Genomic DNA, 223468 nt, shown 5'->3' with positions numbered 1-223468 from the left:
CTTCGGCGATCTTTTCGAGACTGAAGAAGCTGGTGCCGGTCACGCTTTCCCCTGCGCAAGGAGTTTGGCCGCAAGGCGAGCCGATCAAAGCGCTGACGTAGCAATGCGGGCCTGGCAAGGCAACACTTAAATCCACCCGATGGAAAAATGTAGTTGACGCCAGCCGGCCTGCTGTCGTTCAAAGTATGTAAGCCTGGAGGAGCAATGCCGTGACGCAGACCCGGACCATCATGTGCTTTGGCGATTCCAATACCTATGGCGCCATTCCCACCCTGGCCCGCGTCGGACGGCACCGCTTCACGCCCGACCGCCGCTGGCCGGGCATCATGCGCCGCCAGCTCGGCAACGGATGGGATGTGATCGAAGAAGGGCAGGGCGGGCGCACCACCGTGCACGACGATCCGATCGAAGGTCTCCACAAGAACGGGCTCAAATCGCTCCCGGTGTGCCTGGAAACGCATATGCCGCTCGACCTCGTCATCCTGATGCTCGGCACCAACGATCTCAAGCATAGGTTCTCGGTAACGCCGATTGACGTCGCTGATTCCATTGAGATTTTGGCCAGAATTGTCCTGCGCAGCGAAGCTGGCCCCGCGGGCGTGGCGCCCGCGGTCCTGATTGTTGCGCCGCCGCCGATGCTGGAGGTCGACTGGTTCGGCCAGATGTTCCTGGGCGGCGCCGCAAAGTCGATGCACTTTGCCGGCCTGTTCCGCGATGCCGCCCGGCGCGCCGGCGCCGCCTTCTTCAACGCCGGCGACGTCGTCGAATCGAGCGCGGTAGACGGCATTCACCTCGACAGCGACGCGCATCGCGTGCTCGGCACGGAATTGGCCAAAGCCGTCCAGTCGCTGATCGCCAAGGCGTGATCGAGTGAGCGAGCCACCCGACTATCTCTGATTAATTAATTCCACTGGAAAAACTTTTGACTTGCAAGCGGGAAGGTGGGTATCTGGGGAGACTGGGAAGAGTAGCGACCGCGAGGCTTACGAAGCGCGGCAACAATCAACGACAGGGAGGAAGTAAAATGCGATCTGACAGGAACATGATGCTGGCGACGCTGCTCGGCGTTGCCGCTGTGCTCGCGGGCGGTACCGTCCTGGCAAGCGCGCAGGACGGCCCGGCCGGGCTCACCAAGCCGGCGGTATTTGCGCCGTTCGATCCGAAGGCGCCGGCCTGCAGCCCACCGCCCGGCCTGAACAAGGTGCTGGCCTTCGCGCAGGATAACGAGCGTGAATTCATGCAGGGCGTCGACCGCGGCCTGGCCGCCGCCGCCAAGGATCGCGGGCTGGGATATCGCCGCGCGCTTGCCAACAATGACGCCGCCAAGGGGGTCGAGCAGGTGCAATTGTTTCTCGCCTCCAAGATCGGCGGTCTGGTGGCGGCGCCTGTGGACCCGGCCTCCATGAGCCGCAGCCTGCAGGAGCTTATCTGGTCGGGCGCCTATGTCGGCACCATCGTGCCGCCGCCAGCCACGTCGCTGCTCAATGCGCCGCAATACGAGACCGGCAAGGTGCTGGCCGAAGCGGCCGCAGCCTACATAAAGGACAAGCTCGGCGGCAAGGCCAATGTCGTCATCCTGTCCCATGACAGCATGGAATTCCTGGCGCCGCGCTTTGCCGCCATGCGCGACATCTTCAAGGCCATGCCTGATGTCACCATCGTCGCCGACATCTCACCCAATCCCGTCAACAAGGAAGGCGGCTTTGCCACGATGAGCACCATTCTCCAGGCCCATCCCGACGTCGATGTCGTGCTCGGCGCCGACACGGTCGTGCTCGGCGCGCTGGCTGCCCTGGAAGCGGCGGGCAAGGCGCGGCCGGACCAGTTCCTTGGCGGCATCGACGGCGAACCGGAGGCAGTCGCCGCGATCAAGAAAGGCGGCGGTCCCTACAAGGCAAGCATCAGCCTGGCGTCGCCGGTCTTCGCTTATGCCATGGGCCAGCACGCGGCCGACTGGCTGGAGGGCAAGAGCATCCCGCAGGCGATGGATATCCTGCCCGTGGCGCTGACCAGCGACTACATGGCCCAGTACGAGGCCGATGTCGCCGACCCGGCCGCGGTCTACAAGGACCCGAAGCGCCGCGATATCTATCTCAGGATGTACGGCAACATCTGCTACGATACGCGCGACCAGTATGTGAATTTCCCCTGGTCATCCGAGGCAAAGTAGCGCCTGTTTTTCCCGCGCGATACGGGCGGTTCAGCCTGACCTGAAACCGCCCGCTTCAGTGAGAGGCAAGCATGAGCACAGACAGCCTTCGAACGGGGACGACACCGCTGCAAACGGGCCGGTTTTCATCCTTGCTGCCGGGCGTCAAGGCGCCGGGCGAAGCGTCTGGCCGCATCGGGCTGGCGCTGGTCGCGCTGGGCTTGATCATCGCCTTCTCGCTGTTGAACAAATCGTTCTTCAGCCTCGACAATTTCGTCGTCATCGGCGTCAACTCGACCTCGATCCTGATCGCCGTGCTCGGCACCTCCGCGCTGCTGATCGCCGGCTATGTCGACCTCTCCATCGGCAGCATGGTCGCCTTGATCGGCATCATCACTGCCAAGGTTGCGGTGGCGACGCAGAGCGCGCCGCTGGCAATCTGCGTCGGCCTGGGTCTCGGCCTTTTGCTCGGTCTGCTCAACGGTCTGCTGGTGCGCAGGCTGAGCATCTCGCCGTTGATCGTCACGCTGGCGATGCTGGCGCTCTATGGCGGCCTTGCCTTCGTCGTCTCCAGCACCGCGGTCTATGGTTTTCCCGAGGCTCTGCTCGAATTGGGGCGGGGCAAGATCTTCGGCATCCAGTACACCGTGATCATCGCCGCATCTGTCTTTGTCATCGGAGCCTTTATCTTGACCAGCACGGTCACCGGCTTGAGGCTCTACGCCATAGGCGGCGACCCGCGCGCAGCCGAACTCTGCGGCATTCCGGTGGGGCGCACGGTGGTTGGCCTCTACGCCGCCAATGGCTTGCTGATCGGCCTGGTCTCGGTTCTGATCGCCGGTCGTCTCGGCAGCATCACGCCGACCATCGGCGTTCGCTTCGAGCTCGACGTGCTCACCGCCGCGATCCTTGGCGGCGTCGCTTTTTCCGGCGGCTCCGGCCGGCCGCTCGGCATCGCCATCGGCGTTGCCACCATCGGCATCCTCAATGCAGGACTGATCTTCGTCGGCCTGCAATCATGGTGGCAATCCATTTCGGTGGGAAGCATGCTGTTGCTGGCGTTGGTGGCCGACCAGGCTGCGATCGGTTTTCGCGGCCGGCGCGCTCGGGCCGCCGCGACCAACTTCACGGTGGCGGACAATGGTGCCGTCGCCTCGGCCGGCCCTGCCGTGACGGAGGGCAATGGAGAGGCCCCGCAAGGTCCGGCATTCTCGATTGCCGGCGCCCGCAAATCCTACGGCGCGCTGACGGCATTGGAAGAGGCGAGTTTCACGGTCGGCAAAGGCGAGATCGTCTGTCTGCTCGGCGACAATGGCGCCGGCAAGTCGACGCTGGTGAAGATTATTTCGGGCGCCATCCAGCCCGATGCCGGCGCGATGACCCTCGAGGGCCAGCCGATTTCCTTCAGGAGCCCGCAGGATGCACGCGGCGCCGGCCTGGAGACCGTCTATCAGGATTTGGCGCTCTGCCCGAACCTCAGCGTCGCCCACAATATGATCCTCGGGCGTGAGGAAACGCGGCGTTGGCTCGGTGTCTTCCCGGTTCGCGACGACCGAAAGGCCGCCGAGCAGTGTCGTGCCCGGCTTGCCGCGCTGGGCGTCACGCTTCGCGACGAAAACGTTCTGGTGCGCTCGCTGTCGGGCGGCCAGCGGCAGTCCATCGCCATTGCCCGCGCGCTTGCCGATCACGTCAAGCTGATCTGCCTCGACGAGCCTACCGCCGCGCTCGGCGTCAAGCAGACCGCGCAGGTCGTCAAGCTGATCCGTTCGATCGCCGCCAGCGGCACCGGCGTCATCCTGGTCACGCACGACCTGTCGACGGTCAGGGCGCTGGCCGACAGGATCGTCGTGCTCAGCCTCGGCAGGGTGGCTTACGACGGCTCGGCCAAACAGCTGACCGCCGATCAGCTCTGGGGCCTGATGGCAAGCGGGACGCTGGCGCCCGCCGCTGGGTAGGAATGCCGATCGCAGGATCTAAAGCTCGAGGCAGACCTTGCCGAAATGCCTTTGCGCTTCGTAGTGCCTGAAGGCGGCGGCGATATCCTGCAGTGGAAAGCTGCTGTCGATGACAGGCTTCAGGCGGTTGACCTCTATCGCACGGATCATGTCCTGCTGGTCGGCTTTGCTGCCGATGGAAATTCCGCTGATGCGGATCTGGTTTGAAAACAGCGCCGGGATTGAAACTTCTGCTGCAAAGCCGGTCAGGACGCCGATGAGTGCGATATGCCCGCCTGTCCGGCAGGCCGCTATCGACTGCGCCAGCGTCGCCGGTCCGCCGACCTCGATCACATGATCGACGCCGCGTCCGTCCGTCAGTTCCCTGGCCCTGCCGCCCCACTGCGGCACCGCCTTGTAGTTGATGACGCTGTCGGCCCCGAGTCGTCTGAGCTTCTCCAGCTTCCCTTCATCGGACGAGGTGGCGATGACCCTTGCGCCGGCGGCCTTGGCAAATTGCAGCGCAAACAATGACACGCTGCCGGTGCCAAGGATCAGCACCGTGTCGCCGGGCTTTACCTTGCCGCATGTCACCAGCCCGCGCCAGGCGGTGACGCCCGTGCAGGTCAGCGTTGCCGCCTCGAGATGCGTATAGCCCGCCGGCGCCCTGGTGAATGCGTGCGCCGGCATGCACACATACTCGCTGGCGAAGCCGTCGAAACTGTCTCCGGGAATGTCGCGGCTTGTATCGGATCTCATGTCGCCGGCCAGCCACCAGGGGTAGAAAACACTGACGACGCTGTCGCCCGGCTTGAACGTGTCGACGCCGTCACCGATCGCGATCACCTCGCCGGCGCCATCCGACAGCGGCACGCGGCCTTCGGCGAGCGGCACCTTGCCTTGTACGGCGAAATCGTCGCGCATGTTCAGCGCGCAGGCGCGAATCCTGACCAGCATTTCTCCCGGCCCAGGCCGGGGCTGATCCACCTCGACCAGGTCGAGCTTGTCCAACCCGCCCGGCGCTCTCAGCCTGACCAGCTTCATAGTCTCTCTCCGACGTAAAGAGCGTTAGCATGGCGGCGGCGGTCCAGCCTATCGCCGGACCGGCCGGCCGGAAATCACGCGCAGCCAAGGCGCCAGATGGACGGCGCTCATCAAGAGATACATCAGCGGCATGCCGGTGAGCGGGGAGGCATCGGCCCCCAGGCACGACATGACGCCGTCGCCAGCGTGAATGCAGGTGAGCAGCGCCATCACGGCGAAAACAGGGGCCGCGGCGAGGCATAGCCACTCGGCGGTGCGGAGAGAAACTGCATCGGAGCATTGAGGGACCTCACTGCCGGTGCCTGTGCCGATATCGCTCATGGTCATAATCCCTTGATGATCAATGCCCGGGTTTCCTGTCCCGTGAGGGACAGGAAACCAAGCTGGATGGGCGCCGCTCCAGGTCCTTACTTGCCGTCCTTGTTGCGGAACGCGGCTTCGCCGGCCGCCGACACTTCCTCCCACGTCTTGTCGGGTGCGGCGTCGTAATTGTCGTGCCAGTTCCACCAGCTGTAGAGCTCGGTCTGCGGATAGCCTTCGGGCGAATCCTCCCAGATTTCCTGGCGGCCGAGCGGCGTTGCGTCGAGGTAGCTCCAGACCGTGCCCATCTGCTCGTCGCCGCGGTTGTTGATGAAGTAGGTGCGATAGACTTTCTTGCCGTCCTGGATGAACACGTTGTGGCCGTGCCATTCGTCGACGCCGAAATCCTTGTCGAAACTGTCGGTGATTGTGTACCAGGGCATCTCCCAACCCATCCGCTGCTTCAAGCTGGCAATGTCGGCCTGCGGCGCGCGGGAGGCATAGGCAAGCGTGGTGTTGCGGGCGTTCAGATGGGCGAGATGGCCGACCTGGTCGGCGCCGAGCGAACAGCCGCGGCAGGCATGTTCGGGCCAGCCGTGGACGCCGGGTTCGTAGAAGGCGCGGTAGACGATCAACTGCCGCCGGCCCTCGAACAAATCGAGCAGGCTCGCTTTGCCGTTGGGACCCTCAAACACATAAGCCTTGTCTACTTCCATCCATGGCATGCGCCGGCGCTCGGCCGACAGCGCGTCCCTGGCGCGCATCGTTGCCTTTTCCTTCACCAGCATCTTTTCGCGCTCGGCTTCCCATTCTTGCCTTGAAACGACCGGTGGGGTCTTCATTGCCACGTGCTTGGTCATTGCTTGTTTCCTTTGCCAGTTGTTGAGCCGTTGTGGCTTGTCGTTGCCTGTTGATCGTGAGGCAGGCTAGGGCCGCGAGGCGGCGAGGGCGGAGTTACAAATGTGACGGCATTTGCAGGCGGGCCACCGCAGCAGGGGTGGCGAGGCCGCACGGTGGGCTCGAAGTCCTCGGAAGCAGGCATGGTCGGTTTTTCCTTATTGAGAAGCTTAACACGACTGTCTGAGATGCTCAGGCTAGCGAATGCGAATATTGCCGTCAACGCAGGCCTGGGCGTCTTCAACCAGTCCAGATGGCTAGGTCGCCGTCCGCGGCTTGCTGCTTGGCGGTGGTGACTTAAGTTAGGGCCGATAAGGGGAGCGGTGGGAGTTACAAATGTGACGGGATTTGCATGGACTCGCTGATCACCGCGGCAGGGCTGGCGCTGGCGGCGGGCAATCCGCTGGCGGCACTCGACCGCGTCGCCTTGCGCGAGGATGCCCCGGCGCTGGCGTTGCGCGGCATTGCCATGGCGCAGCTCGGCGATTTCGATCGCGCCAAAGTACTGTTGCGTAGGGCCGGCCGTGCCTTCGGTCCAAAGGAGGCGGTGGCGCGCGCCAGGTGCGTTGTCGCCGAAGCCGAGATCGCACTTGTTTCGCGTGATCTCGGCTGGCCGTCCAAGGCGCTCGACGCGGCGCGGTCGACATTGGAAAAGCATGGCGACCGGCTGAACGCGGCGCATGCCGGGCATCTCAAAGTGCGCCGCCTGCTGCTGATCGGCCGCCTCGACGAGGCTGAAGACGTGCTGGCTGGGCTCGATCCGTCGCCGCTTCCGCCGGCCTCACGCGCCGCGCATGAACTCGCGGTTGCCGGCATCGCCATGCGGCGCCTGAAGACGAAGGCCGCGCGCGCAGCCCTTGAGTGGGCGCGCCATGCCGCCCGCCGGGCCGGCATTCCGGGTCTCATGGCGGAGGTCGACAGCGCCTTCCTGGCGCTGGAGACGCCGGCGGCGCGGCTGATCGCAGGCGGCGAGGAGCATCCGCTGTTGCTCGAAGAGGTCGAGGCGCTGCAGGCGTCGCGCGCGCTGGTCGTCGATACGTTCCGCTATATCGTGCACAAGCAGGAAACAACGATCTCGCTGGCAACGCGGCCGGTGCTGTTTGCGCTGGCGCGCGCGCTTGCCGAAGCCTGGCCGGCGGATGTGCCGAGGGCGACGCTGATTGCCCGCGCCTTTGGCGGCCGGCATGCCGATGAATCGCATCGCGCCAGGCTGCGGGTCGAGATCGGCCGGCTGCGCGCCGAATTGCGGCCGCTGGCGGGCATCGGCGCGACCAGCCAGGGCTTTGCGCTAAAGCCGCGCGAAGCAGGCTCCGTGGCGGTGCTGGCGCGGCCGATCGAGGAGCGGCACGCCGCGGTGCTGGCCTTCCTGGCCGATGGTGAATCCTGGGCCAGCTCGGCGTTGGCGCTGGCGCTGGGCGCCGGACAGCGCAGCGTACAGCGGGCGCTCGAGCAGTTGGCCGAGACCGGCAAAGTGCAGTCCTTCGGCCACGGCCGGGCGCGGCGCTGGATGACGCCCCCGGTCGCTGGTTTCACGACCACCTTGTTACTCCCGTCGCCGCTGCCGAACGGCTAGGAAAGGTGACCATGATCGAGGACCAGGACATGAAACATTCAGCAGCGGAAATCCTGCGCGAATACGGGCCCTTTCCTGATGTCGACACCGTGCACGGCGTGAGCTTCGACGGACAGAATGTCTGGTTTGCGACGGGCGAGCGGCTGACCGCCTTCGATCCGGCAAGCGGCGAGACGCTGCGCTCGATCGATGTCGCGGCACATGCCGGCACCGCCTATGACGGCCGGCATCTGTTCCAGCTCGCCGGGGACCGCATCCAGAAGATCGACCCCGATACCGGCAAGGTGCTCTCCACCATCCCGGCGCCCGGCGGCGGCCGCGATTCCGGCATGACCTGGGCCGAGGGCACGCTCTGGGTGGGGCAGAACCGGGAGCGCAAGATCCACCAGATCGATCCCGAGACCGGGAAAATCCTGCGCACCATCGACTCAAACCGCTTCGTCACCGGAGTCACCTGGGTCGATGGCGAGCTCTGGCACGGCACCTGGGAAGGCGACCAGAGCGATGTCCGGCGCGTCGATCCGCAAACTGGCAAGGTGCTGGAACGGCTCGACATGCCGGCGGGGGCGGGCGTTTCCGGGCTCGAATCCGACGGCGGCGACCGCTTCTTTTGCGGCAGCGGCCCCGGCGGCATGGTGCGATCGGTGCGTCGGCCGAAGTAAGGCCGTCAAGTATTGGGCCGGCAGCGTATTTCCTACGGTCATCCCGCCGAGATCATATCCCGGAGCCGTCGAGCAGCGGGACGTCTTCGCCTTGCCACGGACTTGGCATTGAAGCCCGGCTCAGATTGGCCGTCGGCAGCGGCATCCAGCATTTCAACTCCGGTTCGGGGTATTCGATCACCCGTCCTGGCGACGAATCGGAAGAGCGCCAGCCCTCCGTGCCGAACTGGTCGGCGCGCGACCAGTAAGCGAGGTCGACCTCGGCCGGCCCCTGCTCCGATGGCCTGACCGTGACCAGGATGCGGCTGCCGTCCTTGGGCGCGCTCGCCATGTGCCGCCAGCGATCGGGTTCGTCCATTCTCATGTCCTCCTGCACGTTGCAGGGATAGTCGCCGCGCTCTTGGCAGCGGTCAACCCGAACTTTGCCCAAGCACGAGATCTGTTTAGTACTCCCGCGCCGTCGGCCGAAACTGGATCTGGTTCATGTCGACCTCGTCGGGCTGGCTCACGGCGAACGCCCACATGGCGAAAGAATCCGGGTGCCGGGCCGCAACAGGAAAATCGAAGCCGGCATGTGAACGGGCTCACATGCCGCCACTGCAAGGAACGCTATGGGACGTCCGGCCATGACAGGGGTTTCGGATGACACTTGCTGATCTGTCTTTTTATCTCTTCACTATTTTCAATGGCTTGCGCGTGGTGTCCTACCTGCCGCAGATCGTGCGGGTGGCCCGGGACAGGCACGGGGCGTCGGCGATTTCCTACGCGACCTGGCTGTTGTGGACAGGCGCCAACGCCACGACGGGACTCTACGCCCACATCAATCTGAACGATCCCGCTCTGGCGGCGATCAACTGGCTGAACGCCGTATGCTGCGTGCTGGTCATCGCGCTCACCGCCTACAAGCGCCATCGCGCACGGCTTCCAGTTGAGGAAGCCGCAAGCCGGTCGGAAGCGACCGCTCTGATGGTCGACAATGTCTGCTGAAGATCACCGCGGCAGATTGCGCTTTTCGAGGCCGCTCTCAGACATGCACGGTGCCATGCGAAAGCTCGCCATCGTCGCTTGAGATGAGGAAAGCGGCTGCGAGCAGGCCGACATAGAACAGCCCGACCATGCACGCGACATAGATGCCTGGAACCGGGCCGAGCTGCGCCACGCGCGCGGCGTCGAGAAATGACGCGCCCAAGCCTATCGGCGACCCTTCGCGCTGCAGACTGGGCGTCGTGATCTTCAGCACCCACGCCAGCATCAGGATCGTGTACATGAAAATGTAGTTGCGGCGCAGCCGGCGCACCAACGCCGCGCGTTGCGAGATCAGGAAGCGCGGCGAACGCAGGCCTTCGCCGACGATGGCCAGCCAGTTGGAGGCGTAGTCGGGCTGCGGCGAGAAGATCTGCGCGAAATAATAGCGCTCGAACTGGCGCACCCTGGCCCGGTAGACGTCGAAGAAACGATAGCGCCGCGCCTCGATCCATAGCAGCAGCGTGGTCAGCAGCATGGCAAAGAGCAGCACCCCGTGATGGGCGCTGGGCGTCGAGAGTGAGACTGAGAGCATGGCGGCGACGACAGTAATCGCCCAGTTGCTGGTACGGTCCAGCCGGTCGCGCCAGCCGGCCATGCGGGCGATTTCGGCGCGGTGGAAATGCGACATGGTGGCCACGAATTCCGATGAGGTGAGCTTCAGCGCGAACGCATCAGACGCCCGCGGCGCTGCAGCCGCTTCGTCGGTTTTCACGGTCTTGACCTGGGACATCCCTTGCCATGCGCCTCCCAACGCCATGGCCGGCCGAAACGACGCCGGTCATCCCCATCTGCGCAACGCGCAATCGGTTGAAAATGTTCCGTCGCCGGCCCGGGTCTCGGCGGTTTATCCGCAGTCAGATAGGCCTGTTATGCGATTCAGGTAATGAGTAACCTGCGGCGCGCCAAGGGAGCGTGGCGTGCAACCGATCTCGCCCGCAAACGTTATACCGGGCACGATGAGGGGGTGCATGTCCTTCGTGGTCAACCGGCGCCGGCCGGTCGCGCTTGCCGCGGCAGCTTTCGCATTCATCCCGGCCGCATCGTTGGCAGCCGAAAAGACCGGCATGTCCAGCGAGGGCATTTTCGTTCTCGAAATCCTCCTTCTGCTTCTCGTCGGCCGCGGCATCGGCGAATTGCTGGAGCGTCTCGGCCAGCCGGCGGTGATGGGTCAGCTCATCGGCGGCATCCTGCTCGGGCCATCGCTGCTCGGCTGGCTATTGCCGGAAGCAGAACGCGTGATCTTTTCAGGCGACGCCACCCAAAAGAGCATGATCAGCGCCATCGCCCAGCTCGGCGTGTTGATGCTTCTGTTGCTCACCGGGATGGAGACGGATCTGCGGCTGGTGCGCAGGGTCGGCCGTGCGTGCTTTTCCATCTCCGCCGCGGGCGTCGCCGTGCCTTTCGCGCTCGGCTTCACCGCCGCACAGTTCATGCCGGCCTCGCTGCTGGCCGACGGAACCGAGCGCATTATCGCCGGTCTCTTCCTCGGCACGGCGCTGTCGATCTCCTCGGTCAAGATCGTCGCCATGGTGGTGCGCGAGATGAACTTCATGCGCCGCGATCTCGGTCAGATCATCGTCTCGTCGGCCATCATCGAGGACACGATCGGCTGGGTGATCATCGCCATCACCATCGGCATCGCCACCAAGGGGCGCATCGAGCTCGGCAGCCTTGCCTTCACCATTGTCGGCGTCGCCGCCTTCATGGGGTTTTCCTTCACGATTGGCCGCCGCATCGTCTTCGACGCCATCCGCTGGACCAACGATACGTTCCGCAGCGAATACGCCGTCGTCACCGTCATTCTCGCCATCATGGGCGCAATGGCGCTGATCACCGATCTGATCGGCGTCCACACCGTGCTCGGCGCCTTCGTCGCCGGCATACTGGTTGGGGAATCGCCGATCCTGTCGCGTCATATCGAAGGGCAATTGCGCGGCGTCATCATGGCGCTGTTCATGCCGGTTTTCTTCGGCGTCGCCGGCCTTTCGGCGGATCTCACCGTGCTTGTTGACCACGAGCTTGCGCTACTCACGGCCGCTTTGGTGCTGATCGCCAGCTTCGGCAAATTCGCCGGCGCCTTCATCGGCGCCGAGCTTGCCGGCTTGAGCCGCAAGGAAGGCATCGCCGTCGGTTGCGGCATGAACGCGCGCGGCTCGACCGAAGTCATCGTCGCCTCTATTGGCCTGTCGATCGGCGTTCTGTCGCACAATCTTTTCACCATGATCGTGACCATGGCCGTCATCACCACGCTCGCCATGCCGCCGACCTTGCGTTGGGCACTCGGCCGCTTGCCGATGGGCGAGACCGAGAAGAAGCGTCTGGAGCGCGAGGAGATCGACCAACGCGGCTTCATCGCCAATCTGGAACGACTGCTGGTGGTGACCGATGAGGGCGTTGTCGGCCGCTTTGCTGCTTACCTCGCAGGAGTCGTGGGCGCCGGCAGGCCGACGACGGTGCTGCATGCCCGAGGCGAGGGGGAGGAGGCCGAGCCCGGCACGGATGCGAAGCTCGAGCCGATCGAAAAGGGTGCCGAGGACAGCCGCGAGGCCGCCAGGAGTTCGGACGAGGAGCTGGCCCGCGCGGCGCCTGTCACGCGGCGCCACGAGGCCGAGCTTTCGGCCGAAACGGTTGCCAAGGAGGCGCGCAAAGGCTATGGGCTGCTGCTGATCGGGCTCGGCCGCGCGGTCACGTCGAAAGGTGGGTTTGCCCGCCGCATCAACGAGATCGCCGGCGCCTTCGAGGGCCCGCTATGCCTGGTGCTGAAGGCGACCGGCGCCGGCCGCCAGATGCCAAGGCTAGGACCTGAAGGCGGGAAGATTCTGGTTCCGGTCAACGGCACCGCGATCGCCCGCCGGGGTGCAGAAATGGCGCTGGCGATTGCAGCGGTCACGGGTGCGCGGGTCAAGATACTTTATGTCGCGCGCGTCGGCCGCGACGAACCGCGCGACACTGTCTCGCATCGCCGCAGGGAGGCGGTGCTGAAGGATACCGTCGCACTAGCCGACCGCTATGGCGTCGAGATCGAGACGGCCATCCGCAGCCGGGCCGCCGCCGCCGATGCCATTGCCCGCCAGGCCGGCAGGGGGGCGGCGCTGATCGTCATGGGCGTGGCGCGGCGCCCTGGCGAGGAACTCTTCTTCGGCGAGACGACTACCGGCGTGCTGCAGCGCTGCCAATGCCCGGTGGTGCTGATCTCGGACGCCAGGCTCAGCCGCGACGACGAGGGCAGGGAAGAGCTGCGCTCGGGAACGGGGACAGGGTGATGAGTATTTCCCCTCGAGGGGAAATTTCGCTCATGCCGCCTGCAGCCTCTCTCGGCCGGGCTGCGGCGGGAAGGCGATGGCGATGCCGGCAGCACCGAGGCCGATCAGCGCCGAGCCGATGAACAGCCAGGAATAGCTGGCATAGGCGTCGAAGATCATGCCGCCGGCGAGCGGGCCGAACGACATGCCGAGGCTGGACAACAGGGTCGCGGCGCCAAGCATCGTGCCGATGATGCGTGGCCCGAAATAGTCGCGCGCCAGAACCGCATAGAGCGGCATGACGCCGCCATAGGTGGCGCCGAAGATGATCGCCAGGAGATAGAACTGCTCGAGATTGCCGACGGCGAGATAGGCGGCGATCACCACCGCCTGGATGGCGAGGCCCACGATCAGCACCGGCTTGGCGCCCAACCTGTCGCCGAGCACGCCGTAGAGCACGCGCCCGCCAAGGCCGGCAAGGCCCTCGACGCTGTAGATCGACACGGCTGCCATCGGCGCCACGCCGCACGACATGGCATAGCTCACCATGTGGAAGATCGGCCCCGAATGCGCTGCGCAGCAGGCGAAGAAGGTCATGCCCAGCACCAGGAATTGCGGCGAGCGCAGCGCCTGGCCGACTGACATGCCGGGGGCCGCGGCAGGCGCGGGCGCGCTGCCATCCGCTGCCGCGACCGCCGTCGACGGCTGGCGCACCAGGAAGACGGCCGGCAGCAACAGCACCCAGGCCATGATGCCGATATCGAACATGGCGGTACGCCAGTCGTAGGCGGTGATCAGCCAGCGCGCGAAGGGTGAAATGGTCATCGGCGCCACGCCCATGCCGGCCGAGACCAGCGACACGGCCAGGCTGCGATGGGTCTCGAACCAGGCGGTGGTCAGCGCGATCATCGGCGCGAAGAAGGCGCTGGCCGCCAGCCCGACGATGACGCCATAGCTCAGCTGGAAGACTAGCAGCGATTGGGCTCGGCTCGCCACCACCAGCGACAGGCCGAGCAGCACCGCGCCGGCAAAAACCACCGGGCGGGCGCCGACACGGTCATAGATGGCGCCCCAGGCGAAACCGCCTGCACCCATCACCAAGAAATTCAGCGTCATGGCGCTGGAAATGCCGGTTCGCGACCAGTTGGTGTCGAGCGCCATCGGCTCGAGGAAGATCGCCAGCGAAAACATCGCGCCGAGCGCCACACAGGTCATCAGCGCGCCGCACGCGACGATCACCCAACGGTAGGAATTGTTCATGCTCTTCTCCCGAGATCGGTTTCGATGCGGCGCCACTCGCTCCAGCTCCGTTGCGCCGCTTGCGTCCGAAGGACGTTGGCGGGATTTCGAATCCGACAATCCGGTCGCATTTTTTATCCGGTCTGCGTGGAAGTCCATCCGGATATGACAAAAGCAGGGTGTAAGGCTGCCAAGCGCGCCGACAAGATAGACTGCCGAATTGACGAGCCGCTCCGCGGCACTAGCTTTGTGGTCTCGCGACGGGAGATATCGCTCATGGAACTGCATCGCGGCCGCCTCATCGACCACGTCCAGCTGGTGGTCAGGGACCTCGCGGCGAGCCGGCGCTTCTATGAAGCCGTCTTCAAGATGCTCGGCATTCCGATCGGCGGCGAGGCCGAGGACTATTTCTGGGCCGACGAGCTGTTCATCTCAAGCCTCGACAGCCGGGCGGCGAGGGGACAACTGACCGGGCGCCATCATCTGGCCTTCCAGGCCAGGGATAACGCCATGGTCGATGCCTTCTACAGGGCCGGCCTCGATGCCGGCGGGGCCGACAATGGCGCGCCGGGTGAGCGGCCCTACCACCCCGGCTATTACGCCGCCTTCCTGCTCGACCCCGACGGCAACAACATCGAGGCGGTGTTTCACGGGCCGGCAAAGCGAAGTGCCGCTTCGGTCGAGATCAATTTCTAGCGCAGGTTCACGAGGAGCGGGTTGCGGTGATCCGTCCGGAGTTCTCGTAAAAACAAAGAGTTGAAGCGGTCCACGGATTCAATCGCTGAACTGCTTCACATTGGCGGCGCGTAGCGGTTCACCACCATTCCGCAGGCATAGGCTTTAGAGCCGAGCAGGCGCAATTTCCGGAAGCCGCCACGGTCGAAAATCCGCTCGCCGTCGCCCAGCGCGGCCGGATTGATGAACAGCTGGAACTCATCGACCAGTCCCGCTGCAATCAGCGCCGAGGCAAAGCCGGCGCCGCCGAACACCGCCATGTCGCCTTCACCTTCAGCTTTCAGCGCCTTGACCTCGCGCGGCAGGTCGCCGCTGGCAAGCGTCGTGCGCTCCCACCGCGATGCCGCGAGCTTGTCGCTCAGCACCACCTTGCGCGCCTCGACGATGCGCTGCGCAAAGGCGTAGAAGGGATCGCGCGGATAGTTTTTTGCCGCATTGCCCCAATGGGTTAGATAGCCTTCTTCGGCCATCTTGCGGCTGAGCAGAATGGTGTCGATGCCGGCGAACACCGCGTTGAAATCCTGCTTCAAGTCGTCGTCCCACGGGCAGTTGGCGCCCCATTCCCAGAGCTGCCAGTGCTCATCGCCGGCCGCGCCGACAAAACCGTCGACCGATATCTGTATCTGCAGGATCAGTTTTCTCATCGTCGTTCTCCTGAGCTCTGGTGTCACCAGCGCCAGGTCAGGCGGCGTTGGTTATTGCTTTACTTTCGGAACCATTGACATGAGTGAAAAATGATGTCAATAGTAAAGTGATTTAAAAATGGAAGCATTTAAATGTCGACCAGGGAAAGATCCGGCTGTCCCATCAGCCTATCGCTCGAATTGCTCGGTGACCGCTGGACGCTGCTGATCATCCGCGACATGATTTTCGCCGGAAAAAGGCACTTCCGGGAGTTTCTGCTATCAGGCGAAGGCATCTCGTCGCGCACCCTGGCCGAGCGGCTGCAGACCTTGCAGGATGAGGGCATCGTCACCAGAAGCGACGACCCCACGCACAAGCTCAAGGCGATCTACAAGCTGACGGAGGCGGGCATCGACCTGTTGCCGGTGCTGGCGACGCTCGGCGCCTGGGGCAGCAAATACCGCAACGCCGATGACAAGCTGGCAAGGATCGCCGATGAACTGGCGAGGGGCGGCGAGGCAGCGCTCGAGCAGATAAAGAAGAAGCTGCGCGCCGAGCATGTCGGCTAGGGAGGAACGCCTCCCTTCGCGCTGGTGGCGGGCTAGATCGACACGACGTCGCGCAGCCTCACCCTTCCCATCCCGCAAATCGCTGTGGCCGGAGCCATGTCTGCTTCGGATTGCCATCGCCCGAACCACGGCCTCTTCCAGCCAGCGCGCGGTGGCGGGGGCGGCATGCATGCCGATTGGGCCATGCGCCATGCACGTAGAGCTCTTCGGTCGCGGTGCGGCCGGCGACAGGCAGCCCGTCCGACAGCATGGGGCGATTGCCGGGATAGACATTCGTCACCGGGGGTGAGCCGAGACCGGACAGGATGCGCAGCGTGCGCGCCGCGATGCGAAGGCGTCTCGGCGCTAGCGCGCCGATCCACCTTCTCCAACAAGGGGAGAAGGTGAGGCGCGCCTTGTCCCGCCTGCGCTTCTACGCGTAGCCTAAGGAGCTAGCGGGAGGAGAATCGCTTGGACACCACTGTCGTTATTGTCGGCGCCGGGCCCGCCGGCCTTGCGGTCGGTGCCTGCCTGAAGCGGGCAGGAGTGGATTTCATCCTGCTCGAAAAATCGCAGGAGATCGCGCCCGCCTGGCGGCGGCACTATCGGCGGCTGCATCTGCATACGGTCAAGTCGTTCTCGTCGCTGCCGTTCCTGCCCTTTCCCAAAAACTATCCGCGCTACGTGCCGCGCGAAATGGTGGTCCGCTATCTCGACGACTACGCGGAAAAATTCGATCTGCGCCCGCGCTTCGGTGTGACGGTGAAAGCCATTCGCCTCGGGGACGGCGGTTTTCTGGTCGAGACAGGATCGGACAACCTCAAGGCGCGCCATGTCGTTATCGCCAGCGGTAACAATGCCGAGCCGATCATCCCCCGGCTCCCTGCCATCGAGGCTTTCAAGGGCGAGGTGCTGCACAGCGCCGACTATACGCAAGCGGCGCCTTTTGCCGGCCGCTCGGTGCTGATCGTCGGCATGGGCAACACCGGCGCCGAGATCGCGCTCGACTTGGCGGAAAGTGGCGCGCGTCCGACCATTTCGGTGCGCAAGGGCGTCCACATCGTGCCGCGCCAGCTGTTTGGCGTGCCGATCCAGATGGTCGGCATCGCCAGCCGGCCAATGCCGCAGGCGCTGAACGACTGGATGTTTCCGATCATCCTCGATTTCGCGCTGGGCAAGCTCGAGAAATACGGCATCGTCAGGCCGAAGCAGGGCATCCTGCAACAGATCGACGAAGTCGGCCGCATCCCGGTCATCGACGTCGGCACGGTCGACGCCATCACCAAAGGCGCCATCAAGATCGCGCCCGACATAGCGGGCTTCACCGAGCGCAGCGCTGCGTTCACCGACGGCAGTCAGGAAAATTTCGACGCCGTCATCCTCGCCACCGGCTATCGCCCGGGCTACGAAAAGTTTCTGCCCGTGGAATTGCAGCCGGAGCGCAGTGGCGTCAACGCCCGCGCCTCGCAACTCGGCCTCTACCTCGTCGGCTTCTACAATCCGGTCACCGGTCTGCTCAGGGAAATTGGACGCGAGGCGAAGGCAGTGGCGGCCGACATTGCTCGGCGAGGCTGAAGGGGCGGCGTCGGCCAAGCTGCGGATCTCCCGCCTTGCGGGGAGATCGGCTATCCATCACAGCCGCGCCGCATCGCCCTCATCCAGCAGCCATTGCCGCACGGCTTGCGTCGGTTCTGGGTGCCGTTGCTTGCGCGGCATCACGACATAGAAATCGTGCGTCCCCCGCATCTCCGCGTTGATCGGCTGCACCAGCCGGCCGGCGGCAATGTCGGCGGATACGAGAAACCGGCTGGCCAGCGCGATGCCCTGGCCGGCAATGGCGGCGTCGATCGCGAGGCCTGTCTGGTTGAAGCGCATGCGTTTGGCCTCGGTGGCCATCCTCAGGCCGAGTACTCTCTCCATGAATTCCGGCCACAGATTGTGCGAGTCGTGCAGCAGGACGTGATGCTGGATATCGGCCGCCGCGATCTCGTTCGCGCCGGTCGGCAGCAGGGCAGGGCTGCAGATGGCGATGATCTGCTGTGGAAACAAAAGATCCACCATCAGGCCGGCGCCGGAGGGCAGGCGGCCTTGCCTGACCGCAATGTCGACGCCATCGGCCTGAAAACTCGACAGGCTTTGGCTGGCCAGGATGCGCAAATCGACGAGCGGGTTGTGGGCGACGAACTCCGGCAGTTTGGGGATCAGCCATTTGGTGGCAAAGCTCGGCGTGACGCTGATCGTCAGCCGCGCCGGCTCGGGCCGCAACAGCAGCGTTGCCTTGGAGATCAGCTCGAAGGCGCGGCGAATGTTCGGCGCATAGGCACGTCCCTCATCGGTCAGCGCCAGGCCGCGCGGCAGCCGGTCGAACAGCTTTGCGCCGAGATCCGCCTCCAGCCCGCGTATATGCTGCGCCACCGCCCCTTGCGTCACGTTCAGCTCCTGCGCGGCGATGCGGAAGTTGAGATGACGCGCGGCGGCTTCGAAGGCACGCAGCGCATTCAACGGCGGCAGGCTCAGGAAGGCTTCGGGCATGCAGGAGTTTTTCTACAGCTTGATTTCAGGCTTTCTGGTTCGAACCAGATGGCAAGACCGGCTATATCATCCTTTGAAGTCGCGAGACACACGCCGCAAAACCCCAAGGAGAGAAAAATGAGTGTAGAAAAAGTAGCAGTCGTCGTCGCCGGTGGCAGCGGTATGGGCGCGGCGGCGGCCAAGCGGCTGGCGGCGGACGGGTTCAAGGTCGCGATCCTGTCGTCCTCCGGCAAGGGCGAGGCTCTGGCCAAGGAGCTTGGCGGCCTCGGCGTCACCGGCTCCAACCAGTCGAATGACGATCTGCAGCGGCTCGCGGATCTGACGCTCGAGCGCTTTGGCCGCATCGACGTGCTGGTCAACAGCGGTGGCCACGGGCCACGCGCGCCGATCCTCGAAATCACCGACGAGCAGTGGCACACCGGTCTCGACGTCTATCTGATGAACGTCATCCGGCCGGTGCGCATCGTGGCGCCGCAGATGGTCAAGCAGAGGGCTGGCGCCATCATCAACATCTCGACCGCCTGGGTGGTCGAGCCGAGCCCGATGTTCCCGACATCCGCCGTGTTCCGCGCCGGGCTTGCCGCCTACACCAAGATCTTCGCCAACACCTACGCCGCCGACAATGTGCGCATGAACAATGTGCTGCCCGGCTGGATCGACAGCCTGCCGGCCACCGAGGAGCGCCGCGACAGCGTGCCGATGCAGCGCTACGGCACGTCGGAGGAGATCGCCGCGACCATCGCCTTCCTCGCTTCCGAAGGTGCGGGCTACATCACCGGCCAGAACATCCGCGTCGACGGCGGCATCATCGGCGCGATCTGACCGCGCCGGTCGCCTTGCGTGAGCCGGCGCGTCACTCCTTCACCGCGCCGGTCATCGACGAGACATAGTGCTCGACGAAGAACGAATAGAGCACCACCACCGGCAGCGAGCCGATCAGCGCTCCCGCCATCAGCGCCCCCCATTCGTAGACGTCGGAGCGCACCAACTCGGTCAGCACACCCACCGGCACGGTCTTGTTTTCCGAGGACTGGATGAATGTCAGCGCATAGATGAACTCGTTCCATGACAGGGTGAAGGCGAATATGCCGGCGGAGATCAGGCCCGGCACCGACAGCGGCAGCACGATCTTGGTGAGGATCTGCCACCGGCTCGCTCCGTCTATCAGCGCGCATTCTTCCAGTTCGAACGGGATGGAGCGGAAGTAGCCCATCAACAGCCACGTGCAGAACGGCACCAGGAAGGTCGGATAGGTAAGGATGAGCGCGAAGGGCGTGTCGTAGAGCCCGAGGTTGAACACCATCACCGACAGCGGAATGAACAGGATCGAGGGCGGCACCAGATAGGCGAGGAAGATGCCGAGGCCGACCTGCCGCGCCCCGGAAAAGCGCAACCGCTCGATCGCATAGGCGGCGAACACCGACGCCAGCAGCGACAGGAACGTAGCGGCGGTCGAGATGATGATCGTGTTGAGCAGCCAGCCCGGATAGGAGGTCTCGAACAGGAGATAGCGGATGTGCTCCAATGTCGGATGCACCACCCAGAACGGATTGAACTGCGCATAGTCGGTCATTTCGAGATTGGGTTTAACCGCCGTGATCGTCATCCAGTAAAACGGAAACAAAAGCACGAAGACGAACACCAGCAGCGGCAGATAGACCGTCACCACGCGGCGCGGCAGGCTCTGCAGGTAGCCCATGCCGCCTTCGTTGATATCCCCACGTTTCGCCTTCCTTGTCGCGGCCGTCTTGACCATGTCAGTCTCCGCCGCCTTGTTGCCATTTGCGGCGTTGCAGGCCGAAATAGCTGAACAGGATCGCCGCCAGCAGGAACGGGATCATGGCCACCGCGATGGCCGCGCCCTCGCCAAGCTGGCCGCCGGAAATGCCGCGCTGGAAAGACAATGTCGCCATCAGATGCGTGGCATTCACCGGTCCGCCCCGGGTCAGCACGTAGATCAGCTGGAAATCGGTGAAAGTGAACAGCACCGAGAAGGTCATGGTGATGGCGATGATCGGCGTCAGCAGCGGCAGAGTCACATAACGAAACAACTGCCAGCGACTGGCGCCGTCGAGCGTGGCCGCCTCGTAGAGCGACTGCGGAATGGTCTGCAGGCCGGCGAGCAGCGTGATGGCGACGAAAGGAATGCCGCGCCAGACGTTGGCGGCGATAACCGAAGCGCGCGCATTCTCCGGATCGCCGAGGAAATTGATGCGGTGGTCGATCAGGCCCATTTGCTGCAGCGCCCAGGACAGGATCGAGAACTGCGAATCGTAGATCCACCAGAAGGCGATGGCTGACAGTACGGTGGGCACCACCCACGGCAGCAGGACTATCGCGCGGAAGAACGATTTGAACGGCAGGTTTTCATTGAGGATGAGCGCCAGCCACAGGCCGAGCACGAACTTCAGGATCGAGGCGCTGACCGTGTAGAGCAGCGTGTTGAAGACGGAGAGCCAGAAGACGGTGTCATTCCAAAGGTACTGATAATTCTCGACGCCGATGAAGATGCCGGGGCGGCCGATCCGGGCATCGGTGAAACCGAGCCAGACGCCCAGCCCGAGCGGATAGGTCAGGAAGACCAGCAGCAGCGCCGCCGCCGGCAGCATGAAGCCGAAGCCCAGCGCGTTGCGGCTTTCGGAGATCCGCGAAAGCATCGACGGACGCGGCTGGGCGGCAACGGACGGCACGGCCATGGAGGGCTCCTCATCGGGGAATCAGGTCACGGCGTCAACGGCCGCCATGGGATTGTGCGACGGGCCGGGCAGCGCACTAGACGCTGCTCGGCGGTGCCGTGATCAAACGCGGTAGTAGCGGTTGGCGCGCTTCTCCGCCTCCTCCATCGCCTCCTGCGGCGTCGCCTGGCCGGTCACCGCCTTGGCAAACATGTCGACCAGGACATAGTCGGCCATGGTCGCCGCCGAGGCATAGCCGAGCGGCCCGGCATAGCCGTTGGGGCGCAGCGTCGCCGAGGCCTTGGCATAGGCGGCATTGTTCGGGTCGGCCGTCCACACTGGATTGTTGTCGAAGGCCTTCAGCGTCTGGCAGCAATAGCCCGCCGAGGAGGTGATCCAGTCGGTCATCTGCGGATCCTCGAACATGAACTGCAGATAGGCCTTGGCCGCATTGGGGTAGGGCGTGTAGTTGAAGATGACGGCGGTGGTCACCTGGAACAGTTCGACCGATTTCCCGACGGGACCGATCGGCAGGTTGGTGGTGCGGATGTCCTTGGCGATCTCAGCCAGCTTCGGATCGTTGTCCTTGTTGATCTTGGCCGTATTGTAGGCGGAAATGCCGTTGGCGATGACGCCGAGTTCGCCGGCCAGGAAGGCGCGGTTGTTATTGACGTCGAGCCAGCTTTCGGTCCCGGGAATGAAGGTCTTGTAGAGTTCCTGCGCGTATCCGATCGCCTTTAGCGTCTCGGGGCTGTTGATCGCCACCTTGCCGCTCTCGTCGACCATCTGGCCGCCATGGCTCCACAGCAGCCAGTGCGCGTAATTGTTGCCGTCGCCGACGCCGTGGCCGTGCGTGAAGCCGGCCGGATGTCCCTTCGCCTGCAACGCCTTGCAAAGCTCGAGGAAGCCTGCCGTGTCCTTCGGAAATTCGGAGAAGCCGGCCTCCTTCACCCAGCTTTCGCGATAGACGATGGCATTGCCGATCGTGGCCAGCGGCAGGCCGACGAACTTGCCGTCCCGCGTCGCATATTGCTTTGGTCCGTCGTGCCAGCCGCCATATTTCGAGCCCAGATACTCGCCGAGCTCGGTCACGTCGTGCAGCTTGTCGGGATATTGATGCGGGTCGTCGAACCAGACGAACATGAGGTCCGGGCCGGAACCGACATTGGCCGCGACCGCTGCCTTGGGGCGAATGTCCTCCCAGCTTTCCTTGTCGACACGAACCTCGACACCTGTCGCCTCGGTGAAGCGCTTGGTGTTGGCCAGCCATTGATCCTCATCGCCCTTGACGAAGGGCGACCAGCGCAGCAGCCGCAGCTTTGCGCCTTCCTCGGGCTTGTATTTCAAGCCCTCCTGGGCAAAAGCCGGCGAGCCGACGAACCGGCTTCCCAGAGCTCCCGCCGCGGCACCTGCGGTCGTGCGGATTACATCGCGTCTCGTGAATTTCATGGTCGTCTCCTCCGGTTTATCTTCCTTGCTATGCGGTCCTTACCATCCGTTACGCGTTTCAAATCGTGTTCCGGTCGTGCCGTCAAAGAGATGAATCAGGCCAGGCGCGGCAGAGAGCCGTATGGATTCGCCCGGTGTTAAGGCATGGCGTTCGCGGAAATTGGCGACGATCTCGTCGCCGCCGGCGGTGCGGCCGATGATCTGCACTTCCGACCCGGTCGGCTCGACCACCGCGACGGTGACTGGAATGCCTTGGGCTGACGATAGCCGCAAATGCTCGGGCCGTATTCCCAGCACCACCGGATGACCGTTGCCAACGGCCGGCGCGCCGGCCAGCGGCACGGAAATTCCCCCGGCGCCGCGAAAGGACGGAGACCCGTCGGTGACGATCTCGCCCTTGATCAGGTTCATGGCGGGCGAGCCGATGAAACTGGCGACGAAGAGATTGTTTGGCCTGTCGTAGAGCTCCAGCGGCGGTCCGATCTGTTCGACGATGCCGTCATGCATGACGACGATCTTGTCGGCCATGGTCATGGCCTCGATCTGGTCGTGGGTGACATAGACTGTGGTCGTCTTGAGCCGCTGGTGCAGTTCCTTGATCTCGGCGCGCATCTGCACCCTGAGCTTGGCGTCGAGATTGGAGAGCGGTTCGTCGAACAGGAAAACCTGTGGATCGCGCACGATCGCCCGGCCCATGGCGACGCGCTGGCGCTGGCCGCCGGAAAGCTGGCGCGGATATCGCGTCAGCAATGGCACCAGCCCGAGGATTTCGGCGGCGCGCTGAATGCTGGTAGCGCAATCGGCCTTCGAAACACCTTTGAGCATGAGCGAGAACGCCATGTTCTCGGCGACCGTCATGTGCGGGTAGAGCGCGTAGTTCTGGAACACCATGGCAACGTCGCGCTCTTTCGGCGCAACGTTGTTGACGACCCGATCCCCGATCGCGATCTCGCCCCGAGAAATCTTTTCCAGGCCGGCGATCATCCTGAGAAGGGTCGATTTTCCGCAACCCGACGGGCCGACCAGCGTGACGAATTCGCCGTCGTCGATATCCACACTGACGCCATGCAGGACCTCGACGGTACCGAACGATTTGTAAACATCGCCGATCGCGACAGACGCCATCGATCTCCTCCCGAATGCTTCTTGCGACGCCCCGAAGGAAACCGCTCCTCTCCCGCCTCGCGACCGTCTCCCATTCCCCCAACAGGTCGCGTGACGATCAGACGGTAGCGCTACCAAGCCTGCCTGTAAAGCGGCCATGCGGCCGGTGCTCTTGTCGTTCGGAACACCGGCGCAATGACCGGTTCGCCGGCAAACTACCCCCCATTCACAAAAGCCAGCACCAGCTTCTGCAGGTTTCCGCCGGGGCCGAATTCGACCCGGTCGAAGTCGCGGCTCGCCTGCCGCTGAGCCAGCGAGATCTGGGCGAGTTGCCTCGTCAGCTCGGTTCTGATCTTGCTGCAGGCGGGGTCATCAGTAACGGTCAGGCCGACGCTCACCGCCTCGATCTTGCGCACCATCTCGGCGATGGCTGCGCCATGCACTCTCTCGTGGGCGGCGAGCCCGGCGATGAACACCGTCCAGTTCTTCTGGACGGAAGCCGGCAACGGTTCGGCCGGCTTCGGCAAGGTGTAGGTGATGATCAGTTTCGGGCGCGCCGATTTGAGCACGCAGGCGTCGCCTTGCGGCCTGTAGTCCCTGGTCCAGGTCAGCTTGAAATTGGTGTGCGCAATGACCCGACCCTTGCCGAGCAAGGGGCCGGCTTCGCCGATCGCGGCATAGAGTTCCGGGCCGGTCCGCCCTGCGATGGCGTAGGTCTCGACCTTTTCGACCGGCTTCCAGTCGGCGCGTGCCGGCGACGCCAGCAGGGAGGCCGCGAACAGGAGAAAGAACATGGCTGGTTTCATGGAAACGTCAGAGACACTGGGCTGAGGCAAAGATCAACCCGGCGCAATGCACTCAGGTCCCACGGCAGGCCGCGTCATAGTCGGCCAGCACCTGATCGACAGCTTCGAGAAGGATAGCCTCGGGATTGCCCGCCGGCCCGAGTTCGGCCGGCAGCGCCGGCAGGAATTGCCGCATCAGCGTTTCGGGAATGGCAACGTCGTCCAGCGCCTTGCGCAGGCGCTCGACGGCCGCGACAGCGGTGGGGTTGCTCCAATAATAGCGGATGCGGTCGCTGTAGCTGTAATGCCGCTGCACATAGAGCTCTGCTTCATTGCCATGATAGTGGCTGTGCCAATGGCCGGGGGCTGCCAGCATCGCGCTTTCCATGGTCCGGGCGAGCGACCGGTCGCCATAGTCCCTGGCCATTTCGGAGGCGATCAGGTCGAGCCCGTAAAGCGCCTCGCGCAAGGCGAAGGTCAGGCCGGGGCCGACCTTGAGGATAGGAAAGCCGTTTGCGACCAGCGCGGTCAAAGCCGCACGGGTCTGGTAGTCGGTCGAATGCGCCTCGTAGACGAGCGACGGCTGCTCATCGAGCAAGCCGGTCAGGCCCTTGGATTTTTCGGGCGCGTAGGCGACGACATTCTGGCTGCCGAATTCCACGCCCGGCTGCACCACCACGGCCATGACGCGGCTGAACGCCTCGGTCAGGCCTTCGCGGGCAAAGATCTCCCGGTGAACCTCGATCGTGCGCCGCGCCGCCGCCGCCTCGGTCGGCTTCAACTCGCTGATCGCATGGTCGACGCCGCCGGGGGCGGGAACTTCGGTGCCGATGATGTAGACCGGCAAGGTGCTGCCTGCGGCGTGCGCGCCCGTTTCGGCCGCCTTTGCCAGCCGCGCCGCCCGGGTGGCGATGGTCTCGTCGTCAAGCGCCGCCGGCTCGCCGGCGCAGCCCATCGATGCGTCGAGATGGATCTTGGTGAAGCCGGCCGCGATATAGGCGCCGACCATGGCCTCGGCCTTGTCCATCGCCTGCGCCGCCGGCTCTGCGCGCCACGGGTTCGGTCCCAGATGGTCGCCGCCGAAGATGATGCGCGAGGCTTCCAGCCCCTCGCGGCAGGCAATCTCCAGCACGAAGGCGACGAACAGCGCCGGGGTCATTCCGGTATAGCCGCCGAACTGGTTGACCTGATTGCAGGTTGCCTCAATCAGCAGGTTCTTCTCCCTGTCGGCAACGGCGCGCCTGATCGCCGTCTGGATCACCAGCGGATGCGCGGAGCAGATCGAGGTGATGCCGTAGGGCGAGCCGTTTTTGCGCGCGCTGGCGAGGCCTGCAAGCGGGTTGGCGCTCATGTCCGTCTCGCTGTTCCCTTGATGAATTGGTCAAGCGCATCGAAGCCGGCGGTGCCTTCCATCGGGCCGCGCCGGGTGACGTTGCGGGCGCCGGCGGCATTGGCATAAAGCAGCGCCTTGCCGGGCTCCATCCCCTGGCGCCGGCAGGTCAGGTAAGTGGCGCCGAAACAATCGCCGGCGCCCGTCGGGTCGACTTCCTCGACCTGAAAACCGGCGCAGTCGGTCCTGGCGCCCTCGGCGCCGAACCAGGAAGATCCGTCAGCACCGCGCTTCAGCACGATCTCGCCGACGCCCCTGGCAAACAGCGCCGCCACCGCCTGATGCTCGTCATCGACGCCCGCCGTAGCGAGCAATTCGTCGCCGGACGGCAGCAGCAGGTCGGCGTCGTCGATGAGTGCGGAAAACAGTGCGCCGTCGGAGCCGTCGATCAGCTCCTTGCGCACATTCGGGTCGAATGAGGTCGAGCCGCCGCGGGCACGAACCGCCTGCACTGCGTGGCTGACGATCTCCTTCAGCCCTGCCACCGACAGCGTCGATCCCATGATATGCAGATGGCCGGCCCTGTCCGCCAGCAGGCGCGCAGCAGTGGTCAGGTGGATCTGCCCGGCGGCGGATTCGGCGATGTTGTAGACGAAGTCCCTGATACCATCGGGCCGGTAGCGCACGAAGGCGCATCCCGTTGGGAAGCGGTCGCTGATATCGACGGCTGAGACGTCGACGCCGTCGAGCTCCAGCCTGTCCAGGTTGAGCGTGCCGAAATCGTCGCGGCCGACGCAGCCGATAATGCCGGCGCCGCCCCCCAGCCGCGCAACCTGATCGATGAAGATCGCCGGCGCACCGCTGGGGAATGGCCCGACGAGCGTTTGCGGCTCGAGGAAGCCGAAACCCAGTTCCGTCGCCATGATCTCGACCAGGATTTCGCCGGCGACAATAGTTGGCCCCGCGGCCTCGGCGGCGATTTCGCTGCGGCGCGAAAGGCTCATGCTTGCGATTCCTCCTTGTCACAGACTGATTGCTTGCTCGCGCAGTTGTTCGGCACAAATGTTTATCGGGTAAATCGCACATAGGGCGAAGTCAATAAAACTTTACATGCGTATAGTTTACTTATTCTGCGCGTACACATTGCAGGATTCGGGTGGCTGGGATCGTGGCACCGTGCAAATCAGGCGTCGACCGCAGCGAAAGGACAGCCATGCTCACGCTTCATGATTATTTGCCGTCGCAAAACGGTTGGAAGGCGAGGGTCGTGCTCGGCCTGCTCAACATTCCCTATGAAAGCCGCCTGGTGTCGATTTTCGAGGGCGAGAGCCACACCGACGCTTTCCTGAAGCTCAACCCGGCCGGCGCCGTTCCTGTGCCCGAACTCGAGGATGGCCGTGCAATCGCCGAATCGAATGCGATCCTCATTTATCTTGCCGAAGGCACGCCCTTGCTGCCGGCGGATCGCTATGTCAGCGCGAAAATTATGCAATGGCTGTTCTTCGAACCGTACCATGTCGAGCCGGTCATCGGCTCCCTGCGCTTCTGGACGCTGGCCGGAAGGCTGGAGCGCAACCAGGCGATGCTTCCGGCCAAGCGCGAAGCCGGCGCCCGCACGCTGGCAGCGCTGGAGCGCAGCCTGAACGACACGCCGTTCCTTGTCGGCGACATGCTCACCATCGCCGACATTGCTGTCTATGCCTACGGCCACCGTACCGAAGATTGCGGCTTTGCGCTGGCGGCTTATCCGGCGGTTCGTGCCTGGACGGGCCGGGTACGCGACGCCATCGGTCCCGGCTATCCCGTGCATCTCTACAGCATCGATCGGCATTCGGCTGCTTGAAGGCAAAAGGCGCGTTCACCTTGCTTAGTCGAAAAGAAGACCCAGATTCTGCTTTGTCGGCGGCTTTCGCTCGCAATCCGTTGACTGGATGGCCGGATCCCGGCGTCAACTCGACGACCTGCCGGCACTTAGCATGGAGGTGACCATGACACGCGACGACATCATTTCGGTGTTGGGACCGGTAGACGAGGCGGTCATAGCCGACATCGCGCTGACCGGCGCCACCCTTCAAGAACTGCGCGAGGCGTTCGCCTGGCTCGGTGCCGACGAGGCGCTGGTCAACGAGGGCCGCCCCTTGCCGGGAACGAAGGTGGCGCGGCTGATCGAACTCCTCGATATGCCGGACGACGAGGACGGTCCACAGGCTGTGGCGGCGCAGGGGTTAGGGCAGTAGGGCCCTGACTACCGCGGTTTCCCATTCACTTCATGCTCTCGACAGCAGCCGGCGCATGATCAGCGAGGCGTGGCCGCCAACGCCGTGCGCGGCCGGGCGGTGTTCGACCACCTCGAAACCGTGCTTGCGATAGAAGGCGATCGCCTGGTCGTTGCCCTCGATCACTTCCAGCGCAATGCTGGGGATGCCGGCATGCGCGACAAGCACCGCGTGCAGCAGGTCGGTGGCGAGCCCGCTGCCGAACTCTGACTTGTCGATGTGCAGCCGGCCGAGCAGGACATCGCCACGATCGTCCATCGCCGCCATCGCGTAGCCGGCGATCGAACCGTCCGGCCGTTCGGCCACGAACGACATCTTGTTGTCGTCCAGAAGTTCGGCTGCCAGCCGCTCGGGCGCATGCTTGTCGTCCGAGAGGCGTGCCGTGGTCTCGGGTCCCAGGATCGGCGAATAGGTGCGCCGCCAGGAGTCTCCCAGCAGCCGCGACACCGACGGCACGTCCTTTGCGGTCATGGTTCTGATCTCGGTCATGGCTGTGCCATCATGCCAAGCTCGCGCCGGCAATCAAGCTGCACGACGCGCGATCTGCTTCTTCGTCGTCTTGGTGCGATCTGGGCTGCGCGACGTTTCTGCGAGACGTACATCACCCAATCCTGCCAACACCACCGGAGCATGGTCCTTGAATCTGACGACAAGGTCGAGTTCGCCCCCGAGAGCCTTAACGTAGCCGCGCAAGGTCGACAGAAGAAAATCCGAGCGCTTTTCGAGCTGGGCAACGGAGACCTGTTTCTTGCCCAACTTGCGGCCGACATGCTCCTGTGTAAGTGCCCGAGCCTTGCGAAGCTGCTGAAGGGTTTCAAACTCCTCAAGCAGCTCCCTGGTACGGAGGTCGGACGCCTTGATCAGTTCGGGAGACATCGTTTCGGCAAATACGTCATCGGCGGAAATGGCCATCACTTCTTCTCCTTCTTGTGCCCTTCCTTGGCAGTTTTCTGCCCCTCTTTCACGCGCTTTAAATGGACGTCGAACCTCCTATCGGCGATCTCGATCAGCTTCTTGTAGAAGCGCTTCTCGTTGACGCCCGATTTACCTCCCGCAACAAGGAAAATGGCCTTTCTCTCAGGATCGAACGCGAACGCCACTCTCCACACGCCATCAGCAGCATCGAACCGCATTCCTTCATGTTCGCGTGCCTTGAGTCGTTCAGCGTATCGACCCTCGGCCTGCCATAAGACGGACCCAGTGCTTCAGAACATTTGCCAAAGCACGGATTTCGACCTTTACGTCGTCCTTCAGCTTGGAGAATTCCGTTCTGAAGTCATCATCGAATTCCACAATCCATGTCATTAAAAATAGCTTTCACCTTATATAATGTCAAGTGAATGTCATGGACGACATTATCTCGGTGTGCCGAAATCCTCACCGCCTCACCCGCGACTTCAGCCAACGATCGAAGGCCACGGCCAGGATCAGGATCAGGCCGATGACGATGCTTTGTGTGTAGGAAGAGACATTGTTGAACTGTAGCCCGTTCTGCAGCACGCCGATGAGTGCTGCGCCCACCACCGTGCCGCCGACCGAGCCGATGCCGCCGAATAGCGAGGTGCCGCCGATGACCACGGCCGAAATCACCGTAAGCTCGTAGCCGATGCCGGCCACGGCTTCGGAGGAGTTGAGCCGTGCTGACAAAACGAAGGCGGCCAGCCCGGCGAAGAAGCCGACGATGACATAGACCGAGATCAGAATGCGGTCGACGCGCAGGCCCGAAAGGCGCGCGGCCTCGGCATTGCCGCCGACGGCATAGACGGCGCGGCCATAGCGCGTATAGCGCAGCACGATGTGGCACAGGATGGCCGCCACCGCGAAGATGATCGCCGGCACCGGCACCGGTCCGATGAGCCCGGTGCCGAACCAGCGCATCGAGGCGTCGAAGCCGGAGATCGGTCCGCCATTGGAGATGGTCAGCGTCAGGCCGCGAAACACTGTGAGACCACCCAGCGTGACGACGAAGGGCGGCACTTTCAGCCTGGTGATGGCAAAGCCCTGGACGCCGCCGGCCAGCGCCCCGACGATGACGGCGGCAAGCAAGGCGGCGAACCAGCCATATCCTTGCGTGCCCGTGGTCGACAGCGACAGCGTGTTGGCGGTGCCGCCCTTGGCCACCACCGCCGCCACCATGCCGCAGAAGGCGAGCAGCGAGCCGACCGACAGGTCGATGCCGGCAGTGAGGATGACGAAAGTCATGCCAAGCGCGATCAGCCCGGTGATCGAGATCTGCCTCAAAATGTTGAACAGGTTGATTGGATCGATGAAGCTCGGCTTCAGCACGGTGAAGATGACGATCAACACCGCCAGGAACATCAGCGGCCCAAAACTCATCAGAAGCCGCGCGATGTTGATGCCGCTGCGCTGGGTCTGTTCGGTGGTGCTGGTCATTGCATTGCGTCCTGCTTGCGGTCGAGCGCCATCAGTTCCATCAGTTTTTCCTCGGTCGCTTCGATGCCCGGCATTTCGCCGGTGATACGGCCGCGCCGCATGGTGACGATGCGATCCGACACCGCCAGCACTTCCGGCAGTTCCGACGAGATCATCATGATGGCGATGCCGCGCGCAGCCAACTGGACCAGGATCTGGTGCACTTCGGCCTTGGCGCCGACATCGACGCCGCGCGTCGGCTCGTCGACGATCAGTACTTTCGGGTCGCGCGCCAGCCAGCGGGCCAGGATGACTTTTTGCTGGTTGCCGCCGGACAGGCCCTCGATCGCCTGGTCGGGCGAGGCCATGCGGATCGACAGTGCCTTGCGATAGCCGGCCAGCGCCTCGCGCTCGCGCCGTTCGGCCATGAAGCCGGCCCCATTGCTGTAGCGGCCGAGCGAGGCGATCGAGAAATTGTTGAGAATGCCCAGTGCTGCAAAGATCGCCTGGTGCTTGCGGTCTTCCGGCACCAGCCCGATGCCGAGTTTGATGGCGTCTGCGGGGGAGGCCGGGGCGATCGGCTTACCGTCGAGCGCAATCGTGCCGGCGGCGATGCGGTCGGCGCCGAAAATGGCGCGGGCAAGCTCGGTGCGGCCGGAACCAACGAGGCCGGCAACGCCGAGGATTTCGCCGGCCTTCAGATCGAGGTTGACGCCTTCGAGTACGATGGCATGCGGCGCCAACGGGTCGCGTACCGTCCGCAGCCCGCGCACCGAGAGCCTGACCTCGCCGGCGACATCGCGCTGCGTCGGCCGCGCGTAGAGCTCGGAGGCGGCGCGGCCGACCATCTTCTCGATGATCTTCGGGATCTGGATCGGCTGGCCGTCACGGTCGAGATGACCGGCCAGCCTGCCATCCCGCAGCACGGTCATGCGGTCGCAAATGGCGGACGCTTCCTCCAGCCGGTGGGTGACGAACATGATGGCGACACCGTCCTTGCGCAGCCTGTCCATGATCGACATCAGTTTCTGCACCTCGGTCTCGGTCAGCGCCGAGGTCGGCTCGTCCATGATGATCAGGCGGCTTTCCAGCGACAGAGCGCGGGCGATTTCGACCAGCTGCTGTTCGGCCACCGACAGCGAGGACACCGGCGTCGCCGGATCGATGTCGAGACCGACGCGGGCGATGATCGCGCGCGAGGCGTCCTCCATCCTGCGCCAGCTGACCAGCCCGAGCGGCCCGAGCGGCGCACGGCCGATGAAAATGTTTTCCGCAACCGTCAGCGTCGGGATCAGGCTCAGTTCCTGATAGATGGTGACGATGCCATGCCGCTTCGCATCCTGCGGACTGGACGGCGCGTAGTCGGCGCCGTCGAAGACGATGCGGCCGCTTGACGGCGGCATCACGCCGGACAGGATTTTCAACAGCGTCGACTTGCCGGCGCCGTTCTCGCCGAGCAGGCCAAGGATCTCACTGGGCCGCACCTCGAGCGAAACGTCGATGAGCGCGGTGACGCCGGAAAAATGCTTGGTCACGCCTTCGACGGAAAGGAGCGGGGGCGATGATGCGGTGGGTTCAACGGCGGACAAGCATTGCTCCCGGATTGCGATAGGCAGCGGGACAGCGCCCCCCTCTGTCCTGCCGGACATCTCCCCCACACGGGGGGAGATCAGCAGTTTTGCCGGCAGCACTATTTCTATAACGTTGGCGATTGGCGAAAGCAGACGTGACGGCCAATCTCCCCCCAAGTGGGGGAGATGTCCGGCAGGACAGAGGGGGGCGCGACAGCGCGCGACCTCCACCCGTCATGGGCCCTACTCTCACTTCGTCTCGTTCAACCTCTCCGCCTTGTCGAGATTGTCCTTGCCGATGACGATCGGCGTCAACAGCACCAGCTTCTCCTTCGGCTCGGTCTTGTCCCTGGCGAAGGCGACCGCGATCTGCACCGCCTTGCGCGACTGTTCGCCGGGGAACTGTTCGACAGTGCCGGCGAGCTTGCCGTCGCGCACGGCGACCAGCGCTTCCGGCAGCGCGTCGAAGCCGTAGATCTTGACGTCGGTGAAGTTGCGCGCGGCACAGGCTTCGAGCGCGCCGAGCGCCATGTCGTCATTGGCGCAGATGATGGCGTCCGGCTTGCCGTTGGCGGCAAGCCCGGCCTCGGTCACCGACAGCGCTTCGGCGCGGGCGAAATTAGCGGTCTGCTCGAAGATGATCTGGTACTTGTCCTTGAGCGTATCGAGCACATTGTGGACGCCTTTGTTGCGGTCGATCGCTGGCCCGGCACCCGGCTGGCCCTGCAAATGGAACAGCTTGGCGCCGTTGGGGAACGCCGCCACCATGGCCTGCGCCTCGGCCTCGCCGCCCTTGACATTGTCGGCGCCGACATGGGCCAGAATGCCCTCGACGCCGTCAACGCGGCGGTCGATGGTGACCACGGGAACCCCGGCCTTGACCGCTTCCTCGATCGCCGGCGCCAGCGCGTTGACGTCAAGCGGCGAAATCACGATGGCGTTGACCTTCTGCACAAGTGCGGCCTCGATGTCGGCGGTCTGCTTCGGCGCCGAGTTCTGGCCGTCGCTCTCGGTCAGATTGACGCCTTGCGCCTGCGCCTCCGCCTTGATCTCGTTCAGCATGTGCACAAAGAACGGAAAGCCGAGATTGGGCACCGAGCCCAATATGGTCAGTTTGTCGGCGGCAAAGGCCATGGGCGCGGCCAGCGCCATGGCGCCGGTCGCCACGGTCGACAACAGGAATTCGCGTCTGTTCATCAGATATCCTCCACATGAACGCAGGAGCCCGAAACCGGGAGCGGCTCGGGACGGTCCTTGCGTCAATTCAAAAATGGAGTGTCCTGTGAACGCCCCGAGGGGACGCGAGGCGCTCCAGCCGGTCCGCCGCAACGTTCTCCTCCGCACGGCGCCGACCCGAGGATGCTAGCCAAGGAAAATCGATTACGCAAGGTGAGGCGAGGGGCTGAAACTGCTAATCTCCCCGCTTGTGGGGGAGATGTCCGGCAGGACAGAGGGGGGCGCTGTCCCGCCGACATTGGCCAATTTCACTTACATCTTTGAGCTAACCCCTACGCAGAATACTTGATGCGGGCGATCCTTCGCGCCCCCTCTGCCTTACCAGGCATCTCCCCCACGAGGGGGGAAATTGGCAGCTTAGACGCCTCTACCTGTCGATGGTCGTCATCACCCGCTCATTGTAGCGCGGCCCTGAGACCTTGCCCGGCGCGAGTGCCGCGTCGAGCGCAGCCATCTCGGCGGCTTCGAGCGTGATCGCTGCGGCAGCGACATTTTCCTCCAGATACTTGCGCCGCTTTGTCCCCGGGATCGGCACGATGTCGATGCCGAAGCCGTCGCCCTTGCCGAGCACCCAGGCCAGCGCGATCTGTGCGGGCTTTACCCCTTTGGCCGCAGCCACCTCTTGCACCGCAGCCGCTGCCGCGACATTGGCGTCGTAGTTGGCGCCCTGGTAGCGGGGGTCGCCGCGCCGAAAATCGCCTTCCGGATAATCCTCGGCGCGCTTGACATCGCCGGCGAGGAAACCGCGGCCGAGCGGCGCGAACGGCACCAGGCCGATGCCGAGCTTTTTGAGCAGCGGGATGATTTCCGGCTCCAGATTGCGCTCCCACAGCGAATACTCGCTCTGCAGCGCCGAGACCGGATGCACGGCATGTGCGCGGCCGATGTTGGCCGCACCAGCCTCCGACAGGCCGAAGAAGCGCACCTTGCCCTCGGCGACGAGCCGGCCGATCGTGCCGGCGACGTCTTCCATCGGCACGGCCGGATCGACGCGATGCTGGTAGTAAAGGTCGATATGGTCGGTGCCGAGCCGCTTCAGCGAGCCCTCCAGCGCCTCGCGGATATGGTCGGGCCGGCTGTCACGCTCCGTGCCGACCTGTCTGCCGTTTTCGATGCGGAAGCCGAATTTGGTGGCAAGGGTCACCTCATCGCGCCGGCCCTTCAGCGCCCGCCCGAGCAGCTCTTCATTGGCATAGGCGCCGTAGACTTCCGCCGTGTCGAGGAAGGTACAGCCGAGTTCGATGGCGCGGTGCAGGGTGGCGATCGATTCCGCCTCGTCGGCAGGGCCGTAGGACTGGCTCATGCCCATGCAGCCGAGGCCGATCACCGAGACCTGCAGCCCCTGGCTGCCGAGTTTGCGGGTGCTGAGGGTCATTGCCGTTCTCCTTGGGGCTGAGGAAAACTATAGCGGCCGCTCCTCCAGTTTCCAAGCTGTTCGGCGGAAGAACAGCGCTTCCCTTGACAAAACCCAGCCGCAAGCGCCTTTGCCGGCGGCCATTGGGGAACATGGGATACCAATGAAGAAGATCTACGAGAAGCCGACGCGGAACCGGCGTCAGCAGCTCTCGCGCGTCACCGCGCTCATAATTCCTTCGGACCACTAACCGAATATTGTCGTCGCCATTGCAAAGTCCGCTGCCGAGGCGCAGCGGTTTTTTGCTGCCGTCGGATCGTAGCGCTGCCAGAAGCAGGCGGTCAAAATTGACAGAGCGGCCGATCTCCAGCATCCTTATGCCGCCGCCATGTCTTGCGGTCTTGTGTATGAGTGAGCCATGGCCAGTTCCGTCACCAGCCAGAATTCCAAGCGCGCCGCGGTGCGCAAGGCGCTCGACCGCCACAAGGTCTACGTCACCGCGCAAAGCTTTTCCGGCGGCGTCTACTCGGCCCGCGTGCTGGTCGACGGCGAGGCCTACTGGGTCGACGAGTTCCGGCTGAGCCAGCTCCAGCAAGGGCTGTCCCCGGCCGAGCTAGACCTGACGCCCGCCTCAGACGATTGAGCGTGATCTCCACATTCTTCGCACCGCGCTGGGAAATTTGAAATGTTGGCGGGACAGCACTGTGCAGGAACGCGGCGCAGGGAAGGTTCGTTCGCCGCCGCCGCTCCCGCCTGACCCATGCCAACCCCGCCAACACTCAAGGCCTATCGCGCCAAGCGCGAATTTACGAAGACGCCGGAACCGGCGGGCGGGCTCATTTCAGGCGACGGCAACCGCTTCGTCGTCCACAAGCATCACGCCACCGCCGACCATTACGATTTGCGCCTGCAGGTCGGCGGCGTGCTGAAAAGCTGGGCGGTGCCGCGCGGGCCCTCGCTCAACCCGGCCGACAAGCGGCTCGCAGTTGAGACCGAGGACCATCCGCTCGAATATATCGACTTCGAAGGCGTCATTCCCGAAGGCGAATATGGTGGCGGTCCGATGATCGTCTGGGACACCGGCACCTGGGCGCCGATGGACGATGTCGACAAGAGTCTGCGCACCGGCGCGTTCAAGTTTCGGCTGGCCGGCGACAAGTTGAATGGCGGCTGGATGCTGACCCGTCTGAAGCCCAAGCCCGGCGAAGACAGCGAGAAGAAAAACTGGCTGCTGTTCAAGGAGCGCGATCTCGCCGCCGATACCGGCCTCGACATCCTGGAAGCGCGGCCGGAAAGCGTGAAGTCCGGCAAGCGGATCGAGGAGCTGGTGGCGCCGCCGAAGAAGCCGGCCCGCCTGCCGCCCAAACCCGGCGCGCTGAAACCCGGCGCGCTGCCCGGCGCTGTCAGGGGCGATCCGCCGTCGCGCATCGAGCCGCAGCTCGCCACGCAGGTGCCGAAGCCGCCGGGTGGGCCAGTGGAAGACACAGGTGAACTCTGGTTGCACGAAATAAAATTCGACGGCTACCGCACCATGGCGCATATCGCCGATGGCGAGGTCAGGCTGATCACCCGCGGCGGCATCGACTGGACGAAGCGTTACGGCGACCTGCCGCAGGCATTCGCCCGGCTGCCCCTCAGCAAGGCGATCATCGACGGCGAAATCATGGTACTCGACGAGAAGGGCATCTCGCGTTTCGCGCTGCTGCAGGATGCGCTGTCGGCGGGTGCGGGCAGCAAGCTCCATTTCTATGCCTTCGACCTGCTGCATCTCGACGGCTGGGACCTCCGCAAGGCGCCGCTCGCAAGACGCAAGGCCTTGCTCGCCGAACTGCTAGCCGGGCAGGGCGCCAACTCCGCCATCCAGCTGAGCGACCATGTCGAAGGCGACGGGCAGGGGCTTTACGATCAGGCCTCGATCCTTGGGCTGGAAGGCGTCGTCTCCAAGCGCGCCAACGCCATCTACCAGAGCGGCCGCACCAAGACCTGGACCAAGGTCAAGGCGCTGGAGACCGGCGATTTCATCATCGCCGGCTACACCGTTTCCGGCGCGGCCGAAGGACTGGCGGCACTCGGCATGGCTGAATTCGCGGATGGCGAACTGCACTATCGCGGCAAGGTTGGCACCGGCTTCGATGCCGCTACGGCGGGCGACTTGCTGGCCCGGCTGCAGCCGCTGCGCGACGGCGCGACAGCCCCCGAGGGTGTGCCGCGCGAGATCATGCGCGAGATGAAATGGGTGCGGCCGATGCTGTCGGCCCGCATCCACTACGCCAACCGAACGGCGGACAATTCGCTGCGCCACGGTGTGTTTCGGGGCCTCCGGGATGTCGGCCTGTCGACGCCGGTGTCGCCGAAGCGCAAGCGGCTGATCGCCGAAGCCGATCTCGCCACCATCTGGGTGACCAATCCGGAGCGGCGGCTGTTCGGCAAGACCGGGCCGACCAAACTCGACATCGCCGTCTATTACGCGCTGGTCGGCGATTTCATGCTGCCGCACATTATGGGCCGCCCGGTGTCGCTGGTGCGCTGCCCGACGGGCCTGCCGAAGGACTGTTTCTTCCAGCGCCACGCCTTCACCGGCATGCCGCCGTCGGTGGTCACTTTTGACGCCACCAACTCCGAAGGTGAAACCAAATCCTATCTGTCGGTCGAGGGAGCAAAAGGCTATCTGGCGCTGGCGCAGTTCGGCGTCGTCGAGTTCCACACCTGGGGCACGCATCGCTTGAGCCTCGACAAGCCCGACCAGATCGTTTTCGATCTCGATCCGGGTGAGGGCATCGCCTGGCGCGAGGTGGTCGAGGCCGCCGTCCACATCAAGGGCGAATTGGAACGGCTCGGCCTGGTGCCGTTCGCCAAGACATCCGGCGGCAGCGGCATCCACATAACCGTGCCGGTGACGCAAAAGCAGAACTGGAAGAAGCTGCACCAGGCGACCAGCGCCATCTCCACGCACCTAGCGGCCACCGCGCCCGACACTTTCACCACCACAATGGGCAAGGAAAACCGCAGGCGCCGCATCTTCATCGACTATCACCGCAACGCGCGCGGCCACACCTCCGCGGCGCCTTATTCGCTGCGCGCCCGCACCAACCTGCCGGCGTCGACGCCGGTGAGCTGGAGCGACCTTGAGACGATCGATGCGCCGCAGGATCTGAACTATTCCTCGCTGCCGGGGTTGTTGGCGACCTCGGGCGACCCCTGGGCGGACATGGAGGATTTCGCGAGGGATTTGCCGGCCTTCAAATAAGGTTTTTCTCCCCATTTCATGGGGGCGAGGAACCCAAGTCCATCGACGCTTCGGACAATTTGAATTATTCTCGGCCTTGGACCTTAAGGGCGACTGGAAGATTTCGCTAGGGATTTGCCTGTATCGTGCCCGGTCGGTGTAGGATTTCCGCAGCACCATTCGTCCTTTGGACGAAGCGCTGCAGTAAGCATGATCCCGAAAAGTGGCAACCGGTTGTCGGTAAGATCATGCTCAGTCTGAAATGTCAGTGCGTGGCCGCGTAGGAGAGTATCATGGCGCCCAGGGCAAGTTGGAAAGGTTACCTCAAGCTCAGCCTCGTCAGCTGTCCGGTCCGGCTCTATCCGGCAACGACGACCAGCGAGCGCATATCGTTCAACCAATTGCACAAGAAGACCCACAACCGCATCAACATGAAGCCGGTCGACCCTGAACTCGGCCTCGTCGAGCGCGCGGACCTGGTCAAGGGTTACGAATACGAGGACAAGCAGTACATCATCATCGATGAGGCCGACCTCGAAGCAGTGCGCATCGAATCCAATCACACGATGAACATCGAGGCCTTCGTCGACGAAGACGAGGTCGACGTCATTTATCAGGATGCGCCGTACTACATGGCGCCGGATGGCGCCATGGCGGAGGAAACCTTCGCCGTGCTGCGCGAGGCAATGCGCAAATCCGGCAAGCTGGCCATTGCCCGCCTTGTCCTGTCCAGCCGCGAGCGCGTGGTGACGATCGGCGCGCGCGAGAACGGCATGTTCGTCTGCACCTTGAGGAACCCGAACGAAGTGCGCGGCACGGCTGAATATTTCGGCAACATCCCGGCTGGCAAGCCGGATCCCGAAATGCTGCAATTGGCCGAAGCGCTGATCAAGCAGAAGGAAACCACCTTCGATCCGAAGAATTATGAGGACCGCTACGAGATCGCGCTGATGACGATGATCCGCGAGAAACTGAAGGGCCATAAGCCGATCATTGCGGCGGCGCCCGAGCGTGGCAATGTCATCAACCTCATGGACGCGTTGAAGGCGAGCCTGTCGCAATCAGCCAAGCCGCCGGCCAAGTCGAAGAGCAAGGCCGACGACGCTGAAAAACCTGCCGCCAAGGGTAAGGCGGGTGCGGCCAAGGAAAACCCGTTGAAGGCCAATCTGCTCAAGGCCGTCGGCAAGAGCAAGGGGTGACGGCGCCGACCGGTATAATCCCGGGCGCCGTCTTCGGCGCCATCGGCGCGCTGGCGGCATTTCCGCTGCGGCTCGCGGCCCGTGAGGTGGAGCGTCAGCACGGCCAGTTGCGGCGCGGCGTCACCAGGCGCACCAGCCATGTTGTGTTCGGCCGAACGCTGATCGCCAAGGCCGGCACGGCGAAGGGCGGCGATGCCGAGATCGAGCGCCGGGTTGCAGCCGAGGGCTCCGCTGGCCGAACACTCGTTAGCGAAAATGGCTTCCTGCGCCTGCTTGGTCTGATGAAGGCGCCGGAGGCGTCTTCGCTGTCCAGGCAGTCTCTCGTCGACCAGTCCAGACTGTCCGGTGCCGACCTCGACCTGCTCAGCCTGTTCGACGCCTTCGAGCACGATTGTGAACCCTACTCGTTCCGCGATCTGATCCTTGCCCGCAAATATGCCGGGCTGGTCGCCGGCGGTGCATCCTGGGGCGCGATCGCGCGCTCCGTGCATCGCTCCGGTCCGGTCGCTTCGCTCACCGCCAAATCGCTCAATGTCGGCTCGCAGCATGGCCGGCCCGATCAGATCTATCTCGAGGATGGCCAGAGCGAACTCGACGGCCAGCTGCTGTTCGATCTCGGCAGCGCAAGCGCAGCCGGCGACGACACGCTGGAAGAATTGTTCGCCGAGGCTGAAAGCGCGGAAGAGGAGGGCCGGCACGACGATGCCGCGGCGCTCTACCAACGCTGCCTCAGCATCGATCCGAGCGACGCCATCGCGGCGTTCAACCGCGCCAATTGCTTGCGTGGCGCCGGTCGCGTGGCCGACGCGGCGCATGACTATGCAAGAGCGATCAAGCTCGATCCGGCGTTCGTCGAGGCCTGGTTCAACCTCGCCGGGCTGATGAGCGACGAAGGCAAGATCGCCTCGGCGCGCCGGCATCTGCAAAAAGCGATCACGCTCGACAGGACTTATGCCGATCCAGTGTTCAACCTCGCCCGACTGGAATTCGACGCCGGCAATCTGGCTGAAGCCCGCCGCCACTGGGTGCGCTATCTCGAACTCGACGCGGATAGCGAATGGGCCCGCATGGCGCAAAAGGGGATACAGTTCGTCGATTTGCAATTGGCACGGACGGCGGGGTAGGGCGCAATGGCAGCGCTTGAGCGCCCCCCTCTGGCCTGCCGGCCATCTCCCCCTCAAGGGGGGAGATTGGATGTCGCCATCGCTTTCGCCAATCACTATCGTCGCGAGGTCCGTGAGGCGCTGAAACTGCCAATCTCCCCCCTTGAGGGGGAGATGTCCGGCAGGACAGAGGGGGGCGCGAAGGAACTCGGCCTTTACTGGCAGCGCACCCCATGACCGCCTTCCTCTTCGACGGTAACGAAACCGCCGCGGCCACCATCTTGCTAGCCCACGGCGCCGGCGCGTCGATGGATTCGCCTTCGATGACCGCCACCGCCAAGGCGCTGGCCACCGCCGGCTTCCAGGTCGCGCGCTTCGAATTTCACTATATGGCGGCCCGCCGCTATGGCCAGCGCAAGCCGCCACCGCGCGCCGAAACGGTCAACCCGGAATACATCAAGGCCATCGCCGATCTGAGGGCGAGGGGCGTCGCTGGTCCGCTCATCATCGGCGGCAAGTCGATGGGCGGGCGCGTCGCCTCGATGGTCGCCGACGAGATGTTCGCCAAGGGCGAGATTTCGGGCCTCGTCTGCCTCGGTTATCCCTTTCATCCGCCGGCCAAGCCCGAGCAACTCAGGACAAAACATCTCGCCGACCTCAAGACGCCGACGCTGATCTTCCAGGGCACCCGCGACGAGTTCGGCACGAAAGAAGAGGTCGCGACCTACGGCCTTTCCAAAGCCATCGAGGTGATCTGGCTGGAGGATGGCGACCACGACCTGAAGCCGCGCAAGAGCGTGTCGGGGTTTTCGACCGCCGATCATCTGAAGACGCTGGCCGGGACGGTGAAGGCGTGGACAGGGCGGATCGTTTCCTGATCGCCAAATGAAAATCGCCACCTTCAATATCAACAACGTCAACAGCCGGCTGCAAAACCTGCTGGCGTGGCTGGCGGCAGCCAAGCCCGATGTCGTCTGCCTGCAGGAGCTGAAGGCGCGCGACCTGCAGTTTCCGCGCACGGCACTGGCCGACGCCGGCTATGGCGCGGTGTGGAAGGGCGAGCCGACCTGGAACGGCGTTGCCATACTGGCGCGCGGGTCCGAGCCGGTGCTGACCCGTGACGAACTGCCCGGCGATACCGCCGACAAGCAGAGCCGCTACATCGAGGCGGCGGTGTCGGGCGTCGTCATCGCCTGTCTCTACGCGCCCAACGGTAACCCGCAGCCGGGGCCGAAATTCCAGTACAAGCTGGCCTGGCATGAAAGGCTGGAGGCGCATGCCGCAGAACTCTTCGACACCGGCCTGCCGGTGGCGCTGGTCGGCGACTACAACATCGTGCCCGAGCCGCGCGACATCTACGCCACCCGCTCCTATGACGACAACGCGCTGGTGCAGCCGGAAAGCCGGGCGTCGTTCCAGCGTCTGCTCGAGCAGGGCTGGACCGATGCGCTCCGCAAGAAGCATCCGAAGGAAACGCTCTACACGTTCTGGGATTATCGCCGCGACCGCTGGCCGCGCGATGCCGGGCTGCGGCTCGACCACATCTTGCTGTCGAAGAAACTGGCGCGCCGCCTCACCGCTGCCGGCATCGACCGCGATGTCAGAGGTGAGGACGGCGCCAGCGACCACGCGCCGGTATGGGTCGAATTGAAGTGAATTTGGCTGCGTGATCGCGCCCACTTTCGTGGGCGCAGTTTTGCGCTATTTGTTTCGCTGCGGCGGCCGCATGATGAGCAAGGTGCGGCACCCGGAGGGGGAGTCCGATGGACAGGTTGGCCGAAAGGCTGTTTGCGCTTCCGCTGCTGGCGGCCGCTTTGGCTTGTCTGGTGCGGGCGTATCTGCTGCTCGGCGACAGAGATTTCAGCTGGAGCGGGATCGACCACATGCTGCACGGCCCAGCCACGCTGCGACCGGTGGTGTTCCTGACCGTCGGCGGGCTTTGCCTGCTTGGCGCCCTGTTGTTCTGGGCCGGACTGCTGCCGGGTCGGCGAAGCCAGCCTGCTGGAACGCCGCTTTTTGGCCGCGACGCCGAGATGGAATCCAAGGGTCGCCCAGGCTGGCGGCGCGCCTTCCTCATGTTGCCGGTGCTCGCCGTGTTGGCGCTGCTGGCCGACCACTTCCCTTGGGCGCGTGACGCCGGCCCGGGCGCTGAGGTCGTCGCCCCGAGGGAGCCCAAAGCCGAGCCGAAGGGCCAGGATATCGCCGGCGTCCCACCGGACCTGGCGACGCCGGCGGTTCCACCGAGTTCGCCGCCGCTCGCCACGCCTCCCGAGCCAACCCCGCCTGAGCAGGCTGCCAAACCGCCGGAACCGGCGCAGCCTACGCCTCCGGCTGCTCCCCCTCGGCCGCCACAAGTCGCAGTCGCTCCGGCGACACCGCCACCGGAGACTGCTCCACCGCCGGCTCCGGCGACACCGCCACCGCAAACCGTCGCGCCGTTGCCGCCGCCTCCGCCGGCGCTGCCGACCGAGCCCGACGGCCATCGCGACGCCGTCGTCTGGCTCGCCGTCTCGGCCGATGGCCGCGACATCATGAGCGCCAGCACCGACCATATGATCAAGCTCTGGGACATCGCCGGCAAGCGGCTGATCCGCAACCTTGGTGAACACAAGGACATGGCGCGCACGGCGCTGTTCATGCCCGACGGCGCAACCGCGCTGACCGCCGGCGACGATGGCGAGATCGTGCTGCGAAAGCTTGCCGACGGCGCGGTGCTGCATGTCTTCTCGTCGGGCGCGAATGGCGGCGTGCGTAAGCTGGCGATCAGCCCGGACGGCAAGCGCGCCGTCAGTGGCCACGACACCGGCAACGTCATCGTCTGGGATCTCGTCAACAAATCGGTGCTGCATGTGATGACCGGACATGACTGGCCGATCAGCACGGTCGCAATCTCGCCCGACGGCACGCGCGCGCTCAGCGGCTCCATCGACGGCACGCTTAAATTCTGGGACGTCGAAAGCGGCAAGCAATTGCGAAGCTGGCACGGCCACGAGCAGGGCACTTACGGCGCTGTCTTCACCGCCGACGGCCATCATGTCGTCACCGGCAGCGGCGACTACACGATCAAGCTCTGGGACCTCGACACGTTTAGGGAATTGCGCCGCTTCGAGGGTCACGAAGGCACCGTCTATACGCTGGCGCTGTCGGCCGACGGCAAGCGCTTGGCCTCCGGCTCGCTCGACGGCACGGCGCGGCTGTGGGATGTCGGCACCGGCGGCCAGGCCGCCATGTTCGACAGCCGCACCGGCCCGATCTACGCCGTTGCCTTCGCCACCGACGGCACGCTGCTCACCGGCGGCGACGATCGCACCATCAGGGATTGGCCGGCGGCTGGCGGCGATGGCGAAATCCTGTTCGCCGGCGCACCGCAGTAGCGACATCAAATGCTTTGGATATTCCAGAACAGCCTGGCTTGCGCTATGGATTACTGGTGGCTGCAAATGGATTGGGGACGGTGAGCAACAACGACTGGGCGCCCAAAGTGGATACACCTGTCTACAGCCCGCCCACGTCGCGTCGCCGAGGGGTCCTTACCGTCGTTCTGGTGTTGCTGGCGGCTTTTGTGCTGCTCGGGCCTGGCCGAAATTACTATGTGCAGTGGTCAGCCATTAAGAAGATTCAAGCGGCTGTCCTGGCAAAGGATTATCGCGAGCAATTCCATCAGATCTCCGTGCTGGCCGACATGGGAAATGCTGACGCACAGTACAATCTGGGATTAATGTACTGGCGTGGCCAGGGTATTGCCCAAAATGACAGGCAGGCGACCTACTGGTGGGGCAAAGCAGCCGAGCAAGGAAATGCAGATGCGGCATCCTTGCTCGCCCAGGCCTATTCCCATGGCCGAGGTGTCGAAAGAAACGACCAACTGGCGTTAAAATTTGCCACACAGTCGGCCGACAAGAGCAACGCGAATGGTTACTATGCCATCGGCACCCTGTACGCGCAGGGCCAAGGTGTTCCGCAAAGCTATGAGCAAGCTCTCTCCTGGTGGCGCAAGGCAGCCGATGGCGGCAGTACCGAAGCTGCCTACTGCATCGGTCGGTCCTATTATCTCGGTGAAGGCGTTGAGAAGGACGATCAGCTCGCCGTGACGTGGGTGCGAAAGGCGGTCGACAAGGGTGAGCCGAATGCCCAGTCTCTGTTGGGCACGCTGTATTCGCTTGGCCACGGCGTCGGTCAGGATGACCGCCTGGCCTTCGAATGGTGGATGAAGGCCGCGGTCGCCGGTGTGCCGGAAGCGCAATACTCCTTAGCAAACGCGTATGAATTGGGAAAAGGCATCGGCAAGGACGACGCCCAGTCGTTCGCCTGGTTGGTCAAGGCGGCGGAACAGGACAATGTCCGGGCGCAGTCTGCGCTGGCCTATGCCTATGCTACGGGCAAGGGCACTGCCAAAAGTGATGCCGAAGCATCATTCTGGTGGCTGAAGGCGGCGAGCCGGGGAGACGCTTATGCGCAGGCGAACCTCGGCCTGGCATATTGGACGGGCGCCGGACTGACTCAGAGCGACGCTGATGCCGTTTCGTGGTGGCTCAAGGCCGCAAAGCAGGGGGACGTTTCGTCTGAACTGTACCTGGCTGTTGCCTATGCCCGCGGCAGAGGGATAGCCAAGGATGAAAAATCCGCCGAATTCTGGTTGCTGGAGGCAGCCAAGGCGGGAAATGTCGAAGCAGAACTCAACCTTGGCAAGCTTTATTACACCGGGATCGGCGGCAAGCCGAACTATCCGGAATCTGCCAAGTGGTTTTCCACATCGGCAAGCCACGGAAATGCGGAGGCCAGGACCTTCCTCGAAATGATGAAGGAAAAAGGCCAGTTCGACAGCAAGACGCTGTGAGCTCAGGGTCAGGCAACGCCGATGACGTCGGTGAGGTCGTGTCATATAATGGACATCGGCAGCGGATACCAAAACTGTCTTTCATCAGTCAATTTCGGAGGCCACTTATGCCTGCCGGCCATCTCCCCACTTGGGGGAGATCAGCAGCGTCGCCGTCACGCCTTTCGTTTGCGGCGTGACACTCGCATCGCACGATGCGAAGACTCATTTGCCGCTGCATCTCGAGAATCCCATGCCCAACCTCCAGCTCGTCGAAGCCACGATCGCCGACCTGCGCCGGGCGCTGGAGGCCGGCACCGTCACCAGCGTCGAGCTGGTGGGCGCTTATCTCAGGCGCATCGCGCATTACGACCGCCATGGCATCGCGCTCAATGCCGTGCCGGTGCTTAACCCGGCAATGTTCGAGGAGGCGGCGGCGTCCGACCTGCGGCGGCGCAATGGTGCCACCCTCGGGCCGCTCGACGGCATCCCCTACACCGCCAAGGACAGCTATAAGGTGAAGGGCCTGACGGTGGCCGCCGGCTCGCCCGCCTTCGAGCATCTCGTCGCCAACGAGGACGCTTTCACCATTGCCAGGCTGAGGGCCGGTGGTGCTGTGCTGATCGGGCTGACCAACATGCCGCCTATGGCCAATGGCGGCATGCAGCGTGGCGTCTATGGCCGCGCCGAGAGCCCCTACAATGCCGACTATTTGACCGCCGCCTTCGCTTCCGGCTCGTCCAACGGTTCCGGCACCGCGACCGCTGCGAGCTTTGCCGCTTTCGGGCTGGGCGAGGAGACATGGTCTTCCGGCCGCGCGCCGGCGTCCAACAATGCACTTGTCGCCTACACGCCGTCGCGCGGCGTCATTTCGGTCAGGGGCAACTGGCCGCTGGTGCCGACCATGGATGTGGTGGTGCCGCACACGCGCGGCATCGCCGACATGCTGGAACTGCTCGACGTGATCGTCGCCGACGATACCGAGACGCGCGGCGATTTCTGGCGCGCGCAGCCCTGGGTCTCGATCGCGAAAAGCGCTGCTCTCGGGCCGCCAAGCTACACTACACTCGCCTTGGAGGGCTCGTTGAAAGGCAAACGCCTCGGCGTGCCGAAAATGTATATCGGCCGCGACGGCGGCGCGCCCAAACCCATCGAGACCCGCGCCCCGGTGCTCGACCTCTGGCGGCAGGCGGCGCGTGACCTGGAAAAGCTCGGCGCGGAGGTGGTCGAGGTCGATTTCCCCGTCGTCTCGAACTATGAGCGCGACCGTCCGGGCACAAAAACCATGGTCGAACGCGGGCTGGTGCCGGAAGCCTTTGCAGAGCGCGAAATCTGGGATCTCTGCATCTGGGGCTGGGACGATTTCCTGCGCGCAAATGCCGATCCGGTGGTCCCCGACCTGGCTGCGGTCGACGGCCCAAAGATTTTCCCGCAGCCGCCGGGCGCGCTGCCGGACCGCTATGGCGATGACGGTTTCGATCTGGCGGACTATGTCACACGCGCCAAACAGGGCGTGACGCCATTGCTGGATATTCCAATGCTGGCGGAAGGTCTGAAGGGATTGGAGGCGACGCGGCGCATCGACTTCGAGGACTGGCTGGACGCGAACCGGCTCGACGCCGTCGTGCTGCCGGCGGTCGCCGATGTCGGCCCGGCCGATGCCGACGTCAACGAGACCTCTGCAGCAATCGCCTGGCGCAACGGCACCTGGGTTGCCAACGGCAATCTGGTGTGGCGTCATCTCGGCATTCCGACCGTCACCGTGCCTATGGGAACGATGGCCGATATCGGCATGCCGGTCGGGCTGACCTTTGCGGGCAAGGCCTATGATGATGCGGAGTTGCTGCGGCTCGCCGGCGATTACGAGCGCGCCACCCAACGCCGCACCAGCCCGCCGCGCACGCCGGAATTGCCGGACGATGTGTTTGCGGGGCGGCCTGGTGGATTGCGGGCCAGCGATGCGCCGGCGCCGAGGCTTACGCTTGTTGCCGAGACGACGCGGCGAGGAGACCAGGCCGAGATCGCCGTGACGGTTGAACTCGATGCGGAGACCGCTGGCGTCAAGGTTCACGTCAATGGCGAACCGGTCGCTCTGCGGCGCAGCGGCACAAGCTTTCACGGTCGCATCCTGGTGCCCGCCGGCGAGCACGAAAGAATGCACAGTGTGTGGCGAGGCGCTTACGGCTCGATCGTTACGGCCGTCATACGGCTGGAGGATGGACGCACGGCTGGTGCTTACGTGGTCGCGGGTGGAATCGGGTGAGGTACATGTAATCTCCCCAAGGGGGAGATCAGCAGCTTCGCCGTCTTGACCCTCCCATCGCCCGCGTTATCTTCTCGCCATGCCAAACCTCGCTCCCCTCATCGTCATCGATCTCCAGACCAACATGTTCGACGGGCGCGTCGAGCCGCCGATCCATGATGCGCCGGGCATAGCCGAGCGTACCCGCTCATTGATCGACTGGGCACGGCGCAGCGGGCGAAAAATCGCGTTCGTGCGGCATGACGGGCCGGCCGGCGATCCGCTGGCGCCGGGCGAGCCGGGTTGGCCAGTGTGGCCGGAACTCGGCCAGGCCAAGCATGAGCCGACCTTTTCCAAGACCGTCCGCAACGCCTTCTCGAATGCCGAGCTTGGCGCCTGGGTGGCCGGGCAGGGGGCCGGCGAAGTCGTGCTTGCCGGAGCGCAAACCGATTTCTGCATCGCCGGCACCGTTGAGGGCGCCCTGGCCGAAGGCTTCGGCGTCACTGTCGTTTCCGATGCGCACTCGACGCTGGACACTGAAGGCGAAACCGCGACCGAGATCATCGCCCGGTACAATGCGGACTTCACCGATGCCGGCGTCACGCTGGTGACGACGAAGGCGCTGACCGGCGACTGAAGCGCCGGCGCTTCGAAGACTGGGAGACTGCCGTGCCAACCCTGAAATTGCCGGCCGAAGGCGGGTGCCGCTGCGGACGTGTGCGGCTCAAGATTTCCGCAAAACCGCTCTTGACCATGGCTTGCCATTGCATCGGCTGCCAGCGCATGTCGGCCAGCGCCTATTCGCTGAGCGCCGCCATCCCCTCCGACGGCTTCGAAATCATGCAAGGCGAGCCGGTGATCGGCGGGCTGCACGGCGCCTCGCGTCATTACTTCTGCCCACATTGCATGAGCTGGATGTTCACGCGCCCCGAAGGGCTCGATTGGTTCGTCAATCTGCGTCCGACCATGCTCGACGAGCCCGGCTGGTTCACGCCGTTCATCGAGACATGGACCAGCGAGAAACTGCCCTGGGTGACGACGCCTGCGGTGCACAGTTACGAGGCGCTGCCGGCCTTTGAGGAATATGAGGGGCTGGTGGCGGAGTTCGGTGAAACCGCGAATCTCCCCCCTTGAGGGGGAGATGGCCGGCAGGCCAGAGGGGGTCGGTGCGACTGGGCTCGACGTCCTTGCTGCAGATGGAAGGTTGGCGCTTCACGCACGGCGACCCCCTCTGTCGCCTTCGGCGACATCTCCCCCTCGAGGGGGGAGATAAGCCCAGCTAAAAATTTCATCGAATCGATTGCGCAAACGTTTCGATCGCCCTAAGCTCCCTGGAAATCCGCCATCAGAGCGGACGGGAAACGCAGAAGGGAGGAGCGCTTGCAGGCGCTGATATGTCTTGCCGACAATGGCTGAAGTGGCGCGGCGCGCCGGCGTGTCGGTGTCGACCGTCTCGCATGTCGTCAACAACACGCGCTTCGTTTCGCTGGAAAAGGCGAGGCTGATCAACGACGCCATTGCCGCCATGGGCTACCAGCCCAACGAGCTGGCGCGCTCGCTGAAGGCCTCGACCACCAACAGCGTCGGCCTGGCGATCTCGGCGATCTCCAACCCTTATTTCACCGACATCATCTGCGCGGTCGAGGCCGAATGCGCACGGCTTGGGCTGATGGTGTTTCTGTCGGATACCCAGGAGGATCCCGACCGCGAACTGCAGGTGGTGCGCGCTTTCCATCAGCGCCGCGTCGACGGCGTCATCCTGGCCCCGTCGGGCTCGCCGCAGCGCGCCATCGATTACCTCGCCGACAAGAAGATGCCATGCGTTCTGATCGACCGTTTCGCCGACCAGCGCTTCGATCAGATCGGCGTCGAGAACGAAACGTCAATGCGCGCGCTGATCGACCATGTCGCCTCCTTCGGCCACAAGCGCATCGGCTATATCGCCGGACAGCCGGGCCTGACGACGACGCGCGAGCGCATCGAGGCGTTCCAGGCTTCGCTCGCCGCCAATGGACTTGAAAGCGTGCCGCGCTATCTCTCGGCCGAGAATGTCGACACGGCGGCGGCGACCGCATCCACCCACGCCATCCTGTCGCTGCCGTCGCCACCAACCGCATTGGTCACCGGCAACAACATGACGACGATCGGAGCCGTCCGCGCCATCCGCGAAAAAGGCCTCAGCATTCCGGGCGATCTGTCGCTGGCCGGCTTCGACGATTTCGAATGGGCCGATTGTTTCGAGCCGCGGCTGACGCTGGTGGCGCAACCCTGCACCGAGATCGGCAGGCAGGCGGCGGCGCTACTCAGCGCCCGTATCGCGGCGACCGGTTCAGAGCCACGTTCGGTGCGGCTGCAGGCGACGCTGCGGGCGCGCGCCTCCTGCGGGAGGCCGAACCACACGAGGCTAACATGACCGCGCCGCTGCTGGTAATGACCGGCGCCGTCAAACGCTTCGGCGGCGTGCAGGCGCTGCGCGGCGTCGACTTCGACCTGAAGGCCGGCGAGATCCATGCGCTGCTCGGCGAGAACGGCGCCGGCAAGTCGACGCTGATGAACCTTTTGTCGGGCGTCTACACGCCGGACGAAGGCACGATCGAGATCGACGGCAAACCCGTGCGCTTCAACAACCCGCGCGAGGCGCAAGCGGCAGGCATCGCCACCATCTTCCAGGAGCTCGACCTGGTGCCGTCGCTGGATGTCGCGGCCAATCTTTTCCTCGGCCGCGAACTGATGCGTCCGGGCGGCTTCCTCGACGTGCCGGCAATGCGCCGCGAGGCCAAGAAGCGGCTGGAGGCGATCGAGATCGCCATCGATCCGGCTGCCATGGTCGCCGATCTGTCGATCGGCCAGCGCCAGGTGGTGGCGATCGTCAAGGCGCTGTCTTACGCCTCGCGCGTGCTGATCATGGACGAGCCGACGGCCGCACTTACCGTCGGCGAAGTCGAGCGGCTGTTCGACATCATGCGCAAGCTCGCCGCCACCGGCGTCGGCATCGTCTATATCTCGCATCGGCTGGAGGAAGTGCCAGGGATTGCCGACCGGGTGACGGTGATGCGCGACGGCCGTGTTGCCGGCATCACCGAGCCGCACGCGCCGCAGGCGGAGCTGGTGCGGCTGCTGGTCGGGCGTCCGCTCGACGAGCTCTATCCCCAACGCGCCAAAGCGGCGGGCAAGCCGCTGCTCAGCCTGAGGAACGCCAGCTTCAAACTCGCCCGCGACAGCGCCGGCTGGCAGGCGCCGCAAGGCGTTTCGCTCGATGTCCATGAAGGCGAGATCGTCGGCCTGGCCGGCATTATGGGGGCCGGGCGCACCGAACTCTTGTCCGCGCTCTACGGCACCGGCCTGTCCGGCCGCTGGGAGGGCGAGGTCGCCATATCGGGCAAGCCGGTGAAACTGGATTCGATCAGTGCTGCCCGCCACGCCGGCATCGCCTTCGTCACCGACGATCGCCGGGGCTCGGGCCTGATGCTGCGCATGGCGGTCGGCCTCAATCTGGTGATGTCGGTCATATCCAGAATCTCGCCGAACTGGCTGGTCTCGCCGCGCCGCCAGGCCGAGGCGGTGAAGGAATCCTTCGGTCAGTTCGACATCCGGCCGAAGAACCCTGATATCGCCGTCGGCGCACTGTCCGGCGGCAACCAGCAGAAGGTGGTGCTGGCAAAAGAAATCCTCGGCAACCCCAGGCTGCTTCTGCTCGACGAGCCGACGCGCGGCGTCGATGTCGGCGCCAAGGGCGAGATCTACCAGCGGCTCAGGGCACTCGCGGCGCAAGGGCTGGGCATTCTGGTGGCGTCCAGCGAGATGCCGGAGCTGATCGGTCTGTGCGACCGCATCGTGGTGCTGCGCCAGGGGCGCAATGTGGCGGAATTCTTGGGCGGCGTCGACGAGCACACGGTGCTGGCCGCGGCTAACGGCAGGGAGGCCTGATGTCTCAGGACAACAATCCAGCGGCAGCGAGCCCGGTGATGGCGGCGCCTCAAAAACATCGCGACCCGCTGGCGCTCATCGTGCGCTTCCAGAGCCTTATCGGCCTGGTGCTGGTGGCGATCGGCGGCATCATCTTCTCGCCGCACCGCCATGGCGAAATCCTGTTCCTCAACCCCGACAACATCGCCAACATCGTGCGCGCCGTGTCGGAGACCGGCATCATCGCCATCGGCATGACCTTCGTCATCATCACCGCCGGCATCGACCTGTCGGTCGGCGCGGTGCTTGGCCTGTCCAGCGTCGTCACCGCATCGATGATGATCTCCGGCGGCTTCGGCCTGATCCCCACCATCCTCGCCGTGCTCGCTTTGGGCATCGTCTTCGGCGCCATCCAGGGTACCATCTCCACCCGTTTCAGGCTGGAACCGTTCATCGTCACGCTGGCCGGCCTGCAGGCCGCGCGCGGCTTGGCGCTGGTCGTCTCCGGCAACCAGTACATCAACATTTCCTACGGCGAAGGGCCGGGCCTGGCGCCGCCGGTGTTCGCCGTGCTGGGCGAGCGGCTGTTCAACAACACCGTGCCGGTGGCGACGCTTGTGTTCGTCGTCTTTGCCGCGATCGCCACCATCGTGCTCAACACCACGCGCTTTGGCCGCTATGTCTTTGCCGTCGGCGGCAATGAGCGCGCCGCGCGCATATCCGGCGTGCCGGTGGCGATGGTAAAAATCTCGGTCTACGCCATCACCGGCTTTGCCGCTGCCCTTGCCGGCATCGTCCATGCCGGCCAGTTCAATTTCGGCAGCGCCAATGACGGCATGGGCTATGAGCTGACGGCCATCGCCGCCGTGGTCATCGGCGGCACCAGCCTGTTCGGCGGCGCCGGCTCGATGGTCGGCACCGTCGCCGGCACCATCATGCTGGGCGCGCTCGCCAACATCCTGCAGCTCAACAACATCACGCCCGCCATGCAGCTGCTCGCGACCGCCGCGATCATCGTCCTGGCGGCAGTGCTTCAATCCCTCGTTCGCCGCCGCGAGGGGTTGGGTCGTTAGTGCATGTCGCGCAAAAGTGACATCGGTTTTGCGATGACGACATGCACAAACAAACAAGGAGGAGACGGCAACACGTGAACGTCAAACCAAGGTCTGGCCCCCCGGCCAGACGAGGAGGAGAGTGAGTTATGAAAACGACACTAAGAGGATCGACCCTCAAGGCCGTGCTGCTGGCCGGCGCTGGCCTGTGCATTGCAGACTCCGCTTACGCCGCCGAGCCGCTGGTGAAAGCCTGCGCCAAGGACGGCCAGTTCGTCATCGGCTTTTCGCAGGCCAACAATGCCGAGCCCTACCGCCAGCACGTCAATGACGAGCTGGAGGCGGCCGCCAAGGAAGTGCCTGGTTTCACGCTGCAGATCGCCGACGGCGCCGGCAACGTCAACACGCAGACCTCGCAGGTCGACAATTTCATCACCCAGAAGGTCGACATCCTCCTGATCTCGCCCTTCGAGGCCGCACCGCTGACGCCGGCGGTGAAGCGCGCCATGGATGCCGGCATCCCGGTCATCGAGCTTGACCGCAAGACGGTCGGCGACCCCGGCAAGGACTACACCGCCTTCATCGGCGGCGACAATTTCAAGATCGCCGAGGAAGCCGGCAAATACACCGCCAAGACGCTGCTGCCCGATGGCGGCGAGGCGGCGGTGCTGCAAGGCCTGCCGAGCTCGACGCCGGCCGTCGAGCGCCTCAACGGCTTCAAGGAAGGCGTGAAGGGCAACCCGAAGGTCCAGATCGTCGCCGAGCAGGCCGCCGACTGGGTGCCGGACAAAGCGCAGGTCGCCTTCGCCGCCATGCTGCAGGCGCACCCCGACATCAAGGTGCTCTACGCCTCCAACGACATGATGGCCGCCGGCGCGCTGCTCGCCGCCAAGGGCGCGGGCAAGGACGTCAAGATCATCGGCACCGATGGCCTGCCGGGCCCGGCAGGCGGCATTGAGGCCGTCGCCAAGGGCGACTGGGTCGCAACCTTCACCTACCCAACGGGCGCCAAGGAAGCGATCGAAATGTCGAAAAAGATCCTGCTCGATTGCGCCACCGAGGTGGACAAGACGGTGACGGTGGAAACCACCGCGATCACGGCCGAGAATGCCAAGCAGCTGATGGGGAAGTGAGGGGCGGGCAGAGCGCGTCTATTGAGGTGATGCGCAAGGCCCCGAGGGGCCTTGTTGCATTGCGGCAACGTATGGGAACGGCCGCTTCGCGCCTCATCTCGGTCATCGAAGTCATCCCGGCCGCCCGCCAAAAGCGGTCACAGTTGGTGTCAACGCCATGGGGAGTTTGCGCCGTGAGCATTTCTCTCCATAATGATCCCAGCATCGGCTTTTTCCTGCCCTCCCTACTGATCAAGTGTTTTGTGAACAGCATCGCACTTTGCTAATATTGCCGTCACTGTGCTCGGCGAGGAAATCCCAGCATGTCGGAGAAGAGTCCGGTCGCGTTGCCGGCGGCGTCGGTGGCAACAGGTTTTCTGGGCGGCAACGGTAACAATGCGTCGGAAGCCCGGCATGAGCGCCGGATCCTGACCGCGCTCTGCTACGACCTGGTCGGATCGACTGACCTTCTTGGCATCCTGGACATTGAAGAGTTCGAGGAACTGATATCAGCCTTCCAGTGGGCGGCGAGACAGGCGGTCGCGTCGTGCTCGGGTGCCGTAGAGGTCGAGGTCGGCGATGGCGGCGTTGCTTTGTTTCCTGCCGAAATAGACGCCAAGGATGCGGCATCGCTGGCGATCCGGGCCGGGCTCGAAATCATCGACGCCTGCAGGCGCGTCGGTTCGAACCAAGGCCGCGCCGATTTGCATGTCCGGGTCGGAATCGCGACATCGATGACCCTGATCCAGAAGGGTGACGCCGAGACGGGTCGTGACAATGTCACCGGCCCTGCCTTCGCGATGGCCACGCGGCTCCAGGCCATCGCGCAGCCGGATACGGTGTTAGTCTCGGAGGCGACACGCAACCTGGCGCGACGGTCGCATGTGTTCAGCTTTAGGGGCAGCCATGCGATCAAGGGTTTTGCCGAGCCGGAGCTGGTCTGGCGCGCGCTGAGTCACAAGCGCGAGGTCGACCGCTTCTTCGCCTTCGGGCGGCTGAGCAGTCCGCTCGTCGATCGCGAGGCCGAACTTGCCACGATCGCCGAAGCATGGGACAGCGCCGTTGCAGGAAACGGCGGCGTGGTGGTGATCGAGGGCGAGGCCGGGATCGGCAAGTCGCGCATTCTTCACGAAGTGCGCCGGCGCACGCGTCACCAGCGCGCGAAACTGCTGCTCTTCCAGTGCACGCCCGGCGGCTTGCGCTCGGCGCTGCATCCGCTGCTACAGAACGTACGCGGCGATTTCGCCGGCAACGAAGGACAGCTGAGCGCTGCCGCTGTGGCAGAAGTATTCCGCGATCATGACGTCCGCGATCCTGAAATCATAGACGTCTTCTCGTTCCTGCTCGGCGCTGCGGGAGCCGATCCGATGCTTAAGGAAATCGACGCCGAGGCGATGCGCGCGAAAGCCAATTGGGCGGTTCGCCACTCGCTCGAAGCCCTGTGCGCCAGCGGACCGATCGTCCTGGTGGTCGAGGACATCCATTGGATCGACCTGACGTCTAGACAATTGTTGGCTGAGCTTGCACAGTCGGCCCGTCACTTCCGGGCGCTTGTCATCGTGACCACGCGCCCTGAATCCGGGAGCTGGCTGGCAGCATCGAATCCAAGGCATATCTCGCTAAAGCCGCTCAACCGCGAGCAAACGCGGCTGGCGATCGCGGCCATGTGGCCGCAAGGCAAGCCTTCAACTTCCCCGGAATTGCTCGACGTGGTGGAACGCGTGACCGGAGGCGTCCCGCTGTTCATCGAAGAAATCTGCCAGTGGATGGCCGAGAACGCGGCCTCGGCAACGGATCGGCTGGCGCAGACCGCGACGCGTAGTCATGCCTCGGTGTTTGAAAGCGTGATCGAGGCCAGGCTCGAAACGCTGGGGCCGGCACGCGAAGTCGCGCGCGCCGCGGCCGTCGCGGGCAATCGTTTCAATCAGGAATTGTTGCGCGCGTTGTTGCCGGAGCTCGACGACGAAATCATCGCAAACGCGCTGGATTCACTGAGCGAGGCCGGGTTCCTGATCCGCGTGCGGCCTTTTGGCGTTCCGGTCTATGGCGTGCGCCATGCGCTTATCCAGGAGACGATCTACAACGCAACGCTGCGCAAGAAACGGCAGGCCTTGCATCGCCACCTGTTTGCCGCGGTGAGCCGCAACCGAAACCTGGCCGGGTGGCTGAGCACCGCCGAGGTCGCCGAGCACGCCGAGCGCGCAGGCCTTATGGAGGACGCGATCGCTCAGTTCGTGATCGCAGGCACGGAAAGCTCGTCGCGCTCGGCAATGGCGGAAGCGAGGCAGATACTCGAGCATGCATTGGCGCTCTGCGAGCACGTTGCGGCAGCCGACACGCGAGACGCGCTGCGGCTATCGGCCATGATCGTGCTCGGTCCCATCCTGACCGCTGTCGAAGGTCCGAACTCGGGGCCCGCCCGCAAATTGTACGAGGACGGCGTGGTGATAGCCCGGCGGCGGCCGATGGCCGAGCGGGCCAAGTGGTTCCCGATCTACTGGGGCTGGTGGTTCACGGATACCGTCATGGACGGCGAGCGCGCGGAAGTGGTGCTCAGCGATCTCAGGGATGTCGAGGATGCCGAAGTGCAACTCCAGGCCAGGCATTGCGTGTGGGCAATCGACTTCAATCTTGGCCGCCACGACCGCTGCATCGCGGCAGTCGACGCAGGACTTTCGCTCTATGAGCACGGCCAGGGCAAAGCCAATGCTGCGTTGTTCGGCGGGCATGACGCGAGGGTCTGCGGGCTCGCCCACCGCGCCTTGTCGCTTTGGTTTGTCGGAAAGCCGGCAAGCGCGATCCATTCGATGTCGGAAGCTAGGAGCTGGGCGCAGCAAACCGGACATGCCGGCAGCATCGCACATGCCTATCTCAACGAGGCGATGCTGCATTGCTATCGCCGAGATTTTTCGAGGTTACGAAGCGTGATAGCGGATCTGCGCCACTTGACGGAGCGCCATTATATGCCCGCTCTCGCCGCCGCAGCGCAAATCTTCGAAGGCTGGTGCGACGGCAACGCCGGCCAGGTCGAGAGCGGCAGGGAGAAAATGCGGCAAGGCCTTGGCCTCCATGGCGAGTTCCAGACGCCTGAGGACGAACCGGTCTATTGCGGCATGCTGGCAGAGCTTTTGACACGAACTGCCGAGGTCGATGAGGCGCTCGCGTTGCTGGGCTCGGCTGTGGCGCAGGCCGAGGCCGGCGGCAGCCGCTTCTGGCTGGCAGAGCTCTACAGGCGAAGGGCGGAGCTACTTCTTCTCCAGGGCGATGCGGAGGCGGACGTAATCGCTGCCCTCGAAAAGAGCATCGCCATAGCCGCGGAGCAAAGTGCCGTGCCTTTCCTCGTCAGTACATACGAGACCCTTCAATCATCAGGCCTGTCGCCTGAACTGTCGTCGCGCTATCGCGATCGGGTCGAACGTGCGAAATCCGCTCTCGAGCCGGGCGCCGCGCTGATCGTCAATCCCGAATCGGCCGTTCGGCACTAGCGGGCCCTGCAAGAGCATCCGCGATGCTGGAGCGATATCAACGCCTTGGTCCGCCGCCCGACGAGGCGCTGGCGAGGCTGATGAAGATGCGCGAAGGCCTGGGCATCACGCGGATCGCCGACATCACCGGGCTCGACCAGCTTGGTATCCCGGTCGTGCAGGTGACAAGACCTTTCTCGCTCTCCAACGCGGTCGCGCAAGGCAAGGGCGCCACCCTGGTGCAAGCCGGGATATCGGCCATGCTGGAATCGGCCGAGAGCTTCTTTGCAGAGCAGGTGGCGAATTTCGAACCAGTCGTCGGCTGCGCCGATCAATTGGGCATCCCGCCAGATCGTTTCGAAAGGTATCTCCAAGGGGGCACCGCGCCGGGATGGCGCGGCAGGGAGACCGCGTGGGTAGCCGCAGACAATCTTCTTACCGGCAGCCGCGACCTGGTCCCGTTCGAGCTCGTGCACACCGCCTATGTGTTGCCGTCGCTGCCCCATGACGGCATTTTCGCGGCATCGACGAGCGGTTTGGCAGCAGGCTTCGCGGAGCCGGATGCCATCGTTCATGGCATGCTTGAATGCATCGAACGCGACGCGATCGCCACGGCATACCGGACCCACGGGTTTTTCCACCGTCAACGCATCGATCCCGAGACGATCGATGATCCGTCGCTCCGCGATCTCCTGGAAACTTTGGCGGCCAAGAACGTGCTGGTTGGCCTTTGGCAAGCTTTGTCGCCGTTGGGCATACCGGTGGTGTGGTGCCATCTGCTGGAAGACGAACCGACAGAAACGGTCCTTTTGGATCATCCGGCTGATGGCTCGGCTGCCGGTTTCAGTCCCGCCGGCGCGGCGGTGCACGCCATCTACGAAGCGGCCCAGGCCCGTCTGGCGGCGATCTCCGGCGCGCGCGATGACCTGACGCGCGCGTCCTATCCGAAATACCCCGATCGGCAGGTGATTGCAGCGCATCGCCGGCTCCTCCGCGACGGCCCGCGCAGCGTGGATTTCGGCGCGTTCGCCGAGCAGAAGTTCAACACGGCGTCGGACGGGCTGTCGGTCCTCTTGGCAATTCTCGAAGAGAGAGGGTTCGATGCGGTTCACCTAATCCGGGTGGGAACGAAACCGTTCGACGCCCTGTCGGTTGTCAGGATTGTCATCCCTGCCTTGCAGCCGCTCTTGCAGGGGTAGGGATTATGCGCCCGAAACTCGTCTTCACTGGCCCTACCGTGTCCCATTCCGACGCGTTGAAGGTCGTCGATGCGGTATGCCTTCCCCCGGCCGTGCAAGGCTCGATCGTTTCGGCCGTGCAGCATTTCGACCCGAGTGCGATCCTTCTCATAGATGGCGGTTTTCAGACCGAGCCGGCGGTTCGGCACAAGGAAATCCTGTGGGCCCTCAGCCGCGGCATTCATGTCGTCGGCGCGGCCAGCATGGGTGCCCTTCGAGCAGCCGAGCTGTTCCCCCATATGCAAGGCGTCGGGCTTATCTACCGATGGTATCGCCGCTGCGCCTTTGCACCCGACGACGCAGTAGCGGTATTGCATGGACCGGCCGAGGTGAATTTCGCTCAATTGACGCATGCGCTGATTGACCTGCGCCGGACCCTTCGTGCTGCTTGCCGGCGCGGCGTGATTTCACCCGAACAGCAGGCGAGGCTCGAGGGTGCGGCACAGGCCGTCAATTTTCGCGATCGCACCCTGGCACGGATGGTCCGGGATGCGCACGACGGCAAGGACGACGTCGAGAACTTGTGCAGGGAGCTCGGCGCCGCTTTCGTCCAGCAAAAAAAGCAAGATGCCCTGCGGGCACTCGAACTTTTGCGAGAGCAAGCATTTGAAAAAGCATACCCCGTGCCGGAATTACAGCTAACCACGGCCTTCTCCAAGGATATGGATGATGCGGGGCTGGCGCTATAGGCCCTGACCTCTTGGCGGCCGACGATTTACGTAACGTAAGCACCGTGATAGCGTGGCATCGTCAGAGGGGGCCAAGCAATTGGACGCGGTCGATCGTGCCGTTGCGCAAGGTGTGCTGGGTACGCGGTTCCTGGTCTACCCGCAGGTCCCTCACCTTTCGGGTTACGGAACACCCGAAACAGTATGGATTTCTACTCCACCCGATCTGATCCGCTCCGGCCCGGAAGATCACCGCATCTACGTTCGCGATCCGCTCCTCGACAAGGAGCCTTATGACTACCCTTATCTGCCACCGTTTGTCGGCGAAACCTTTCCACCTGCACAGGCTGGCTTTGACGGCCATTTCGATCAGCTTTCCTTGACCTCGCGGCAGTTCCTTTCTGCGCACGCTTTCGCCTCGGTCAGCCGCGTGCTGGACATCTGGGAAAGCTACCTCGGCAAACCGATTGTCTGGTATTTCGCCGAGACGTTCGAGCGGCTCGAAATCATCCCCTTCGTCGACTGGGAGAATGCGCAATCGGGCTATGGCTATCTGGAACTCGGCCGAGAGCGCGGCATCGACGGAGGCAACTATCCCTATGCGCTCAACTTCGATGTGATCGCACATGAGGTCGGCCACGCAATCTTGTTTTCGCTGTTCGGGACACCAACTGGCGGCCTGACTCAAGGCGATTTCGGACCGTTCCACGAAGCCAGCTCGGATCTGGTCTCGCTCTTGTCCTTCCTGAATTTCGACAGCGGCATGGACCGGCTGCTGCGGCACTGCAATGGCAACCTGCTTGTTCTCAATGAGTTGAACCGGATTGCCGAGCTGACTGGCGATCGGCAGATCCGCCTCGCCAGCAACGCACGCCGCATGTCGGAGGTGACGGCGGAAATCCATGACAGGTCACGGCCATTCACGGGGGCTGTGTTCGACACGATCGTCCACGTCTACCACGCGGCACTGGTGCACGAGGGGTTGGCCGACGAGCGGCTGCTGGGGATCGATATTAAGGATGTCGACCAATCCGACATGCAGCGCATTTCGGATTTCACGTCCCGCGCCTTCCGCGCTCGGCCCTTCATGTTCAAGAGCATGCTGATCAGAGCAAGGGACGAGGTGGCTCTCGCACTTGCTCAGGCATGGCCACGCCTCGATGCGGACGACCTGTCGTTCGAAAAGGCCGCGGCGTTGGTGGTGGACTCCAGCGATCGCGTCGCGCCGATGCTCGCGGAAAAATTCGATGAGAACTTCAGCTGGCGGGAGATCTTGTGAACTGAAGGATGCAGCAAAAAGGAGCGAGGAAAATGAGCGACGACTATCACCGACCGACACTAACCTTTCCGTCAGGCGCTTACAACGCAACACAGGTTAGGCTCTATGGCTTGGGGGCGGAAATTGGACTCAGCGTGCCCGGTGCGCCAGCACCCTTTGGTGACACCGGCATGTATGTCGAAACCGCGCCTGGGGAACCTATCACCGACGAGCAACATGTCAACGCACTTGAAGTATTGAAGAAGTATGACAGCAACAAAGGCCGCCAAGATATAATAAATGGAAATATCCCATTTCCAAAAATACCAATCAGAGTCTCCTACCATTTCAAGATCGACCTGAAGAATTTTGGCGCTGCGGTCCTTTCAACGGTAGGCAGTACCTTCATGCTCGGATCATCTCCAGAACAGAAAACATCGTGCGGGATAATTGTCGGTTATGCCTATGAGGGACATACCTACGATTTGCCAAAGCCCAAGATAATGATCATCCCGGCGTTTCCGGAACCCAAGATTCCGGCGGACGATTCGGAATTTGACGCCAAGGAACCTGAAGGCTACGCGGTTTGGCTCGTCGATAAGCTCAACGAATGCGTGGAGTTGGAGATGAACCAGGGCTTTGTCGAACAGATCGTCCTCGAGGCGAACCTTCCAGGCAAGCGTTCACCGACGATGTACGCATCCAAGATGACGATGGGACACCGTGGCGGAAAGCTGAGCGACTAGTCTCTCATGTTCCCTGTCAAGGTTGAAGGCAAGAAGGCTCGCCTGCTTGGCAGGTTTGCCATGCAGTCGGATCGGCTGAAGCTGCACAGGGCTGGGGGGTGGAGCTCAGAGACGACGGTTGATCAGACTCTCATTCCGCGGGTTGGGTACGGCCTTCCGTGTCTTGGTCTCGGGGCTGTCCTCGGTCTAGAGGGCGGGCGTGGGGCGCATCGGCTCGGCGACATAACTGGCGACGGGAGTTCCGCACGATGGCCATGTTGTGCGCCCTGGTTGTCACCGCCGGCCGAGATCCATTGAATCCTGTCGACACGAACGCGAAAGGCTTCATCACATCGATATCCGAGAGGCCCTCGGCATCCTCGCCGTGTCCGGCAAACGGGATTTAGCTGTCGCGCCAGTCAACGAGTGTGTCCGCTTTCCGAATGCTACCACCCGAAACCGGACAGGCAGGAAGCGGCCCAAATGCGACATTCAATTTTCGTCGTGCCCCTGCCAGGGATTTGGCGTGCCCCAGCCGCTTACGTTGCGTCTAGTCCCGCCATGTAAGCCTTCGCGCCACGAGGGACCGCACGCCACTGACGGACAACTATGATGTGGACCACCAGTTTGGCGCACCCAATCGGCCACGCCAGCCCGCAGCCTCATTCACGGCGTGGTCGTGAACCCGCACTGCTTCTGTTCCATCTCGATCTGCTTGGTGATGCGGATGGCGTTCTGGGCGTAGGCTTCCGTCACGGTGCCGCTGTTGACGGTCTTGTCCTTCAGCGGGCTGACGGCCGCGCAGAGGTGGAAGACATGCTCGGTGTCGGACTTCGCGGCGCCGTTTTCCGGCGCGATCCAGTAGACGATATCCTGGCCATTGGGGTGTGCCGCGTCCTTCGTCGCCGCGGCCACCGTGGTGGAGTCGGTGGCGATCGCCTGCGCCTGGGCGGCGACCTCGGGCGAACAGGCCGTGGTCGGCTGCCCCGCCTTGATCTGTTCCGCGCAGGTGTTCATGTCCTGCGTGTACTGCTCGACCGATGGCGGCTGGTAGCTGACCCCGATCAGCGTCGCCAGCACGGCCAGCACGGCGCCGATGCCGCCGGCCACCTTCTTGCTCTTCGGGTCCATGTTCTTGTCGTTGAGAATCAAGAGAACCAGCGGCAGGAAGGCAATCAGGGTGATGATCGCGCCGAGCTGGTTCTGGACAAAGAACCGGAACGTGTCGGATTCGCGGGCCGGGTCCTTCCTGTTGGCCGCCTTCCAGAGCAGGCTTCCAACGATGGCGAAAATCGCGATCCCGACCAGGATGCCGATCAGCAGCGGCAGGTTGCCCTGGTCGAACTTGTGCTTGTAGAGCAGTACGATCCCGGCGATCTCGCCGCCAATGGCGATGACCCACGACACCACGGCGAACAGGCGCAGCCGCGTGGCCCCGGACTTCTGGCCCTGCGTTGCCTGCCAGTCCTTGGTAACGTCTACGGTCGGCTTGTTGTCGGTCATGACCAGATCCCCCGGTATCGACACTTTGCGGGGCGTCAAAGGCGCCCGGCGCAGCGTCATTGATCGAACGTCGCCTGCCTCGGCGCGAAAGCGCCACGGCAGACCCCATCCTTATTGCGCATGATGGGATTCGTCCATAGCCGAGGCGGGCGGACGCCGGAGGGCAGGGCAATCGCATAAGGCGGCGCATCCTACGCGATTGCCCGGGAAGAGGGAGTCACCCCTTGAGCCGCTCCAGCGCAGCCACGATCAGATCGCAAAACTTCGCATGGTCGAGCTTCACCGCCACGCTGTGACGGAAGTCGGTCTGCTCGCTCGCCGTGCCGCCGAAATGGTGCATGCCGCCCCATTTTCTCGAAATTGCAGATGCCCTTGGTCCAGCGTCCCGCAAGCTCGACGCGGATGTCGGCCCTTTGGACGCGGGCATCTGGCGCGGCCTCCTTAGCGACTCTCCCGTTCCCTGAATTGATTTGTATACAAATGTTTCTGGGCGACATCGGTTTGTGAAGCGCTTCACCGTTGTCGCGCAATCGATCGGTTACAGAGGCCGTGCAAGAGCGGGCCTAAGGCAGCGCTCTGCTGCTGCATGGAGGTAACCGATGTTTGAAAGTCTCAGCAGAATTCGTGCTGCCCTGGCGCGCGCCAGCAAGCACAGGAAGACCGTGCGCGCACTGAACGCGCTGCCGACGGAGATCCAGAAGGACATTGGCTGGACGGAGTCGAGGTCGATCGATGAGATAAGGCTGCCGTTCTAGCGCCGCATCCAGCGACGCTAATATAGCGCTCGCCATCGATTGTTCGGAAGCGTACAGTATAGCATCGTCGGCCACATCAATGGGCGCTGACGCTTGGGAGCGACCATCGCACTCCTGCCCCGAGAGGAGGCATTGGAGCCATGGCGGAGCAACCGAGACAGTCCGGTCTGAGCGCCGAGACGCTCGCGGCCTTGGCGCGGGAAACCGGGGCCTCCGAGCAGCAGATACAAGAGATCGCATCGCTGATCGGCAACGATCGCTCGTCCATCGTGCGCGAAGCGCGCATGGTTGCGGCTGACCGCCCGAAGCGCTGATCCAGGAAAAAGCTGCTGGATTGATCCATGGGGCGTCGCCCCTGATTTGTCGGTTTTGTACGAAGTACAATGGCTGAATCCGAGTCAGCTATCGTCCAATGACCGTTTGCATTTGGGCAGGGCGCCGACGGCTGGGAGATGACATGTGCTCTTGCCCTTGACGGGAGAGAGCGATGGACCAGTCGGTCAGCAAGGAGAAAAGCGGCCTCTTGCGCCGCATGAACCCGGCCGACTTCGCACTGCTTGCGCCGCATTTGCACCATCGTGTGCTCGATCTCAAAGCCCCGCTCGAAATGGCGGGCGAGCCGGTCGCCTCGGTCTGCTTCCTGGAAAGCGGCCTGGCCTCGGTGGTGGCGAGGAACCGGCCGGGGCTCGACACCGAGGTCGGCATCATCGGCCACGAAGGCATGTCGGGCTCCGCTTTGGTGATGGGGGCCGACTGGGCGCCCCATGATTGCTACATGCAGATGCCGGGCGAGGCGGTGTGCATCGATTCCGAGCCGTTCAAGGCAGCGCTGCAGAAAAGCCCGACGCTTCGCGCCTTCCTGCTCCGCTATGCCCATTATCTGCACGGCCAGACCAAATCCACGGCGCTGAGCAATGCCCGCGCCAAACTCGAGGATCGGCTGGCCCGATGGCTCCTGATGTGTGACGACAGGGTGGTCGGCCACCAGATCCAGATCACGCATGAGTTCCTGTCCGTCATGCTCGGCGTCAGGCGTCCGGGCGTCACCATCGGCCTGCAGATCCTGGAAGGGCGCGGCCTGATCCGGTCGAGGCGCGGCGAGATCGTCATCCGCGACCGGGATGGCCTGATCGCCGTCGCCGACGGCTTCTACGGCCAGGCCGAGGCCGAATACGAACGCCTGCTGGGCTGAGCCTGGCACGGGCTGGAAATGGCCGACGCGAATGCCGGTGAAAGCATGTTGCCAGAGCCGCGCCGGCCATTTGCGGCCATCTGGGGAGAGGCCGCCCGGCAAATCTAGCATCGACGCAAAAGCGGGCAACGAACCGCAATCGCTTGGTAAAAACCGTACAATCGAATTGTGTTGAACCTTGGTTCGGCAAGAGTATGAATCCGCTGTCGTGACCATGTATATGGGGCGCTGGCGCCTGAGGCTTCGACAGGCTCGCCCGCCCGATGTGAACGGGGAAAACCGAAATGGCAGAACTGCTTTTCGATGTATCCGCCTTCGATTGCGCCATCCTGCGCGCCGCCTTCATCAAATCGGTGATGGAAGACAATGTCCCGGAAAAGCGGTGGCGCGCGCTCGCCGCTTCCCTGGTCCGCGACCTGACCGACCACGAAGACGTCGAGCCGGATCTCCTCGGCTGGATCACGCGCAAGTAGCGGTACCCTGACGGTCCGGCGGCTACCCCAGCCACCACCACAGCGCCGCGATCACCGCAAGCACCGCCACCACCGACAGCCCCAGCATGATGTAGCTGCCCTTGATGATGTCGCGGATGATCTTCTTCACGCTTTCGCGGTCGTTGAGGTTAGGGAAGGGCTCGTTGGGCAGCGCCACGCCGAGGAAGCCGCAGAGCGGCGCCCAGCCATCGCTGACTTTGAACACCAGAAGCTTCTCCGGCGGCACGGCCGCTATCACCTCCTCGGTATAGGCGTTGTAGCGCGCCACCGCCTTGGCGCGGTCGTCCATCACGCCGGCAAGCGTGCGGCCCCAGATCAGTCTGTGCGACATGTCGCCGAATTTGCGGCCGAACGGCGTCAGCCATTCCAGCACCTTGAACTGCCACAATGTCTCGGTGAAGTGGATTGTGTCGATGGTGCTGTCGTACCAGGCCTCGGCGCCGCGCGGATGCAGGGTGAGCAGCACCTTGGCGTCGGGATAGGCGGCCATCAATTCGCGCCACACGCAGCATCCCGGATTGTCGACCGTCGCCTTGTAATTGGCAAAGACTCTGGTCCAGTCGTGCTGGCTGCCGGGCGGGCTGTTGGCCACCTTGCGCCAGAAGTCGAGATGGCCCTTGTTGGCCTTGTTGAGGATGACTTCCTGCATGTGATAGCTGGGAAGGCCCAGCCTGTTCAGCGCGGCAAAGGTCGACCATGTGCCGGTGCGGCCGAATCCGGCCCCGATGAGCTCAAGCGTCATTTTAACCCCCCTTGTTGAGACCGCTTTTCTTTTATGCCGGTCCGCTCGGAATGAGGTTGCATCCGCGCCCCTCGGCGCGCAACAATTTTCCCTGTCCAGGGCAGAAATGTGTTTGCTTTTTCGTCTGGGCCACGCGGAATGAGGGTCTGGCTATTCCCGCGGGTGGGGGAGCCTGATAATAGGTCAGCCAGATTGACCTAAATTCGCATGGCCGGGACGGTCATGCTGGACCAGATGCCGTATCCCGGGAGGTTGGCTCGTGAGTTTGATGGACCTGTTGGCGTCGCGCGCCTCGCGCATGAAGGCGTCGGAAATCCGCGAGCTGCTCAAACTGCTCGACCAGCCCGACATCATCTCCTTTGCCGGCGGCATCCCCGATCCGGCTTTGTTTCCGGCGCAGGCGATCGCCGATGCTTACGCCTCGGTGCTGGGCGGCGCGGAGGCGAGCGCAGCACTTCAGTATCAGGTCTCCGAAGGCTATCTGCCGCTCAGAAAATGGCTGGCCGGCCAGATGGGCAAGCTTGGCATCGCCTGCGACGAGCACAACATCTTCATCACCTCCGGCTCGCAGCAGGCGCTGGATTATCTGGGCAAGCTGTTCCTGTCGCCCGGCGACACAGCGCTCGTGACGTGGCCGACCTATCTCGGCGCGCTCCAGGCCTTCAACGCCTATGAGCCGCGCTACGACCGCCTGACGCCGGATGGCGGCAACATGACGCCGGCCGCCTACCAGGCGGCGGCTGCTGCCCCCTCTACTTTTGCAAAAGAGGGCGGCAAGGTGAAATTCGCCTATCTGGTGCCCGATTTCGCCAACCCGACCGGCGAGACGCTGAACCGCCAGCAGCGCGAGGCGGTGCTCGACCTCGCCGGCGAGCTCGACATTGCCGTCATCGAGGACGCCGCCTATCGCGCGCTGCGCTATGACGGCGAGGGCCAGCCGCCGATCCTGGCGCTCGACTGCGAACGCTCCGGCGGCATCGAAAACGCCCGCACGCTCTATTGCGGCTCGTTCTCGAAGATCCTGTCGCCGGGCATGCGCGTCGGCTGGGTCTGCGCGCCGCGCCGCGTCGTCGAGCGGCTGGTGCTGATGAAGCAGGCGTCGGACCTGCACAGCCCGTCGATCAACCAGCTGGTCATGCACCGCGTCTCCGAGGCCGTGTATGACGGCCAGGTGGAAAAGCTGATCGGCGCCTACCGCCAGCGCCGCGACGGCTTGCTTGCAGCACTCGAAGCGGAAATGCCGGATGGCGTCAGCTGGAGCCGGCCGGAAGGCGGCATGTTCGTTTGGCTGACGCTGCCCGAAGGTGCGGACGCCACGGCACTGCTCGCCCGCTCGGTCAAGGAAGCCCGCGTGGCCTTCGTGCCGGGCAACGCATTCTACGCCGACGGTTCGGGACGCAACACGATGCGGATGAGCTTTACGCTCGCAGATGAACGCGCCGTGGGTGAAGGCGTGCCGAGGCTGGCGAAATTGATGAAGGGCTAGGCGCCCTACCTCCCCCTTGTGGGGAGGTCGACCGAAGGTCGGGTGGGGGTGCTTGGCGCCGACCCCCACCCCGATCCGCTTTGCGGATCGACCCTCCCCACAAGGGGGAGGGTAAAAAAGTCACTCCGCCACAACCAATTTATCCTGCGTCTTCGTCTCGAAATCGCTGGCGTCGTGGCGCTCGTGCAGTTGCATGGCGGGGTCGCCGAAGGCGCGGTTGACCATGCGGCCGCGTTGCACGGTCGGGCGGGCGTCGATCGCCTTGGCCCAGCGTTGTACGTGCTCGTAGTCCTGCACCGACAGGAACTCGGCGGAATCATTGTACATGCGGCCGAGCGCCAGGCCGCCATACCAGGGCCATACCGCCATGTCGGCGATCGAATAGAAGGCGCCGCCGAGATATTCGGTCTCTGCCAGCCGCCGGTCGAGCACGTCGAGCTGGCGCTTGGTCTCCATGGCGAAGCGGTCGATGGCGTATTCGAACTTTTCCGGCGCATAGGCGTAGAAATGGCCGAAGCCGCCGCCGAGATAGGGCGCCGAACCCATCTGCCAGAACAGCCACGACAAGGTTTCCGCGCGCGCCGGCTGTTCGGTCGGCAGGAACTCGCCGAACTTTTCCGCGAGATAAAGCAGGATCGAACCGGACTCGAAGACGCGGACAGGCGTCTTGCCGCTGCGGTCGAGCAGCGCCGGGATCTTGGAGTTGGGGTTGACCTCGACAAACCCCGAGCCGAACTGGTCGCCATCGTTGATGCGGATCAGCCAGGCGTCGTATTCGGCGCCCTTGTGGCCGAGCGCCAGAAGCTCCTCCAGCATGACAGTCACTTTGACCCCATTCGGCGTCGCCAGCGAATAGAGCTGCAGCGGATGCTTGCCGACCGGCAGCACCTTGTCATGCGTCGGACCGGCAATAGGCCGGTTGATGCTGGCGAACGTGCCGCCATTGGCTTTCTTCCAGCTCCAGACTTTCGGCGGGGTGTATTCGGTCATGCGGGAAATTCCTTGGGTTTGGCGGGGCGAAAACGACGGCGCGAGACTGATGGCGGAAAAGTCGGCGGAACGTAGATACTGGAACACATAGGTGCAATTCAGAAAGGTTCAACTTGTGTTGAACTATTATCGATGTCAGCGCCGCCCCTCATGGCCCTGCCGGGCACTTCTCCCCGTATAGTGACGGGGAGAAGGACGCTGTCGCCTACTGATTTCGCCAATTGCCAGCGTTGCCAAGAGCGCCGATGTTGCGGCCATGTCGCTTCTCCCGTCACTATACAGGGAGAAGGTGCCGGCAGGCGGATGAGGGGCAGCGCCAGCCTCTGAAATGATTGCCTTGTTGCCTAAGCCCTTGCGCCCTGTGCAGCGCGGCATACCTATAGAGGATACTGCCCACGCATATCTGCCAGGATGACCGCATGCCGATCGATCCCGTTTCCCCGCTCTTGCGCTCCGTCGTTGGCGTGCGCGCCATGGTTCCCGACGATGCCTTCACGGCCAATGCCCTGGGCACGCGCCGGGAAGGCAGCGGCGTCGTCATCCGCGGCGACGGGCTGGTGCTCACCATCGGCTATCTCATCACCGAGGCCGAGGAGGTCTGGCTGACCGACCAGGACGGCCGCGTCGTGCCGGCGCATGCGCTGGCCTATGACCAGGAGACAGGCTTCGGCCTAGTGCAGGCGCTGGCGCCGCTCGGCCTGCCGGCGGTGGCGCTGGGTGACGCCTCGAAGGCGAAGATCGGCGACCCCGTGGTGTTTGCCGACGGCACCGGCCGCTCGGTCAAGGCACACATCGTCACCAAGCAGGAATTCGCCGGCTATTGGGAATATCTGCTCGACGAGGCGATCTTCATTGCCCCGGCGCATCCGTCCTGGGGCGGCGCGGCGCTCATCGGCCAGGATGGCAGCCTGCTCGGCATCGGTTCGCTGCTTTTGCAGATGAGCCGCAACGGCGAGGTCGCCGACATCAACATGGTCGTGCCGATCAACCTTCTGACCCCGATCCTCGACGATCTCCTGACGCGCGGCCAGGTGGCGAAGCCGCCGCGCCCATGGCTCGGCGCCTTCTCGGCCGAGTCGAACGGTGCGGTCGTGGTGATGAGCGTCGCCGAAGGCGGCCCCGCCGCCAAGGCCGGCCTGCGCCAGGGCGACATCATCTCCGACGTGCGCGATGGCGAGGTCGACGGTCTCGCCGATTTCTACCGCAAGCTATGGCAGAATCCGGCGGGTTCGGAGATTCCTCTCAGGGTCGTGCGTGACGGTCGTGAGACTTGGCTGCGAGTGAAATCCGCCGACCGAAACAGCTTTTTGAAGAAACCGCATCTGCAGTGAAGCCAATCTCCCCCCAAGTGGGGGAGATGCCCGGCAGGGCAGAGGGGGGCGCGAAGGATCGCGACCTCTCAATCTATATTTTCTGACAAGAATCGCGGGATAAACGTGGCTGACACTGGCCGGTGCGTTGGCGGGACAGCGGCCCCCCTGCCGGCCATCTCCCCCACGAGGGGGGAGATTGGCTGCCCCCTCAATCCCCGCATACCCTAAAAGGCGTCCCCGTGTCCCACTCCGCGAAGGGCACGACCTGGCCTTCGACAGACACGATACTGTTCACCTTGCTGTCATCATCCTGCGTCTGCATACTTTTGCCCTTGCCGGTCAGCACGTCGTAGTCGCAGCTGCTGTAGACGACAACGGACTGGTATTTGTAATGGTCATAGGCAACGCCGGCGACGACGAAGGCCTCGTTGCGCCAGGCGATGGTCAGCGTCATGTCGGTCCGCTCGCCGGGGCCGATCAGCCCCGGCAGATAGATCTTGATCGAGCCGTTGGGCAGCAAGGTCAACTCCGGTTCGATGCCGGAGCCCTCATAATGCGGCTGGTCGTAGTCGTTCCATTCGCCGTAGACCTGCTCATGCACGACGCCGGCGGGTTTCAGAAAATTGTACTTTTTGTCCCTCAGGAAGAAATGCATGTCCATGGTATCGTCTTCGGGCTCGGTCTCGACGATCATCGCCAGATCGGCGGCGCCGTCCCCATTGAAGTCGCCGGTCAGCGCGGTGATGATCTTCTGGGTTTCGATGGGTTCGGCGAGCGCCGAGGCCGGCAGCAGAAGGATGAGGCCGAGTAACATCGATCGCATGGCATTTTCCCCCGAATTGCAGTCTGCCTTGCCCGGCTCGACCAGCCGGGAAACTGCCATGAGCGCCGGCTTGGGCGCAAGCCGGCTCGCAATAGGCTAGGGGGTATCGACGCCGCTGACGGAAACTGGCATCGACAGCCGATACAGCCGGCCCGGCAACAACGAGGTGATGATGGCGCCGTTCAAGGTCGATCCCGACAAGGTTCATGAATTCCCCGATCCCGACAGTTTTTACGCCTGGCTGCGCGAAAATCATGCCGGCGAGAGCGAGGTCTGGATCAAGGTCCACAAGGTCGGCTCGGGCCTCGCCTCGATCACGCCGAAGCAGGCCATCGACGTGGCGCTGTGCTTCGGCTGGATCGACGCCATACGCAAGCCGCTCGACGACAAGAGCTTTCTGCAGCGCTACACGCCGCGCGGCAAGAAGAGCATCTGGAGCAAGATCAACATCGACAATGTCGCCCGCCTGGTCGAGGAGGGCCGCATGACCGAACACGGGCTGAAACAGGTCGAGGCGGCCAAGGCCGACGGCCGCTGGGACCGCGCCTATGCCTCAGGCAAGGACATGAAGATCCCTGACGATCTGCAGGCCGCCATCGACGCCGAGCCGAAGGCGAAGGAGATGCTGGCAAAGCTTTCCGCCCAGAACCGGTTCGCGCTGGCGTTTCGAACGCACAACATGAAGACGGAGGCGGGGCGCAGGAAGAAGATCGAGGCTTTTGTCGAGATGCTGAAGCGCGGCGAGCCGATCTATCCGCAGAAGCGGTGAGGCGACGGCAAGCGGCTGCCATGGCGCGCGCAGCTAAAAACCCGCGTGTGAGGTTCTGGCCTCCCTTTCTCGGACATAACCTATTGTTTTTACGGTATTTTCCACTCGGCGTGTGGGTGATAGATGCGATAGTGGAAAAAACATAGCAACTTATTGTTAATTAAGAGTTTTCCACTATGTTAACTTGATCCTGGCTTAAGAGTGGAAAACGATGCTGAGAGAGTTGACCGGCGAGCAGCGGCGCCAACTCATAGATACGCAACAGGTCTACGAGGCCTGGCAGCGTGCTGATGACCAGCGCCAAAGGCGCTTTGCAGGCAGCATGCGCTGGGTTGAGCGCAGCGGTGCTGAATACCTGCTGCGGAAGGTCCGGCAGGTCGAGAATTCACTCGGGCCGAAAAGCAGCCAGACGGAGAAGGCGTTCGCTGCGTTTTCCGAGGGCAGGGTGCAGAACAAGGATCTGCTGGCAGGTCTGGCCGATCGCCTGAACGGCCTGGCGAAAGTCAATGTGGCAATGGGGTTGGGCAGGGTACCGGCCATCGCCGCACGGATATTGCGGCGGTGCGCCGAAACAGACCCGCTGGGCAAGCAGTTGCTGGTCGTCGGCACGAATGCGCTGTTCGCTTACGAGGCTCTGGCGGGCGTCCAGATCACCAGCGGTCCCACGGCAACCGGCGACATCGACCTGCTCTTCGATTCCCGACGCCGCATCAGCTTCGTGACCGGCGAGAGGGTAAGCCAGTCCGGCCTGATAGGCGTGTTGCGTAAAGTGGACAGGTCCTTCAAGCCGCTCCAGCCCCGGGCCTTCAGGGCAGCGAACCGTGATGGCTATCTGGTCGACCTGATCCGTCCGCGGGCAAGACATGTCCTCAAGGACAACGCCACTACCTCGATTACACAGCTTGCCGACGACCTCGACAGCGCACCCATGGAGGGGCTGCAATGGCTCATCAACGCCCCGAAGGTGGAGGCTGTGGCGATCGATGAGCGTGGCTATCCCGTAAGCATACCGACGGTCGACCCTCGAATGTTCGCTCTGCACAAGGCTTGGCTGGCCACGCGGCCTGATCGGTCTGCGGTCAAGGCAATGAGAGATCGTGAACAGGCGGAAGCGGCTGCACGCATTGCCACGGGCTATCTTGCGCTTCCGCTGGACAGCGAGCATCTCAAAGGGCTTCCGGGGGCACTGCTGGACGCTGCGGCCGCAACGCTCTCTCTGCCTGGCCCGAGCGGCTTTTCCGAAGACTCTCCAATTGAGCCCGACTGGTAGCGGCCGCGCTAGCACGCCATGCTACGAAAATAGCATTCTCGCCTCGCGAAATGTGATGCTACGGTTCCCGGCGCACCCAGGGCGGAGGGGTTGCCAAGAGGAGAAGTGGCGGGCGCTGGCCCGGATTTCAGCGAGAACCGGACGGAGTTGTTGAACCATTGCAAGGCCGCCGCGTTTTCCAGCGTCGGCCACAAGGGAGGAACCACCTGTGAAAGCATCCTATCTCGTCTCAGCCGTGCTGCTTGCGGCGACTGCGATGCCGGCGGCGGCCGGCGAAATTTCCGACGGCAAGGTCAAGATCGGCATCCTCAACGACCAGTCGGGCGTCTATGCCGATTTCGGCGGCAAATGGTCGGTCGAGGCCGCCAAGATGGCGGTCGAGGATTTTGGCGGCAAGGTGCAGGGCGCGCCGATCGAGATCGTCAACGCCGATCACCAGAACAAGCCCGACATTGCCTCCAACATTGCGCGCCAGTGGTACGACACCGAACAGGTCGACGCGATCATGGAACTGACGACATCCTCGGTGGCGCTCGCCGTCCAGGGGTTGTCCAAGGAAAAGAAGAAGATCGACATCGTTACCGGAGCGGCATCGGCCGACCTGACCGGCAAGCAATGCTCGCCCTATGGTTTCCACTGGGCTTACGATACCCACTCGCAGGCGGTCGGCACCGGCGGCGCGCTTGTGCAGCAGGGCGGCGACAGCTGGTATTTCATCACCGTCGACTATGCCTTCGGCTATTCGCTGAAGGAGCAGACCTCAAAGGTTGTTGAGGCAAGCGGCGGCAAAGTGCTGGGCGAGGTGCGTTACCCCTTGGGATCGACGGATTATTCCTCCTTCCTGCTGCAGGCGCAGTCCTCCGGCGCCAAGGTTATCGGCCTTGCCAATGCCGGCCTCGACACCTCCAATACCATCAAGCAGGCGGCCGAGTTCGGCATCGTCGCCGGCGGCCAGCGGCTGGCAGCACTTCTGTTCACGCTTGCCGAGGTGCACGGCCTCGGCCTGCAGGCGGCGCAGGGCGTGGTGCTCACCGAAGGGTTTTACTGGGACCGCGACGACAAGAGCCGCGACTTCGCCGGGCGCTTCTTCAAGCGCACCAACCGCATGCCCAACATGATCCAGGCCGGCACCTATTCGGCGGTGCTGCAATATCTCAAGGCCATCGACAAGGCCGGCACCGACGAAACCGAGGCGGTCGCCAAGCAACTCCATGAAATGCCCGTCGACGACATCATCAACGCCAACGGCAAGGTACAGGCCGACGGCTCGATGGTGCACGACATGTATCTCTATCAGGTCAAGAAGCCCGAGGAGTCGAAGAAGGACTGGGACTACTACACCTACCTTGCGACCATTCCGGGCGACAAGGCCTTCATCAAGGCCGAAGACAGCGGCTGCCCGCTCGTCACCAAGTGACGCTGGCGCAAGCCGTAGCCGTCCAGCCGGACGGTGCCGAAATCAAGCCGCGGGTGGTGCTCTCCGCCCGCGGCCTGCGGCGCGACTTTGCCGGTTTCATCGCCGTCAACAATGTCGACCTCGACGTCCATCACGGCCAGATCCATGCGCTGATCGGGCCGAACGGCGCCGGCAAGACGACGATCTTCAACCTCTTGACCAAGTTCCTGCAGCCGAGCAGCGGCAGGATCGAACTGTTGGGCAACGACATCACCCGCACCGCGCCGGCCAGGGTGGCGCGCATGGGTCTCGTCCGCTCGTTCCAGATATCGGCGATCTTTCCGCATCTGAGCGTGCTCGACAATGTCCGCGTCGCCTTGCAGCGGCCGAGCGGGCTCGGCTTCCAGTTCTGGCGCTCGCTGGCCGCGCTTGACCAACTGACGCCACGGGCGCGCGAACTGCTTGCCGTCGTCGGTCTCGACGATGTCGCGCATCGTCCGGCCGGCGATCTCTCCTATGGCCGAAAGCGCGTGCTCGAGATCGCCACCACGCTGGCGCTCGACCCGAAAGTGCTGCTGCTCGACGAGCCGATGGCCGGCATGGGGCACGAGGATGTCGGCGTCATTTCCGGCATCATCCGCTCGCTGGCAACGGACCGCGCCGTGCTGATGGTCGAGCACAATCTCACCGTCGTCGCCGACCTTTGCGACTGGATCACCGTCATGCAGCGCGGCCAGGTGCTCGCCGCCGGCGACTACGCAACGGTGAGCAACGATGAGCGCGTCAGGGTCGCCTACATGGGGACCGAGCAGGGGGACCGAGCATGAGTGAGCCGCTGCTTGCCGTGCGCGATCTCCATGCCTGGTATGGCGAGGGCCATGCGCTGCATGGCGTCAACCTCGACGTTTTTCGCGGTGAGACCGTGACGCTGCTCGGCCGCAACGGTGTCGGCAAGACCACAACGCTGCGCGCCATCATGGGGCTGGTCCGCAAGCGCAGCGGCAGCGTCGCCTTCGACGGCAGCGACCTGATGCGCCTGCCGCTGCATCGTGTTGCCCATCGCGGCATCGGCTTCGTGCCGGAGGAACGCGGCATCTTCGCCACGCTCACCGTCGACGAAAACCTGATCCTGCCGCCGGTGGTGGCCAAGGGCGGCATGAGCGTCGAGGAAATCTTCGATCTCTTTCCCAACCTCAAGGAGCGCCGCAACAGCCCCGGCACCAAACTCTCCGGCGGCGAACAGCAGATGCTGGCCATCGCCCGCATCCTGCGGACGGGCGTGCAGATGCTGCTGCTCGACGAGCCGACCGAGGGCCTGGCGCCGGTCATCGTCCAGCGCATCGGCGAACTGCTGGCGACCTTGAAAAAGCGCGGCATGACCATCCTGCTCGTCGAGCAGAATTTCCGCTTCGCTGCCCGCATCGCCGACCGCTTCTACCTGATGGAGCATGGCAAGGTGATGGAGGGTTTTGCCGTAAGCGAGCTTTCCGCTCACACGCAACAGCTGCACGAGGTGCTGGGGGTATGATGACGACAGCCCACGGCAGTATCCCCACCCCGCTGCTGCGCAGCGACCCTCCCCACAAGGGGGAGGGTGGAGGGCCACCGCCCTACCTCCCCCTTGTGGGGAGGTCGGACCGAAGGTCCGGGTGGGGGTACGTGCCGCACAGACGCATCCCGCTTGCAACACCCTCGGTGACGGCGCCATGACCATGATCTTCGGCATCCCCGTCCAGGCCTTGCTCGGCCAGATGCTGGTCGGGCTGATCAACGGCTCCTTCTACGCCATGCTGAGCCTCGGCCTGGCCGTCATCTTCGGCCTGCTGCGCATCATCAATTTCGCCCATGGCGCACTCTATATGCTCGGCGCCTTCATCGGTTACCTGCTGCTCGTCCATCTCGGCATCGGCTACTGGCCGGCGCTGCTCCTGGTTCCGCTCATAGTTGGAGTCTTCGGCATGGCGGTCGAGCGCGTGGCGCTGTCGCGGCTCTACCGCCTGGATCCGCTCTACGGGCTGCTGTTCACCTTCGGCCTGGCGCTGGTCATCGAAGGCGTGTTCCGTTTCTACTACGGCGTGTCGGGCAACCCTTATGCCGTTCCGGCGCAGCTTGCCGGCGGCACCAATCTCGGCTTCATGTTCCTGCCCAACTATCGCGGCTGGGTGGTGGTGGCCTCGCTCATTATCTGCATCGGCACCTGGCTCCTGATCGAAAAGACCAGGCTCGGCTCCTATCTGCGCGCCGCGACCGAGAATCCGGAGCTGGTGCAGGCCTTCGGCGTCAACGTGCCGCTGCTGCTGACGCTCACCTATGGGCTCGGCGCGGCGCTCGCCGGCCTTGCCGGTATTCTCGCCGCGCCCGTCTACCAGGTCAGTCCGCTGATGGGCTCCGATATCATCATCGTCGTCTTTGCCGTCGTTGTGGTCGGCGGCATGGGTTCGATTCTTGGGGCCATCGTCACCGGCTATATGCTCGGCCTCGCCGAGGGCCTGACCAAGGTGTTCTATCCCGAGGCGTCGAACCTCGTCGTCTTCGTCATCATGGCGGTCGTGCTGCTCCTGCGCCCCGCCGGCCTGTTCGGAAGGGACGCCTGAGATGAGCGAGGCAACCCTTCACCAACAGCGCACCGCCGCCTCCGTGCGGCTGGAGCGGGTATTGCTGGCATTGGCCATACTGGCGCTGATAGCCGCGCCCTTCTTCGTCTATCCGATCTTCCTGATGAAGATGCTGTGCTTCGCGCTGTTTGCCTGCGCCTTCAACCTGCTGCTCGGCTACACCGGGCTGTTGTCGTTCGGCCACGCCACCTTCTACGGCGCCGCCGCCTATTTCTGCGCCTACGCCGTCAAGGCATGGGGCTGGCCGCCCGAGGCCGGCATCCTGCTCGGCACCGCCGGAGCGGCCGTGCTCGGCCTGGTCATGGGCTTCCTCGCCATCCGCCGGCAAGGCATCTATTTCTCGATGATCACGCTGGCGCTGGCGCAGATGTTTTATTTCTTCTGCGTCCAGGCGCCGTTCACCGAAGGCGAGGACGGCATACAGGGCGTGCCGCGCGGGCATCTGTTCGGCATCGTCGATCTCAACGTCACGCTCAACATGTATTTCGTCGTGCTTGCCGTCTTCCTCATCGGCGTCTTCGCCGTCTGGCGCATCGTCAACTCGCCCTTCGGCATGATCCTGCGTTCGATCCGCGAGAACGAGAACCGCGCCATCTCGCTGGGCTATTCGGTCGGCCGCTACAAGCTCGCCGCCTTCGTCATGTCGGCAGCCCTTGCTGGGCTTGCCGGCGCCACCAAGGCGATCGTCTTCCAGTTCGCGACGCTGACCGACGTCACCTGGCAGATGTCGGGCGAGGTGATCCTGATGACACTGCTCGGCGGCATCGGCACCATGGTCGGTCCTGTAGTCGGCGCCGGCCTGGTAGTCGGGCTGGAAAACACCCTCGCCACCTCCGGCTTCCCGGTGACCATCGCCACCGGCCTGATCTTCATGATCTGCGTGCTGGTCTTTCGCCGCGGCATCGTCGGCGAGATTTACGCGCGCTGGCTGGCGCCGGCCAACGGCGAGGAGGGCCGCGATCAATAGGTGATGGTCACCACCACCGTGTCGGTGTAGACGCCGGCCGAGGGCGTCGTCTGCGGCGGCACGCGGCCATAGACGGTGAGCGCCTGGGCCGTACCGGTTCCGGTGCCGGCCACCGTGCTTCCCGGCGTTCCGGCATCACCCCAGGGCTGCGCGCGCGCAATGTCCTTGTAGAGGCCGTAGGTGACCCGCTCGCCGCCCTTCGACATTTTGCGATTGGTCGGCGTGCCGCCTGTCGTGCCGCCATTCAGGGAGACCGTATAGGCGGTCGACGGCGTGCAGGTGACCGAGACCTGGCCGGTGGCATCGGCATTGGCGTCGAGCACGCCCTTGGAGCCGAAATCGATGTTCTGGGTGGCGACCAGGCAGTTTGCCGCGACCGTGGCGTTGATGGTGAAGGTCGGACTGGTGCCCAAGTTGCCCGCGCCGGTGTTGCAGCTGCTGCTCAACAGGGTTGTCCGGGAGCGGAACTCGAGTTGCCCGCCCGAAAATGTCGACAGATAAGTGCCCGGCGGAACGGTCGCCTGGCCGCCGGGAACCCGGCCATAGAGCGTCAGGGTGTCGATTGAGTTGCCGAAGAGATTGGGGCTCAGCAGCAGCGGTGGCGGGCGCGAGGCATAGGCCCAGTTATAGGTGCCCCAGACAACGCTCATTGCGGGGTCCGAATAGAGTTGATAGTTGAGGCTGTTGACGCCGCTCGCCATCTGCCGGGCCGCCGCCGAGGTTGCACCGCCGGTGCCGGCGGCAATATGCGGACAGACCAGGACGGGCAGCAGCAATGGCAAACTGCCGCTGCAAGTCGCGGTGAAGGTGGCTGTCGATGTCGCCGCGGTGCCCGACAGCGTGTCGATGAGGCCGAAATTCAAACTGGTGACGGTGTAACTGCAGCTCTGCGCCCGGGCGAGCGACGGGAGCAGCACCAGCAGCAGGGCGATGATTACGGCGCGCAGCATTTTTCCTCCAGCTCTCATTGGCACACCACGTTCCCGATCACCACTTGCCGGCCGCGCGCCGCCTCGAAGGGAAACTCTGCCCGGCATGAACCGCCGTCAGCGCGCTCGACCTGCACTGAATTCTGCTTGCCGAGGCCCTTGATGTAGGCCTGCCCGTCATAGCCGACGACAAAGTCTTCAGTGCCGCCATCGACGCGTCCCGACAGTCCGGCTTCGAGCGGCGTTCCGCTCGAGTCGACCAGCGTCACCAGCGCGGCCTGCGCCGCCTCGGACACGCCGAACTTCAGCACGACGCCGTTGCGGTCGGCTGGGACGACGGTCTCCTTGGTAGCCGGGACATCCGCGTCGACTGGTAGATTCTTCGGGTCGATGGAGACCGTGTTCAGCTCATAGGAGTTGAGCCCGGTGACCAGGATGCGGCCTTTGCTGTCGGTCCTGCCTACAGGCCGGTTCTGATGCAAGACCTCGACATCAGGCGTGCCGACATCGACGACGGCAAAGGCATCGTCGATGCGGTTGGTGGCGAACACCCCGCCGCCTGCGACCGCAATGGCGCCGTCCATCTGGCCGGTCACGCGAAAGTCCTTGTCGAATTGCTGGGCGCCGGCCTCGAAACGCGCAAACGGCGCGCGGTAGCTGACAGCTGCCGAACGATTGGGGACCTCGCCCTCCGAGGTGCGCAGCCGCCAGCCGATGCTGCCGTCCTCGGCCCGCTCCGATTTGGCGAGGTCGGCAGTGACATTGAGGCCGTCAGGGCCTTGCTCGACGCCTGTCGACGCCGAGATGTCGTCGTTGAACGGGATCGAAATCCCGGCGAACACGCCATAGCTGCTGTCGTCGTCGAGATCGGCGAAGGCGGTGGCATAGAGCGTGCTGCGCTTGAAGATCGCCTGGCTGTAGGACAGGCCGACGATCTGGCTGTTTTCGCCCTCGGCGCTCTTCAAATGCGTATAGGACAGGTTGAAGCTGGAGAAATCGATCGGCATCGGCACGCTGAGCGTCACCTGGTCGACCGCGCGCGGCACGCCGGCGCTGAAACGGGTGAAGTCGTCGGGGTCGAGAACCGGCTCCGCCGTCATCGAGGCGATGTCTTCATAGCCGCCAAAGGCCCGCTGCATGTGGGCGTTGATCGCCCAGCCGTCATAGCCGAATTCGACACTGGCATCGACCAGCGAGCCGGTGCGCCGGTCATGATGGCTGCCGGCGACCGCCAGCGAAGCCGCGCCATATGCCCCGAGCGGGAAGGCAGCACCTATGCCGCCATTGATCAGATCGGCGCCGCCCTCGGCATGGGCTTCCAATGTCAGCCGGTCGGTCACGCCGTAACGCGCGCTGGCGACCCCTATGACGCGGCCGTCATAATCGTCGGAGGAGATGCCGAAATTGCGCCGCGCCATCCCTGCCTCGACGGAAAAGTCGAGCAGTCCCTGGCGCAGCAGCATGCTGGAGGCATAGAACGGCAAGGTGGCCGTGGTCTCGCGGCCGAGGCTGTCGCGCAGCACCACCTGCGCCTGTCCGGCGCCCGTGAACACCGGCAGATTGGTGACCTGGAACGGCCCGGGCTGGATGTCGCCGGAATAGGTGCGCACGTTCTGCGTATAGACCTCGAGCGTCGACGGCACCGCCGCCGTGCCGCCGAAGGAGGGCAGCGGCAGCGTCACCAGGTCCGATCGCAGGTGGAAGTTGCGTTGCGCCTGGATGCCGCCGAGATAGACCGGACGCGTCCACGACAATCCACCGGAGATGAAGTCGCCGGCGCGGTAGGTCATCAGCCGGTCGGGGTCGGAATAGCTCCATGTCGTGTTGAGCCGCGTGAAGCCGCCCAGCCTGCCGTCGGAATAGCCGGCGATGAAGGATTGGCTGAGCGTTCCATAGGGGCTGAACACGCGCGCATCGAAGCCGCCGGAAACGCCTTGGAACAGCTCGACGTCCTTGTCGAACAATGTGTTGGAGCTGGCAAACAGCGAATAGTTGAGAACCGCGCCCAAGCCCGATTGCGGCGCCGGCCGGTCCTGCAAGCGCAAGCCGAGATCCACCATGCGCGCCTCGCGGCTGTCATTGGCGGCGGTGACGTAGAGGCGCTGGGCTACCTCATCGATCCGAAACGAAACGTCGGCCAACTGGTCGAGCCTGACCAGGCCGCCGGCGTCGGCTATGTCCTCCGGCGGTTTCAGGCCGACCTCCTTCAGCTCTTGGGGCGCCGCCGCCAGCCCACCATCCGGCATCTCGATAAAATTGCCGACCAGCTTGGTCGAAACGTCGTTGATGAACACCTCGAGATAGAGGCTGCGGCCCGCTGGCAAAACGGAAGCCGGCTGTTCGAGGTTCGTCACGGCCGGAAATTCCTGCGAACGCACCGCCAAGCAAGGTGTGAAAGTCGCAACCGCGACGATGACAGCGACGCTACTTGCCCTTGACGGCAACGTTGGCATCGAAGGGTCCAAGATCGCTCTGTGCCTTCAAAAGCACGGAGCCCGCGGACAGTGATTTGCCGCTGCCGATCGGCCACTGCATGGTCGCGCCGCCCAGCACATAACCGACGAGCCCGTTTCGGTTGCCGAGCTTTTTGCCGTTCTGGGTCAGGGATAGGTTGGACAAGCGGAGACGACTTTCACCGGTATTGCTGGCTGTCAGCACAAGACTGCCGCCCTTGCGCGAAACACTCCAGGCGACTGCCGGCGCGGCGGCATCGGCGTCGCGGAAAAACACCGGGACCGAATAGCGCAGCGCGAGCGCGACCGTACCGGCCTTCTTGCGCGACGGGTCGGGTAACTCGTCGACGATGACGCGGTAGCTTTCCTCGGCCCGCACCGGCGCCTTGCTGACGCGCACGACGCGAACCACGTATTGGGCATTGGGTCCGAGTTTGGTCGATGGCGGGCTGGCGACGACGTCCGTAGTCGGCGTCAGCTGCTCGATCCCGCCAGCCTGGCTCCAGGCGAAGACGCGTATCTGCACATTGATCGGCCGCTTGGGGTCATCGTTGCTGAGGTTGAGAACCGCCGAGGCGTCGGGCGAGATCAGCTCGAGACCTGTCGGCGCCACCCTGAGCGAAGCGGCTTGTGAGAGACCGGCGCACAGCAACAGAACAGCCGTGGCTCCGATGCATGAAAGCATGGATCGCATGATCGTCCTCGTGTTGGTATCGATTGTCAGTACGTTATGGTGATCGCAACGGTGTCGGTGTAGAGGCCCGCCGCCGGTGTCGTCTGCGGTGGAACACGCCCGTAGACCGTCAGCGGCTGAATGGCGCCGTTGCCGGTTCCGCCGACCGTGTCGGTGGGGATCGTGGTGCCCCAAAGCTGCGTCCGGGTGCTTTCCCTGTAGATGGTGTAGTCGATCGTCGCCGACGCCGGCCCGGTCATCTTGCGAACAGCAACAGTTGCGCCCGCGCCCGCTCCGGCGCTCAGACCAACATTGTAGGACTTGCCGGTCGTGCATTGCACGTTGATGGTGCTGGTCTGGTCGACATTCGCATCAATGACACCGTGCGAGCCGAAATCGAGATCGCTCGCCGTCTGCACCTTGCATTCGTCGGTAATCGTGATGCGGACATTCATGCTGCCCGTCGCGGTCGCGGCGATCGCGGGCAGGATGGGAAGCAGCGACGCTCCCGCCAGCAGCGCATATTTCAGCAATCTCATGCGTGTTTCCTCCGTCGGGCAGACCGTTCCTCGCAACACAGTCTTGACCCGGATTTCACTCCTACAGCTCCTCCGTTGCATGCTTCGCAAGACATCAACGATACAGTAATGTCAGAAGCGAACTGTGCAATGATTATTACAACTTAGATTCGGATTACGACAGCGAATAACTTCGGTATGTATCGGATAATTTTGGTTAATATTTGGTTAACAGAGATGAAATGGACATTTTTCCGAAATGAAAGTTCGTCTGTCGAAAATTTATTTTGCTTCTCGTGCCGAAAAGGCGAAAATATCTGGCAAATCATCTTGATTTTGTAGAGTCTCACCTGTCGTCCTTTATTATCGATATTTCGCGGCGTGCACCGGCGCCAAGCGGCCATCGCCATAGCCGCGCCGGTAGCTGTTCGCGCCTGTCCAAGCCTTGCGGTCGTGCTGACAGGGCCGCATTCGCCAAAACCGTGTTCCGCCCGGCCCAAGCATGGCCGTCCCGGCTGAGATAAATCCACCGCCGTCGGATCGCGGCGAAACACATGCGAATCGTTCTTGCCACGCTGGCCCGGATTTCCTTCGGCGGCGCATCGGCCAGACGGGAGATGCGCCTGTTGTCCCTTGGAGCCATGATCCACGGCCGGCAGCCGCGCGGACCGGCTGCCAGACGTCAGAAAAGGAAGAACGATGAAGAAGACCTATGAAAAGCCACAGCTCGAAAAGCGCCAGAAGCTGTCGCGTGTGACCGCTGTCGCCGGCCCATCAGTGGCCAGTGAGAGCTGACGCCGTCGACCGGCATCGAGCCACCAGCGGACAAGGAGAGCAGTCATGGATCAGCATGCGAACCCGTCACCCGGCTTCAGGCGCAATCCGGGCAAGGTGATCACCGTCGAGCCCTTCAACGGGCGTGTCGTCGTGTTTGCAAACGGCACCATCATCGCTTCCTCGGCAAAAGCCAAAATGGTGACCGAGCCGCCCCATCCCTTCTCCTTCTACATCCCGTTCGAGGACATCGACTTCCGCAAGCTCAGGAAGACGGAGCGGTCGACGCTGTGCCCCTACAAGGGCGACTCCAGCTACTGGAACGTGCTGCCGGCGGGCGAAACCGGTAACGACGCGATGTGGGCCTATGAGCAGCCCTTCGACGAGATGGCCGAGATTCGCGCCCACGGCGCCTTCTATCCCGACCGGGTCGCCATCGACGCCACGCCGCGCTAGCGCGTCATGCCTGTCGCCCAAAAGTGCCCAGCGTTTTTGGAGCCGACGACAGGCATGAACAGAGGAATTTTTCAGATCAGCCAAAGCTGTCCTCACCCGGGGGCGCAGCGGTTTTGCGGCAACGGCATGCCGAAACAAAGACAAAATGTCATGGACGAAAAGCAGAGAGCCATTCTCGACGAAATCCCGCGCCTGCGCCGCTATGCGCGCTCGCTGCTGCGCGACCGCGATTCCGCCGACGATCTCGTCCAGGACTGCCTGGTGCGGGCGCTGCTGCGGCTGGACAACTGGCAGACGGGAGAGAGCCCGCGAAAATGGCTGTTCACGATCATGCATCATCTGTTCATCGACCAGATGCGCAAGGTGAACCGGCGAGGCGAGGCCTCGATGCTGCCGCTGGAGGCCGGCGAGGCGCAAGCCTCTCCCGCCGACCAGCTGGAGAACGTCGCCGCGCGCGAGATCATCGACGCGCTGCAGGCGATCAGCCCGGACCGCCGTGCCGCGCTGACCATGGTCGCCATCGAGGGCTTCTCCTATGCCGAGGCCGCCGAGATGCTCGGCGTTCCGGCCGGCACGCTGATGTCGCGCATCGCGCGCGGCCGTGAGGAACTGCGCGGCCTGCTCGAGGACAATGCGCGCCGCCGCGCGATAAGGATCGTCGAGCCAGGCCCGGCCAGGGCGGTTCCAATCAGGGCGCCAATGGCATGACGAGCCCCAATCGCATGATGACGCCTTACGGCATGGTCCACGATTGCAGGCCTTGTCCGCACTGTGGGCGCGGCGCACCCGGTAACGGTTTCTTCTCTGCTTGCGTGCATAGTGGCGGCGACGGAGTGAGCGAAACCAGGGCATGGCTGAAGAGAAAATACGCAACGGCGAATTCTGGGCGCTTGCGCTCGAACGCGCTCATCTCGGCGTATGGGACTGGGATATTTTGAGCGGCGACTGTTTCTATTCGCCGACCTGGTCGCACATGCTGGGTTATGAGGATGGCGAGCTTGCCAACAGCGACGACCTCTGGCTGAAGCTGACGCATCCCGACGACCGCCAGCGGGCGCTGGCCAGCGGCGAGCGGCACATTTCCGGCCTGACCGCCTCGATCGAGACCGAGCTGCGCCTCAAGCACAAGGACGGCCACTGGATCTGGGTGCTGGACCGCGGCGGCATTGTCGAGCGTGACGAGACGGGCAAGCCGGTCAGGCTGATGGGCGTGCAGACCGACATCAGCCGGCAGAAAGAGGCGGAAGCCGAACTCGAGCGGGTCAATGTGCGCTTTCGCCTGGCGCTGGCGGCCAGCGGCACCGGCATCTGGCATCACGACATCGACGCCAACAAGAGCTATTGGGACGCCCGCACCAGGGAGATATTCGGCCTGGTCGCCGACACCGACGAGGTGGCTGCCGACCTTTGGCATTCCTATCTGCATCCCGACGACAAGGATGCCGCAGAGCGCGCCCATCTGGCGCCGCTTTCGACCGACGGCGTCGTCGCCGCGCAATACCGCATCGTCAGGCGCGACGGCGAAATCCGCCATGTCGAATCGCTGGTGCGCTTCATCGCGGCGCCCGAGACGGCGGGCCAGATTCTCGGCACCGTGCGCGACATCACCGAGGACAAGAAGCGCGAGCGGGAACTCGCCTACGCCGCTCACCACGATGCGCTGACCGGCCTGTTGAACCGTGCCGCCTTCGACCGGCTGCTGGCCGTGCATATCGCCACCGAGCGGGCTTTGCCGCTGGCGGTGTTCTATGTCGATCTCGACTACTTCAAGGCGCTCAACGACTTTGCCGGCCACGCCGCCGGCGACCTGGCGCTGAGGGGTGTCGCCGCCGGTATTCTGGGCTGCCTGCCGGCATCGGCGCGTGCCGCGCGCCTCGGCGGCGACGAGTTCGCGCTGCTGGTGCCCAATTGCCAATCGGCCAAGGCCGAGGCGCTGGCCGGCGCGATTCTTGCGGCGGTCCGTGACGCCGACCTCGGACTGCCGGCGACCTCGCGAAAACTCGCGGCCAGCATCGGCATCGCCTTCGTCGAGGACACCACCACCACAGTTGCCGATGCGTTGGCCTGCGCCGACGACGCCTGCTATGCCGCCAAGGCGGCCGGGCGCAATCGCTTCGCGGTGTTTTCGGCCGATGCGGCGTCGGGCTCCGGCGGCCTCAACGCGGCGCGTGTCGCCGCCGACACGGTCGACGCCATGGATGACGGGCGGCTGAAACTGTTCGGCCAGGAAATCCATCTGCTCGGCCAGCCCTGGCAGGAGAGCCGCCACGTCGAGGTGCTGGCGCGGCTTGCCGGGCGCAATGGCAAGCTGATCCCGCCCAACGAATTCATTCCGGTCGCCGAGCGCTTCGGCATTGCCTCGCGGCTGGACCGCTGGATCATCAGGACAGCGCTTTCGCAGCATGGCGCGGCGATGCGGTCAGGCGCCATCATGCTCGGCTTCAACCTGTCGGCGCAGACGCTGAGCGATCCGCTGCTATGGGATTTCGTCGACGCCGTCATCGCCGAGACCGGGGCGCCGCATTCCGGCATCGGCTTCGAGATCACCGAGACCGCGGCCGTCACCAATTTCGACGCCGCCGAGCAGTTCGTGCGCAAGGCGCGCGAGCGGCAATGCCGTGTCAGCCTCGACGATTTCGGCGCCGGCATGAGCTCGTTCGAATATTTGCGGCGCTTTCCGGTCGATCAGATCAAGATCGACGGCTCGTTCATCGAGAATATCGCGGAAAGCCGTTTCGACCGCGAGATCGTCTCGGCCATAGCGGGCATCGCCAAAAGTCTCGGCTGCGCGGTGGTGGCCGAAAAGATCGAGCAGCAGGAAGCGCTCGACATTCTGCGCGGCATGGGCGTGGCCTATGGCCAGGGTTTTCTGCTGCACCGGCCGGAGCCGCTCGAGGCGATCGTCGCGCGGGCCGGCGAACAGTCACCATCCAGCGGACAGTCACCGGAAAAGCGCTTCGGCTGACGGCTTCTCATCGCCCGAGCTGGCGCGACTTGTCCGGCTAACCGGCGTCGGCCTTCTCCTGCTTTCGCTGCGCCGCCTCCTTCTTGCGGCGCAACACCTCGTCGGTGCCGACAAGGTCCTTCGAGCCGCCGGAAATGGCGGTCGAGAGGACGGCGGGCGGATCGCTGGCCGGAAAACTGTCTTCGAGGCCTGATTGCAACTGCTCCTCGAGCGTCTGCGGGTTCTCGGAGCGGCCTTCGGCGCGGCGCTCGCCAACGGCTTCGACATCGCTCTTGGTGTCGGGGTGAGCGCGGGCTTCCGATATCGTCGACACCACCAGCTCGATGGCGAACTCTTTCATCGCCTCGGCTTGCGGCCCATCGACATCAGAGTCTTCGATCAGGCGGATGAGCGACTTTTCCAGGGCGCCCAGTTCCTTGACGCCCTGACACCGCGCCAGACGCTTGGTGAGCGAACCGATCAGCGCCGGGGCAAAGGTCGAATAGGCAAGCCTGCGTGTGTCGTCGACCTGCTCGGGATGAAGCTTTTGCAAGGACATAGATGCCTCCAGTCAATCAGCCGTGCAGCTTCTGCCGCTGGCCCCTCCTTAGGAAACAGAGGGGAGGGCAAGAGGTTCCATACAGTCCTCGACAGGGTCGACGAGTTCAACTCCACAGCGACGCCATGGTCAGCGACGCTTCGAATATCTGCTCCCTGTTCTCGTTCAGCATCTTGACGGTGATCCGCCGGTGGTCGCCCTCCGGTATCTCGTCGCGCGCCACATCGTGCAATATGCGCAGCGCTTCGGCTCCCGCACGCTCCCGGCTGGGAAAAAGCTGCCCCTCTTCATCAATCTGGGTCTCGGCGTTGTACAAGTCGAAGTAGAACCGTTCCATGTGTGCAAGGATCCCTGCGTGAGAACGCTAAGGCGCATCGCGGTTGAAGGACGCAGGCGACGCGCTTCAGGTCTGTGTTTTTATGCATGTCGTTGTCTCAAAATCGGGGCCATTTTTGAGCGACATGGATTAAATCCCAACCCGCACCCATGGTTCCATGCGACTGTGCCCTGAGCAGATTTCCTGCCAGGAGCCGTCGCCGTGCCGGCCGATTGCAACCGCACCCGATCTCCGGCGTTTGGCTAGGCCACGAATGTCCACGAAATCTCGAACTGGATCCTCGATGCTAGAACCGCTTTATCTCAACCTTGGCCAGCATGACGCTTTGTCCGAGCAGGAAAAGGGGCTGCTGGCCGCCGCCATGACCATCGAGATGGATTTTGCCACCGGTCAGGACATCGTTTCAGAGGGATCGAGGCCAGGCTACAGCACGCTCATCATCGAGGGTCTGGCGGCGCGCTACAAGGTGCTGGAGGATGGCGGCCGCCAGTTCACCTCGTTGCAGGTGCCAGGCGATTTTGTCGATTTGCACGCCTTCCTGCTCAAGACAATGGACCATGGCATTATAGCTTTGTCGCCATGCCGGGTGATCGCCGCCGACCACAGTCGGCTAAGGACGATCACCGAACAGGCGCCTCATCTCAGCCGCTTGCTTTGGCTGGACACGCTCGTCGATGGCGCCATCCATCGGGAATGGATCGTGGCCATGGGCCGGCGGTCCAAGACTTCGCATCTGGCGCATCTTGTGTGCGAGCTGTTCGTGCGGCTCCAGGTCGTCAAGCAGACCAACGGCATGAGTTTCCGGCTTCCCCTGTCGCAGGCGGAACTGGCCGATGTGCTTGGGCTTTCGGTCGTCCACATGAACCGGGTCATCGGCGCGCTGCGCAAGATCGGTGTGATCGGCTGGGCGAATTACATGGTGACCATTCTGGACTGGCAGCAACTGGTGGAAATCGCCGAGTTCGACCCGACTTATCTCAGCATGAACCGCGAGCCGAGATAGGCCATCCGCCGTTCGCCATGACATCGCCGGCAATCCGTCAGCCGGTCTTTCAACGATGCCCATCCAGCGACGCCAATTCGTCGAGCATGGCAAGGGCGGCACTTGGCTTGGCCGGCTTCAGCAAGCCCTGTTGGGCGGCGGCATTCTGGAAAGCGGCAAAGGCGATGTCCGGGCGGCAAATGCCGTTCAACGCGTCGTCCACCAGCCTGTCGGCCGCCTTGTAGGCCGCCGTCTGCTTGTTCTTCCATGTTCCGCCTAGCGCCCTCCTGGCGTCGGCGATCGACGACACCGTCATCGCGCTTCCGTCCACGAATCTGATCGTCAGGGGCAGAAAACGGCTCATGCGCTCACCATCCAAACCATTCGCGTCTCGCCCGGATCGATCTCATCACTTGCCTCCTTGAAAACGGGATCGCCATAAACGAGGAAATCACAAACTGGTTGCAGCCCGGCGAGCTACATGTTGCTTGCCGGCCAGATCGGCCGATGCGGACGATAAGGCGGCCGCGGCGCCGGCTTCAACGGGATGTCGGCGAGCGAGTTGCGGATCGGCCTGTACAGTATCGGCGAAGACGCGGCGCGGCGGTGCAGTACCGCGGCAGACAGTTTGGCAATCAGATTTCGAACGTCCATGGGACACCTCGAGCGCGTTGAGAGTCCCCCCATGGCGATCACCTACCACCTCACCCCCACCATCCGCATTTAACTTTGATATAGGCCGGACGAATACGCGCCGCGCGCAATGTCTGCCGCCGAGATTCTGCCGATCCTCGGCGGCGGCTATTGAGGGCGGCGCCAGGCTGGCGGTCACGCATCCCAGCAGCGACGTCGCAGACGCTGCTGCAACCGGATGAATTTTCGTGCATTCTTGTGCATGGCCACAATGCTTCGAACCGACACGCCGGCAAAATGCTGCTCCTATTGCGGTTCGCGAGAGCATGACTACGAGGATTGTCCGAAGCGCAAAGCAGAGGCGGAGCGGCAGTGGGAAGGCCAGGCAAAGCCCGGCGCCGAATCCGAGGCGACGGCCGAAGTCTAGCTTGGCTCGAACAGCTCGATCACGTTGCCGGACGGGTCTTCACAAAGAATCTGTCGCCCGCCCGGACCTTCGACGATCTGGTTGCGGAACCCCACGCCGGCCTCGCCCATCTCAGTCACGATTGCCGGCAATTGCTCGACCTCGAGCACGAAGCGGTTCCATCCGCCCGGCTCGGGTGTCCGGCCGTCCGGCATCGGCCTGGCTGCCGACGCCAAGGGACCGGCGAGCCAGAGCGAGAGGTCGCCGCGCGTCAGGATGGCCATCGCCGGACCGAATTGCTGCTTCAGCGCGAAGCCCAGATGGCTCGTATAAAACGCGATGGACAGATCGACATCGCGGACCAGATATCGGACGGACACCATTCGCAGGCTCCCTCACAAACGCCCCTCCCGAGAGATAGCTGGCGGGACAAGTCGGGGCAAGCCCGCGCGCACGCTTCGGGCGCCTACGGTGCGATTGCGTGGTCGGCCTGTCTGTCTCTCACGAAGGCCGTCAGCAGCTCCATTCCCGCCGGCCAGTCGCCCAGCCCGCTATTGCTGTTGATGTGACCAAGCGGCCCGGCGATGTGCAGTTCGCTGCCCCATTGTGTGGCTTTCTCACCGGCATAGCCGTTCGGATCATAGGGATCGTCGGTGCTGGCCACGATCAGCGAGGGGAAGCGAAGCGGCCCGCGCGGCGTATCGGCGAAGGGAATTCCGTAAGCGGGATAGACCGGCGAGGCCGGGTCGGGAACCGCAACCAGAAACGCCCCGCCGATCCGACGGCTCGACACCGCCTGCCAATGCGCGACCAGCAGGCAGCTGAGACTATGGGCGACGAGCACCGGCGGGGTCTTTGCCTGTGACACCGCGACGTCCAGCGCCGCCACCCAGTCGTCGAAATCCGGCAGCTCCCAGCTTGCCGGGCTGAAGCGGCGCATCGCCGGGTTGGCCTGCTGCCAGCGTGTCTGCCAGTGGGCCTCGCCCGATCCGCCGCTGCCCGGCAGAATGATGAAGTCGGTCATGGAAAATCCTGTTTCTTCGCCGCAGATGATGCCCTAATCCTAGGGCTTCTCCTTGTTCGCGGAATGAGAGATCATCGGAAAGCGACGAAGAATTCCGATGGATTGAAGGTGTTCATGGCAAACGGCGATTACCGGCCACGGCTCGACCCGACCGACATGGCGATCATCGAGATCATGCAGGAGGACGGCCGCATCGGCATTTCCGAACTCGGCCGCCGCGTCGGCCTGTCCCAGCCCGCGACGTCGGAGCGGGTGAAGCGGCTGGAGGAGCGCGGCATCATCGCCGGCTACCGGGCCGCGATCGATCCCACCGCCCTTGGTCTCGGCACCATGGCCATGATCCGCCTGCGCACCACGCATGAGCACATCCAGACCTGCCTGAAGAAATTCGCGGCCATGCCGGAAGTGGTTGAGGTGCTGCGGGTGACCGGCGAGGATTGTTTTCTGGTCAAGGTGGTCGTCCCGTCGCCGCCCGACCTCGAAAGCATCGTCGACGCCATCGGCCGCTACGGCGCGGTGACGACCAATGTGGTGCTTCGGGCCGAGCCGCCGAAGCGGCTGGGGCGGGAACTGATGGCGAAGCTCTGAGCGGCCACGCGCGGCAAGAGGATTGCAAGCGCCTCCTTTTGCGAGGTCCGGCTTTGCCGGGAAAGAATTTCGCGGGCTGGTGTAGGATCGGAGGCGTGGCGCCCGTCCTTGGGACGAACCCGTTGCAAACCTTTGGAGAACATCATGGAAGCCGTTCAATCGCCGTGGCAGACCGCGGCCATTCTCATCGCCCGCCTGACCCTGGCCGCCATGTTCGCGATGGGGGCAGCGTTCAAGTTCATGGATATGAACATGACCGCCGGCTACATCGCCGCCGCCGGCTTCCCGTTCCCGCTGTTTCTGGCCTGGTGCGCCGCGATCCTCGAAACGCTGCTGGTGATCGCCTTGCTGACCGGAGCGTTCTTCACGCCGGCCGCCCTGGTCGCCGCCGTCTACGTGGTCTTCCTCGGCTTTGCCTTCCACGGTCCGTCGCACTGGACCGGCAACCAGGCCGAGTTCGGCGCCTTCATGTCCCATTTCCCGTTCGCCGCCGGCCTGCTGTTCGCCGCCGTGCATGGACCGGGCAGCGTGCTGGCCTCGAAGATTGGCCGAGGGTGAGGCCCCGCGTCGGCAGACCGCCTCACACCTGGTCGTTGTAGGGTTCCTTCATCTGACCGACCATGCGGGCCAGTTTCGAGAAGGACGGCATGTCCGCCTCCGGCTGGCATTGATTGGCCAGTTCCAGCAGTCTGATCGGAAAGTTGACGGCGTCGCGGTTGGACTCCGACATGCCGTCGGACCGCTCCTCGCCGGTTTCGATGGCCTCGGCCTTGCGCAGCGCAATGTCGATATCCTCCACCGTGAGCAGGCCCTTGCGCACCAGCACCTGATTGATCGAGGCGACGGCCATCAGCAGGCCTTCGAGTTGCAGATTGGCGACGTTCATGGCTGTTGCTCCCATTTGGCTCACGCTCAACGCATGAGCCGCTGTTACGATCCGGACGGGGATGCAAGCGATAGGCGTCGGCCGATGGCCTGCGCTACTCTTCCATCCAGCGGCGGCCATATTCGGCCCACAGCGCCTTGACCTCCCGGCTGCCGAGGCGCGGGGCCGAGCCGTCGCCATAGGCGATCGAAACGCAGCTGATGTCGTAATGGGGATGGGCGTCGATGACGAAGCGGATCGCCTCGCCGAGCGGCCTTCTGCCGATGACCGGATCGGCCTGGCCTTGGCCGACGCTGCGAACGCCCGAAACAGTGGCTGGCGCTTGCCGCATCCTGAACACGGATGCCATGGCTGGTTTGTCCATCCCGCTCTCCCCCGAGTTGGAGTGGAATGATTCCATAAGAGCCAGCTAATGACCAGTCGCTAGACGGCCTGTCGAAGGCTGCGTCTTGTATCCTGCAGCCGGTTGAAGGACTGTTCAGGCCAGCGGATCCGCCGCCGGCGGCCTGGCGGGAAGGCCGAGCCTTGTCCGCTCGCCGTCGGCAAACTCCTCGGCCGCTTCCTGGGCCATGAACAGATGCTGGGTCACCGTGCCATTCTCGGCAACCAGCACCGCCCATTGGCGGCGGTCGACACGTTCCACGCGAACGTCATTGGGCTCTCCGGCCACCACGATCGTCCTCCAGCAGGCGTACGGCACGGAGGGGGCGTGCCTTTACGCCTTGGTCTTGCTCTTGGCCGGCGCCTTGGCGGCCGGCGCCTCGGGTGTCCTGATGCCGAGCCCGAACTCCTTTGCCAGCTCCGATCGCTTGGCGGCGTAGCTGGGCGCCGTCATCGGATAGTCGCCGGGCAGGTCCCATTTGGCGCGATAGGCTTCCGGCGTCATGCCATGGGCGGAGCCGAGATGACGCCGCAGCGACCTGAACTTCTTGCCATCCTCGAGGCAGTAAATGAAATTCGGCGTTACCGAGCGCTTGCGGTTGACCGCGGGCTCAGGCGCAGGTTGCGGCGGAGCAACGGGATTGTCCACGGCCGCGAGCGCTGCATTGACGCTCTCGATCAACGCCGGCAGGCTATCCGGAGGCACTGAATTGTTGCGCACGAATGCCGCGACGATGTCGGCGGTCAGATTTATATTTCGGATTTTGTCCTCAGACATGGCTTCTTTTGCCCCCTTGATGCCAAAGGGCAAATTATCAGACAACATCCGCCGACGGCATGGCACTTTAGAACATATGCATATGACTTGACGCCGGATGTGGTAGCGCTAGCATCGCCGAGTCTCCGATCGATGTCGATGTAGGAATTATTTCCTGACATATCTTGACCGGTGAGGGCAGCTATGCTATAATTTTTTCATGGTGCTGATTTGCGCCAGCAACCCGCCGCCGAGGCGGGTTTTTGTTTCATGCCGGCTTGGAAACAATAACGGCCAGTGAGGCGAGTTTTCCCTCGCTCAGGCTGCTTATGTAGTTTTTTCGCCGACGCACGAACTCGGCGCCGAGCACGATCTCATTGGCCTGCTGCTGGGCGGGCGAGGGCACGATGCCGGAATTTGCCCGTTTCAACGCCAGCTCGACGTGATCGCCGGTTTCGTCGATGACATCGTCGACCCGGAATCCGGCTGAAGCAAACAGAGCCTTCAGGGTCTCGCCGTCGACAAGATGGCTGGCCGCCGACGACACCGCCCAAGGCAAGGGATAGTGAGGCTCGCCGTCCGCCAGCACCGCCTCGGTCCAGACAAGCCTGGCTTTCGGCTTCAGCACGCGCCACGCTTGCCCGATGACCGCCGCCTTGTCGGCGATATTCATGCCGACATAGAAGCAGATTGCCGCGTCGAATGTGTCGTCTGCAAAAGGCAGCCTTGTCGCATCGGCCTCATGGAAACGCACTTTGTCACTGAGGCCGCAGAACTCGGTCAATCGGCGGGATGCCTCGACGAACACCTGCGTCAGGTCGACGCCGTCGACGCTGCACCCATAGGTCTCGGCAAGGAACCGGGCCGGGCCGCCAATGCCGCTGCCGATGTCCAGAACCCGATCGCCGGCGGAGGGCGCAAGACGCGCGGCATGGTCCTGCGTGGCGATCAGCTCGCGGCCATGAAGCTGATCGAACGGATAGAGTTGTTTGGCTGCGAGGCTGCCGGCCTTTGCGTCCGGCACAGCCGACAGGATGCGCTCGACAATGCCGCCGCTGCCATAGTGACTGGTCACATCGCTCATTGCGCTCTCCGACGAGACCCAGCATCCCATCGATGCGGCCCTCGCGCAATGCGCGCCGCCGCCAAGGACGAGGCTTTGACCGGAGTAGGAATTAGTTCCTAATTATATACTTGAGAAAGTATGGGAAAATGTCCTATGATTCGAGCCGACAGGCCGGCACTGATCTGAAAGCGCAAATAGAGGCAGGGACGCGGAGCTAGAAGGTGATATCTTCGCGGACACCGCGAAGCGCATCCTCGACCTCGTTCTCAGTGAACAGACCGAACTTCCTGAACATGAACACAGCCAAAGCCAGCGTTAGTTTGGCGCATGATTCGCTGGTCACATGGATGAAACCCATGGTGACCTCCTTGTGTTCTATGGATTCCATGGCTGGTCGTTCGAAGCGCGACAGATTGAAGGGTTGCTCGAAGAGCGTGCCGCCAATCATGGATGCCGTCCCGTGGATGCACCAGTTTCTATCATCCAGGATTCTGAAGGCAGCGTTCGCAAGCTCCTCAGCCCGTGGAACGGCCCCAGCAAGCTCTGGTATTGCTTTGATCGCCTTTTGGAAGAATCGGATTTTTGCCCGCGCATTCAGGGGCAATGTAGTAACTAGCGAGCTAGCGCCTTTCTCATAAAATAGGATAGAAATGCAGTGGTCGAACCCGTGTTCGGCAGCAGCCCAATTGATGGCTAACTTGCCGATGGCGCGTTCAAAATCTTCTCGCTGGATAGGGTCCAATGAAAGAATCAGCCAACCGTGATAGCGACAAAACCAACGATACACGCTTCAACGAGACGGTACAGCGGATGCTGAAGACGCCGCCCAGATCGCACCATGAAGAAAAGCATAAGACAGACCAGAAGACGCAAAAGTCCGAAAATAAGGCCGAAAAGCCTGAATAATTGGACTTTTAGCTTGCACTCCTCATATTGAGGCACCATGCCATATGTTGATTCGCGGGCTATAGCCAATTGGTTCATTAAGCGCGCTAGACGCGATGGCGGTCGCGCGCTTTCAAATATGCAGCTTCAAAAGCTGGTCTATTTTGCCCACGGCTGGAACATGGCTCTTCATCGCCATCCACTTATCCGCGACGAGGTGCAGGCGTGGGAGTTTGGTCCCGTCATCCCCACTCTGTATCGCGCTCTAGCGCCGTGGGGGCCTGATCCGGTTACGCAGCCAATTGACGCCCCACGCGAGAATTTGGAGCCGAACGAGCGAGATGTTTTGGAGCAAGTTTACGCGGCATATGCGGATTATCCGGCGTCAACGCTCTCATCCCTGACCCACCGGCGAGGCACACCTTGGGAGAGGGTCTTTGAGCCCGGCCGTCGCGGCGTTGTAATTCCAGACAATGTGATTGCGGACTATTTCAGTGGACTCGCCGAAAAGCGCTAAGCCAGACGCCGATATGAAGGCCCTGGTAAGGGCCGAGGTGGAGTCGTTGCCCGCAGAGACGGACGAGTCTCAGGCGATTTACGAGCTCGAGAAGGCGCGGCTGGAAAATGAGAAGCTGCGCACGCAAATCGACAGCCTAAAAGAAGGCGTGACTGACCAGCGGGCCGACCGAAATCTCAGGCAGGGGTACGCCGACAAAGCATTCCGCTTCCTAATTGTCTTCTCGGCATTCTCAGGGATTATCCTGATCGCACAGGGAATTCCGAGTTGCCCCTTCAAGCTGGACGATAAGGTCGTCATCACTCTTATTGGATCTACAGCGGTGGCTGTCGTGGGCTTGGTGGGCTGGATCGCTCGGGGCCTGTTCAAAGCCCCGAGCTAGAGCCCTTACTACTTCGAATTGCCATCAACCGGCGCGCCTTCTGCTTAGGCGTGACCGGCTTCACCAATCCGCCGATAGGTAAGGCGCTTGCCTTCGATCATTGCAAGCAACTGGTCGTGGCGTTCGGTGTCAGTCACCTTAAGAGCCGTGCGACGATTGTAGCGGAAATCGAACTCAGCAAGGTAGCGGTGCAAGTGAGCTTCGCCGCAATGCTGGTAGACGCCAACCATGCCGCGCTTGAACACTGAGAACACGCCTTCAATCGTATTGGAGTGGATCGTCTCTGCGCCTTCGTAGCGTACGTATTCGCCAGCGGCGTGATTGGTCGTCTTGTGCGATGCATATTCATCGCCAGTGCGCGTGTAGAGGCGCGACGAGTCGGTATAGAGCGTCGTGTCGCGAGACACGTTGCGGACCAGCACATCGCGCACGGTAGAGGCCGTGGCGTCGTTCAAATGGAACATACGGGCTTTGCCGCCGCGCTCGACCAGACCAACCACAATGCGCTTATGCGCGCCGCCGCCTTTGCCCTTCTTGGTGAAGGGGCGGCCCTTGCGCTGCTCTGAAACGCGAGGCGTCTCACGCTTGCCGATGTAGGTCTCGTCGGCCTCGACGGTCTTGCCTTCGCCGCCAAGCGGCCCGGAAGACTTCACGTCTTCCTTCATGGCTCCAATGGATACCCTCCAAATGCTCGCGGGCTTGTCGGCGTCGTGGTAAATGGCATTGGTTAGATCGAACATTGCGATAAGTCCTTGGATTCGATATCGCAAAATCCGTCTGGTACGTCAAGTATATAATTAGGAATTATTTCTTATCTGCATTGACGGGTGAGGGCAGCTTTGCTATGATTTGTGCATGGTGCTGATTTGCGCCAGCGACCCGCCCATGAGGCGGGTTTTGTGTTCCTGATGCCCACAACGTGCGGATATCGGATGTCGGCGGGACAGCACCCCCCTCTGGCCTGCCGGCCATCTCCCCCTCAAGGGTCCCTCAAGGGGGAGATCGGACTGCCGCCTTGCTTTCGCCAATCGTCAGCGCTGCAAATTGGTCGCGACCCTGGAGCTGCCAATCTCCCCCCTTGAGGGGGAGATGTCCGGCAGGACAGAGGGGGCGTGAAGGAACGCCATCCTCGGTTCATTCTGCCTTATCCGCGAGGCCTCCCTTGTCCAACCGCTATGCCACCATCATCACCGACGATGACGGCCGCGAGGTCGTCAGCGCCATTGGCGTGTTCGAGGGCGCTGCCCCGCAGGCGCGCATCGGCCGTATCGAGCCGGTCGTGCCGGGCGTGCTGATCGGCATGGTTCGCGGTGGTCCTGTCGATGCCATCGGCGGCTTCGGCTTTCCGCGCGGCGCGCACGACGCAAGGGCGATCGCCAGGGCAAGCCTGAAAGCCGCGTCTGCCGGAAAGCGCCACGCGCCGGCCGCTGATGCAGCCCGCAAGGCCGCCCAAACACGGTCAGGGCCAAAATCGGCACGGCGCAAGTCCGGCAAGATCAAGTCCGGCAAGATCAAGCGGGCAAGGCCGGCAAAGCAGGCGAAGCAGGCAGCGACCGCCGAGCCCGCCGGGATCTCGGATCATGGCTGACCGGACGGCGCCGCGTGCGCGCCCTGGCCGCAAGGCGACTGCCGCCGCTGCCAAGCCGAAGCGGACGAAGAAGACGCTTGGCGATGATTTCCTCGACGCGGTTCGCGCCGATTTCCGCGCCCATGGCGCCGGCGTGATTGCCGCGGTCCGGGCCGACAAGCCCGACCAGTATCTGAAGATCGTGCAATCGGTGCTGCCCAAGGATCTGGCCAAGGATTTGCATGTTTCATCTGACAATCTGGAAGCCCTGAGCGATGACGAGATCCGCCGCCGCATCCGTGGCCTCGAAGCCGTCCTCGGGCCGTTTGGCGACCAGCCTGAAGACGCGCCGCCACTATCTGGCGCTGCTGCAGGAACTGGACCGCAGGCGCAGGACTAACCAGCTTGCCGCCTACCGGCCTTATCCCAGGCAGGCGCAGTTTCACGCCGCCGGCGCGCAGAACCGGGAACGTCTGTTCATGGCCGGCAACCAGCTCGGCAAGACCAGGGCCGGCGGCGCCGAATGGGCCATGCACCTCACCGGCCGCTATCCCGCGTGGTGGCAGGGCAAGACCTTCGACACCGCCGTCAGGCTATGGGCTGCCGGCGTGACCGGCGAGAGCACGCGCGACAACCCGCAGCGCGTGCTGGTCGGCCCGCCGCAGCAGCAGGCGGCATGGGGCACCGGCATGATCCCCGCCGATGCCATCCGCCAGACCACGATGGGCCGCGGCGCGCCGGGCGCGCTCGACAGCATCGTGGTGCGCTGGGGCGGCGGCGGCGACGTGCAGGCCGATGAATCGGTGCTGTCGTTCAAGAGCTATGAGAAGGGCCGCGAAAAGTGGCAGGGCGAAACCCTGCACGGCGTCTGGTTCGACGAGGAGCCGCCGCTCGATATCTATCCGAAGGCCTGACCCGCACCAACGCGACGGGCGGCATCACCATGGTGACGTTTACGCCGCTGCTTGGCATGAGCGACGTGGTGCTGCGGTTCTTGACGGCGCAGGAGGTTCTCCCTTCCCCCCTTGTGGGGTGAGCAGCTGGTTCGCGAAGCGAATTCGTCGTGCCAGTGGCACGACGAAAGGCCGGCGAACGCCGGGACGCTGCGGAGCAGCGGGGACCCGGCAGGTTGGATCGGCCACCACCCGGCCCTTCGCAGGCTCAGGGCGTTCGAAGCTCGAAAAGCCAAGCAATTGGCTTTTCGTCCGCCACGCGGACCGCTTCTCACCCCACAAGGGGAGAAGGTAAGAACCGCCACGCCCGGCGCAAATATCGTGCGCGGACAACATCATACGACATTACTTTGAATCAGTTCGGCAGGCTCTACGTCCTGTCACGTCGCTATCTTGACCTCGAGATCAGCGGTGCCTCAGGCGATTGCCGGCAATGATGATTGCCATACGGCGTGGTGCGATATCTGGTTGTGCTCGATGCAATCGGTTGCCAGTTTGCTGATTTCAGGATCGGCGGACGCCTGCGCCCATTCGACGAACGCGTCAACAACGACCAACCTCGCCCGGCTGGCCAGCCCCAGGCCGTAACGGCGCACTACCGGCTCTGAATGGTCGAGCATCGCACGGATCATGCCTGATGCATCATCTCGCCATTGCCCGGAGATATCGGCGATCGCCGAAAACGGCGTTTGCGGCCTGAGCAACGCGGCGTGCTGACGCGCAAGCTTTAACTGCCAGTCTTTTGCAAAGCGCACAAATTTGACGGCTCCCATGCGTACACCATCGTGATAATCATCAAGGGCAAACAACGCCTGCGCGAGATGCTGACCATCGTTCCGCGTACTGCATCGCAAGATAGACTCCACGGCATCGAAGCGCGTGCGCGGGTTGCTGTCCCCAAGCAGCGCGGCCAGCTCACCCACCATCGAACTTATGTTCTGGTTTTGAAAGGTGGCAATAAACGCACCCGCCGCTCGCGTCTCAGCATTGGCAGAGGTCAGCAGGAGACGAAGGCTTTCCAACGGCACCGTCTTGCCGAGCTCGCCGAGAAGGTCGTTGGCAAGCGCGCCATCGTCATCATGCGGGGACGACAGCCGCCGCTCCAGCATCTCCTGACCTGTCATGGCATTTGTCGATTTGCCGAGTGGCAGCAGGATCTTACCGCCTTCGCTGAAAAAAAGATGAGCAACCTCGCTGTCCTCGGCGGACAGGCGCATCGCCTCGAATAGATCTGTCATGGCAAAGAGTGGCTGTCCCACCCGCGTAGAGTACAGGCCGCGCAGCATGCACCAGCCCAGACGCATCGATGTCGCCGATGCACGGCAAGACCTACCGCATAAAGCGATAAAGGAAAAGATGAGAGCGAAGCTTTCCCGTTTCGGCGCGTTGCGGAATCGCGAACCGCGACTAGACTGGTGGCCAGGTTGTCGAGGAACCAAGTCCATGAACAGGCGGCAGGTATTGACAGGCGGTTTGTCGTCGCTTGTCGTGTCGCCGGCGGGTGGTGCTGAGGTATCAAAGCCCCAGGTGCCCAAATGGCGACCCTCGTTTTCACAACCCATCGATCGCATCGAGGAACGGTTCGGCTATTACTTCGACAGAGGCCGTGACTTTGCCATCCTTGAAAACGGCACCTGCGTGCTGACGGAAGCCGGCCTGTCCGATGAGGCGGCAGCCATGGCCGCCATCCAAACGCTTGCCATGATTTACAACTATCACCCGGACATGAAGCCGTCCGACATGGATGATGGCAACGTGCTGGTCAGCTACAATCATCCAGCCTTCAATGTCGTGCTTTCCGACGTTGCGAATGCGCATTGGCAAGAGATCGAGGCCCGCCACCAGGATGGGCTGGCTACGGGCGAGGTGCTGATCACGCCGCTGGGGCAGAATGTGTTCGATGAGCTCGGCAAAAAGGCGCTGCTTGGCAGGTGCTACATGTTCATGGATGCGCAGGCGCCAAAGGTGATCCGCATCAAACCCAGTTGATAAGTCGAATCAGGGGTATTTGGTGCCGGCAAGTTGCCTGGCACGACCTTCGGCGGTTGGCGATTTGCGCGTTAATGGGCCGCACAATATTTTCTCTCGACCGGTATACTGATATATATAGAGCATACAGGATTGATTGGGAGTGTCGGGGACGCAGACCTCGCGTTTGAACCCTGTTCCTGGATCGGTACGGGTTCTGCAGATTTTTTTACTCGTATCGTAAGGAACATTCGCCTGGCTGGTGCATGCCGATGCACTGGCGGCAATGGCGACAACGATTGCAATCCGAATCATGTGTTCCCCCAAGTCTTGGGTCAGCTTCGCATTGATGAGCGGTGGTATCAATGGCCACACTCTATTGGAGCATGCTTGCATGACCCGTCACGTCACCTTCATGACCATAGACGACGTCGAACACTATTCGCCGGACGAGCGTGCCGCGATCATCGCCGCCTATCCCGAACATGAGCGCGAAGCGAGGGCCAAGGGCATTCCGGTGCTGGGCTCCGGCCGCATCTTTCCGATTGCCGAGGAGCTGATCGCCTGCGAGCCGTTCCGGCTGCCGCGCTACTGGCCGCGGATCGGCGCCCTCGATTTCGGCTGGGACCATCCGTCGGCCGCCGTCGAGCTGGCCTGGGATACGGAGGCTGATATCGTTTACGTCACCAAAGCAGCCAGGGCCTCGCAGCAGACGCCGGCGATGCAGGTGCTGGCGCTGAAGCCATGGGGCGAATGGCTGCCCTGGGCCTGGCCGCGCGACGGCCGCCGCGAGACGCTGGAAGGGGCGGGCACGGCGCTCGCCAGGCAATATGCCGCCCACGGCTTGAACATGCTCACCGGCCACGCCCGCTTTGCCGACGGCTCGGTCTCGGTCGAGGCCGGGCTGATGGAAATGCTCGACCGCATGCAGTCCGGCCGCTTCAAGGTGTTCTCGTCGCTGCTGCCCTGGTTCGAGGAATTTCGGCTTTACCATCGCAAGGACGGCAAGGTGGTGAAACTGCGCGACGATTTGATGGCCGCGACGCGCTACCGCAAACTGACGCTCGCCTATGTCAGTGGCGCCGGCACTTTGCCGACGACGGCCAACGGCATCTGGCTGATGTTCGACCGGGCCGGCGACAGAGGCGCCGACGGGACGGGAGTAGGAGATTTTTTGGGGCCTGCGTCTTCGGCAACCGACAATATTGTCACTTTCGCGGGCACGACGGGCAAGGTGGGGAAGGATAGTGGGATCGCGGTGTCCAGCCTGGCGCCGAAGGCCAGCCCGACATTCACCGGGACGCCAACGGGGCCGACCGCAGCGCCTGGAACGAATACCACGCAGTTGGCTACAACGGGGTTCGTCAAGGCTGGGTTGGATCTGAAACTTGATAGCCGTTCCAACCTTGGTGTCGTCGCGCAGACGATCACCGATTGGAACAACGCCCTGGACAATGGCTGGTATATGGCCTCGGCGGCGGCTAATGCGCCGGACGGCGTAAACTGGTTCCTGGGGTTTGTGGAAGCGCACGGCAGCACTGGCTACCGGACGCAGACGGTGCATGATTTCGTCAACGACACTACGGCGGCAGACCAAAAGCTATGGCGGCGCAGGCAGGCTGGCGGTGCCTGGGAGGATGGATCAAGCTGCAATGGTCGCAGGCCGAACAGGATGCACGCTATGTCCAGTCGTCCACGGCGTTGCTTCAGAAGTTTTATGAAAGCCCGCAACAGACCATCACATCCGGCGGGTCGCTGACGTTGGCTCATGGGCTGGGGGTGAAGCCGAAAAAATTACCTTGCATTCTTACAGTGCACCACTGCTGAGGGTGGCTATTCTGTTGGAGACGAAGAACCTGTCTCGATTGGATCGCACGAAGCAAGCACCAATCGAGGCCTAAGTGTCGTTCCCGATGCCACAAATATGGTCGTTAGATTTGGGTCCCAGGCTTCTAGTGCCGTTCAGATTACACGCAAAGACACTGGTGGATTTCTAAATATTACTAATGCAAGCTGGCGGCTTGTCATTAGGGCATGGGCCTAGCATAAATTCGAGTTAATTCTTCAAAAGAAAGATCAAAGGGCCGCTCTCTCTTTCCGAGATATGGCGTCTGCCCAATCCACCACCGAATCTCAATAAGCCTCGGCTATTTTCGTCGTCGAATCGCTTCTTGATCACCTTTGCCGGAATTCTTCCTAAAACTGCATACGGAGGTGCATCTTCGATCACCATCGCAGCGGCGACGACGGCAATGGTGCCGTCGCTCGATTCGCCGTTCCGATCTCCTTTCCGGCCGACGCCACCAAATACCGCCCCGCCAAGGTCTCCAGCGACGTTGTCTCGATGATCGACGCCTAACCGCAAGCAGCTTCGCAAATCGACAACCTGCCTTTCGCGGGCAGAAAGGAAAATCCCAATGGACCGCAACTTCGCGCGGGCGCTTGCGCTCGTCCTCAAATCGGAAGGCGGCTGGTCTGACAATCCGGCCGATCCCGGCGGCGCTACCGTGAAGGGCGTGACGCTGGCCAATTTCCGCCGCTACGTGAAGGCGGATGCGACGAAGGACGACCTTCACCATATCGGGTGCTCAGGTGGCGAAGGTCTATCGCCGCTTCTATTGGGATGCCGTTGCCGGCGCCGAGCTTCCCGGCGGTGTCGACTATGCCGTCTTCGACTTCGCCGTGAACAGTGGGCCGGGCAGGGCGGCTAAATATCTGCAGGCGGCAGTTGGCACCGCACAGGACGGCAGGATCGGCCCGGCCACGCTCAAAGCTGTCGGCGCCAGGCCACCGGGCGCGGTCATCGACGATCTTTGCGATGCCCGCCTGGCATTCCTGCGGCGGCTGCCCACCTGGCCGGTTTTCGGCAAGGGTTGGAGCGATCGCATCCGGTCGGTCCGTTCCCAGGCGCTGTTGATGTTGGCCCCACCTTCGCCGGGCCCCCCGGCCCAGCCACCAGCGCTCTCGCCGAAGCCCGGCAGTGCGATGCCGGTGTCTACCGGCGGGCCGATCAGCCCCGTCGAACGCCTGCCGTTCTGGCGTGCGCTGCTTCAAATCCTGAAATCCATTTTCGCAAGGAGTTCGACATGATCGCTGTCTTCATCCGCATCGGCTTGCGTTACGGCGCCGGCGTTCTGGTGGCCCGTGGCCTGCTCGGGGCCGACGACGCTGCAGCGTTTTCCTCCGATCCTGACATTCAAGCTGGTCTGGAGATCGCCGCCGGTCTCGCCATCGCCTCGGTCACCGAGACCTGGCACTGGCTGGCCCGCCAATCCGGCTGGGAGCACTGACATGGAAGGGTTGCAACAACTGCTCATCGCCTATCTCGAAGCCGCCAAACCCTATGCTATCGGCTTTGCCGCCGGGCTTGTCGCCGGGTGGCTGCTGTGAGCGCGCTCCTCGCCGTCCTGCTTGGCAATAAAGCGCTGCTGGGCTTCCTGGCATCGGTCATCGCCGCCCTTTGCTGGGGCGTTCACCAGCGGCTGGCCGGCGCCAGGGCCGAGCGCGGCAAACAGGCGGCCGCTGAAGCCGCGGCGCGCGCGGTCGCTGAGCAGGTGCAGAACGACGTCGGCGCACTGCCGGCGGACGCTGTTCGAAAGGAGCTGAAATCATGGGCAAGGGACTGATGCTTGCGCTGCTTGTGGCGCTTGCCGGGTGCACGACTGCTTCGGGCGGCTTCTGCGCGATTTCGAGCCCGCTGCGCCTGTCGGCCGAAGCCGTCGACGTCCTGTCGGACGCCGAGGCGAGAGCGCTCCTGGCGCACAACCGCAAGGGACAAAAGCTCTGCGGATGGAGGCCTTAGCCGATGCACGACCTCTTCGACATGCTCGGCATCAAGGGGCCGGTCGTCGCCGCCGGGCTAGCTGGCGGCGTGCTGCGAGCACTGTCGCGCCATCGCTACAAGCTGCGCGAGATGATTGCCTCGCCGATCTGCGGGGCGCTGGCGGCTGCGTATCTGACGCTGCCTGCCGTCGCCTGGTTCAGGGCAACCGGCATGCCTATCCCCGATCCGGCCGACGACACCACGACGCTCGCCGCCGCCTTTTTGATCGGCGTCTCGGCCATGTGGATTTCCGACATCGTCTTCGAGGTCATCGTGCGGCGGTTCGGCTCGGCCGGCAACGAGTGATGCACTTGAGATGCTGGAAGAAGCCGGCGACAATGCCTACCTAAGGAGCAATCCAATGGAGGTATGATATGGCGACGTCCACCGAACGTGCAGTCCTTGCCGGCGGCTGTTTCTGGGGCATGCAGGATTTGATCCGGCGCTGTCCCGGCGTGATCTCTACCCGCGTCGGCTATAGCGGTGGCGATGTGCCCAACGCCACGTATCGCAACCACGGCAGCCATGCCGAAGCCATCGAGATCGTTTTCGATCCGGCCAGGATCAGCTTTCGCACATTGCTCGAATCCTTTTTCCAGATCCACGATCCGACCACCAGGAACCGCCAGGGCAACGATGTCGGAATGAGCTATCGCTCGGCGATCTTCTACACCAGCGACGAGCAGAAGCGCGTCGCCGAAGACACCATCGCCGATGTCGATGCCTCTGGACTGTGGCCGGGCAAGGTCGTCACCGAGCTTGCGCCGGCGGGCGATTTCTGGGAGGCGGAGCCAGAGCATCAGGACTATCTCGAGAAATACCCCAACGGCTATACCTGCCACTTTGTCAGGCCGGGCTGGAAGCTTCCGGTCCGCGAAAAGGCTGTTTCGTAACGCAGCCGCTATCGTCTGCTTATCTGGCGGTCGAACTATTCTTCCGCGCGATCGGTATGCCGGCCGCCTCGTAGAGGTGGCCGTGCTCGGGCTGCCCATAGACGAACGCGCCGTGGACGGGTTTGTCGTCGACCTCAGAGTCTGAGAACGCGACGGCCTCGATCTTCTTTGTTCCGGTCAGGCTCTGGTTTCGAAGATAGGCGAAGGTTCGCACCGCTTCTCCAACAATTCGATCGAGAAACGGCTTTGGCCGCCTCCCGGGCCGTCGCACGAGGCTTGGAAAGCGCTCTCGTCCCGAAACAAAATGGTGCTGTGCGCAAAGCGCCAGCATGATCTGATAGATTCGGTTGAGCGAGCAGGTCATGAATCCTGGGTGAAAAAGAACGAAGTCGACCTCTCCTCTCAGATGGCATGGTCCTGCGCAGCAATCTTTGCGCTGCCGATCTGGAGAGGACATAGCCTGCGGCGCCCGCGTGCAGCCCATAAAGTCTGGCAAGCGAAAACCCATCATCGAGAGCGACTTCCTTGCGTCCGACCCTCACTTTGGCAAAATGCGTTTCCAGCTTGATCACATCGGCATCGCGTGGCACCCATCGATCGGAAGCAAGCAGCGAGCCGGCGCCAGCGCCGAAAACGACGTCGTCCTCGAAAACCGCGCCATATTGATCCGCGCCGTTCGCAACGATCTCCCAACACGAGCGGTGGCTCAGGAAACAGCAAACCTCAGCAGCGCTCAGCGGGCTTTTGGCGACAGAGCAGCAATCGGGGCAATCAATGGCGGAGACACGCTCAAATGGTACTCCGATCCGGCCGAACTCGGACGCGACATGCGCCAGCCGATCGCGAGAACGATCGAGATTGATCACCAGACACCTCATCGGCGCCCCCTTTGTCCGGTAATCAGTGAATATCACGTTCCCGTGATTGCACAACATATCGTGCGGGCGATGGGTAGCGGCGTACCGTGCCGCGGGTTGTTCGACTCTGGAGGTGGGTGGACATTGACGGCATGCCCCGCGCGAGGAGCGAGCTTTGCCGTGCGCCGGTGGACGAGTCGGGCTAGAATCCGAAGAATTGCCGACCGATCATGTATCCAAGCGCGACGACCACAAGGGGAAACAGGGCGGGCGTCAGCCGACCAAGAGCGGAGGTCTTTGGCTGTTGTCTGGAGATGGTCCTGGGTGCATTGCCGAGATTCTTGGTCATCCGGTATAGTAGCAAGCGCTGATTAACGATTCCGTAACCCGATCGAGGCCGCCGCGGCTTTTCGCGTTTCTGGCGCGACCTTGACAATGCCCAGCCCGTGACGCAACTGGACCGTCTTTGAGAGGATGGTGAGGCAAGGTCAATGCGGGTGACGCTCGTTTTGAAGGGCGTAATACCCTGCCGAGGTTACGGTGGGATTCAGCGTCAGGTCGAATGGCTGGCCACGGAGATGGTTCGCCTCGGACACGATGTCGTGGTGATCGCTGGCCCTGGCTCCAGCCACCCGCTCTTCGAGGTCCGGCACGCTTCGACCGATGCCGAATGCCGGGCAGCCATTCCGCGCGACACGCAAATCGTCCACACCCATAGTTGGCCCGTCGAGGTGCCATTTCCAACGCTGAATACGCAGCGCGGCTTTATGCCGGACCAGCCCATGCCAGTTGCGAACTGGAGCTTTATCAGCGCCAATCATGCCCGCCAGCATGGGCGCGAGACATTCGTCTACAATGGCTTTCCGGTGGACGCCTATCGTTTGTCGGCTGCAAAGGGCGACCGCCTGCTATTTCTCGCCGGCATTGCACGATCAAGCAAAGGCCTCAACCGCGCCGTCGATCTCGCCAAAAAATTCGATTTCGGTCTCGATATCGCCGGTGGCTCGCGTTGGAAACTGCTGGGCCGAAGTCAGACCCGCCGCGAAGGGTTGTTTTTCAAGAGCCTTGGCAGGCGATACCGTTTCCACGGAATCGTTGACGGCGAGCCGAAGCTTCGCCTTCTCGGCGAAGCGCGAGCCTTCCTCAACCCCATCGCCTGGGAGGAGCCGTTCGGCAACGCACCGGTCGAAGCCATGTTGTGCGGCACTCCGGTGCTGACGACGACGCGAGGCGCATTGCCCGAGACGGTCGATGCCGACAGCGGGCGCTTCTTTGAGACCGATGAAGAATTTGCGGCCGCTTTCGAGGCCGTCGCCGACCTTACGCCTCAGCAATGCCGCGAATCGGCCGCGACGAGATTTCCCATCCAAAAAGCGGCGCGCGGCTATCTGGATCTCTATGCCCGCATCCTTGACGGCGAAGCGCTTCCTTGACGACCGGCGATCCAATCCTCTTCGTCGGCTTCCCCGCGGTCGGCGACTTCGTCCGTTGCCATTCTGCCATCCAGATCATCGCTGCGCGATTTCCTGATCGCCCCATAGATGTCGTCACCTCGCCTGTCGCAGCGCCGCTGGCGCGCCTGATGCCGCATGTCAGGAAGGGCTGGGCGCTTGCCAAGCGTCATCAGCGCCCCGGTTTTGGCGAGCGCAGCCGCCTGGTTGGTGAGTTGCGCAAGGAAAATTACCGTACGGCCTATCTGATGACCAGCAGCACCAAGGCGGCGCTGATGGCGTTCATGGCCGGAATAGAGGAGCGCATCGGCTATCCGCAGGAGTTGCAATTCGGCCTCCTCAATCGCTTCCCCGCCGGCTGGTTGGCGCATCTATGGGCCTTCGGACCCCGCAAGACGCGGCTCTTCGAGGAGGTCTGCTCGATTGCCTCGCTTGGCGAAAAGCCGGCTGCGGGCGCAGAGTGGCCGGCGCCCCGGCTTGTGGTCGATCCGGCCGAGTTGGACGATTGGCGCCAGCACAAGAAGATCGATGCCGGCCGACCGGCCCTGGCGCTCTATACTGCCGACATTGAGAATTTCCGCTCATGGCCCGTCGAGCGCTTCATTTCGATCGCCAGAGACCATCATGATCGCGGCTGGGCAATCTGGATTGTAGGCGGACCGCGCGAGCACGCCGGTGCCGCAAAAATCCGCGCCGCCATTCCTGAGGCAATCGACTTCACCTCGACCCCGTCGATTGCTGACGCGATGTGCCAGATCGCTGCGTCGACCATGTTCCTCGGGGTTGATGGCGGGATTTCCCACGCCGCCGCTGCCCTGAACGTCCCATGCGCGCTTATCTACGGGCTGAATCGCCCCTATGTGCATGGGCCCGTAAACAACCATGTTCGCTTTATCGAACCACCGCTTTCGACGCCCAGCTGGGTCAAGGACACGCGGGGCATCAGCGAAACTCGGGTGAGGGAGGCTCTGGCTGACATCTCAGCCGGTATCGCCAACTGACCAATGGTCTCGCCGGCCCCAGGCGTCTGGTTAAAAACGCCCGTGGGGGCAACCGTCGCCGCGTTTCGGTTACCCCATGGCCCTGCGGCTTTCGGGCTCGTGATTGCCGACCCAATGTGCACGGATGCGGTCGCTGGCTTCAAGGTAGGCCATGTCGATGAGATAAGTCAGAAGCTTCTCGCCGTCGGCTTCGGCTTTTTGCCTAAGCTCCCGCAGTATCCCTTGCGCGAACTGCAGGTTCTCCATTTTGCTCGGCTGGTCCATCGGTGCTCCCCCAACGTCTGCGTATGAACTTTGCGCTGGCTATGCTTGCATGAAGATTGCCGTGAAGTGGATATTGCACGTGCGGACCGCGATCCTGCGAAGGCGCTGGCTGCATGAAAGCCGCCCCATCCGGCTTCAAGATTCGCTACACTATTTGACGGAAAGAAATAAACAAAGCGTTCTTTTGTACAAGACAGGAAGATTCCTTCAGTTCACACCACGAGATACTTGGACAGCATAGTTGACGTAACGATATTGCGTGGCCTTAGGCTCTCGTTTCGAAACAAAACGTAGCATCGTTGCAACCACAAGACGAATTCCAGCTGACCGGGGCCGCTCCGTAGTCAATCGCCGGTTACAAACGGCACCGGGTCTCAGCGCAGGGCTTTGGCCAACCCATCGTTCCACGGCAGCGCAGGCCGGATGATCTACCGCCCGCCTTGGCTTGACGCCAAGGCGGGCTTTTTGCGTTTGGCTTCTACCGGGTGAAATGTTGTCGGACCCGGTCCTGTCGGCATCGGGCGGTTTCGAGAATGAATTTCCTGCCTGCCGGCTTTCTGCGCCGCTCGCGCTAGGCCGACTTGCGTTGCGGCAAGCTAGACGGCGTCTCGACACCGTCAGAAATCGGTTCGGCTGTCCGGTTTGTCGGCTCGTCATCGACCCGGTCGTGCTCGAATTGCCGGGCGGCAGGCAAGGGTTGCAACCAGTGCTCACGGCGATTGACCCAGAGTTCATAGCTGGGCTCCAGCCCTTCGGTGGGCACCTCATCGAGGCTGCCAATCGTCACTTCCACCTCATTCTCACGAACCAAAGGGACCCGGCCGCCGCAGGTGGGACAAAAACTTCTGTCGCCGTAGCTATTGACGATACCCGTCGTTTCGAACGCCTCGAGCGGCCACACTGCAAACGCCGAAAAAGCCGACCCGCTAGCCTTGCGGCAGTCCTTGCAATGGCAAAGGCCAATCCGAAAGGGATCTCCCGTCACCCAAAACTGGATGCCGCCGCACAGGCAGCTGCCGCTCCGCCTTGTATCATTGGGCATGACCGCTCCTCCATCTGGTTGGGCATCACACCGCTACATCTTGCAGCGCCATGCGCACAATCAATTCACGCGCGGCGCAACGGTTCCATGTCGCCTCGCGCAATGCATTGTCTGGACCCGGCAGCGCCATGGCGACGACCGCCGCAAGGCTGCTGGATATGTCAGTTCGGGAAATCGAATACCGGTTCCCGGCACCAATAGACACGGCACTGGCCATCACGTGTCGGAACGGAGGCAGCGACCGGCACCTCCGGCCAGTCGCACTCGTTGCCGTATTGGCGGACATAGCGATCATAAGTATTCCGGCCGGTCGTCAACACCGCCGAGTGATGGCTCTGGATGAGGCGCTGCGTCTCCTCGCAGGTCATCGAACGCGTGTCGGGTCGGGCGTAGGCCGTGCTTGTTGCGGCAAACAACGCCGTTCCGATGATCCATGCGATTGTTTGGGATGTCATGGCGACCCTTATCCTAAAATACGGCCAGGTATTTCAACAGCGAAATAATGCCGATAATGATGACAACGATCTGCGCGATCTGCCTCGTGCGGCCATCGAGCGGCAGACGCTGGACGAGATAGAGCACCAGGATGATCACCAGGAAAGTGATCAGAATGCCGATAAGTACCGATGAAGCCATGTCCCTCACTCCGTCTGGCTACGTCTGAGAAGAGTACGCAGCGGCAAACGCTCTGGCCATAGATTGGTTCCTGTCGATGCGAAGCCGCCGGCGCAACGTAAAGGCTGCGAAACAGCGTTCCGCGGCCTTTGAAGCTGAACGCCGATCAGGGCCTGTTTGCCGCACGGTTGTCGTTTACCGTCGGCGACACCGTTTCCAGGCGACTTGTTGCTGGCGTCAGGCGAGCTAACGGGAGAACCGCCTCGGGTTGACGGGGTTCCGACAAAAACGGCCTGAGTTGCGCTTCGTTGTCGACATTTGCGCGAGCCCTGAGATCCGGCGCCGCCCGGCGGGTGATCGCTTTTTCGCAGGAGAACAATTGCCGTCCCAAGGGGACGACGGGAACCGAAACCTCGCACGTGCATCTCAGCTACCGCGGAACGGGCAAATCGAGCAGGTGGGAATTTGGGGTAGGGGAATACGTCATCCAAACATGCGGGGATTGGAATCCCTGGAATTTGGGGAACAAGGCGTTGTCTGGACGCTCAAGGCGCCGCTGCGCTCGGTCCAAATCTCTCTCGCGGATTTTTGTCGATTGAAAGAGCGGGTCGCGCCTTAGGACAATCCCAGCAGGGGAGCGGGTTGGCCGCCTGTGGTGTCGGAATTGCCGATGCCAGGCAGTTCGTGCTTATCGTCGGCAAGCGAAGTCAATCTCCCCGCCTCGACGGAGGTCAGTCCGTCCAACTCCATCACCGCGCCGTAGAGTTGGGCCGTCTGCATCACAAGCCGCTCGACATCTTCAAGGGCGACGTTCTCGTCCAGGTTACGCAATCGTATGTCCTCGGCAACCACCGCAATATTGACCATTCCGCGCGAGCGAAGCGCGCCCAGGACCCGTGAATTGAGATCCTCCCGTAGCCGAGCCGAATATCCGTAGCGCATGGAAACCTTCCTTTCAGGAGCCGGTTGTCCCGTCGTGATCAAGATGCGCCAACGACCTTCAGATGGCAAGAAGAATATAAAAAATTCTCAAGTAAATCAAGTAGTTAGCAGATTGCGCGGGTTGTGCTATCGGCGTGTCTCCCTCATCGTTGGTCTTGTATGTGAGTCACCCATCAGCCTCTCTTGACGCGCTGCACGGGGACCCCTAGCTATACTGCAATTGAGACACATACTAACTCACCATATTTTTGGTCTTGACGGTTGGAGGCGCGAATGGCCGAGCTGGAACGACCCGAGCGACTGCAGATCATGCTGACAGCCGAGGAATTGGCTGCCTTGGAAAACTGGCGCTTCGAAAAGCGCATGCCAAGCCGGTCCGCGGCAGTGCGGGAACTGCTGCGGCGCGGCCTGGATGCGGATGGATTCCTGACTGCGGGACAAGGAACAAAGTCTCAGGACTTTGGAATTCTGGGCAGCAGTGTGACTGGCGACGGCCAGTCGGGCGAGTAATCCGACGGCGGTTAGCCAACAATCGCTTTTTCTGGAAGTGCCGCTACCAATTATTGCGGTGGCGGAAACGCAAAGCGGGTCGGCTCTCGGCAGGGTACTGGCTCTCAGCAGGGTACTCTTGGCGTGTGGTTGCAAAGCCCGCTCCGGTCCGCCGGAGCGGGCTTTTTGCGTTTTCCCGACAGGAAATAGTCGCGATCGCTTTCAGATACGCTCAAGGTTCTCTTCGCACTCCATGCACGCGACGCTGTGACCGGGGCAACTGAGCTGGTGTGTTCCTCCGGGGCAGCAATGGCCGTTCGAGCTCGCCCACCGGGCACAGACAAACACCTTGCGGGTTCCGTGGCATTGTGGACATTCCATCGGGCGGGCCAGCAGAGCCTCGTTCTCCGAGACACGGCATTCCCTCTCAAGAACCTGGACCATCTGAAACCCCAAGGCCGAAATATGGCTAAGGTATCCATACCCGGAAAGCCTAAATTAGAGTTTAATTACATAAGCCACGAGCCTACCGAGGGGGAAGTTTCGCGGATGGCAATCTCAGGCCACCGGCAGTCCGCCGCGCGTGTCTCGTTCCCAATTTCGGCCGTCTCAAGGTCAAGCTCCGGTTGCTCCCGGCATCGGTCAACCCGCGATTTTGCCCACCGATTTTCGCATTCGGATCGTTATAGGCTTTCGCTTTGCTGGAGCGGCGTTAAAGCTGCCCGGCAAATGCCTGGGCGGGAACAGTCCGTTCCTGCGTCGGTTCGTTTTGGACAAGGATGTCTGCCAATGACATTGATGGGCGCAGCGGCACTTTTGATCCTTGTCCTGACTTATGCCGGCGTCGCAATCGGGCGTATTCCAGGCCTCCGTCTCGACCGGGCAGGGATCGCCTTGCTGGGGGGGGCGGCGATGATCGCCATCGGCGCACTCAGTATGGAAGATGCCTATCGCGCCATCAATTTCGACACCATTACGCTGCTGCTCGGCATGATGATCGTGGTGGCGCATCTGAAGGTGTCCGGCGCCTTCCGGGCGCTTGGCGCCTATGCTATCGAGCATGCGCACGCGCCTTTCGTGCTGCTGGTGATGGTGACGCTGTTGACCGGCGTGTTGTCGGCGTTCCTGGTCAACGACGCCATCTGCCTGGTCATGGCGCCGATCGTCGTCCACGTCACCCGTGTCATCAATCGCAATCCCATTCCCTATCTGATCGCCACCGCCACCGCGTCCAACTGCGGTAGCGTCGCTACCATCACCGGCAACCCGCAGAACATGGTCATCGGCGCGCTGTCGGGAATTTCCTACCCAGCCTTTTCGGCCGCCCTGGCGCCGGTTGCCCTCTTCGGCCTCGTCGCGGTCATCGTCATCGTGCGCATCGTCTACCGCGCCGAATTCGCCCGCACCGCCGATCTCAACCCGGAAGTCTATCGCGGCCGCATGCTGCCGGGACAGGTGCTGAAGGCGGTGGTTGTCTGCATCGGCCTGGCCATCGCCTTCTTCGCCGGCGTTCCGGTTGCCAAGGCAGCGCTCATCGGCGGCGCCATCCTGTTGCTCACCCGCGCCATCAAGCCGGCGCGCATCTACCGCGAGATCGACGGTCCGCTGCTGTTCATGTTCGCCGGCCTGTTCATCGTTGTCGCCGGCGCCGACAAGACGCTGCTGACGCCCGACATCATCGCCTCGGCCAAGAACCTAGGGCTGGACGACGTCTGGCGGCTATCGGGCTTCACCGCGATGCTCTCCAACATCATGAGCAATGTTCCGGCCGTGCTGGCGCTGCGGCCATTCATACCCGGCCTTGAAAACCCCGGGCGTGCCTGGCTGGTGGTGGCGATGAGCTCGACGCTGGCCGGCAACTTCACCTTGCTTGGCTCAGTCGCCAACCTGATCGTCGCCGAACAGGCGCGGGCGGCCGGCACGCAGCTGTCCTTCTCAGCCTTCTTCAAGGTCGGCCTGCCACTGACGCTGCTGACCCTTGCAGTCGGGACGGCATGGCTGGCGGCTGGATTCTAGAGCAATTCCAGGAAAAAGTGTGAAGCGGTTTTTCGGTCCGGAATTGCGTCGAAACAAAGAGATAGCGTGTTTCGCCGCCTCCACTAAACGGTGAACGCTCTAGCGGATAGTCGCCGATCCTGACCTTGCCCGAACCAGCGTTGCAGCTGCATGTCCGGCGGCCTTGACATAGTCGGGGTTGCGGTGGATCAGCATGATCGAGAACGCGCCGTCCATCAAAAGCACGATTTCGCGCGCCAGGGTCTGCGGCTCGTCGACTCCGTGGCCTGTGAGTTCGCCGGCCAGCCAGGTCTCGAAATTCTGCTTATGCCGCGCCCCCGCTTTAACGGCCGGGTGTCCGGGCATGGAAGCGAGTTCGGCTGCCGTGCGCAGAAAGCCGCAGCCTCTCCATTTCGGGTGCTTCGCCACGCGCGCCAGATTGGTGAAAATCGCCTCGACCTTGCGCTCGACATCGCCTTCGGCCGTCTCGAACCAGCCGGCCATCTGCTTGAGGTTCGGCTGGTCGCGACCGTCGAGATAGGCCGCGATCAAATCGTCCTTGCTCTTGAAATGATAGTAGAGCGTGCGCTTGGTCAGCCCGGCTTTTTCCGCCACTGCATCGACGCTGACGCGGCCGATCCCCTCGGCATAGAACAGCTTCGTTGCGGCATCGACAATGCGTTTGCGGGTAGGGCTTAGTGCTTCGCTCATACGCAAGTATACCGACTAGTGAATATACATACAACCGAAAGCCTGATCCTCTCCGTCGACAAACACAGGGAAGGAAAAGACATGACCGAGCTTGTGCTCACCGAGGCCCGCAACGGGATCGCCATCCTCACACTTAATCGGCCGGAAAAGCTCAACGCCTTGAACTATGCGCTGATTGATCGCCTGCTTGCGCTCCTCGATGCCGCCGAGACCGACGACGCCATCCGCGCCGTCATCCTCACTGGAGCAGGAGAGCGCGCCTTCTCCGCCGGCGGCGACATCCATGAATTCTCAGGCAGCGTGGCCATCGGCGTCGACGTTGCCCTGCGCGACTTCGTCATGCGCGGACAGCGGCTGACGGCAAGGCTGGAGGCATTCCGCAAGCCCGTCATCGCCGCCGTCAACGGCATCGCCTTCGGCGGCGGCTGCGAGATCACCGAAGCCGTGCCGCTCGCTATCGCCAGCGACCGCGCCTTGTTCGCCAAGCCTGAGATCAACCTTGCAATGCCGCCTACTTTCGGCGGCACGCAGCGGCTTCCGAGACTGGCAGGGCGCAAGAGGGCGCTCGAGCTGCTGTTGACCGGCGATTGGTTCCCGCCGCCCCGCGCCGTCGAACTCGGCCTCGTCAACCAGGTGGTGCCGCATGAGGAGCTGATGCCCGCCGCAATTGATCTTGCCCGGCGCATGACCAGACATTCTCCTGCAGCAATTGCCTCGATCCTCACAGCAGTGGCGAGGGGCCTGAACCAGAGCATCGCGGAAGGCTTGGCTGCCGAGGCCGAGCAGTTCGCCCGCATGGCTCCGACCGCTGATCTGCGCGAAGGGCTGGATGCCTGGATCGCACGGCGCCAGCCGGGCTGTGACGGCTCGTGGACACACATCACCCGTCCGGATGAAGCCAGGCGAGCCTCAACGCAGCAGGACGGGCTTGCGGACCGGGATCAAGGCGCCGTCACGGCCACATGACCTTTCATGTTGGGGTGGAAGCGGCAGAAATATTCGACCGCTTCCGCCTTCCGCAGGGTCAGGCTCGCTGTTGTCTTCGGCGGGATCATCACTTCCCAGCCACCCTTGACGGTAGCCGTATGTGCGAACACGTCCTTGTTCACCCACTTGATCGTGTCGCCGACCTTCGCGTCGACGGTGGCCGGCGAAAAGACAAGTTTGTTGATGGTGACCTGGATGGTTTCGGCCTGCACGGGTGAGGTCCCGAAGACCAACGCCAGTGCAATCCACAGCTGCCGTTTCGACATAGCCTGGTCCTTACTTCAGCATACCTGCAACATGCTCGGCGTGCTGTTCATGGCCCTGGAAAATCTTCAGGCCGGTCTCCAGCAGGCTCTTCAACTCGGTATTACTGGCCGATGGGATCAAAAGGGTTTCAAGCGCGCCGTCGACCTGTTTGTGGTAGGCGATCTCGTTGTCGACATAGGCTTTGTCAAAGGCTGCGCCGTCGAGTTTGGCGAGCTTCGCCCGCTCCTCGGCCGCAGCCTTGGTCAGCGCCTGGCTGGTTGCGTTGTCTTCCGGCGTCACCTTCAGCTTCTTTACCAGTTCCAGTGCCTGCGCGTTGACCGCTTCGTGGTCGCGCACCATGTCGTTGGCGAAATCCACGACCTCCTTGGTCTTCGATTTCTTGATCGCCTGCTTGGCGGCTTCCACATCGATGACGCCTGCCGTGTAGGCGATGTGGGCGATCTGCGGGTCCGTCGGCTTGTCGGCGGCTTGTGCGAGCGGGGCAGCGCCAAGCAGCAGCAAGGCAGCGAGGGCGGCGGTGTGTCGGGTAACCATGGCATCTCCTTCGCCCGGACGCGGGATCGCGCCGGGCCGTGTTTTTCAGTTGACGGTCATTGGATGCGCAGCGGCGGCAAACGTTCCCGGGGAAATCGGCCAAATCAGCCGATGATCAGCTCTCCAGGCCGAGCCGCTGCATGACGGCGCTGGTCAGCCTGTCGCAGCGCCGGCCGGCAAACGGGAAGGCGTCGAGCAGCACCGGCCCGATCTGGTCGTCGAGTGCCTTGCGTACCAGGGCGCGGGCGCGGTGTAGCCTTGTCTTGACGGTTTCCGGCCGCACGCCAAGCAGCTCGGCGGTCTCCTCGATACTGAGCCCCTCGATAACCCGCGCCACGAACACCGTCCGATAAACATCGGGTAGGCTGTCGGTCGCCCGTTCCACCAACTCGAGGATCTGCCGCTGCGCCATCGTCCGCTCCGGATCGTCGCTGGGATTGAGGGGGAACTGGATGATTTCGGCTTGCGGGTTTTTCGCCACCGTCCGCCGCCTTTTGCGCAGACGACCGAGCGCCTCGTTGATGACGATGCGCGACAGCCAGGTGGCCAATGAGGACTCCCCGCGAAAGGCATCGAGATGGGCAAAGGCTCTGACATAGGCCTCCTGGACGATGTCCTCGGCTTCGGCATCGTTGCGCACCACCCCGCGAGCGATGCGATAGAGCCGCTGATTATGGGTCTTCATGATGATGCAGAAGGCGTTGCCTTCGCGTGCCAGCGCGCGGCGCACGAGAAGCATCTCGCTTGAAGCAGCCGTGGGCATTGGTACAGACATAGCAGGCATGGCCAGTTCCTCGATCCAATCCCCGTCCGAAACCTCGATCAAGACATTGGATGACATCGCCGGCAAAAGGTTCCCGGCCATTTTCGCCCGGCTCCGACGGCGCCTAGAATACTGCTTCCGCCAGCGGCTTGTCAGCAGCCTGCACTCGCGCCGTGGCCGCAAGCAGGTCGGTCTGCGTGATCAGGCCAAGGATGCGGCTGTCCCCGTCCAAGATGATGACTGCATGGGTGCGGCCGTCGGTGAGCACCGGTAGCAGGGCCATGGCGGGCGTACCGGCGGCGGCGGTCGACGCTGTCGAGGTAACGCTTCCGACGGCTTCGTCGGCTCGCGCCAATTCCCTTAATCCAACGGTGCCGACCAGCCTGGCGTCCTTGTCTACAACCGGCAGCGTGCGGATATTGTGGTCGAGCAGCAGATGACGCGCCCGATCGGCGGACGCGTGTTCATCGACCGAAATCACGTCGCACGACATGATGTCCTCGCACAACATGGTTCGGTGTGCGCGCATCGTCGCTTGCAGTTCGACCTGTCGCAGCAGTTGTTCGAGATCGTTGCGGTCGATGTCGAAGGTCTCGTCGAGCGCAGCCAGCGCGGCATCGATGTCCTCGGCCCGGAAGCCGATGCGCTCCTGAGCCGGCGGATCGCTGGTTCCGTGCGTGCTTTTCGGGGCAGGGGCCGGCACATGCGGGTAGCTGCGTCGCGACAGCCTGTGGAAAGCATAGCCGAGCGCGACCAGCATCATGGAGTTCAGCGCCACCGGCACGAACGGAAACAGGAAGCCGGCACCGATCACGGCCGGCCCGCCGAGCACGGCGGTCAGTGCGGCGGCTCCGCCCGGCGGATGCAGGCAGCGCGAGAACGACATGGCGGCGATCGCCATCGCCACGGCAATGCCCGTGGCGAGAACGGGCTGATGGACGAAATGGGCCACGATCACGCCGACCAGCGCCGATATTGTATTGCCGCCGATGATCGACCATGGCTGCGCCAGCGGGCTTGCAGGCACCGCGAACAGCAGCACCGCCGACGCCCCCATCGGCGCCACCAGCAGCGGCACATGCGGGCCATTGCCAAGCACCAGCGCGCCGATCGCGCCGGTCAGCGCAATGCCGATCATCGCCCCGATGCAGGCGATGAGGCGCTCGCGCAGCGTCGCGCCGGCGAGAATGGGGACAAAGAGACGAAAGGCCATGGCAAGCTCAGTCCGGCTGGAATTGTGCGCGCAGCGCCTGCAATGGCGTTGGCCCGACGATTTTGAAAGTCAAACCGATCCGAAAAAGCGCGCGTTGGGGAAATAACATTGCGCTTGGTTGACCGATGAGCGGCTTTGCGAGGTCGATCGCCCTACGAAAGCCGCTCGCCAATCCTTTCAACGGGTTAAGCCGGCTAGCGGAATCAGCTTGGCAAGTTTGCTGGTGTCATGCCGCAGCGGCCGCTTCCAGGCCGCGCAGGATATCGGCCTTGAGGTCCTCGACATCCTCAAGCCCGATCTGCAGCCGGATCAGCGGGCCGTCATAGGGGCCCTTGGCGACGGTACGGTCGCCGAGGAAGACCGGCACGGCAAGGCTCTCATAGCCGCCCCAGGAATAGCCGAGACCGAAGATTTTCAACGCATCGAGGAAGGCATGCTGCTGTCTCTGGCCGCCGCCTTTGAGCACGATGGAAAAGATGCCGCTCGAGCCGGAAAAATCACGCTTCCACACCGCGTGGTCGGGGTGGCTGGGGAGCGCCGGGTGCAGCACGCGGGCCACGCCGGGCTGGCCTTCAAGCCAGACGGCAATGGCAAGCGCGCTCTTTTGATGGTGATCCAGCCGAACGCCCATCGTGCGCAGGCCGCGCAGGACTTGGTAGACGTCGTCGGGGCCGGCGCAGCAGCCCATCGTGTAGAACGTCTCGCAAAGCTGCTTCCAGCAGTTGGCATTGGCAGACACTGTGCCCAGCAGCACGTCCGAATGCCCGGCCGGATATTTCGTCGCCGCATGGATCGAGATATCGACGCCGTGGTCGAGCGGACGGAAATAGAGCGGCGTTGCCCAGGTGTTGTCCATCATGACGATGGCGCCCGTTTCATGCGCCGCCTTGGCGATCGCCGGAACGTCCTGCACCTCGAAGGTGTTGGAGGCCGGTGATTCCGTAAACACGACTTTGGTGTTCGGCTTGATCAAGCTGGCGATACCGGCGCCGGCATGCGGATCGTAATACTCGACCTCGACACCCAGCCGCTTCAGCATCGTGTCGGCGAAATTGCGGGTCGGATGGTAGACGGAATCGACAATCAGGATGTGATCGCCTGCCGAGAGAAACGCCAGCAACGGGACGGTCACCGCCGCCAGGCCCGACGGCACGATTATTGTGCCGGCGGAGCCTTCCAGCGCGTCGATCGCATGCGCCAACGCATCGGTGGTCGGCGTGCCGCGTGTGCCATAGGTGTATTTCTGGCTGCGCGCCGCCATCACCGACGCATTGGGATAGAGCACGGTCGAGGCATGCACGATCGGCGGATTGACGAAGCCGAAATAGTCGTGCGGATTGTTGCCCGAATGGGCAAGCCGCGTGTTGATACCCATTTCGTTGCCGTCAGTCGCCATTGCTCTTCGCCTTGTGGTGAAAGCGCTAGCCATAGAGCGTCGGCATTGGCCGTGCAACAGCGGGCGCCCGCCAGGCGGTGCCCTTTGCATAGGCCAATTCCCCCATGAATAGTCTGGAAAGCCTGGCGATCCAGAGCCGCGGATTTCATGAGTGGATGTGGATTAGCGTCGACGGACTTTGCCGGTTTTATTTGCGGGGCTTGCTGCTTTCCTGATGCTGTTGTCTGCAATTCAGGCATTTGCGGCAATTGGTTTTCAAAGCTGTCGTGAAACGGTCATTTCCCTTGACCTCACAGAGATAATCGCCTTCGATGCAGTTCGTGAATGGGAGGGGCCGGGCGTCGGTTACGACGCGAGGTTCCGGAATGAGCCGGATGGGAGCCGGGTTCACGCGGGAAAAGATCAGGATTTGCCTGAGGATCAGGGTTTACCTGAAAACAGAAAAGGGTCTGTGGGTTATGAAACATATTGCAATTGGCATTCTCGGTGCCGCTGCGCTTGGATGGATGGCTTCGGCCGCGTCGGCGACAACGCTCGATACCGTCAAGGCGAAGGGCTTCATCCAGTGCGGTGTCTCGACGGGCCTGGCCGGCTTCTCGGCGCCTGACGACAAAGGCGATTGGAAAGGCATCGACGCGGATTTCTGCCGCGCTGTCGCTGGTGCAGTCTTCGGCGATGCCTCCAAGGTCAAGTTCACGCCGCTCAGCGCCAAGGAGCGCTTCACCGCGTTGCAGTCGGGCGAGATCGATCTCCTGTCGCGCAACACCACATGGACCATCAATCGCGATACCGCGCTTGGCCTGAACTTCATCGGCGTCACCTATTATGACGGCCAGGGTTTCATGATCAACGCCAAGAAACTGCCTGGCGTCAATTCGGCGCTGCAGCTTTCAGGTGCGGCAGTCTGCGTGCAGAGCGGCACCACCACCGAGCTCAACCTCGCCGATTACTTCAAGGCGAACAAGATGGAGTACAACCCGGTCGTCTTCGAAAAGCTGGAAGAGGTCAACGCTGCCTATGACGCCGGCCGCTGCGACGTCTACACCACCGACCAATCCGGCCTCTATGGCATCCGCCTGACGCTGAGTGCGCCGGCCGACCATGTCGTGCTGCCCGAGATCATCTCCAAAGAGCCGCTCGGCCCCGCCGTACGCCAGGGGGACGACCAGTGGTACCACATCGTCAAGTGGACCTACTTCGCCCTGTTGCAGGCAGAGGAACTGGGCATCACCCAGGCCAATGTCGAAGAGATGAAGACCTCGGATAATCCGGAGATCAAGCGCGTGCTCGGTCAGGAAGCCGAAACCAAGATCGGAACCGACCTTGGCGTGAGCAATGACTGGGTCGTCAACATCGTCAAGGCAGTCGGCAATTACGGTGAGATGTTCGAGCGCAATGTCGGCACCGGCAGCCCGCTGAAGATCGCGCGCGGCATCAATGCGCTGTGGACCAAGGGCGGCCTGCAATACGCACCGCCGATCCGCTGACCGAAATGTGATCCGGAAGGCAGATTATCTGCCTTCCGGTTTCTCTTTCCAGGGGATGAGCAATGGCGTCGCAGGAAGTTCTTCGCGAGGAGCCGAGCCGCGGTTCCTTCATCAACGATCCGAAAGTCCGCGGGTTTTTCTTCCAGGCGGTGGTTGTCATCTTGCTGGTGGCGGGCGTCTGGTGGATCGTCCACAACGTCATCGTCAACCTGCAGCGCCTGCATATTACTTCCGGTTTTGGCTTCCTGAACAACCGAGCAGGCTTTGACATTCCAGTCAGGCCCATCGCTTATGATTCCGATTCGACCTATGGCCAGGCCATTGTCGTCGGGCTTATCAACACCATTATCGTCGCCGTTGCCGGCATTATCACCGCGACCATCATTGGCTTCATTGTCGGCGTCGGCCGGTTATCGCGCAACTGGCTGGTTCGCAAGATTTGCACGGTCTATGTCGAGGTGTTCCGCAACATTCCGCCCCTGCTGGTGATCTTCTTCTGGTATTCAGGCGTGCTCGCGGTACTGCCGGCGCCTCGCGACAGTTTCAATTTGCCGTTCGGCTCTTTCCTCAACCAACGCGGTTTCTATTTTCCGCGCGCTATCTGGGGCGACGGCTCCTGGCTGATGTTTGTCGCCTTGCTTGTCGGCATCGCCATGGCTTTTTTTGTCGCGCGCACGGCACGCCAGCGGCAAATGGCAACCGGCCAGCAGTTTCCCGTATTCTGGACTTCGGCGGCGCTGATCGTCGGCCTTCCGCTCCTGGCCTATGCGCTGAGCGGCTTTCCCTTGAGCTTCGACTTTCCAAAACAATCGACCTTCAACCTGACCGGAGGCTTTCAGATCGGGCCGGAGTTCCTGTCTCTCTATTTGGCGCTGTCCTGTTACACGGCCTCCTTCATCGCCGAGATCGTGCGCGCCGGCATTCTCGGCGTCAGCAAGGGTCAGACCGAAGCGGCTGGCGCCCTGGGGCTGCGGCCGGGATCTATCCTGCGGCTTGTCGTCGTTCCCCAAGCCATGCGGATCGTCATCCCGCCGCTGACCAGCCAGTATCTCAACCTGACAAAGAACTCGTCGCTGGCCATAGCCATCGGTTACCCCGACCTGACGGCGATCGCCGGCACAGTGCTGAATCAGACCGGTCAAGCGGTCGAGGGTGTGCTGATCATGATGGTCGTCTATCTCATCATCAGCCTGGTGACGTCGGCGGTGATGAATGTGGTCAACGCCAGGATGGCGCTGGTGGAGAGGTAAGACCATGCAGGAACATGATACCTCCTGGGTGCGGACCGAAATGGCACTCGCTCAACAAGCCCCGGCCGGCGTGCGGGGGCCTTTGGCCTGGGTTCGCAAGAACCTGATCGGTTCGGTGGGCGACGTCATCCTGACTGTAGTGGCTATTGCGCTGGTGGTGATGATCGTGCCGCCCATCGTCAACTGGGCCTTCATCAACGCCCAGTGGACGGGGCCGGACCGGACTGTATGCGCCACGGTGGCGCAAGGCGGAATCCAGCCGGACGGCTGGTCAGGCGCCTGCTGGGCGTTCGTCAACGCGAAGTTCGGCCAGTTGATGCTTGGACGCTATCCCCTGGAAGAGCGCTGGCGGCCGATCCTGGTCGCCGTCCTGTTCGTGGCGCTGCTGGTGCCGTTGCTGATGCCACGCGTGCCGCGCAAGGGGTTGAACGCCATTCTTCTATTCCTGGCACTGCCGATCATCGCGTTCGTGCTGCTGGTCGGCGGCATCTTCGGCCTGCCGCATGTGGAGACCCAGCTATGGGGCGGGCTGCTGGTGACACTGAGCCTGTCCTTTGTCGGCATTGCCGTGTCGCTGCCGATGGGCATCGTGCTGGCGCTCGGCCGGCGCTCCAAGATGCCGATCGTCAAGACACTGTGCGTGGTCTTCATCGAGTTCGTTCGCGGCATCCCGCTGATCACCGTTCTGTTCTTTGCCAGCGTCATGCTGCCGCTGTTTCTGCCCGCCGGTGTTTCGTTCGACAAATATCTCAGGGCGCTGATCGGCGTCTCGCTGTTTGCCGCCGCCTACATGGCCGAAGTGGTGCGCGGCGGCCTGCAGGCGATCCCCAAGGGTCAGTATGAGGGGGCGGATTCGCTTGGCCTGGGCTACTGGCAGAAGATGGTGCTGATCGTGCTGCCGCAGGCACTGAAGCTGGTCATCCCCGGCATCGTCAATACCTTCATCGGTATGTTCAAGGACACAAGCCTCGTCATCATCATCTCGATGTTTGACCTGCTTGGCGTCGTCAAGCAGAACTTCTCGGACGCCAATTGGGCGACCCCACAGACCGCGAGATCCGGTCTCATCTTTGCAGCCTTCGTCTTCTGGCTGTTCTGCTTCGGCATGTCGCGGTATTCGATGTACACGGAACGCCGGCTCGACACCGGCCACAAACGTTGATGCATGTCGCCCAAAAGTGTTTAGCGGTTTTGGGACAACGACATGCATCATAGCTAAAAGACAGAACAAAAAGGGGAACCTGCCATGGTCATAGAAAACGCCGTCAGCGCCGAAGAGATCAAGGTCGATGCCAAGAAGATGCACATCTCGACCACCGATGTCGCAATCGACATCATCGGCATGCACAAATGGTATGGCGAGTTCCATGTGCTGAAGGACATCAACCTCAAGGTGATGCGCGGCGAGCGCATCGTCATCTGCGGTCCTTCGGGCTCGGGCAAATCGACCATGATCCGCTGCATCAACCGGCTGGAAGAGCACCAGAAGGGCAAGATCATCGTCGACGGCAAGGAACTCACCAACGATCTCAAGAAGATCGACGAGGTGCGCCGCGAGGTCGGCATGGTGTTCCAGCACTTCAACCTGTTCCCGCATCTGACCATCCTGGAGAACTGCACATTGGCACCGATCTGGGTGCGCAAGACGCCGAAGAAGCAGGCCGAGGAAATCGCCATGCACTTCCTCAAGCGCGTCAAGATCCCCGAACAGGCCAACAAATATCCGGGCCAGCTGTCGGGCGGCCAGCAGCAGCGCGTGGCGATCGCGCGTTCGCTGTGCATGAACCCGCGCATCATGCTGTTCGATGAGCCGACCTCGGCGCTCGATCCAGAAATGATCAAGGAAGTGCTGGAGACGATGGTGGGCCTGGCCGAGGAAGGCATGACCATGCTGTGCGTCACCCACGAAATGGGCTTTGCCCGCAAGGTCGCCAACCGGGTGATCTTCATGGATCAGGGCCAGATCGTCGAACAGAACACGCCGGCCGAGTTCTTCGACCATCCGCGCCACGAGCGCACCAAGCTGTTTCTGTCGCAGATCCTGCACTGAGCATTTTCATGCGAACCAAAAGAGCCCGGCCGTAATGCGGCCGGGCTCTTTTGCTATCTGGGGTCGGGGTTGATCTTCTCCATTGAAACACAAAGCCGGCGCCGCATGAGAAAAGCCCTGCGTTTCGTGGCCATGCTGATTATCGTGGTCGCGCTCGCTGCCACGCTCGGCACGCTGGTGCCGCGTCCGCTGTGGCCGGCGTCAGCGGCGGGTGAGGGCACGCGCCATATTCTGGTGCTGGAGAATCCGATCCACACCGACATCGCCATTCCCGTCGATGACGAGGTGCGCCGGCGCTTCCATTTCCTGGTCGCTGCCGGCATCCCTGTCGACGCCCCGGAAGTGCGCTACATCGTCTTTGGCTGGGGCGGCCGGGCGTTCTATCTGGAGACGCCGAGCTGGTCGCAGCTGAAAGCAGTGCCCGTCCTCAAGGCGCTGACACTGGACGCCTCGGTCATGCATGTCGATATCGCCGGGACCATCGCCGAGCCGCACCCTGCTGTCACCGGTTTCGACATCGATGAGGAACGTTTTGCAGCGCTGCTCAACTATATCGACGCGAGTTTCCAGCAAGGGCCGCATGGTCCGGTCGTCATCGAGAACGCCGCCTATTCCAGCTTCGACCGCTTCTTCGAGGCGAACGGCCAATTCAACGCGCTTGTCGGCTGTAACACCTGGACAGCCGCCGGCCTGCGCACCGCCGGCCTGCGCACCGGCTGGTGGAACCCGCTGCCGGCCTCGCTGCGATTTTCAATGCGGCTGTATAATTAGCAGCTCCTACGCCGCACCCCGACAGTGTTGGATCTTTTGAAGTCAGCGGGACGGCACCCCCCTCTGGCCAGCCGGCCATCTCCCCCGCAAGGGGGGAGATCAGCCGTTTTGCCCGCGGCGCTCCTGCTGCAACGCCGGCGATTTTGGCGAAGGCGACGGCGACATCCAATCTCCCCCCTTGCGGGGGAGATGTCCGGCAGGACAGAGGGGGGTGGGAAGGATCGCTACGTCGACGATCTGGACTGCCGAGTGTCCGCTCGCCATCCATAGAGCCAGTCGAGGTCGGCGGCGAGCTTGTCGGGCGAGCGCATGGCCAGGAACAGATTGCGGGCGATCGCCACCGGGCCGGCAGCATGCCAGGCGAGGCGGTTTACGGCCCCACGACGCGCGGCCTTGGCGACACGCGGCCGCCGAAGATTTTCCCAGATTTGAAAACTTCTGGGCAGATCGCCAGGGAAATCGGCGATAGCGTCGGCAAGCGTGATGGCATCTTCGATCGCCATTGCCGCGCCCTGTGCGGCAAACGGCGTCATCGCATGCGCGGCGTCGCCGATCATCGCGATGCCCTGCGGGCTCGTCCACCGCTGTTGTTCGACGGTATGGATCGGAAAGGCCGTCCATGGGCCGGCCAGTGCCACAAGCTTCGTCAGGCCCGGCGCGGTGCCGCGCAGGGCAGCCGTGAGGATCGCGGGATCGGCATGGCCCGACCAACCTTCGGCCATGCGCTCACCCTTGGTGAAGGCGGCGAGATTGAAGGCCTGGCCTTTGCTGACGGGGTAGGCGACCATGTGGAAGCCAGGATGCAGGAACGTGGTGACGCAGTCGGCGGCGCCGATCGCGGCAAAGGCTTCTCCGGCCGCACCGTCGGCTGCCATTGTAGCCCGCCAGGCGAGTTCGCCCGAAAAACGGCTTTTGACGAAGTCCTCGCCTGCGAGTTGCGCCCGGACCGCCGACCAGACGCCGTCGGCGCCGACCAGCAGTTTGCCGCGTGCCTCGATCTCGCGGCCGTCCACTTCGGCGGTCACGGCGACATATTGCGCGTCTTTGACGATGCCGGTCACGCGGGCGCCGGTGATGAGCTCAATCTGCGACCGTTCAGCCATTTGCCCCAGCAGCGCTGCCTGCAGATCTGCGCGATGGGCGACAAGATAGGGCGACTGCCAGCGCGCTTCGGCGGCGTGCCCGAGCGGTACCCGCGCCAGTTCGCGCAGCGTCCCGGCGTCCTTGAGCACGACCGCTTCCGGCCGCAACGCTGCGGGCAGCAGTCGGTCGAGCACGCCGAGTTTTCCAAGAATGCGTGTTGCGTTGGGCGAAAGCTGGATGCCGGCGCCGGCCGCTTCGAGGTGCTGTGCCTGTTCGATAAGCTTTACCGGATAACCCCGTCCGGCGAAGGCAAGGGCAGCGGTCAGCCCGGCGATGCCGGCCCCGGCGATTATGACCTGCCGGGACCTGATGTCTTCCATCGGGCTTGTCGCGGAAGGATCAGGCGGCCTGGTCGATATAAAGGCAACCAGCCGGCAGCGTTTCCGTCGCCCTCAGCTTCGCCGAATAGCGGTAGAGCGTCGAGCAGTAGGGACAGACCTTTTCATTGTCGTCGCCCATGTCGAGGAACACATGCGGGTGGTCGAAGGGCGGGTTGGCGCCGGTGCACATGAATTCCTTGACGCCGATGTCGATTGCCGGATGGCCCGCATCGTTCTGGAAATGGGGAATGGAACCGCCTGCCATCGTCGTCTCCTTGATCTCGTCGAAAAGCATCTGGAACATAACAGGCCTGTTTGCAAGATCGATGAAATGAAACTGTCGCAAAAGCCTGTCAGAGGATACGTTGAGCCGGTTAAGTGCATGTCCCTGAAATCGGAACGGTTTTCGCCGAAGGGTCATGCGCCACAAAAGCGTGTTAGAGGCATGGCACGTCCAGCGGCGCTCCAAGGGACGGTTGGCGGGGGAAGAGCAGGAACCATGAACGAACTGAAGCCGGTGCAGAGCGAATTCATCAATGTCGAGGTGGCGAGCCCCGAGGGCGGCAACCCCGATCGGTTCGTCAACCGTGAGTTCTCCTGGCTGCAGTTCAACCGGCGTGTGCTCGAGGAATCCCAGAACCAGCACCATCCGCTGCTCGAACGCGTCCGTTTCCTGTCGATTTCAGCCGCCAATCTCGACGAATTCTTCATGGTCCGCGTCGCCGGCCTTGCCGGCCAGGTGCGCGAAGGCATTGCGCTCAAGAGCCCCGACGGCCGCACGCCGGAGCAGCAGCTGGAACAATTGCTGCGCGAGGTCGAGCGGCTGCAGGAGGACCAGCAGAACAGCCTTTCGGCGCTGATGCTGCTGCTCAACAAGGAAGGCATTGAGAGCATCACCCGCGATGCACTGACCAAGGATGAGAAAGTCTGGCTGGAAGACCATTTCCAGGACCAGGTCTTCCCGGTCCTGACTCCACTGTCGATCGACCCGGCGCATCCGTTTCCGTTCATTCCCAATCTCGGCTTCTCGATGGCGCTGCAATTGCGCCACCGCAAGAATGGCGAGGAGATGAGCGCGCTTCTGCGCCTGCCGGTGGCGCTGAAGCGCTTCATCCGCCTGCCCGACCGCAAGCAGCACGTTCGCTTCATTCCACTGGAGGAGGCTGTCGGCCTCTATATCGGCAAGCTGTTCCCCGGCTATGAGGTCAAGGGTTCCGGCACCTTCCGCATCATCCGGGACAGCGATATCGAGGTCGAGGAAGAGTCGGAAGATCTCGTGCGCCTGTTCGAGACGGCGCTGAAGCGGCGCCGCCGCGGTTCGGTCATCCGCATCGAATTCGACAAGTCGATGCCCGGCGAATTGCGCGAGTTCGTCGCCGGCGAGCTTGGCGTCTCTTCGAGCCGCATCAGCGTTCTGACCGGCCCGCTGGCGCTCAGCCAGATTTCCGAGATCGTCGCCGTGCCACGCGACGACCTGAAGTTCACCCCCTACAATCCACGCTTTCCCGAGCGCATCCGCGAGCATGGCGGCGACTGTTTCGCGGCCATTCGCGAGAAGGACATCGTCGTCCACCACCCCTATGAATCCTTTGACGTGGTGGTCCAATTCCTGCGCCAGGCGATGGCCGACCCGGAGGTGGTGGCGATCAAGCAGACGCTCTACCGCACCTCCAACGACAGCCCGATCGTGCGCGCCTTGGTCGACGCGGCCGAGGCCGGCAAGTCGGTAACCGCCCTGGTCGAGCTCAAGGCGCGCTTCGACGAGGAAGCCAACATCCGCTGGGCGCGCGACCTCGAACGCGCCGGCGTCCAGGTCGTGTTCGGCTTCCTTGAACTGAAAACCCATGCGAAAATGTCGCTGGTGGTGCGGCGCGAGGACGGCAAGCTGCGCAACTATGTGCATCTCGGCACCGGCAACTACCATCCGGTGACCGCGCGCATCTACACCGACCTGTCCTTCTTCACCACTGATCCGACGATCGCGCGCGATGTCGCCCAGCTGTTCAACTTCATCACCGGCTATGCCGAGCCGACCGATGAGATGCGGATCGCCATCTCGCCGTTTACGCTGCGCAGCCGTATCCTCAAGCACATTGCCGACGAGGTCGCCCACGCGCTGGCTGGCCGTCCGGCGCGCATCTGGATGAAGATGAACGCGCTCGTCGATCCCAACATCATTGATGCGCTCTATGACGCCAGCCGTGCCGGCGTCGAGATCGATCTCGTCGTGCGCGGCATCTGCTGCCTGCGGCCGCAGGTGCCCGGCCTGTCGGAAAACATCAGGGTCAAGTCGATCGTCGGCCGCTTCCTCGAACACAGCCGCATCTATTGCTTCGGCAACGGCCATGGCCTGCCGTCGGACGAGGCGATCGTCTACATCGCCTCGGCCGACTTGATGCCACGCAATCTCGACCGCCGCGTCGAGACCATGGTGCCGATCACCAATCCAACGGTGCATGAACAGATCCTTGGCCAGATCATGCTGGGCAACATCATGGACAACCAGCAAAGTTTCGACGTATTGGCTGACGGAACCTCCCGGCGCGTCGTGCTGGAGGAGGGTGAGGAACCGTTCAACGCGCAGGAATATTTCATGACCAATCCGAGCCTGTCGGGACGGGGTGACGCGCTGAAGTCGCATGCGCCCAAGCGCATCGCGCAGTTCAAGCGTCGCAAGAAGAACACCGGCTGATGATTTCAACGTCCCAAGGCCGGCTGCAGGATCGCCGGCCGCTGTCCATCATCGACATCGGCTCGAACTCGATCCGCCTTGTCGTCTATGAAGGATTGGCGCGCTCGCCGACCTTGCTGTTCAACGAAAAGATGCTGGCCGGCCTCGGCCGCGGCATCGTTTCGACCGGCAAGCTCGACCCCGAGGCGGTGACGCGCTCGATGGAGGAGTTCCGCCGTTTCCGCGCGCTCTCCGACCAGGCGGGTGCGGAGCACATGTTTGTGCTGGCAACGGCCGCGGCCCGCGAAGCGATCAACGGCCCCGATTTCATCCACCGCGCCCAGGATGTGCTCAAGACCGAGATCCGCGTGCTCACTGGCCGGCAGGAGGCGCATTATTCGGCGCTTGGCGTCATTTCGGGCTTCCACCCCGCCAATGGCATTGCCGGCGATCTTGGCGGCGGCAGCCTGGAGCTTATCGACATCAATGGCGAGGCGATCGGCGACGGCATCACGCTGCCGCTGGGTGGCCTGCGGCTGCAGGACATGGCCAGGAATTCGCTCGCCCAGGCGGCAAAGATCACCCGCGACGAACTGGCGCGCGCCAAATTGTTGAAGGGCGGGCTGGGACGGCCCTTTTACGCCGTTGGCGGCACCTGGCGAAACCTTGCCCGGCTGCACATGGAAATGACCAACTACCCGCTTGGCGTCATGCACCACTATGAGATCGGTGTCGAAAGCGCCGCCAATTTCCTGAAGCAGGTGGCGAAAGGCGAGATCGAGAAGGTCAAGGGCATCGAAGGTGTGTCGAAGAACCGCCGTTCGCTGCTGCCCTATGGCGCGGTCGTGCTGCAGGAGATCATGGCGGCGATGCAGCCGTCGAAGATTATCGTCTCGGCATTGGGCGTGCGCGAAGGGTTTCTCTATTCGCTGCTCGACCCTGCCGAGCAGAAGGCCGATCCGCTGGTCTCCGCTTCGGAGGAACTGGCGCGGCTGCGGTCGCGCTCGGTCACCCATGCGCATGAGCTTGTCGAATGGACGGACAAGACCTTTGCCGCCTTCGGCATCGACGAGACGGAGGATGAGGCGCGCTATCGCCACGCTGCCTGTCTGCTGGCCGATATAGGCTGGCGCGCACACCCGGAATATCGCGGCAAGCAGTCGCTCAACATCATTGCCCACGCCTCCTTCATCGGCGTCGATCACCCCGGCCGTGCCTTCCTGGCGCTGGTCGGCCTGTTCCGCCACGAAGGCGTGTTCAACGATGCGGCGCCGGAAATCCGCGGCCTGGCGACGCCGCGCTATCTCGAGCGCGCCCGCATCCTGGCGGCGGTGCTGCGCGTCGTCTATCTGCTGACTGCGGCCATGCCCGGCGTCATGCCGCGGCTGAAATGGGAAAACCGCGGCAATGGCACGTTGGCGCTGGTGCTGCCGGCCTCACTTTCCGATCTTTACGGCGAACGCCCGGCCGGACGGCTGGCGCAACTGGCGCGGATCACCAACCGCCGGCTGGTGCTGGCGGTCGAGGGTGGGCAGAGCGTGTCGGTGAAGTAGGCGCGGCCTGACAGCAAAACCATGTCGTCGTCGGCCTCGCGTTCGAGGACCGGCTTCCTCAATCCGTCGCTGCTTCGCACCGCCACCTTCCCCCTCCGGAGGGAAAGGAAGGGAGCCTCGTTGGAAAGCGTTGGCGGCAATAGGCTCGCGCCCTTCCTCTACCGCGTCGATCGGGGAGAGGTGGCTCGGCGAAGCCGAGACGGAGTGGGGGCCGACCTGCCTCGGCGAGGAATCAACCTGGGACGATATTTGACGATATCAGACCGCGGCGCGGCGCCCGTCGATCGACCAGGCCCCGGCGCCGGCCATGGCTAGCGCCAGGAATCCACCGGCGATAGCAATATCCTTCATCAGCATCTGCTGGTGCAGGAAGGTGAGCATCGGGTCATCGCCGCCCTGGCCGTAGTGGCCGATGGAGCCTGCAACGACGCAGAAAGCGGCAAGAAGTATCGCAACGACCGGCGTCTGAAAGCCGACCAGTACCAAGAGACCGGCAATCAACTCGAACAGCCCGGTGCCCCAGGCAGCAAGCGTCGGCAATGGCATGCCGAGGCCGGCGAAATAGCCGGTCGTCCCGGCAATGTCGGCGAGCGCGTGGTAGCCGGAGGGAATGAGCAGGACGGCGAGCAGCAGCCGGGAAATCAGAAGCAATGCATCGCGGGGCATGGTCATCTCCGTTGTCTGTCCGCCGGCTGTTTCGAGACCGATCCTAGCAGGGATGGGTCGAGCGTGCGCTTGGGCAGACAACGAAAAAGCGGCGTGGAAAATTCCACGCCGCTTTTTTCAGGCTTGGGAAGGGAAAGCTCAGCCGCGCTTGGCGTCGATCGAGTAGGTGCCAGGGCCTGAGGAAGCCAGCAGCAGGAAGCCGCCGGTGATGGCGACGTTCTTCAGGAAATGGATCATCTGGTTCTGGTCGGCCCAGCCGGTATGGGCGACAAAGGCCGAGGCGATGGTGAAGACCGCGAGCACCCAGGCGGCGATGCGGGTCTGAAAGCCAACGAGCACGGCAAGGCCGCCGAGCAATTCGATCAGGCCGACGACAATGGCCGTTATGGTCGGCACCGGCAGGCCCATGGCGCCGAAATAGCCGGCGGTGCCGGAAATGGCGGTGAGCTTGCCGAAGCCGGAAAGCAGGAAGATGGCGGCGAGCAGGATGCGGCCGAGCAGGATGGTGGTGGAGCTGTTGGACGCGATGCCGGCGCCGGCAGCGGAAGTGTTGATGGACATGGTGGCTCTCCGAAAAGGGTTGATGTCCCGTCAGATAGACCAAGCCGACTGTTCACCAAAGCCGCCAGTCCGGCGACACATTGTTCACAGGACGTACATTTCGGGATCGTTCGACCGACGCAAAATTCTTGTCGCGGCCAGCAGCGGCGGGAGCAAATTGTCCCGCCACAAAATTTGGATTTCTAGTTGACGCAATTCCAAAGAGGAAGGGCTGCGCGCTTCGAGGAAGGCACTTTCCCTGGAATCGCTTAACCCGGATGCGTCATGTCCTCCGGCCGCACCAGCCGGTCGTAGTCTGCCTCGCTGACCAGCCCGGTGGCCAGTGCTTCCTCGCGCAAGGTGGTGCCCTTCTTGTGCGCGGTCTTGGCGATCTTGGCGGCATTGTCGTACCCGATCGTCGGCGCCAGCGCGGTCACCAGCATCAGCGAGCGGTCGAGCGCGGTCTTGATGTTGTCTTCGCGAGCCTCGATACCGACGACGCAATTGTCGGTGAAGGAGATCGAGGCGTCAGCCAACAACTGCACCGACTGCAGGAAGTTGTAGGCCATCAGCGGGTTGTAGACGTTGAGCTCGAAATGGCCCTGGCTGCCGGCGAAGGTCAGCGAGGCGTTGTTGCCGAACACCTGCACGCAGACCTGCGTCAGAGCCTCGCATTGGGTCGGGTTGACCTTGCCCGGCATGATCGAGGAACCCGGCTCGTTTTCCGGCAGCGACAGTTCGCCGAGGCCCGAGCGCGGGCCGGAGCCGAGGAAGCGGATGTCGTTGGCGATCTTGAAGAGGGCGGCGGCCGCCGCGTTGATGGCGCCATGCGAGAACACCATGGAATCGTGCGCGGCGAGCGCCTCGAACTTGTTCGGCGCGGTGACGAAGGCAATGCCGGTAATGTCGGCGATGCGCGCCGCCACCTTTTCCGCAAAGCCGACCGGCGCGTTGAGGCCGGTGCCGACGGCGGTGCCGCCCTGCGCCAGTTCCTGCAGGCCGGGCAGCGTCATCTCGATGCGCTTGATCGAAGAGGCCACCTGCGCGGCGTAGCCGGAAAATTCCTGGCCGAGCGTGAGGGGTGTCGCGTCCTGCGTATGGGTGCGGCCGATCTTGATGATGTGGGCGAAGGCCTTCGTCTTGACCTCGAGCGCAGCGTGCAGATGCTTCAGCGCCGGCAGCAGATCGTGCACGATGCGCTCGGCGCACGCGATGTGCATGGCTGTCGGGTAGGTGTCGTTCGACGACTGGCTCATATTGACGTGGTCGTTAGGGTGCACCGGCTTCTTCGAGCCCATGACCCCGCCCAGAAGTTCGATCGCCCGGTTGGAGATCACCTCGTTGGCGTTCATGTTGGACTGCGTGCCCGAGCCGGTCTGCCAGACGACCAGCGGGAAATGATCGTTCAGCTTGCAGTCGATCACCTCTTGCGCCGCCTCGATGATCGCCTTGCCGACTGCCGGATCGAGCCGCTTCAACTCCATATTGGCTTCCGCCGCCGCTCGCTTGACGATGCCGAGCGCACGCACGATCGAGGCCGGCTGCTTTTCCCAGCCTATCCTGAAATTGCCGAGGGAACGCTGCGCCTGCGCGCCCCAGTAACGGTCGGCGGCAACCTCGATGGGGCCGAACGTGTCGGTTTCGGTTCTGGTCCTGGCAGCGGTCACTTGTCTCTCCGACGATCGAATTCGGCAACGGCGTATCGCGTTGCACAATTGCCTTCAAGCAGAGATTGCGGCCGGCAGGCAGTAAATCGGTTCAAGCAGTAGCGCCGCCCTTCGGGATCCTGCACCCTCCACTTTCGTGTGAAGGAAATTGCTCCTCAGTGCGGCTTGATCCCATGAAGTGGACGGAAACTTGCGGATTTAGCTCGATAAGATCATGTCGAGCTGGCGGATTGCTCTACGCAAACTTCCCCCAGGATCAGCAATGCGCAATTCATGTCTACCTACTCTACCTACGAGCGACGCTGCCACACAAACTACCATCCGTGCCGGCGTCTCACTGGCAACAGCAGCGATGAGGTAGCTTATGCACTTGTCCTTCTGTTCAGTTTCCCGACCAACATCCGGCATCGCATCCGGATCGAGCTTCGGATCGCGAAACCGAGAATTTCAAGTCCACCCTGGGAGCGCCTCCACATAGCCTCGGAGTTTCCAAGATGCATGGCGGCAAGGTCGAAGCCGTCTCGACGTCGCAAGAGACGCTCTTTGTCCTCCGTATTTTGCTGAAAGCGCGCCTGATCGCGGACCGTCAGCTCGGAACCTTTTTCCTCCAACGGCGCAGCTTTGTCCTGAGATAGGATCTATAGCCGAACGGAAGTGTTCGCCGTCCGGAAGGCGTGCTTGTCCGCGCCTCCAGACGCTGGCGCACGACGCTCAGCAGTCTGCAGAACGCGGGTGTTTCCAATGATTGCACCCGTTTGACGAGGTTGTCGGGCAATGGCTTTGAGCGCCAGTCGAAATAAGCCTCGTAGTCTTGCGGCGTTGCGATCAGGTGCTGGAGATAGGCTGCAAGATCGCTGGCGCTGGCGAAGGCACTGGCGTCAATAAAGGAGTGCTCCGGAACGAACTCGTCCACATTGGGAGCGCCAAGGTAGATCGGCACCGTGCCCGCCATGAACGCGTCATAGATTTTCTCGGTGACATAGTCGGCCTCGATCGAGTTCTCCATGGCCAGGCAGAATTTGTGCCGCGCAATGGTTTCGATCTTGGTCTTCGAGCCCAGATCGGGGCCAAAGACCGATCGGTTGTTGCGATATCGGCCATAAGAATCGATCTTGATGTGGCGCGCCAGTTCGTTCGCCAAATCGACACGGCCGCTATAATTCAGGCCGGCCGACTGGAAGAGTGCGACCGGCGCTTCTTCCGTTTTCGGCACGATTGGTCTGGCCAGCGCATCTTTCCACCACACCGCACGCGGAAGGTAGGGTACCCAGACATCGGACCGGGATTCATGCGTCATGATGACATCGAAGTGCCGCATGATTTTGGGGTCGGCAAGTCGCTTGTAGTTTTGGCCGCATTCCATCGACCAGGCCACCCAATATTGACCAGGGTATTTGTAGGCATCGCCAACTTCGCGAAAGTTCGGAATATGGAAGACGACTGCCGCGGCCTCGGAAATCCGTCGTTTGTCCAGTGTCCACCGCCCGGGCATTTCGCACTGTATCGACGCGATATCGACGGGTTTGCTGAAGAACGTTGTGTAGAAGAGGATCAGTGGATCGATAGACGGCATGGCACCACGAATGTCTGAAGCATTGCTCAATCTGCAGACAGACGCGGTATCGGAAGTTTGGTCAAGTGCTCCGCTTGTTCGAGGCCGAGGGCCGTCCAAACGGTCACCCCGCCGTATACCCGCCATCGATCGCGAAAATGCCGCCGCTGGTCCACGCCGCCTCGTCGCTGGCCAGATAGACGGCGATGCCGGCAAGATCGCTGGTTTGGCCGATGCGGCCGAGCGGGTAGCTGCGCTCGACATAGGTTTTCAGCTCGGCCTGCGCTGCCGCCGGCAGGTTGTCGATCGACTTGCGCCGCATGGCGGTGTCGACCGTGCCGGGCGCAATCGCATTGACCCTGATGCCGCGCGGACCAAGCTCGAAGGCCAGCGACTTGGTCAGCGAATTCAGCGCGCCCTTGGACAAGGAATACAGGCTCGACGGCCGCTTCGGGATCATCTTGTCGGCGAAGTAGGACGAGATGTTGATGACGGAGGCGTTGGCGCCGAGATGCGGCAGCAGCCGCTGGGTAAGGAAGAACGCCGCCGTCACATTGAGCGCGAAGGATTGCTGGAATTGGTGCTCGGTGACGGTCTCGAACGGCACCAGATAAGCGACCCCAGCATTGTTGACGAGGATGTCGAGTGGGCCGGTTGCTTTCGCGCGATCGACCACGGCATCGATGCCGGAAGAGGTCGAGAGATCGGCCGACTGGGTGCCGACGTTGCCCGCCGCCGCAAGTGTCTCGTGGGCGGTCTCGAGCTTGCTGGTGTCGCGACCGACGATCAGCACGTCGGCGCCCTCGCGCAAGAAAGCTTCCGATATCGCCAGGCCGATGCCGTCCGAGCCGCCGGTCACCAGTGCTCGTTTGCCAGAAAGTCTCATTGAAGGCCAAGTCGCATCGAATGCTCTCGCTGTTGCCCGCGTCACGAAGGCAATGCCGATCGGCGAGGGCGGTCAAGCCGCCGGCCTATCGCTCAGTATGAACTTCGGTTGGCCGCGTGCCGATCCGGTTACCGCAGCAGCGACTGCGACGTCGGCGTCAGGCGCAAGGTTTCGGTCCGCCAGGTCACATCGGCCGCTTGCCATTGGGGCGAAGCGGCAACTGCGGCTTCGTAACTGGCATGCGCCTCGGGACTGTTGAAACCCGTCACCGCGATAAAGACGTTTTCGCTCAAACGCACCGGCAGGCGGGGAAAGCTGTTTTCGGCGTGCTCGGTGATGAAGGCGCCAAGCAACCGTCCGCCGGCGCCGATAAGGACCGGAACGGCATCCGTTTCGAAATTGCCGGCGAAATCGGCTTCGGAGCCAGACCGCAGATGATGAATCTGGATGGCAACGATAGCGGTCAAGCGATTGTCTGCGCTCAGCTTTCCATCCGGCGGCATGGCGCCTCGCTGCGCGCCTGACAGATCGAAGCCGGCGCCTGGCCATGCCGGCTTCAAGAGCAGCACATCGTCGGAATCGATCATCGTCGCATTGGCGGCGTCGCGGTGCGCCGTCCACACCGGCCCGTCATAGAAGGCGGTGAGCGCCTGCTTCCGCGCTTCCATGCCATCGAAGCCGCGCAGCCAGACGAATATGTCGGGGCGGTCGAGGTCGCGGAACTGTCCGATGATGGTCATGCCGGCGTGTTCCTGGCCTTCGATGAACCGACTGTCGAAGATGTCGATCAGCGTCTCGCGCCGGCCCGGCTTCAGCGTGTACTGCCGCAACTCGACGACAGGCGAAGCGAGCAGGCTTGCCGTCGCAGGCGCATTCAGGGGTACGGTCATTGTGTCGTCTCCAAAAACAGGATGATTATCCGGTTTATAAAACAGACCGGTTGTCCTGTTTTGTCAATCTGCTATCGTTGGCAAATGTCAGCAGAGATTGCTCGGGCTCCGAAAGGGCCGCCGCGAAAACGCACCAACGATCCCGAAGGGCTGCGCAACAAGGTGCTCGATGTCGCCGAAGCGTCGTTCCAGGCGCGTGGCTATCATGCATCCGCCCTTGGCGAGCTGATGACGACCGCAGGCGTCAGCGGCGGCGCGCTGCATCATCATTTCCCGACGAAGAAGGCGCTCGCTCTGGCGGTGATCGAGGAGCGCGTGGCAGCGGCCCTCGATGAAACCTGGATCAACCCTGTACGGGCGGCAGGCTCGGCGCGCGAAGGCGTGCGCGCGGTGTTCGAGGCGGTGGCGACCGAGCTTGAGCAGCAAGGCTTCGTGCGCGGCTGTCCGCTCAACAATCTGGCGCATGAACTGTCGCTCGCTGACCCGGATTTCCGCGCCGCTTTGGCCGGCATCTTTGCCGGATGGCGTCAGGCGGTTGCCGACAAGGTGCGAGCCGACCAGCAGTCGGGGAGGGAGCAGGGCACCGACCCCGAGCGCTTTGCGGCACTCGCCATCGCCGCCTATTCCGGCGCCATGTCGATGGCCAAGGCGGCACAGGATGCCAGCGTGCTGCGCGATTGCCTGGCCGAACTTCAGGGCAGCTCAACGCCACCATTCCCGAGCAGAGCGAAGCGGCGTCGCAGGATCCTGCTTCGGCCGGGAAAACCTTGAGGCCGGAACTGCGCTGTTCTAGTCGGAAAGCGGCTTGATCGTCTCGTAACCGTTCACCGATTCCGCGCTGGTCCCTTCGTCGTAGCGCCGGGCGAGGGACGCTTGCAGATCGGGCGCATAAAGCGCGGTAAATGTGTCCAGCGTTTCGCCGGCGCCGTTCTTGAAGGTCTCCGTGACCGCCAGCACGTTGTATTTGCAGCCGCCGACGCTGAACGTCTCCTTGCCCTTGACGACCAGGCTCAGTGTCTTGGTGCTCTTCGGCTGCTTGTTCGGCGACAACTCGACGAATTCGATCGTGCTCTTGGCTCCCGTCTTCAGCGGAAACAGTTTTCGCAGATCGGAAAACGGGATCGTCGCCACCCGTCCGGTATCGCTGTCGCGAAACACTTCGACCAGGCCTGCAAACAGGAACTGTGTCTGCGGTGATTGCGATTCGTAGGTGTTGGCGACGGACACCATGCCGCCGGCCACCGGCCGAAACTCGCTGCGGACGCCAGGCATTTCCAGAACGAAGCCGGCCTTGGCCGATTTTGCGTCGACACAATCGGCGGCATGCACCGCAGCCCCCGGCAGCAACCCAGCCAGCACCACGCCTATCGAAACGGCTCTCATGAAATCCTCCCCTCTGCTTGTATTTGCTGCGCGCCAGCATGACCCAAGAAATGCCAGAGCCTCAGTGCCGTGTCGACCTGCCATTCCTGGCACCTGGACGGTGGGGCGCCGGCTGTGCTGAATTTCAGGTCATGAATCGCAAGCTCGTCCTCTCCCGTCGCAATTTCCTCGCACAGGCAGCCGGCCTTGCCATGGCTGGCATGCTGCCGCGCGCCGCGCTTGGCCAGACCGGCAAGCGCATCCAGCCCATCGACGCCACCTTTCTGTTCATCGCCGATGTCCATGCCTGCCGCATGTCGAGCGGCCTCAGCCCCAACTGCCTGGAGGAAGGCAAGACCGATGCCGCGCTGTTGCGCAATGTCGCTGTCCTCAATGGCTTGGCCGGCCGGCAATGGCCAGTCGAGATCGATGGCGTTGCAACCCGCCTGCGTTCGGCCGGCAGCCGCATCGATGCGCCGCTCGGCCTCGTTGTCGGCGGCGACATCACCGACGATGGCGGCGGCCAGATCACCGAGCCCAGCGAAGGCACGCAACTGTTGCAGTTCAGCCAGCGCTATCAACAAGGCGTCGGCCCGGACCGCGTGCACATGCCGGTCTATGTCGGCCTCGGCAACCACGATCTCGACCAGAATGGCTCGCCGCCCCATGTCGACTGGTATCGGCGTGAACTGCGCGACTATGTCGAGGTCAACCACCGCCCCGGCGTGTTCTTCAAGCCCCCGGTGCCGGCCACCGAATACGATGTCGACACCGACTGCTATTCCTGGGACTGGGGCGGCCTGCATCTCGTCCAGACCCACCGCTTTGCCGGCGACACCGGCCATGGCGCGGTGAGCAGCCTGCCGTGGCTGAAGCAGGATCTGGCGACCTACGCGGCGGATGGCCGTCCCGTCATCCTGTTCCAGCACTATGGCTGGGACACTTTCTCGGTCGAGCGCTGGGACCCGGCCAAGCGCACCTATGACGATGACGGCGCAGGCGCGCCGCACTGGTGGAGCGAGGCCGACCGCCAGGCGATGCTGGCGGCGCTGAAGGGCTACAATGTCATCGCCATCTTCCATGGCCATCAGCACGAAGTGCCTATGATCTACAAAAGCGATGGCCTCGACCTGTTCAAGCCGAAGGCTGCCTATATGGGTGGCTTCGCGCTGGTGAGGGTAACCGGGGACGGCATGGACGTGGTGCTGGGCGAGGCGGCGGGCGACCGGGGCGGGGTCAAGTTCACCAGCGCCTTCAGCAAGAGCCTCAGCCTCTGACAAGAAAAAGGCGGCCTTGAGCCGCCTTCCTCATTGCCTGCAAGATCGAATCAGAGCGCCTTTTTGATGTTGTCCTTCACGTCGCCATAGACCTTCTGCACCTTGCCGGCGGTCTTGTCGGCCGTGCCTTCGGCCTGGGTCTGCCTGTTGCCGGTCGCCTTGCCGCCGGCCTCCTTGACCGAGCCCTTGACCTGCTTGGCCACGCCGGCAACCTGATCCTTGTTCACCATCTTTGCATCTCCTGGGATTCGGGGATTCATTCGCAGGAGGCAAACGGGCCGGCTTGGCTTAGGTTCCCTGGGCGGCGATCATCGTCGCATCTGGTCGCTTATATGGTCGCCGAAACGCTTTGCCGCGTCGTATCGTGTAACTAGTGTGACGAAATTTTGGGGAGACCGCCTTGGCTGAATTTACGCTCATCATCGCCAACAAGTGCTTTTCGTCCTGGTCGCTGAGGCCATGGGTGGCGATGAAGCATCTGGAGATCCCGTTCGAGGAAGGTTTCGTGCGCCTGCGCACGCCCGAAACCTTTGCCGCTCTGGCGAAAGTCTCGCCCACCGGCCTTGTGCCAGTGTTGAATCACAATGGCAGGATTGTCTGGGAAACCCTTGCCATCCTTGAATATCTCGCCGACCTGTTTCCGGAGAAAAAGCTTTGGCCTCAGGATATCGGCGCCCGAGCGCTGGCCCGCTCGGTAGCGACCGAGATGCATTCCGGCTTTCGCGAGGTGCGCTATGGCTGGCCGATGAATTTGCGCCGGCCGAAGGGCCACAAGCCGCTCGACGCCGAAGGCGAAATGCAGCGCGCGCGCATCGAAACGATCTGGCGCCAGTGCCGGGAACAATACGGCAAGGGCGGCCCCTTCCTGTTCGGTCATTTCACCGCGGCCGATGCCATGTATGCACCTGTCGTCACCCGCTTCGACACCTATGGCGGCAAGCTCGCGCCCGACACGCGCGCCTACGTCGACGCCGTGTTGGCAACGCCGGCGATGCGGCACTGGTATGCGGAAGCAGCGAAGGAGACTTGGCCGGAACCCGGCCCGGACGAATAGGACCACTAATGACATCACGGTGAGTGACCGATGGCCAGCAATGATGGACCGCGTGAGACTACCGCGCCAACAATCTTCCACTGCCGGCTGATCCCGCCTCGGCCGGACTTCGCCTTCACCCTGACGGAGGAGGAGAGGGAGTTGATGGGCCGGCATGCCGACTATCTGCGCGGCAAGCTTGCCGAGGGCACCATGATCCTCGCCGGGCCGGTCGCCGACCCGGCCGGCCCTTGGGGTCTGCTGATCCTGCGTGTCGGCAGCGAAGCCGAGGCAAGAGCGGTCACCGACGGCGATCCGGTGTCGAGCTCCGGCCGCGGTTTCCGCTACGAGATCCTGCCGCTGATCAGCGCGATCCTGTAGGCGAGCGTAAGTTTAAGGAAAAGTGTGAAACGGTTTTCCCTTGGGAATTGTGTCAGACAACGGCACATACAAGAACGCCTCTCGCACCGTTCAATGTGCGGGAGGCGTCCTTTTGCCAGCATTACTGAGATTGCTCTCTGAATTGCTGACACCACGGAAATGCGCCGGCTTGCGATTGGTTCCGGGGCGTGGAATATTTTTTGGAAACGCGTTGCGCTCCGCCACCTCGTCAGTTGAGGCTTATGCCTCAGGCATCCTCAGGTTGAATTTGGGCTGTGGCCAAACCAGAAATTGACTCGGCGCTAAGAGAAGTCTATAAGAAATATGTCGATATTTGTTTGACCGACTTTTGTTATCCGCGCATGATGCGCGCCTTTGACGAACTTCCCCATCAAAAATCGAGACAAAACGCTGTTGTGCAGTCGCACGATGGTGAACGAATATTTGCCAGGGAAAGGGTTCTTCATGGCCACCGGCACAGTGAAATGGTTCAACGCCACCAAAGGTTTTGGTTTTATTCAGCCTGACGACGGCTCCGCCGACGTTTTCGTCCACATCTCGGCCGTAGAGCGCGCCGGCATGCGTGACATCGTCGAGGGTCAGAAGCTCGGCTACGAGATGACCCGCGACAACAAGTCGGGCAAGATGTCCGCCGACCAGTTGAAGGCGGCCTGATAAGGAATTCGGCCTTCCGGTGACCACGGATGTACTGGCACCGATGAAAGGCTGAAAGGGGCGCCTTGCGCATCCAACTGGATGCGCGGCGCTTTCATGGAAGGTCAGGCGGTGCCTGGCCTTTTTCATTTTGTGGGTCGTGCCGCTAAAAGTGCGCCGCACGCCGGCCGGAACGTGCTAAGGGACGCTCCAGCAATCTGAACCGCCCATACTGCCCCGCTGCCGTATTGCTTTGGTCGTAATCGAAGACCGCTCTCGCTCTATCGGCACCAGGCTCCCGACAGGAGAAAAAGTTTTGACCACTCAATCCAAGACCGCCGACCAGGCCGGCTCGCTGTTCAGCAAGACGCAAACCCAGTCGATGTCACTCAACCGCATCCTGTCCGAGCGTGATGCCGTCAGCGAGGCGCGCGAAGCCAAGACCGCGCGCTTGCGCGAACTGCGCAAGGAAAAGGAAGCCGACGACATGGCAGCGGCCGCAGCCCTTGCGGCGCTGCCGAAGCGGGCAGGCAAACGCTGATGGCCACCAAGCGCGTACCGCCGACGCCGATCGATGCCGATGCGACCATAGCGTCCATGGTCCCGGGCCTGGACAAGCCGGTCGAATATGTCCGCCGTGTGCTGGAAAAGCTCGAGCGCTGCAAGCGCGCGCATGGCGATGCCCAGGTGCGCGTCGGCGTGCGCGGCCGTGCCGAAGCCCCGAACTATCTGGTCGAATATGTCCGCGAGGACAAAAAGACCCAGGAGCGCGTGACCTACCAGGATGCCGCCTATAGCGGCAGCACGCATCGCGAACTGGCGGCGCACCACATTGCCGAGGCGAGGAACTGGTCGCCCGAGGAAATGAACATCACAGCGGTCTCGGCGCTGATCGGCCGCTTGCGCAATCCGCGCGCACCATCATCCCGCTTTTCCGACGAGGACTGACATGGCCATAAAGTTTTCCACCAAGGACCAGCCGGCAGCGCCGGCTGCTGCCACTGCAAAGCAGGCCAAGCCCGCTGCCGCGCCGAAGGCCGCCGAACCGTCGGCGACCGATCTGTTCGAGGCGCCAGCCGCCACGCCCAAGGGCAAGGCAGGCAAGAAGAAATAGCGCCTTGCCGCACCAAGCCGATCGCAATCTCGCAGCGCCTGGGCTGGTCGCGTTGGCCGCCAGGGATATCCGGTCGTCAAAACAGGACGACCAGCCGGTTTTCGATTGCCAGAGCTGCGGCGCCTGCTGCTCCTACTCGGCCGAATGGCCGCGCTTCTCGACCGAGGACGATGCGCAACTTGACCGGATTCCGGAAAAGTTCGTGTCCGCCGACCTGTCCGGCATGCGCTGCGAGGGCGTGCGCTGTTCGGCGCTTACGGGCGAGATCGGCAAGCACACGGCCTGCGGCATCTACGAGATCCGCCCGGACGTCTGCCACGCCTGCATGCCTGGCGGCGACGATTGCCTGATGGCGCGCAAGGCGCACGGGATGCCAACGATCTAGCCGACGCCCACCTTGCCTCACTCCCACATCCCCCGATAGCTTCCACTACGGGCAGGGCGTTGGAGGAACCATGAGCATCGAATTCCTGTTGACGTCGCTGATCGTCGTGGCTTCGCCCGGCACCGGCGTTCTCTACACGCTGAGCGCCGGGCTTTCGCGAGGCGCGCGCGCCTCGATCACTGCTGCATTCGGCTGCACGCTTGGCATCATCCCGCATATGGCCGCCGCCATCACCGGCCTGGCGGCGCTGCTGCACACAAGTGCTGTCGCCTTCGAGACGCTGAAATATCTCGGCGTCGCCTATCTCCTCTACATGGCCTGGAACACGCTGAAGGAGAAGGGCGGCCTGAGCGTCGATGAAAACGCGGCACCCCGCTCGGCAGCCAAGGTCATCACCTCCGGTATCCTGATCAACATCCTGAACCCGAAGCTGTCGATCTTCTTCTTTGCCTTCCTGCCGCAATTCGTCAGCACCACCGAACCGAACGCATTTGCCAAGATGCTGGAGCTCTCGAGCGTCTTCATGCTGCTGACCTTCGTCGTCTTCGTCGCTTACGGCATCTTTGCCGCCTCGATCCGCAGCCATGTCGTGTCGCGGCCGATGGTGCTGACCTGGATGCGCCGCACCTTCGCCGGCGCCTTTGTCATGCTCGGCGCCAAGCTGGCGCTGGCTGATCGATAGAACAGGATCTGGCAGGCATCGGCCTACTCTTCGTCGGTTCCGGATCCGGTCCGGATGCCTAGACGCCAGGCGGAGGGCGGAAGGCCGATCATCTTCTTGAAGGCGCGGCTGAACGCTGCCTCGGATTCGTATCCGATTTCAGCGGCGATGCTGGCCATGTTGCTGGAGCCGGCGCTGAGCAGCTCCGAGGCGATCTGCATGCGCCATTTGGCGAGATAATGCATTGGCGGCATGCCGACCAGCCTGGTGAAGCGTTCGGCGAGCACGCTGCGCGACAGCGCGGAGTCCTTCGCCAGCGCCTCCACCGTCCAGTTATGCGCCGGCCGGTCGTGGATCAGCGCCAGTGCCCTCGCCAGGTGCGGATCGCGCAGGCCAGCCAGCCATCCCGTGGTTTGTGGCGGCAGCGATTCCAAGTAACGGCGCAACACGTCGACAAACATCAGTTCGCTCAGTTTGGTGAGCACCGTTTCACTGCCTGCGCGCTTTTGCGCCACCTCCGTGACAGCCAGGTTGATGAACTGGCTGAGCCAGCCGCCATCGCCTTTGGCATCTCCGGCCTTGATCACCGGCGGCAAAGCCTCGAGCAGTGGATTGAAAGGCTGTGCATCACAGGCGAGATAGCCGCAAACCAGCCTGGCCGAGGTCGCGCCGTCGCCGGCGCAGTTGATGTAAAACGGCATCCGGCCGGCTGTTGCGATGTCGAGAACGTCGGCTGTCGGCGGATCGGCGCGCAGCGCCGGATTGCTGGACATAATATGCGGGTCGCTCCTGGTGAAGACGACGACTTCGCCGGCCTCCAGCGCGATCGCTTCCTGGCCGACGATGCGCGCGAAGCAGCGACCGGCCGTTACCACATGGTAGGAGATCAGATGGTCCGCACCGGGCAGGATCTTCGGCAGGATGGACGATGGCGCCGGCGAGCAGACGGCCCACGGCTCGTGGCCCTCAATGTCAAAAAACGTCGCGCCGGTAAGGCGTACCGTCCTCAACAGGTCAGACAGAGCATCCCCGGCCATTCCGTTTCGTCCCGCACCCGGCTAGCCGGTCAGCCATCCCTTTCGAGTTCCGGACGCGCTGTCAAGCGAGGCGGACGCCGTATCATTCAGTTCGCGGCCAGAACTCCTAAACCTGCACCGGTGCTCAAGCGCTGCCGAGAGAGGGCGCTGAGTGCTGTCGAAACCAACCAGGGACAAATGTCATGACGGTACATAAGGGCGGGTGTTTTTGCGGCGCTGTGGAAATCGAAGTGCACGGAGCCGCCGAGGCAATGGGCTATTGCCATTGCGGTTCTTGTCGATCGTGGTCGGCGTCTCCCGTGAACGCATTCACGCTGTGGAAGCCTCAGAACGTCAAGGTCACCGGGGGCGCGGAGTTCCTGTCCGGGTTCGAGAAGACCGAAATGAGCGATCGCCAGTTCTGCACGAAATGCGGTGGTCATCTGATGACCGTTCATCCGCCGCTCGGCCTGGTCGATGTCTATGCGGCAACGATACCAGGCGTGAAATTCACGCCTGGGGTTCACGTCAACTACGCTGAGACCGTGCTGCCGATGAAGGACGGGCTGCCCAAGCTCAGGGACTTTCCGGCTGAGCTCGGCGGCTCCGGCATCGCGGTGCCGGAATAAGGCCCGGCCACTGCTCGCCATTTTTGACAACGACAATTCAAGACAGGAGATTGTTCATGGAAATCGCAACATTTCGCGCCACGCAGGAGCCGATCAAGGATCTCTATCGCAGGGATGCGAAGGCCGCGTTCCTCACCTTGAAGGCCAAAGGCGTCGCCGACGCGTCCACCGTGACCTGCAAGGTCGAGACCGGACGCGGGCTGGCGCTTGCCGGCATCCATCCGATGGCCGGGGGCAGCGGCCAGGAACTGTGCTCCGGCGACATGCTGCTGGAGGCGCTGATCGCATGCGCCGGTGTCTCGATGCGCGCGGCGGCGGCCGTGCTCGAAATTCCGATCAGGTCCGCCGAAGTTTCCGCGGAAGGTGACGTCGATCTTCGCGGCACGCTCGGCGTGACTGCGGGTGTTCCAGTCGGCTTCAAGGAAATCCGCTTGCGGTTCGACATCGACACCGACGCTCCCCAAAGCCAGCTCGACCAACTGCTCGAACTCACGGATCGCTATTGCGTGATCTTCCAGACCATCCAGAACAGTCCCAGCACCACGGTGAAGCTGCACCGCGTCATCCAGTGACCAGAAAACCGGCCCGGAAACTCGACTGGAGCGAGATTCCGGGCTGGGAACGGGAGTGCCGTATCGGGCAACGCTTCTATCCCTTGACGTAACCCATCGCCTCGACGATCAGCCCATCCGCGACGCGCATCAGATTGACGCCGCGGATGGAGTTGCCGCCGGCCATGAAGTAGCGCCAGCGGATCGTCGCCCGTTCGCCGGCGACGAATGTCTCCTCGAGGTCGAAGCGCGTGCCAGGCTGGGTGGCGATCGCCGACCATAGGTCAATGCATGCCTCTTTGCCGGCATGGCGGGCGCCGTTCGGCGCCGGCACGGTGTTTTCGATAACGCAATCCTTCGCCACCAACTCGGCAAGCGGACGGATCGTGCAGCTGGAACACATCGTTGAAGCGATGCATGATCTCGGCCGTCTGCCGGGACAAATCATTCCCGACTGCGTCCATGATAAGCTCCTGTTTCATCATATTCTCCCGGTTTCATCGATCTTTGACGGCTTTGACCAGCACGGCCTTTAGGGTGATCTGAGGCACGCCGGCCAAGGCGCGCGAGACGAGGCAAGTCGCCTTGGCCGACTGCGCCAGGCGTTCGAACTCGTCTTCGGCGAGATCCGTGACCTCCGCCTCCGTTTCGAGCTCGATGCGGGTGATCGTCGGCCCGGCGGCGGTCGCGCCGAGATGCACCTTGGCGACGGTGCGGATGGTGCGGGCGACGTGGCCTTCCTGGCCGAGGATGAAGGTCAGCGCCATCGAGAAGCAGCCGGCATGTGCTGCCCCGATCAGCTCTTCGGGATTGGTGCCCGGACCGTTCTCGAACCGCGACGGAAAGGAATAGGCGCCTTCGAAGACGCCGCTGCCAAGCCGCAGACGGCCGCCGCCTTCCTTCAGCGTGCCTTGCCATTCTGCGGAAGCTTCACGGATGGTCATGGTCGTTCTCCTGGTTCGGGGTTGAAAAGCGGGCAATTGGGTCAGGCGCAGTCGATGACAACCTTCCCGAACACGTCGCCCTGCCAGAAGTGGCGGTACGCTTCGGGGGCTTCGGCAAAGGGGAAGACCCTGTCGATAACGGGCTTGAGGCGATGCTGCGACACGGCGCGCAGCATGGCCTCGAGATTGCTGCGGCTGCCGACGAACAGGCGGCTGATGGTGGCGAGGCTGCGCTGATAAAGCGCTGCCGGCATCTCGATCGATCTGCCACTGGCGTCCTGCAGCGTCAGCAGCACGATGTGTCCATAAAGCGTGCTGGCAATCAGCGACTGCGCGAAGGTGGCCGGGCCGCCGGTTTCGACGACGAGGTCGATGCCGCCTGTCTGCTCGCGCGCCCAGCCGCCCCATTCCGGTATGTCGGTGCTGGAGACAACGAGGTCGGCGCCCAGCGCCCGCAGCCTGTCGGCCTTCTCCGCGCGCGATGTGATGGCGACAACCCGGCAGCCGAGCAACTTGGCGAACTGCAGAGCAAACAGCGAAACGCCACCCGAACCGATGGTGAGAACCCATTGACCAGGCTTCGGAATCCGGGTCCCGGTCACCGCGTTCCAGGCCGTCACGCCGGCGCAGGTCAGCGTCGCCGCTTCGTGCCAGCTCAGATGATCGGGCAGTCGCGCCGCCCATTGTTCGTCGAGCACGGCAAACTCAGTCAGCATGCCGTCCAGCGTACAGCCGAGCTGGTCGATCAGACCGGCATTGATGCGGCCATCGATCCAGCGGGCGAAGTAGCTGCCGGTGACGCGGTCGCCGACGGCAAAACGGGTGACGGCATCGCCGATTGCGACGACGTCACCGGCGCCGTCGCTCAGCGGCACGATGCCTTGCCGCGCCGGCAACGGATAGGTGCCGCCAAGGATCATCGTGTCGCGCCGATTGAGGGAGGCGGCGCGGACTCGCACCACGATCTCATGCGGTTTCGGTTCCGTCCGCGCCTCGTCGCGCATCGCCAGGGATTCGGTTCCACCAAACCCTTCGAGCCGGTAGCTGCGCATGTCACTCTCCTTAATAGTATATAGACTGATCCACATATTATATAGACCGATTGTCATATTCTTGGCGAGGCCTATAATGCGTCACTGCTGACAGAGGTTGACATGGCCAACGACACCCGCACCCGCATACTCGAGACCACAGGCCTGTTGCTCAGGCAGCGCGGCTATCACGGCACCTCGCTCAACGACATTCTGGGCGCCAGCGGGGCGCCGCGCGGCTCGCTCTATTTTCATTTCCCGGGCGGCAAGGACCAACTGGTCATCGAGGTGACGCGCAACAGCGTTGCCGACGTCACGAAAAGGCTGGGCGAAGCACTGGCAGCCGAAAGCGATCCTGCAGTGGCCGTCCATCACATCTACCAGTCGGTCGGGCGCATGCTGGAGGACAATGATTTTTCGCTGGGTTGCCCCATCGCGCCGGTGGTGCTGGATTCACCCACCGATGTGCCGGAACTGGCGGAACTCTGCCGATCGGCTTTCGAGCAATGGATCGGCTTGCTGCGACAGGCCTTCGTCAGGGCAGGGGTGCCCGAACGCCGCGCGCACGCTTTGGCGCTGCTGATCGAATCGTCGCTGGAAGGGCTTATGGTGATTGCGCGGGCCACCCGCGACCGTGCACCGGTGCTGGTGGTGGCCGACGAGGTGGCGGCACTTGTCGAGCAGGCGGTGCTTGCAGGCAAGGTTGCGCGGCAGGCGGACAGCGCCGCCTAACCATCCGCTTTCCAAAACAAAAAAGGGCGCCTCTCGGCGCCCTTTCCGTATGCATAAGCCAGATAGCTTGGATTAGAAATCCATGCCGCCCATGCCGCCCATGCCGCCGCCGCCCATGCCGCCAGGCATGCCGCCGCCAGCCGACTCCTTCTTGGGAGCCTCCGCGATCATGGCTTCGGTGGTGACGAGCAGGCCGGCGACCGAAGCCGCGTCCTGGAGAGCGGTGCGAACGACCTTGACCGGGTCGACGATGCCCATGGCGATCATGTCGCCATACTCGCCGGTCTGGGCGTTGTAGCCGTAGGTCGCGCCCTTGTTGTCGAGGATCTTGCCGGCAACGATCGAAGCTTCAGCACCTGCGTTCGAAGCGATCTGACGGGCCGGAGCCTGCAGTGCACGGCGAACGATGTTGATTCCGGCAGCCTGGTCGGCATTGACGCCGGTGACCTTGATGTTGGCCGAAGCGCGCAGCAGTGCGACGCCGCCGCCTGCAACGATGCCTTCTTCCACGGCCGCGCGGGTCGCGTTGAGGGCGTCATCGACGCGGTCCTTCTTTTCCTTGACTTCGACTTCCGTCGCGCCGCCGACACGGATCACCGCAACGCCGCCGGCGAGCTTCGCCAGACGTTCCTGCAGCTTCTCCTTGTCGTAGTCCGACGTGGTCTCTTCGATCTGCTGCTTGATCTGGGCAACGCGGCCCTGGATCTCGGCCTTCTTGCCGGCGCCGTCGACGATGGTGGTGTTCTCCTTGGAGATCGACACCTTCTTGGCGCGGCCGAGCATGTTGAGGCCGACATTCTCGAGCTTGATGCCGAGGTCTTCCGAGATGACCTGGCCACCGGTGAGGATGGCGATGTCTTCCAGCATGGCCTTGCGGCGATCACCGAAGCCCGGCGCCTTGACGGCGGCGATCTTCAGGCCGCCGCGCAGCTTGTTGACGACCAGCGTGGCCAGAGCCTCGCCTTCGACGTCTTCCGAGATGATAAGAAGCGGCTTGGAGGTCTGCACGACGGCTTCGAGAACCGGCAGCATGGCCTGGAGGTTGGACAGCTTCTTCTCGTGCAGGAGGATGTAGACGTCCTCGAGCTCGGCAACCATCTTGTCGGCGTTGGTGACGAAGTAGGGCGAGAGATAGCCCCGGTCGAACTGCATGCCTTCGACGACTTCCAGCTCGGTCTCGGCGGTCTTGGCTTCCTCAACCGTGATGACGCCTTCATTGCCGACCTTCTGCATCGCTTCGGCGATCATGGCGCCGACCGACTCGTCGCCATTGGCCGAGATCGTGCCGACCTGGGCAACTTCCTCGGAGGTCTTGATCTTCTTGGCAGCCTTGCCGAGAGCCGCGACGACTTCGGTGACGGCCAGATCGATGCCGCGCTTCAGATCCATCGGGTTCATGCCGGCGGCAACGGCCTTGTGGCCTTCCTGGACGATCGACTGCGCCAGAACGGTCGCGGTCGTGGTGCCGTCGCCGGCGATGTCGTTGGTCTTCGAAGCAACTTCGCGGACCATCTGCGCGCCCATGTTTTCGAACTTGTCTTCAAGCTCGATTTCCTTGGCGACGGTGACGCCGTCCTTGGTGATGCGCGGTGCGCCGAACGACTTGTCGATGACGACGTTGCGGCCTTTGGGGCCGAGCGTGACCTTCACTGCGTCGGCGAGGATGTTGACGCCGCGCAGCATGCGCTCGCGGGCGTCGCGGGAGAATTTTACGTCTTTAGCAGCCATTTTTTAGCTCCTGGCAGGGGGCTTGCGATCAAGCCCGAAATTAGTTGACGGTGAGGCCGATGATCAGCCGATGATGCCCATAATGTCGGATTCCTTCATGATCAGAAGGTCTTCGCCATTGAGCTTGACTTCGGTGCCCGACCACTTGCCGAACAGGATGCGGTCGCCGGCCTTGACGTCCAGCGGGACCAGCTTGCCGGCTTCGTCGCGAGCGCCGGAGCCGACGGCGATGATCTCGCCTTCCTGCGGCTTTTCCTTTGCCGTATCCGGGATGATGATCCCGCCGGCGGTCTTGGATTCGGATTCGACCCGGCGTACGACCACGCGGTCATGAAGCGGGCGGAACTTCGACTTTGCCATTTTTTCTTCCTCGAATGAGAACGGTGAGAGCTGTTCCTCGATCCGGCGGTGCCGGATGTGCGTTAGCACTCACCTGGGGAGAGTGCTAACGTGCGCTGAAATAAGCGCGTGGCTTTCGAGAGTCAAGGCGAACGGTGAGCACAATTGTGCCAATTGGAGCCGTGCCGCGATCCGACGGCAGACCCTACCGGCGCCGCGGCGATTTAAGCACCAGAAGCGGGCATCGTTCCGCCAGCCCATAACCCCCTGTCGGCGCGAGGCGGACACTGTCAAAAAACCGGCTCGCCTCTTCGACCAGCGTCGCCGCCGGGGCGAAACTGTAGACAGTCTGCGAATTCGCATAGACATCGATGGTGCCGATGACCGGCATCTCCCATCCGGTCGTCGCGGCAAGGGCCTCCCGGTCGGCAAACAGCGCATCGAAGGCGTCGAGGATCGCCCGCACCGGAATGGCGCGGTCGGGATCGCCGCCGGCACAAGCCATGGCAATGCGCCATTTGAGTTCGTGGAAGGTCGCGACACCACCGGACAGCGTCAGCGCCCGGACCTCCTGCAGATCGTCCGGCACCTGAGGGCTTGCATAGGCGCGCAATGCAGCCCGCCCATCGGACTTCAGCACACGCGCGATCTCGGCAAGCAGCGCCTGCCGTGCAACCGAGGAGTCCAGCGCCGACAGACAGCCGTCGCCGATCACCGCCCCGGCGCTTTCGTCGCCCAGCGGCAACTCCAGCCAGTTGCCGATCACCGCCTTGCGTGAGGCGGTATCGCCCGGCCAGATGCCCGATATCATGGCAGTGGACTCGTCGATCGCGAGCATGGTCCTTCCGAGGCCGGCAAGCTCCGGCGTGACCCCGAGCAGCACCACATCGACTGATTGCAGGCTAAGTTCGCGCTCATAGGCGGCGACAGCTTCCGGGGGCGGACACAGCGGCGACCCGAGAAGCCGCCAATGACGGCGAATTGCGTCCCAATGCTCAGTCATGCGGAACGGTTTGGGGAAAGGCTGGACATATTTCCTTCCAGGCTGTTGGTTGCCTTGCGAGTTACCTCATGCAGGAAAGGCCATGGCCCGCATTGCCGTCATAACGCATGAATTTGACCGCTTCCAGAGCCGGCGGGGCCTCCTGCTGCGCCAGGACAGCCCCTACATGCTGTTCGACGTCCTGGCGGAGCTGAAACGGCGCGGTCACTCCGTGCAGATCATGCGTGGACCCTCGGCAAGTCATAACGCCGATATTGCCGTCCTGCATGTCGACGCGACAGTGACGCCATCGGACTATGTCGACTACGCGCGCGGATTTCCGATTTGTCTCAATCTTGGTGCAACCGACATTTCCAAGCGCCGCATCAGCGGTGCGATCCTCGAGGAGGGTGCCAACTGGAGCGGCCAGGTCATCGTCAAGAGCAACCTCAATCATTGGGGGACGCCCGAGGAGCAGCTCAACCGAAAATCCGTTCGCGCCGGCAAGGCAGTGCCTTTCCCGGGCGCTCAGACCTTCGACCGTTATCAGGTGCATGCCTCGCTGGCCGATGTGGCGCCGGAGATTTTCAGGCGTGCCGACCTGATCGTGGAAAAATTCATTCCCGAAATCGAGCCCGACGGGTTTGCGGCGCGGTTCTGGATATTCTGCGGCGATCGGGAGCGCTGCACCCGCTATGTCTCGCCGCAGCGCCTGGTCAAGGGCGACGACACCATCCGCCGGGAGCCGGTTGCGGTTCCCGACGAATTGCGCGCCTTGCGTCGGAAGCTGGGCTTCGACTATGGCAAATTCGACTTTGTCGTGCATGAGGGCAGGGCCGTGCTGCTCGATGCCAACAAGACCCCAGGTCGCGCCAGGAACCTGTCGAAGATTGTTGCCGCCGGCACAGCCAACCTGGCCGACGGCTTCGAAAACCTCATCCACCAGACCGGACGGGGTCGAATCGGGCGCTAGAGAAACAGTCCCAACTGCGTATGGATGATCGACCGGTAGTCCTCGATGGTGTGGCGGCTTTCCTCCTGGTTCTGGGTCAGCGCCATGCGCACGACGCCGCCGGCCAGCTGGAAGATCAGGAAAACCATACGGCCGAACTCATTGCGTCGCTCTGGCGCGAGAAAGGGGCCGACATGGTCGCAGAACATCGTCGCCTGGCGCCGGGTTTCGGCGATGTCGAGATTCTTCAGCGCCTTGTCAGCCTGGATGGCGTTTTGCAGGTCCTGAATGGCGGGGTCGCCGGCGACGCGCTCATAGTAGTCGTCGAGCAGCCGGTCGGCCGCAGCGATAACGTCGCTCAGCCCGCCGACGTCGGCAACGATCGCGGCAAGCCGGGCGCGGCTCACTTCGGAGAATCGCTCGTAGAGCATCGCCAGGATCGCCGACTTGTTGGGGAAGTAATGATAGACGGTGGCGATCGGCCCGCCGGCCTGTGCGCCGACTTCCTTCATGGTGACGGCGTCGATGCCTTTCTCGCCGATCAGCCGCATGGTCGTCGACAGGATGGCGTCGATGCGCTCGCGGCTGCGCTCCTGTTTGGGCCTGCGCCTCGGTTCGGTCGTCATCTGCACTGCTTCGTTCATGCCGCCATCCTCTCGATCGCCCAGACCATTCGATCGCCAAGACCATCCCCAGCCTTGTTGGTGCCAAGTCCCGCTACTGATTGACAAACGAATATGATCGAGTATCAGTTTCTAAATGCTGACAGACTGTCAGTTTTTTTGCCGTCAGGCAAGGACGTTGGGAGGCGACCGTGACTTCTGCTGGTAACGCGGATGCCGGGAACGGCGACTGGCTGGTCGGCAACCCCACTGGGGCGCAACTCGCCTCGGCATTGTGGATCGGCTCGGTCGGGCTGCTCATTCTCGGGCTGCAGCCGGTGCTTCTCGGCGCGCTCTACACCGAAGGGCATGTCAGCGGTGACGAACTCGCGCTGGTCGCCACGGCGGAGATGATCGCCATCGGCATCGGATCGGCGGCCATCGCCATGATGCTGTCCGCCCACAATATGCGCTTGAAAAGTGCCGTCCTTCTGCTCTTGCTGGCGCTGGCTAACTGCGCGACCGCCTATGCGCTGACCTCGACCTCGCTGATTGCCGCCCGCGCGGTGGCAGGCCTCGCCGAGGGTGGGCTGGTGGCGGTCGCCACGGAACTGATCGCCCGTTCACGCCGGGCCGAGCGCATCGGCGGCTTCTTCGTCACCCTTCAGACCCTGGCGCAATGCGCCCTTGCCCTGCTGCTGGCGCTTTACGTCATCCCGGCCGCCGGATCGGCGGGCGGCTTCATCGTTCTTGCCGTCGTCTGCATCGCCTCGGTGGCCGTCGCCTTCATCGTCCCCGATAGCTATGCCGACCTGCCCAAGGAGGAACAGTTCAGCAATGTGCTGACCGTTCCTTCGCTTGCCGCTTTGCTGAGCGTCTTCTGCTACTTCATGTTCTTCGGCTCGGTCTGGGCGTTTCTCGAGCCACTTGGCGCACAATACGGCATCGATGGCCGCACCGTCGGCCTGATCGTCTCGGCCAACCTCGCATTGCAGGTGCTGGGCGCAATGACGGCTACCGTCTTCGAGGCGCGCATCGATTACCGCTTCGCCATCGTGGCGATCGGCGTGGTCGCCGTCGCCAGTTCCGTGATGCTCGCCGGCAGCCCCGGCCTGACGGTTTTCTGGGTCGCGGCCTTGATCATGGGCCTCATCCTTCTGTTCATCGTGCCCTATCAGATCCGGCTGGCGATCACCGCCGACGAGACGCGCACGGCCGTGCTTCTGGTGCCGGCGGCCCAGCTTTTCGGTCTGGCGATCGGCCCGGTCGCGGCATCGCTGCTGATCGACGGCAAGGATTTTCGGCCGGTGCCGGAATTTGCCGCCGCCAGTGCTGCGGCCAGCGTTGTGCTGCTCGGCCTGTTCGTCCTGATCGCACGGCGCCGCCGCGCCATCGCCTGAGACACGACCGGGGGAGCATCTCCTCGATACTTGACTAAGTCAAATAAATGACCGATCGTTGATGGGGCAGGAGGCTTCCCATGACGATCCATCATCAACCCGGCAAGGAACGCATCGACGCGGTGCGGGCTTTCAACCGCTTCTACACCCGCCAGATAGGTCTGCTCGACGAAGGCCTGCTGAAAAGCGCCTTCTCGCTGACCGAGGCGCGGGTGCTCTACGAACTGGCGCATCGCGATGGCCTGACCGCCAGCGATCTCATCCGCGATCTCGGCCTCGACGCCGGTTATGTCAGCCGGCTCCTGAAGAAGTTCGAGCACCTGCAGCTGATTGCGCGCGCGCCGCTGGCGTCGGATGCGCGGCAGTCGTCGATCACGCTGACGCCGGTGGGGCGGCAGGCCTTCGCGCCGCTGAACCGGGCTTCGCACGACCAGGTCGCGGCCTTGCTGGAGCGGCTTCCTGCTGCCGAACAGGACCGGCTGGTCAAGGCCATGCAGACGGTCCAGCAACTCCTGGGCGACAGCCCGGAGACCAAAGTGCCGTATATGCTGCGCCCCTTGCAGGTCGGCGACATCGGCTGGGTGGTGCGCCGCCAAGGACAGATCTACGCACAGGAATATGGCTGGGACGAAACCTACGAGGCGCTGGTCGCCGAAATCCTCGGCGCCTTCGTAAAATCCTTCGATCCAGAATGGGAACGCAGCTGGATTGCCGAGCGGCAAGAGGAGGTAGTCGGCTCGGTCTTCGTCGTGCGCAAGTCCGACGAGGTGGCAAAATTGCGCCTGCTCTATGTCGAGCCTTCGGCGCGCGGCCTCGGCATCGGCAAACGGCTGGTCGAGGAGTGCATCGGCTTCGCCCGCGCCAGGGGCTACAAGACGCTGACCCTGTGGACCAACGACATTTTGACCGCCGCCCGGCACATCTATGAGAGTGCGGGCTTCAGGCTGGTGGACGAAGAGCGCCATCACGCCTTCGGCAAGGATCTGGTCGGCCAGAACTGGAAGCTGGAGCTGTAGCGCCTTTTCACCGGAAGAAGGCAAGATCGCGCGCAAACGCTCTCACACTCTAACCGGAATCCATATCTCCAGCCCGCCATTGCCACTGCGCGGATCGAACTCCGGGCCGTAGCGTTCGAATTCGGGGCCGTCGGCTATATCGTGCCCCGAGGCCGGCAGCCATTTGTTCCAGATCGTGTTGACGGTGCGGCGGATCGTGGAGATGTGCTCGGCATGGGTGAACACGGCGTATTTCTGCGCCGGCACCCGCACCCGCGAAAGCTCCTTCGGCAGGTCCGAGAAATCCGAAACTTCGACGCCGGCGATATAGTCGAAATTGCCGGCATCGTCGCCGTTGACGCAGACGCCATAGGCGACGTCGCCGGTCTCGCCCGGAATGTTGCCGATATAGGGACCGAAGCGCTGCCACTGCATCGGAATAGCCGCGCTGGCTTCGCAGCTGTAGCGCTCGCCGAGGCCGGCAATGAGGAAGGGATGGCCGGTCTCGAAGCGCGGCGGCGGCAGTGAGGCTAGGAAGCACTGGTCCATCAGGATCGGCTCCACCAGGTCGAGATTGCTGAGGCTGCCCTGCGCGCGCACCAGTTCCGGCGTCGTGCCGAACTGATCGCGGAAGGCGCGGGTGAAGGCTTCGTGCGAGGCGTAGCCGGCATCGAGCGCGACAGCGAGGATGTCGGGCGCGCCGGAAGCCAGCTTGCGCGCCGCTTCGGTCAGCCGGCGCGCGCGCATATAGCCCATCACCGAACGGCCGGTGGCGGCGCCAAAGGCGCGCGTCACATGAAAGCGCGAGACGCCGCTGCTTTGCGCGACATCCTCAAGCGAGATCGCTTCCGGCAAATGGCTCTCGACAAACCACAGCGCTTTCTCGGTCGGGTTCATGAGTCTCCTCTCATTTGGCCACTCCATGCTGCCGGCTTTTTGCGAGGCCAGTTTGATCGAAATTGCGCCTGTCGTAAAATCGAAGGGCGCTGGTCGACTGTGGCAGGTCACCATCGTGGAAAGCCGCTGCTGGGCGGCCTCGGCCTGGCTCGCTGGGACAATATCCAGGCGCGCTGGGTGCGGGCACCATCCTTGCCTATGCCCTGTGGAACCACCGCCGGCTCGATGCCTTCCCCGCCGGCGAAAATGCCGCCGAAAGCCTAGGTGTGCCGGTGGCGAGGACGCGCAAGACGACCTTTCTCCTCGCGGCGTTCTCGACGGCAATTCACGTCACGGTCGGGAGGTCATCCGCAACCGTCATTGACTGTGCCATGACCGCATCTGCATGGCTGCCATCCCTCTTTTTCGGCTCTGGTGCAATGCGGCGCCTTGAATGGTAAGCACGCTTATAATATATACCGCTCATGGTTTCCGACGGCATAGATAGATTGGGCTTTTTGATCCACGACGTGCAGCGCCTTATGCGCAAGCGCTTCGAGGCGCGCGCCAGCGGACTTGGCCTTTCCTCGGCACAATGGCGGCTTCTGGTTCGCGTTGCCAAGGAGGCGGGCGTCGCCCAGGCTCGCCTCGCCGAACTTCTCGAAATCGAGCCGATCAGCGTTTCACGCCTCGTCGACCGGATGGAGGAGGGCGGCTGGATCGAGCGGCGCTCCGACGCAACTGACCGGCGCGTGCGTATGATCTTCCCGACAGCCAAGGCGAACGCGGCCTATGCCGAGGTCAAAAGCCTTGCTGGCGAAGTTTATGAGGAATCGCTGGTCGGCGTTTCGCCGGACGACCGCCGCGTCCTTATCCGGGCGCTGGACACCATCGTGCAAAACCTGGCGGACGGCGAGACGTCGTCCTTGAAGAGTACGGAAGGGGCAGCAGCATGAACGCGGCAGCCAAGCTAGACGAGAATGTAACCAAGATCGAGACGCCGGCAAAGCCGGCCGCCGAAGCGCCTGCACAGCCGGCCGCAGCACCTGTCGCGGTGGCTCCCCCGGTTCAACCCGCTCCGGCTCCGGTCAAGAAGCGCCGCCTCGGCCGCTTGCTGCTGATGGTCGCCCTGCCGGCCGCGCTGGCCATTGGTGGCGGTTATGTCTGGGTGACCGGCGGCCGCTATCAGGAAACCGAGAACGCCAATTTGCAGCAGGCCAAGGTGTCGATCGCCTCGGACACCGCCGGCCGCATCGTTCAGGTCGGCATCTCGGACAATCAGCAGGTCAAGCAGGGCGATGTGCTGTTTGCCATCGACCCCGAGCCCTACCGGATCGCGTTAGCCCAGGCCGACGCGGCGGTCGCAGTCGCACGCGTCGGAATCGAACAGCTGCGCGCCGCCTACAGTCAGGCACTGGCGCAGGAAAAGTCTGATGCCAGCCAGGTCGACTACGCGCAGTCGCAGTATGACCGCGCCGCCGACCTTGCCCAGAAGGGCATCAACGCCAAATCGTCGCTGGACGAGGCCAAGAACGATCTCGACAAGGCAAGGCAGCAACTGGCCGTTGCCGAGCAAGGCATCATCAGCGCCAAGGCGGCTCTCGCCGGCAATCCCGATATCGAGACCGACAAGCATCCGACGGTGATGGCCGCACTCGCCGCGCGCGACAAGGCCGCCTACGATCTGGCGCAGACCACGGTCAAGGCGCCGGCCGACGGCGTCATCAGCCAGGCCTCCTCGTTCAAGGTCGGCCAGTATGTCGGTTCCGGCACGCCGCTGTTTGCGTTGGTCGAGACCGGCGACACCTGGATCGATGCCAATTTCAAGGAAACCCAGCTTACCCACATGAAGCCTGGCCAGAAGGCCGAGGTCGTCGTCGACACCTATCCGGGCAGAACTTTCGAGGCCACCGTCAAGGCGATCGGCGCCGGCACCGGCGCGGAGTTTTCGCTGCTGCCAGCTCAAAACGCGACCGGCAACTGGGTCAAGGTCACGCAGCGCATTCCGGTGCGCCTGGAGCTGACCGATGCCGACGCCAAAATGGCGCTGCGCACCGGCATGAGCGCCTCGGTTACGGTGGATACCGGCGTTGCCCGCGGCTTGCCCGCTATCTTCGGCCACGCCACCGCAGGCGAAGCACAATAGACTGTGAATGGACCGTGATCTCGAAAAGCAGGAACACGGCCCGGCAGAACGCCCGCGCAGGCGAGGTGAAGTTGAGATGACAGGATCGGTCCGACGGCAGGTTGAACGAGGGGTGGATTGGACCGGGCCGCATCGCGGCCTGCCCAGAACCTGGACCACTTCGGCGCCGTCTTCGGACCTTGGATTTCCGGGCGGCAAGCGCCTGATGTGTCGAGACCTTCGATCGATGTAACCCCCACATCGATAGATCGCGTCCCACCGCGATGAGGGTCTCTTCACCAGAGAAGGCCTCGCCGCCCGGAAACCTAGTGTACACGTTTTTGTTACCTGTCGGAAGTTCCGCATCATGACCACACCAGAACCTTTCAAGGAAGTGCCGCATCGCGGCTTGATCACCGTGGCGCTGATGCTGGCGACCGTCATGCAGGCGCTCGACACCACGATCGCCAATGTCGCGCTGCCGACCATGACCGGCGACCTCGGCGCCTCGCCCGACAACATCAATTGGGTGTTGACCTCCTACATCGTTGCCGCTGCCATCATGACGCCGGTGACCGGCTGGCTGGCCGACCGCTTCGGCCGCAAGGAACTGTTCCTGGCGGCGGTTGTCGGCTTCACCGTGTTCTCGATGCTGTGCGGTATTGCCTGGAGCCTGGAGAGCATAGTGTTCTTCCGGCTGATGCAGGGCGTGTTCGGCGCCGCCATCGTGCCGCTGTCGCAGACCTTCCTGCTCGACATCAACCCCAGGGAACGCCACGGCCAGGCGATGGCCATCTGGGGCGCCGGCATCATGCTGGGGCCGATCCTGGGTCCGACGCTGGGCGGTTGGCTGACCGAGAATTTCAACTGGCGCTGGGTGTTCTTCATCAATTTGCCGGTCGGCATCATCGCCTTCCTCGGCATGGGAGCCTATTTGCCGGTCGTTGCCCGGCGGATACGCAGCTTCGATTTCTTCGGTTTCGCCATGATTTCGCTCGGCGTCGGCGCACTGCAGCTGCTGCTCGACCGCGGCGGCGAGGTCGACTGGTTTTCCTCGGTCGAAATCTGGATCGAGCTTGCTCTTTCGATCACCGGCTTCTGGGTTTTCATCATCCATACACTGACGGCGGAACGTCCTTTCATCGACCCCAAGATCTTCCTCGACCGCAATTTCGTCACCGGCCTGGCCTTCATCTTCGTCATGGGCGTGCTGATCCTGGCCTCGATGTCGCTGCTGCCGCCGATGCTGTCGACCATCTTCGGCTATCCAACCGTCACCATCGGCGTCGTCCTGGGGCCGCGCGGTGTCGGCACGATGATTTCGATGCTTGTCGTTGGGCGGCTCATGAGCAGGATCGACGCCCGGATCCTCGTCGTCATCGGCTTTCTGCTCACCGCGCAGTCGCTCTACACCATGTCCTCCTTCACGCCGCAGATGGACAATTGGCTGATCCTCAGCTCCGGCGTCATCCAGGGCCTCGGCATGGGCATGGTGTTCGTGCCGCTGTCGACGGTGGCCTTCGCCACGCTCGACGTGCGCTTCCGCACCGACGCCACGGCCCTGTTCAGCCTGGTTCGAAATCTCGGTTCGTCGATCGGCGTGTCGGTGGTGACGGTTCTCATGGTGCGCAACACGCAGGTCAATCACACCGAACTGTCGGCTTTCATCAACCCGTTCAACCCCAATTTGTGGGCGGCCTCGCCGGCGGCAGCAGGCGGCGATCCGACGGCACTTTCGCAGGTGGACCGCATGGTCAACATCCAGGCGATGATGATCTCCTACGTCAACGACTTCAAACTGCTGATGGTGATGACGCTGGTTGCCATTCCGTTTGTCTTCCTGCTGCGCAAGCCGAAGACCGCTCCGGCCGGCGCGGCCGCTCCTGCCGCGCATATGGATTGAGGCGGGCGCCGGTAGCGCTGGCAGCAAGCTGGTTGCCCCTGATGATTTGTTGCTCGGATGATCGTCAAAACCCGCGTGTGCAAAAGAATATCGATAATGAGCCGTTGGAAGTTGATTTGAAATGACATTTGCACCTTTGGTATCTGGTTGCTGACGCCTCCAATTCCGTTACAGTTCATCTTGAATTAGCACATCTGTAACATTGTCAGTCGACTTTCATTTGGCACGACAGAGGCCCTTTCTTGTTTCAGGTGCCAAACCGGAGGAGGTCTGTTTGGTCACGAAGTCATCCAGAAGATCCGTCGGGGCGCGCGGGCCGGTGGGCGTAGCCGCATTGGCAAGACTGGCTGACGTTTCCTACGATACGCTCGAGGGAGAACTTCGCACGACCATTGCGGGTCTCGAAGGGCAGACCCTGCGCTTCGAGACTGCGATCGAGAATATTTCGCAAGGCATCTGCTTTTTCGATGCCGATGAACGGCTGATCCTGAGCAACCGGCGCTATGCGGAAATCTACCGCATTGCGCCCGAGGAATTGCGGCCTGGCGTGACACTGAGCGAAATAGTCGAACGCCGCGTCGCCGCCGGCACGGCGGCGACGGCCGCCGACACCTATCTCGCAACGGCTCGCTCGATCAATTCGGGCAAGGCTTCGCGGCTCTGGACCGCCAAACTTGTCGATGGTCGCACAATCCAGATCCGTAACCAGCCCATGCCCGATGGCAGTTGGATCGCCACGCATGAGGACATCACTGAACTCCTCGCCAATCGGCAGATCGTCGACGAGCGCATTTCGCTGCAGGCGCTGATCGACTGGGTGCCCGATTATCTCTGGGTCAAGGATACGCAAAGCCGTTTCGTCGTGGTCAACAGCGCCCTTGCGACCGATAGCGGCCGCAACAAGACCAGCGACATGATCGGTTTGACCGATTTTGATCTCCACCCCCCGGAAGTTGCGCGGAAATTTCGCCTGGTCGAGCAGCGCCTGCTCAAGAGCGGACAACCAGTGATCGACGCGGAAGAGTTTGTCGTGGATGCGTTGGGGAACGGCAAATGGCTTTCGTCGACGAAGGTGCCGTTGCGCAATCGCCAAAATGAAATCTTCGGCCTGGTTGGCATTGCCCACGACATCACCGCCCGCAAGCAGGCGGATGTCCTTCGCAGCGGGCAGGCGCAGATCCTCGAAATGATTGCCACGAGCGCGCCGCTGGAGGACGTGCTCGACCGCCTCATGCGCTTCGTCGAGGCTCAGTTGAAGGGGATATTCGGTTCCGTCCTGCTGCTCGACAAGGACGGCATTCATTTGCGTCACGGTGCGGCGCCGGGCCTGGCGAAAGCCTATACGAGCGCCATCGATGGGGCGGCCATCGGTCCCAAGGTGGGATCCTGCGGAACCGCCATCTACCGGCGGGAACCGGTCATTGTTACCGATATTCAGCAGGATCCGCTTTGGGACGATTACCGCGAACTGGCGGCGCCCCATGGCTATCGTTCGTGCTGGTCAACCCCGATCCTGTCGCATCGGGGCGTCGTGTTGGGCGCCTTTGCCATGTATTCGATGACCGTGCGCGAACCCACCCATGCCGAGACCCGCCTGATCGAATTCACCACACACATTGCCGGCATCGCGATCGAGCGCAAACTGGCGGAAGACCAGATCCACTTCATGGCCAACCATGATGCGCTGACCGGCCTGCCCAATCGCGCTTTGCTGGAGGATCGGCTTTCCCAGGCGGTCCTCTACGCGCAGCGATACAATCGCTGGATGACGGTGGTGTTCATCGATCTCGACAATTTCAAACTGGTGAACGATACGCTTGGCCACAATGCCGGCGACGAACTCCTCAAGACCGTCGCCAGCCGTTTGGTTGGATGCGTGAAGGCCACCGACACCGTCGTGCGCCTTGGCGGCGACGAATTCGTCATCGTCCTGTTCGACCAAACCACCAATGTCGATGTGGTCTCGGAAACCCTGCAGACGATCAGGGATGCGATCGCGGAACCGGTTCTTGTCGGAGAGCATCGGCTGAGAACGACGGCCAGCATCGGCATCGCAAATTACCCGAAGGACGGGACCAGCCCGGATACGCTGTTGGCCAATGCCGACGCCGCCATGTATCGCGCCAAGGAATTCGGCCGCGACAATTTCCAGTTCTATGCCCCGGAGTTCAACTCAACGGCACATGAAAAATTCCTGCTTCAGGAGGAATTGCGAAACGCGCTCGCCCGGTCGGAATTCGCTCTGCATTATCAGCCACAGGTGGATCTGCGATCGGGGCAGGTTTTCGCCGTCGAAGCGCTGGTGCGCTGGAACCACCCGACGCGAGGCCTGGTTTCGCCGGCGATGTTCATCCCGACCGCCGAGGAGACCGGGCTGATCGTGCCGCTCGGCGACTGGATCCTGCACGAAGCCTGCCGGCAGAACAAAGCCTGGCAGCGCGCCGGTCTGTCGCCCGTAACCGTCTGCGTCAACGTGTCGGCGCGGCAGTTCCGGGAGAAGAACCTGATCGACCGCGTCGTCAACGCATTGAAGGAAAGCGGCCTGGAGGCGAGGTATCTCGAGCTCGAAGTGACGGAAAGCCTGATCATGCAGGATTTCGAGCTGGCGGTCGCAACGATGAACGGACTGCAAAAGCTCGACGTACAGATATCGATCGACGATTTCGGAACAGGCTATTCCAGTCTCAGCGCCCTCAAGACGTTTCCGGTGGCGCGGCTGAAGATCGACAAGTCCTTCATCAACGATCTCGCGACCGACGAGAACGATCAGGCGGTCACTGGCGCCGTGATTTCCCTGGGGCAGAAGTTGAACCTTCGGGTGCTGGCCGAAGGTGTCGAAACGGAAGACCAGGTCGCCTTCCTGCGCAAGAACAATTGTGACGAGGTGCAGGGCAATTATTTCAGCAAACCCCTGTCGGCTGGGGATATCGGCGAGCTGATCGCGAAAGGCTGACGGCTGGCTCGCGCCGTAACCGCTGGCTGCTATTTTCCGAGCACCAAGCTCCAGTAGCGGATGGCGCTGTCGCGTCCGTCGCGTACATAGGCGAGGCCGAAGCGCCTGAAATCCGGATCGAGCATGTTGCGGCGGTGGCCAGCCGAATGCATCCATATGTCGAACAGTTTCTGCTGGTCGAAGCGGCCCTCGGCGATGTTCTCGGCGGCGGCGCCCCGCACGCCATTGTCCTTCATCCGCGACGCGAAATCCTTTCCCCAGCCCGTCGTGTGGCTCATGCGTTCGCGTGAGGCCATATAGCCGGCCTGCTGCCGAGCGGCCTGCTCGAGCTGGGCGTCCGGCACCAGCGCCGGCAGTCCGGCCGAAGCTCGGATGCCGGCCAGCGTCGCGGTGGCCGAGGACGACACACCGGCGCCTTCGCCGGTCGGCACCGAGACCGTGCTGCAAGCAGCGAGGCCGGCCATGGCTGCAAGGCCGATCAGCAGCAGGCGCCTGTTTGGTTTTGGACTTGCTGCGCCAGAGCGGGTTTGCGCGAGCGGGTGATTGGTGCTGCAGATCATTGTCATGCGAGCCTGACTTAGCGGCGATCATGGCTTTTGCCGGGCAGGGCCGCGAAAATCTCAATCGCTGGCCTCCGTGCAGGTTCGGCCGATCGATTCGAATGGGAAGGTCGGCGGCCGATGTAGTCTCGGCGCGTTGCCTCCGATCAGCGTTGCGCGTCGGTCGCCATTTTAAGCGCCAGCCCGGCAAGCACCGTGCCCATCATCCAGCGCTGGATGACCATCCATAGCGGCCGTCCGGCAAGGAAGGTCGCGATCGAACCGGCCGTTACCGCGATGATGGCATTGACGGTCAGGCTGATCGAGATCTGCGTGGCGCCGAGCACCAGAAGCTGCGACAGCACATGGCCCTTGCCCAGCGAGATGAACTGCGGCAGCAGCGACAGATAAAGCACCGCCACCTTGGGGTTGAGGAGATTGGTCATCAGGCCCATCGCGAACAGCTTGCGCGGCCTGTCCTTCGGCAGTTCGCGCACCTGGAATGGTGAGCGCCCGCCGGGTCGCACCGCTTGCCAGGCGAGCCATAGCAGATAGAGCGCGCCGGCAATGCGCAGTGCGTCATAGGCAAACGGCACGGCAAGCAGCAGCGCGGTGATGCCCAGCGCAGCCGATACGACATAGAACAGAAAGCCGGCCGCCACGCCGCCGAGCGAGATCAGCCCGGCCTTGGGGCCTTGCGACAGCGAGCGCGAGATCAGGTAGATCATGTTCGGCCCGGGCGTCAGCACCATGCCCAGGCAGACCAGCGCGAAGGCGAGATGGTTGGCGGTTTCGGGCACGGGCAATCTCCGGGAAGCGGTGACGATACCGAGCACGCGTTTTGACTCACCGCAAGAGCATGATGGCCGGAGACTTTGCGCCAGCGTCGAAAAATGTCGAAAGCGGCGAAGCCGTCAATTTCCCCCGCAAGGGGGAAGATCAGCAGCTTCAACCCTCAGCTCACCACGCGCAGGTTCGAGAGCTCGTTGGCGATTTCCTTGAAATTGTCGGACAGCGTGGCGCCGGTCGCGTTCCAGAACAGTTTTGCAGGCTTGCTCGGGTCGGTCGGATCCTTGCGGAAGCGCGAGTCCGACGAGCACGTCTTCAGTGCCTCCATCGCGCTCTTGTCGCCGGCGTCGGTCGTCGACATATCGAGCGCCACCGTCATCACCATGATGTTGGCCGCCTTGGCGTTGTTGCACAGCGTCGCCATCTGCTCGTTGAGCGCGGCGGTGTAGTTGCTCGACGAATAGTTGAGCTGGCCGATGGCGCTCGACGTGCCGCCGAACAGGCGGGTGACCGCAGTGCCGTTGTAGCCGACGCCGGTATAGCCATAGCCGGCATAGGTCGACTTGTTGCCGGCGGGGTCGGAACTCACCGTCGAATAGGTGTTCTCGCCGTCGGTGAGCACGATGACCACCTTGTCGTTGCCGCGCTCCGTCTCAGGACGTCCTCCTGTGAAAGGCTCCGTGCTGGAGACGGTGCGCCAGCCCCAGGCCATGCCTTCCGGCACATTGGTGTTGCCGTTGGGCGCCATAAGGTCGATCGCAGCCTTGATCTTGGTCAGCCCGGCGGCGTTGGCGACGTCGGTCAGCGGTGTGATCGGCGTGGTGGTGCAGCTGTAATTCGGACCGGCACCCGTCCCCAGCACCGGCGCGTTCATCGGCCGTGGCTGGAAATACTTGGCCATGTTGGACTGCCTGGTCTTGCCGGTGGTGCTCGCCGGATCGTCGTTCCACCAGCTGTTGGCTGCGCCATAGGTCTTGGGGGCCACCTCGTCGGGGTCCTGCGTTATGTACCAATGATTGCCCGGCTCGTCCGGCGCGAACATCGGCACGAACATGGTCGCGGGATCGCCGACGCCGGTGCCGGTGTTGTTCGGTCCGCCGGAGGCCGGCGCGTCGTTGACATTATAGGGATAGGGCCGCACTTCGACGCAGCCCTGCCAGCTGGCGAACGGTCCGTATGTGTCGTTGTAGTCGTATTCGTTGTGGCTGTCCGAGCATGTATGATTGGCGCGATATTTGTCGCAGACCACGCGTTTGCTGCCGACGATGCGCTCGTGGCTGGTGACCACCTTCATGTCGCGGTAGAGCGAGAAGCGGGTCAGCATCTGCCCCTCCTGCTCACCCCAGCCAGTGCCTTTCTTGTACCAGATGCCGCCGATCTTCTGGGCATATTTGTCGGCTGCGTTAAGCGTGGACCAGGCGAAATTCTCATTGTGGATGGGCGACAGCCCGTAGGCGTCGATCCACGACGCGTTGTCGTTGCTGGCGCCGACATTGACCGAGGCGGCGAACGGCACAAGGCTGAACTGGACCGGCTTGTCGATCTGCTTGATCATCGCGGCCTGCAAGGCAAGCGTGTCGACGAGCTGCTTGGCGGCTTGCTTGAGAAGGTCGATGCGCTTTTGTCCGGCACCCGTGCCCGTGTTCGACATCGACCCCGAATTGTCGAGCACCATGGCCACTTCCAGCGTGTTCTTCAGCCGGACTTGCGAACACACGGAGTAGGTGACGTTTTCCGACGTCCTGCCGATCAGCATCGCCGCTGCCGGCAGGAAATAGGGCTTGTAGACCAGGCTGGCGCACAGCTTGACGATGCCGCCGCCGGTCGTGCTGCTGGGCAGCGTAACGCTGAGCGTCGTGTCGGCGGGATCGACGTCGTTGAGGTTTGCCTTGAAGAAGTCGAGCGCATAGGCCCGCAACTGGTCGTCGGTGGCGCCTTCCACCAGCCGGCGCGCGGTGGCGAAGTTGGCGGCGTCGAGTGCGTTGACCACCCTCTGCTTCTCGCTGACCACGCCGGTGTAGTCGACAGCCATTGCCACGCCGCCCATCAGTGGCACCATCGCCACAACGGTCATCAGAGCGTAATTGCCGCGGCGGTCACGCCAGAAGTCACGCCGGAATGTGCGCCAGAGTTCACGCATGTGATGTAAGCGGCCCCGCCTGCGGATTCTTCAATGCCGCCACAGTTTCACAAAACGTTGAAGGACGGGTTGGGGAAACTGCTCGATTGCGCGGTTAGCGCTTCACCAGGCGCTAACCAAATGCACGGACACGTGAGCAACGCCGCAACAAAACGCCCCGCGAGGCGGAGCGCCTTGTTCGAAAGATCGCGCCGATCAGCTGACGATGCGCAGGTTCGACAGTTCGTCGGCGATTTCCTTGAAACTTTGCGACAAGGTGGCGCCGGTCGCGTTCCAGTACAGCTTCGCCGGCTTGCTCGGGTCGGTCGGATCCTTGCGGAAGCGCGAATCCGAGGAGCATTTCTTGAGCGCGTCTATGGCAGTCTTTTCCGCCGGCTTGGTGGTAACCAGGTCAAGCGAGACCGTCATCAAGAGAATGTTCGAATTCTTCGCATTGGTGCAAAGCGTTTGCATCTGCTGGTCAAGCGCGGTTGTGTAGTTGGCCGCCGTATAAGTTGTCTTGGCGACGGTCGTGTTGACGAACAGGCGGGTCGCAGGCTCGACTGGCTTCGGAAAATTAGGGCCGGTGTAGCCGTAGGCGGCGTAGGTCGATCCATTCTTGGCGTAGTTGCTGGTCATGTCGTTGCTAGGGCCGATGCTATAGGTGTTTGCGCCGTCGGTCAGGACGATGACCACTTTGTCGTTGCCTCTTTCGGTGTTCGGCCGGCCTTGCGTAAAAGGCTCGTTGCTCGACACCGTCCGCCAGCCCCAGGCCAGCCCTTCCGGCACGTTGGTGTTGCCCGTCGGGGCCATGGCATTGATGGCATCCGTCAGGATTTTCTTGCCATCGGTGGTGGTTATGTCCTGCAACGGCGTGATCGCGGCGGTCGTGCATGCCGAATTGGGTCCATCATCGGCCGCAGCGGCTGCTGCGTCCCAGGGCTTTGTCAGAAAATACTTTCGCATATCCGCTTGGCGTTTGGGGACAGTCAGCGTGTCGGAATAATCGATCCACCAATTGTTCGCGTAACCCCACGTCGATGTGCTGGTGCGAGTTGTGTCGGTCCAGAAATTGCCAGCTTCGTCCGGCGCGAACATCGGCACGAACATGGTGGCGGGCGTGCCCGTGGTCGGCGATGTGTCGTCGTCATTATAGGGATACGGCCTCGCCTCCACGCAGCCCTTCCAGGCTTCGTATTTGGCGACGACGGAGGTCTTGCAAGTGCCGTTCGGGTTTTTCGTCGTACAGGTCGTTGCCATCATGTCCTGATAGAGAGTGAAACGCGTCATCTCCTTGTCTTTGTCAGTGCCCCAGCCCGTGCCGCGCTGGTAGTAAACGCTGCCTACTTTTTCGATCCATTTGGTGGCATTTGCCGCCGCTGTCATCGTCGACCAATCGAAGTTCTGATGATGGATCGGGGAAATGCCGGTCGTGTCCAGCCACGTCGGCAATGGAGCCGGGGGGATCGGAGCGCCGACATTGACCGACGCAGAAAACGGGACCAGCGAGAACTGCACCGGCCTGGTGACCTGCCTCATTTGTGCGGCTTGGAGCGCCATCGTGTTGACAAGCTCGGTAGCGGCCTTCTTGAGCAAATCTATTCGTGGCTGGCCGGTGCCGGAGCCGTTGATGCTCATGGAGCCGGAATTGTCGAGCACGAGAGACACTTCCAGCGTGTTTTTGAGGCGGATCTCCGAGCATGCCGACGTTGTGACGTCGGCGGCGGTTCTTCCGATCATCATGGCCGCTGCCGGCAGGAAATAGGGGTGGTACGTCAATTCGGCGCACAGCTTCAGCGTGCCACCACCTGCGTTGTTGTTGGGCAGCGTCACCGTCAGCGCCGTATCGGCCGGACTGACGGCTCTGAGATTGGCCTCGAAGAAATCCTTCGCATAGGCCTTGGATGCCGTGTCGGTCGCCCCGGTGACGATCTGCTGTGCCGTGGCAATTCCGGCGGCATCCAGCGCGTTCAGCATGTTCTGTTTTTGGCGCAGGAGGTCGGTGTAGTCGATGGCAATCGCCAGCGCGCCCATCAAGGGCACCATGGTGATCACTGTCATCAAGGCATAGTTGCCGCGTCTGTCGTTCAGAAATCTGCGGATCATGCCTTCAGCACCCCTGCCAGGACCCAATATCGGTCCGAAGATGCCCACAAATCGTTAAATTTCAGGTTGCTGAAATGCGTTCAACATAGGCCCATCTTTTCAAGGCTCGTTAACCACTCGGCCCTGGTGATCAGCGGTGCGACATTGTTTCGATCGACCGAAGCTCGGAGAAGGGTGGTTCCTGCCTGTGCAACCTTCGATCAGCCCGTTGCGCAACAGCCTGGCAAGTGCCGAAAAGCTGGTGACAGGATGAAACGCTTCGGTTAATGCGGGGCCGGTTGCGGCGGACCGTCGGCTGCAGCTCTCGCAATGATCGTCACAGCAGGAAAACGGCATGGCGGATTCGCCTGACATCATCGGCTCGCTCGCGGATTTGTCGGGCGCCTACTCGGCCATCCTGTGCGATGTCTGGGGCGTGATCCACAATGGCGAATGGCATTTTCCGGCGGCTGCCGAAGCGCTTGCCGCCGCGCGTGCGGCGAAGGTCCCGGTCGTCCTGATCACCAACTCGCCGCGCCGCAATGCCGATGTGGTGGCGCAGATGAATGCGATCGGCGTTCCCGCCGCCGCCTACGATCGCGTCGTCACCTCAGGCGATGTGACCCGCGACCTTATCGCCGAAGGCCCACGAAAAATCTTCCATATCGGCGCCGACCGCGATTTCACCCTCTATGACGGTCTGGACGTCGAGCTCGTCGAGGAGTTCGAGGCCTCCGGCGCGGTCTGCACCGGGCTGTTCGACGACGAGGTGGAAACGCCTGAGGATTACGCCGATCTGCTGCGCCGGCTGCGCGCCAGGAACCTGCCTTTCATCTGCGCCAATCCCGACATCGTGGTCGAACGCGGCGAGCGCATGATCTGGTGCGCCGGCGCCTTGGCGCGCGACTATGCCCAGCTTGGCGGCCGCACGCTGATCGCCGGAAAACCTTATGCGCCGGTCTATGACGTAGCGCTGCGGGAGGTTGCCGTGCTTCTCGGCCGAGACGTCGCGCGCACCGAGGTGCTGGCCATCGGCGACGGCATGATGACCGACGTCAAGGGCGCCGCGGACAACGGCATCGACGTGCTTTACGTCTCGGGCGGCATTCACGCGCGCGACTATGGCGATCCCATGCAGCCGGACCCCGCCAGGCTTGCAGCCTTTCTGCAAAAGCACGGCTACCGGCCGGTCGCCGTCATTCCGAGACTGCGGTAGGGTTGCTGCATGAGCGCAGCTTTCGAACACATTTCAGCAACCGCGCCGCTGCCGCCGCATTTGCGCCGCGGCGTGGTGGCGATCGGCAATTTCGACGGCGTCCATCGCGGCCACCAGGCGGTGCTCGATCGCGCGCTTGCCGAAGCCGGGCGGCGCGGCGTGCCGGCGCTGGTGCTGACCTTCGACCCGCATCCGCGCAAGGTGTTCAGGCCCGATATGCCGCTGTTCGTATTGACGCCGCCGCCGATGAAGGCGCGGCTGCTGTCGCATCTGGGCTTTGCCGCACTCGTCGAACAGCCGTTCACGCGCGCCTTTGCCGGCCTGTCGGCCGAGGCTTTCGTGACCGATGTACTGGAGACGAACCTCGGCATCACCCATGCCGTGACCGGCTTCGATTTCCACTTCGGCAAGGACCGGCAGGGCGGTCCTGCGTTTCTGATGGCGGCAGGCGAGCGCCATGGTTTCGGCGTCACCCTGGTCGACGCCTTTCGCGACGAGGGCGCCGAGGTCGTGTCGTCGAGCCGTATCCGCGAGCTGCTCTGCGAAGGAGAGGTCGCCGAGGCCGCAGGCCTGCTCGGCTACCGCTTCACCGTCGAAAGCGAAGTGATCGGCGGCCAGCAGCTCGGCCGCACGCTCGGCTTCCCGACAGCCAACATGAGGCTTTCGCCGGAAACGACTCTGAAGGAAGGGATTTATGCCGTCCGCTTTCGCCGCGCCGACGGCACGCTCTATGATGGTGTCGCCAGCTTCGGGCGTCGCCCGACTGTCGACGACAATGGCGCGCCGCTGCTCGAAACCTTCGTCTTCGACTTTGCCGGCGATCTCTATGGTGAGATCTGCGACGTATCGTTCTTCGGCTTTTTGCGCCCCGAGGTGAAGTTCGATGGGCTCGATGCGCTAGTGGCACAAATGAAGCGCGACGAGGCGGAGGCGCGCGCGCTGCTGGCCGGCGTCAGGCCGCTTTCGGATCTGGACGGCGCCATCGCTTTTTGAGCCTTCCGGCCGCTTACCTCTTCAAGCCCCTACTTCTTCAACGCCAGTCCGAGAGCGATGAAGCTCCAGCCCTGGAAGATCAGGTCGATGGCCAGGAACAGGCCGAGCACCCACAGGCTGTTGACCGGCCAGCCCATGGCGATGGTCAGCCCCGCCAGCACGCTGATCAGGCCCGCCGCGACGACCCAGCCCCAGCCCTTTTCCGGTCGGTGGCTATAGCCGACCCAGGCCCTGAGCGCGCCTGAAGCGACCAGCGCCACCGCCAGCAGCAAGGTCAGCACCGTCGAGGCCAGCAGCGGATTGTCGAAGGCAAAGAAACCGGCAACGGCATAAAGTAGGCCGCTGAGCAGCCAATAGAAGAAGCGACTCCAGGTCTTCACGCCGAAGGCATGCACGATCTCGATGATGCCGGCCATCAGCATCAGCCAGCCCACGACATAGACCGAGGCGACGGTGGCGATGAACAGATTGCCGAAGGCAATGCCGCCGAAGATGAGCAGCAGCACGCCGAGCGCGACGAACCACCCCCATTTGTCCCGTGTCCGGCCGATCGCATCTTTCAGGGCACCGTGCAGGGTCATGGCTGCATCTCCTCGAAATCGCCTGGCACCTTGCCGGGAGGTTAGCCCCGGCTGTAGCGGACGTCCAGCCGATGGCGACGGCTAGCAAACAAACAAAGCGTCGGTGGCTTGAGGTTCGCGCGTACGTGTCAATTTATGGCAGCCCACCCAGTCACAAGGACGAGGACAAGCGTGACGATCGCTCCAGAGACGTAGACGATCGTTCTGACACTGCCACCCTTGGCGGCATTGCCGCCGCGTAGGTAAACCCCAGGTGAAGCAGGCGTATCGCCACATGAACCCAGACAATGGTCGCCAACGTGGCCGACCCAACGCCAACCATCATGGCCAGCACCGCCGGGACGACAAAAGGCGCCAGCGCCTCGACCGAGTTCATATGCACGCGGTCGATCCTGTAGAGGAGATTGGCGTCGTCGGCCGGGATCACCGGACCGGAAAGCGCTCCGGCAAATCCCTTGGACGAACCCGAGTAAACCGCCAGCGCGACTGACAAAAGACAGAGGATCAGTACACCGAGGATGCTTAGCCAATAGGGTTCCATAATTGTGCTCCTTCAGGTCACCTTGCCGGCAAAAAGATCTTGGAATCGCCTGAGATACAGCGGCCAGCCTCGATCACCGTCAATCCCAAAGCGCACGCCTTCCCAGCCTTCGCCATGACGTTCGAGATTGCGATGCTCGATCTCGACGCGGGTCCGGCTATTCGTCTCCGCCGTAAACCGGACTTCCCACTCGCTGGTCCTGTCCGGATTGGTCTCGATCTGCCATTGAGGGCTGATATCCCAACTCAGAAGCAGTCGGTTCGGCGGCTCGTAGGCCAGCACCCGTGCCAGCGGCACTCGCTGCCATCCACACCGCGGTCGTAGACGTGACCGCCAACGCGGGGTTCGAAGATCGTCTCCGCGATCGGCACCGCAAGCAGGTTATGCTCTTTGGGTTTGAAACTGCCGAAGTCCTCGGTGAAGACCTTGAAGGCATGTGCGATCGGAGCCTCGACAAGGATGGAGTGCCTCACGGGCGGTTGATGTGTGCTCATTCCTGCTCCTTCAAGGGCTGTTCGACGACCACTTTGTAGGCCGCCAAGGTCTTGCTCCAGAACCGGTCGAGTTCGGCGCGCAGGCTGGCCAAGCCTTCCGGTTCGACCCGGTAGATGCGTTGCTTGCCTAGCCGTGTGTTGGCCACGAGGCCGGCGTCCTTGAGCACCTTCAGGTGCTGCGAGACCGCCGGCCGGGTGACAGGAAGCGCACGAGCCAATTCCCCGACCGAACAGGGTTGTTCGACCAGCAGTTCGAAGATCGTCCGCCTGGTCGGGTCGCCAAGCGCTGTCCATCTGTTCATGTTAGTCTGCACTAACGCGAATTTAGGCAACCTCGCTATTTCTGTCAACTCGCCACAGGCCCGGCGGCGCCCTGTTCAAATGGGCCACAGCGCAAAAAACAGGGTCGCAGTTGCCGCCACTGCTGTAGATTTTAAGTCAAATTTTACCGAACCGGCGCCATGGCTTTGGCTGCCGGGTGTTCTCTCCGTTTTGTTTCGCGTATGGGGTGGTGATGCGTATTGTCTGGACGATTCCGCTGTTTCTCGCCTCGGCGCTGCTCACTGTGTCCACCGCCAATGCTGGCGAGGGTGCCTTCGGCTGGATGTCCGGCGACTGGTACCTGACGCTTGGCGCCACCGGCATGGTCGCGCCGAAATTCGAGGGCTCCAACAGCTATCTGCTCAGCGCATCGCCGATCATCTCGCTGGGCAAGGCCGGCCCGGCCGCGCGCTTTACCTCGCGCAACGACAACATCTCGCTGGCGCTGGTCGACGATGGCGGCGTCCGCGCCGGCCTGACCGGAAAATTCCTGTTTTCCCGCGACAGCAAGGATGAGCTCAAGGGCCTCGACCCGGTGCGCTGGGGCGGTGAGGTCGGCGGCTTCTTCGAAATCTATCCGACGGACTGGCTGCGCGCCCGTGCCGAACTGCGCCATGGCATTCGTGCCCATGATGGCTTTGTCGCCGACATCGCCGCCGATGCTTTCTACGACGTGACGCCGACTGTCAGAATTTCGGGCGGACCACGCGTGTCCTTTGCCTCGTCGGGCTATTTCGACTCTTATTATGGTGTCAACGCCAAGGAGGCTGCGGCCTCGGGCCTGAGCGAACACCATCCTGGCGGCGGCCTGAAGTCGACCGGCCTTGGTGGCGCCATCACCTGGAAGGTGACCGATCCGATGACCGCCAGCCTGTTCGGCGAATATGCGCGCCTGATGGGCCCGGCTGCCGATTCCAGCCTGGTCAAGGAGCGCGGCGACCGTAACCAGTTCACGGTCGGCGTCTCGACCACCTATCGCTTCGACTTCGCGATGTAAGTGAATCGAACAAGAGACGCTTTATTCCTGCGGCTTTCTCGGCTAAAAGCCCGGCAATGACGAGCTTTTCACGCCTTCGCGCGCTGACGATACGAATTACAGGCCCGGTGTTCCGGGCGGCCTGAGCGCCGCCGGAGCCGCCGGGAGTTTTGCGCGCCCCCTCGCGCTTTTTCCAAATCATGATAGTTCACGCCCGAGCTTTTACGCCCGCCGGGCAATGCACATGGCAGACCAATGACCGACACTGTTGAAACGATCGACTATTCCAAGACGCTTTACCTGCCGCAGACGGATTTCCCGATGCGCGCCGGCTTGCCGGAAAAGGAACCGCTGCTGGTCAAGCGCTGGCAGGACATGGATCTCTACCGCAAGCTGCGCGAAGAGGCCGCAGGCCGCGAGAAATACGTGCTGCATGACGGCCCGCCTTACGCCAACGGCAACATCCATATCGGCCACGCGCTGAACAAGATCCTCAAGGACGTCATCACCCGCTCGTTCCAGATGCGCGGCTATGACTCCAATTACGTGCCCGGCTGGGACTGCCACGGCCTGCCGATCGAATGGAAGATCGAGGAACAGTACCGCGCCAAGGGCAAGAACAAGGACGAGGTGCCGGTCAACGAGTTCCGCAAGGAATGCCGCGACTTCGCCGCGAACTGGATCATGGTGCAGGGCGGCGAGTTCCAGCGGCTCGGCGTCGTTGGCGATTTCAAGAACCCCTATACGACAATGGCTTTCCACTCGGAGTCGCGCATCGCCGGGGAGTTGTTGAAGTTCGCCATGTCGGGCCAGCTCTATCGCGGCTCCAAGCCGGTAATGTGGAGCGTCGTCGAGCGCACCGCACTGGCCGAGGCCGAGATCGAATACCAGGACTATGAGTCCGACACGATCTGGGTGAAGTTTCCAGTTGTGTCAGGATTTTGGAGCGTTGAGCACTTTGTATCAGACGCTGCACCGTCCATGCGCGTTCCGGAAAGCGTTGCACTTTTGGACAACGCCCACGTCGTCATCTGGACGACAACCCCGTGGACGATCCCCGGCAACCGTGCCGTCAATTATTCGTCACGGATCGGCTACGGCCTTTATGAAGTTACCGCAGCCGAAAATTCGTTCGGTCCACAGCCCGGTGAAAAGCTGATTCTTGCAGATGCGCTTGCCGAAGACTCCTCGGCCAAGGCCAAGGTCACCTTGAATCGGCTTCGCAGCGTTTCGGTCGAAGAGCTTGGAAGCCTTACACTTTCACATCCCTTCAAAGGTCTCGGCGGCGGCTACGAATTCGCCGTGCCGATGCTGGCCGGCGATCATGTGACCGACGATGCCGGCACCGGTTTCGTCCATACCGCGCCCGGCCATGGCCGCGAGGACTTTGATGCCTGGATGGATGCGGCATCGGATTTGCGCGCACGTGGCATCGACCCTGCCATCCCCTTCACTGTAGATGATGCCGGCTTCTTCACCAGGGACGCGCCGGGTTTTGGCCCGGATCGCGAAGGCGGGGCGGCGCGCGTGATCGACGACAACGGCAAGAAGGGCAATGCCAACCAGGCGGTCATCGACGAGCTGATCAAGCGCAACGCACTGTTCGCGCGCGGCCGGCTGAAGCACAGCTATCCGCACTCGTGGCGGTCGAAGAAGCCGATCATCTTCCGCAACACGCCGCAATGGTTCGTCTATATGGACAAGGACCTCGGCGACGGCACGACGCTGCGCAGCCGTGCGCTGAAGGCGATCGATGACACACGCTTCGTGCCGGCGGCCGGCCAGAACCGTATCCGCGCCATGATCGAGGAACGCCCGGATTGGGTCTTGTCGCGCCAGCGCGCCTGGGGCGTGCCGATCGCCGTCTTTGCCGACGAGGACGGCAATGTGCTGAAGGACGAAGCCGTCAACCAGCGCATCATGGACGCATTCGAGAGGGAAGGCGCCGACGCCTGGTTCGCTGCCGACGCCAAGGAGCGTTTCCTCGGCAATCACGAGGCCTCCAAATGGAAGCAGGTGATGGACATCCTCGACGTCTGGTTCGATTCGGGCTCGACGCATGTCTTCACGCTGGAAGACCGTCCGGACCTGAAATGGCCGGCCGACGTCTATCTCGAAGGCTCCGACCAGCATCGCGGCTGGTTCCACTCCTCGCTGCTCGAAAGCTGCGGCACCAGGGGCAGGGCACCTTACGACACCGTCGTCACCCATGGCTTCACCATGGATGAGGAGGGGCGAAAGATGTCGAAATCGCTCGGCAACACCGTCGTGCCGCAAGACGTCATCAAGCAGTCCGGCGCCGACATTCTGCGGCTATGGGTGGTGACGACGGATTATTGGGAAGACCAGCGTCTCGGCAAGAACGTGCTGCAGACCAACATCGACGCCTACCGCAAGCTCCGCAACACCATCCGCTGGATGCTGGGCACGCTCGCCCATGACGATGGCGAGGAGGTGCCGCTGGACAAGATGCCGGAACTGGAGCGGCTGATGCTGCATCGGCTGGCCGAGCTCGATGAGGTCGTGCGCTCGGGCTACGACGCGTTCGAGTTCAAACGCATCACCCGCACTTTGCTCGACTTCATGGTGGTCGAGCTGTCGGCCTTCTATTTCGACATCAGGAAGGACGCGCTCTATTGCGAAGGACCCGCCAGCGTGAAGCGCAAGGCCTCGGTACAAGTGGTGCGCCACCTCTTCGACTGCCTGGTGAAATGGCTGGCCCCGATGCTGCCCTTCACCACGGAAGAAGCCTGGCTCGACCGTCATCCGGATGCTGTCTCGCTGCATCTCGACCAGTTCCCCGAGATTCCGGCCGACTGGAAGAACGAGGCACTGGCGGAAAAATGGCGCAAGGTGCGGCAGGTCCGCCGTGTCGTCACCGGCGCGCTCGAGATCGCACGCGCTCAGAAGGTCATCGGTGCCTCGCTGGAAGCCGTGCCGGTCGTGAGCCTCGACGATGCCACGCTTGAAGCCGCGATCGCCGATGTCGACATGGCCGAGATGGCGATCACCAGCGATCTCGTCATCGCCCATGGCAAGGCGCCGGAAGGCGCCTTTGCGCTCGACGATGTCAAAGGTGTCGCGGTGGTGGTCGAAAAGGCCGAGGACCGCGGCTTGGTCAAATGCGCGCGTTCGTGGCGCTATACCGCCGATGTCGGGCAGGACGTGGAATTCCCCGACGTGTCTGCCCGCGATGCCGCCGTCCTGCATGAACTCAAGGCTCTGGGACGTTTGTGACTGCTCATAAGCCGGTGCACAAATGCCATGCCGCGTGGGCGAAAACCGCCCGCGCGTTGCCCTTAACGAGTGGTTGAGATAAACACGCGAAACTCCGGAAGACAAATTGTCGCCGGAATTCCGTCGCAAGAGCGTGGACGATGGGGACCGGGCCTTTGGCCGGTGACGATCGAGAGGCTGTCTAGAGTGGGACTTTTTGGCATGATCGACAGAACTTCCGTGCGCGTTGCGCTGCTGGCGCCGCTTGTCGCGTCCGGCCTCGCTCTGTCCGGTTGCATGGGCTCGCCTACCTACGGCACCGACAAGACGGCTGGCGAGCAGCTTGCCGGAGACCTTTCCGGCGCCTTCGCGATCACGCCCAAGCACAAGGAACAGATCGACTACAGGCCGCGTCCGGAGCTGGTAAAGCCGGCGCCGGGGCAGAAGGAAGTGCTGCCGCCGCCGCAGGAAAGCATCGAGACGGCGAGCACCGATTGGCCCGAATCGCCCGAGCAGCGCCGCGCCCGCCTGCGTGCCGACGCCACTGCCCACCAGGACGACCCGTCCTATCAGTCGGGGATCGTCGATGACGTGCAGACCGATCCGGCTTCCGTGAAGAAGGCGCTGGCGGATTCGGGCTCCAGCCACCCGCCGGCCTGGTCGCCGAAGGATTCAGACAAGGGCCGCGCCGCCGAGATCCAGCGCCGTACCGCAGAGCAAAAGCAGGGCGACCCCAACACTCGCAGATATCTGAGCGAGCCGCCTCTGGCCTATCGAGCTGCCTCCGACACGGCGCCGCAGGGCGAACTCGGCGAGGATGAATACAAGAAGGAACGCCGCCTCAAGAAGGAAGCGGCCGCCAAGGGCAAGAGCGGCGGGCTCTTCGACTGGCTGCCCTCCTGGTAGGAACCGTCGCCTTCGGTAGCTGAAGGCTCTACGTTTCGCGTCTTTCCCGAAAGAATTCCCTGAGCAGCAGCGCCGCGTCGGCCTCGGCCATGCCCGGATAGATGTCGGGCGTATGGTGGCAGGTCGGCGAGGCGAAGAAGCGCACGCCGTTGACCACCGCGCCGCCCTTCTCGTCGGCCGCGCCGAAATAGAGCCGGCGCAGCCTGGCGAAGGAAATGGCGCCTGCGCACATGGCGCAGGGTTCCAGCGTCACATAGAGGTCGTGGCCGGTCAGCCGCTCGCTGGAGAGCGTTTGGCAGGCCGCGCGGATGGCCAGCATTTCGGCATGCGCCGTCGGATCGGCAAGTTCGCGGGTGCGGTTACCGGCGGATGCCACCACCGTGTCGCCGCTGGCGATGACGGCGCCAACCGGAACTTCTCCGCGCAAGGCGGCGGCTTGCGCCTCTTTCAGCGCCAGCGCCATGAAATCCGGCCGCTTCACGCGGTTTCCATTCCGATTATCTCCTCGCCACTTGGCGGTGATCCTGTTATGGAGCGCGTCAACCCGAATATCGGAACAGATTTTCGGAAATGATCATGCGCCAAATCAAAGTGCTATAGCGTCCTTTGCGCGTCCGAAAGGATGCGCCACGCTGTAGCAGCGCAACAAGGCAAAGGCCACATGGACGACAACGACAAGAAATCTCCGCGCCACAAAGGCCCGGGCAAAAGCGGCCCTGGAGCCGCGGGGCCGCGCCGCGATGGCGCCGCCGGCAAAAGCGGCAAACCCTCCTTCGGGGCCAAGAAACCCTATTCACCGCGCGGCGCCCGGCCCGCAGCGGCTGAGGGCGAGCGGCCCAAGCGCGATTTCAAAAGTGGCGACCGGCCATTCAGCAAAGGTCCGCGTTCCGAAGGCAAGCCCTTCGAAAAGCGCGAGGGACCGCGCAAGCCATATGCACCACGCGGTGACCGGCCGATGGCAGCCGAAGGCGAGCGCAAGCCGTATGAAAAGCGCGAAGGGCCGCGCAAACCCTATGCGCCGCGTGGGGATCGCCCTATGGCGGCCGAGGGTGAACGCAAGCCGTATGAAAAGCGCGAGGGGCCGCGCAAGCCTTATGCACCGCGCGGCGATCGGCCGGTTGCGGCCGATGGCGAGCGGCCAAAGCGCGATTTCAAGGGCGGCGATCGGCCGTTCAGCAAGGGGCCGCGTCCCGAAGGCAAGCCTTTCGAAAAGCGTGAAGGGCCTCGCAAGCCCTACGCACCGCGTGGCGATCGGCCTGCTTCCGCCGAGGGCGAAAAGCGTTTTGACCGGCCAAAGCGCGATTTTGGCGATCGCCCGCAGCGCGACGCCGGAGATCGTCCCAAGCGTGACTTCAGCGATCGCCCCAAGCGCGATTTCGGTGGTGACCGGCCGCAAGCATCTGGCGGCGCCTTCAAGCCGCGCCCGCGTCCGGCAGATGCGGAAGAAGCCGGCGAGCGTATCGCCAAGCGGTTGGCCCGCGCCGGCCTGGCGTCGCGCCGCGACGCCGAAGACCTGATCGCGGCGGGCCGTGTCAAGGTCAACAACCGGGCTTTGACCTCGCCGGCCTTCAACGTCATGCCGGGCGACATCATCCATCTCGACGGCATGGAGATCCCGCCGATCGAGCGCACCCGCCTGTTCCTGTTTCACAAGCCTGCCGGCGTCGTTACCACCAACCGCGACCCCGAGGGTCGCAAGACCGTGTTCGACGTGCTGCCGGCCGAATTGCCACGGCTGATGACCATCGGCCGCCTCGACATCAACACCGAAGGCCTGCTGCTGCTCACCAACGATGGCGGTCTGTCGCGCGTGCTCGAACTGCCTGCCACTGGCTGGCTGCGCCGTTACCGCGTGCGCGTTCATGGCAAGGTCGAGGAAAGCATGCTCGCAGGCCTGCGTGAAGGCATTGCCGTCGACGGCGTCTTCTACGGCGCCATCGAAGCGACGCTCGATCGTGAACAAGGCACCAACGCGTGGCTGACGATCGGCCTGCGCGAAGGCAAGAACCGCGAAGTGAAGAACATCCTTGGATCGCTCGGCCTCGACGTGACGCGGCTGATCCGCATCTCCTACGGACCGTTCCAGCTCGACGATCTCGCCGAAGGCCATGTGCTGGAGATCAAGGGCCGCGTCTTGCGCGACCAGCTCGGCGAGCGACTGGTCGAGGAATCCGGCGCCAATTTCGACGCCGAGATCATCAAGCCGTTTTCCAACCAGCCGGTGCGGCGAGAGCGTGACGCGGAGCCGGAACGGCCGAAAGTCACCCGCGAGGGTGACCATCGGCCGATCGGCGAGGGCGGTCTTATCAAGAACCGCAAGCGCCGCGAAGGCAGCCGCGACGAAGCGCTCGGCAAGCTGTCGACCAGTCCCGAAAGGGGCGCGAGGCCGGAAAAGAGCTTTGGCGAACGCGGCCCGAGACCCGAGCGCAGCGAGTTTTCGGACAAGCCGCGCAGCGAGTTTCGCGAAAAGCCGCGCGGCGCCTTTGGTGACAAACCGCGCGGCGGCAAGAAGCCCGAGCGCGAGCAGCGGCCGATCGATCCGCCGGGCCAGCGCAAGGCTAATGTCTGGATGGCGCCGGGCGCGCGTCCGATCGGCAAGGGCAGGGCGGAAGCCGATGCCGCCAAGGCGGCCGAGGCCAAGGCGCGCAAGGCGTCGTTCAAGCCGTCCTATGGCAAGCCGTCCTATGGCAAGCCGGGCGGAGCCAAGCCGTTCGGCAAGCCGGGTGGCGAGCGTCCGGATGGCGGTCGGGGCGGCGAGCGGCCACGCAACGGTCCCAAGGGCCCGAGGACCAGATGATGCCGGGACTTAAATGAGATCCGGCCTTAAATGAGACCCGGGAATAAATGAGAATCGTCGGCGGCCAATTTCGCGGGCGTCCGCTGGCGACGCCGCGCGACCATGCCATCCGCCCGACGACCGACCGCGCCCGCGAGGCCGTCTTCAACGTGTTGGCGCACCGCTTTGCCGACAAGCTCGACGGCGCGCGTGTGCTCGACCTTTTCGCCGGCACCGGCGCTCTCGGCCTCGAAGCGCTGTCGCGCGGCGCTTCCTATGGCGTCTTTATCGAAGAATCGGCCGAAGGGCGCGGCCTGATCCGCACCAATGTCGAAGCTTTTGGCCTTACCGGCCGCACCAAGATCTTCCGCCGCGACGCGACCGCCCTGGGTGAGGCCGGTACGCTTGCGGCATTCGGCCTGGTCTTCGCCGATCCGCCCTATGGCAAGGGCCTTGGCGAGCGCGCCCTGCGCTCGGCCAGGGATGGCGGCTGGCTGCTGCCAGGCGCGCTGTGCGTGGTCGAGGAAGCCGCCTCGGCGCCCTTCGAGATTGGGCCGGAATTCTCGGTGCTTGATGAACGAAACTACGGCGAGACGGTGATCCGGTTCGTCGAGCTTGCGTAAGGGTGGGGCGATCGGCGCCTTCAAAATGACGCACAATTCACTTTGCCTCCCCGGCTAACCTTGCCTATCGTCGCGCGATAACAACCGGAGCCATCAATGACATTTCATACTGAATGGCTGCGGAGAGCCTTGCTCGCCACCGCGCTGACCATGGCCGGCCCGGCCCTGGCCGCGGATGATGGCAAGGTGGCCAACTTCCTGCTCGACAATGGCATGGAGGTGGTGGTCATTCCCGATCATCGCGCCCCCATCGTCACCCATATGGTGTGGTACAAGATCGGCAGCGCCGACGAGCCGCCAGGCAAGTCCGGCATAGCGCACTTCTTCGAACACCTGATGTTCAAGGCCACGACCAACCACGCCGCGGGCGAGTTCGACCGCGCCATATCGGCCATCGGCGGCTCCAACAACGCCTTCACCTCATATGACTACACTGCCTTCCACGAGACGGTGGCGCCCTCGGCACTTGGTGAGATGATGAGCTTCGAGGCCGATCGCATGCGCAACCTCATCTTGACCGACGAGGTCATCAAGACCGAGCGCGACGTGATCCTGGAAGAGCGCCGCTCGCGCATCGACAGCAATCCGCAGGCGGTGCTCGACGAAGAGGTCGACGCGACGCTCTGGCAGAACCAGCCCTACCGCATTCCGGTGATCGGCTGGATGCAGGAGATGGAGCAGTTGAACCGCACCGATGCGGTTGCCTTCTATGACAAATACTACCGGCCCAACAATGCGGTGCTGATCGTGGCCGGCGATGTCGAGCCGGAGGTCGTGAAGGCGCTGGCCGAAAAAACCTATGGCAAGGTCGCGCGCGGTCCCGACCTGCCCCTGCGCATCCGCCCGGTCGAGCCGGAGCAGAACACCAAGCGCACGGTGACGCTCACCGATGGGCGCGTTTCGGTGCCGAGCTTTTCGACGCAATGGGTGGTTCCGTCCTACCACACGGCAAAACCCGGCGAGGCCGAGGCGCTCGACCTGCTGGGAGAGATCCTTGGCGGCGGCAGCCGCAGCAGGCTCTACCAGCAACTCGTGGTCAAGCAAGGCATCGCATCGGCGACCGGCGCCTTCTTCCAGGGTACGATGCTCGACGCCACCAATTTCACCGTCTATGGCGCGCCGCGCGGCGACGCCAAGCTGAGCGACGTCGAGGCGGCCGTCGAGGCCGAGATCGCCCGCATCGTCAAGGACGGCGTCACCGCCGACGAGCTGGAGAAGGCCAAGGCCCGCTATATCAGGGCCATGATCTTCGCCCGCGACAAGCAGGACGAGATGGCCAATCTCTACGGCGCCGAGCTCGCCACCGGCGGCAACGTCAGGGATATCGAGGAATGGCCGGACCGCATTCGCAAGGTCACCGCCGATGAGATCAAGGCGGTCGCCGCACGCTATCTGCTGCTCGACCGTACGACGACCGGCTATCTCTTGCCGCAGCAACAGGCGGGGAATTGATGATGACGAGATTGAGCATTGGCGCTGCCCCTCACCTGCCTGCCGGCATCCTCTCTCCGTATAGTGACGGGGAGAGGGGCGCTGTCATCGCCGATTTCGCCAACCATCAGCGTCGTAAGAAGAGCGCCAGCGTCGCGGCGAGACCCCTTCTCCCCGTCACTATACGGGGAGAAGTGCCCGGCAGCGCGATGAGGGGCGGAGCTGACCTTGGCGATCAATGGCCTGATGCGATTGCTGATAGGCGCATCGCGGTTCTCCACGCCCTCGCCACACTGTTCCTCGGCATCTTCTTCCTCATCCTGCCGGCGCTTGCCGCGCACGCGATGGACATCCAACCGGTGACCTCGTCAAAGGGCGTCAATGCCTGGCTGGTCGAGGACCACTCCATTCCGATCATCGCCATCCGCTTCGTCTTCGATGGCGGCTCGACGCAGGATCCGGCGGGGCGGGAAGGGTTGGTCAATCTGATGACCGGCCTGTTCGACGAGGGCGCCGGCGACCTCGACAGCGAGGCCTTCCAGATCAAGCTTGACGATGCCGGCGCAGAGATGGGCTTCGAAGCGGCGCGCGACGGCACCTATGGCGCGATGCGGATGCTGGCCGAGCAGAAGGATGCGGCCTTCGACCTGCTCAGGCTGGCGGTCACCAGCCCGCGCTTCGACCAGGCGCCGATCGACCGCATCCGCGCCCAGATCCTGTCCGGCATCATCGCCAATGAGCGTGACCCCAACACCGTCGCGCAAACCAAATGGCTGCGCGCCATCTATGGCGACCATCCGTATTCCAGGCCCGACCAGGGCACCAAGGACAGCATTGCCACCGTCACGGCGGCGGATCTGGCGGCCTTCCACAAGGCCAATTTCGCCCTCAGCGGCCTGCATGTCGCGGTGGTCGGCGACATCGACGCCGCGACGCTGAAGCGGAAGCTCGATGAGGTCTTCGGCGATCTGCCGGAAAAGCAGGTGCTGCAACCGGTTGCCGATACCGAGCTGAAGCTCGGCCAGCAGCTCGAGGTCGACTACGACCTGCCGCAGACCTCGCTGCAGTTTGCCTACCCCGGTGTGAAGCGCGATGCGCCGGATTTCTTCCCCGCGGTGCTGATGAACCAGATTCTCGGCGGCGGCACCTTCACCTCGCGCCTCTATGACGAGGTGCGGGAAAAGCGCGGCCTGGCCTACTCCGTCGATTCCAACCTGGTCGACCACCAGCATTCCAATGCGCTGATCATCACCACGGCGACGCGTTCCGACCGCGCCGCCGAGACGCTCGCCATCGTCAAGGAGGTGGTCAAGAAGATGGCGCAGGAGGGGCCGACCGAGGCCGAGCTGGACGCGACCAAGAAATACATGGTCGGCTCCTATGCTATTAGCAATCTGGATTCTTCCAGCGCCATTGCCGCGACCCTGGTGGAATTGCAGCTCGACAATCTCGGCATCGACTACGTGCAGCGCCGCGCGGCGCTCATCAACGGCGTGACGCTCGATCAGGTCAAGGCAGCGGCGAAGAAGCTGCTGACGCCGGCGCCCGCGATCATGAGCATCGGGCCGAAGCTGGAGGCCAAATGACAGGTCCGACTTTCGGTATCGCCTTTGGCGGCGGCGGCGCGCGCGGCCTCGCCCATATCCACATCGTCGAGGCGCTGGATGAGCTCGGCATCATGCCCGTGGCCATCGCCGGCTCCTCGATCGGCGCCATCATGGGCGCCGGCATGGCCTCGGGCATGAGCGGCAAGGACATCGAGGACTACGCCCGCTCGATCCTCGGCCGCCGCGCCGAGGTGGCGGCGCGCATGTGGCGCTCGCGTCCCGGCACCATCGCCGAGGCGATGCAGGGCGGCATCCGCGTCAGCCAGTTCAACATAGAGCGCATCTTGAAGGCGTTCCTGCCGGAAGCCATCCCGGAAACCTTCGCCGAGCTGAAAATCCCGCTGAAGGTGACGGCGACGGACTATTTCGGTCACAAGCTGGCCGTCTTCGACGAGGGCGACCTGCATTCGGCGCTCGCCGCCTCGGCTGCCATTCCCGCCGTGTTCCGCCCGGTGACGCGCGACGACCGCGTGCTGATCGACGGCGGCATCTACAATCCGGTGCCGTTCGACCTCATCGAAGACGCCGCCGACATCATCATCGCGATCGACGTCGTCGGTGCGCCGAGCGAGGCCGAGCGCAAGCACCCGACCACCGTCGATCTGATGTACGGCGCCACGCAATTGATGATGCAGTCGATCATCGCCCACAAGCTGAACCAGCGCCCCCCCGACATACTGATCCGCCCGCCGGTGTCGAAATACCGCGTGCTCGATTTCATGAAGATCGACACGCTGCTTGCCGAGACGCACGAGGTCAAGGACGAACTGAAGCGCGAGGTGGAAAGAGTGGTCGAGGCGCGTGGCAAGGGCAAGCGGGGGAAGAAAGCAGGGTGAGCTGCCGATCTCCCCCCAAGGGGGAGATTACACCACCAGCGTCTCACACCTTCCCAGCCGCATATTCCAGCGCCACCACGCCATTGCTGAACTGTACGGTCGAGATCGGCTCCAACGCCACCGGCATATCGGACGGGAACAGCTTCTTGCCCTCGCCGACGGTGCCAGGGTAGCTGAGCAGCCTGACGCGATCGACCAGACCATGGCGCAGCAATTCCCGCGCGACGCTCAGGCTGCCATGCACATAGATGTTGCCGCCGCTGCCTTGCTTCAGCGCCCGAACCGCTTCCGGCAACGCACCCTTCAGCAACTCGGCCGGTTTCCAGTCGAGTGCCTTCGGGCTTGTCGACGCGACATATTTCGGCAGCGCATTGAACCGGTCGGCGAAGTCTCCGGTTTCCTTGGGCCAAGAGCCGGCAAAAATCTCGTAGGTCGTGCGCCCCAGAAGCATGGCCCCGCTGTCGGCAAGCTCGTCCTCCTTGAACCTTTGCATCTCATCGTTCCAGGTCACGCTGGGCAGCTTCTCGACCTCGGCGATGCCATCGATGCTGATGAACTCGGTGACAATAAGGTTTCTCATGGCGCTCTCCTTCTTCTGTCAAAGGACGAACCGCGTGAGCCTTTTGCGACCGCTCTGCGAAAAAAATGCGCTTTGTTGAGCAGCTGTCGGGCGCTGGCCCATTCGCGCTTAAAGGGGGGCGCTTCGGACACCATCGACAAACGCCAGAACGACCACACACGGAGCAACGCAGTAAACCAGTCTCGCTCTGCGGCCCGTCTTCGTCACAGCGTCGCTTGCGTCGAGATCGACGGTGATGTCCTCATAGCCCAGCACTTCGCCATCAAGCGGGTAGGCGGCCTTGTAGACAGCTTCCTTGGCGGCAAAAAGGATGCGACCGGCAAGATACGGGTCGGTTGCGTCGATCCGGTCAGCGGGGACTGCAACCAGCGCGAAGATGTCGTCGGGCAGGGGCAAAGCGGGCTCGATATCGATGCCGAGCGAGGCGACGTGGGAGAGCGGCGCGACGGCCGCCACGGCTATCTCGTCGTCGTGAGCCAGCGACCCCGTTACTCCATGAGGCCATACCGGTGCGCCGGAGGAGCCGCGGAGGATAGCGACGTCGTTCAAGCCCATATCCGCCAGCAACTCGTGCGCGATCCACCGCGCCGCGCCACTCGCCCGCCGCATCAGCGGCAGGCGTGACGGGATGGAGCGTGCTTCCTGCGGCAGCAAATGGTTCTCATCGCCTTCGCGGATCGTGCGGCATCCGATCCGAACGCCGGCCGGTGCCATGGCGGCCATCGCCGCCAGCAACTGCGCCGACAGGCTGGCACCGGCATCGAGCCGGCGCGTCATGGCTGTTCGCCCCGCAGAGCGAGGTCGGCGATCATTTCCCCGTCCTCGTCGGGCCCTTCTTCGACGAAACCGGCAGCGCGATAGAGGCGGCGTGCCGCTTCATTCCCAGGTTCGTAGCAGATCGAAACGTGGCTGATGTGGCCGAGCCGCATGATTTCATCCAGCACTTCGCGCAAAGCGGCCTTGCCGTAGCCTTGGCCCTGATGGACGCGACCGATCATGAAGCGGTAGATTCGCGCCTCGTCGTCGTCCTGCGGCGCCTCGTACATCAGGAAACCGACGACGCGATCCCCTGCCATGACGACGCGCGGCCGAGCGTCCCCGTCGGTTTCGGCTTCGTCCAGCGACTCCGCATTGCTGGCGACGAAATCCATCTGATCCGCAGCCAGTTCCAGAGCCGCGACCAGGGCCCGGTTGGCCGCAGCCAGCGAAACGAGACGGACGTCTGCGCCCATCAAGCCGTTGCCTTGACGCTATCCTCCGGCAGCGGCTCGACGAAGCGATGCAGCTTGGCCGGGTTGCCCCGCCAGATCGAGTTGGGCTCCAGCTCTTCGCCCTTCATCACGAAGGAGTCCGCGTCGACCATCGAGCCTTTGCCCATCACCACGCCGTAGTGGACAAAGGCGGAAGGCCCGAGCGTGCAGCCATCGCAGATGCGGATGAAATCGGACTTGAACGCGCCTTCTTCCAGCGAATGGGCCTGGATCACGCAGCCCTCGTTGAGCGTGACGTCGTCGCCGATCTCGACCAGCGAACGCTCGGTCAAATTGCTGCCGCCATCATAGACCCGGCTGCCGACCTTGACGCCGAGCAGGCGCAGGATCATCGGCCGGAACGGCGTGCCGGCGAACAGGCGCACGATGGGCGAATCCGCCAGCTTCCAGTGGCGCTCGTGGCGCCAGAAGGCGACGTCGTAGATGGTCGTCATCTGCGGCTTCAAGCCGCGGAAACCAAGACTTGCCCGCTCGACCAGAATGTAGAACGGAATGGTGATCGCCGAGGTCAAGATGACGGCGGCGAACAGCGCCACCTCCGCCCATTCCGTATAGTAGTTCAGCGCCCGGTCCCAGATCGCCAGCGTGACGAACAGCATGACCCATTGCGTTGCCAGGAACAGAAGAATGGTCACCAGGTTGTGGCGGTTCTTGAACGGGATGCGCCGGCGCCGGTCTGCCTCGTCGACGCCCGCGATAAGCTCCTTGTCGCGGTTCACCATGCGCGGGATTTCAAAGGCGGGCGAACCGAGAAGGCCGACATTCTCGCGCAACGGCCCGTCGATGGGGATCATCACCTTGGTGCCGAGCAGGACGTTGTCGCCCGTGCGCCCGTCCGGCGGATAATAGATGTTGTTGCCGAGATAGTTGCGCTCGCCGATGCGCGTCGGCTCGAGCCTGAAGGCCGAGGCGGACTTGTGCATGTTGATCATGAACAGCCCGTCCGACACCATGGTCTCGGTGCCGATCTCGCACAGAAGCGGGTTTTCGTGCTGCTGGTTGGAGCCGAAATTGGAACCGGTCTGCACCACTCTGTTGAGGTTCCAGCCGATGGCGCGCATGTAGTGCACGATCGCCGAGCTGTCGCCGGCCAGGAGCCCGAGCACGCGGGAATTGCTGGCGAATTCGGCGACGGTCTGCAGCCAGTAGCGGAAACCGTAAAGCGTGTAGGTGCGGCCCGGCTTCAAGATCAGGCTCGTCAGGCGCGGCACCAGCGTCGCTGCCAGGAAAGCCGCCGCGATATAGCCGAAAAGCGTGACCGTGGTGCCGATTGCGACAAGGCCGATCGTCTCCTGATAGTCGTCGCCGACATATTCCCAGTAGCTGTGGAACAGGAGCGGCAGCGGGGTGACGAGGCCAAACAGGCCGACCAGCTGCAGCGCTTCATAGAGGAAGCGCCGGACCTGGTAAGGATTGACATTGCGCACCTTGCAATAGTCCGCCGTGGTCGGCACCGCCGGCGATCCATGCCAGTGCTCGCCGTCGGGAATGCTTTGCCCGCGATGCAGCGAGGACGAATGGCCGAGCTGGGCGCCGTTGCCGATCCTGGTGTCGATGTCGAGCGTGGAGCCGACGCCGACGAAGGCATCGCGGCCGATGGTCAGCGGCCCGGTGTGGATATAACCGGACTGGGCCCTGAAGCCGAGGATCATCGATTCCTTGCGCAGGATGGTGTTGGCGCCGATGGAAATAAGATCCGTGCAGACGGGCACGGACTTCGATTCGATGACGGCGTTTTTCCCGAGTTTGGTGCCGAGCAGCTGCAGATAGAGGCTGTAGAGCGGGCTGCCGCGGAACAGCACGACGGGTGCGGTGCGGATCAACGTCTTGACCACCCAGAAGCGGAAGTAGCGCACGCCCCAGATCGGAAACGCCTCGGCCTTCCAGCGGCCGATGAGCACCCATTTCGCCAGGACTGCAAAGCCCGACATGCCGAAGAACACGGCGGCCGAGAGCGCCACGCACCGGATATAGAGCTGCAGCGGATCGTCGAGCGCGTCATACATCCAGTTGAGGCCGTCATTGATCGCCCAGAGGGCCACGTAGCTGTAGAGGCCGTAGAACGAAAGCTGCGCCGCGCCGCAGGTCCAGTAGGCGAAATTCGAGGCCCGGCGGGTGAGGACCGGCTCGTTGGTTGCCGTCGTCATCTCCTCCGCTACCCCCAGATGCAGCGCCAGGCGCGCCACTGTGGGATAGAGATAGATGTCGCGCATCGACGTCGTCGCCCATTCCTTCCTGGTGCGCACGCGCGCGCAGAAATGCGCCATCAGCAAGGAGTTGGCGCCGAGATCGTCGAAGAAGTGATCCTCGACCGACACCGCGCCGAATTTCAGCACCGTGGCCAGCGCTTCCGCCAGGAAACGCTCGTCCTCATTGGCGGGCGGCACCATCGTGCGATCGGCCGAAAGCCGGATGCTCGTCGGCTTCGGCAGCTGGCGCAGGTCTACCTTGTTGGAGACGGTCATCGGGATGGCAGGCAGTTCCTCCAGATAGGCGGGCACCATGTAGTCGGGCAGCCGCCGCTTCATCGTCTGGGCGAGATCCGCACGGGAAACCGCCGCTACGCCGGTTTTAAGCGCGTAATAGGCAACGAGTTCGACGCGGCCGGGCTCGATCTCCCAGGTGGTCACGGCGGCCTGGGCGATCTCGGGCTGGTCGAGCAGCACCGCCTCGATCTCGCCGAGTTCGATGCGATATCCGCGAATCTTCACCTGCGTGTCGATGCGCCCGGCATACTCGATCTCGCCGCTATCGTTGATCCGGCCAAGATCGCCGGTGCGGTAGATGCGCTGCGACGGGTTGTTCGGCAGGCCGACGAAATCGGCGATGAATTTCTGGTCGGTCAGGTCCGGCCGGTTCAGATAACCGACGGCGAGCCCGATGCCGGCAATGCCGATCTCGCCCAGTTCACCGGGCTCGGCAAGTTGCGGCAGCGAAGCGTCGAGAATGACGATCGAGTAAGTCGGCAACGGCGCGCCGATTGTGACGGGACGGTCCGGCGTCAGCGCCCCCATCGTTGCGGTGACGGTCGCCTCGGTCGGCCCGTAGGTGTTGAGGATCTGCCGGCCCGGCTTCGACCAGCGCACCACCAGATTGTGCGGGCAGGCCTCGCCGCCCACCAAAAGCGTGCGCAGGCTGGGAACGTCCGATGTCATCGATGACAACAATGTCGGGCTGCAGGCCATGCAGGTGATGTCATGGAGGCGCAGGAAATCCGCCAGTTCCTCGCCCACCAGCGGCATCTGGCCAGGTGCCGGCACCACCGTCGCGCCGGCGACGAACGGCACCCAGATCTCTTCGGAGGAAAAGTCGAAGGCAATGGTCATGCCCTGATACGCCCGGTCGCCCGGCCGGTAGCCGTAGGAGGCGGCCGCGACGTGTATGAAATTGACGAAGCTCTGGTGCGTGATGACCACGCCCTTGGGCTTGCCAGTGGTGCCCGAGGTATAGAGGATGTAGCAAATGTCGTCGGCCGCCTGCGGCTTCAGCGGCGCGGGCGACTGCGCGGAAATCTCGGCGGCGGCGCTGTCGATCAGCACATGCGGAACGGGCAGTTGACCGGCGCGCGACGCATAGGCGGCGATGGTGACGATCATGCTGACGGCGGCGTCTTCGATGATCAGCGCCATCCGCTCCTGCGGAAACGCGGTGGCCAGCGGCACGAAGGCAGCCCCCGCCTTCATCACCGCCAGCAACGCGACATAGGTTTCCGCCGATCGGTCGAGAATGAGCCCGACCCGGTGGCCCGGCCGCACGCCGTGCTTGATCAGCATGCGGGCGAACTGGTTGGCGCGGCTGTTCAGCTCCTGATAGGTCCACACGCGCCCTTCGGAGATCACCGCCGGCAGTGCGGCAAACGTTACGGCGAGCTGCTCGAACACCGTATCGAGCCGCTCACCCGGCTGCCGGGCAAAGTCGGCGCCCGTCAGGACCTGGCCGTTCCTTGTCGGGCCGCGAGCGATCCGTGCCAGCGCATCGATGCCTGGCAGGCCGCCGATCGGTGTTGCCGCGTGGCTGTCCAGTTCGGCGATATCGTAGTCCATGTCCATACTTTCTCGTCCTCGCCGGGCATCGCCCGGCTGTTCGTGCCGCCGCTGGAGGAGGCACTGCGCCGCCGCTGCGATTTTGTTGGTGGAGGGCTTCCAAAAAGGAAGTGCCCGGAATCCCGACGGGGAAGCTTATGCCACCCGATCTTTTCGCCGGTTTTTCCGAACTGTTGAATTTTGTTTCTGGAGTGTGTCTGGGCGGGGAGCTTGGCCGGCCGCTCGCTGCACCTTGCGGGGGAGGGCTTCAGCGTTGGTGGCAACCCGGAAACAGAATATGAGCGAACCTCATGCGGACGACGCCGGCGAGCTGTCTATCTTGGAGCGCTACGGCGACCCAGCAGCAGAGCGATGCCCAACGCCGGAAGCGTCGCCGCCGCGACGGCCAAGAAGACGAATTGCAGCCCGGTCGACGCGGCGACCAGGCCGAGCGCCGGACTGCCGAAGCCGAGCGCCACGTCGAGGAAGACGGTGTAGAGTCCCATGGCCAGGCCGCGGCTGCGCGACGGAAGACGGCTTACGGCCTCGGCGCCGAGACCGGGATAGACCAGCGAGTAGCCGAGGCCAGTCAGACCCGCTCCGATTGCGGCGACAACAGGCCCGGTCGCAAGCCAGATCAGCATCAGCCCTGCCGCCTCGACCACAACGAAGATCACAGCGACGCGTGCGCCTCCAAGCCTGTCGGGCAGGTGGCCGAAGCACAGCCTTGCCACAATCAGAGACGCAGCATAGGCCGTGAAAGGAAGCCATACCGGCTGCCAGCCCTGCTCGGCGAAGAGCAGGGCGCCGAAGCCCAGAATAGCACCATAGCCGAGGCTGCTGAAAGCAGCTCCGACGCCAGGAAGCCAGACCGCTTTCGCCACGCTCCTCCATGACTGCGGCACGCTGCCCGAGGCGGCGCTGGTGCCGCGCATCGGCAGGATGGCAAGCAGCGTCGCCAGCGGCAGGATGATCGTCGCGAGCGCGATCGCGGTGAAACCGCTCGCCGCATAAAGCGCAGATCCGACCGGCGCCCCCAGCGCGAGCGCCGCAAACATCGCCGTGCCCACCCAGGCTATGACTTTTCCGGAGTTCTGTCCGCCCGCAACGGAGAGGCCCCAGGCGACGCCGCCGGTGATGATGAAGCTCTCGGACGCGCCCAGCACCGCCCGTCCGGCGAACAGCGCCGATGCGGACGCTACCGGCCGGTCGAGCAATGCCAGCGAGCCGAGGTAAAATAGCCCGGCAAGGGCAGCGGCAACGAGGCCGACGACGACGGCGCGCTTGCCGCCGCGTCCATCGGCATAGTTTCCAGCCCCGATGCGCGACAGCATCGAGGCGACGAACTGGCTGCCCGTCACCAGCCCGACTGCGAAGGGGCCGAAGCCGAGCTGCTGGTGAAGATGCAGCGGCAGGACGGGTAGCGCCAGGCCGATCAGCAGGAAGCCGGCGAAGACAGCCGCCATGATCGGCACCAGTTCCGCGATGACGCCATTTCGGTCTGACATCCGCGCCATTTTGGCCATCGGCAGCCCAACTGTTCGGATCAGTAGCGTTCGTAGGTTACGCGCCAGCCTTCGGCCGGGTTGTCCGGCGTGAGGACCAGTTTGTTGTCCGAGACCTCGAATTTGCGTTTCATGCTCTTCCCGACAAGGTTGCGGACCAGGGAGGACTCGATTGTGATGACGAAGGTCTTGTCCTGGTCGTTGATGGCGACCGACCCGTAATAGGCTTCGTAGCCATTCGCCGTGTAAGGCGTGTCCTGCGCCTTGGGGTCGGGGTTCTGCGCCTGCACAGAGAGGGTGCCGGCCTCGGTGAAGATGACCTGGCCGGAATAGGACACGGGCTTCAGGTTTCCCTCGGAGCCGGCCTCGAGCGAAATCATGCGCCATGCGCCGATGATCGCGGATTCTTGCGAGAGAGCCGGCGTGGCGACCGAAAGGGCAAGCGCAAGGGCGGCAATCTTTAATCTCATAGTCATATGTCGTTGTTCCTTTTCTGAGTTGTGGGTGCGCACAGGCCGTCCGCCCGATCTTGCTCACACCGAAAGCATGACCTTGATGGCGCGACGCTCGTCCATGGCGCGATAGCCTTCAGCGACCTCGGCCAACGGCAGCTTGAGGTCGAAGACCTTGCCGGGCATGATCCGACCTTGCAGCACACGGTCCATCAGGTCGGGCAGGAAGCGGCGCACCGGCGCCGGGCCGCCCAGCATGCGTTTCTGGCCGAAGAATAGTTTTTGGCCGTCGAAGTTCACGCCGTGCGGCACGCCGACATAGCCGATGGTGCCGCCGGGGCGGGAGCAGGCCAGCGCCTGGTCGAAGGATTCTCCCGTGCCGACGCATTCCAGCACGGAGTCCGCGCCGACGCCCTTGGTGAGTTCCTTGATGAGGGCCACGCCTTCCTCGCCGCGCTCGGCGACGATGTCGGTCGCGCCAAACTCGCGGGCGAGCTTTTGGCGGCTGGCGTGCCGGCTCATGGCGATGATGCGCTCGGCGCCCATCTCCTTGGCCGCAAGCACGCCCATCAGGCCGACCGCACCGTCGCCGACCACCACCACCGTCGATCCTTCGCGGACCTCGGCTGCGTCGGCCGCATACCAGCCGGTGCCGAGCACATCGGACACCGCCAGCAGGTCAGGGATGAGGTCGGCCGGCGGCACCTCGGCGGTGGCGACCAGTGTGCCATCGGCCAAGGGTACGCGAGCGTAAGGCGCCTGCGCGCCCGACATGAACTCGCGCTGCACGCAAGACGACTGGAAGCCGAAGCGGCAATGCGGGCAGGTATTGTCCGAGAGGCAGAATGACCCGACGACGAACTGGCCGGGGCGGACCGTGCGCACCTCTGCGCCGACCTCGACGACGATGCCGCAATATTCGTGGCCCATATGCATAGGCCCGGCGACCGGCTGCAGCCCGCGATAGGGCCACAAGTCCGAGCCGCAGATGCAGCTTGCCGACAGCTTGATGATGGCGTCCGTCGGCCGCATGATTTTCGGATCGGCGATTTCCTCGCAGCGTATGTCGCCCGGTTTGTGAAGAACGGTTGCAAGCATGTTGGTTCCTTTCGAGGGGAGAAGATCAGGCGCCGTAGTCGGCGTCGCTGACATGTTCCAGCCAGTCCACGACCTTGCCGTCCTTGACCTCCTGGAGGGCAATGTGAGTCATGGCGGTCCGAGGCGACGCGCCGTGCCAGTGCTTTTCGCCGGGCGCGAACCAGACGACATCGCCCGGACGGATTTCCTCGACCGGGCCATCCTCGCGCTGCACGCGGCCGAGGCCGGAGACGACGATCAGCGTCTGGCCGAGCGGATGCGTGTGCCAGGCGGTGCGGGCGCCGGGCTCGAAGGTCACCTGTGCGCCTTGAACCCGCTCGGCGTCGAAGGGATTGAAGAGCGGATCGATCCGCACCGTTCCGGTGAACCAGTCAGGCGGTCCCTTGCCGGAAGGCCTGGTGCCGGCGCGAACAATGTCCATGGTGATCTCCTTTGCGTCCTTAAATGCGTTCGATGCGAAGCGGGAATTTGCCGCGAATGTGCAGGGCCCGCTCGCCCTCGTCGAAGCGGCCAAGCCTGATCAGCCCGGGATGGCGGTAGTCGGCGTAGAACATGGCCAGGTTGCCCCAGGGCATGAAATAGCACAGGTCATAGGGCTGCTCGTCGGCGAACGGACCGCTTCCCTCCTGCGTCAGCTTGCGCGGCAGATAGGCGATCTTCTCGTTGTGGGCGTAGTCCTCGATCTCGAGGTCGAGCGGCAGCATGGAGAAGAAGTCGCGCGCCGAGGGATTGTCGTAGAGCGTGGCGGTCATGGTGCGGCCGTTGAAAACCATCCTGATCTTCATTTCGGTGGGCTCCTGGCTGACGGGAGATTGGCTTTCCTGGCCGGCGGCTGTGCGAGGCAGGGCCGCCGCCGCGAGCGCGGCGCCGAGCAATGTCCGGCGGCTGAGCGGCGCATGTTCGTTCGTCACGGCAAAGACCTCCGGGCCATATGCGCTGCGGCAAGGGCGGCGAGCGCCGACCCGCAGAGCAACACCGCGCCCAGAGTGAACGGTCCCCACCAGCCGACCGTATCGAACAGCGTGCCGCCGATCGCGGCGCCGCCGGTGATGGCGAACTGGATGACGGCTACCTGCAACCCGCCGCCGGCCTCCGCGTCGTTCGGCAACGTTCGGCTGAGCCACGTGCCCCAACCGACCGGCGCGGCCATGCCGAACAAGCCCCAGGCAACGAGCAGCAGCGCTGTGGGACCCGGGAGTGCACCGAAGGCGATGAGCGCGGCGGCCAGCGCAGCCATGACCAGCGGGATGACTGTGAGGATGCTGAACAGACGCGTGCGCAAAAGCCGGCCGACGCACCATGTGCCGAGCACCCCGGCCAGCCCCATCGCCAGCAGGACCGCCGAGAGGGCGGCGATGTCGAGCCGGGTGACGTTCTCGAGGAAGGGCCGCAGATAGGTGAAGAGCGCGAACTGGCCCATGAACAGCATCATGATCGACGCCATGCCGGTGGCAACGGGAAGACGGCCGAGCAGCGCCAGCGGATTGCCGGCACGATTCCTGCGGCGCGGCGGCAGCGCCGGCAGGCTTGTCCACTGCCAGGCCAGCGCCAGGAGGCCAAACGGCACGACGAGGAAGAAAGCGCCGCGCCAGCCGACATAGGCGCCAAGGAAACTGCCCAGCGGCGCGGCGATGGTGGTCGCAATGGCATTGCCGGCGTTCAGCATGGCGAGACCCTTCGGAACCATGTCTTGCGGCACGAGGCGCATGACGATCGCGGTCGACATCGACCAGAACCCGCCGATCGCGATGCCGAGCAGCGCCCGGCCGACCATGAGCAACGCGTAGTTCGGCGCGAAGGTGACAGCCAGACCGGACACGATGAGGAGGAGGGTGAAGCCGGTCACGACCAGTCGGCGGTCGATGTGGCGCGTGAGGCCGGCGACCAGCAGGCTGGTCACCACGGCGAAAGCGCCCGAAATCGAGATCGCCTGTCCCGCCCGGCCCTCGGTGATGCCGAGATCGGCCGCTAGCGGCGACAGCAGGCTGACCGGCATGAATTCCGACGCGATGAGCACGAAAACACACAGCGCCATCGACAACACCGCGACCCATGCGGCGCGGTTTTCAACAAGCCTTGTGTCGTACGTGGTTTCCATGATTGGCATCCTGGCAAAGCGACCGGGACGGATCAGCGGCAAATCTCCGTCGCCAGAAGATATTGCAGGGGAACCCATTTAAGTAGACTAAGCAATCCGCATGGACTTATCTGCTCATGATATAAATGCCCGATGGGAGGTGCCCTATGCAGCGCGATGGCATGAAGGATCTGCTCTGGTTCGTGGCGGTCGCCAGGGAGCGCAGTTTCACCAGGGCGGCGGCAAAGCTGGGAACCTCGCAGTCGACCCTGAGTTCGACAATCAAGGAGCTTGAAGCTCGCCTTGGCGTCCGTCTGCTGACGCGTACGACGCGGAGCGTCTCTCCGACCGAGGCCGGCGAGCGACTATTCCAATCTCTTGTTCCCCGCTTCGAGGAAATCGAATCCGACCTCGCAAGCCTGGTGGCCTTTCGCGACAAGCCCTCCGGAACGGTCCGCATCACCCTGTCCGACCATGCGCTGCAGACGACCGTCTGGCCGAAGCTCCAGCCCTTGCTCAACGACAATCCAGACGTGCGGATCGAGCTCTACAGCGACAACGGCATGAAGAATATTGTGGAGGAGCGCTTCGATGCAGGCGTGCGGCTTGGCGAGAGCATCGACCGGGATATGATCGCAGTGCGCATCGGGCCGGATTGGAGGCTCGTGGCCGTGGCTTCGCCGGACTACTTTTCCCGCCATCCGGTTCCGACCGCGCCCCAGGACCTGGTCGATCATGACTGCATCAATATGCGGCAGGCGACGTTCGGCGGATTATATGCCTGGGAATTCGCCAGGGATGGCCGCGACCTTCGTGTGCGGGTGGAAGGCCAACTCACCTTCAATTCGTCCATTCCCATGATCGAGGCTGCGACAGGCGGTTTCGGGATCGCCTATGTCCCGGAAAACCTCGTCAGCCACCACATCGCCGATGGACGTCTCAGGCTCGTGCTTGACGACTGGAGCCCGCCATTTGCCGGCTATCACCTCTACTATCCAAGCAGGCGACAGCTCTCCCCCGCAATGGCGGTGATCATCGACGCGCTCCGCCATCGCATCTGACCGCAGGGACTGTTTGGATCATGAAGCTGAGCGTGGTGAATGGCAGGTTCTGCCCCCAAGTTCTTTGACTTCGACGCTGCGGAAGGCTGCTTTGCGCCCATGTCGGCCGTTAAAGTTGACTTGTGCCACCACCTGACAGCGGACATTACCGGCGACCGCGCTTGAGGGCGTAGTTGCGCCTGGAACGGACCTGCCCTCAACCAACTCATTTTCTGGGCATCATATTCAGGGTCAATGCTTCACTCCCTCGTGGCCTGCTGATATTCGAGCCCCAGTCGCGGTTATTTGGGCCACCATCCGATTGACAAGCGCGATATAACGGGGATGAGCGCGGAGCGAGTCGAGGTCGCTATCTCGACGCATCCAAGGCACGCGCAAAACGAGGTAAGCATGTGATGCAGTTAGCTGACGTTCAAGGCAATCGATAGCCTGCTCCGTCTTGCCCAGCTTCGCATAAAAACAGCCTAAGTTGTACTGAACCGGAATGTTGTCTCCGGCGAACATTTCCCCACGAGAGGCCCACGACAGCGCGCGTTCAATCTCGCCAATTTCTGCCAGCATTGCGGCACCGTAACATAGCGCGGTGGCATTGTCGGGATGCGCTTTGACTTCCTTTTCCACTCGCAGCACACCTTGCCTTGCTGCTTCCTTGGCGTCGTCGCTGCGGCCGAGTGAAACATTGACCATCCCTAGATTGGTCCAGACCCGATAGTCATCGGGTGACAACGATACAGCACGCTGGTACAGACCGGCAGCTTTCTCGTATTGACCTTGAATGAAACAATTCCGGCCGTAAGCGAAATAGGTATCGGAAGAGCTAGCGTCTAATTCTAAAGCTCGCTCGAACTCGACTTCCGCCTCGGCATACCGGCCATTTACGAACAAGGCCCCGCCACGTGATGCATGGGCGTCGGCGAGACCTGGCTCAAGTTCCAGCGCCCGTGAGCTGTTGGAAAGGACTGCCTCGAAGCTGGCGTCGGGATCGTTGCAAGTTAACAGAAGCCACTCACAATCAGCCAAAGCGGCATAAGCGCGCGCATAATTTGGGTCAACTTCAACAGCTCTAGCAAACAGTCGCTGCGCTGTTTTGATAAACTTCGTCTCGACTCCCCTGTTGAGGAACGACCTGCCCATCAACAGCGTCTCGTAAGCCTCTGGGTTGTCGGTCGAGCGGTTTGTAATAGTCTCCAGTTCTTCGGGCAACAGCTTCACTTTGAGGACATCGACTATGGTCTTGGAAATCTCGTCCTGCAGTTTGAAGATATCGTCCAGCGTCCGGTCATATCGCTCGGCCCAGGTATGGTCACCGCCAAGACCATTGATTAGCTGAGCCGTGATGCGCACCCGTCCTCCAGCCTTGCGTACGCTTCCCTCCAGGACGTAGGCAACATTCAGCTTCTTCGCCACTTCCTCGATTAATACCGCCTTGCCCTTGAAGGTAAAGACGGTATTACGCGCGACCACGGAGAGCCCGGACACCTTCGAAAGGTCGGTGATAATGTCCTCGGTGATGCCGTCGGAAAAGTACTCCTGCTCAGGATCGCCGCTCATGTTGACAAAGGGCAGAACCGCGATCGATGGTTTATCCTGGAGTTGATGCACCGGTTGCACCGCGTGTTTGCCGGTCCCGCCTGTTCCGGCGCGGTAAACCTGCACCGGCTTTGCGATATTCTTGAGCGCGTGCTCGCCGAGATCGTCGAACGCCAATGTCAGCTTACCGGTGACATGATCGTGCACGGTGGCGGAGACGTAGATGCCCCCGGGCTCAGCCAGACCCTCCAGCCGGGCTGCCACGTTGACACCGTCGCCATAGAGATCGCTGCCCTCTACGATGACGTCGCCCAGATTGATGCCGATACGCAGGACGATGCGGTAGGCCTCGGCCACGCTCTCGTTGGCCCCGGTAAAACCCTTCTGCAGTTCGACGGCGCATTGGACGGCATCAACCGCACTGCCAAATTCCACCAGCACACCGTCGCCCATCACCTTGACCACGCGGCCGTGGTACTGGGCAACCAATGGAACCAGAACATCGCGCCGCCGCGCTTTGAGAGCGGCCAGTGTGCCAGCCTCGTCGTGCTCCATGAGGCGCGAAAAGCCAACGACATCAGCAGCTAGAATCGCGGCAAGGCGGCGTTGGGCTCGAATCTCGGCCATGTGGGTTGAATACTTTCAGAAACCCGGCATCTGGGATTGTATTGGTCATCTGGCCTGGAGTCTATCCGGCCGACTTCCGAGATGGGTCAGAGGGCGTCGATGCATGGCGGCGCCTGAACGTCCGCTTCTCACATTCCAAGCCTCCAAGCCGCAAGTCCGCTTCCGGCCCCAAAAGGCGACATCAGAATATCTGCTCAACAATCACCCTTCTGCGCGACGCGGTCATGAAGAAGAACCTCGTCGATCGCGCGTCTCCACTCCCCACACCCACTTGCCATACCCAAATTCTCATCCTAATCTCCTCTGAGAAAACCTTTTCCCAAACCCCGCCGCAACCGCCGATGTCCACCTCGACAGGTAACGAGCCGTAAGAGAAAACCTTTTCCCAATCCGAGACTTATTCCCGACCAATGCCCTCCGACGCCTCGCCAACGCCCGCCAAACAACCCGTCACCCTGCGTGAAGTCGCGGCGATGGCTGGTGTCAGTGTGGCCACGGCCTCGAAGGCGCTGAACGGGCAGGGGCGGATGACGGCCGAGACGCGGCAGCGCATTCGCGAGACGGCGCAGCGGCTCGGTTTTCGCCCCAACAGCCTGGCGCAGAGCCTGCTGCGGCGGCGTTCCTTTACTGTCGGCCTGTTGACCAACGATACGTACGGCCGCTTTTCGCTGCCGGTCATGTCGGGCATTTCGGATGCGCTGGTCGATGCCGGCGTCTCGGTGTTCATGTGCAATGTCGAGGACGATCCGCGGCTGGCGCAGCTGCATGTCGAGGCGATGCTGGACAAGCGCATCGACGGCATCATCGCCAGCGGCAAGCGCATCGACCGCCATTTGCCGGTCGACCTCGCCAATCTCGGCGTGCCGGTGATCTACGCCTTCAGCCAGCCCGATCCCGATGCCATCGCCTTCGTCTCCGACGACGCCGGCGGGGCACGGCTGGCGGTCGAGCATTTTTGCCGCCTCGGGCGCCGCCGCATCGCCCATGTCAGCGGTCCCGCCAGCTTTGCCGTGGTGAATGAGCGGGCGCAGGCTTTTCGCGATGTGCTGGCCGCGCACGGCCTGCCTGTGAGCGAGCCCTTGCTCGGTTCGTGGTCGGAAGCCTGGGGGCATGAAGCCGTCGGAAAGCTGTTCGACGGCCCAACGCTCTTCAACAACAAGGGAGAGAAACCCGATGCCGTGTTCTGCGGCAACGACCAGATCGCGCGCGGCGTCATCGATGCGCTGCGCGAGCGCGGCTTAGGCGTGCCTGATGATGTCGGCGTCATCGGCTTCGACAATTGGGAGATCGTGGCCGAGGCGACCCGCCCGTCGCTGACCTCGGTCGACATGAACCTGGCAGCGCTCGGCCGCGAGGCCGGCCTCACACTGCTTTCGCTCGTCGGCGGCCAACCCGCCGCGCCGGGCATTCGAAAACTGCCGTGCCGGCTGGTGGTGCGTCAGTCATGCGGCCGTCCGCCGGACGGCTAGGAGAACGCGCGGCGCGATCCAAGAGCGCCGCAACAGGGAGGAGGAGAAAAACCATGAGGAGGAAAACCATGAAGACCAAGATTACCGGGTTCGCGCTCGCCGCGAGCATCATTGCCTTGCCTGCAATGGCCGCCGACACCGCCAATATCTGGGTTCGCGCCGACGGCTCGAACTTCATGCCGCGCATCGTCGACGCCTTCAACAAGGGCCATGAGAACCAGGTCAAGCTGGACATCATTCCCAATGCGGAGATCATTCCGAAATATGGCGCCGCCGCCGCCGGCGGCACGGCGCCCGACGCGCTGTCGCTCGACCTGATCTACACGCCATCCTTTGCCGCCGCCGGCCAGCTCGAAGACATCACCGACTGGGCGAAATCGCTGCCCTATTTCGCCAGCCTGTCGCCGGCGCATGTCAAGACCGGCACCTACAAGGACCACATTTACGGGCTGCCGTTCTCGGCCGACGCCTCGGTGCTGATCTGGAACAAGAAGCTGTTCAAGCAGGCGGGGCTCGATCCCGACAAGGGGCCGGCCAACTGGGCCGAGATCGAGGCCGATGCCGAAAAGGTCAACGCGCTCGGCGGCGACATCAAGGGCTTTTATTTCTCCGGCAATTGCGGCGGCTGCAACATCTTCACCTTCACGCCGCTGGTGTGGGCATCGGGCGGCGACATCCTCTCCGAGGACGGCTCGAAGGCGACGCTGGACAGCCCGCAACTGCGTGGCGCCATCGACCTCTACCGCTCTATGGTCAAGAAGGATCTGGTGCCGGCCGGCGCGCAGACCGACACCGGCGCCAATTTCTTTGCCGCCTTCGCCACCGGCAATATCGGCATTTCGCCGTCCGGCGCCTTCGCCATCGGCGCACTCAACACGCAGTATCCGGATATCGACTATGGCGTCACCTTCCTGCCGGGCAAGGACAGCGGCTGGTCGTCGTTTGCCGGCGGCGACAATTTCGTCGTCACCAAGGGCACCAAGAAGCTCGCCGTGGTGAAGGAGTTTCTCGACTTCGCCTATTCGCTCGAAGGCCAGACCATCCTGGCCAAATACGGCAGCCTGCCGGTGCGCGGCGACATCGCCAAGGAGGCGCTGAAAGATCTCGATCCGCGCTACCAGATCGCCGCCGAAGCCATGGCCAAGGGCCGCACGCCCTATTCCGTGGTGTTCAACGACCTGATCAACTCGGCCAACGGTCCGTGGACGCAGATGATCAACGAGGTCGTCTTCGGCGACGACGTCGACGGCGCCATCGCCAATGCACAAGAGACCATGCAGTCGATCATCGACCAGGCGCAGAAATAAGGACTGGCCGGCGGCGAGGGCGGTGCAACGCCCTTGCCGTCGCGGGTCCTGATCCGGCCGCCCGGTCCGTCTCCCTGGACGGGCGGCCGGCGCTCCTTACCCTCCCCCTTGTGGGGAGGGTCGCTGCGAAGCAGCGGGGTGGGGGAGGTGTGTCCCACCGCCCTACGAGATCCAACGGAAGAGCAGCATGACCTCTGGCATTCTCAATCATCGCACCGACGCCCTACCTCTCCCTTGCGGGGAGGTCGGACCGCAGGTCCGGGTGGGAGGCCGGCGCCGCACCCCCACCCCGCTGCTGCGCAGCGACCCTCCCCACAAGGGGGAGGGTAAATGACCATCACCACCACCACCCCGCCACGCGCCAGAAAACTGGTCGGTGCCGGCCGCCGGCAGTGGATCGGCCTGCTCTATGTCACGCCGGCCGTGGCGCTGGTCGTCGTATTCTTCATCATCCCGCTCGGCATGACGGCCTGGATGTCGCTGCACAACTGGCCGCTGATGGGCGAGCATTTTTACATCGGTTTCGACAATTACCGGGCGATCCTGCGCGACAACCGTTTTTGGAACGCGCTGAGCTTCACCGCCTACTACACCGTGATCGTCACCATCGTGATCTTCGCCGTCGCCTTTCCGCTGGCGCTGTTCATCGAAAAGCCCAGGCGGCTGACCGGCTTTTACCGGACATCCTTCTTCATGCCGGCGGTCGTCGGCTTCGCCTCGGCCAGCCTGCTGTGGTCGTGGCTGCTCAATGTCGATTCCGGCCTGTTCAGCCCTGCCGCCTACGACCTCGGCCTGACGGCGAAAAAGTTCAACCTGCTGGCGACCTTCCAGCCGGCCTTCTGGTCGATCATCGCCATGGTCGTCTGGAAGGTGGCGGGCTTCACCATGATCATCCTGATGACCGGCCTGCAGTCGATCCCGACCGATCTGCAGGAAGCCGCGATGATCGACGGGGCAGGGCCGTTCGCGCGCTTTCGCGCCATCACCCTGCCGCTGATGCGCCGCACGCTGGCGCTGGCGCTGATCCTGTCGATCGCCGGCTCGATCCTCGCCTTCGACCAGTTCTACATCATCCTGCGCGGCGGCCCGCGCAACCAGACGCTGACCGCCGTCTACTGGATCTTCAACCAGTCCTTCGTCTCGTTCAAGCTCGGCTATGGCGCCGCTTTGTCGATGATACTGCTCGCCATCCTGGTGGCGCTCAGCCTGGTTCAGCTGTGGCTGCTGCGCAAGCCGGAGGGCATCGACTGATGGCGCAGGCAAGAAGCCGCAGCAGCCGCCTCTGGCTCAGGATCGCCGAGCATTCGACCGGCATGATCGCCTCAGTGCTGTTCATCGCGCCGATCGTCTGGGCCGTGCTGTCGACCTTCAAGCCGGCGCAGGAGGCGCGCCAGCCGCCGCTGCCGCCGTGGCCGACGACCGGCTTCTCGGTCGAGAACTATCGCACGCTCGACACCTTTGGCGACGGCCTCTGGCTGCCGGCGCAAAACAGCCTCTATGTCGCCTCGATGACGGTGATCCTGTCGGTCGTCGTCAGCGTGCTGGCCGGCTATGGCTTTTCGCGCTTCCGCTTTCCGATGAAGGATGTGCTCTTCATCGTCATCCTGTCGACGATCATGATCCCCTTCCAGTCCATCCTGACGCCGATCTTCCTGGTGCTGACCAAGGTCGGCCTGCACAACACGCTGACCGGGCTGGTCCTGGTCTACACCACGCTGCAATTGCCGTTCTCGATCTTCATGATGCGTAACGCCTTCGACGCGGTGCCGCGCGAGATCGAGGAAGCCGCGCGCATGGACGGCGCCAACAACGTCACCATGCTGCTCAAGGTGATGCTGCCGCTGGTCTGGCCGGGCATCGTCACCATCGCGCTGTTTGCCTTTCTCGGCGCCTGGAACGAATTCCTGGCCGCACTCGTGCTGATGACCGATCAGTCCAAATTCACGCTGCCGATCATGATGACCGCACTTCAGTCCGGCCGCTTCGGCGCCATCGACTGGGGCGCGGTGCAGGCGGGCGTCACCGTGATGATGGTGCCGTGCCTGGTGCTCTTCCTGCTGCTGCAGCGCTTCTACATCCGCGGCCTGATGGCCGGCGCGGTGAAATGACCCGCCGTGAAATGACCAATACCCAACGGAGTGACACGATGACCGCCAAACCAACCGCCAAGCCCGGCAAACTCGCCTTCCGCCCACTGCCGGTGCCGCAGGTCGATGTCCGCGGCTTCTGGGGCGACCGTGTCGATGCCGTGGCGTCGCGCACCGCCGACATCCTCTACGAGCGCTGCGTCGAGGCGCGCATGCTGGAGCAGATCGACCCGGACCGGCCCTCGCCGGGCGTCGTCATTCCGTTCCATTCGCCGTCGCCCGACGAGGCTGCCAGCCCCGGCTTCACCGGCTCGACGGTGACGACGCAGATGTTCTGGGACTCCGATTGGGGCAAGACCATCGAGACCGCGGCCTATTCGCTCTACCGGCGCAAGAATGCGGCACTCGAGACGAAGATCGATGCCGTCATCGACCTCTACGGCAGACTGCAGCAGGAAGACGGTTATCTCTCCAGCTGGTACCAGCGCATCCAGCCCGGCAAGCGCTGGACCAATCTGCGCGATTGCCACGAGCTCTATTGCGCCGGCCATCTGATCGAAGGCGCGGTCGCCTACTACCAGGCCACCGGCAAGCGCAAGCTGCTGGATATCATGTGCCGCTATGTCGACCATATCGCCGACACCTTCGGCCCGGAGCCGGGCAAGAAGAAGGGCTATTGCGGCCATGAGGAGATCGAGCTGGCGCTGGTCAAGCTGGCGCGGGCGACCGGCGAGCAGAAATACATGGACCTGGCCAGGTATTTCATCGACCAGCGGGGGCAGCAGCCGCATTATTTCGACGAGGAGGCGCGTGCGCGCGGCGCCGACCCGAAGGCCTATCATTTCAAGACCTATGAGTACAACCAGTCGCACAAGCCGGTGCGCGAGCAGGACAAGGTCGTCGGCCATGCGGTCAGGGCGATGTACCTCTATTCCGGCATGGCCGACATCGCCACCGAATATGGCGACGATACGCTCAGGGTAGCGCTCGACCGTCTGTGGAACGATCTCACCACCAAGAACCTCTATGTCACCGGCGGCCTCGGGCCATCGGCGCACAATGAGGGTTTTACCAGCGACTACGACCTGCCCAACGAAACCGCCTATGCCGAGACCTGTGCCTCGGTCGGCCTCGTGTTCTGGGCCAGCCGCATGCTCGGCATGGGTCCCAACGCCCGCTACGCCGACATGATGGAGCGGGCACTCTACAACGGCTCGATCTCCGGCCTGTCGCTCGACGGCTCGCTGTTCTTCTACGAGAACCCGCTGGAGAGCCGGGGCAGGCACAATCGCTGGAAATGGCATCGCTGCCCCTGTTGCCCGCCCAATATCGGCCGCATGGTCGCCTCCATCGGCAGCTATTTCTACTCCCTGTCGGATGATGCGCTGGCCGTTCATCTCTACGGCGACAGCACCGCGCGCTTCGATATATCGAACCGGGCGGTCAGTCTGATTCAGACCAGCAATTATCCTTGGGATGGCGCGGTCTCGATCCGGATCGAAGCCGAAGCGCCGGTCGAGTTCACCTTGCACCTGCGCGTCCCCTCCTGGTGCGGCAAGGCGGCGCTCAAGATCAACGGCGCCGCGGTCGATCTGGACGGCATCACCAGCGACGGCTATGCCGCGATCCGGCGCGAGTGGCGCCAGGGCGACCGGGTCGAACTCGATCTCGAAATGTCGATCGCTCGTCTGTTCGCCAATCCGGAGGTGCGTCAGGACATCGGCCGCGTCGCACTTGCGCGCGGTCCGCTGATCTATTGCGTCGAGGAGACCGACAATGCCGGCCAGTTGCATCGGATCGCTCTGCCGCGAACGGCAAAAATCCAGGCGCATGCCGAGCCGAACCTGCTCGGCGGCATCGTCACGCTTTCGGCACTTGCCAGCAAGGAAGCTCAGGAAAACTGGCAAACCGGGCTCTATCGCACCGATCCGCCGGCGGTGAGCGAGACGAAAATCACCGCCGTCCCGTACTTTGCCTGGGACAACCGCGAACCCGGAGAGATGCTGGTCTGGCTGCGGGACGGATGAGTTACAGGCTGACGAACGCCGTCAGCGGCAAATGATCCGACGCAACCCGCGACAGCGGCGTGTCATGGGCTTCCACCGACGAGACCATGCCGTGCCGGTTGGCCATGATCCGGTCGAGCGCCAGCACCGGCAGGCCTGAGGGAAAAGTCGGCACCGCCGCCGGCGTGAAACCAAAGGTGGCGTGCAGCGTCTTGAGCGCCGAGCGGTTGCCCAGCCGCCATTCGTTGAGGTCGCCGAGCAGCAAGGTCGGCCTTTCATCCTGGTTGCTCATGATGTCGAGCACGACGCGGGCCTGCTCCGAACGCGAGCGGCGCAACAGGCCGAGATGCGCGGCAATGACGCGCAGAGTGCGCGTTTCGTCGAGGTCGATCTCGGCAACCAGCGCGCCGCGGGGCTCCAGTCCCGGAAGCTTGATCTGATGGACGTCGCGCACCGTGCCGCGCTTGAACAAAAGCACGTTGCCGCGCCAGCCATGGCCCTTGCCGCTTCCGGAAACCGGCACCGGCACAAGCCCGGTTTCGTGTTCGATCCGGGCAAGATCGAGCAGCCCGGCGCGATCGCCGAAGCGGTTGTCGGCCTCCTGCAGCGCGATGACGTCGGGGCCGATCTCGCGGATGACGCGGGCGGTGCGTTCGGGGTCGAACCTGCGGTCGGTGCCGATGCATTTGTGGACGTTGTAGGAGGCGACCACCATCTGGGCGCCTTCAATGTGCTTGCGCGGCGTCGCGTTCGCCTTGCGCGCTTTCCTGCCGCGGATCGACAGGAGCACTGTTTCAGGAAGGCTGCGTCCGTTTATGTCCATAGGCCTGCGTTCAATCTGTCCTGATTCTAAAGATAGGGCGATCCCAGCCATAACAACCGGTCAAAAACCCGGATGACAAATGGCCGCGCTCTTAGGGTTGCGAGTGTGACGGGTTTGGCGGAAGCGATTGCCGCTCCGATGCGCCCCTCGATCTCGGCGGCAAAGCCGGTATCCAGCACCTCCAGGTCGATTTCGAAATTCAGCCGCAGCGACCGGGCGTCGAGGTTGGAGGAGCCGACATAGGCCCAGACGCCATCGACCGACAACAGCTTCGAATGGTCGAACGACCCCTCATGCCGCCAGACGCGGCAATAGTGCTTCAGCACTTGGTCGTACTGCGCCGTCATGGCGCGGCCGACCAGGAAGAGATTGTTGACCGCGGGCACGACGATGTCGATCTCGACGCCGCGCCGGGCCGCCGTGACCAGCGCGCTGACAAATTCCCGGTCCGGCAGGAAATAGGGCGACATGATGCGGATCGATTTGCGGGCGACGGAAAATGCCCCCGTCAGCAATTTGTGGTTGGTTTCGATGCTGGCGTCCGGCCCCGACGCCACCGCCCGCACCAGGATCGGCTGACCGGGAGGCGGCGAGGGCTTTGCCACGTGCCAGACCTCGTCCTTGAGGGCCTCGTTGCCGGCAAAACGCCAGTCCTCGGCGGCAACCGCGAACAGGTCGGCCACGACCGGCCCCGTGACCTGGAAATGCGTATCCGCCGAGCTGGCAGTGCCAGCGAATTCAGCCGAGAACCCCTTGCGGATGTTCATGCCTCCCGTGAACGCCACCACACCGTCGACGATCAGGATTTTCCTGTGCGTCCTCAAATTCGCATAGGGAAGTCTTAGGCCCATGACGATGTTGCCGTTGAACAGATCGACGGTGACGCCGGCTTCCCGGAGTGTCCCAAGGATGCTGGGCACGGAATAGCGCACGCCGACCGCATCGATCAGCACGCGAACCGTCACACCGCGCCGGACCGCGCCGGCCAGCGATTCCACAAAACGTCGTCCGATCTCGTCATTGTCGAAGATGTAGGTCTCGAGCAGGATGCTGCGCCGTGCGCCGTCGATCGCCCCGCACATTGCCGCATAGGCTTCGTCGCCGGTCCTCAGGATGGTGATTGCATTTCCCGAAAGCAGGCCGCGCCGCGCCACCCTGTCGCCTAGCGTCTTCAGGCCGGCAAAGCGCTGGCCGAATTCGGCTGAGATGAGTGTTTCGAGCGCAATGTCGTGGTCGTGTTTGGCTGTCTCGGCTTCACCGGCGACGGGCCGCATGGCGCTGATCGTGGCGCGGCGGATGCGGTTGATGCCGGCAATGGCATAGATGATCGCGCCAAGGAATGGCGACAAGATCATCACGCCGACCCAGCCGGTGGCGGCGCGCACGTCTTCCTTGGTCATGATTGCGTGGACGATGCCGATGGCGGCCATCAGCATCGGAATGATCACAAGGATCAGAGGCCAGTAGGTCACAAAGGTCTGCCACATCGGCAGGACTATCGAGCCAGCGGCCGCAGAAGGCAATGCAACGGATCAACCAGGACGGAGGCGCTCGCGCCTCAGTCCTTCGCCCGCTCCACATAAGCGCCATCGGCCGTCATCACCACCACGCGGGTGCCCGGCGCGATGTGTGGCGGCACCAGCGTGCGCACGCCGTTCGAAAGCACGGCCGGCTTGTAGGACGAAGACGCCGTCTGGCCTTTGGTCGTCGGCTCCGTCTCGATCACTTCGAAAGTAGCGCGCTGCGGCAGCACCAGGGCTATGGCGATGCCGTTGAACTGCGAAATCTGCACCGCCATGCCTTCGAGCAGGTAGGGCGCCATGTCGCCGACCACGCTTTCCGGCACCGCGACCTGGTCGTAGCTTTCCGGGTTCATGAAGTGATACCCCTCGGCGTCGGCGTAGAGGAAGGTGTGCTCGCGCTCCTCGACATAGGCGCGCTCGACCTGCTCGGTGGTGCGGTAGCGCTCCGAAACCTTCACCCCGTCGGAGATGCGGCGCATGTCGAGCTGGGTGACCGGCGTACCCTTGCCAGGGTGGATGTTTTCGGCAAAGAGGATCACGTAAAGCTTGCCGTCCTTGTCGACGACATTGCCTTTACGGAGCGAACTGGCGATGACCTTCACCACGGTTTTCAATCCTAGACTTCGTTGGCCTGAAACGATCGTTCGGCGCAAATCGGCTGCGAGAGCCGTCGCCGTAGCGCATCTTGGCCCGAACCGCCAGCCCTGTCAGCAATTCCGTTGCCCGGCAAACCCATGACTGGCGCTTCGCCCTGGTGGACGCCGGATGTTCACGCCGACCGCCGGCCGCGGCTGATGGCCCGCAACGCCATAGCTGCCGCAATGCGCGGCTGGTTTGGCGAGCGGGACTTCATCGAGGTCGAGACGGCGGCATTGCAGATTTCGCCCGGCAACGAGGCGCATCTCTCAGCCTTCGCCACCGAGGCGATCGGCGCCGACGGCGCGCGCCGGCCTCTTTATCTCCACACCTCGCCGGAGTTCGCCTGCAAGAAGCTGCTGGCCGCCGGTGAGCGGCGCATCTTCAGCCTGGGCGCCGTCTGGCGCAACCGCGAGCGCGGCCCCTTGCACCATCCCGAATTCACCATGCTGGAATGGTATCGGGTCGGCGAAACCTATGACAGCCTGATGGCCGATTGCGCCGAACTGCTGAAGCTGGCAGCCGAGCGGGCCGGCGCCAAAACCTTCCGCTTTCGCGGCCGCGAGGCCGATCCGTTCGCCGAACCGGAACGCGTGAGTGTGGCGGAAGCTTTTGCGCGTTACGCCGGCATCGATCTTCTTGCCACCGTTTCTGCCGATGGCGGCACAGACCGCGCCGCACTCCATGATGCTCTGGTCAAGGCCGGCCTGCGCACGGCCGACGATGACAACTGGGCCGATTTGTTCAGCCGGGTAATGGTCGAGAAGGTCGAACCGGTGCTGGGGCAGGGGCAGGCCACCATCTTGTACGGCTATCCGATCTCGGAAGCGGCGCTCGCCCGGCCGAGCGCGGAGGACCAGCGCGTGGCCGAGCGCTTCGAGCTCTATTGCTGCGGCGTCGAGCTCGCCAATGCTTTTGGCGAACTGACCGATCCGGCCGAGCAGCGCCGGCGCTTTGCCGCCGAGATGGACGAGAAGGAGCGCGTCTATGGCGAGCGCTATCCGCTGGATGAGGATTTTCTCGCCGCCCTCGCCATCATGCCGCAAGCCAGCGGCTCGGCGCTTGGCTTCGATCGGCTGGTGATGCTGGCAACGGGCGCGACCAAGATCGATGACGTGATATGGACGCCGGCCGCCACTCCTTGACGGAAATCGGCCTCGGTTAAACTCACAAACCGGTCAAGCCGCGCGTCTCTGGCGGCCGCCGCCGCGGATAGCTTTCGCGCTCCGCTCGGGCGCTATGCCGCAGCGGGACAATTGTCCGTGCGCCATTGCACAAGCCGCATTGGGACAATAGATGGTGCAACAGCCGCTACCGCCCGGCGCGGCTTCAGCCAGGACCACGCGCATGACCGATACATCAGAGGCAGCGAAATTGACCGACCGCGTCGCGGCACTGGTCGAGGCTGCCAAGCGGGCCGGCGCCGACGCCGCCGACGCGGTTGCCGTGCGCGGCCGCTCGATCGGCGTGTCGGTGCGGCTGGGCAAGGTCGAGAACACTGAGGCGTCCGAGGGCGACGATGTCTCGCTGCGCGTCTTCGTCGGCAACCGGGTGGCGAGCGTCTCGGCGACGGCGGCATCGGACCCCAGGGCATTGGCCGAGCGCGCCGTGGCCATGGCCAAAGTCTCGCCCGAGGACCCCTATCAGGGTCTCGCCGATCCGGCTTTGCTGGTCGGCAAGGTGCGCGACCTCGATCTGTTCGACGCCACCGAGGTTTCGGCCGATCAGTTGAAGGAAGCGGCCCTTGCCGCCGAGGAAGCAGCCCTTGCGGTCAAGGGCGTTACCAATTCGGCCGGCAGCGGCGCCAGCGCAGGCCTCGGCGGGCTGGTGCTTGCCACGTCGAGCGGCTTCGTCGGCCACTATGTCGCGTCGCGCTTTTCGCGTTCGGCCAGCGTGATTGCGGGTGAAGGCACCGGCATGGAGCGCGACTACGAATACTCCTCGAACCAGCATTTTTCCGATCTCGACGCGCCGGAGCTGATCGGCCGCAAGGCCGGCGAGCGCGCCGTGCGCCGCCTCGGCGCCCGCAAGGCGGCGACCGGTCCGGTCAAGGTGGTGTTCGATCCGCGCGTCGCGCGCGGCATTGCCGGTCATCTCGCCGGCGCCATCAACGGCGCTTCGGTGGCGCGCAAGACCAGTTTTTTGCGCGAGATGATGGGCAAGCAGGTTGCGTCGGCTGCCATCACCGTCACCGACGAGCCGCTGCGGCGTCGCGGCCAGGCCTCGCGCCCGTTCGACGGCGAAGGCGTCGAGGGCGAAAAGCTGTTGATGGTCGAGAACGGCGTGCTGAAGCACTGGTTCCTGTCGACGTCCGCCGCGCGGGAATTGGGGCTGACCACCAACGGACGCGGCGCGCGCAGCGGCTCGTCGGTATCGCCGTCTTCGACCAATCTCGCCATCGAGCCGGGCGACAGGACGCCGGAAGACCTGATCAGGTCGCTAAAATCCGGCTTTTATGTCACCGAAGTGTTCGGCCAGGGCGTCGACATGGTGACCGGCGAATACAGCCGTGGCGCATCCGGCTTCTGGATCGACAATGGTGAGCTTGCTTATCCGGTGGCCGAGGTGACCATCGCCTCGAATTTGAAGACGATGTTCCTCAATATGGTTCCGGCGAGCGATCTTGACCGCGATTTCGGCACTGCCGCACCGACGCTGCTGATCGAAGGAATGACCCTTGCCGGAGCGTGACCCGGTCATATCGGCCGGGGCCTCGGAAGACCTCGATCTGCTGCGCGACGCCGCCCGCGAGGCGGGCGCGATCGCCATGCGCTATTTCGGCAAAAACCCGCAAGTGTGGATGAAGGGCGGCACCTCGCCGGTCAGCGAAGCCGACCACGCGGCGGACGCCTATCTGCGCGAGACCCTGCTTGCGGCGCGGCCGGACTATGGCTGGCTGTCGGAGGAAACGACTGACGATCCGGCACGGCTTCTGGCGCGGCGCACCTTTGTCGTCGACCCCATAGACGGCACCCGCGGCTTCCTCGAAGGTCTGCGCTCGTGGTGCGTCAGCGTCGCGGTGGTCGAGAATGGCCGCACGCTCACCGGTGTGCTCGAATGTCCGGCCAAGGGCGAAACCTATTGGGCGCTGCCTGGCCATGGAGCTTTCCGCAACGGCAAGCCGATTGCCGTGCGCGGCCTGGGTAAGACGGTCGAGATCGGCGGGCTGAAGCAGTTGATCGACCTGATGCCGGCGCAATGGCAAAGCCGGGTGCGGCGCGCGGCGCACATTCCCTCGCTCGCCTACCGGCTGGCCATGGTCGCCAACGGCACGCTCGACGCAACCTTCGTCAAGCCCAACGCGCATGACTGGGATATCGCCGCCGCCGATCTCATCTTGCGCGAGGCTGGCGGCGCCGTGCTCGACGGCCATGGCCGCGCGCCGCTTTATGCCGGGGAGATCATCCGTCACGGCGCGCTGGTCGCCGGCAGCGGGCAGCTGCTGACCGTGCTTGCCGGCGTCATTGCCGATACGGAAGCGTGATCGAAGGTTCCAAAGTCGGCAGCTTTGGGCTAGACCTGTCGCAAACTCACAATATGTGAAGGACCGAAATGGCCGCGGAAGACGGAAAGAAACAGCTTTTGCACCTGGTGTTCGGCGGCGAGCTGAAGAAGCTGGGAGGCACCGAGTTCCGCGATCTCGACGCGCTCGACATCGTTGGCGTTTATCCGGACTATCAAACCGCGCACACCGCGTGGAAGGCAAAGGCGCAAGCCAGCGTGGACAATGCCCATATGCGCTATTTCGTCGTCCATCTGCACCGGCTGCTCGACCCTGAAAGCAAGGCCGCCGGTTGACAGCGATGGAGCATGAAGCGGTGAAAGGGCAGCCCACCGGCGCCGCGGTCCGAAGAAGACGCGGCGGCAGTTCGAAGACATTCTGGCGCAAGATCCGCGAGCCGTTGGCGCAGTCGCGAATCGTCAAGAGCATGATCGTCAGCCTGCTCGCCCAGTTCGTCCGCCTGGTGCGCCTGACCAACCGCGTGGTCGAAGGCTCGGCTAAATTTTCAGGCGGCGACTACGCCGAATTCGAACCCGGCATCATCGCGCTCTGGCATGGCCAGCATCTGCTGACCCCAGCCTATTATCCCAAGGGACGGCCGCTGGTCGCCATGGTCTCGCGCAGCGCCGACGCCGAACTCAACGCGCTGATGATCGAAAAATTCGGCATCGAGGCGGTGCGCGGCTCCGGCGGGCGTGAAAGCACGAAGCATCTCGACAAGGGCGGCGCCAAGGCGCTAATTGCCCTGAAAAAGTCACTCGTCGCCGGCAAGAACGTCGCCATGATCGCCGACATTCCCCACGGCACGCCGCGCGACGCGGGGCTTGGTATCGTTCTGCTGGCACGCCTTTCCGGCCGGCCGATCATGCCTGCCGCCATCGCCACCAGCCGCCGCAAGGTGCTGGAAAGGAGCTGGGACAAGACCACCATCAACCTGCCGTTCGGCCGCTCCTCGATCGTCATCGGAACGCCGGTTTTCGTGCCGGCCAATGCCGACGAGGCCGAAATGGAGCGCAAGCGCCAGGAAGTCACGGCCGCGCTCAATGCCGCAACCGCCGAGGCCTATCGGCTCGTGGACGGCAGGCCATGAGCGTCGGCTGGGCGCGCGCCTTCCTGGCGGCCTACCGCCTTGCCGGTGCAGCCGCCTATCCGCTGATGGGTCCCTATGTCGCCTGGCGCACATCGCAGGGCAAGGAAGACCGCAGCCGCAGCCGTGAGCGCTACGGCGTTGCCGGGCGGCCGCGCCCCGAAGGGCCGGTGATCTGGATCCATGCGGCAAGCGTCGGCGAGACCCTTGCGGTCGTGCCGCTGGTGCAAAGCATCCTCGACTACGGTGTCAACATCGTGCTGACGACGGGAACAGTGACCTCGGCGCAGGTTGCCGACGAACGGCTGGGCGACCGCATCATCCACCAATATGTTCCGCTCGACCTCAAGCCGGCCGTCAGCCGCTTTCTCGATCACTGGCGGCCGGACCTGGCTATCATCGCCGAATCCGAGATATGGCCGATGACGATCCTCGAGCTCGGCGCCCGCCACGTGCCGCAGGTGCTGGTCAACGGCCGGCTCTCCGACCGTTCGTTCAAATCCTGGAAGAAGCGCGCCAACATCGCCGAGGCGCTGTTCGAGAACCTTGCACATGTCGTTGCCCAGTCGGATGTCGACGGCGAACGGTTTCGCGCGCTTGGCGCCCGGCCGGTCACCGTGTCCGGCAACCTCAAGGTCGACACCTTGCCGCCGCCGGTCGACGAACGGGCGCTGGCGACGCTGAAGCGCCAGATCGCCGGCCGCCCGACCTGGGCGGCAATTTCGACCCATGACGGCGAGGAGGTGGTCGCGGCGGAAGTCCACGCCACGCTCTACAAGCGCCACCATGGCCTGCTGACGATCATCGTCCCGCGCCATCCCGACCGCGCCGAAGCGCTGGCCGCACAGATTTCCGGCATGGGCCTGAAGCTGGCGCGGCGCAGCAAGGGCGACCGGATCACCGCCGACAGCGATATCCTGCTCGGCGATACGATCGGCGAGATGGGGCTTTATCTCCGGCTGACGGAAATCGCCTTTGTCGGCCGCTCGCTGACCTCGGAAGGCGGCCAGAATCCGCTGGAGCCGGCCATGCTCGACACCGCTGTGCTGGCCGGCCGCAACGTCCAGAATTTTCGCGAGGCCTATCAGCGCCTGCTCGACAGCGGCGGCGCCAAGCTGGTGCGCGACCGCGACATGCTGGCCGGCGCCGTCAATTTCCTGCTGAGCAATGAAGTTGCGCGCCACGAGATGATGGCGGCCGGTGCCGCCACAGTCGACCAGATGCGCGGTGCGCTGGCGCACACGCTGAAGTCGCTCGAGCCTTATATCCAGCCATTGATCGTCAAGTCGCGCCTGAAGGGCGCCGACGGGCGATAGGTGGCGTCGGAAGCACCACCTTTCTGGTGGGAAGCGCCGGACTGGCGGGTCTTTGCGCTGTCGCCGCTATCAGCCGTCTATGGCATCGTCGCCGGCCGCCGCATGCATCGGGCGGTACGTGAAAAGATCGACGCGCCAGTGCTTTGCGTCGGCAACTTCACCGTCGGCGGCAGCGGCAAGACGCCGGTCGCCATCGCGCTGGCAAAGCAGGCCAGGCGCATGCAACTCAATCCCGGATTCCTGTCGCGCGGCCATGGCGGCTCGTTCGCGCAGCCGCATGTCGTCGATGCCGGTCACGACGCTGCCAAGCATGTCGGCGACGAGCCGCTGCTTTTGGCCGAGCACGCGCCGGTTGCGGTGAGCCCCAACCGCGCTGCCGGCGCCAAGCTGCTCCTGGAAGCCCATGGTTGCGATTTCCTGATCATGGATGACGGTTTTCAGAGCGCGCGCATCCATATCGATTATGCGCTGGTCGTCGTCGACGCCCGTTACGGCATCGGCAACGGCCGGGTCATTCCGGGCGGTCCGCTGAGAGCCAACATCGTCGACCAACTGGTGTTCACCGACGGGCTGTTGAAGATGGGCGAGGGCGCTGCCGCCGACCAGGTCGTGCGCCAGGCGGCGCGCGCCGGCCGGCCGATCTTCGAGGCGCATGCCGAGCCCGCGGCCAAGGAGCGGTTCGCCGGCCGGCGGTTCCTCGCCTTTGCCGGCATCGGCCACCCCGAAAAATTCTTCGACACGCTGCGCGGCACTGGTGCGGAAGTGGCGCTGAGCCGGTCGTTTCCGGACCATCACTTCTATGCCCCTGATGAACTCGCGGAACTGGCGGCAACCGCGCGCCGCGATGGACTGGGCCTCGTCACCACCGCCAAGGACGCCGCCCGGCTGCGCCACGGCGCTGCCCCGGCCGATTTCCTCGCTGAACTCGCCGTGCTGGAGATCGACGCCACGTTCGAACTCGACACTGTGCCGGAGCGCATCATCGACGAGACGCTGGATGCCTGGAGACAGCGCCGGCTGCGAGGGTAGGGCGCTCCCGCGTTGACACAGGATATTTCTCGCCGCTTATCACTATTATAAGTCAGACCGGCTTCAGCGCGGGGGGTGGAATGGTTAGGTTGCGGGCACTCTTTGTGGGCTTTGTTCTTGTGGCGATGGCGAACCCATCTTCGGCGCAGGCACCCACCGCGACCGACAGCGAATTTCTGGTCTCGGTCACCGAAGCGGACGGTGCTACCCACGTTCGGCCCTCAAACATTGTACCGCTTATCCCCGATAGCGCCTGCTTTGAATGGCGCGTACGTCTGGCGCAAGGCGACAGACTGGTATCGGTCACCGAGGTGTTCGCGCTTCCCGCGGAGCCCAGGCAGTGGGGTGGTATCGACGGAAACGAATACAGCTTGAGCAAGCTATCGGGCGATCGAAGGGTCTCCGAGACCACCATGTTCTACAAACCGCAGGACGGATGGATCTCGCATGGCTGGTGCATGGCCGAGGGTGATCCGATCGGGCCGTATTCCATCAAAGTGCTTGTCGGAGATCGGCTTGTTCATAAATTCGACTTTTCGGTCGAAAACGCGCCGGCATCCTCAAAGCCATAGTCCTGCAGGCGTTCCAGGAAAATCAGATCGACGGTGAGCCTTGCTTTCCGGTGTGCCGATCTAACCCCGGCTGCGCAGGTCCGGATGCATCTCGATCTCGCGGCGCAGCGAGGCGGCGGCGCTGACATAGGGCTCCTGCCTGGCGACGCTCCAATATTTGAGCTCGTCCAGCGGAATGCTCTCGCCGGTCACCGCGCAGCGCACGAAGGCGCCGGGGCTGGTGACCTGGAAGTCGCCGTCGAGATAGCGGATACGGGCTTCCTTGCCGCCGGGGCCTTCGAAGCGGTTCATCATGGAGTGGTGCCAAGGTTCATGCTGATTTCATCGCCATAAATTGCCGGCAAGGTCAAGCTTGACGCAATGCTGAGGCGCTATTGTCGCTCCAAACCATTCTTATGGGACCGGCATGGACATTTCATCCGCCCGCCTGACCGCGCTGCTGCGTGAGGCCATGATGTTGGCAGCGTTGCCGTCGGCGAAGGCCGATCCGGCGAAAGCAGCACTTATAAAGGCGCTGGTGCAGCCGCCGACGCCGTCCGGCGCGCCTTTGCAGCCGGCAGCGGCGCCGGCGCTGCAGGCGCTGTTGTCCGCAGCCGTCGCAAAGGGGCAGCAGACGGGTTCAGCCGAGATCCTGCAGGCCTATCTGGCGCTTGCCGAACCGGGTGACGCGGCGCCCGACGATTTCGGGCCGACAACGGCTGCGACAGGCAAGGCGACGCCAGCCAACGACGATGCACAGCGCGGTCTGCCGGTGCCGCCGGCCAGGGCCGATGATGGCGCTGCCGCAAAGCCGGCAGGACTGCCCTGGTTTGCGCTTCTCGCACCGGGGGTTTCGCCGCCGCGCCGCGCCTCCGCCACCGACGCGGCGGCGAAGCGGGGGCAGGCGATGTCTGGGTCGAATGACACGGTCCAGCCCGAAGGCCGGCAGCAGATGCGTGTCGGCCTGATGGCGCTGGCAGCCGGGTTTCTGGCCGTCGCCATTGTCGGGCTCGCCTTGCTGGTGCTTGGCTGAGCACCGAACAATCGCCGCTATCGCTCGGCTTCGAGGAACGCTTCCATCTTTTCCATCGCCAGCCCAGCCTCAATTGCGATGCGGCGCGAAAGCTCGGCGGCAGCCGTGCGCGGCCGCCCCAGCGGCCGGTCGAGCCAGTACGACACCGGGTTCAGCGCCGTGCGCTCATCGACGGCAACGATGCGGCCCGACTCCAGCTGATGTCGGGTCAATGGCGGCCGCGCCAGCGCGATGCCGAGCCCATAGGCGGCAGCGTCGAGCACCAGATTATAGTCCTCGAAGCGGCGGTCCTGCGGGCGCGGGCGGTAGTCCATGCCTTGCGCGGCAAACCAGGCACGCCATCCGGAGGCGTCGGAATCGTTGATCAGTGGAAATTTGAGCAGCCGGGCCGGGTCGCCGCGACCGATCTCGCGGGCAAGGCCAGGCGCGGCGACGGGAAAGACATGTTCCTCGAACAGCTTCACCGAGATCCGGCCCGGAATGCCGCCGCGCCCGCAGCGGACCGACAGGTCGATGCCTTCATCGGCAAGGTCGGCCTGGCGGATGTCGACGTCGAGCACGATGCGCAGCTTGGTGGGATTGTTCTCCAGCGCCGCCAGGCGCGGCATCAGCCACAGCCCGCTGACGGAGGGTATCGATGTAAGCCGCACCACGGCGGTGCCGCGCGGCTCGACCCAGCGGTCGGAATGGCTGGAGATCAGCGCAAAGGCTTCCGCTGTGCGCAGATGCAGGCGGTTGCCCTCGATGGTCAGCGAGACGCCGCGGGCCCCGCGGTCGAACACTTTCAGGCCCAGCCAGTCCTCCAGCTTGGCGATCTGCCGGCTGACGGCGCCATGGGTGATGTTGAGCTTCTCGGCCGCGGCCGAAAAGCTCCCCGTGCGCGCCGCCGCATCGAAAGCACGCAGTGTCTCGAGCGGCACCATTGTGTCTGAGCTGTGATCCATAGTCACAGGTGATCCTCGATTTGATCGTTTGTCAACGGCGCCGAAAAGGCGCTTTCTGCGGTTCATGACTGAAAAACGCGAGGACAGTGGGATGAGCGCAGTAACCGGCACATCGAATCAGACACAGCGGATGGACACCACGGCAGCCATCGCCGTGGCTCTGACGGTGGTCGGCTGGGCATCGGCCTTTCCAGCGATTCGTGCGGGTCTCGCCGCCTTCGGGCCGCTGGAACTCGGTTCGCTGCGCTTTGCCATTGCCGCGGTGCCGGCGGCGATCTTTCTTGCCGTCAAGCGCCCGGCACTGCCGAGGCTCGATGAAGTGTGGCGCCTCGGCTTTGGCGGCGCCATTTTCGTCGCGCTCTACACCGTCATGCTTAATTACGGCGAACTGACCGTGTCGGCTGGCGCCGCCGGTTTCATCATCAATGTCAGCCCGATCTTCACCGCCATCATGGCAATGGCATTGCTGGGCGAGCGTTTCTCAACGTGGGCCTGGTTTGGCACGGCCATTTCATTCGCCGGCATCGGCATCATTGCGGTCGCCGACGGCAATGGCTTGAGTTTCGACACCGGCGCGCTGCTGGTTCTTGGCTCCGCGCTGTGCTCGGCCGTCAACACGATCGTCCAGAAGCCGCTCTTTGCCCGCCATCACCCGCTGACCATTTCGGCCTCGAACATGATCCTTGGCGCACTTTGCCTGGCGCCCTTTTTGCCAAGCGGCTTTGCGCAGGCAGCGGTCGCCAACACGGCCGGGATCGGCGCCGTGATCTTTCTTGGCATCGTGCCCAGCCTGATCGCCTATGCCGCCTGGGCAACCGCTCTGTCGCGTCTCCCGGCCGCCCGTGCCTCGAACTTCCTTTATCTGGTCTCGCCCATGTCTGCCCTGATCGGTTTCTTCTGGCTGGGCGAAGTGCCGACACTGCTCGGTCTCCTCGGCGGCGCGCTGGCGCTCGGCGGTGTGATCGTGGTGAATTTGAAGCGTTAAAACAAAAAGTTGGAACCGTTTCCGGACTCAAACCGGGAACCGTATCCCCAGCATGCAGACACCCGGAGGAAGGACCGTTATGGTGAGTTGCCTGGCTGGGGGATGGAATGGGAAAACTGTTCATATCGGCAATCTTTTGCGTTTTGCTGCTGACCGGGAAAGCCTTCGCTGGCTGGTACCAGGTCGAAAACTACGAAGGGTCCATCGGGCCTAATCCAGTCCATCTGTCACTGCAGAGATATGACAGTTTCGGCAGCGGGATTACGGTCGAAGGAAGCTATTTCTACGACGCGAAGCAAAGCCCGATAGCGGTGTACGGCAAGATCACCGGTACCAGCGTCTCCCTTTGCGAGATTGCGGACGACAAGGAATTCGACCGGGTCCTGGTCATTGGATCGAAAACGCCGGTCGACACCGCCCGATGTCCGTTTTCTCTCGACCTTGGCGAAAGCGGCGCAACGGGGACCTGGAACAGAGGCCTGGACAAGTTCCCGATCGTGCTGAAGAAGGTCGCAAGCCTCGACGATACCGGTGAGGCGAAGGTTGACGGGACCGTCGAGATCCCCTTCTGGGCGCAGACAGCCACCCACAGATTTGCCGGGGACTACGAGAAAGCCGGCTTTCTCGTCTGCATGAGTAAGCTGCGGGTCATCGACAAGAAGAAAAAGAAGGTCGTTCAGGAGATCGTTTTCGATGACGACGATTGCGATGCCGGCATGCTGATGACTCCCATCTACATGAATGTTCAAAAACAGGTTGGGGGAAGCTTCGAGATAATCTCCGTGAATTTTCGCGGCAGTGGCGCCGGTTACTCAAGGGATTACGTTTTCTCTCATAGGTTCAAGGATTATCGCCTGTTGGTGAATTGAGCGTGTGGCCTGACCTGGCTTGTGCTCACCGCCTTCCGAACAACCGCTCGATATCGGCGAGCTTGAGTTCGATATAGGTCGGGCGGCCGTGGTTGCAGGTGCCGGAGCCGGGAGTCGCCTCCATCTGTCGCAGCAGTGCGTTCATCTCCTCGGCCTTGAGCAGCCGGCCGGAGCGCACCGAGCCATGGCAGGCCATGGTGGCGGCGATCTTGTCCAGCCGCTCTTTCAGCGTCTCGACGGTATCGTTGTCGGCGATCTCATCGGCAAGGTCGCGCACCAATTGCTGGACATTGGTTTCGCCGAGCATGGACGGCGTCTCGCGCACCGCCACCGCACCGGGGCCGAAGCGCTCGATGCCGAGACCGAACCGGGCCAGCGTTTCGGAATGCATGGCCAGCCGCTCGGCGTCCTCCTCCGGCAGGTCGACGATCTCCGGCAGAAGCAGCATCTGCGAGGGCACCGCGCGCGAGTGCAGGGCATTCTTCAGCGCCTCGTAGACCAGCCGCTCATGCGCCGCGTGCTGGTCGACGATGACAAGCGAATCCCTGGTCTGGGCGACGATGTAGTTCTCGTGGACCTGCGCGCGGGCGGCGCCCAGCGCGGTGCCGAGCAGCGTCTCGGCCGGCTCGGCTAAGCCGGCACGCGCATCGGCGCTGGCGAGCGGACCGGCGTCGAATGCAGCCTGGTCGTTTTCGCGGAAGCCGGCGCCGTCAAATCCCATATCCAGCGGCCGCTGTGGCGAGCGGTCAAAGCCCGAAAAGCCCGAGGCCCGGTAGGCCGCGTCATAACTGCGATGACCGTTGGCAGGACCCGCATGGGCGTAGGAGGCGGCTCCCGGCCGGAACGCCGCCACCATCCCGGCGGCCCCGCTGGTGGCGGCGCGGATGCCGGCATTGGCCAGCGCCTCGCGAATGGCGCCGACGATCAGCCCGCGCACCAGGCCGGGGTCGCGAAAGCGCACATCGGCCTTGGCTGGGTGGACGTTGACGTCGACGGTCGCCGGATCGAGCGTCAGGAACAGCACGGTCACCGCGTGCCGGTCGCGCGGCAGCACATCGGCGAAAGCGCCGCGAATGGCGCCGGCAATCAGCTTGTCGCGCACTGGCCGGCCGTTGACATAGGCATATTGCTGCAACGCGTTGGCGCGGGTGAAGGACGGGATCGAGACGTGGCCGGTCAGGTGCACGCCGTCCCGGCTGGCGTCGATAGCGATGGAATTGTCGGGAAACTCGGCGCCCATGACTTGCGCGACGCGGCGCAGGCTGCCTTCCGCCGTGTCGTCGGTCGCCGGCAATTCCAGCGTCGAGCGGTCCGAGCCGGCGAGCGTAAAGCGCACGGCGGGGAAGGCGATAGCGATGCGCTTGAGCACGTCGCTGGTGGCGGAGCTTTCGGCGCGCTCCCCCTTCATGAATTTGAGCCGGGCCGGCGTGGCGAAGAACAGGTCGCGCACCTCGACCGTGGTGCCGCGGTTGGCCGCCGCCGGTTTGACCGCCGAAACGCGGCCGCCTTCGATGGCGATCTCGGCGGCAGCGTCGCCTGCAGCCGTGCGCGAGCGAACCGACAGTCGCGCCACCGAACCAATTGACGGCAATGCCTCGCCACGGAACCCGAGCGAGCGGATATCGTGAATGTTGTCGGCAAGTTTCGAGGTGCAGTGGCGCGCAATGGCCAGCGCCAGTTCCTGTTCGGGGATACCGGAGCCGTCATCGGTGACGCGGATCAGGTTCAGCCCGCCGCCGGCAGTGACGACCTCGACGCGGGAGGCGCCTGCGTCGAGCGCGTTTTCGACCAGTTCCTTCACCACGCTCGCCGGACGCTCGATGACTTCGCCGGCGGCGATCTGGTTGATCATCGTTTCGGAAAGCTGGCGAATGGGCATGGGGGTATTATAGGCGGATTCGAAGGGTGTGCGGAAGGCTTCAATGAATGCCGGACATTGGAGACGCCAGCGGGACAGCACCCCCCTCTGGCCTGCCGGCCATCTCCCCCGCAAGGAGGGAGATCAGATGTCACGACGGCTTTCGCCAATCTTCAATGCCTGAAGGGTGACGCGACATATGAACTGCCAATCTCCCCCCTTGCGGGGGAGATGTCCGGCAGGACAGAGGGGGGGTGTGAAGGAACTCCGCGATAGTGACTACGCTGCAACCGATTTCAAGCCTGCGCCGCCAGCCAGTCCCTGACTTTCCGCGCATTCTCGCTCAGCTCACGGTTCTTAGGCCAAACCACGTAGAACGCCTTGCCGGTTCTCAGCACATGGTCGGTCACCGGCACCAGCAGCCCCGAAGCCAGGAGCCGTTCGGCCAGATGCCGCCAGCCGAGCGCGATGCCCTGGCCCTCCATGACGCCCTGGATCACGAGGCCGTAATCGTTGATGCGCAGGCCGCGCGCGGTGTTGTCGAGGCTGCCGCCCGCCGACTGGAACCATTCGTCCCAGCTAGCCGCCTCGCGGTAGGGCTCCTCAAGGTGGATCAGGCGATGCGTCGCCAGCTCCGCGACGCTCCTTGGCATGCCGAATTTCGCGAGATAGCTGGCGCCTACGACTGGAAAAATCTCCTCGTCGGCCAGCGGCAGCGAATGATAGTCGGCCCAGTCGCGCGGCTCGCCGCCGCGCACGGCGAGCGGGATGCCCTCGGCGATGATGTCGAGATCGCGGTCGGCGGTCTGGATGCGCAAGTCGATGCCCGGCAGTTCGTCGCGGAACTGCTGCAGCCGCGGCATCATCCAGAACGAGCCGAAGGCGGTCGACGCCGCCAGCGTGACATGACCGCCGGTCGCCTGCAGGCGCAGATCCTCCGCCGATTTGCGGATATGCGACAGGCCGAGTGAGACGTCGGCATGGAAGCGTTCGCCCGCTTCTGTCAGGACGACCTGGCGGTGGCGGCGCTGGAACAGCTGGGCGCCAAGCTGTTCCTCCAACCCGCGCACCGCATAGGAGACGGCGGCCTGCGTCATGCCAAGCTCGCGCCCGGCAGCGGTGAAGCTCGACAGCCGGCCCGCCGCCTCGAAGACGATCAGGCTGCCGGCCGAGGGCAAGAGGTGGCGCAGGCTTCGCATAAGCTGAGCTTATACAAGAGATCAGGATTTTCCAGCAT

The 223468-nt window shown here is 63.2% G+C and carries 229 protein-coding genes and 3 pseudogenes (1 of these 232 only partly in view); 127 read left to right on the top strand and 105 right to left on the bottom strand.

The genetic code is table 11. The features are described 5' to 3' along the window. A protein-coding gene (locus NKH54_RS15595; RefSeq protein WP_353028517.1) for an ROK family protein crosses the window boundary here: on the bottom strand, window positions 1–43 show its 5' end (the start). Its footprint begins 1193 nt before the window's first position; 43 of the gene's 1236 nt are visible here — the first part of the coding sequence; it begins with the start codon at window positions 41–43; its stop codon lies off the left edge, out of view. A gap of 166 nt (window positions 44–209) precedes the next feature. Between NKH54_RS15595 and NKH54_RS15590 the strand changes: the two genes are divergently transcribed. The 3 genes from NKH54_RS15590 (at window position 210) to NKH54_RS15580 (ending at window position 4104) form a co-directional block, all read left to right on the top strand. Then, window positions 210–866 carry an SGNH/GDSL hydrolase family protein gene (locus NKH54_RS15590; protein ID WP_353028516.1) on the top strand — a complete coding sequence of 219 codons (657 nt, stop codon included), beginning with the start codon at window positions 210–212 and terminating at the stop codon, window positions 864–866. Window positions 867–1024: 158 nt separating this feature from the next. Beyond that, window positions 1025–2170, top strand: a complete 1146-nt coding sequence (locus NKH54_RS15585; RefSeq protein ID WP_353028515.1) for a sugar ABC transporter substrate-binding protein — start codon at window positions 1025–1027, stop codon at window positions 2168–2170. Window positions 2171–2241: 71 nt separating this feature from the next. Next, window positions 2242–4104 (top strand): ATP-binding cassette domain-containing protein, encoded by a 1863-nt coding sequence (locus tag NKH54_RS15580; protein ID WP_081726142.1) that lies wholly within the window; start codon window positions 2242–2244, stop codon window positions 4102–4104. 18 nt (window positions 4105–4122) lie between these two features. On the opposite strand, the gene NKH54_RS15575 is transcribed toward NKH54_RS15580, so the two are convergent. From NKH54_RS15575 to NKH54_RS15565, 3 genes are all read right to left on the bottom strand, one after another. Then, window positions 4123–5127, bottom strand: a complete 1005-nt coding sequence (locus tag NKH54_RS15575; protein ID WP_023672529.1) for a zinc-dependent alcohol dehydrogenase family protein — start codon at window positions 5125–5127, stop codon at window positions 4123–4125. A 48-nt stretch (window positions 5128–5175) separates the two neighbouring features. Continuing rightward, window positions 5176–5448 carry a hypothetical protein gene (locus tag NKH54_RS15570; protein WP_353028514.1) on the bottom strand — a complete coding sequence of 91 codons (273 nt, stop codon included), beginning with the start codon at window positions 5446–5448 and terminating at the stop codon, window positions 5176–5178. 86 nt (window positions 5449–5534) lie between these two features. Then, complete coding sequence (locus tag NKH54_RS15565; RefSeq protein ID WP_023695474.1) at window positions 5535–6287, bottom strand: DUF899 domain-containing protein; 753 nt, start codon at window positions 6285–6287, stop codon at window positions 5535–5537. A 389-nt stretch (window positions 6288–6676) separates the two neighbouring features. On the opposite strand from NKH54_RS15565, the gene NKH54_RS15560 reads away from it, so the two are divergent. Both NKH54_RS15560 and NKH54_RS15555 read left to right on the top strand, forming a co-directional pair. Further along, the gene (locus NKH54_RS15560) at window positions 6677–7897 is read left to right on the top strand and encodes a hypothetical protein (RefSeq protein WP_023685490.1); all 1221 of its coding nucleotides are present in this window, start codon (window positions 6677–6679) and stop codon (window positions 7895–7897) included. A 29-nt stretch (window positions 7898–7926) separates the two neighbouring features. Then, a complete protein-coding gene (locus NKH54_RS15555; protein ID WP_023742416.1) occupies window positions 7927–8559 on the top strand; it encodes a Vgb family protein in 633 nt (210 codons plus the stop codon). A 52-nt stretch (window positions 8560–8611) separates the two neighbouring features. Here the strand turns inward: NKH54_RS15555 and NKH54_RS15550 are convergent, their stop codons facing one another. Further along, a complete protein-coding gene (locus tag NKH54_RS15550) occupies window positions 8612–8917 on the bottom strand; it encodes a hypothetical protein (RefSeq protein WP_023689804.1) in 306 nt (101 codons plus the stop codon). A 284-nt stretch (window positions 8918–9201) separates the two neighbouring features. Between NKH54_RS15550 and NKH54_RS15545 the strand changes: the two genes are divergently transcribed. Beyond that, window positions 9202–9546, top strand: coding sequence for a PQ-loop domain-containing transporter (locus NKH54_RS15545; protein WP_023673886.1), 345 nt, complete (start codon window positions 9202–9204; stop codon window positions 9544–9546). A gap of 37 nt (window positions 9547–9583) precedes the next feature. Here the strand turns inward: NKH54_RS15545 and NKH54_RS15540 are convergent, their stop codons facing one another. Continuing rightward, window positions 9584–10315 carry a DUF2270 domain-containing protein gene (locus NKH54_RS15540; protein WP_023747823.1) on the bottom strand — a complete coding sequence of 244 codons (732 nt, stop codon included), beginning with the start codon at window positions 10313–10315 and terminating at the stop codon, window positions 9584–9586. Window positions 10316–10553: 238 nt separating this feature from the next. On the opposite strand from NKH54_RS15540, the gene NKH54_RS15535 reads away from it, so the two are divergent. Beyond that, on the top strand, window positions 10554–12848 hold the full coding sequence (locus tag NKH54_RS15535; RefSeq protein ID WP_353028513.1) for a cation:proton antiporter domain-containing protein: 2295 nt from the start codon (window positions 10554–10556) through the stop codon (window positions 12846–12848). A 30-nt stretch (window positions 12849–12878) separates the two neighbouring features. On the opposite strand, the gene NKH54_RS15530 is transcribed toward NKH54_RS15535, so the two are convergent. Continuing rightward, on the bottom strand, window positions 12879–14087 hold the full coding sequence (locus tag NKH54_RS15530) for an MFS transporter (protein WP_353028512.1): 1209 nt from the start codon (window positions 14085–14087) through the stop codon (window positions 12879–12881). A gap of 246 nt (window positions 14088–14333) precedes the next feature. Between NKH54_RS15530 and NKH54_RS15525 the strand changes: the two genes are divergently transcribed. Beyond that, window positions 14334–14762, top strand: a complete 429-nt coding sequence (locus NKH54_RS15525; protein ID WP_155923302.1) for a VOC family protein — start codon at window positions 14334–14336, stop codon at window positions 14760–14762. Window positions 14763–14857: 95 nt separating this feature from the next. Here NKH54_RS15525 and NKH54_RS15520 read toward each other — a convergent pair whose 3' ends face one another. Further along, complete coding sequence (locus tag NKH54_RS15520) at window positions 14858–15445, bottom strand: dihydrofolate reductase family protein (protein ID WP_353028511.1); 588 nt, start codon at window positions 15443–15445, stop codon at window positions 14858–14860. A gap of 132 nt (window positions 15446–15577) precedes the next feature. Between NKH54_RS15520 and NKH54_RS15515 the strand changes: the two genes are divergently transcribed. Continuing rightward, entirely contained in the window at window positions 15578–15994 is a 417-nt protein-coding gene (locus NKH54_RS15515; protein ID WP_023703095.1) for a winged helix-turn-helix transcriptional regulator, read from the top strand. A 450-nt stretch (window positions 15995–16444) separates the two neighbouring features. Continuing rightward, window positions 16445–17548, top strand: a complete 1104-nt coding sequence (locus NKH54_RS15510; RefSeq protein WP_023699144.1) for a flavin-containing monooxygenase — start codon at window positions 16445–16447, stop codon at window positions 17546–17548. A gap of 57 nt (window positions 17549–17605) precedes the next feature. Here NKH54_RS15510 and gcvA read toward each other — a convergent pair whose 3' ends face one another. Further along, the gene (gene gcvA / locus NKH54_RS15505) at window positions 17606–18505 is read right to left on the bottom strand and encodes a transcriptional regulator GcvA (RefSeq protein ID WP_353028510.1); all 900 of its coding nucleotides are present in this window, start codon (window positions 18503–18505) and stop codon (window positions 17606–17608) included. A 117-nt stretch (window positions 18506–18622) separates the two neighbouring features. On the opposite strand from gcvA, the gene NKH54_RS15500 reads away from it, so the two are divergent. Beyond that, window positions 18623–19327: an SDR family oxidoreductase gene (locus NKH54_RS15500; protein WP_023673468.1), complete on the top strand. Its 705-nt coding sequence runs from the start codon at window positions 18623–18625 to the stop codon at window positions 19325–19327. A gap of 31 nt (window positions 19328–19358) precedes the next feature. On the opposite strand, the gene NKH54_RS15495 is transcribed toward NKH54_RS15500, so the two are convergent. The 7 genes from NKH54_RS15495 to NKH54_RS15465 all read right to left on the bottom strand — a co-directional run bounded on the left by NKH54_RS15495 (window position 19359) and on the right by NKH54_RS15465 (window position 26852). Then, the gene (locus NKH54_RS15495) at window positions 19359–20261 is read right to left on the bottom strand and encodes a carbohydrate ABC transporter permease (RefSeq protein WP_353028509.1); all 903 of its coding nucleotides are present in this window, start codon (window positions 20259–20261) and stop codon (window positions 19359–19361) included. A 1-nt stretch (window position 20262) separates the two neighbouring features. Further along, on the bottom strand, window positions 20263–21162 hold the full coding sequence (locus NKH54_RS15490; RefSeq protein ID WP_460221873.1) for a carbohydrate ABC transporter permease: 900 nt from the start codon (window positions 21160–21162) through the stop codon (window positions 20263–20265). Window positions 21163–21303: 141 nt separating this feature from the next. Then, window positions 21304–22629, bottom strand: a complete 1326-nt coding sequence (locus NKH54_RS15485; protein WP_023693796.1) for an ABC transporter substrate-binding protein — start codon at window positions 22627–22629, stop codon at window positions 21304–21306. A gap of 39 nt (window positions 22630–22668) precedes the next feature. Then, window positions 22669–23754 carry an ABC transporter ATP-binding protein gene (locus NKH54_RS15480; RefSeq protein ID WP_353028508.1) on the bottom strand — a complete coding sequence of 362 codons (1086 nt, stop codon included), beginning with the start codon at window positions 23752–23754 and terminating at the stop codon, window positions 22669–22671. A gap of 194 nt (window positions 23755–23948) precedes the next feature. Continuing rightward, window positions 23949–24539: a DUF922 domain-containing Zn-dependent protease gene (locus NKH54_RS15475; RefSeq protein WP_023673473.1), complete on the bottom strand. Its 591-nt coding sequence runs from the start codon at window positions 24537–24539 to the stop codon at window positions 23949–23951. Window positions 24540–24591: 52 nt separating this feature from the next. Further along, window positions 24592–25869 (bottom strand): D-tagatose-bisphosphate aldolase, class II, non-catalytic subunit, encoded by a 1278-nt coding sequence (locus tag NKH54_RS15470; protein ID WP_023821235.1) that lies wholly within the window; start codon window positions 25867–25869, stop codon window positions 24592–24594. Beyond that, window positions 25866–26852, bottom strand: coding sequence for a tagatose kinase (locus tag NKH54_RS15465; protein WP_353028507.1), 987 nt, complete (start codon window positions 26850–26852; stop codon window positions 25866–25868). Before NKH54_RS15465 ends, NKH54_RS15470 begins: the two co-directional genes overlap by 4 nt. Window positions 26853–27061: 209 nt before the next feature. Here NKH54_RS15465 and NKH54_RS15460 point away from each other — a divergent pair, with 209 nt between their 5' ends. Together NKH54_RS15460 and NKH54_RS15455 are read left to right on the top strand one after the other, a co-directional pair. Beyond that, a complete protein-coding gene (locus NKH54_RS15460; RefSeq protein WP_353028506.1) occupies window positions 27062–27691 on the top strand; it encodes a glutathione S-transferase family protein in 630 nt (209 codons plus the stop codon). 145 nt (window positions 27692–27836) lie between these two features. Beyond that, entirely contained in the window at window positions 27837–28085 is a 249-nt protein-coding gene (locus tag NKH54_RS15455; RefSeq protein ID WP_031201948.1) for a hypothetical protein, read from the top strand. Between the two features lie 30 nt (window positions 28086–28115). On the opposite strand, the gene NKH54_RS15450 is transcribed toward NKH54_RS15455, so the two are convergent. From NKH54_RS15450 to NKH54_RS15420, 7 genes are all read right to left on the bottom strand, one after another. Continuing rightward, on the bottom strand, window positions 28116–28613 hold the full coding sequence (locus tag NKH54_RS15450) for a GNAT family N-acetyltransferase (protein ID WP_353028505.1): 498 nt from the start codon (window positions 28611–28613) through the stop codon (window positions 28116–28118). A 33-nt stretch (window positions 28614–28646) separates the two neighbouring features. Beyond that, window positions 28647–29036, bottom strand: coding sequence for a helix-turn-helix domain-containing protein (locus NKH54_RS15445; protein WP_023693789.1), 390 nt, complete (start codon window positions 29034–29036; stop codon window positions 28647–28649). Next, window positions 29036–29257, bottom strand: a complete 222-nt coding sequence (locus NKH54_RS15440; protein ID WP_352760286.1) for a type II toxin-antitoxin system RelE/ParE family toxin — start codon at window positions 29255–29257, stop codon at window positions 29036–29038. Before NKH54_RS15440 ends, NKH54_RS15445 begins: the two co-directional genes overlap by 1 nt. Window positions 29258–29501: 244 nt before the next feature. Beyond that, the gene (locus NKH54_RS15435) at window positions 29502–30518 is read right to left on the bottom strand and encodes an ABC transporter permease (RefSeq protein ID WP_023673479.1); all 1017 of its coding nucleotides are present in this window, start codon (window positions 30516–30518) and stop codon (window positions 29502–29504) included. Beyond that, window positions 30515–32146 carry a sugar ABC transporter ATP-binding protein gene (locus tag NKH54_RS15430; RefSeq protein ID WP_502907525.1) on the bottom strand — a complete coding sequence of 544 codons (1632 nt, stop codon included), beginning with the start codon at window positions 32144–32146 and terminating at the stop codon, window positions 30515–30517. The genes NKH54_RS15435 and NKH54_RS15430 overlap by 4 nt, the downstream gene beginning before the upstream one ends. A 171-nt stretch (window positions 32147–32317) precedes the next feature. Next, window positions 32318–33265, bottom strand: coding sequence for a substrate-binding domain-containing protein (locus tag NKH54_RS15425; protein ID WP_353028504.1), 948 nt, complete (start codon window positions 33263–33265; stop codon window positions 32318–32320). Between the two features lie 406 nt (window positions 33266–33671). Further along, entirely contained in the window at window positions 33672–34679 is a 1008-nt protein-coding gene (locus tag NKH54_RS15420; protein ID WP_023743907.1) for an aldo/keto reductase, read from the bottom strand. A gap of 397 nt (window positions 34680–35076) precedes the next feature. Here NKH54_RS15420 and NKH54_RS15415 point away from each other — a divergent pair, with 397 nt between their 5' ends. From NKH54_RS15415 to NKH54_RS15320, 20 genes are all read left to right on the top strand, one after another. Further along, the gene (locus NKH54_RS15415) at window positions 35077–35301 is read left to right on the top strand and encodes a hypothetical protein (RefSeq protein WP_023673483.1); all 225 of its coding nucleotides are present in this window, start codon (window positions 35077–35079) and stop codon (window positions 35299–35301) included. 117 nt (window positions 35302–35418) lie between these two features. Then, entirely contained in the window at window positions 35419–37905 is a 2487-nt protein-coding gene (ligD, locus tag NKH54_RS15410) for a DNA ligase D (protein WP_353028503.1), read from the top strand. Window positions 37906–38177: 272 nt separating this feature from the next. Further along, window positions 38178–39083 (top strand): non-homologous end joining protein Ku, encoded by a 906-nt coding sequence (gene ku, locus NKH54_RS15405; protein ID WP_023685883.1) that lies wholly within the window; start codon window positions 38178–38180, stop codon window positions 39081–39083. Continuing rightward, on the top strand, window positions 39080–40207 hold the full coding sequence (locus tag NKH54_RS15400) for a tetratricopeptide repeat protein (protein ID WP_353028502.1): 1128 nt from the start codon (window positions 39080–39082) through the stop codon (window positions 40205–40207). The genes ku and NKH54_RS15400 overlap by 4 nt, the downstream gene beginning before the upstream one ends. A 212-nt stretch (window positions 40208–40419) precedes the next feature. Beyond that, window positions 40420–41064, top strand: coding sequence for an alpha/beta hydrolase family protein (locus NKH54_RS15395; protein ID WP_353028501.1), 645 nt, complete (start codon window positions 40420–40422; stop codon window positions 41062–41064). 7 nt (window positions 41065–41071) lie between these two features. After that, on the top strand, window positions 41072–41842 hold the full coding sequence (locus tag NKH54_RS15390) for an exodeoxyribonuclease III (protein WP_353028500.1): 771 nt from the start codon (window positions 41072–41074) through the stop codon (window positions 41840–41842). 107 nt (window positions 41843–41949) lie between these two features. Further along, entirely contained in the window at window positions 41950–43560 is a 1611-nt protein-coding gene (locus NKH54_RS15385; protein ID WP_353028499.1) for a WD40 repeat domain-containing protein, read from the top strand. Window positions 43561–43640: 80 nt separating this feature from the next. Beyond that, the gene (locus NKH54_RS15380; RefSeq protein WP_353028498.1) at window positions 43641–45023 is read left to right on the top strand and encodes an SEL1-like repeat protein; all 1383 of its coding nucleotides are present in this window, start codon (window positions 43641–43643) and stop codon (window positions 45021–45023) included. Window positions 45024–45255: 232 nt separating this feature from the next. Then, complete coding sequence (locus NKH54_RS15375; protein ID WP_352510851.1) at window positions 45256–47265, top strand: amidase; 2010 nt, start codon at window positions 45256–45258, stop codon at window positions 47263–47265. A gap of 79 nt (window positions 47266–47344) precedes the next feature. Then, entirely contained in the window at window positions 47345–47881 is a 537-nt protein-coding gene (locus tag NKH54_RS15370; protein ID WP_353028497.1) for an isochorismatase family protein, read from the top strand. Between the two features lie 32 nt (window positions 47882–47913). After that, on the top strand, window positions 47914–48378 hold the full coding sequence (locus NKH54_RS15365) for a GFA family protein (RefSeq protein ID WP_353028496.1): 465 nt from the start codon (window positions 47914–47916) through the stop codon (window positions 48376–48378). 265 nt (window positions 48379–48643) lie between these two features. Beyond that, the gene (locus tag NKH54_RS15360; RefSeq protein WP_353028495.1) at window positions 48644–49657 is read left to right on the top strand and encodes a LacI family DNA-binding transcriptional regulator; all 1014 of its coding nucleotides are present in this window, start codon (window positions 48644–48646) and stop codon (window positions 49655–49657) included. Next, window positions 49654–51171, top strand: coding sequence for a sugar ABC transporter ATP-binding protein (locus NKH54_RS15355; RefSeq protein WP_023671399.1), 1518 nt, complete (start codon window positions 49654–49656; stop codon window positions 51169–51171). The genes NKH54_RS15360 and NKH54_RS15355 overlap by 4 nt, the downstream gene beginning before the upstream one ends. Further along, on the top strand, window positions 51171–52223 hold the full coding sequence (locus NKH54_RS15350) for an ABC transporter permease (protein ID WP_353028494.1): 1053 nt from the start codon (window positions 51171–51173) through the stop codon (window positions 52221–52223). The genes NKH54_RS15355 and NKH54_RS15350 overlap by 1 nt, the downstream gene beginning before the upstream one ends. 128 nt (window positions 52224–52351) lie before the next feature. Beyond that, entirely contained in the window at window positions 52352–53335 is a 984-nt protein-coding gene (locus tag NKH54_RS15345) for a substrate-binding domain-containing protein (RefSeq protein ID WP_352862367.1), read from the top strand. 302 nt (window positions 53336–53637) lie between these two features. Beyond that, window positions 53638–56799 carry an AAA family ATPase gene (locus NKH54_RS15340; RefSeq protein ID WP_353028493.1) on the top strand — a complete coding sequence of 1054 codons (3162 nt, stop codon included), beginning with the start codon at window positions 53638–53640 and terminating at the stop codon, window positions 56797–56799. 23 nt (window positions 56800–56822) lie between these two features. Beyond that, the gene (locus tag NKH54_RS15335; protein ID WP_023689834.1) at window positions 56823–57977 is read left to right on the top strand and encodes a YcaO-like family protein; all 1155 of its coding nucleotides are present in this window, start codon (window positions 56823–56825) and stop codon (window positions 57975–57977) included. A gap of 5 nt (window positions 57978–57982) precedes the next feature. After that, window positions 57983–58705 carry a TfuA-like protein gene (locus NKH54_RS15330; protein WP_352500363.1) on the top strand — a complete coding sequence of 241 codons (723 nt, stop codon included), beginning with the start codon at window positions 57983–57985 and terminating at the stop codon, window positions 58703–58705. A gap of 79 nt (window positions 58706–58784) precedes the next feature. Continuing rightward, window positions 58785–59963, top strand: a complete 1179-nt coding sequence (locus tag NKH54_RS15325; RefSeq protein ID WP_023689836.1) for a gluzincin family metallopeptidase — start codon at window positions 58785–58787, stop codon at window positions 59961–59963. Between the two features lie 32 nt (window positions 59964–59995). Then, on the top strand, window positions 59996–60688 hold the full coding sequence (locus NKH54_RS15320) for a hypothetical protein (RefSeq protein ID WP_155922509.1): 693 nt from the start codon (window positions 59996–59998) through the stop codon (window positions 60686–60688). A gap of 645 nt (window positions 60689–61333) precedes the next feature. On the opposite strand, the gene NKH54_RS15315 is transcribed toward NKH54_RS15320, so the two are convergent. Both NKH54_RS15315 and NKH54_RS15310 read right to left on the bottom strand, forming a co-directional pair. Next, on the bottom strand, window positions 61334–62170 hold the full coding sequence (locus tag NKH54_RS15315) for an SLC5/6 family protein (RefSeq protein ID WP_353028492.1): 837 nt from the start codon (window positions 62168–62170) through the stop codon (window positions 61334–61336). 217 nt (window positions 62171–62387) lie between these two features. Further along, a complete protein-coding gene (locus tag NKH54_RS15310; protein ID WP_353028491.1) occupies window positions 62388–62510 on the bottom strand; it encodes a hypothetical protein in 123 nt (40 codons plus the stop codon). 259 nt (window positions 62511–62769) lie between these two features. Between NKH54_RS15310 and NKH54_RS15305 the strand changes: the two genes are divergently transcribed. The 4 genes from NKH54_RS15305 (at window position 62770) to NKH54_RS15290 (ending at window position 64590) form a co-directional block, all read left to right on the top strand. Then, on the top strand, window positions 62770–62925 hold the full coding sequence (locus NKH54_RS15305) for a DUF1127 domain-containing protein (protein WP_023671409.1): 156 nt from the start codon (window positions 62770–62772) through the stop codon (window positions 62923–62925). Window positions 62926–63065: 140 nt separating this feature from the next. Further along, a complete protein-coding gene (locus tag NKH54_RS15300) occupies window positions 63066–63239 on the top strand; it encodes a hypothetical protein (protein WP_023671410.1) in 174 nt (57 codons plus the stop codon). 173 nt (window positions 63240–63412) lie between these two features. Beyond that, window positions 63413–64117 (top strand): Crp/Fnr family transcriptional regulator, encoded by a 705-nt coding sequence (locus tag NKH54_RS15295; RefSeq protein WP_023685922.1) that lies wholly within the window; start codon window positions 63413–63415, stop codon window positions 64115–64117. Between the two features lie 284 nt (window positions 64118–64401). Beyond that, window positions 64402–64590 carry a hypothetical protein gene (locus NKH54_RS15290; protein ID WP_023671412.1) on the top strand — a complete coding sequence of 63 codons (189 nt, stop codon included), beginning with the start codon at window positions 64402–64404 and terminating at the stop codon, window positions 64588–64590. Between the two features lie 22 nt (window positions 64591–64612). Here the strand turns inward: NKH54_RS15290 and NKH54_RS15285 are convergent, their stop codons facing one another. Beyond that, complete coding sequence (locus NKH54_RS15285) at window positions 64613–65353, bottom strand: sulfotransferase family protein (RefSeq protein ID WP_353028490.1); 741 nt, start codon at window positions 65351–65353, stop codon at window positions 64613–64615. Window positions 65354–65621: 268 nt separating this feature from the next. On the opposite strand from NKH54_RS15285, the gene NKH54_RS15280 reads away from it, so the two are divergent. Further along, a complete protein-coding gene (locus tag NKH54_RS15280) occupies window positions 65622–66839 on the top strand; it encodes an aminotransferase-like domain-containing protein (RefSeq protein ID WP_031242992.1) in 1218 nt (405 codons plus the stop codon). 120 nt (window positions 66840–66959) lie between these two features. On the opposite strand, the gene yghU is transcribed toward NKH54_RS15280, so the two are convergent. Then, on the bottom strand, window positions 66960–67829 hold the full coding sequence (gene yghU / locus NKH54_RS15275; RefSeq protein ID WP_023730411.1) for a glutathione-dependent disulfide-bond oxidoreductase: 870 nt from the start codon (window positions 67827–67829) through the stop codon (window positions 66960–66962). Between the two features lie 419 nt (window positions 67830–68248). Between yghU and NKH54_RS15270 the strand changes: the two genes are divergently transcribed. Beyond that, entirely contained in the window at window positions 68249–69160 is a 912-nt protein-coding gene (locus NKH54_RS15270) for a S1C family serine protease (RefSeq protein ID WP_023671416.1), read from the top strand. A 190-nt stretch (window positions 69161–69350) separates the two neighbouring features. Here the strand turns inward: NKH54_RS15270 and NKH54_RS15265 are convergent, their stop codons facing one another. Then, entirely contained in the window at window positions 69351–69965 is a 615-nt protein-coding gene (locus NKH54_RS15265) for a hypothetical protein (protein WP_023715162.1), read from the bottom strand. A gap of 172 nt (window positions 69966–70137) precedes the next feature. Between NKH54_RS15265 and NKH54_RS15260 the strand changes: the two genes are divergently transcribed. The 7 genes from NKH54_RS15260 (at window position 70138) to NKH54_RS15230 (ending at window position 76982) form a co-directional block, all read left to right on the top strand. After that, the gene (locus NKH54_RS15260) at window positions 70138–70734 is read left to right on the top strand and encodes a YdeI/OmpD-associated family protein (protein WP_023743926.1); all 597 of its coding nucleotides are present in this window, start codon (window positions 70138–70140) and stop codon (window positions 70732–70734) included. Window positions 70735–70945: 211 nt separating this feature from the next. After that, window positions 70946–72004, top strand: a complete 1059-nt coding sequence (locus tag NKH54_RS15255) for a GSU2403 family nucleotidyltransferase fold protein (protein WP_353028489.1) — start codon at window positions 70946–70948, stop codon at window positions 72002–72004. A gap of 208 nt (window positions 72005–72212) precedes the next feature. Then, the gene (locus tag NKH54_RS15250; RefSeq protein WP_023824475.1) at window positions 72213–73421 is read left to right on the top strand and encodes an ABC transporter substrate-binding protein; all 1209 of its coding nucleotides are present in this window, start codon (window positions 72213–72215) and stop codon (window positions 73419–73421) included. Continuing rightward, a complete protein-coding gene (locus tag NKH54_RS15245; protein ID WP_352807511.1) occupies window positions 73418–74227 on the top strand; it encodes an ABC transporter ATP-binding protein in 810 nt (269 codons plus the stop codon). Before NKH54_RS15250 ends, NKH54_RS15245 begins: the two co-directional genes overlap by 4 nt. Then, window positions 74224–74928 (top strand): ABC transporter ATP-binding protein, encoded by a 705-nt coding sequence (locus NKH54_RS15240; RefSeq protein ID WP_352807514.1) that lies wholly within the window; start codon window positions 74224–74226, stop codon window positions 74926–74928. The genes NKH54_RS15245 and NKH54_RS15240 overlap by 4 nt, the downstream gene beginning before the upstream one ends. A 178-nt stretch (window positions 74929–75106) precedes the next feature. After that, window positions 75107–75994: a branched-chain amino acid ABC transporter permease gene (locus tag NKH54_RS15235; protein ID WP_023671423.1), complete on the top strand. Its 888-nt coding sequence runs from the start codon at window positions 75107–75109 to the stop codon at window positions 75992–75994. Window position 75995: 1 nt separating this feature from the next. Further along, a complete protein-coding gene (locus NKH54_RS15230) occupies window positions 75996–76982 on the top strand; it encodes a branched-chain amino acid ABC transporter permease (protein ID WP_023689850.1) in 987 nt (328 codons plus the stop codon). Here the strand turns inward: NKH54_RS15230 and NKH54_RS15225 are convergent. From NKH54_RS15225 to NKH54_RS15210, 4 genes are read right to left on the bottom strand one after another with little or no spacing between them, the layout of a single operon-like run. Beyond that, window positions 76976–77932 carry a Csu type fimbrial protein gene (locus NKH54_RS15225; RefSeq protein WP_023689851.1) on the bottom strand — a complete coding sequence of 319 codons (957 nt, stop codon included), beginning with the start codon at window positions 77930–77932 and terminating at the stop codon, window positions 76976–76978. The two genes, NKH54_RS15230 and NKH54_RS15225, sit on opposite strands and share 7 nt — an antisense overlap. Before the next feature lie 14 nt (window positions 77933–77946). Then, window positions 77947–80364, bottom strand: coding sequence for a fimbria/pilus outer membrane usher protein (locus NKH54_RS15220; protein WP_023756419.1), 2418 nt, complete (start codon window positions 80362–80364; stop codon window positions 77947–77949). Further along, a complete protein-coding gene (locus tag NKH54_RS15215) occupies window positions 80336–81058 on the bottom strand; it encodes a fimbrial biogenesis chaperone (protein ID WP_023730420.1) in 723 nt (240 codons plus the stop codon). The genes NKH54_RS15220 and NKH54_RS15215 overlap by 29 nt, the downstream gene beginning before the upstream one ends. Window positions 81059–81084: 26 nt before the next feature. Beyond that, complete coding sequence (locus NKH54_RS15210) at window positions 81085–81576, bottom strand: Csu type fimbrial protein (RefSeq protein WP_023685937.1); 492 nt, start codon at window positions 81574–81576, stop codon at window positions 81085–81087. Window positions 81577–82395: 819 nt separating this feature from the next. Between NKH54_RS15210 and NKH54_RS15205 the strand changes: the two genes are divergently transcribed. The 3 genes from NKH54_RS15205 (at window position 82396) to NKH54_RS15195 (ending at window position 85750) form a co-directional block, all read left to right on the top strand. After that, the gene (locus tag NKH54_RS15205) at window positions 82396–82785 is read left to right on the top strand and encodes a DUF427 domain-containing protein (RefSeq protein ID WP_023697761.1); all 390 of its coding nucleotides are present in this window, start codon (window positions 82396–82398) and stop codon (window positions 82783–82785) included. Between the two features lie 150 nt (window positions 82786–82935). Beyond that, window positions 82936–83493, top strand: coding sequence for an RNA polymerase sigma factor (locus NKH54_RS15200; RefSeq protein ID WP_023697760.1), 558 nt, complete (start codon window positions 82936–82938; stop codon window positions 83491–83493). A gap of 142 nt (window positions 83494–83635) precedes the next feature. Further along, window positions 83636–85750: an EAL domain-containing protein gene (locus tag NKH54_RS15195; RefSeq protein WP_023697759.1), complete on the top strand. Its 2115-nt coding sequence runs from the start codon at window positions 83636–83638 to the stop codon at window positions 85748–85750. Window positions 85751–85787: 37 nt separating this feature from the next. Here the strand turns inward: NKH54_RS15195 and NKH54_RS15190 are convergent, their stop codons facing one another. Together NKH54_RS15190 and NKH54_RS15185 are read right to left on the bottom strand one after the other, a co-directional pair. After that, entirely contained in the window at window positions 85788–86288 is a 501-nt protein-coding gene (locus NKH54_RS15190; RefSeq protein ID WP_023671434.1) for a hypothetical protein, read from the bottom strand. Between the two features lie 106 nt (window positions 86289–86394). Further along, a complete protein-coding gene (locus NKH54_RS15185; RefSeq protein WP_023671435.1) occupies window positions 86395–86625 on the bottom strand; it encodes a DUF6894 family protein in 231 nt (76 codons plus the stop codon). 283 nt (window positions 86626–86908) lie between these two features. Between NKH54_RS15185 and NKH54_RS15180 the strand changes: the two genes are divergently transcribed. Then, window positions 86909–87628, top strand: coding sequence for a Crp/Fnr family transcriptional regulator (locus NKH54_RS15180; RefSeq protein ID WP_023671436.1), 720 nt, complete (start codon window positions 86909–86911; stop codon window positions 87626–87628). A 49-nt stretch (window positions 87629–87677) separates the two neighbouring features. Here NKH54_RS15180 and NKH54_RS15175 read toward each other — a convergent pair whose 3' ends face one another. Further along, window positions 87678–87971: a DUF982 domain-containing protein gene (locus tag NKH54_RS15175; protein WP_023685943.1), complete on the bottom strand. Its 294-nt coding sequence runs from the start codon at window positions 87969–87971 to the stop codon at window positions 87678–87680. A gap of 113 nt (window positions 87972–88084) precedes the next feature. Continuing rightward, window positions 88085–88261 carry a hypothetical protein gene (locus NKH54_RS15170; protein ID WP_023693747.1) on the bottom strand — a complete coding sequence of 59 codons (177 nt, stop codon included), beginning with the start codon at window positions 88259–88261 and terminating at the stop codon, window positions 88085–88087. 241 nt (window positions 88262–88502) lie between these two features. On the opposite strand from NKH54_RS15170, the gene NKH54_RS15165 reads away from it, so the two are divergent. Further along, window positions 88503–88667: a hypothetical protein gene (locus NKH54_RS15165; protein WP_023685945.1), complete on the top strand. Its 165-nt coding sequence runs from the start codon at window positions 88503–88505 to the stop codon at window positions 88665–88667. On the opposite strand, the gene NKH54_RS15160 is transcribed toward NKH54_RS15165, so the two are convergent. Both NKH54_RS15160 and NKH54_RS15155 read right to left on the bottom strand, forming a co-directional pair. Further along, window positions 88664–89029 (bottom strand): VOC family protein, encoded by a 366-nt coding sequence (locus NKH54_RS15160; protein ID WP_023712566.1) that lies wholly within the window; start codon window positions 89027–89029, stop codon window positions 88664–88666. The two genes, NKH54_RS15165 and NKH54_RS15160, sit on opposite strands and share 4 nt — an antisense overlap. Window positions 89030–89112: 83 nt before the next feature. Beyond that, window positions 89113–89670 carry an RBBP9/YdeN family alpha/beta hydrolase gene (locus NKH54_RS15155; protein ID WP_023693745.1) on the bottom strand — a complete coding sequence of 186 codons (558 nt, stop codon included), beginning with the start codon at window positions 89668–89670 and terminating at the stop codon, window positions 89113–89115. 114 nt (window positions 89671–89784) lie between these two features. Between NKH54_RS15155 and NKH54_RS15150 the strand changes: the two genes are divergently transcribed. Both NKH54_RS15150 and NKH54_RS15145 read left to right on the top strand, forming a co-directional pair. Further along, window positions 89785–90258, top strand: a complete 474-nt coding sequence (locus tag NKH54_RS15150; protein ID WP_023693744.1) for an Lrp/AsnC family transcriptional regulator — start codon at window positions 89785–89787, stop codon at window positions 90256–90258. 144 nt (window positions 90259–90402) lie between these two features. Next, window positions 90403–90816 carry a DoxX family protein gene (locus NKH54_RS15145; RefSeq protein ID WP_023700688.1) on the top strand — a complete coding sequence of 138 codons (414 nt, stop codon included), beginning with the start codon at window positions 90403–90405 and terminating at the stop codon, window positions 90814–90816. A 22-nt stretch (window positions 90817–90838) separates the two neighbouring features. On the opposite strand, the gene NKH54_RS15140 is transcribed toward NKH54_RS15145, so the two are convergent. The 6 genes from NKH54_RS15140 to NKH54_RS15115 form a co-directional block, all read right to left on the bottom strand. Then, window positions 90839–91144, bottom strand: coding sequence for a hypothetical protein (locus tag NKH54_RS15140; protein ID WP_353028488.1), 306 nt, complete (start codon window positions 91142–91144; stop codon window positions 90839–90841). Window positions 91145–91238: 94 nt separating this feature from the next. After that, complete coding sequence (locus NKH54_RS15135; protein WP_023671445.1) at window positions 91239–91508, bottom strand: hypothetical protein; 270 nt, start codon at window positions 91506–91508, stop codon at window positions 91239–91241. 114 nt (window positions 91509–91622) lie between these two features. Beyond that, on the bottom strand, window positions 91623–91817 hold the full coding sequence (locus NKH54_RS15130; protein ID WP_023689866.1) for a hypothetical protein: 195 nt from the start codon (window positions 91815–91817) through the stop codon (window positions 91623–91625). Between the two features lie 42 nt (window positions 91818–91859). Continuing rightward, window positions 91860–92303, bottom strand: a complete 444-nt coding sequence (locus tag NKH54_RS15125; protein WP_023671447.1) for a Ros/MucR family transcriptional regulator — start codon at window positions 92301–92303, stop codon at window positions 91860–91862. A 247-nt stretch (window positions 92304–92550) separates the two neighbouring features. Further along, window positions 92551–93366, bottom strand: a complete 816-nt coding sequence (locus NKH54_RS15120) for a class I SAM-dependent methyltransferase (protein ID WP_353028487.1) — start codon at window positions 93364–93366, stop codon at window positions 92551–92553. A gap of 196 nt (window positions 93367–93562) precedes the next feature. Beyond that, entirely contained in the window at window positions 93563–94090 is a 528-nt protein-coding gene (locus NKH54_RS15115) for a hypothetical protein (protein ID WP_023740019.1), read from the bottom strand. On the opposite strand from NKH54_RS15115, the gene NKH54_RS15110 reads away from it, so the two are divergent. From NKH54_RS15110 to NKH54_RS15100, 3 genes are read left to right on the top strand one after another with little or no spacing between them, the layout of a single operon-like run. Beyond that, complete coding sequence (locus NKH54_RS15110; RefSeq protein ID WP_023740018.1) at window positions 94090–94254, top strand: hypothetical protein; 165 nt, start codon at window positions 94090–94092, stop codon at window positions 94252–94254. The two genes, NKH54_RS15115 and NKH54_RS15110, sit on opposite strands and share 1 nt — an antisense overlap. Before the next feature lie 37 nt (window positions 94255–94291). Next, complete coding sequence (locus NKH54_RS15105) at window positions 94292–94750, top strand: Panacea domain-containing protein (protein ID WP_023819037.1); 459 nt, start codon at window positions 94292–94294, stop codon at window positions 94748–94750. 13 nt (window positions 94751–94763) lie between these two features. Continuing rightward, entirely contained in the window at window positions 94764–95132 is a 369-nt protein-coding gene (locus tag NKH54_RS15100) for a hypothetical protein (RefSeq protein WP_023749530.1), read from the top strand. Between the two features lie 44 nt (window positions 95133–95176). Here NKH54_RS15100 and NKH54_RS15095 read toward each other — a convergent pair whose 3' ends face one another. Next, the gene (locus NKH54_RS15095) at window positions 95177–95872 is read right to left on the bottom strand and encodes an IS1595 family transposase (RefSeq protein ID WP_353028486.1); all 696 of its coding nucleotides are present in this window, start codon (window positions 95870–95872) and stop codon (window positions 95177–95179) included. Window positions 95873–96294: 422 nt separating this feature from the next. Between NKH54_RS15095 and NKH54_RS15090 the strand changes: the two genes are divergently transcribed. The 3 genes from NKH54_RS15090 to NKH54_RS32500 all read left to right on the top strand — a co-directional run bounded on the left by NKH54_RS15090 (window position 96295) and on the right by NKH54_RS32500 (window position 97613). Beyond that, complete coding sequence (locus NKH54_RS15090) at window positions 96295–96720, top strand: hypothetical protein (protein ID WP_353028485.1); 426 nt, start codon at window positions 96295–96297, stop codon at window positions 96718–96720. Beyond that, window positions 96713–97099, top strand: a complete 387-nt coding sequence (locus NKH54_RS15085; RefSeq protein ID WP_352791399.1) for a hypothetical protein — start codon at window positions 96713–96715, stop codon at window positions 97097–97099. The genes NKH54_RS15090 and NKH54_RS15085 overlap by 8 nt, the downstream gene beginning before the upstream one ends. Before the next feature lie 79 nt (window positions 97100–97178). Then, on the top strand, window positions 97179–97613 hold the full coding sequence (locus tag NKH54_RS32500) for a terminase large subunit domain-containing protein (RefSeq protein WP_502907530.1): 435 nt from the start codon (window positions 97179–97181) through the stop codon (window positions 97611–97613). 455 nt (window positions 97614–98068) lie between these two features. Here the strand turns inward: NKH54_RS32500 and NKH54_RS15075 are convergent, their stop codons facing one another. Next, a complete protein-coding gene (locus NKH54_RS15075; RefSeq protein WP_353028484.1) occupies window positions 98069–98956 on the bottom strand; it encodes a HEAT repeat domain-containing protein in 888 nt (295 codons plus the stop codon). 139 nt (window positions 98957–99095) lie between these two features. Between NKH54_RS15075 and NKH54_RS15070 the strand changes: the two genes are divergently transcribed. Further along, window positions 99096–99641 (top strand): hypothetical protein, encoded by a 546-nt coding sequence (locus NKH54_RS15070; RefSeq protein ID WP_023734733.1) that lies wholly within the window; start codon window positions 99096–99098, stop codon window positions 99639–99641. Between the two features lie 373 nt (window positions 99642–100014). Continuing rightward, window positions 100015–101379, top strand: coding sequence for a phage terminase large subunit family protein (locus NKH54_RS15065; protein ID WP_353028483.1), 1365 nt, complete (start codon window positions 100015–100017; stop codon window positions 101377–101379). Between the two features lie 297 nt (window positions 101380–101676). On the opposite strand, the gene NKH54_RS15060 is transcribed toward NKH54_RS15065, so the two are convergent. Next, on the bottom strand, window positions 101677–102150 hold the full coding sequence (locus NKH54_RS15060; RefSeq protein WP_353028546.1) for an LbetaH domain-containing protein: 474 nt from the start codon (window positions 102148–102150) through the stop codon (window positions 101677–101679). Between NKH54_RS15060 and NKH54_RS15055 the strand changes: the two are divergent. The 6 genes and pseudogenes from NKH54_RS15055 to msrA all read left to right on the top strand — a co-directional run bounded on the left by NKH54_RS15055 (window position 102038) and on the right by msrA (window position 104336). Beyond that, window positions 102038–102710 (top strand): annotated as a pseudogene (locus NKH54_RS15055) (glycoside hydrolase family 108 protein). The gene NKH54_RS15060 and the pseudogene NKH54_RS15055 overlap by 113 nt on opposite strands. Beyond that, a complete protein-coding gene (locus NKH54_RS15050; RefSeq protein WP_353028482.1) occupies window positions 102707–102910 on the top strand; it encodes a Pam3-gp28 family putative phage holin in 204 nt (67 codons plus the stop codon). Before NKH54_RS15055 ends, NKH54_RS15050 begins: the two are co-directional and overlap by 4 nt. A gap of 96 nt (window positions 102911–103006) precedes the next feature. After that, window positions 103007–103246 (top strand): ABC transporter permease, encoded by a 240-nt coding sequence (locus NKH54_RS15045; protein WP_353028481.1) that lies wholly within the window; start codon window positions 103007–103009, stop codon window positions 103244–103246. Further along, window positions 103231–103422: a hypothetical protein gene (locus tag NKH54_RS15040; protein WP_023671459.1), complete on the top strand. Its 192-nt coding sequence runs from the start codon at window positions 103231–103233 to the stop codon at window positions 103420–103422. The genes NKH54_RS15045 and NKH54_RS15040 overlap by 16 nt, the downstream gene beginning before the upstream one ends. A gap of 3 nt (window positions 103423–103425) precedes the next feature. Further along, window positions 103426–103749, top strand: a complete 324-nt coding sequence (locus NKH54_RS15035) for a hypothetical protein (protein WP_023689880.1) — start codon at window positions 103426–103428, stop codon at window positions 103747–103749. A 68-nt stretch (window positions 103750–103817) separates the two neighbouring features. Then, the gene (msrA, locus tag NKH54_RS15030) at window positions 103818–104336 is read left to right on the top strand and encodes a peptide-methionine (S)-S-oxide reductase MsrA (protein WP_023814803.1); all 519 of its coding nucleotides are present in this window, start codon (window positions 103818–103820) and stop codon (window positions 104334–104336) included. 134 nt (window positions 104337–104470) lie between these two features. Here the strand turns inward: msrA and NKH54_RS15025 are convergent, their stop codons facing one another. Beyond that, window positions 104471–105214 (bottom strand): glycosyltransferase family 25 protein, encoded by a 744-nt coding sequence (locus NKH54_RS15025; RefSeq protein WP_353028480.1) that lies wholly within the window; start codon window positions 105212–105214, stop codon window positions 104471–104473. A gap of 470 nt (window positions 105215–105684) precedes the next feature. Between NKH54_RS15025 and NKH54_RS15020 the strand changes: the two genes are divergently transcribed. Next, window positions 105685–106626, top strand: coding sequence for a glycosyltransferase (locus NKH54_RS15020; protein WP_353028479.1), 942 nt, complete (start codon window positions 105685–105687; stop codon window positions 106624–106626). Continuing rightward, window positions 106623–107645, top strand: coding sequence for a lipopolysaccharide heptosyltransferase II (gene waaF, locus NKH54_RS15015; protein WP_023684344.1), 1023 nt, complete (start codon window positions 106623–106625; stop codon window positions 107643–107645). The genes NKH54_RS15020 and waaF overlap by 4 nt, the downstream gene beginning before the upstream one ends. 69 nt (window positions 107646–107714) lie before the next feature. On the opposite strand, the gene NKH54_RS15010 is transcribed toward waaF, so the two are convergent. The 5 genes from NKH54_RS15010 to NKH54_RS14990 form a co-directional block, all read right to left on the bottom strand. Then, window positions 107715–107909 carry a hypothetical protein gene (locus NKH54_RS15010; RefSeq protein WP_023684343.1) on the bottom strand — a complete coding sequence of 65 codons (195 nt, stop codon included), beginning with the start codon at window positions 107907–107909 and terminating at the stop codon, window positions 107715–107717. 571 nt (window positions 107910–108480) lie between these two features. Beyond that, window positions 108481–108951, bottom strand: coding sequence for a GFA family protein (locus tag NKH54_RS15005; protein ID WP_353028478.1), 471 nt, complete (start codon window positions 108949–108951; stop codon window positions 108481–108483). Between the two features lie 161 nt (window positions 108952–109112). After that, window positions 109113–109406, bottom strand: coding sequence for a hypothetical protein (locus NKH54_RS15000; RefSeq protein ID WP_352463020.1), 294 nt, complete (start codon window positions 109404–109406; stop codon window positions 109113–109115). Between the two features lie 13 nt (window positions 109407–109419). Then, window positions 109420–109587 (bottom strand): Thivi_2564 family membrane protein, encoded by a 168-nt coding sequence (locus NKH54_RS14995; RefSeq protein ID WP_023694668.1) that lies wholly within the window; start codon window positions 109585–109587, stop codon window positions 109420–109422. A gap of 594 nt (window positions 109588–110181) precedes the next feature. Beyond that, window positions 110182–110508, bottom strand: a complete 327-nt coding sequence (locus NKH54_RS14990; protein WP_023715176.1) for a hypothetical protein — start codon at window positions 110506–110508, stop codon at window positions 110182–110184. Between the two features lie 273 nt (window positions 110509–110781). Here NKH54_RS14990 and NKH54_RS14985 point away from each other — a divergent pair, with 273 nt between their 5' ends. Beyond that, on the top strand, window positions 110782–111018 hold the full coding sequence (locus tag NKH54_RS14985; protein ID WP_023671471.1) for a hypothetical protein: 237 nt from the start codon (window positions 110782–110784) through the stop codon (window positions 111016–111018). Window positions 111019–111786: 768 nt separating this feature from the next. Then, complete coding sequence (locus NKH54_RS14980) at window positions 111787–113013, top strand: anion transporter (protein WP_353028477.1); 1227 nt, start codon at window positions 111787–111789, stop codon at window positions 113011–113013. Window positions 113014–113112: 99 nt separating this feature from the next. On the opposite strand, the gene NKH54_RS14975 is transcribed toward NKH54_RS14980, so the two are convergent. Continuing rightward, a complete protein-coding gene (locus NKH54_RS14975) occupies window positions 113113–113703 on the bottom strand; it encodes a TetR/AcrR family transcriptional regulator (protein WP_353028476.1) in 591 nt (196 codons plus the stop codon). Between the two features lie 81 nt (window positions 113704–113784). Between NKH54_RS14975 and NKH54_RS14970 the strand changes: the two genes are divergently transcribed. Then, the gene (locus tag NKH54_RS14970) at window positions 113785–114669 is read left to right on the top strand and encodes a crotonase/enoyl-CoA hydratase family protein (protein WP_353028475.1); all 885 of its coding nucleotides are present in this window, start codon (window positions 113785–113787) and stop codon (window positions 114667–114669) included. On the opposite strand, the gene NKH54_RS14965 is transcribed toward NKH54_RS14970, so the two are convergent. The 5 genes from NKH54_RS14965 to NKH54_RS14945 all read right to left on the bottom strand — a co-directional run bounded on the left by NKH54_RS14965 (window position 114645) and on the right by NKH54_RS14945 (window position 118863). Continuing rightward, window positions 114645–114956, bottom strand: coding sequence for a cupredoxin domain-containing protein (locus NKH54_RS14965; protein ID WP_023832808.1), 312 nt, complete (start codon window positions 114954–114956; stop codon window positions 114645–114647). The genes NKH54_RS14970 and NKH54_RS14965 overlap by 25 nt on opposite strands. A 10-nt stretch (window positions 114957–114966) precedes the next feature. Beyond that, window positions 114967–115491 (bottom strand): DUF4142 domain-containing protein, encoded by a 525-nt coding sequence (locus NKH54_RS14960; protein WP_023705691.1) that lies wholly within the window; start codon window positions 115489–115491, stop codon window positions 114967–114969. Window positions 115492–115606: 115 nt separating this feature from the next. Next, on the bottom strand, window positions 115607–116275 hold the full coding sequence (locus NKH54_RS14955) for an RNA polymerase sigma factor (RefSeq protein WP_023730437.1): 669 nt from the start codon (window positions 116273–116275) through the stop codon (window positions 115607–115609). A gap of 103 nt (window positions 116276–116378) precedes the next feature. Beyond that, entirely contained in the window at window positions 116379–117467 is a 1089-nt protein-coding gene (locus NKH54_RS14950; protein ID WP_353028474.1) for an HPP family protein, read from the bottom strand. Between the two features lie 226 nt (window positions 117468–117693). Next, window positions 117694–118863 carry a cystathionine beta-lyase gene (locus NKH54_RS14945; protein ID WP_023684329.1) on the bottom strand — a complete coding sequence of 390 codons (1170 nt, stop codon included), beginning with the start codon at window positions 118861–118863 and terminating at the stop codon, window positions 117694–117696. 458 nt (window positions 118864–119321) lie between these two features. Here NKH54_RS14945 and NKH54_RS14940 point away from each other — a divergent pair, with 458 nt between their 5' ends. From NKH54_RS14940 to NKH54_RS14920, 5 genes are all read left to right on the top strand, one after another. Further along, a complete protein-coding gene (locus NKH54_RS14940) occupies window positions 119322–120350 on the top strand; it encodes an amino acid ABC transporter substrate-binding protein (protein ID WP_023671480.1) in 1029 nt (342 codons plus the stop codon). A 62-nt stretch (window positions 120351–120412) separates the two neighbouring features. Next, the gene (locus NKH54_RS14935) at window positions 120413–121600 is read left to right on the top strand and encodes an amino acid ABC transporter permease (protein WP_023671481.1); all 1188 of its coding nucleotides are present in this window, start codon (window positions 120413–120415) and stop codon (window positions 121598–121600) included. Window positions 121601–121604: 4 nt separating this feature from the next. Beyond that, complete coding sequence (locus tag NKH54_RS14930) at window positions 121605–122762, top strand: amino acid ABC transporter permease (protein WP_023705694.1); 1158 nt, start codon at window positions 121605–121607, stop codon at window positions 122760–122762. An 84-nt stretch (window positions 122763–122846) separates the two neighbouring features. Further along, window positions 122847–123650 carry an amino acid ABC transporter ATP-binding protein gene (locus NKH54_RS14925; RefSeq protein ID WP_023671483.1) on the top strand — a complete coding sequence of 268 codons (804 nt, stop codon included), beginning with the start codon at window positions 122847–122849 and terminating at the stop codon, window positions 123648–123650. A gap of 105 nt (window positions 123651–123755) precedes the next feature. Continuing rightward, window positions 123756–124421: a TIGR02117 family protein gene (locus NKH54_RS14920; RefSeq protein ID WP_023743967.1), complete on the top strand. Its 666-nt coding sequence runs from the start codon at window positions 123756–123758 to the stop codon at window positions 124419–124421. Between the two features lie 224 nt (window positions 124422–124645). On the opposite strand, the gene NKH54_RS14915 is transcribed toward NKH54_RS14920, so the two are convergent. Then, on the bottom strand, window positions 124646–125884 hold the full coding sequence (locus NKH54_RS14915; RefSeq protein ID WP_353028473.1) for an FAD-dependent monooxygenase: 1239 nt from the start codon (window positions 125882–125884) through the stop codon (window positions 124646–124648). A 19-nt stretch (window positions 125885–125903) separates the two neighbouring features. Beyond that, a complete protein-coding gene (locus NKH54_RS14910; RefSeq protein ID WP_023705697.1) occupies window positions 125904–126149 on the bottom strand; it encodes a zinc-finger domain-containing protein in 246 nt (81 codons plus the stop codon). Window positions 126150–126383: 234 nt separating this feature from the next. Between NKH54_RS14910 and NKH54_RS14905 the strand changes: the two genes are divergently transcribed. After that, window positions 126384–128576, top strand: a complete 2193-nt coding sequence (locus NKH54_RS14905) for an RNA degradosome polyphosphate kinase (protein WP_023689905.1) — start codon at window positions 126384–126386, stop codon at window positions 128574–128576. Then, window positions 128576–130108: an exopolyphosphatase gene (ppx, locus tag NKH54_RS14900; protein WP_023697723.1), complete on the top strand. Its 1533-nt coding sequence runs from the start codon at window positions 128576–128578 to the stop codon at window positions 130106–130108. The genes NKH54_RS14905 and ppx overlap by 1 nt, the downstream gene beginning before the upstream one ends. 258 nt (window positions 130109–130366) lie before the next feature. On the opposite strand, the gene NKH54_RS14895 is transcribed toward ppx, so the two are convergent. From NKH54_RS14895 to NKH54_RS14870, 6 genes are all read right to left on the bottom strand, one after another. Continuing rightward, window positions 130367–130774 carry a DoxX family protein gene (locus NKH54_RS14895; protein ID WP_353028472.1) on the bottom strand — a complete coding sequence of 136 codons (408 nt, stop codon included), beginning with the start codon at window positions 130772–130774 and terminating at the stop codon, window positions 130367–130369. Window positions 130775–130912: 138 nt separating this feature from the next. Next, complete coding sequence (locus tag NKH54_RS14890) at window positions 130913–131335, bottom strand: DoxX family protein (RefSeq protein ID WP_023700661.1); 423 nt, start codon at window positions 131333–131335, stop codon at window positions 130913–130915. 248 nt (window positions 131336–131583) lie between these two features. Continuing rightward, window positions 131584–132981, bottom strand: a complete 1398-nt coding sequence (gene fumC, locus NKH54_RS14885; RefSeq protein WP_353028471.1) for a class II fumarate hydratase — start codon at window positions 132979–132981, stop codon at window positions 131584–131586. Between the two features lie 586 nt (window positions 132982–133567). Next, complete coding sequence (locus NKH54_RS14880; protein ID WP_353028470.1) at window positions 133568–134554, bottom strand: glycosyltransferase family 10 domain-containing protein; 987 nt, start codon at window positions 134552–134554, stop codon at window positions 133568–133570. 103 nt (window positions 134555–134657) lie between these two features. After that, complete coding sequence (locus NKH54_RS14875; RefSeq protein WP_353028469.1) at window positions 134658–135419, bottom strand: SDR family NAD(P)-dependent oxidoreductase; 762 nt, start codon at window positions 135417–135419, stop codon at window positions 134658–134660. Between the two features lie 128 nt (window positions 135420–135547). Next, window positions 135548–136309: an NIPSNAP family protein gene (locus tag NKH54_RS14870; protein WP_353028468.1), complete on the bottom strand. Its 762-nt coding sequence runs from the start codon at window positions 136307–136309 to the stop codon at window positions 135548–135550. 84 nt (window positions 136310–136393) lie between these two features. Here NKH54_RS14870 and NKH54_RS14865 point away from each other — a divergent pair, with 84 nt between their 5' ends. Then, window positions 136394–137080: a TetR/AcrR family transcriptional regulator gene (locus NKH54_RS14865; RefSeq protein ID WP_353028467.1), complete on the top strand. Its 687-nt coding sequence runs from the start codon at window positions 136394–136396 to the stop codon at window positions 137078–137080. A gap of 18 nt (window positions 137081–137098) precedes the next feature. Here the strand turns inward: NKH54_RS14865 and NKH54_RS14860 are convergent, their stop codons facing one another. Then, the gene (locus NKH54_RS14860) at window positions 137099–137692 is read right to left on the bottom strand and encodes a hypothetical protein (protein ID WP_353028466.1); all 594 of its coding nucleotides are present in this window, start codon (window positions 137690–137692) and stop codon (window positions 137099–137101) included. 131 nt (window positions 137693–137823) lie between these two features. Between NKH54_RS14860 and NKH54_RS14855 the strand changes: the two genes are divergently transcribed. Further along, window positions 137824–138948 carry a metallophosphoesterase gene (locus NKH54_RS14855; protein ID WP_023700653.1) on the top strand — a complete coding sequence of 375 codons (1125 nt, stop codon included), beginning with the start codon at window positions 137824–137826 and terminating at the stop codon, window positions 138946–138948. A 50-nt stretch (window positions 138949–138998) separates the two neighbouring features. On the opposite strand, the gene NKH54_RS14850 is transcribed toward NKH54_RS14855, so the two are convergent. Then, the gene (locus NKH54_RS14850) at window positions 138999–139178 is read right to left on the bottom strand and encodes a CsbD family protein (protein ID WP_353028465.1); all 180 of its coding nucleotides are present in this window, start codon (window positions 139176–139178) and stop codon (window positions 138999–139001) included. Between the two features lie 170 nt (window positions 139179–139348). Here NKH54_RS14850 and NKH54_RS14845 point away from each other — a divergent pair, with 170 nt between their 5' ends. The 8 genes from NKH54_RS14845 to NKH54_RS14810 all read left to right on the top strand — a co-directional run bounded on the left by NKH54_RS14845 (window position 139349) and on the right by NKH54_RS14810 (window position 143197). Next, complete coding sequence (locus tag NKH54_RS14845; protein WP_023684314.1) at window positions 139349–140002, top strand: glutathione S-transferase family protein; 654 nt, start codon at window positions 139349–139351, stop codon at window positions 140000–140002. A 30-nt stretch (window positions 140003–140032) separates the two neighbouring features. Beyond that, window positions 140033–140362: a YciI family protein gene (locus NKH54_RS14840; protein ID WP_023723612.1), complete on the top strand. Its 330-nt coding sequence runs from the start codon at window positions 140033–140035 to the stop codon at window positions 140360–140362. 465 nt (window positions 140363–140827) lie between these two features. Continuing rightward, window positions 140828–141037: a cold-shock protein gene (locus tag NKH54_RS14835; protein ID WP_023671502.1), complete on the top strand. Its 210-nt coding sequence runs from the start codon at window positions 140828–140830 to the stop codon at window positions 141035–141037. A gap of 295 nt (window positions 141038–141332) precedes the next feature. Continuing rightward, the gene (locus NKH54_RS14830) at window positions 141333–141557 is read left to right on the top strand and encodes a hypothetical protein (RefSeq protein ID WP_023671503.1); all 225 of its coding nucleotides are present in this window, start codon (window positions 141333–141335) and stop codon (window positions 141555–141557) included. Continuing rightward, window positions 141557–141964, top strand: coding sequence for a hypothetical protein (locus NKH54_RS14825; protein WP_023671504.1), 408 nt, complete (start codon window positions 141557–141559; stop codon window positions 141962–141964). Before NKH54_RS14830 ends, NKH54_RS14825 begins: the two co-directional genes overlap by 1 nt. Before the next feature lies 1 nt (window position 141965). Further along, complete coding sequence (locus NKH54_RS14820; protein WP_023671505.1) at window positions 141966–142130, top strand: hypothetical protein; 165 nt, start codon at window positions 141966–141968, stop codon at window positions 142128–142130. 4 nt (window positions 142131–142134) lie between these two features. Beyond that, window positions 142135–142515: a YkgJ family cysteine cluster protein gene (locus NKH54_RS14815; protein WP_023715196.1), complete on the top strand. Its 381-nt coding sequence runs from the start codon at window positions 142135–142137 to the stop codon at window positions 142513–142515. A 70-nt stretch (window positions 142516–142585) separates the two neighbouring features. Then, a complete protein-coding gene (locus NKH54_RS14810; RefSeq protein ID WP_023689918.1) occupies window positions 142586–143197 on the top strand; it encodes a LysE family translocator in 612 nt (203 codons plus the stop codon). A gap of 23 nt (window positions 143198–143220) precedes the next feature. Here NKH54_RS14810 and NKH54_RS14805 read toward each other — a convergent pair whose 3' ends face one another. Continuing rightward, window positions 143221–144213, bottom strand: a complete 993-nt coding sequence (locus tag NKH54_RS14805; RefSeq protein WP_023694696.1) for an AraC family transcriptional regulator — start codon at window positions 144211–144213, stop codon at window positions 143221–143223. Window positions 144214–144395: 182 nt separating this feature from the next. Here NKH54_RS14805 and NKH54_RS14800 point away from each other — a divergent pair, with 182 nt between their 5' ends. Both NKH54_RS14800 and NKH54_RS14795 read left to right on the top strand, forming a co-directional pair. Continuing rightward, window positions 144396–144821, top strand: coding sequence for a GFA family protein (locus NKH54_RS14800; RefSeq protein ID WP_023715197.1), 426 nt, complete (start codon window positions 144396–144398; stop codon window positions 144819–144821). Between the two features lie 56 nt (window positions 144822–144877). Next, the gene (locus NKH54_RS14795) at window positions 144878–145393 is read left to right on the top strand and encodes an OsmC family protein (RefSeq protein ID WP_023671510.1); all 516 of its coding nucleotides are present in this window, start codon (window positions 144878–144880) and stop codon (window positions 145391–145393) included. Between the two features lie 76 nt (window positions 145394–145469). Here the strand turns inward: NKH54_RS14795 and NKH54_RS14790 are convergent. The 3 genes and pseudogenes from NKH54_RS14790 to NKH54_RS14780 form a co-directional block, all read right to left on the bottom strand. After that, window positions 145470–145854 (bottom strand): annotated as a pseudogene (locus NKH54_RS14790) (nuclear transport factor 2 family protein). 15 nt (window positions 145855–145869) lie between these two features. Beyond that, window positions 145870–146316, bottom strand: coding sequence for an OsmC family peroxiredoxin (locus NKH54_RS14785; protein ID WP_023684306.1), 447 nt, complete (start codon window positions 146314–146316; stop codon window positions 145870–145872). Between the two features lie 41 nt (window positions 146317–146357). After that, the gene (locus NKH54_RS14780; RefSeq protein WP_352760462.1) at window positions 146358–147368 is read right to left on the bottom strand and encodes a zinc-dependent alcohol dehydrogenase family protein; all 1011 of its coding nucleotides are present in this window, start codon (window positions 147366–147368) and stop codon (window positions 146358–146360) included. Window positions 147369–147470: 102 nt separating this feature from the next. Between NKH54_RS14780 and NKH54_RS14775 the strand changes: the two genes are divergently transcribed. After that, window positions 147471–148079 carry a TetR/AcrR family transcriptional regulator gene (locus NKH54_RS14775; protein ID WP_023684303.1) on the top strand — a complete coding sequence of 203 codons (609 nt, stop codon included), beginning with the start codon at window positions 147471–147473 and terminating at the stop codon, window positions 148077–148079. A gap of 72 nt (window positions 148080–148151) precedes the next feature. On the opposite strand, the gene groL is transcribed toward NKH54_RS14775, so the two are convergent. The 3 genes from groL to NKH54_RS14760 form a co-directional block, all read right to left on the bottom strand. Then, a complete protein-coding gene (groL, locus tag NKH54_RS14770; RefSeq protein ID WP_023709705.1) occupies window positions 148152–149807 on the bottom strand; it encodes a chaperonin GroEL in 1656 nt (551 codons plus the stop codon). 63 nt (window positions 149808–149870) lie between these two features. After that, a complete protein-coding gene (groES, locus tag NKH54_RS14765) occupies window positions 149871–150167 on the bottom strand; it encodes a co-chaperone GroES (RefSeq protein WP_006203049.1) in 297 nt (98 codons plus the stop codon). Window positions 150168–150351: 184 nt separating this feature from the next. Further along, the gene (locus NKH54_RS14760) at window positions 150352–151149 is read right to left on the bottom strand and encodes a class I SAM-dependent methyltransferase (RefSeq protein WP_023739206.1); all 798 of its coding nucleotides are present in this window, start codon (window positions 151147–151149) and stop codon (window positions 150352–150354) included. Window positions 151150–151231: 82 nt separating this feature from the next. On the opposite strand from NKH54_RS14760, the gene NKH54_RS14755 reads away from it, so the two are divergent. After that, complete coding sequence (locus tag NKH54_RS14755) at window positions 151232–152101, top strand: hypothetical protein (protein ID WP_023689545.1); 870 nt, start codon at window positions 151232–151234, stop codon at window positions 152099–152101. On the opposite strand, the gene NKH54_RS14750 is transcribed toward NKH54_RS14755, so the two are convergent. Further along, window positions 152098–152724: a TetR/AcrR family transcriptional regulator gene (locus NKH54_RS14750; protein WP_023682986.1), complete on the bottom strand. Its 627-nt coding sequence runs from the start codon at window positions 152722–152724 to the stop codon at window positions 152098–152100. The genes NKH54_RS14755 and NKH54_RS14750 overlap by 4 nt on opposite strands. Before the next feature lie 170 nt (window positions 152725–152894). On the opposite strand from NKH54_RS14750, the gene NKH54_RS14745 reads away from it, so the two are divergent. Together NKH54_RS14745 and NKH54_RS14740 are read left to right on the top strand one after the other, a co-directional pair. After that, the gene (locus tag NKH54_RS14745; RefSeq protein ID WP_023724805.1) at window positions 152895–154082 is read left to right on the top strand and encodes an MFS transporter; all 1188 of its coding nucleotides are present in this window, start codon (window positions 152895–152897) and stop codon (window positions 154080–154082) included. 80 nt (window positions 154083–154162) lie between these two features. Continuing rightward, window positions 154163–155098, top strand: a complete 936-nt coding sequence (locus NKH54_RS14740) for a bifunctional helix-turn-helix transcriptional regulator/GNAT family N-acetyltransferase (protein ID WP_023724806.1) — start codon at window positions 154163–154165, stop codon at window positions 155096–155098. 42 nt (window positions 155099–155140) lie between these two features. Here NKH54_RS14740 and NKH54_RS14735 read toward each other — a convergent pair whose 3' ends face one another. Next, complete coding sequence (locus NKH54_RS14735) at window positions 155141–155974, bottom strand: AraC family transcriptional regulator (protein ID WP_353028464.1); 834 nt, start codon at window positions 155972–155974, stop codon at window positions 155141–155143. A 129-nt stretch (window positions 155975–156103) separates the two neighbouring features. On the opposite strand from NKH54_RS14735, the pseudogene NKH54_RS14730 reads away from it, so the two are divergent. From NKH54_RS14730 to NKH54_RS14710, 5 genes and pseudogenes are all read left to right on the top strand, one after another. Continuing rightward, window positions 156104–156312 (top strand): annotated as a pseudogene (locus NKH54_RS14730) (iron chelate uptake ABC transporter family permease subunit); the annotation flags it as partial. 126 nt (window positions 156313–156438) lie between these two features. After that, window positions 156439–156909, top strand: a complete 471-nt coding sequence (locus tag NKH54_RS14725; RefSeq protein WP_023705728.1) for a MarR family winged helix-turn-helix transcriptional regulator — start codon at window positions 156439–156441, stop codon at window positions 156907–156909. Beyond that, on the top strand, window positions 156906–158099 hold the full coding sequence (locus NKH54_RS14720; protein ID WP_353028463.1) for an HlyD family secretion protein: 1194 nt from the start codon (window positions 156906–156908) through the stop codon (window positions 158097–158099). The genes NKH54_RS14725 and NKH54_RS14720 overlap by 4 nt, the downstream gene beginning before the upstream one ends. A 346-nt stretch (window positions 158100–158445) precedes the next feature. Further along, complete coding sequence (locus NKH54_RS14715) at window positions 158446–159981, top strand: DHA2 family efflux MFS transporter permease subunit (RefSeq protein WP_353028462.1); 1536 nt, start codon at window positions 158446–158448, stop codon at window positions 159979–159981. A 334-nt stretch (window positions 159982–160315) separates the two neighbouring features. Next, window positions 160316–162934: an EAL domain-containing protein gene (locus NKH54_RS14710; RefSeq protein WP_353028461.1), complete on the top strand. Its 2619-nt coding sequence runs from the start codon at window positions 160316–160318 to the stop codon at window positions 162932–162934. 29 nt (window positions 162935–162963) lie between these two features. On the opposite strand, the gene NKH54_RS14705 is transcribed toward NKH54_RS14710, so the two are convergent. From NKH54_RS14705 to NKH54_RS14690, 4 genes are all read right to left on the bottom strand, one after another. Beyond that, window positions 162964–163494 carry a CAP domain-containing protein gene (locus NKH54_RS14705; protein WP_502907529.1) on the bottom strand — a complete coding sequence of 177 codons (531 nt, stop codon included), beginning with the start codon at window positions 163492–163494 and terminating at the stop codon, window positions 162964–162966. Window positions 163495–163640: 146 nt separating this feature from the next. Beyond that, window positions 163641–164273 carry a LysE family translocator gene (locus tag NKH54_RS14700; protein WP_023730458.1) on the bottom strand — a complete coding sequence of 211 codons (633 nt, stop codon included), beginning with the start codon at window positions 164271–164273 and terminating at the stop codon, window positions 163641–163643. 155 nt (window positions 164274–164428) lie between these two features. Next, on the bottom strand, window positions 164429–166402 hold the full coding sequence (locus NKH54_RS14695; RefSeq protein WP_023700636.1) for a pilus assembly protein: 1974 nt from the start codon (window positions 166400–166402) through the stop codon (window positions 164429–164431). Window positions 166403–166597: 195 nt separating this feature from the next. Continuing rightward, window positions 166598–168487, bottom strand: a complete 1890-nt coding sequence (locus tag NKH54_RS14690) for a pilus assembly protein (protein ID WP_023671532.1) — start codon at window positions 168485–168487, stop codon at window positions 166598–166600. Between the two features lie 334 nt (window positions 168488–168821). On the opposite strand from NKH54_RS14690, the gene NKH54_RS14685 reads away from it, so the two are divergent. Together NKH54_RS14685 and NKH54_RS14680 are read left to right on the top strand one after the other, a co-directional pair. Further along, on the top strand, window positions 168822–169682 hold the full coding sequence (locus NKH54_RS14685) for a TIGR01459 family HAD-type hydrolase (RefSeq protein WP_023671533.1): 861 nt from the start codon (window positions 168822–168824) through the stop codon (window positions 169680–169682). 9 nt (window positions 169683–169691) lie between these two features. Next, on the top strand, window positions 169692–170675 hold the full coding sequence (locus NKH54_RS14680; RefSeq protein WP_353028459.1) for a bifunctional riboflavin kinase/FAD synthetase: 984 nt from the start codon (window positions 169692–169694) through the stop codon (window positions 170673–170675). Between the two features lie 29 nt (window positions 170676–170704). Here NKH54_RS14680 and NKH54_RS14675 read toward each other — a convergent pair whose 3' ends face one another. The 4 genes from NKH54_RS14675 to NKH54_RS14660 form a co-directional block, all read right to left on the bottom strand. Continuing rightward, complete coding sequence (locus NKH54_RS14675) at window positions 170705–171256, bottom strand: HdeD family acid-resistance protein (protein WP_353028458.1); 552 nt, start codon at window positions 171254–171256, stop codon at window positions 170705–170707. Window positions 171257–171407: 151 nt separating this feature from the next. Beyond that, the gene (locus tag NKH54_RS14670) at window positions 171408–171797 is read right to left on the bottom strand and encodes an MAPEG family protein (protein ID WP_353028457.1); all 390 of its coding nucleotides are present in this window, start codon (window positions 171795–171797) and stop codon (window positions 171408–171410) included. A gap of 12 nt (window positions 171798–171809) precedes the next feature. Then, on the bottom strand, window positions 171810–172094 hold the full coding sequence (locus NKH54_RS14665; protein ID WP_353028456.1) for an SRPBCC family protein: 285 nt from the start codon (window positions 172092–172094) through the stop codon (window positions 171810–171812). Between the two features lie 193 nt (window positions 172095–172287). Next, window positions 172288–172593, bottom strand: a complete 306-nt coding sequence (locus NKH54_RS14660) for an ArsR/SmtB family transcription factor (protein ID WP_023689559.1) — start codon at window positions 172591–172593, stop codon at window positions 172288–172290. Between the two features lie 212 nt (window positions 172594–172805). Between NKH54_RS14660 and NKH54_RS14655 the strand changes: the two genes are divergently transcribed. The 3 genes from NKH54_RS14655 to NKH54_RS14645 all read left to right on the top strand — a co-directional run bounded on the left by NKH54_RS14655 (window position 172806) and on the right by NKH54_RS14645 (window position 177710). After that, window positions 172806–173609, top strand: coding sequence for a MipA/OmpV family protein (locus NKH54_RS14655; RefSeq protein ID WP_023730461.1), 804 nt, complete (start codon window positions 172806–172808; stop codon window positions 173607–173609). Between the two features lie 234 nt (window positions 173610–173843). Continuing rightward, window positions 173844–176825, top strand: coding sequence for an isoleucine--tRNA ligase (gene ileS / locus NKH54_RS14650; protein ID WP_353028455.1), 2982 nt, complete (start codon window positions 173844–173846; stop codon window positions 176823–176825). A 201-nt stretch (window positions 176826–177026) separates the two neighbouring features. Beyond that, window positions 177027–177710, top strand: coding sequence for a hypothetical protein (locus tag NKH54_RS14645; RefSeq protein ID WP_023682973.1), 684 nt, complete (start codon window positions 177027–177029; stop codon window positions 177708–177710). A 28-nt stretch (window positions 177711–177738) separates the two neighbouring features. On the opposite strand, the gene NKH54_RS14640 is transcribed toward NKH54_RS14645, so the two are convergent. Then, window positions 177739–178191, bottom strand: a complete 453-nt coding sequence (locus NKH54_RS14640) for a nucleoside deaminase (RefSeq protein ID WP_023694762.1) — start codon at window positions 178189–178191, stop codon at window positions 177739–177741. Window positions 178192–178371: 180 nt separating this feature from the next. Here NKH54_RS14640 and NKH54_RS14635 point away from each other — a divergent pair, with 180 nt between their 5' ends. The 5 genes from NKH54_RS14635 to NKH54_RS14615 all read left to right on the top strand — a co-directional run bounded on the left by NKH54_RS14635 (window position 178372) and on the right by NKH54_RS14615 (window position 184983). Next, the gene (locus NKH54_RS14635; protein ID WP_353028454.1) at window positions 178372–180507 is read left to right on the top strand and encodes a pseudouridine synthase; all 2136 of its coding nucleotides are present in this window, start codon (window positions 178372–178374) and stop codon (window positions 180505–180507) included. Window positions 180508–180554: 47 nt separating this feature from the next. Further along, window positions 180555–181109, top strand: coding sequence for a 16S rRNA (guanine(966)-N(2))-methyltransferase RsmD (rsmD, locus tag NKH54_RS14630; protein ID WP_023730465.1), 555 nt, complete (start codon window positions 180555–180557; stop codon window positions 181107–181109). A gap of 96 nt (window positions 181110–181205) precedes the next feature. Next, on the top strand, window positions 181206–182561 hold the full coding sequence (locus NKH54_RS14625; protein WP_023730466.1) for a M16 family metallopeptidase: 1356 nt from the start codon (window positions 181206–181208) through the stop codon (window positions 182559–182561). A gap of 188 nt (window positions 182562–182749) precedes the next feature. Then, window positions 182750–184126, top strand: coding sequence for a M16 family metallopeptidase (locus NKH54_RS14620; protein ID WP_023730467.1), 1377 nt, complete (start codon window positions 182750–182752; stop codon window positions 184124–184126). Continuing rightward, the gene (locus tag NKH54_RS14615) at window positions 184123–184983 is read left to right on the top strand and encodes a patatin-like phospholipase family protein (RefSeq protein WP_023819980.1); all 861 of its coding nucleotides are present in this window, start codon (window positions 184123–184125) and stop codon (window positions 184981–184983) included. Before NKH54_RS14620 ends, NKH54_RS14615 begins: the two co-directional genes overlap by 4 nt. 43 nt (window positions 184984–185026) lie before the next feature. On the opposite strand, the gene NKH54_RS14610 is transcribed toward NKH54_RS14615, so the two are convergent. From NKH54_RS14610 to NKH54_RS14565, 10 genes are all read right to left on the bottom strand, one after another. Continuing rightward, a complete protein-coding gene (locus NKH54_RS14610) occupies window positions 185027–185563 on the bottom strand; it encodes a dihydrofolate reductase family protein (protein WP_352790346.1) in 537 nt (178 codons plus the stop codon). A 108-nt stretch (window positions 185564–185671) separates the two neighbouring features. Then, window positions 185672–186340: a 4'-phosphopantetheinyl transferase family protein gene (locus tag NKH54_RS14605; RefSeq protein WP_352790349.1), complete on the bottom strand. Its 669-nt coding sequence runs from the start codon at window positions 186338–186340 to the stop codon at window positions 185672–185674. After that, the gene (locus tag NKH54_RS14600; RefSeq protein ID WP_352790350.1) at window positions 186337–186795 is read right to left on the bottom strand and encodes a GNAT family N-acetyltransferase; all 459 of its coding nucleotides are present in this window, start codon (window positions 186793–186795) and stop codon (window positions 186337–186339) included. The genes NKH54_RS14605 and NKH54_RS14600 overlap by 4 nt, the downstream gene beginning before the upstream one ends. Further along, window positions 186795–190883 carry a Pls/PosA family non-ribosomal peptide synthetase gene (locus NKH54_RS14595; RefSeq protein WP_353028453.1) on the bottom strand — a complete coding sequence of 1363 codons (4089 nt, stop codon included), beginning with the start codon at window positions 190881–190883 and terminating at the stop codon, window positions 186795–186797. The genes NKH54_RS14600 and NKH54_RS14595 overlap by 1 nt, the downstream gene beginning before the upstream one ends. A 308-nt stretch (window positions 190884–191191) precedes the next feature. After that, complete coding sequence (locus NKH54_RS14590; protein ID WP_352794481.1) at window positions 191192–192373, bottom strand: arabinose transporter; 1182 nt, start codon at window positions 192371–192373, stop codon at window positions 191192–191194. 29 nt (window positions 192374–192402) lie between these two features. Further along, the gene (locus NKH54_RS14585; protein WP_352790357.1) at window positions 192403–192837 is read right to left on the bottom strand and encodes a lipocalin-like domain-containing protein; all 435 of its coding nucleotides are present in this window, start codon (window positions 192835–192837) and stop codon (window positions 192403–192405) included. A gap of 57 nt (window positions 192838–192894) precedes the next feature. Continuing rightward, entirely contained in the window at window positions 192895–193911 is a 1017-nt protein-coding gene (locus NKH54_RS14580) for a zinc-dependent alcohol dehydrogenase family protein (protein WP_023682961.1), read from the bottom strand. 25 nt (window positions 193912–193936) lie between these two features. Then, complete coding sequence (locus tag NKH54_RS14575) at window positions 193937–194332, bottom strand: (R)-mandelonitrile lyase (RefSeq protein ID WP_023724825.1); 396 nt, start codon at window positions 194330–194332, stop codon at window positions 193937–193939. A gap of 19 nt (window positions 194333–194351) precedes the next feature. Next, a complete protein-coding gene (locus NKH54_RS14570) occupies window positions 194352–194822 on the bottom strand; it encodes a cyclophilin-like fold protein (RefSeq protein WP_023724826.1) in 471 nt (156 codons plus the stop codon). Further along, on the bottom strand, window positions 194819–196009 hold the full coding sequence (locus tag NKH54_RS14565; protein WP_353028452.1) for an MFS transporter: 1191 nt from the start codon (window positions 196007–196009) through the stop codon (window positions 194819–194821). The genes NKH54_RS14570 and NKH54_RS14565 overlap by 4 nt, the downstream gene beginning before the upstream one ends. A 146-nt stretch (window positions 196010–196155) precedes the next feature. Between NKH54_RS14565 and NKH54_RS14560 the strand changes: the two genes are divergently transcribed. After that, on the top strand, window positions 196156–197049 hold the full coding sequence (locus tag NKH54_RS14560) for a LysR family transcriptional regulator (RefSeq protein WP_353028451.1): 894 nt from the start codon (window positions 196156–196158) through the stop codon (window positions 197047–197049). 231 nt (window positions 197050–197280) lie between these two features. On the opposite strand, the gene NKH54_RS14555 is transcribed toward NKH54_RS14560, so the two are convergent. Beyond that, the gene (locus NKH54_RS14555; protein WP_353028450.1) at window positions 197281–199206 is read right to left on the bottom strand and encodes a tetratricopeptide repeat protein; all 1926 of its coding nucleotides are present in this window, start codon (window positions 199204–199206) and stop codon (window positions 197281–197283) included. A gap of 410 nt (window positions 199207–199616) precedes the next feature. On the opposite strand from NKH54_RS14555, the gene NKH54_RS14550 reads away from it, so the two are divergent. From NKH54_RS14550 to NKH54_RS14530, 5 genes are all read left to right on the top strand, one after another. After that, entirely contained in the window at window positions 199617–200675 is a 1059-nt protein-coding gene (locus tag NKH54_RS14550) for a LacI family DNA-binding transcriptional regulator (RefSeq protein WP_353028449.1), read from the top strand. A gap of 68 nt (window positions 200676–200743) precedes the next feature. Beyond that, the gene (locus tag NKH54_RS14545) at window positions 200744–201982 is read left to right on the top strand and encodes an ABC transporter substrate-binding protein (protein ID WP_353028448.1); all 1239 of its coding nucleotides are present in this window, start codon (window positions 200744–200746) and stop codon (window positions 201980–201982) included. 330 nt (window positions 201983–202312) lie between these two features. Further along, complete coding sequence (locus NKH54_RS14540) at window positions 202313–203233, top strand: carbohydrate ABC transporter permease (RefSeq protein ID WP_353028447.1); 921 nt, start codon at window positions 202313–202315, stop codon at window positions 203231–203233. Continuing rightward, window positions 203233–204090, top strand: a complete 858-nt coding sequence (locus NKH54_RS14535; protein WP_023682951.1) for a carbohydrate ABC transporter permease — start codon at window positions 203233–203235, stop codon at window positions 204088–204090. Before NKH54_RS14540 ends, NKH54_RS14535 begins: the two co-directional genes overlap by 1 nt. A gap of 38 nt (window positions 204091–204128) precedes the next feature. Beyond that, complete coding sequence (locus tag NKH54_RS14530; RefSeq protein ID WP_353028446.1) at window positions 204129–206096, top strand: glycoside hydrolase family 127 protein; 1968 nt, start codon at window positions 204129–204131, stop codon at window positions 206094–206096. A gap of 1 nt (window position 206097) precedes the next feature. Here NKH54_RS14530 and NKH54_RS14525 read toward each other — a convergent pair whose 3' ends face one another. The 3 genes from NKH54_RS14525 to efp form a co-directional block, all read right to left on the bottom strand. Beyond that, complete coding sequence (locus NKH54_RS14525) at window positions 206098–206898, bottom strand: endonuclease/exonuclease/phosphatase family protein (RefSeq protein ID WP_023671569.1); 801 nt, start codon at window positions 206896–206898, stop codon at window positions 206098–206100. 26 nt (window positions 206899–206924) lie between these two features. Then, window positions 206925–208385 carry a phospholipase D-like domain-containing protein gene (locus NKH54_RS14520; RefSeq protein WP_023689589.1) on the bottom strand — a complete coding sequence of 487 codons (1461 nt, stop codon included), beginning with the start codon at window positions 208383–208385 and terminating at the stop codon, window positions 206925–206927. Between the two features lie 71 nt (window positions 208386–208456). Then, window positions 208457–209026 carry an elongation factor P gene (gene efp / locus NKH54_RS14515; protein WP_023730483.1) on the bottom strand — a complete coding sequence of 190 codons (570 nt, stop codon included), beginning with the start codon at window positions 209024–209026 and terminating at the stop codon, window positions 208457–208459. A gap of 129 nt (window positions 209027–209155) precedes the next feature. Between efp and epmA the strand changes: the two genes are divergently transcribed. The 8 genes from epmA (at window position 209156) to NKH54_RS14475 (ending at window position 216563) form a co-directional block, all read left to right on the top strand. Next, window positions 209156–210202 (top strand): EF-P lysine aminoacylase EpmA, encoded by a 1047-nt coding sequence (epmA, locus tag NKH54_RS14510; protein ID WP_353028445.1) that lies wholly within the window; start codon window positions 209156–209158, stop codon window positions 210200–210202. 202 nt (window positions 210203–210404) lie between these two features. Next, window positions 210405–211748: a TldD/PmbA family protein gene (locus tag NKH54_RS14505; protein ID WP_352463731.1), complete on the top strand. Its 1344-nt coding sequence runs from the start codon at window positions 210405–210407 to the stop codon at window positions 211746–211748. After that, window positions 211735–212541, top strand: coding sequence for a 3'(2'),5'-bisphosphate nucleotidase CysQ (locus NKH54_RS14500; protein ID WP_023671574.1), 807 nt, complete (start codon window positions 211735–211737; stop codon window positions 212539–212541). Before NKH54_RS14505 ends, NKH54_RS14500 begins: the two co-directional genes overlap by 14 nt. Before the next feature lie 68 nt (window positions 212542–212609). Further along, window positions 212610–212855 (top strand): DUF4170 domain-containing protein, encoded by a 246-nt coding sequence (locus NKH54_RS14495; RefSeq protein WP_023682943.1) that lies wholly within the window; start codon window positions 212610–212612, stop codon window positions 212853–212855. A gap of 5 nt (window positions 212856–212860) precedes the next feature. Beyond that, a complete protein-coding gene (locus NKH54_RS14490) occupies window positions 212861–213649 on the top strand; it encodes a lysophospholipid acyltransferase family protein (RefSeq protein WP_023682942.1) in 789 nt (262 codons plus the stop codon). Beyond that, window positions 213646–214962: a lipid IV(A) 3-deoxy-D-manno-octulosonic acid transferase gene (gene waaA, locus NKH54_RS14485; protein WP_023689593.1), complete on the top strand. Its 1317-nt coding sequence runs from the start codon at window positions 213646–213648 to the stop codon at window positions 214960–214962. The genes NKH54_RS14490 and waaA overlap by 4 nt, the downstream gene beginning before the upstream one ends. Continuing rightward, complete coding sequence (gene lpxK, locus NKH54_RS14480; protein WP_023734236.1) at window positions 214963–215991, top strand: tetraacyldisaccharide 4'-kinase; 1029 nt, start codon at window positions 214963–214965, stop codon at window positions 215989–215991. Between the two features lie 89 nt (window positions 215992–216080). After that, window positions 216081–216563: a PM0630 family protein gene (locus NKH54_RS14475; RefSeq protein WP_155922435.1), complete on the top strand. Its 483-nt coding sequence runs from the start codon at window positions 216081–216083 to the stop codon at window positions 216561–216563. Window positions 216564–216623: 60 nt separating this feature from the next. On the opposite strand, the gene NKH54_RS14470 is transcribed toward NKH54_RS14475, so the two are convergent. Further along, entirely contained in the window at window positions 216624–216857 is a 234-nt protein-coding gene (locus NKH54_RS14470; RefSeq protein WP_023694434.1) for a DUF2093 domain-containing protein, read from the bottom strand. Between the two features lie 112 nt (window positions 216858–216969). Here NKH54_RS14470 and NKH54_RS14465 point away from each other — a divergent pair, with 112 nt between their 5' ends. Beyond that, window positions 216970–217575: a hypothetical protein gene (locus NKH54_RS14465; protein ID WP_353028444.1), complete on the top strand. Its 606-nt coding sequence runs from the start codon at window positions 216970–216972 to the stop codon at window positions 217573–217575. Between the two features lie 17 nt (window positions 217576–217592). Here NKH54_RS14465 and NKH54_RS14460 read toward each other — a convergent pair whose 3' ends face one another. Beyond that, window positions 217593–218519, bottom strand: a complete 927-nt coding sequence (locus NKH54_RS14460; protein WP_353028443.1) for a LysR substrate-binding domain-containing protein — start codon at window positions 218517–218519, stop codon at window positions 217593–217595. 91 nt (window positions 218520–218610) lie between these two features. Here NKH54_RS14460 and NKH54_RS14455 point away from each other — a divergent pair, with 91 nt between their 5' ends. Further along, a complete protein-coding gene (locus NKH54_RS14455; RefSeq protein WP_023734232.1) occupies window positions 218611–219504 on the top strand; it encodes a DMT family transporter in 894 nt (297 codons plus the stop codon). 107 nt (window positions 219505–219611) lie between these two features. After that, complete coding sequence (locus tag NKH54_RS14450; RefSeq protein ID WP_353028442.1) at window positions 219612–220373, top strand: hypothetical protein; 762 nt, start codon at window positions 219612–219614, stop codon at window positions 220371–220373. A gap of 25 nt (window positions 220374–220398) precedes the next feature. Here the strand turns inward: NKH54_RS14450 and mutL are convergent, their stop codons facing one another. Next, a complete protein-coding gene (mutL, locus tag NKH54_RS14445; protein ID WP_353028441.1) occupies window positions 220399–222252 on the bottom strand; it encodes a DNA mismatch repair endonuclease MutL in 1854 nt (617 codons plus the stop codon). Window positions 222253–222527: 275 nt separating this feature from the next. Continuing rightward, window positions 222528–223430 carry a LysR substrate-binding domain-containing protein gene (locus tag NKH54_RS14440; RefSeq protein ID WP_023682936.1) on the bottom strand — a complete coding sequence of 301 codons (903 nt, stop codon included), beginning with the start codon at window positions 223428–223430 and terminating at the stop codon, window positions 222528–222530. Window positions 223431–223468 lie beyond the last annotated feature (38 nt).

The sequence above is a fragment of the Mesorhizobium sp. M1004 genome (assembly GCF_040318795.1).
Lineage (GTDB): Bacteria > Pseudomonadota > Alphaproteobacteria > Rhizobiales > Rhizobiaceae > Mesorhizobium.
This window is presented reverse-complemented; position numbering and strand designations above follow the sequence as displayed.

Bases quoted from the DNA above. Each gene is read 5' to 3' on its own strand.
- NKH54_RS14865 (WP_353028467.1), top strand. From the start codon at position 136,394: ATGTCAGCAGAGATTGCTCGGGCTCCGAAAGGGCCGCCGCGAAAACGC.
- NKH54_RS15175 (WP_023685943.1), bottom strand. From the start codon at position 87,971: ATGAGCCGTTTTCTGCCCCTGACGATCAGATTCGTGGACGGAAGCGCG.
- NKH54_RS15460 (WP_353028506.1), top strand. From the start codon at position 27,062: ATGCTCACGCTTCATGATTATTTGCCGTCGCAAAACGGTTGGAAGGCG.
- NKH54_RS15160 (WP_023712566.1), bottom strand. From the start codon at position 89,029: ATGGTGTCCGTCCGATATCTGGTCCGCGATGTCGATCTGTCCATCGCG.
- groES (WP_006203049.1), bottom strand. From the start codon at position 150,167: ATGGCAAAGTCGAAGTTCCGCCCGCTTCATGACCGCGTGGTCGTACGC.
- NKH54_RS15575 (WP_023672529.1), bottom strand. From the start codon at position 5,127: ATGAAGCTGGTCAGGCTGAGAGCGCCGGGCGGGTTGGACAAGCTCGAC.
- NKH54_RS15020 (WP_353028479.1), top strand. From the start codon at position 105,685: ATGCGGGTGACGCTCGTTTTGAAGGGCGTAATACCCTGCCGAGGTTAC.
- NKH54_RS14875 (WP_353028469.1), bottom strand. From the start codon at position 135,419: ATGAGACTTTCTGGCAAACGAGCACTGGTGACCGGCGGCTCGGACGGC.
- NKH54_RS15270 (WP_023671416.1), top strand. From the start codon at position 68,249: ATGCCGATCGATCCCGTTTCCCCGCTCTTGCGCTCCGTCGTTGGCGTG.
- NKH54_RS15085 (WP_352791399.1), top strand. From the start codon at position 96,713: ATGGCTGACCGGACGGCGCCGCGTGCGCGCCCTGGCCGCAAGGCGACT.
- NKH54_RS15355 (WP_023671399.1), top strand. From the start codon at position 49,654: ATGACCGCGCCGCTGCTGGTAATGACCGGCGCCGTCAAACGCTTCGGC.
- NKH54_RS15125 (WP_023671447.1), bottom strand. From the start codon at position 92,303: ATGTCTGAGGACAAAATCCGAAATATAAATCTGACCGCCGACATCGTC.
- NKH54_RS14555 (WP_353028450.1), bottom strand. From the start codon at position 199,206: ATGGCCGAGATTCGAGCCCAACGCCGCCTTGCCGCGATTCTAGCTGCT.
- NKH54_RS14950 (WP_353028474.1), bottom strand. From the start codon at position 117,467: ATGGCCTTTCGTCTCTTTGTCCCCATTCTCGCCGGCGCGACGCTGCGC.
- NKH54_RS15385 (WP_353028499.1), top strand. From the start codon at position 41,950: ATGGACAGGTTGGCCGAAAGGCTGTTTGCGCTTCCGCTGCTGGCGGCC.
- NKH54_RS14625 (WP_023730466.1), top strand. From the start codon at position 181,206: ATGACATTTCATACTGAATGGCTGCGGAGAGCCTTGCTCGCCACCGCG.
- NKH54_RS14825 (WP_023671504.1), top strand. From the start codon at position 141,557: ATGGCCACCAAGCGCGTACCGCCGACGCCGATCGATGCCGATGCGACC.
- NKH54_RS15210 (WP_023685937.1), bottom strand. From the start codon at position 81,576: ATGAGATTGCTGAAATATGCGCTGCTGGCGGGAGCGTCGCTGCTTCCC.
- ligD (WP_353028503.1), top strand. From the start codon at position 35,419: ATGCCAACCCCGCCAACACTCAAGGCCTATCGCGCCAAGCGCGAATTT.
- NKH54_RS15295 (WP_023685922.1), top strand. From the start codon at position 63,413: ATGGACCAGTCGGTCAGCAAGGAGAAAAGCGGCCTCTTGCGCCGCATG.
- NKH54_RS15480 (WP_353028508.1), bottom strand. From the start codon at position 23,754: ATGGCGTCTGTCGCGATCGGCGATGTTTACAAATCGTTCGGTACCGTC.
- NKH54_RS14915 (WP_353028473.1), bottom strand. From the start codon at position 125,884: ATGGAAGACATCAGGTCCCGGCAGGTCATAATCGCCGGGGCCGGCATC.
- NKH54_RS14635 (WP_353028454.1), top strand. From the start codon at position 178,372: ATGGACGACAACGACAAGAAATCTCCGCGCCACAAAGGCCCGGGCAAA.
- NKH54_RS14465 (WP_353028444.1), top strand. From the start codon at position 216,970: ATGGACATTTCATCCGCCCGCCTGACCGCGCTGCTGCGTGAGGCCATG.
- NKH54_RS15025 (WP_353028480.1), bottom strand. From the start codon at position 105,214: ATGAGGTGTCTGGTGATCAATCTCGATCGTTCTCGCGATCGGCTGGCG.
- NKH54_RS15205 (WP_023697761.1), top strand. From the start codon at position 82,396: ATGGATCAGCATGCGAACCCGTCACCCGGCTTCAGGCGCAATCCGGGC.
- ku (WP_023685883.1), top strand. From the start codon at position 38,178: ATGGCGCCCAGGGCAAGTTGGAAAGGTTACCTCAAGCTCAGCCTCGTC.
- NKH54_RS15225 (WP_023689851.1), bottom strand. From the start codon at position 77,932: ATGCTGCGCGCCGTAATCATCGCCCTGCTGCTGGTGCTGCTCCCGTCG.
- NKH54_RS15465 (WP_353028507.1), bottom strand. From the start codon at position 26,852: ATGAGCCTTTCGCGCCGCAGCGAAATCGCCGCCGAGGCCGCGGGGCCA.
- NKH54_RS14945 (WP_023684329.1), bottom strand. From the start codon at position 118,863: ATGGCGACTGACGGCAACGAAATGGGTATCAACACGCGGCTTGCCCAT.
- NKH54_RS15105 (WP_023819037.1), top strand. From the start codon at position 94,292: ATGCCATATGTTGATTCGCGGGCTATAGCCAATTGGTTCATTAAGCGC.
- NKH54_RS15570 (WP_353028514.1), bottom strand. From the start codon at position 5,448: ATGAGCGATATCGGCACAGGCACCGGCAGTGAGGTCCCTCAATGCTCC.
- NKH54_RS14565 (WP_353028452.1), bottom strand. From the start codon at position 196,009: ATGGAAACCACGTACGACACAAGGCTTGTTGAAAACCGCGCCGCATGG.
- NKH54_RS15120 (WP_353028487.1), bottom strand. From the start codon at position 93,366: ATGAGCGATGTGACCAGTCACTATGGCAGCGGCGGCATTGTCGAGCGC.
- NKH54_RS15240 (WP_352807514.1), top strand. From the start codon at position 74,224: ATGAGTGAGCCGCTGCTTGCCGTGCGCGATCTCCATGCCTGGTATGGC.
- NKH54_RS14680 (WP_353028459.1), top strand. From the start codon at position 169,692: ATGAGCGCAGCTTTCGAACACATTTCAGCAACCGCGCCGCTGCCGCCG.
- NKH54_RS15445 (WP_023693789.1), bottom strand. From the start codon at position 29,036: ATGGCCATTTCCGCCGATGACGTATTTGCCGAAACGATGTCTCCCGAA.
- NKH54_RS15190 (WP_023671434.1), bottom strand. From the start codon at position 86,288: ATGTCCTTGCAAAAGCTTCATCCCGAGCAGGTCGACGACACACGCAGG.
- NKH54_RS15580 (WP_081726142.1), top strand. From the start codon at position 2,242: ATGAGCACAGACAGCCTTCGAACGGGGACGACACCGCTGCAAACGGGC.
- NKH54_RS15470 (WP_023821235.1), bottom strand. From the start codon at position 25,869: ATGAGCGCCAACCCGCTTGCAGGCCTCGCCAGCGCGCGCAAAAACGGC.
- NKH54_RS14895 (WP_353028472.1), bottom strand. From the start codon at position 130,774: ATGCCCCGCGATGCATTGCTTCTGATTTCCCGGCTGCTGCTCGCCGTC.
- NKH54_RS15280 (WP_031242992.1), top strand. From the start codon at position 65,622: ATGGACCTGTTGGCGTCGCGCGCCTCGCGCATGAAGGCGTCGGAAATC.
- NKH54_RS14525 (WP_023671569.1), bottom strand. From the start codon at position 206,898: ATGGACATAAACGGACGCAGCCTTCCTGAAACAGTGCTCCTGTCGATC.
- NKH54_RS14935 (WP_023671481.1), top strand. From the start codon at position 120,413: ATGGCGTCGCAGGAAGTTCTTCGCGAGGAGCCGAGCCGCGGTTCCTTC.
- NKH54_RS14775 (WP_023684303.1), top strand. From the start codon at position 147,471: ATGGCCAACGACACCCGCACCCGCATACTCGAGACCACAGGCCTGTTG.
- NKH54_RS15490 (WP_460221873.1), bottom strand. From the start codon at position 21,162: ATGCTTTCGCGGATCTCCGAAAGCCGCAACGCGCTGGGCTTCGGCTTC.
- NKH54_RS15065 (WP_353028483.1), top strand. From the start codon at position 100,015: ATGACCCGTCACGTCACCTTCATGACCATAGACGACGTCGAACACTAT.
- NKH54_RS14995 (WP_023694668.1), bottom strand. From the start codon at position 109,587: ATGGCTTCATCGGTACTTATCGGCATTCTGATCACTTTCCTGGTGATC.
- NKH54_RS14990 (WP_023715176.1), bottom strand. From the start codon at position 110,508: ATGCGCTACGGATATTCGGCTCGGCTACGGGAGGATCTCAATTCACGG.
- NKH54_RS14795 (WP_023671510.1), top strand. From the start codon at position 144,878: ATGGAAATCGCAACATTTCGCGCCACGCAGGAGCCGATCAAGGATCTC.
- NKH54_RS14705 (WP_502907529.1), bottom strand. From the start codon at position 163,494: ATGATCTGCAGCACCAATCACCCGCTCGCGCAAACCCGCTCTGGCGCA.
- NKH54_RS14670 (WP_353028457.1), bottom strand. From the start codon at position 171,797: ATGGAACCCTATTGGCTAAGCATCCTCGGTGTACTGATCCTCTGTCTT.
- NKH54_RS15010 (WP_023684343.1), bottom strand. From the start codon at position 107,909: ATGGACCAGCCGAGCAAAATGGAGAACCTGCAGTTCGCGCAAGGGATA.
- NKH54_RS15040 (WP_023671459.1), top strand. From the start codon at position 103,231: ATGGGCAAGGGACTGATGCTTGCGCTGCTTGTGGCGCTTGCCGGGTGC.
- NKH54_RS14755 (WP_023689545.1), top strand. From the start codon at position 151,232: ATGGCCCGCATTGCCGTCATAACGCATGAATTTGACCGCTTCCAGAGC.
- NKH54_RS14870 (WP_353028468.1), bottom strand. From the start codon at position 136,309: ATGACCGTACCCCTGAATGCGCCTGCGACGGCAAGCCTGCTCGCTTCG.
- NKH54_RS14740 (WP_023724806.1), top strand. From the start codon at position 154,163: ATGACGATCCATCATCAACCCGGCAAGGAACGCATCGACGCGGTGCGG.
- NKH54_RS15155 (WP_023693745.1), bottom strand. From the start codon at position 89,670: ATGACCGACTTCATCATTCTGCCGGGCAGCGGCGGATCGGGCGAGGCC.
- NKH54_RS15265 (WP_023715162.1), bottom strand. From the start codon at position 69,965: ATGCGATCGATGTTACTCGGCCTCATCCTTCTGCTGCCGGCCTCGGCG.
- NKH54_RS14520 (WP_023689589.1), bottom strand. From the start codon at position 208,385: ATGTGGCAGACCTTTGTGACCTACTGGCCTCTGATCCTTGTGATCATT.
- NKH54_RS15390 (WP_353028500.1), top strand. From the start codon at position 41,072: ATGAAAATCGCCACCTTCAATATCAACAACGTCAACAGCCGGCTGCAA.
- NKH54_RS15330 (WP_352500363.1), top strand. From the start codon at position 57,983: ATGCGCCCGAAACTCGTCTTCACTGGCCCTACCGTGTCCCATTCCGAC.
- NKH54_RS15350 (WP_353028494.1), top strand. From the start codon at position 51,171: ATGTCTCAGGACAACAATCCAGCGGCAGCGAGCCCGGTGATGGCGGCG.
- NKH54_RS15425 (WP_353028504.1), bottom strand. From the start codon at position 33,265: ATGAACAGACGCGAATTCCTGTTGTCGACCGTGGCGACCGGCGCCATG.
- NKH54_RS14960 (WP_023705691.1), bottom strand. From the start codon at position 115,491: ATGGTTACCCGACACACCGCCGCCCTCGCTGCCTTGCTGCTGCTTGGC.
- waaA (WP_023689593.1), top strand. From the start codon at position 213,646: ATGAGCGTCGGCTGGGCGCGCGCCTTCCTGGCGGCCTACCGCCTTGCC.
- NKH54_RS15450 (WP_353028505.1), bottom strand. From the start codon at position 28,613: ATGACCGAGATCAGAACCATGACCGCAAAGGACGTGCCGTCGGTGTCG.
- NKH54_RS15195 (WP_023697759.1), top strand. From the start codon at position 83,636: ATGGCTGAAGAGAAAATACGCAACGGCGAATTCTGGGCGCTTGCGCTC.
- NKH54_RS15475 (WP_023673473.1), bottom strand. From the start codon at position 24,539: ATGAAACCAGCCATGTTCTTTCTCCTGTTCGCGGCCTCCCTGCTGGCG.
- NKH54_RS14965 (WP_023832808.1), bottom strand. From the start codon at position 114,956: ATGTCGAAACGGCAGCTGTGGATTGCACTGGCGTTGGTCTTCGGGACC.
- NKH54_RS15180 (WP_023671436.1), top strand. From the start codon at position 86,909: ATGCTAGAACCGCTTTATCTCAACCTTGGCCAGCATGACGCTTTGTCC.
- NKH54_RS15170 (WP_023693747.1), bottom strand. From the start codon at position 88,261: ATGGACGTTCGAAATCTGATTGCCAAACTGTCTGCCGCGGTACTGCAC.
- NKH54_RS14490 (WP_023682942.1), top strand. From the start codon at position 212,861: ATGGAGCATGAAGCGGTGAAAGGGCAGCCCACCGGCGCCGCGGTCCGA.
- NKH54_RS15075 (WP_353028484.1), bottom strand. From the start codon at position 98,956: ATGCGTCTGGGCTGGTGCATGCTGCGCGGCCTGTACTCTACGCGGGTG.
- NKH54_RS14585 (WP_352790357.1), bottom strand. From the start codon at position 192,837: ATGACTATGAGATTAAAGATTGCCGCCCTTGCGCTTGCCCTTTCGGTC.
- NKH54_RS14575 (WP_023724825.1), bottom strand. From the start codon at position 194,332: ATGGACATTGTTCGCGCCGGCACCAGGCCTTCCGGCAAGGGACCGCCT.
- NKH54_RS15345 (WP_352862367.1), top strand. From the start codon at position 52,352: ATGAAAACGACACTAAGAGGATCGACCCTCAAGGCCGTGCTGCTGGCC.
- NKH54_RS14470 (WP_023694434.1), bottom strand. From the start codon at position 216,857: ATGATGAACCGCTTCGAAGGCCCCGGCGGCAAGGAAGCCCGTATCCGC.
- mutL (WP_353028441.1), bottom strand. From the start codon at position 222,252: ATGCCCATTCGCCAGCTTTCCGAAACGATGATCAACCAGATCGCCGCC.
- rsmD (WP_023730465.1), top strand. From the start codon at position 180,555: ATGAGAATCGTCGGCGGCCAATTTCGCGGGCGTCCGCTGGCGACGCCG.
- NKH54_RS15300 (WP_023671410.1), top strand. From the start codon at position 63,066: ATGGCGGAGCAACCGAGACAGTCCGGTCTGAGCGCCGAGACGCTCGCG.
- NKH54_RS15200 (WP_023697760.1), top strand. From the start codon at position 82,936: ATGGACGAAAAGCAGAGAGCCATTCTCGACGAAATCCCGCGCCTGCGC.
- NKH54_RS15145 (WP_023700688.1), top strand. From the start codon at position 90,403: ATGGAAGCCGTTCAATCGCCGTGGCAGACCGCGGCCATTCTCATCGCC.
- NKH54_RS14675 (WP_353028458.1), bottom strand. From the start codon at position 171,256: ATGACCCTGCACGGTGCCCTGAAAGATGCGATCGGCCGGACACGGGAC.
- yghU (WP_023730411.1), bottom strand. From the start codon at position 67,829: ATGACCGAATACACCCCGCCGAAAGTCTGGAGCTGGAAGAAAGCCAAT.
- NKH54_RS15315 (WP_353028492.1), bottom strand. From the start codon at position 62,170: ATGACCGACAACAAGCCGACCGTAGACGTTACCAAGGACTGGCAGGCA.
- NKH54_RS14590 (WP_352794481.1), bottom strand. From the start codon at position 192,373: ATGGCGCGGATGTCAGACCGAAATGGCGTCATCGCGGAACTGGTGCCG.
- NKH54_RS15440 (WP_352760286.1), bottom strand. From the start codon at position 29,257: ATGCGGTTCGATGCTGCTGATGGCGTGTGGAGAGTGGCGTTCGCGTTC.
- NKH54_RS15150 (WP_023693744.1), top strand. From the start codon at position 89,785: ATGGCAAACGGCGATTACCGGCCACGGCTCGACCCGACCGACATGGCG.
- NKH54_RS14660 (WP_023689559.1), bottom strand. From the start codon at position 172,593: ATGAACAGATGGACAGCGCTTGGCGACCCGACCAGGCGGACGATCTTC.
- NKH54_RS14920 (WP_023743967.1), top strand. From the start codon at position 123,756: ATGAGAAAAGCCCTGCGTTTCGTGGCCATGCTGATTATCGTGGTCGCG.
- NKH54_RS14595 (WP_353028453.1), bottom strand. From the start codon at position 190,883: ATGGACATGGACTACGATATCGCCGAACTGGACAGCCACGCGGCAACA.
- NKH54_RS15110 (WP_023740018.1), top strand. From the start codon at position 94,090: ATGAAAGAATCAGCCAACCGTGATAGCGACAAAACCAACGATACACGC.
- NKH54_RS15545 (WP_023673886.1), top strand. From the start codon at position 9,202: ATGACACTTGCTGATCTGTCTTTTTATCTCTTCACTATTTTCAATGGC.
- NKH54_RS15555 (WP_023742416.1), top strand. From the start codon at position 7,927: ATGAAACATTCAGCAGCGGAAATCCTGCGCGAATACGGGCCCTTTCCT.
- NKH54_RS14930 (WP_023705694.1), top strand. From the start codon at position 121,605: ATGCAGGAACATGATACCTCCTGGGTGCGGACCGAAATGGCACTCGCT.
- NKH54_RS15435 (WP_023673479.1), bottom strand. From the start codon at position 30,518: ATGACCAGCACCACCGAACAGACCCAGCGCAGCGGCATCAACATCGCG.
- NKH54_RS14860 (WP_353028466.1), bottom strand. From the start codon at position 137,692: ATGAGAGCCGTTTCGATAGGCGTGGTGCTGGCTGGGTTGCTGCCGGGG.
- NKH54_RS14975 (WP_353028476.1), bottom strand. From the start codon at position 113,703: ATGAGCGAAGCACTAAGCCCTACCCGCAAACGCATTGTCGATGCCGCA.
- NKH54_RS15000 (WP_352463020.1), bottom strand. From the start codon at position 109,406: ATGACATCCCAAACAATCGCATGGATCATCGGAACGGCGTTGTTTGCC.
- NKH54_RS14785 (WP_023684306.1), bottom strand. From the start codon at position 146,316: ATGACCATCCGTGAAGCTTCCGCAGAATGGCAAGGCACGCTGAAGGAA.
- NKH54_RS14540 (WP_353028447.1), top strand. From the start codon at position 202,313: ATGACCATCACCACCACCACCCCGCCACGCGCCAGAAAACTGGTCGGT.
- NKH54_RS15255 (WP_353028489.1), top strand. From the start codon at position 70,946: ATGCTGAGAGAGTTGACCGGCGAGCAGCGGCGCCAACTCATAGATACG.
- gcvA (WP_353028510.1), bottom strand. From the start codon at position 18,505: ATGCCCGAAGCCTTCCTGAGCCTGCCGCCGTTGAATGCGCTGCGTGCC.
- NKH54_RS15520 (WP_353028511.1), bottom strand. From the start codon at position 15,445: ATGAGAAAACTGATCCTGCAGATACAGATATCGGTCGACGGTTTTGTC.
- NKH54_RS15340 (WP_353028493.1), top strand. From the start codon at position 53,638: ATGTCGGAGAAGAGTCCGGTCGCGTTGCCGGCGGCGTCGGTGGCAACA.
- NKH54_RS15515 (WP_023703095.1), top strand. From the start codon at position 15,578: ATGTCGACCAGGGAAAGATCCGGCTGTCCCATCAGCCTATCGCTCGAA.
- NKH54_RS15560 (WP_023685490.1), top strand. From the start codon at position 6,677: ATGGACTCGCTGATCACCGCGGCAGGGCTGGCGCTGGCGGCGGGCAAT.
- NKH54_RS14620 (WP_023730467.1), top strand. From the start codon at position 182,750: ATGAGGGGCGGAGCTGACCTTGGCGATCAATGGCCTGATGCGATTGCT.
- NKH54_RS15500 (WP_023673468.1), top strand. From the start codon at position 18,623: ATGAGTGTAGAAAAAGTAGCAGTCGTCGTCGCCGGTGGCAGCGGTATG.
- NKH54_RS14495 (WP_023682943.1), top strand. From the start codon at position 212,610: ATGGCCGCGGAAGACGGAAAGAAACAGCTTTTGCACCTGGTGTTCGGC.
- NKH54_RS14695 (WP_023700636.1), bottom strand. From the start codon at position 166,402: ATGCGTGAACTCTGGCGCACATTCCGGCGTGACTTCTGGCGTGACCGC.
- NKH54_RS15035 (WP_023689880.1), top strand. From the start codon at position 103,426: ATGCACGACCTCTTCGACATGCTCGGCATCAAGGGGCCGGTCGTCGCC.
- NKH54_RS15220 (WP_023756419.1), bottom strand. From the start codon at position 80,364: ATGCCAACGTTGCCGTCAAGGGCAAGTAGCGTCGCTGTCATCGTCGCG.
- NKH54_RS15100 (WP_023749530.1), top strand. From the start codon at position 94,764: ATGAAGGCCCTGGTAAGGGCCGAGGTGGAGTCGTTGCCCGCAGAGACG.
- NKH54_RS15430 (WP_502907525.1), bottom strand. From the start codon at position 32,146: ATGTCCGGCAGGACAGAGGGGGGCGCTGTCCCGCTGCCTATCGCAATC.
- NKH54_RS15415 (WP_023673483.1), top strand. From the start codon at position 35,077: ATGGCCAGTTCCGTCACCAGCCAGAATTCCAAGCGCGCCGCGGTGCGC.
- NKH54_RS14810 (WP_023689918.1), top strand. From the start codon at position 142,586: ATGAGCATCGAATTCCTGTTGACGTCGCTGATCGTCGTGGCTTCGCCC.
- NKH54_RS15215 (WP_023730420.1), bottom strand. From the start codon at position 81,058: ATGCGATCCATGCTTTCATGCATCGGAGCCACGGCTGTTCTGTTGCTG.
- NKH54_RS14725 (WP_023705728.1), top strand. From the start codon at position 156,439: ATGGTTTCCGACGGCATAGATAGATTGGGCTTTTTGATCCACGACGTG.
- NKH54_RS14615 (WP_023819980.1), top strand. From the start codon at position 184,123: ATGACAGGTCCGACTTTCGGTATCGCCTTTGGCGGCGGCGGCGCGCGC.
- NKH54_RS14715 (WP_353028462.1), top strand. From the start codon at position 158,446: ATGACCACACCAGAACCTTTCAAGGAAGTGCCGCATCGCGGCTTGATC.
- NKH54_RS15455 (WP_031201948.1), top strand. From the start codon at position 27,837: ATGACACGCGACGACATCATTTCGGTGTTGGGACCGGTAGACGAGGCG.
- NKH54_RS14750 (WP_023682986.1), bottom strand. From the start codon at position 152,724: ATGAACGAAGCAGTGCAGATGACGACCGAACCGAGGCGCAGGCCCAAA.
- NKH54_RS15540 (WP_023747823.1), bottom strand. From the start codon at position 10,315: ATGTCCCAGGTCAAGACCGTGAAAACCGACGAAGCGGCTGCAGCGCCG.
- NKH54_RS15305 (WP_023671409.1), top strand. From the start codon at position 62,770: ATGTTTGAAAGTCTCAGCAGAATTCGTGCTGCCCTGGCGCGCGCCAGC.
- NKH54_RS15135 (WP_023671445.1), bottom strand. From the start codon at position 91,508: ATGGACAAACCAGCCATGGCATCCGTGTTCAGGATGCGGCAAGCGCCA.
- NKH54_RS14545 (WP_353028448.1), top strand. From the start codon at position 200,744: ATGAAGACCAAGATTACCGGGTTCGCGCTCGCCGCGAGCATCATTGCC.
- NKH54_RS15495 (WP_353028509.1), bottom strand. From the start codon at position 20,261: ATGGTCAAGACGGCCGCGACAAGGAAGGCGAAACGTGGGGATATCAAC.
- NKH54_RS15140 (WP_353028488.1), bottom strand. From the start codon at position 91,144: ATGAACGTCGCCAATCTGCAACTCGAAGGCCTGCTGATGGCCGTCGCC.
- NKH54_RS15070 (WP_023734733.1), top strand. From the start codon at position 99,096: ATGAACAGGCGGCAGGTATTGACAGGCGGTTTGTCGTCGCTTGTCGTG.
- NKH54_RS15285 (WP_353028490.1), bottom strand. From the start codon at position 65,353: ATGACGCTTGAGCTCATCGGGGCCGGATTCGGCCGCACCGGCACATGG.
- NKH54_RS14605 (WP_352790349.1), bottom strand. From the start codon at position 186,340: ATGACGCGCCGGCTCGATGCCGGTGCCAGCCTGTCGGCGCAGTTGCTG.
- NKH54_RS14460 (WP_353028443.1), bottom strand. From the start codon at position 218,519: ATGGATCACAGCTCAGACACAATGGTGCCGCTCGAGACACTGCGTGCT.
- NKH54_RS15375 (WP_352510851.1), top strand. From the start codon at position 45,256: ATGCCCAACCTCCAGCTCGTCGAAGCCACGATCGCCGACCTGCGCCGG.
- NKH54_RS15310 (WP_353028491.1), bottom strand. From the start codon at position 62,510: ATGCACCATTTCGGCGGCACGGCGAGCGAGCAGACCGACTTCCGTCAC.
- NKH54_RS14855 (WP_023700653.1), top strand. From the start codon at position 137,824: ATGAATCGCAAGCTCGTCCTCTCCCGTCGCAATTTCCTCGCACAGGCA.
- NKH54_RS14840 (WP_023723612.1), top strand. From the start codon at position 140,033: ATGGCCAGCAATGATGGACCGCGTGAGACTACCGCGCCAACAATCTTC.
- NKH54_RS14720 (WP_353028463.1), top strand. From the start codon at position 156,906: ATGAACGCGGCAGCCAAGCTAGACGAGAATGTAACCAAGATCGAGACG.
- NKH54_RS14820 (WP_023671505.1), top strand. From the start codon at position 141,966: ATGGCCATAAAGTTTTCCACCAAGGACCAGCCGGCAGCGCCGGCTGCT.
- NKH54_RS15535 (WP_353028513.1), top strand. From the start codon at position 10,554: ATGTCCTTCGTGGTCAACCGGCGCCGGCCGGTCGCGCTTGCCGCGGCA.
- NKH54_RS14955 (WP_023730437.1), bottom strand. From the start codon at position 116,275: ATGCCTGCTATGTCTGTACCAATGCCCACGGCTGCTTCAAGCGAGATG.
- NKH54_RS14535 (WP_023682951.1), top strand. From the start codon at position 203,233: ATGGCGCAGGCAAGAAGCCGCAGCAGCCGCCTCTGGCTCAGGATCGCC.
- NKH54_RS15585 (WP_353028515.1), top strand. From the start codon at position 1,025: ATGCGATCTGACAGGAACATGATGCTGGCGACGCTGCTCGGCGTTGCC.
- NKH54_RS32500 (WP_502907530.1), top strand. From the start codon at position 97,179: ATGGCCGGCAACCAGCTCGGCAAGACCAGGGCCGGCGGCGCCGAATGG.
- NKH54_RS14655 (WP_023730461.1), top strand. From the start codon at position 172,806: ATGCGTATTGTCTGGACGATTCCGCTGTTTCTCGCCTCGGCGCTGCTC.
- NKH54_RS14940 (WP_023671480.1), top strand. From the start codon at position 119,322: ATGAAACATATTGCAATTGGCATTCTCGGTGCCGCTGCGCTTGGATGG.
- NKH54_RS15395 (WP_353028501.1), top strand. From the start codon at position 40,420: ATGACCGCCTTCCTCTTCGACGGTAACGAAACCGCCGCGGCCACCATC.
- NKH54_RS15230 (WP_023689850.1), top strand. From the start codon at position 75,996: ATGAGCGAGGCAACCCTTCACCAACAGCGCACCGCCGCCTCCGTGCGG.
- NKH54_RS15530 (WP_353028512.1), bottom strand. From the start codon at position 14,087: ATGAACAATTCCTACCGTTGGGTGATCGTCGCGTGCGGCGCGCTGATG.
- NKH54_RS14450 (WP_353028442.1), top strand. From the start codon at position 219,612: ATGGGAAAACTGTTCATATCGGCAATCTTTTGCGTTTTGCTGCTGACC.
- NKH54_RS14645 (WP_023682973.1), top strand. From the start codon at position 177,027: ATGATCGACAGAACTTCCGTGCGCGTTGCGCTGCTGGCGCCGCTTGTC.
- NKH54_RS15050 (WP_353028482.1), top strand. From the start codon at position 102,707: ATGATCGCTGTCTTCATCCGCATCGGCTTGCGTTACGGCGCCGGCGTT.
- NKH54_RS14780 (WP_352760462.1), bottom strand. From the start codon at position 147,368: ATGCGCAGCTACCGGCTCGAAGGGTTTGGTGGAACCGAATCCCTGGCG.
- NKH54_RS14455 (WP_023734232.1), top strand. From the start codon at position 218,611: ATGAGCGCAGTAACCGGCACATCGAATCAGACACAGCGGATGGACACC.
- NKH54_RS14685 (WP_023671533.1), top strand. From the start codon at position 168,822: ATGGCGGATTCGCCTGACATCATCGGCTCGCTCGCGGATTTGTCGGGC.
- NKH54_RS14970 (WP_353028475.1), top strand. From the start codon at position 113,785: ATGACCGAGCTTGTGCTCACCGAGGCCCGCAACGGGATCGCCATCCTC.
- NKH54_RS15550 (WP_023689804.1), bottom strand. From the start codon at position 8,917: ATGGACGAACCCGATCGCTGGCGGCACATGGCGAGCGCGCCCAAGGAC.
- NKH54_RS15290 (WP_023671412.1), top strand. From the start codon at position 64,402: ATGGCAGAACTGCTTTTCGATGTATCCGCCTTCGATTGCGCCATCCTG.
- NKH54_RS14980 (WP_353028477.1), top strand. From the start codon at position 111,787: ATGACATTGATGGGCGCAGCGGCACTTTTGATCCTTGTCCTGACTTAT.
- NKH54_RS14805 (WP_023694696.1), bottom strand. From the start codon at position 144,213: ATGGCCGGGGATGCTCTGTCTGACCTGTTGAGGACGGTACGCCTTACC.
- NKH54_RS15565 (WP_023695474.1), bottom strand. From the start codon at position 6,287: ATGACCAAGCACGTGGCAATGAAGACCCCACCGGTCGTTTCAAGGCAA.
- NKH54_RS14800 (WP_023715197.1), top strand. From the start codon at position 144,396: ATGACGGTACATAAGGGCGGGTGTTTTTGCGGCGCTGTGGAAATCGAA.
- groL (WP_023709705.1), bottom strand. From the start codon at position 149,807: ATGGCTGCTAAAGACGTAAAATTCTCCCGCGACGCCCGCGAGCGCATG.
- NKH54_RS15185 (WP_023671435.1), bottom strand. From the start codon at position 86,625: ATGGAACGGTTCTACTTCGACTTGTACAACGCCGAGACCCAGATTGAT.
- NKH54_RS15165 (WP_023685945.1), top strand. From the start codon at position 88,503: ATGGCCACAATGCTTCGAACCGACACGCCGGCAAAATGCTGCTCCTAT.
- NKH54_RS14910 (WP_023705697.1), bottom strand. From the start codon at position 126,149: ATGGCAGGCGGTTCCATTCCCCATTTCCAGAACGATGCGGGCCATCCG.
- NKH54_RS14530 (WP_353028446.1), top strand. From the start codon at position 204,129: ATGACCGCCAAACCAACCGCCAAGCCCGGCAAACTCGCCTTCCGCCCA.
- NKH54_RS15260 (WP_023743926.1), top strand. From the start codon at position 70,138: ATGGCGCCGTTCAAGGTCGATCCCGACAAGGTTCATGAATTCCCCGAT.
- NKH54_RS14835 (WP_023671502.1), top strand. From the start codon at position 140,828: ATGGCCACCGGCACAGTGAAATGGTTCAACGCCACCAAAGGTTTTGGT.
- NKH54_RS15235 (WP_023671423.1), top strand. From the start codon at position 75,107: ATGACCATGATCTTCGGCATCCCCGTCCAGGCCTTGCTCGGCCAGATG.
- NKH54_RS15420 (WP_023743907.1), bottom strand. From the start codon at position 34,679: ATGACCCTCAGCACCCGCAAACTCGGCAGCCAGGGGCTGCAGGTCTCG.
- NKH54_RS15320 (WP_155922509.1), top strand. From the start codon at position 59,996: ATGAGCGACGACTATCACCGACCGACACTAACCTTTCCGTCAGGCGCT.
- msrA (WP_023814803.1), top strand. From the start codon at position 103,818: ATGGCGACGTCCACCGAACGTGCAGTCCTTGCCGGCGGCTGTTTCTGG.
- NKH54_RS14440 (WP_023682936.1), bottom strand. From the start codon at position 223,430: ATGCGAAGCCTGCGCCACCTCTTGCCCTCGGCCGGCAGCCTGATCGTC.
- NKH54_RS15005 (WP_353028478.1), bottom strand. From the start codon at position 108,951: ATGCCCAATGATACAAGGCGGAGCGGCAGCTGCCTGTGCGGCGGCATC.
- NKH54_RS15335 (WP_023689834.1), top strand. From the start codon at position 56,823: ATGCTGGAGCGATATCAACGCCTTGGTCCGCCGCCCGACGAGGCGCTG.
- NKH54_RS14890 (WP_023700661.1), bottom strand. From the start codon at position 131,335: ATGTCCATCAACACTTCCGCTGCCGGCGCCGGCATCGCGTCCAACAGC.
- NKH54_RS14550 (WP_353028449.1), top strand. From the start codon at position 199,617: ATGCCCTCCGACGCCTCGCCAACGCCCGCCAAACAACCCGTCACCCTG.
- NKH54_RS14735 (WP_353028464.1), bottom strand. From the start codon at position 155,974: ATGAACCCGACCGAGAAAGCGCTGTGGTTTGTCGAGAGCCATTTGCCG.
- ileS (WP_353028455.1), top strand. From the start codon at position 173,844: ATGACCGACACTGTTGAAACGATCGACTATTCCAAGACGCTTTACCTG.
- ppx (WP_023697723.1), top strand. From the start codon at position 128,576: ATGATTTCAACGTCCCAAGGCCGGCTGCAGGATCGCCGGCCGCTGTCC.
- NKH54_RS15485 (WP_023693796.1), bottom strand. From the start codon at position 22,629: ATGAAATTCACGAGACGCGATGTAATCCGCACGACCGCAGGTGCCGCG.
- NKH54_RS14580 (WP_023682961.1), bottom strand. From the start codon at position 193,911: ATGCTTGCAACCGTTCTTCACAAACCGGGCGACATACGCTGCGAGGAA.
- NKH54_RS14905 (WP_023689905.1), top strand. From the start codon at position 126,384: ATGAACGAACTGAAGCCGGTGCAGAGCGAATTCATCAATGTCGAGGTG.
- epmA (WP_353028445.1), top strand. From the start codon at position 209,156: ATGACTGGCGCTTCGCCCTGGTGGACGCCGGATGTTCACGCCGACCGC.
- NKH54_RS15095 (WP_353028486.1), bottom strand. From the start codon at position 95,872: ATGTTCGATCTAACCAATGCCATTTACCACGACGCCGACAAGCCCGCG.
- NKH54_RS15370 (WP_353028497.1), top strand. From the start codon at position 47,345: ATGCCAAACCTCGCTCCCCTCATCGTCATCGATCTCCAGACCAACATG.
- NKH54_RS14850 (WP_353028465.1), bottom strand. From the start codon at position 139,178: ATGGTGAACAAGGATCAGGTTGCCGGCGTGGCCAAGCAGGTCAAGGGC.
- NKH54_RS14985 (WP_023671471.1), top strand. From the start codon at position 110,782: ATGGCCGAGCTGGAACGACCCGAGCGACTGCAGATCATGCTGACAGCC.
- NKH54_RS14760 (WP_023739206.1), bottom strand. From the start codon at position 151,149: ATGACTGAGCATTGGGACGCAATTCGCCGTCATTGGCGGCTTCTCGGG.
- NKH54_RS14880 (WP_353028470.1), bottom strand. From the start codon at position 134,554: ATGCCGTCTATCGATCCACTGATCCTCTTCTACACAACGTTCTTCAGC.
- NKH54_RS14560 (WP_353028451.1), top strand. From the start codon at position 196,156: ATGCAGCGCGATGGCATGAAGGATCTGCTCTGGTTCGTGGCGGTCGCC.
- NKH54_RS14690 (WP_023671532.1), bottom strand. From the start codon at position 168,487: ATGATCCGCAGATTTCTGAACGACAGACGCGGCAACTATGCCTTGATG.
- NKH54_RS14600 (WP_352790350.1), bottom strand. From the start codon at position 186,795: ATGGGCGCAGACGTCCGTCTCGTTTCGCTGGCTGCGGCCAACCGGGCC.
- NKH54_RS14610 (WP_352790346.1), bottom strand. From the start codon at position 185,563: ATGAGAAACCTTATTGTCACCGAGTTCATCAGCATCGATGGCATCGCC.
- NKH54_RS14925 (WP_023671483.1), top strand. From the start codon at position 122,847: ATGGTCATAGAAAACGCCGTCAGCGCCGAAGAGATCAAGGTCGATGCC.
- NKH54_RS14505 (WP_352463731.1), top strand. From the start codon at position 210,405: ATGACCGATACATCAGAGGCAGCGAAATTGACCGACCGCGTCGCGGCA.